Here is a 184,129-nt window from a genome sequence, read left to right as displayed (position 1 = left end):
CCACCCCTACAAGGGATTCTTCGTTCTACGCCACGCTCACAGCCCACACCTCATCGGTGGATCAGGGTTCAGGTGAACGTGACTCGGTGACGCGCTTGGATGTCACGTGGCGTTATGACAATGGGTTGTCGGTCGAGCGTGCGGTTCCAGACTTCGTGTTCCTCACCGACGAGCCCCTGACGCCCGTGGGCGTGGGCGACTTCTACTACCGCTATGGGTCACGAGACGGACCACTGATCGGCCCGAGCGAGTTCGTGGAGGGCTTGGGTCTGACCGAGGCCACGCGGCCATCGATCATGACCTATTGCTCGACGAAGCAAGCAAGAGACTCGGCGTGTCGCACGGGTCGCTCCGGAGTCGAGACGACGATCAGGTTTCCGTTCCCGATGCTGTTGGCAGCCGTCGACCCGACGGCCGAGGCCAAGCTCACGGGTTTGGGGGCCCGTCTGTCGTCCGGCTCGGGCCTGAGAAATGCAGATCTGACGAGCCCTTACACGGTGAGTGGCGAGGTGACGCCGGTGCTGGCGGCCGCAAGGCCAGCGACCGAGTTGGAAGCAGAGGTGCGGCTCTCCAGCGTGAGCGGCGGCGCCGTTGGCAAGGTGCTCAAGGGCGAAGGCGCCACCGCGATGGTGCCCTTGCCGTACGCCGGTGCCCGCACGGTCGATGTCGACGGCGCGGACGCCTACCGCAACCTGGTGAAACAGCTGCGTCGGCTTCCGCGTTACCGCGATCCGAGCAGAGGGCGCTTTGGCCCGAACTCGCTGTCGCAACGATTCGCGATCGGTACGCCCCGCTACCTCCGGCAGGGAGACGAGCTCGTGCCTGCGAGAGTCCCGAACGACATCAGCGAGTCCATCACCGACAAGGGCTTCTCGACCTACGTACCGGCCGGGATGGGCGACGTCGCGGTGCGCACCGCAGAGTCGATCCAGGGTCCGGATGACTCGGGGATCGCACTTCCGGCCAGCGTTCGAATCGTCGGGACACTCCCGTCCGACGCCGCGGCGAAGCTGACCGACGCAACCTCACGGGTCCTCTCCGGCGTCCTCCCCACTGCCTCGACTGGCGCCGACGCCAACTCGCGACAACTGCTCGGGGACAGGGCTCTCGCCCCCTCTCCCAACGTCGCGGGCCTGGTGCAGCCGCCCCCTCTGCTGATCACTACTCTGGCCGCGACCGAGCAGTGGTACCAGGGCTGGAGCCCGTCGGTCGGAGGGAAGCCGATCTCCGCGATTCGGGTCCGGGTCGCCGGAGTGGACGGCGTAGATCCGGTGTCACGGGAGCGGGTGCGGTTAGCCGCCCAGCTGATCCGCCAGCGCACCGGCCTGCAGGTCGACATCACCCTGGGATCCTCAGCCACTCGTGTCCCGGTCGTCGACCCTGCGGGCAAGAGCGGCCGACCGCGCCTGGTGCTGTCGCAGTGGTGGGTGAAGAAGGGCGTCGCCACCACGGTCCTTCGAGCACTGGACAAGAAGTCGCTGGCGATCTTCGGCCTAGTGCTGCTGGTCTCGATGCTGACCATCGCCAACGCCGCGATCGCCTCGATCAGGGCGCGGCGCGCCGAGTTCGGAGTGCTGGCATGTCTGGGCTGGACCCGCGCACAGATCACCGGCCTGGTGCTCCGCGAGATCGCGCTCCTGGCCGTTCTCGCCGGCGTGATCGCCGTCGGCCTGTCCTACCTGCTCGGTGAGGTGTTCGGGACCCCTATCGGGATCGGCCGAGCACTGCTGGCCGTCCCTACCGCTCTGGTGGTCGCACTCATCGCCGGCCTGGTCCCCGTGTGGCGCGCCGGACGAGCCTCCCCGATGACCGCGATCCACGCACCGGTGCCGGCACCACGCCGCGCCACCCTGGTGCGCTCGGTGCTCGCGCTGGCGCGGGTCAACCTGACCCGCAACAAGGTCCGCACCCTCCTGGGCGCCTGCGGGCTCACGGTCGCGGTCGCGGCCTCGACCCTCCTGATCGGCGTCAGCCTCGGCTTCCGCGGCGCGGTCGTCGGAAGCGTCATGGGCAACGCGGTCGCCATCCAGGTCCGGACCGCCGACTACGCCGCCGTCGGCGCCACCCTACTGCTGGCTCTCCTAGGCGTTGCCAACGTGATCTACCTAAACATCCGCGAACGCGGCGTCGAGTTCGCCACCCTGCTGTCCACCGGCTGGTCCGCCCGTGAGCTCAGCCGCGCGACGCTCTGGGAAGCCCTCGGCCTCGGCATGCTCGGCACCGTCTCGGGGATCATCCTGGGCCTGGCCGCCGCGGCCGTGGTCATCTCCGGCGCATCGGCCTCCATCATGGTGCTGACCGCGCTGACGTGCATGGGCGTGGGACTGACGGTGACACTCCTGGCCGCCCTCGGCGCCAGCCAACTGCTGCGCCGGATGCCGATCACCGCCCTACTCACCGAGGAGTGAGCGACCCGATGCCCAACCCTCTCCACCAGGCCGGACCCGACAGTCAGGCGCGGTCGACCACCGCGAACCGGGATGCGCCCAGAGGCACCGAGCACCGAGCCGGCGAACCGTTCATCGTACTGGAGGAGGTCTGCAAGACCTTCCCGACCCTGGACACCACCGTGGTCGCGGCCGACCACGTGTCCCTCCAGATCGCCGGCGGCACCTCCACCGCACTCACCGGACCGTCCGGCTCCGGCAAGTCCACGCTGCTCCATCTCATCGCCGCCCTGGACACCCCGGACTCCGGCTCCATCACCGTCGGCGGACAAGCCATCACCGAGCTGTCCCGCAAACAGCTCCCCGCCTATCGACGCACCATCGGCATCGTGTTCCAACGGTTCAACCTGCTTCCCGCGCTGACCGTCCTGGACAACGTGATGGCCCCACTGATGCCCCGCAAAGCCGGCTTCGACGTCCCCGCCCGGGCACATGAGCTCCTTGAAGCCGTCGGGCTCGCTGGCCGCGACAACACCCTCGCGACCCGACTGTCCGGCGGCCAGCAACAACGCGTCGCGATCGCACGTGCGCTGATCAACGACCCACAGCTCATCCTTGCCGACGAACCCACCGGCAACCTCGACTCGGTGGTCGGCACCGAGATCGCCGATCTGCTTCTCGACCTTGTCGCCTCTCGCGGCGCGACCCTCCTCATGGCCACACACGACGACGAGCTCGCCGCCCGCTGCGACCACCTCGTACACATCCGCGACGGCCGGATCGCTGATCAGACCAGCTGATCGTACGACCGGACGCCCGTGCACGAGGCCGGATCACGTCCGTGGATCCGGCTGAGGCCAAGCGAACCCTCGCTGTTGGTCGAGCCGGTCGTCGCCGGTCGAGACCCCGCCGGTGGTCGAGCTTGTCGAGACCCCCGCGGCCCGCGCACCGCCTCCGGACGCACCTCGGCCCCGGACCTCGGTGAGGTCCGGGGCCGATCTGTGCGTTCGGGCTGCTTCTCGGCTCACCGGGTCTCGACACGCCGGTTCAGGGCCTTCGCAGGCTCAGGCCCTGACGGCTTGCTCGACCACCGACGATTCCTTTCACTGACTCCGTCAGTGGAAGGAGTCGCCGCAGGCGCAGGAGCCGGTGGCGTTCGGGTTGTCGATGGTGAAGCCCTGCTTCTCGATCGAGTCCACGAAGTCGATCATCGCGCCGTTGAGGTAGGGGACGCTCATCCGGTCGACGACGACGGCCACGCCGTCGAAGTCGGTGACGACGTCGCCGTCGAGGCTGCGCTCGTCGAAGAACAGCTGGTAGCGCAGGCCCGAGCAGCCGCCCGGCTGCACCGAGATGCGCAGCGACAGGTCGTCGCGACCCTCCTGCTCGAGGAGGCTCTTCACCTTGGTGGCAGCGACCGGGCTCAGGTTGATGGAGTCGGTACGGCGCTCGGTGGTCTCGGCCTGCTCGGTCATGGGCGGTTCTCCCGAAGTCGATGGAAGGGTCTTACTCGCCCAATGGTCGCACACGGGCGGTTATTCCCGGGCCCTCACCGAGACCAGGTCCGCGCCACGCGCTCGGCGAGCTCGCTCAGCGCGGCGGCCGGCTCCGCGAACGCCCGCTCCTCCCCCACGGCGTCGAGCAGGGAGTACGCCGACTCGACACCCAGTGCCCGCATCTCCCGGGCGCCGACGTCGACCTTGCCGGCGAGCACCACGCAGGGACGCAGCGCGGCGCCGGCGATCTCGGCGACGCCGTAGGGCACCTTGCCGCCGCGGCTGGAGTAGTCGAAGGCACCCTCGCCGGTGATCACCAGGTCGGCGGTCCGCGCCCGCTCGGCGAGTCGCAGCGCACCGGCGACCAGCTCGATTCCGGGCTCGCGAGCGGCGCCGAGCAGCAGCAGCGCGAACCCGAGGCCGCCGGCCGCGCCCGCGCCCTTCTCGAGCGAGGTGCGCCTGTCGGTGGCCGCCGCGAGCTCCTCGAGCCAGCCGTCGACGACCGGCAGCCGCTCCTCGGCGACGCCCTTCTGCGGGCCGAAGACCTTGGCCGCGCCGAACAGCCCGGTCAGCGGGTTGTCGACGTCGCTGGCCGCGACCAGCTCCACGCCCCGGTCACGGAAGGACGCGGGCAGCTCGACCCGCGTGACCCCGGCCAGCCCGGCGACGCCCTCGTCGAGCGGTCGGTCGGCGGTCGCGCCGAGCGCCGCGAGCAGGCCCGCGCCGCCGTCGTTGGTGCCGCTGCCGCCGAGGCCGACGACGACCCTGGTGGCGCCGGAGTCGACGGCCGCGCGCAGCAGCTCGCCGACGCCGTACGTCGACGCCGACTCGGGCCGCTCCTTGCGGGTCAGGTGCAGGCCGCACGCCTGCGCCGCCTCGACGTACGCCGTCTCGCCCACCCGGAGCACGGTCGCCGGGGTCGGCTCGCCGTGCGGGCCACGCACGGTCACCGCGAGCAGTTCGCCGCCGAGCGCGGCGTGCAGCACGTCGACGAACCCCGGTCCGCCGTCGGCCATCGGCGCCAGGTCGACCTCGTCGTCCGGGGCGCGGCGGGTCCAGCCCGCCGCGATCGCCTCGGCGGCCTCGACCGCGGTGAGGGTGCCGGCGAACTTGTCGGGTGCAACCAGGATGCGCATGGACCTAGTCTGGCGGAGTGCTGATCCGGCCGATGACCCCCGACGACGTAGTGGACGCGGAGCGGGTCAGCGACGAGAGCTTCTTCGCCCTCGACACCGCGTCGCGGCGCCCCGGCGAGCCCGCCCCCGAGCGTCGCACTCCCCCGCACCGCGAGGTCTGGACGGAGCGCACCCGGCACCTGGTGCGCACCGACCCCGGCGGCTGCTGGGTGGCCGAGGACGAGTCCGGGATCGTCGGGATCGCCACGTCGCTGCGCCGCGAGGTGCTCTGGTGCCTGGCGACGTACGCCGTGCTGCCCGGCCGGCAGGGGCAGGGCATCGGCAGGCCGCTGCTGGCGGCCGCGCTGCAGTACGGCCGCGGGTGCACGCGGTCGATGCTGTCGGCGTCCGGCGACGCCAGGGCGGCGCGGATCTACCACCAGGCCGGGTTCGAGCTGCACCCGCAGATGTCGCTCACGGGCCCCCTCGACCGGGCCGTCCTGCCGGTCGTGGAGAAGGTGCGGGAGGGCTCCGCGTCCGACATCGACCTGATGGACTCCGTCGACCGCGGGACCCGGGGCGCGGGCCACGGGCCCGACCACCAGCTGATGGTCGGCCTCTGGCCGCTGCTGGTCTCCGACACCTCGACCGGCTCGGGCTACGTCTACTTGAGCGAGCGGGGGTCTCCGGCACTGCTGGCCGCGTCGAACCGGCGTACGGCGACCCGGCTGCTGTGGGCGGCGCTGGCCGAGGGCGCCGCTCAGGTCGACCTGCGCCACGTCACCGGTGCCAACCAGTGGGTCCTCGACGTGGGCTTCGCGGCGCGGCTGACGCTGCGCCAGGAGGGATATCTCGGGCTGCGCGGGATGAAGCCGCCCGCGCCGTACGTTCACAGTGGTGCCCTGCTCTGACGGAGCACCGCGAGAACTAGGATCAGGCTATGACGACCGTGGACCTCCCGCTGCTGCCGCTCGGCCGTGGCGTCGACCTCAACAGCGAGCGGGGCGTCGAGTGCCCGGGCGACCTGCCCGCGGCGTCCGACCCCGACCTGGTGGCGCGGGCCCGCGCCGCGAAGGAGGCGCTCGGCGACCGGGTCTTCGTGCTGGGGCACCACTACCAGCGCGACGAGGTCATCGCGTTCGCCGACGTCACCGGCGACTCGTTCAAGCTCGCCCGCGACGCGGCCGCCCGCCCGGACGCCGAGTACATCGTCTTCTGCGGCGTGCACTTCATGGCCGAGTCCGCCGACATCCTCACCGGACCCGACCAGCAGGTGGTCCTGCCCGACCTCGCGGCCGGCTGCTCGATGGCCGACATGGCCCGGCTGACCCAGGTCGAGCTCGCCTGGCAGGCGCTCGCCGAGGCGGGCGTCGCCGACAGCGTCGTACCCGTCACCTACATGAACTCCTCCGCCGACATCAAGGCCTTCTGCGGCCGCAACGGCGGCGTGGTCTGCACGTCCAGCAACGCCGAGACCGCACTGACCTGGGCGTTCGAGCAGAAGCCCGACGCCAAGGTCCTCTTCCTCCCCGACCAGCACCTCGGCCGCAACACCGCCGTGCTGCAGCTCGGCCTCGCGCTCGATGACTGCGTCGTCTGGGACCCGCACCGTACGGGCGGCGGCCTGACCGCCGAGCAGCTGCGCGACGCCCGCATGATCCTGTGGAAGGGCCACTGCTCGGTGCACGGCCGGTTCGCGCCGGAGGTCGTCGACGAGCTGCGCGCGACCATCCCGGGCATTAACATCCTGGTGCACCCCGAGTGCCGCCACGAGGTCGTGCTCAAGGCGGACCTGGTCGGCTCGACGGAGTTCATCATCAAGACCATCGAGGCGGCGCCGGCCGGCTCGTCGTGGGCGATCGGCACCGAGCTCAACCTGGTCAAGCGCCTCTCGACCGCCCACCCGGACAAGCACATCTCGTTCCTCGACAAGACCGTCTGCTACTGCTCGACGATGAACCGGATCGACCTCCCCCACCTCGTCTGGGCGATGGAGGCGCTGGTCGAGGGCACGGTCGTCAACCGGATCGAGGTCGACCCCGACACCGAGCGCTGGGCGCTGGTCGCCCTCGAGCGAATGCTCGCCCTGCCGCGACTGACGGGGTCGTCCGCCTCTCGCGGGTGAATACGCCGCCCTCAGGCGGACGACCCGGCTACTGGAGACCCGGGGCGCCCCAGACGGCGAGCCAGCGGCTCAGGTCCTGCTCGATGGGCAGCTCGCCGGCGAGCGCGTCGCGCACCTGGATCTCCAGCAGGTTGTCGCGCAGCCGCTCCCCCGGCTTCGGCGCGAACGGGTAGAACGACGCCTGCTTGTAGAGGTAGACCAGCCCGACCCTGCGTCCGGTCACGTCGGCGAACGGCACCAGCGAGCACAGCAGGCCGGGCCCGAAGCCCTGCGCCTCCAGGGAGGAGTTCACCGCGTGCAGGTCGGTGACCAGCCCGGAGATGTCGGCGGGGTCGTGCCGGTTGAGCAGCCAGGTGAACCCGAACTCGTCCCGCGTGACCTCGACCGGCGGCGCCGACGGGCCGGCGTCGAGCAGCGCGACCACGTCGTCCTGGGTCTGTTGGAAGGCCGCGCCCGCGGCGGCGCGGTAGCAGACCGAGCCGGCGCCGGTCGGCTGCAGGCCGAGCTCGGTCTGCAGCGTGATCGCCGCGCTCGGCACCGAGAACAGCACCTCCAGGTTGGCCGGCTTCGGTCGCGACCGGCCGGTGATGACGTCCCAGAGGCCCATCAGGCGGGCCGGTTGAGCTCGGCCTGGATCCTCGCGAGCTGCTCGAGCCGCTGCTCGAGGGTCGGATGGGTCGAGGTCAGCGTGCGCAGCGAGACCCCGCGGACGGCCGGGGCGATGAAGAACGCGTTCATCGCCTGCGACTGCCGCAGGTCCTTGTCGGGGATCTGGTTGATGTCGCCGGTGATCTTCTGCAGCGCCGAGGCGAGCGCCTGCGGCTTCATGGTGAGGTAGGCGCCCGCGCGATCGGCCGACAGCTCCCGGTAGCGCGAGAGCAGCTTGAGCAGCAGGAAGCTGACGGCATACGTGATCAGGCTGACCACCAGCACGATGAGCCACACGGGCAGGCCGTTGTTGTTGTCGCGCCGGCCGCCACCGAAGATCGCGCCGTACTGCGCCCCGCGGGTGAGCATCGCCGCGACGATGCCGGCGGACGACGCCACGGTCATCACCAGCACGTCGCGATGCGCCACGTGGGACAGCTCGTGGGCGAGCACGCCCTCCAGCTCCTCGGCATCGAGCCGGCGCAGGATGCCGGTGGTCACCACGACCACGGAGCGGTTGGGGGTCCGTCCGGTGGCGAACGCGTTCGGCAGGTCGGTGTCGGCAATGCCGACCCGCGGCTTCGGCATGTCCGCGAGCGCGCAGAGCCGGTTGATCATCTCGTGCAGCTCGGGCGCCTGCTCCGGGCCGACCTCGCGGGCGCGCATCGCCTTCATCGCGACGCGGTCGGAGTTGTACCACTGGAACCACACCACGCCGAGGCCGATGACCGCGATGAACGGCGCCCAGCCGATCGGGAGGATCGCGATCAGCAGCGCGATGATGCCGACGAAGAGCGCTCCGAGCAGGACGATGACCGTGGTCATCCGGGCGGTCAGCCCGGCGTCGCCGACGAATCGAGATCGTGCCATGGGTCGATTCTGACCGATCCGTCCAACACCGAGCGGACCAACTCAGGCCTGGTTGCCCTCCGGCCGCTCGACGGACTCGGGCCCGGCATCGAGGATGTCCTCGCCGGCCTCGGCAGGCTGGATCGCCTGCGGGGGCGGCGGGGCCGACCCGGCCTTGAGGGCGGCGAGCTCGGCCTCGACGTCGGCCTGCGAGCTCAGCGCGTCGAGCTCGCGGCTGATGTCGTCGCCCGGCCCGGCGGTCACGTCCTCGAGCGCACCGGAGGCGATCAGCTCGTCGATGGCGCCGGCGCGCGCCTGCATCTGGGCGGTCTTGTCCTCGGCGCGCTGGATCGCCCGGCCGACGTCGCCGAGCTCGTCGCCGATGCCCGACATCGCCTCGTTGATCCGGGTCTGCGCCTCGGCGGCGGTGTACGTCGCCTTGATCGTCTCCTTGCGCGTGCGGAACGACTCGACCTTGGCCTGGAGCCGCTGCTGCGCGAGCGTCAGCTTCTCCTCCTCGGCCTGGAGCTGGGCGTGCTGCGCCCTGAGGTCGGTGATCTGGGTGGCGAGGCCGGACTTGCGGGTGAGCGCCTCGCGGGCGAGGTCCTCGCGGCCCACCGAGATCGCCCTCTGGGCCTGGTCCTGGAGCTTGGCGCCCTGCTGCTCGAGCTGGTTGATCTGCAGCTCGACGCGCTTGCGGCTGGTGGCGACGTCGGCCACGCCCCGGCGTACCTTGGCGAGCAGCTCCTGCTGCTTCTGGTAGCTGTAGTCGAGGGTCTCGCGCGGGTCCTCCGCGCGGTCGAGCGCCTTGCTCGCCTTCGACTTGAAGATCAGGGTGAAGCGCTGCCAGAGTCCCATGCCGGACAGCGTAGTAGACGACCCCCACAGGTAGTCTGGAGCCGTTCCCGTCGTACGTCCGTGAGGCACCCACGTTGTTTGGTCGCAGCAAGTCCGCAGCATCCGCCCCCGAAGCGACGCCGACCAAGGCCGGCGGCAAGGGCCGGCCCACGCCGACCCGCAAGGAGGCGGAGGCCGCCGCCAAGGCCCGGGCGAGGACGCCGCGGACCCGCAAGGAGCAGGCCCGGGCGCAGCGCGCGACCCGCGCGGATTCCAGCCGCACGGTCCGGCAGGCGATGAAGGACGGCGACGAGCGCTACTACCCGGCCCGCGACCGCGGCCCGGAGCGCCGGTTCATCCGCGACTTCGTCGACTCGCGCTTCTCCCTCGTCGAGCTGGTGATCCCGCTGCTGCTGGTCACCATGGTCCTCGGCTACTCCGGCAACGACGGTCTGGCCCGGATCGGCAACACGGTCCTCATGGTGACCGTGCTGCTGGTGGTCCTGGACATGGTCCTCCTGCGCTGGCGGGTGCGCCGCGAGTACTTCCGCCGCTTCCCGGACGCCGCGGCCAAGGGCGTGACCTACTACGCCCTCACCCGGGCGCTGCAGATGAAGTTCATGCGGCTGCCCAAGCCGCAGGTCCGGATCGGCCAGCAGCTGCCGGAGGACTACCGCTAGCGGGCCGTGAGGTCCGCACGGCGGACCGACTGCGTCTTCTCGGGGTCGCGCTCGACCAACGGCCCGACCGCCTCGTCGATCGCCTTCAGCGTCGCCTCGTCCAGTCGTACGCCGGCGGCGCGGGCGTTGTCCGTGACCTGCTCGGGCCGGCTGGCGCCGACGATGGCGGCGGAGACGTTCGGGTTCTGGAGCACCCACGCGACCGCGAGCTGCGCCATGGTCAGCCCGGCCTCGGCGGCGATCGGCTGGAGCTGCTGCACCCGCTCGAGGACCTCGTCGCGCATCCAGCGGCCGATCATCGTCGCGCCGCCCTTGTCGTCGGTGGCGCGCGAGCCCTCGGGCGGCGCCTGACCGGCGACGTACTTGCCGGTGAGCACGCCCTGGGCGATCGGCGAGAACACGATCTGCCCGATGCCGAGCTCCTCGCAGGCCGGGACCACCTCGGTCTCGATGACCCGCCAGAGCAGGTTGTACTGCGGCTGGTTCGAGACCAGCGGGATCCGCAGCTCGCGGGCCAGCGCGTGCGCCGCGCGGATCTGGTGGGCGCGCCACTCCGAGACGCCGATGTAGAGCGCCTTTCCCTGGCGGACCACGTCGGCGAAGGCCTCCACGGTCTCCTCGAGCGGCGTCTCGTCGTCGTACCGGTGCGCCTGGTAGAGGTCGACGTAGTCGGTGCCGAGTCGCCTCAGCGAGCCGTCGATCGACTCCATGATGTGCTTGCGCGACAGGCCGTGGTCGTTGTGCGCGCCCGGCCCGGTCGGCCAGTAGACCTTGGTGAAGATCTCCAGGCCCTCCCGGCGCTCGCCCTCGAGCGCGCGTCCGAGGACGGACTCGGCGCGGGTGTTCGCGTAGACGTCGGCGGTGTCGAAGGTCGTGATGCCCTCCTCCAGCGCCTGCCGCACGCACGCGATGGCCGACTCCTCCTCGACCTGGGAGCCGTGCGTGAGCCAGTTGCCGTACGCGATCGCCGAGATCTTGAGGCCGCTGCTGCCGAGGTTGCGAATCTCCATGCCCGCGAGCCTACTGACAAGATGAAGTCATGAGTGACGTGTCGGTGCGCATCGCCTGGGCCGACGACGCCCGCGCCATCGCCGAGGTGCAGCTGCGCACGTGGCCGGAGACGTACGCCGGCGTCGTACCCCCCGAGGCGCTGCCGGCCGACGTCGAGGCTGCTGCCGCCGCCTGGCACGCGTCGCTCGCGAAGCCCCGCGACGCCCGCAACCGGGTGCTCGTCGCGCTCGAGCGCAACACCGTCGTCGGCTTCGCGATCACCTCCCCCGCGTCCGACCCGGACTGCGACCCGGTCGCCGACGCCGAGCTCGCCGAGCTCACCGTCGACCCCGACAGGCGCGGCCTCGGCCACGGCTCCCGGCTGCTCCAGGCGGCCGTCGACACCATGCAGGCGGACCGGTTCAGCCGGGCCGTGCTGTGGGCGATCGCCTCCGACGACGCGCTGCGCGGCTTCCTCGCGAGCGCCGGCTGGGCGCCCGACCAGGCGCACCGCGAGCTCGACCTCGACGGCACCGGGACGACCCTGGTCAAGCAGGTCCGACTGCACTGCTCCATTTCCTAGCCCCTGCCCCTTGATTTCCCGGGATCGAGGGTCAGGATGGATCTCGTGTTCGGTCCGCTGCCGAAGCTCCACCGGCTCCTCGTCATCGCCATCGCACTCGCGGTCGGGATGCTCTCCGGGATGTGGCTGGTCACCGTGACCGGCACCACCGCGGGCATCGCCGCCGGCATCGGCTGGGGACTCCTCGCCGGCCTGATGCTCGACTACGTGCTGCTGCACGACTTCCACCACCGGGCGCGGCCGGTCAGAGTACGCCGGCGCTAATCTCTCCCGGGTGACCGAGGCGCCGCTCCCCGACAGCGAGCGGCGCGCGATCGTGCGCGACAGCCTCGGTGTCGGCATCGCCACCGGGGCGTACGGCGTCAGTTTCGGCGCGGTCTCCGTGGCGGCCGGCCTGTCGGTCTGGCAGACCTGCGCCCTGTCGCTGCTGGTCTTCACCGGCGCGAGCCAGTTCGCGCTGGTCGGCGTGGTCGCGGCCGGGGGCGCTCCGCTGGCCGGGGCCGCCACGGCCCTGCTGCTCGGCACCCGCAACACCCTCTACGGCCTGCGGCTCGCGCCGCTGCTCGCCTGGCGCGGCGTACGGCGCGCGCTCGCCGCGCACGTGCTCATCGACGAGTCCACCGCGATGTCGGTGACCCGCGAGAACCGCACCGCCGCGCGCCTCGGGTTCCTCGTCACCGGCGTCTCGATCTTCGTGCTCTGGAACGCCGCCACACTGGCCGGTGCCGTCGCCGGCGACGCCCTGGGCGACCCCCGCCGCTACGGCCTGGACGCCGCCGTGGGCGCCGCGTTCCTGGCGCTGCTGTGGCCGCGGCTGCACCGCCGGAGCAATCGCCTGGTCGCCCTGGCGGCCGCCGCGGTCGCGCTCGGCGTGGTGCCGATCGTGCCCGCCGGCGTACCCGTGCTCGCTGCGGCGGGCGTCGCCCTCCTCGCCGGCGCGCTGACCAGGGAGCCGGCCCGGTGATCCCGACGATCCCGATGATGTGGACGGCGGTGCTGGTCGCCGCGGCCGGCTGCTACCTGCTCAAGCTGGGCGGGCTGTCGGTGCCGCCACGCATCCTCGAGAGACCGCTGGTCGAGCGGGTCGCCGACCTGATCCCGGTCGCGCTGCTGTCCGCACTGGTCGCGGTGCAGGTCCTCTCGCAGGGCCACTCGATCGTGCTCGACGCCCGGGCACTCGGGCTCGGCGCGGCTGTCGTGCTGCTCCTGCTGCGGGCGCCGTTCCTGGTCGTGGTGTTCGGCGCCGCGCTGGTGGCGGCAGCGGCCCGCCTCATCGGCTGACCTGGACCTCCCCGAGCACCTCGAGCACGTCGAGCGGAGAGCTCGCCTGCTCCAGCAGCCGCACCCGGTCGGGGTCGGTGAAGACCTCGGCCAGCCGCGCCATCAGCTTGAGGTGCTCGTTGCCGAGGGCGGCGACGCCGACGACGTACCTCACCTCGCGGCCGTTCCAGTCCAGGCCGTCGGGGTAGCGCGCGAACGACAGCGCCGTCCGCCGCACGTCGGCCTTGGCCTCGTTGGTGCCGTGCGGGATGGCGAGGAGGTTGCCCATCGCCGTCGACACCGACTGCTCGCGCACGTGCATCGCCTCGACGTACGCCGGGTCGACGGCTCCGGCCGCGACCAGCAGCTCGCCCGCCCTGGTGATGGCCTCGTCGCGCGACGCCGTGCCGCCGTCGAGCACGATCGACTCCGGCGCGAGCAGGCCGCCGGTGTCGCCGGCCTCCGGCTCCGCCGCGGCGGAGGGTGCCGCCCCGGCGCCGTTGCGCTCCTCGATCAGCTCGACGATGTCGTCGTAGCGCGGGCTGCCCATGAAGTTCTCGACCGAGACGTGCACCGCGGAGGGCGTCTTCGAGCGCGCCCGCTCGGTGAGGTCCTGGTGGGTGACCACCAGGTCGAACTCGTCGCGCAGGTTGGAGATCGCCTTGTTCACGACCGTGACGTCGGGGTAGCCGGCGCCGTGGACCTTCTTGTGCAGCACCGAGGCGCCCATCGCCGAGGAGCCCATGCCCGCGTCGCAGGCGAAGACGATCGAGCGGATCGGGCCACCCTGCCCGGCCGCGCCGGAGACCAGCGAGGAGGCCACGGACCTCTTGCCCTTCATCTCCTCCATCGCGCCGGTCGCGGCGGCCAGGTCACCGCCGTCGTCCGACCTGTCCATCTTGAGCAGGAGAGAGCCGACCAGGAAGGACACGAGGGCCGCGCCGAAGACGCCGAGCGTGACGCCGACGAAGTCGCCGCCGGGGGTCTGCGCGTAGACCGCGAAGATCGAGCCCGGGGCCGCCGGCGCGCGCAGGCCGATGTCGGTGAGCGTGAAGAGGAAGACGCCGGTCATGCCGCCCGCGATCGCGGCGAGGATCATCTTCGGCTTCATCAGCACGTACGGGAAGTAGACCTCGTGGATGCCGCCGAGGAACTGGATCACGGCGGCACCCGGGGCCGATGCCTTGGCGATGCCGCGGCCGAAGACCGTGTAGGCCATCAGGATGCCGAGGCCCGGACCGGGGTTCGCCTCGAGCAGAAACAGCACAGACTTGCCGTTCTCGGTCGCCTGCTGGATGCCGAGCGGCGTGAGTACGCCGTGGTTGATCGCGTTGTTGAGGAAGAGCACCTTCGCCGGCTCGATGAACAACGACGTCAGCGGCAGCAGGTCGTGGTCGACGAGGAAGTTGACGGCGTCACCGAGCCACGCGATCACCTGCCGCAGCACAGGAGCGAGCAGGAACATGCCGGCGATGGCGGAGATGCCCGCCCAGATGCCTGCGGAGAAGTTGTTGACCAGCATCTCGAAGCCGGGCTTGATCTTGTGCGCCCACAGGCCGTCGAGGTACTTCATGACGAGCGCGGTGAAGGGGCCCATGATCATGGCGCCGAGGAACATCGGCGAGCCGGCGTCCTCGCCGATGAAGATCGGGTCGCTGGTCGCCATGATCACGCCCATGACCGACATCGCCCCGACCACGCCCCCGCGAGTGTCGTAGACGAGCCGGCCGCCGGTGTAGGCGATGAGGATCGGCAGCAGGTAGTTGATGGTCGGGCCGACCATCGTGGCGATCTTCTCGTTGGGGACCCAGCCGTCCGGGATGAAGAAGGCCGTGATCAGGCCCCACGCGATGATCGCGGCGATGTTCGGCATGATCATGTTGGACAGGAACGTCCCGACTCGCTGGACGTGGACCCGCATGCTCGTCCGCTGCGGAGCGGAGGACTCGGGGGCTGACATGGTGGTCATGGCACCTTCTCTCGACCGGATCGTCAGGTGGCGGATGGCGGTCATCTGGCCATCACCTGGCGGTCACGAAGATCTTTGATTGTGTTTATATGCCGCTCGATTCGTGGACGTCAAGGGTCTAAACCAACATGAACGGGAAGATCGCCACACGAATGCGGTACGCTCGCGGCGTACGTCGACCCAGTCGACTCCGCCAGCCCCCCAGAGAGAGGACAGCATGAAGGCGTTGCGCTTCTACGCCCCCGAGGACGTCCGCCTCGAGGACGTCCCCGAGCCCGTGTGCGGCCCGGACGAGATCAAGCTGCGGGTGCGCAACTGCTCCACCTGCGGCACGGACGTGAAGATCCTCCACAACGGCCACCAGAACCTGACCCCGCCGCGCACCATCGGCCACGAGATCGCCGGCGAGGTGGTCGAGGTCGGGGCCGAGGTGAACGCGACGTACGGCAGCGACTGGCAGGTCGGCGACCGCGCGCAGGTCATCGCCGCCGTCCCGTGCGGCGAGTGCCACGAGTGCCGCAAGGGCTGGATGGCGGTCTGCCAGAACCAGACCTCGGTCGGCTACCAGTACGACGGCGGCTTCGCCGAGTTCATGATCGTGCCGCGCCAGGTGCTCAAGGTCGACGGGCTCAACCGGATCCCCGACAACGTGGGGTACGACGAGGCGTCGGCCGCCGAGCCGTTCGCCTGTGCCATCAACGCCCAGGAGCTGCTCGGCATCGAGCCGGGTGACACCGTGGTCGTCTTCGGCGCCGGCCCCATCGGCTGCATGCACATCCGGATCGCCCGCGGCGTGCACGACTGCGGCCCGGTGTACCTCGTCGACGTGAACGCCGACCGGCTGAGGATGTCCGCCGACGCCGTCGGGCCCGAGGAGACCATCAACGCCGCCGAGGTCGACGTGGTCCAGCGGGTGATGGAGCTGACCGGGGGACGCGGCGCGGACGTCGTCATCACCGCGACCGCGGCGAACGTGACCCAGGAGCAGGCGATCGCGATGGCCGCCCGCAACGGGCGGATCTCGTTCTTCGGCGGCCTGCCGAAGACCGACCCCACGATCACCTGCGACTCCAACGTCGTGCACTACCGCCAGCTGCACATCCACGGCGCCAACGGCTCCGCGCCCGAGCACAACAAGCGCGCGCTGGAGTACATCTCCACCGGGCAGGTGCCGGTCAAGGACCTGATCACCGAGCACATCCCGCTCGAGCGGGTGCTCGACGCGTTCTCGATCGTGAGGAACGGCGAGGCCATCAAGGTCACCGTCGAGCCGTAAGGCTCGTTGGTCGAGCAGCAAGCACCAGCGAGCGTCGTCGAGACCCCCGAAGTGGCGCCAGCGGCACCGGCGATGCGGATATCAGCCCAGGTCGAGGAGGTGCTCCAGCCCGACGGTGAGGCCGGGGCGGTCGGCGATGGCGCGCAGGCCGGTGAGCACGCCCGGGGTGAACGACGCGCGGTCCATCGAGTCGTGCCGGATCGTGAGCGTCTCCCCCACGCCGCCGAGGATGACCTCCTGGTGGGCGACCAGGCCGCGGATGCGCAGCCCGTGCACGCGGATGCCGTCGACGTCGGCGCCGCGGGCACCGTCGAGGCCGGTCGACGTCGCGTCCGGCACCGGCCCGAGGCCGGCCGCGCGTCGGGCGGCGGCGATGAGCTCCGCCGTACGACGGGCGGTGCCGGAGGGTGCGTCGGCCTTGGTCGGGTGGTGCAGCTCGACGACCTCGACGGACTCGTAGTAGGGCGCGGCGACGGCGGCGAACCGCATCATCAGGATCGCGCCGATGGAGAAGTTGGGAGCGATGAGGACGCCGGTGCCGGACGCGCTCTCCAGCCAGCCGCGCAGGGTGGCGAGGCGCGACTCGTCGAAGCCCGTCGTACCGACGACGGCGTGGATGCCGTGGTCGATGCAGAACTCCAGGTTGTCCATGACCACGTCGGGATGGGTGAAGTCGACGACCGCCTGGGCTCCGGCGGCCACCAGCGCGGCGATGTCGTCGTCGGCGTCGACCTCGGCGACGAGCTCCATGTCGTCGGCGGCCGCGACCGCGCGGCACACCTCGGACCCGACCTTGCCCCGTGCGCCGAGGACGCCCACTCGCAACTGACTCACGGTGGCCAACCTATCCGGCACGCTCCATCTGGCACGCTAGGGCCATGGCGCTGCAGACCATCCCGCCGCGGATCCGGTGGGCGGTGGACGTGATGGACGTCCAGCCGAACGACCACGTGCTCGAGATCGGCTGTGGCCCCGGCGCCGGCGCGGAGCTGATCTGCGGGCGGCTCGAGACCGGCAAGCTGTTCGCCATCGACCGCTCCGAGTCCGGCGTCGACCGGACCAAGCGCCGCTGCGCCCGGTTCCTCGAGTCCGGCCGGCTGACCGTGCGCCAGATCGACCTGGCCACGCTGCGGGTGCCGGTGAAGCGGCTGAACAAGGTGTTCGCGTTCAACGTGAACCTGTTCTGGGTGCGCGCGTGCCGCGACGAGGTCGCGCTGCTGCACGAGCGGGTGGTGCCGGGCGGCGCGATCTACCTCTTCTACGAGGCCACCCGCCCCGAACTGGTGCCGAACATGGTGAAGAAGGCCTCGGCCGTGCTCGCCGACGGCGGCTTCCGGGTGTCGGTCGTGGACCAGAAGGCCCCGCCGGTGGTCGGCATCATCGGCCGTCGCTGAAGATGATTCCCTGAAGTAACCTTGCATTAGGTTATTCCCTGAACTAGCCTCTCGTCATGGCCGTGCTCGTGCTCACCGTGGACCAGCGCGGCAGCCGCACGTCCTCGGACCGGGTGCCCGCCGTGTCGTCCCTGCTGTCGTCCGTGCCGACGCTGCGGCCGTTCGAGCAGACCGTGGGCGACGAGATCCAGGGGGTGCTCGACGACCCCGCCGCGCTGCCGTCCGCGGTCGAGCTGCTGCTGCGCGAGGACGCCTGGCATGTCGGCATCGGCGTGGGTGACGTCGAGTCGCCGCTGCCCGCCTCCGCACGCTCGGGCCGAGGGCCTGCCTACCTGGCCGCGCGCGAGGCGGTGACCGCCGCGAAGAGCTCCCCCTGGCACCTCCGCGTGGTCGGCGACTCCCCCTGGGCGCGCCGGCTCGAGACGACGCTCTGGCTCTGGGCGGCGGTCCTCGCCCGCCGTACCTCTCGGGGCTGGGAGGTCGCCGACCTGGCCGCCGAAGGGCGGTCGTACGACGAGGTCGCCCGTCGCCTGGGCATCTCCCCCTCCGCCGTCAGCCAGCGCGCCGCGGCCGCCGGGATCGTCGAGTCCCGCCGCGCCCGCGAGCTCGTCACCGACCTCACCGCCTGCCTGCTCGGGAAGGAACCGTCATCATGAGCCCGTCCGACCGCACCCTCCTCGCCATGGCCCTGATGGCGCTCGGTGTCCTCGCGGCCGGCGTGGCCTGGTCCTCGCCGCTGGCCCGCCGGATCTGGGCGCCCGCCTCCCTCGCCCTCCTCCTCGCCGCCGGTGCGGTCGCCGCCACGGTCGGCCCGGAGGTCGCCACCGGCGACGGGCAGCAGATCCTCACCGTCGCCCTCGGCGGCCTGCTCGCCGTCGCCGGCGGCGGACCGGTCACCTCACTCGTCTTCGACCTGGTCGACCGCCGCGAGCCGCCGGCCGAGTCCCTCGAGCAGGCCGGCCACGTCCTCCGCGGCGGCACCTGGATCGGCGCCCTCGAGCGCCTCGCCGCCTTCGCCACGCTGGTCGCCGGCTGGCCCGGCGGCCTCATCGTCGTCCTCGCCCTCAAGGGCCTCGGCCGCTACCCCGAGCTCCGCGCCGCCGAGGACGGCGTCCGCACCGGCGCCGCCGAGCGCTTCATCATCGGCACGTTCGCTTCCGTCTTGTGGGCGTGCGGCGCCGCGGGGCTGGTCGTCCTGCTCCGATAACCCGATGCACGGCCCGGGTCATCCGAGCGGCTGCCCCTGACGATCTGCCCCTGACGATCTGCGCTGGACGGCGGTCGGAGCGCGGCAGGCACCTGTCGTAGCAGCGCAATTGCGCCGAGGTGACAGCAGTGCCGGGGCAACCACTGCCACAACAGCGCAATTGCGCCGACATGCGCGCGCAACGCAACACCCTCCTCCGCGCCCGCGACACCTACGACTACACCTACACCGACTGGATCTACGGACCCACTGCACTGACCCCCGACCAGGAGCCACCGATGTACCCGATCGTCCCCCTCTCCTCCGTGACGGTCACCGCCAGTCGATGACCAGGCACCTCCTCACGCTCCGACGCTCAGCCGGATGCGAACTCCGCACGGATGCGCTCGGTGTGCGCCCCGAGCGCGGGAACGTCACCCATCACCGGCTCGATGCCGGCGAGGTCGGCCGGAGGAAGAAGTGCGCGAACGGGCCCACCCGGGGTATCGACGTACCTCCATCGGTCGCGGGCTCGGAGCTGCTCGTGATCGGCGAGTTCACGAGGCGTCCGGAGAACTGCGTTGGCGATCCCTGCAGCATCGAGCGAGACTCGAACCTCATGCGCGGGCAGTGCACAGATCCGAGAGGCGATCATGCTCGCCAGCACCTCCAAGTGCTCTACCCGATCAGGGTTGGTGGCGAAGCGGGGATCGGCGGCCAGGTCGTCATCGCACAGCACCTGCCGGCACAACCGGTACCACTCAGGATCGCTCTGGACGGCGAGGAAGATCGTCGACCCGTCGGCGAGGCCGAACGGTCCGTAAGGCGCGATGGTCGCGTGGTGCAGGCCGGTCCGCCGGAGTTCCCCGGTCCCGAGCCCGGAGTGATAAAGAGGCTGGGTCATCCACTCCCCCATGGCCTCGAGCATCGACACCTGAACATCCGAGCCCGGTCCGCCCAAGGCCCGCCGCAGCAGCGCGGTCAGGATGCCGGAGTACGCGTACATCCCCGTGGCGATGTCGGCCACCGAGATCCCCACCTTGGCCATCCCCGCCTCGCTCCCTGTCGATGCGACGAGGCCGGTCTCGCACTGAATCAGCAAGTCGTAGGCCTTGCGTCCGGAGTACGAGCCTCCGGAGCCATACCCCGTGATCGAGCACGTCACCACTCGCTCATTGAGCCGGCGCAGGGCGCTGGCGCCCAGCCCGAGGCGATCTGCCGCGCCCGGGGCGAGGTTCTGCGCGACGACGTCGGCTCGTCGCACCATCGACTCGAACAGTCGCAGGTCCGCGGGAACCTTGAGATCGAGCTCGACGGACTCCTTGCCGCGATTCAGCCAGACGAAGTAGCTCGACTGACCCTGGATCGTCCGATCGTAGGATCGGGCGAAGTCGCCGACCTCCGGTCGCTCGATCTTGATCACCCGGGCACCGAGGTCAGCCAACTGGCGGGTCGCAAAAGGTAGCGCGACCGCGTGCTCGATGCTCACCACGGTCACCCCATCCAGGACGGGCCGCCCCGTCATGCTCGACTCTCCGCTGTACGCGCACCCGTCAGCCGCGGTCCTCCCGGTAGGGCAGGTCCAGCCACGCTGTGACGATCTTGGGCGCCGCATGGAACGGGTCGGTCGCCGCAATGTACGCGGCGAACCACGGCTGCAACGTCTCCTGGACCTCGAACTCCTCCAGGCTGCTCCAGCGCTCGAACATCAAGAAGACCCTCGGATCGGCCGCCGACTGGTTCGCATAGATGAAGTGGCAGGCCGGCTGGCGCGCCGCTATGCGGGTGTTCGCGACCAGTGCCGTCTTGAAGGCGTCGATGTGCTCCATCTTCACCGTTATCTGCGATGTGAAGGTGAAGGGTTGCGTCGGGTCGAGCTCCAGCGCCTTCAGGGCGGCCAGCCGGTCCGCCCTTCCTTCGGTCGGATCCACCATGCGATCGTCTCCTTCCACTGAAGCTCCTGCCTAGGCCTACACCACCACGGATTCCCGTCCTCACCGTTCGGTCCCACCGCCCGATGGCGCGAGCACGATGTCGAACCGAGCCGAGTACCAGACCTCGTCGAGCTCGTGTCCGCCCGGCCCCGCGCCAGGAGGGTGCTCGATGAACTCGACCAATAGCGTCTCCTTCACACCGAAGACGGCATCGGAGTCGAGGTGCTCGCTCGCCGATACGAACACGTGCGTGATCAACGTGCGATAGCCGGCCGCGCTCACGAGGAAGTGGATATGAGCCGGACGCATCGGCGATCGTCCCGCGGCGGAGAGCAGGCGGCCGACCGGTCCGTCGTCCGGGATGGGGTACGCCGCCGGAAGGACCGCCCACACGTCGTACCGCCCTAGTGCGTCGGTGAAGAGGTGGCCGCGACCCCGCAGAGTCGAACCGTCGTACTGGACGTCGTAGAAGCCGTCGTCGTCGGCCTCCCAGATCTCGACCCGTGCGCCCGGCACAGGCTGCCCCGCCAGGTCGACGACCCGACCGGTGACGTGACACCTCGGACCGCCGACGCCGACCGCGATGTTGCCGCCCTGGGCGATCTCCGGACTTCCCTGGACGAAGAATGGACCGAAGACAGTCGACTCGGTCGCGCCCGCCGGAGCCGGCGCGTTGACGCCGACGACCTGCATGGATAGGCCGAGGACGTCGGAGAGAAGGATGAACTCCTGGCGGGTTCCAGAGCAGATCTGCCCGGTGTCGGTGAGGAACCCGATCGCCGACGCCCACTCCTGCTCGGTGAGCCGGACGTCGCGGACGAATGCATGAAGGTGCCGGACGACGCTCTGCATCAGTTCCCGGAAGCGTGGGTCGGCCGCGCCGTCGAAGCTCGCCACCACCCGATCCACCAGCTCCCGCTCGCGCCCGCTCTGCAACTGCGCCTCATCCGATCGCACTCATCCCACCGATCCCGTCATTGCACCGGCCAGGATCGCGCGGAGGTCCTTCTCGTCCACCGGGCGCGGGTTGGCGATCGGCAAGAGCGCTGCCGTGGCTTCCACGGCGCGTTCCAGATCATGGGAGCCGAGTCCCAGCTCACTGAGCGACGTCGGCATCGATGCCCGGTCCCGGACGGTCAAGAGCCCCGCGATCGGGTCGACGACACCGAGAGCGGAGCCCAGCGGTGCCATCACGTCCGGGAGGGCAGGAGCATTGAAGGCGAGCACGTGCGGCAGCACCACGGCGTGAGTCTCCGCGTGCGGCAGTCCGAACGTGCCACCGAGCGCGTGGCAGATCTTGTGATGGAGGCCCGACCCGGCCACCGCGAACGACGCACCGGCCAGGAAGCAGCCGTAGAGCAGCCGGTCGGGGGCATCGGAGCGGCCCTCGTCCAACGCCCGCAGGCCCTCGCCGAGGACGCGAGCGCCCTCGAGGGCCAGGAGTGCGACCACGGGATTGGTCCCCGGTGCCCAGAGCGACTCGACGCTGTGGGCCAGCGCGTTCAGCGCCGACGCGACCGCGAGGGTCCCGGGAAGCCCCTGGACGAGCTCGGGGTCGTACACGACCACCCGCGGCCGCACGTGATCTGCGTGTCCGGTGACCTTCTGCCCCTCCGAGGTGATCCCCCACACGGGCGTCATCTCGGAGCCGGCGTACGTCGTCGGCACGGCGACGATCGGCAATCCCTCGGTCAGCGCGACCGCCTTCGCGGTCCCCGTCGCCGAGCCGCCTCCGACGCTCAGCAGCGAGTCGGCGCGACAGTGCACCGCCCGCTCGCGGGCGGCCCTGGCCACACGCTCGGGGACGTGGGGCTCAACCTCGGTGAAGACGTCGACCACACGCTCCGACGACGGACCGGTCAGGCGCGCGGCGAGCTCGGCGTGACGCTGTCCAGCGACGATCAGGACCCGCGCAGCGTCGAGGATCGCCAGCTCGGCTACGACATGCTCCGTAGCGTCGCCACGCCCGAAGCGCACCCGGCTCGGCGGCAAGTCGCAGGCGAAGGCTCGCACCGGGCTCATCGCGGCGAGCCCGGAGCCACTGAGCCCGCGAGCCAGGCCGAGCCTTCGGCGTACAGACCCTCGACGGCAGCACCGGTCAGGCCGGGAAGGCCTTGCTTCACGGTGAATCCCGCCTCCTGCTGAAGATAGGCCAGGTGCCGGTAGCCCTCGGGGAACGCGGCAAGCCTCTCCTCGTCCAGCTCGACCGTGCTGGCCGGATCGACGGCGTCCATCCTGTCCTTCTCGTAGATCGGCTGACGCCGGACCAGCAGCCACCGATCGCCCTCGCGCGCGAAGAAGTCGTAGAAGCGTCCGGTGCAGACGACATCGACCTGGACGCCGTGGACACTGGCACGCTGGCTGATGGTCATCTTGGTCTGGGCGATACCCCGAGTGCCGCTGACGTCGACGGCCGTGCCGCCCAGGAAGTGCAGGATCCGGACGCCGTCCTCGAAACCGCGGCGGCTGACCCGGATGAAGTCCGTGGCACTGCCCTGGAACCAGGTGGCCGTCATATGACCGTCCGCCCGCCACAGCGTGGTGAACCGGGCCCAGTCCCCCGCGTCGCGCCAGACCGCCCAGTTCTCCACCGCCTGCCGGATCGCCCGTACGGCGTCCTGCTCACGCGCAGCTGGCGGCCGGGCTGACTCGAGGATGAGGTCAGATGCTTCGTCACTGGTGGTCATCGTCGTCTTCCGCGCCGCGACAGCAGCACCCGTGCGGATGCCGGCGCCGGTCTGTCCGGCGTACCGGCACGCTAGAAAGCGCATCCGGGGATCTCCAAGACTCCGCTGCCGTTCAGTGGCAGTCGCTATGGTTCGGCTCTCACCCGCAGAAGGGACGGCCGTGGCTGGAAATGTGAGTACCCCTGGCGCTTCGGTTGCCAGCAGGATCTTCGCGGTCCTGGACTGCTTCAACCTGTCCCACACGGAGCTGAGCCTCACGCAGATCTCCGACCGCTCGGAGCTGCCCCTGAGCACTACCCGACGGTTGATCACGGAGCTCGTTGACTGGGGTGCGTTGGAACGGCTCGTCGACAACCGGTACCGGATCGGGCTACGGCTGTGGCAGATCGGCGTGCTGGCGCCACAGCAGCGGGGTCTCCGCGAGGCGGCCGCCCCGCTCCTGCACGACCTCCGCACCGCGACCGGCGAGACCGCGCAGCTCGTGGTCCTCGATGGACGTGAGGCACTCTGTGTCGACAAGGCGTCGGCCGCTACGGCGGTCACGAACCTCACGCAGGTGGGCGGACGGTTGCCCCTCCATGCCACTGCGGTTGGGAAGTGCCTCCTCGCCCACTCCCCGCGCCAGCTCGTCGTCGAGCTCGTCGACGCTGGCCTCCAACGTCGGACCGGCTTCACGATCACCCAGCCGGGACGTCTGATCAACGAGCTCCGCGAGGTACGCCGGACCGGTATCGCGCTCTCGCAGGAGGAGATGAGTATCGGCGCGGTATCGGTGGCCGCCCCGATCCTGGCTCCGGGCGGAGTGCTCCGCGGCGCCATCGGGATCGTTGCCCACTCGACGAGCCGGATCGACCATCTCGGCCCGGCTGTGCGCACTGCGGCGCTGACGATCTCCCGGCAGATCCAGTAGCGATCACCCTGCCACTGAGTAGTTCGCAAACGTTGTCGGACGGAATCGCGCCCGCATAGGGTCGCGCTGCTCCGTGCCTAGACCAAGGAGGACACCGGACAGTGCAGGTCACCGCCGCCGTCGTGCGCACCCGAGGCGGGCCCTTCGTTCCCGAGATCATCGATCTCGCCGCTCCCCGGCCCGACGAGGTGCTCGTGCGGATAGTTGCCTGCGGTGTGTGCGCCACCGACCTCCACATCCGGGGCCAGGAGTACCCCGTCCCGCTCCCGGTGGTCGCCGGCCACGAGGGAGCTGGCGTCGTGGAAGAGGTGGGGGCCGCGGTCGATGACCTGGCGGTGGGCGACCAGGTCCTGCTCTCCTACCCGTTCTGCGGCGCCTGTCCCTCGTGCCGGGCCGGGAACCGGCCCTACTGCCGCGACGGGTTCGCACTGTCGTTCGGCGGATCGCGGCTCGACGGGACGAATGCGCTGCGCTTTCGCGGCGAAGCGACGACACCGGTCCTCCATGGCCACATCTTCCAGCAGTCGTCGTTCGCCACCCACGCCGTCGCTCCGGCGCGGAGTGCCGTTCGGGTCGCGCCGACCGCCGACCTCACGACCCTGGCCCCCCTGGGTTGCGGCGTGCAGACCGGCGCCGGAACCGTGCTCAACGCGCTCCGGGTACGACCCGGTTCCAGCGTCGGGGTGCTCGGCGTCGGCAGCGTCGGGCTGTCTGCCGTCATGGCCGCGGTCGTCGCCGGTGCCGAAAGCATCGTCGCCGTGGACCGCCGTCCCCCGCGACTCGACATCGCCCGGCAACTGGGAGCGACCGACGTCGTCGATTCGACGAGCGGAGAACTCGTCGACCAGCTCAAGACGCTCGCCGACGGCGGCCTCGACTACATCGTCGACACCACCGCGCAGCCCGACGTCCTCTCCGACGCGCTGCAGGCGACAGCCATGACCGGAACCGTCGCACTCGTCGGCGGCGCACCGACCGGGACGAGAGTCAGCCTGGACATGAACACCCTCCTCAACGGCCGCACCGTTCGAGGAGTCATCCAGGGCGACAGCAATCCTCGCGAGTTCTTGCCGCGCCTCATCGATCTGCACGAGACGGGCTGCCTCCCCCTCGAGCGCCTGATCACCCACTACGAGTTTTCCGACATCGAGCAGGCGGTCCGCGACATGGCGGACGGGGCAGCCATCAAACCTGTCCTGCTCATGCAGGGCTGACCACTCACCACCAGGACGGAGCACGACCCATGACCACCATCTCTCCCGGGCTCAGCGTGAGCGACGAGGCTCGAAGCGCGGTCGCCCTGAATCTGGTCGACGGCGAGTGGATCGACACCGGCGATCATCGCCCGTGCGTGGATCCCGCGACCGGCCGGATCATCGGGTCGTACGCGTGGGCTGACCGTGCACTCACAGAGCGGGCGATCTCAGCGGCGCGACGCGCCTTCGCAGAGACCTCGTGGCGCGAGGACCGGCGACTACGACACCGCGTGCTCAGCTCGATGGCAGACCTCGTCGAGGCTCATCGGGACGAGCTGATCGAGCTCCTGGCCCTCAACAACGGCAAGATTCTCCCCGAGGCCACCTTCGAGATCGGCATGGTCGCGCCCAAGCTGCGGTGGTGGGCCGCGATGGCGCTCACCGAGCATGGCCGGGCGGCCGATATGGGGAGCGGTCGCACCTCTCTGGTGCTGCGGGAGCCCGTGGGTGTCGCCGGAGTCATCGTGCCGTTCAACTCGCCCCTCATCCTCGCGGTCCGCTCGCTCGGGCCGGCACTCGCCGCGGGCACGACGGCGGTCGTCAAGCTCCCCGAGGAGACCGCTCTCGTGAACTCGCTGTTCATGAGGATCCTCAGCCGGGCCGACGGCCTGCCGGCCGGCGTTCTCAACGCCGTGAACGCCGGTGCCGACAGTGGCGCGACGATCGTGGAGTCGCCGCACGTCCCGGTGATCAGCTTCACCGGATCAACCGACACCGGCCGCCGAATCGCTGAGGCGGGCGCACGCCACCTGAAGCGATGCAGCCTCGAACTCGGCGGCAAGAGCCCCATGATCGTCTTCGAGACCGCAGACCTGGCGGCAGCCGCGCCCGTCCTCACCAAGGCGGTCACTGTCTTCGCCGGCCAGTTCTGCATGGCCGGGTCGCGTCTGCTCGTGCACTGTTCGCGTGCAGAGGAACTGCGTCAGCTCCTGGTCGCCAGCTTCCGTGCCGTCCGGGTCGGGCCGGCGAACGACGCCATGAGTGACATGGGTCCGCTGATCGACCGGGACAGCGTCGAGCGAGTCGATCGCGTGGTCGAGCAGGCGATCGCCGACGGGGCGGTTGTCCTCGTGCGCGGAGGACGGCCGGAGGGCCCGGAGCTCGGCGATGGTGCCTTCTACCGACCGGTGCTGCTCGAGGTCGCCGACCAGTCGGCCTCGATCCTCCAGCGGGAGACCTTCGGACCCGTGCTGACACTGCAGACCTTCGGCACCGAGGACGAGGCGATCGACCTTGCGAACGACTCCGACTACGGACTGGCTGCCAGCATCTGGACAGGAGACGTGGACCAGCCCCTCCGGGTCGCCCGGCGGCTCGAGGCGGGGACGGTCTGGGTCAACGACTGGGCGGTCGTCCACGACGAGTTCGAGGAGGGCGGCTACAAGCAGAGCGGGCTGGGACGGCTCAACGGACTCGCCGCTCTCGAGGACTTCATCGAGTACAAGCACATCGCGATCAGTGAACGTCGCGGCGTTCACTGATCGCGATCGGGGTGTTCAGGCGCTGACGCCGCCGTCGACCACGACCGTGCTCCCGGTGACGAACGATGCGTCGGGTCCCGCCAGGAAGGCGACCGCGCCAGCGACCTCCTCCGGCCGGCCGTAGCGGCCGAGCGCGATGTACGGCGTCAGCAGCGCCGCGTGCTCTCCGTCGGCCGGGTTCATGTCGGTTGCCGTCGGGCCAGGTAGGACGGCGTTGACCGTGATGCCGCGCGGCCCGAGATCGCGAGCCCACCCCCGAGAGTGACCCACGACGGCGGCCTTGGTGCCGCAGTAGTCAGAGAGCCCCGGGATCGGCACCCGGATCGCGCCGTTCGACGCAATGGAGATGATCCGACCTCCGTCAGGGACGAGCGGGAGAGCCGCCCTGACGGTGGCCACGACACCGAGGAGGTTCACCGCGACCTGCCGTTCGAAGGCGGCCTCGTCGCGGTACGGGTCGTCGATCACGCCGTTGACGGCTATGCCCGCGTTGACCACCAGGATGTCGACACGCCCCTCGGCGGCGGCGACGTCGACGATCATCGATGTCACCGATGCCGGGCTCCCCTGGTCGCAGACGATTGCCCGCGCTCGTCTGCCGGCGGCGGCGATCGACGCAGTCACGCCAGCCGCCGCTTCGTGGTCGACCTCGCCGCCGGGGTGGGTGAAGACCAGGTCGGCGCCCTCCGACAACAGCCGCCGGACGATCGCCGCCCCGATACCCCGGGATCCTCCTGTCACGACCGCGACCTTGCCGGCCAGCTGTCCGGCGCCGGGGGTCGTCACGCCGCCTGCTCGGCGCGCTCGTTCTCGACGGTCAGAGAGCGGAGCTGCGCATCGCGGAGTCGCGCGGTGCGGGCCCGGATTGCCCAGGTCGAGGTCGCTACGGCGACGATCAAGGCGATGCCGGGCACCACCGACTCGATCCACACGGGGACGCCGACCTGCTGCAGACCAGAGACCGTGAAGGCGAGCAGGAACACGCCGATGAGCGTCCCGAGGACGTTGAACTGCCCGGGACGGATGGTCGTCGAGCCGAGGAAGGCGCCGGCGAAGGCCGGGAGCAGCAGAGTGGATCCGGTCGTCGTGCTCGCCGCTCCGAGGTTCGCCCCGTAGAGAGCGCCACCGACCCCGACGATGAGACCCGCGCCCGCGAAGACCGCGACGATCGTCAGATCGACACGGATCCCGCTGAGTCGAGCAGCCTCGCGGTTGGCTCCGATCGCGTCCATCTCGCGCCCCACGGGAAGGAGTTGGAGGACGACGATGAGCACCGCGGCCGTGATCAGTGCGACGACCGTGGGGACCGGGAGACCGGCGATCTCGGTGCGCCCGATGTTGGTCAGGGAGTCCGGTGCTCCACGGAGCTCCTGGAGGTCGGTGTAGAGCTGCGCGAACCCGAGCAACGCGGTCGCGGCTCCCAGGGTCGCGACGAACGACATGACCTTGAGCTTGGTCACGATCAGACCGTTGACGAGCCCAATGCCCGTCGAGATCAGTATTGGAAGCACGAGGCTGGCCCACGTCGGCAGGCCCTGGAGAACGGCGAATCCGACGCAGAACACGCTGGCGAACCCGGCGTTCGCGCCAACGGATAGGTCGAACTCGTCGACGCAGAGCGGGAGCATCACACCGAACGCCACCATCAAGATGATCGCCTGCTGGCTGAGCGTCCCGCGAAAGTTGTCCCAGGAGAAGAAGCTCTCGGGGATCCACAACGAGAACAGGACGACCACGGCCACCAGCAGGATGAGCAGACCGTAGCGTCCACCGATCTCCAGGGCGCGGGCGCCCGCTCCACCCGTCTCGGCAGCAGGCCGTCTGGATCGGCCGGCCGCGCCCCGGGCGTACTGGTCGAGACTCATCCGAGCTCCTCTCCATAGGCCAGTGCCACGAGTTCGCGCGCGTCGCACTCGGCCGATTCGACATGCTTGATGATCCGACCGTGCCGCATCACGTAGACACGGTCGGCGACGTCGGCGATCTCGCCGAAGTCTGAGCTGACCAGGAGCACGGCCAGTCCGTGCTCCTCGCTGTACTCCCGCAGGAGGGCGTGGATGTCGGCCTTTGCCGCGAGATCCACGCCCGCCGTGGGTTCGTTGAGGATCAGCAGCTTCGGCTGCACGTTCCACCACTTCGCGATGACAGCCTTCTGCTGATTGCCACCGCTGAACGTGCTCATGGGACGCTCGGGCTCAACCGGCACGGCGAGGAAGCGCCGCATCAGGTCGCGCGCACGAAGCCGCTCCCACCGGATCCGGATCGGCGTCCAACGCCTTCCCTCCGGCTTCATGAACAGGTTCTCCCGCACGCTGAGGTTGGCTGCGATCCCCTCACGGCGGCGGTCCAGCGGTACGCTCGCGATGCCGGCCCGGATCGCACTTGCCGGGGAGTCGATCGTCACCGCTGTACCGTCGACGGCGATGGCGCCGGACGTCGCGGGTTCGATGCCGAACAGCGCCCGCGCAACCGTACGAGTGCCCGCATCGGCCAGGCCGCAGAGCGCGACTATCTCCCCCTCCCCCACCTCGAAGTCGACCGGCTCGGTCGAAGCGGCCCGCAGGCCCGTCACTTCGAGCACGGGACGACGCTCGGTCCGCGCCGTCGATCGGACCGAGGTCGTGGGCTCGTGCCCGCTGATGATCCGGACCAGCTCGTTCGAGGTCAGCCCAGCGACCGGACGCGCGGCCACTGTCTCGCCGTCGCGCAGAACGGTGACCTCGTCACAGGTCTCGAGTACGTCGTTCGCCCGGTGGGTGATGAGTAGACACGCGACGCTTTCGCTGCGCAGTCGCGTGAGGATGCGCATCACGCCCCGGACCTGGTCCGCATCGAGGTAGGCCGTCGGCTCGTCGAGCACGATCAGCTCGACGCCGCTGTGGAGCGCACGAGCGATGGCGACAGCGGTCTGGTCGGCCAGCGTCAGCTCGCCAACGAGCGATCGTGGACTGATCTTCATCTCCAGCCGGGCCAGAGTCTCCGCCGCTCGGTGCTCCGTCTGGCTGTCGGAGATCAATCCGAAGCGCCGCTCGAACTGGTTTCCCAACGCCATGTTGCTTGCCACGGACATGGTCGGGAAGAGCCCGAGGTCCTGGTGGATGAATGCCCGGGGCCGGCTCGCCCCACCATGGGGATCCTCGCCGAGCACGTGCACGCTTCCGCCATCGGCACGTTCGACACCGGCGAGGATGCGCACCAGCGTCGACTTGCCGGCGCCGTTCTCCCCGAGCAGGCCGTGGATGGTTCCCGGCTCCACGCGCAGTCGAGCGTCGACCAACGCGACTGTCGGCCCGTAGATCTTGCTCACGCCGGTCGCCTCGATGGCGGGGATGGGGCACGCTCGGGTCCGAGCCGAGACACCAGACCCGAGCGTGTCACCAGTGGTTGTCACCACCCGTCAGTCCTCGGCCTCGATCGCCGCGCGCAGGTTGACTCCCCACGCCTCCTCGTACGGCGCAAGGTAGTCGAACTTGGACAGCGCCCACCGGTCGATCGGCCCGAAGTTGCCATCGAGGTTCGAGTCCGGGATCGTTCCGGCGTCGAAGTAGAACGCCGCCGGACCGGTCTCCTCAGCGGGAAGGGGATCCTCGCCGTCGAGGATGCGGAGCAGCTGGTCCATCGCCTGGAGTACCGACATCGGTTCGACGATTCCCGTGGCCCCGTAGAGATCGCCGCTGTTGATCAGCGCCGCGGCGGACGCGGGACAACCGGTCGCCTGCACGTCGACGTCGCCCAGTTGCCGTGCGGCCTCGACGGCCGCGGAGACCGGGACGCAGGCGGCAGGAAGCGCAAGGTAGTCCAGGTCGGGGTTCGACCGGATCAGCGAGGTCGTCATGCTCGCCATCGCCACGGGCGTGTACAGCTGGTCGGTGGCATCGAAGCTGTCGACGGTACAGTCCGCACAGTTCTCCTTCATGTACTGCATGCCGACGTCGGTCTCGATCTCCTTGAAGAGCGGTGCCGCGACCCACATCACATTCGCGTCGCCACCGGACTGCACGATCAACTGCGCCGCGAAGAGCGCTTGCGACAGGTTCGTCGACTGCGAGACCCACGCCGCGAACTCACCTGGTGTGTTGTTCGGCGTACCGACCGAGTAGACGACCGGGATGCCACGATCCTTCGCCTCGGCCAACTGTGGGCCGATGCTGGCCGGAAGCACCGACACGTCGTAGATCGCATCGGGATTCCACTTGAGTGCTTCGTTCATGACTCGCTGGTCTTCGGCAGGGGTGAAGTTGCCGGCCGCGCTCTTGACCTCGAAGCCCAACGCCTCGAACCACGTGGTCGCGAGGTTCACCTGGTGCACGATAGCGGGCACCGTCGAACTTCCGGAGGCAATGAAGATCTTCTTGCCCTCGGCCGCGCCACTCCACGGGTAGACGTTGAAGTCGTCCTTCGAGATGGCTCGCAGGTCCGAGGGCGCCACCGGTCCCTCAGCAGGGCCGACGACCAACTCTTCGTTGGCCCGCTTCAACACGGCCGTTGCGGCGACGACGTCGGGATTGTCCGAGTTCACCGGCGCCTCGGCCTTCTCCTTCCCGGCCGGTGTCGAGCAGGCAGCCACGACGGCAAGACAGCTGACAGCCGCGACGGCTGCCCCGAGACGGGCCAACGACGATCGTCCGGCGGTGGCTCGTGACATGGCGTATCTCCTTCTGGATGGGTCACACGGAGGGCGCTGGCTGCGAGAGCAGCGGCCTCGGGACCTGGGATGTGCGAGCATTGTTTCCGTCGTGATCGTCATCACGTCAACGCGGATCTGCCACTCAGTGACCGTCGATTTCGCGTCCGCATCGACCAGCGGCGCAGCACCATACCCACCACTGAGCGGCAGCAATTTGTGGCCTCGAAGCGGCCTCTCGATGCTTCACTGGCCCGGTCCAGGGCCGCGCGCACAAACGACGAGGAGGCACGGTGACTCACCTGGAGCTGGTGGCCGAGGGATTGGAGTTTCCCGAAGGGCCGGTCGTCCTGGCGGACGGCGCGGTGGTGGTCGTGGAGGTCGCGGCGGGCAGGTTGACCCGCGTCGCGCAGGACGGGAGTAGATCCGTCCTAGCGGCTACCGGCGGTGGCCCCAACGGCGCCGCCGCCCTGTCCGACGGACGCCTGGTCGTCTGCAACAACGGCGGCCTGTCCTGGTCCAAGCACGAGGGGATCCTCGCCCCCGGACGGCAACCGGTGGACTACTCGGGCGGTCGGATCGAGATGGTCTCTCCTGATGGCACGGTCGAGACGCTCTACTCGGCCTGCAACGACCACCCGCTTCGAGGACCCAACGATCTCGTCCTCGACGGGCACGGTGGCATCTGGTTCACCGATCTCGGGAAGGAACGAGCGCGAGATGCCGACCTGGGTGGCGTCTACTACGCGCGGACCGGAGGCGACGGGATCCGCGAGGTCCTCCACCCGATGCTCCAGCCGAACGGCATCGCCCTCTCGCCCAGCGGCGATCGGCTGTACGTCGCCGAGACCACACCCGGCCGTATCTGGTGGTGGCCGGTGCTGGCCCCCGGCATCATCGACACCGCCGGCCCCGGCCCGGCTGGCGGACGACTGCTGCACGGCTTTGGCGGCTTCCAACTGCCCGACTCGATGGCCGTGGACTCGGCGGGCAATGTCTGCGTCGGCACGCTCATCACGGGAGCAGTCAGCGTCATCGCGCCGGATGGCGAGCTCCTGGACCAGATCACGATGCCGGAGTTCGACCCGCTGGTCACCAACATCTGCTTCGGCGGTGCCGACCTGTGCACCGCCTACATCACGGCCTCTGGGACCGGCCGGCTCTACCGCATGAGATGGCCTCGGCCCGGCGCCGCCCTCGCGCACCAGCGATGACCCCACGAATCTGAGAACGGAGCGTCCGTGTCCACCCTCCCGACATACGACCTGTGGGTCGACGGCGCCAGCGCCGCACCCGCTACGAGTCGTTACTTCACGACCGAGGACCCCTTCACACTGCAACCCTGGGCCGTGGTCGCCGATGGCGGCCAGGCCGACGTCGAGGCTGCGGTACGAAGTGCGCATCGGATGCTCCGCGGAGAGTGGGGTTCGTTGTCGGGCGCGGCGCGAGCGGCCCTGATGCGCCGGCTGGCCGAGCTCGTCGCCCGAGATGCGACTGAGCTGGCCCTCACCGAGACTCGCGACAACGGCAAGCTTCTGCGGGAGATGACCGGTCAGATCGCCTACCTGCCGCAGTGGTTTCACTACTTCGCGGGACTGGCCGACAAGGTGGAAGGACGCTACATCCCCACTGACAAGCCGAACTTCTTCGCGTACACCCGCCCCGAGCCGGTCGGCGTGATCGCCGCGATCATCCCATGGAACTCACCGTTGCTCCTGCTGACCTGGAAGCTGGCACCGGCTCTCGCGGCGGGGTGCGCGATGGTCGTCAAGCCGAGCGAGCACGCTCCGGTCTCGGCACTCCATCTCGCTCGCCTTGTCACCGAGGCCGGCTTCCCGCCGGGCGTGCTCAGCGTGGTGACCGGGGACGGGCCGGATGTGGGCCGCTACCTGTCCGCACATCCGCTCGTCGACAAGATCGCCTTCACCGGTGCCACGTCCACGGGAACCGCAGTCGCCCACGCCGCGGCCGACAACATCACCCGACTCACGCTCGAGCTCGGCGGCAAGTCCGCCCAAGTGGTCTTCGCCGACGCTGACGTGGAGGCAGCAGCGAACGGCGTGATCTCCGGCATCTTCGCTGCGGGGGGCCAGACGTGCATGGCAGGTTCCCGGCTTCTGGTCGAGCGATCCATCCACGACGACATCGTCGAGCTGATCGCCGCACGGGCCGGGACGATCGTGCTCGGCGACCCGACCGACCCACGGACCGAGATGGGACCGCTCGCGAACGCCGCGCAGTTCACCAAGACCATCGGCTTCATCGACCGAGCTCGTGCCGATGGCTGCCACGTTGTCGCCGGTGGGGGTATCGATCCGGAGTGGGGCGGCTACTTCGTGCGCCCGACCATCCTCACGGGTGTGACACCAGGGCTCGAGATCGCCTGCGAGGAGGTGTTCGGCCCCGTGCTCGCCGTCCTTCCGTTCGACTCCGAGGATGAAGCCGTCGAGCTCGCCAACGACTCCCGCTACGGCCTGGCTGGTTCTGTGTGGACCACCGACATCCGCCGGGCACACCGCGTCGCGCATCGGCTCCGGGCCGGGACGGTGTGGCTCAATGCCTACCGAAGCGTCGGCCCGGACGTGCCGTTCGGTGGGCTCGGCCGTAGCGGTCTTGGACGTGAGAACGGACAAGAGGCTGTCCGCGAGTACACCGAGACCAAGACCATCTGGGTCGAGACGAGCGGTGCGACCCGCGACCCGTTCATCCTCGGCTGAGTCACGCTGCCCATGTAGCCGGCCGGCGTCAGCTCGGACCCACCACGGCGAGGATCTCGGGCCGAGCGAAGACGTGGGCGGCCACGGAGCGGACGTCCTCGAGGGTGACGGCGTCGATGCGGTCCATGACCTCGTCGATGCTGAGCAGCTCGTCGTGGACCAGCTCGGCCTTGCCGAGGCGCGACATCCGGGAGGCGGAGTCCTCCAGGCCGAGGACGAGTCCGCCGCGCAGCTGGCCCTTGCCGCGGGCGAGCTCCTCGGCGGTGATGCCGCCGGTGGCGACCTTGGCGAGCTCGTCGCGGACGACCGAGAGCACCTCGTCCAGCTTGTTCGGCAGGCAGCCGACGGAGACGCCGACCAGGCCGGAGTCGGCGTGGTGGGAGGCGAAGGAGAAGACGGAGTACGCGAGGCCGCGGTGCTCGCGGACCTCCTGGAACAGCCGCGACGACGTACCGCCGCCGAGCGCAGTGTTGAGGACGCCGAGCGCGAACCGGCGCGGGTCGTCGCGGACCAGGCCCTCCATGCCGAGCACGACGTTGACCTGCTCGAACGGGCGCGCTGCCGCGATGGCACCGGGCGTGACCCGCTTGCGGGCGCCGTGGCGCGGCGCGATCGGGGCAGCGGTGCCGGCGAGCCAGTCGTTGCGGGCGAACGCCCTCTTCACCCGGCGTACGAGCTCGGCGTGGTCGACGTTGCCGGCGGCCGCGACGACGACGTTCGCGGGCCGGTAGTGGCGCCGGTAGAAGCGCCGGATCTGGTCGCGACTGAGCGCCTGGATCGACTGCTGGGTGCCGGCGATCGGGCGGCCCAGCGGCGAGTCGCCCCAGGCCTGCTCCGCGAACAGGTTGTGGACGACGTCGTCGGGGTCGTCGTCGTGCATCGCGATCTCGTCGAGGATCACGTCGCGCTCGGCCTCGACGTCCTCGGGATGCAGCGTCGAGGCGGTGATCATGTCGCCGAGCACGTCCACCGCCAGCGGCAGGTCCTCGTCGAGGACCCGCGCGTGGAAGCAGGTGTACTCCTTGGCGGTGAAGGCGTTGAACTCGCCGCCGACCGCGTCCAGCGCGATCGAGATGTCCAGCGCCGACCGCTCCCCCGTGCCCTTGAAGAGCAGGTGCTCGAGGAAGTGCGAGCAGCCGTGCAGAGTCGGCGACTCGTCGCGCGAGCCGACGCCCACCCACACGCCGATCGCCGCGGAGCGCACTCCGGCCTGGTGCTCGCTGATGACGCGCAGGCCCGAGGGCAGGACGGTACGCCGGACGCGGGCGGTCACCTGCCCGTCGGTGTCGCGCTCGGTGAAGAGCGTGCGCGTCCCCGGAGAAGACGGTGACCCGCCAGAAGCGGACTTCTGGCGGGTCACCGGTGCAGCCTGGGTCACTCGGAGTCGTCCGCGCCCTCGGCGTCGGAGGCGTCCTCGACCACCGGGACCAGCGACAGCTTGCCGCGGTCGTCGATCTCGGCGATCTGGACCTGGACCTTCTGGCCCACGGCCAGGACGTCCTCGACGGCCTCGACGCGCTTACCTCCCGCGAGCGAGCGCAGCTTGCTGATGTGCAGCAGGCCGTCCTTGCCCGGGAGCAGCGAGACGAACGCACCGAAGTTGGTCGTCTTCACGACCGTGCCGAGGTAGCGCTCGCCGACCTCGGGCATCGTCGGGTTGGCGATCGCGTTGATCGCGGACCGGGCGGCCTCGGCGGCCTCGCCGTTGGTGGCGCCGATGTAGATGGTGCCGTCGTCCTCGATCGAGATCGACGCACCGGTGTCGTCCTGGATCTGGTTGATGACCTTGCCCTTGGGACCGATGACCTCGCCGATCTTGTCGACCGGGATGTTGATCGTGATGATCCGCGGGGCGTGGACCGACATCTCCTCGGGCTCGTCGATGGCCTCGGCCATCACGTCGAGGATCGTCATCCGGGCGTCGCGCGCCTGCTGCAGCGCCGCGCCGAGCACCTCGGCGGGGATGCCGTCGAGCTTGGTGTCGAGCTGGAGCGCGGTCACGAACTGGCGGGTGCCGGCGACCTTGAAGTCCATGTCGCCGAACGCGTCCTCGGCGCCGAGAATGTCGGTGAGGGCGACGTACTGCGTCGAGCCGTCGATCTCGCCGGACACCAGGCCCATCGCGATGCCGGCGACCGGCGCCTTGAGCGGCACACCGGCCTGCAGCAGCGACAGCGTCGAGGCGCAGACCGAGCCCATCGAGGTCGAGCCGTTGGAGCCCATCGCCTCGGAGAGCTGGCGGATGGCGTAGGGGAACTCCTCGCGCGAGGGCAGCACCGGCAGCAGCGCGCGGCGTGCGAGCGCGCCGTGGCCGACCTCGCGGCGCTTCGGCGAGCCGACCCGGCCGGTCTCGCCGGTGGAGAACGGCGGGAAGACGTACTTGTGCATGTAGCGGCGGTGCTTCTCCGGGGAGAGCGTGTCGAGCTGCTGCTCCATCTTGAGCATGTCCAGCGTGGTGACGCCGAGGATCTGGGTCTCGCCGCGCTCGAACAGCGCCGAGCCGTGGACGCGCGGGATCACGCCGACCTCGGCGTGCAGCGGGCGGATGTCGGCCAGGCCGCGGCCGTCGATGCGGACCTTGTCGCGCAGGATGCTCTCGCGCACGACCGCCTTGTTGACCGAGCGGAACGCCGCGCCGACCTCCTTCTCGCGGCCCTCGAACTGCTCGGCGAGCTTCGCGAGGACCTCGTCCTTGAGCTCGTCGGTGCGGTCCTGGCGCTCCTGCTTGTCCGCGACCTTCATCGCGGCGGCGAGGTCGGACTTCACCGCGGCCTCGACCGCGTCGAAGACGTCGTCCTCGTAGTCGAGGAAGATCGGGAACTCCTGGACCGGCTTCGCGGCGACGTTGGCCAGCTCCTGCTGGGCCTCGACGAGCTGCTTGATGAACGGCTTGGCGGCGTCGAGGCCGCCGGCCACGACCTCCTCGGTCGGCGCGGTGGCGCCGCCGTGGACCAGCTCGATGGTGCGCTCGGTCGCCTCGGCCTCGACCATCATGATCGCGACGTCGCCGGTCTCGGTGACCCGGCCGGCGACGACCATGTCGAAGACAGCCGACTCGAGCTGGCTGTGCGTCGGGAACGCGACCCACTGGCCGTCGATCAGGGCGACGCGGACGCCGCCGACCGGGCCGGAGAACGGCAGGCCGGAGAGCTGGGTGGACATCGACGCGGCATTGATCGCGAGGACGTCGTACGGCGCGTCGGGGTCGAGCGCCATCACGGTGATGACGACCTGGACCTCGTTGCGCAGGCCCTTCTTGAAGGTCGGGCGCAGCGGCCGGTCGATCAGGCGGCAGGTGAGGATCGCGTCCTCGCCCGGGCGGCCCTCGGAGCGGAAGAACGAGCCGGGGATCTTGCCCGCGGCGTACATCCGCTCCTCGACGTCGATGGTCAGGGGGAAGAAGTCGAAGTGGTCCTTGGGGTGCTTGCCGGCCGTGGTGGCCGACAGCAGCATGGTGTCGTCGTCGAGGTAGGCGGTGACGGCGCCGGCGGCCTGGCGGGCGAGGAGCCCGCTCTCGAACTTGATCGTGCGGCTGCCGAACTTGCCGTTGTCGAGGGTGGTCTCCACGGCGTGGATGACGGGTTCAGTCAAGGGTTCGTCCCTGTTCTGCTCGCGGAGCGATCCGCGGCGTCCCGCGCAGTGCCGGTCTTCGATCGAGGCCCGCAGGATCTTCGGCAATCGAGCCGGTCGAGATCCTGAGAGCCACTACCGAGGACCGAGCCGAGAACGGCGGGTCGCTCCTGGTGTTCAGATGTACTTCACTGGTGAATCTAGCGCCCACACGCGTGGGCGAGAAAACGTGAAGGGCCCACCGGAGCGGGCCCTTCTCGGTAATCAGCGGCGGAGGCCGAGGCGCTCGACGATGGAGCGGTAGCGCTCGATGTCGGTCTTCTGCAGGTAGTTCAGCAGGCGACGGCGCTGGCCGACGAGCAGCAGCAGGCCACGACGGCTGTGGTGGTCGTGCTTGTGCTGCTTGAGGTGTTCGGTGAGGTGGCTGATGCGGTGGCTCAGCAGAGCCACCTGCACCTCGGGCGAGCCGGTGTCGCCCTCGGTCGTGGCGTACTCGGCGATGATCTTCTTCTTGGTCTCCGCGTCGGTACCGATCGACATGCGGGCTCCTTCCGGACTCGGTGCGCGGCGCTCCAGGCCCTGTGCTCCTGAGGCTCTCTGTATCCGCGGCCGTTCTGACGGCGTGTCGCCCCGGGAGGCAACCTGGGAACTCTAGCGCGCAGGAGGTCCGCCCACCCAATCCGCGCGTCCGCCCAGCATCAGCCGGGCATCAGCCCAGGAGCGCGCGGACGGCCTCGCGGGCGGCGGCCGGGTCGGCGGCGGCGAGCGCGGCCTCGGCGGCCTCCTCGCAGAGGTCGTACGGCGTGGCGGCGAGCCGGGCGCCGACCGGCCGGACGGCGGTCGCGGCCATCGACAGCGAGGTCACGCCCATACCGACCAGCACGCACGCGAGCAGGGGGTCGGCCGCGGCCTCGCCGCAGACGCCGACCGGCTTGCCGGCCTGGCGGCCGGCCTCCGCGGTGATCGCGATCAGCTGGAGCACGGCCGGCTGCCACGGGTCGGTGAGGTGGGCGAGGTCGGTGGCCATCCGGTCGGCGGCCATCGTGTACTGGGTGAGGTCGTTGGTGCCGATCGAGAGGAAGTCGACGACCTGGAGCATCCGGTGCGCGAGCAGCGCGGCGCTCGGCACCTCGACCATCACGCCGGCCTCGAGCCCGCGCGCGTGCACCTTCTCGGCGAACTCCTCGGCCTCGGCGACGGTCGCCACCATCGGCGCCATCACCCACGCCTCGGTGCCGGCGGCGGTCGCGGCCGCCGCGACCGCGTCGAGCTGCCGATCCAGCAGGCCGGGGTTGTCGAAGGAGAGCCGCAGCCCGCGGACGCCGAGCGCCGGGTTCTCCTCGCCCTCGTGCGTGGCGAAGGCGACCGGCTTGTCCGACCCGGCGTCGAGGGTGCGCACCACGACGTACCTCTCGCCGCCGAAGGCGGCGAGCACCTCGCCGTAGATCGCGGCCTGCTCCTCGACGGACGGCTCGTCCCTGCGGTCGAGGAAGCTCAGCTCGGTGCGGAACAGCCCGACGCCCTGCACCGGGGCCTCGGCGGCCGCGCGGGCGGAGGGGCCGTCGGCGACGTTGGCCAGGATCTTCACGGGTACGCCGTCGGCGGTCCGGCCGGGACCGGTCCAGGTCGCGAGGGCGGCGCGCCGCTCGGCGTCCGCGGCGACCCGGGCCCCGGCGTCCTCCGGCTCGGTCTCGACGACGCCGGTCTCGCCGTCGACGAGGAGCGGGGTGCCGGCCTCGATCGTCATCGCGTCGGCGACGCCGACCACGCACGGGATCGCGAGCTGGCGGGCGATGATCGCGGTGTGGCTGGTCGGGCCGCCCCGCTCGGTGACCAGCGCCTTGACCAGGGACGGGTCGAGGCCGGCGGTGTCGGACGGCGCGAGGTCCTCGGCGACCAGCACGCACGGCGCCTCGGGGACGCCCACGCCGGGCTCGGGCTCGCCGACCAGGTGGGCGGTGATCCGGCGCTCGATGTCGCGCAGGTCGGTCGCCCGCTCGGCCATCAGCCCGCCCATGCCGGTGAACACGGTGACGAACTGCTCCACGCCCGCGTGCACCGCCGCCAGGAGGTCGTCGCCGGAGCGCAGGTGCTTGCGGACCGCGCCGCGCAGCCCCTTGTCGCGGGCGAGCCCGGCGCTCGCGGCCAGCACCTGCGCGGCGTCGCCGGTCGCGCCCTCCGCCTTGCGGGCGAACCCGTCGGCGACCACGCCGGCCGCGGCGTCGTACGCCGCGAGCGCGGCGTCGGCGTCGGCGAACTGGGCGCCGTCGAAGCGGACGACCGCCTCCGGCGATACCTCGGTGCGCACCACGAGCGCGGGGGCGTGCGCGACGCCGGGGACGACGGGGGTGCCGCGGAGGACGGGGCGGGTCGAGCTGCTGGCCATGGTGACGAGTAAACGCCCTGGCGTCCTTGACAGTCAACAGAATCGGGCGTAAAACCACAGATACGCAGATCGGAGGGCTCCCCCGCAATGTACGCCGAAGAACGCCAGCAGGCCATGGCCCAGCTCGTCACCGAGCAAGGCCGCCTGTCGGTCGCCGACATCGCGGAGCGGTTCGACGTCACCACCGAGACCGTCCGCCGCGACCTGTCCGCGCTGGAGCGGATCGGCCTGGTCCGCCGGGTGCACGGCGGCGCGGTGCCGGCCGGGTCGCTGGCCGTCATCGAGTCCGGCCTCGGCGAGCGGGACCTCGCGAACACCGCCGAGAAGGAGCGCATCGCCACCGTCGCCCTGGACCAGCTCCCGCCCGCCGGCGGCACGGTGCTGCTCGACGCCGGCTCCACCACCGGGCGGTTCGCCCGGCTGCTCCCCCGCGACCACCGGCTCACCGTGGTCACCCACGCGGTGCCGATCGCGGCCCGGCTGGCCGGCCAGCCCCAGATCGACCTGCACCTGCTGCCCGGCCGGGTGCGGACCACGACCCAGGCTGCCGTCGGCGCCGACACGATCACCGCGCTCGAGCGGCTCCGGGTCGACGTCGCCTTCCTCGGCACCAACGGCATCACCGTCGAGCACGGGCTCTCCACCCCCGACCACGACGAGGCCGCGGCCAAGCGCGCGATGGCCGGCGCCGCCCGGCTGGTCGTCTGCCTCGCGGACTCCAGCAAGGCGGGGGTCGAGGCGGCGATCCGGTTCGCGACGCTCGAGCAGCTCGACGTGCTGGTCACCGACGACCAGATCTCCGGCGCGGACCGCGACGCGTTCGCGGCCGCCGGCCCGGAGGTCGTGACCGCATGATCGTCACCCTCACCGCGAACCCCAGCCACGACCGCACCGTGCACCTCAGCGGTCCGCTCGAGCGCGGGACGGTGATCCGGGTGGACTCGGTGATCTCCCAGGCCGGTGGCAAGGGCGTCAACATCTCGCGGGCGTCGGTGCAGGCGGGCGTCCCCACGATGGCGGTGCTGCCGGCCGCGAAGGACGACCCGTTCGTCCACGAGCTGCTGGCCGGCGGCATCGACTGCCGCCCCGTGCACCACGACGGCCAGCTGCGCGTGAACATCACGGTCACCGAGCCCGACGGCACGACCACGAAGCTGAACAGTCCCGGGCCCGAGCTGACGCCCGCCGTACGCCACGAGCTCGGCGACGCCCTGCGCCGCCGCGCCGGCACCGCCGACTGGGTCGTGCTCGCCGGGTCGCTGCCGCCCGCCACGCCGCCGGAGTGGTACGCCGAGCTGGTGGTCCTGCTGCGCGAGAACGGCGCCCGGGTGGCGGTCGACACCAGCGACGCGCCGCTCCAGGCGCTGGTCGACCGGCTCCCCGAGGCCGCGCCGCACCTGATGAAGCCGAACGGCGAGGAGCTCGCCCAGTTCGCCGGCGGCGACGCCGACCGGCTCGAGGCCGACCCGCGCGCCGCCGCCGACGCCGCGCGCGCGCTCGTCGAGTCCGGCGTCGAGACCGTGCTCGCCACCCTGGGCGCGCACGGCGCCGTACTCGTGAACGCGCAGGGCGCCTGGTGCGCCACCCCTCCGCCGACGACCGTCGTCAGCACGGTCGGCGCCGGCGACTCCAGCCTGTTCGGCTACCTCCTCGGGGACCTGCGCCGCCGGGGCCCCGCCCACCGTCTCGCCCTCGCCGTCGCCTACGGCAGCGCCGCCGCCGGCCTCCCCGGCACGACCATCCCGCAACCCCACCAGGTCCGCCCCGAGCTCGTCGCGGTGCGCGCCCTCGACCTCACCCAGGGAGGGTGATCCAGCATGTCCAGCCTCATCTCGGCCGAGCTCGTGCGCCTCGACGCCGACCTCGGCGCCGACAAGCACGACGTGGTCCGCGCGCTCGCGGGGGTCGTCGGCGACGCCGGCCGCGCGGCCTCCGTGGAGCGGCTCGTCGAGGACGCGTTCGCCCGCGAGGCGACCTCCGCGACCGGGCTCCCCGGCGGCATCGCGATCCCGCACTGCCGCACCGAAGGGGTGGCCGAGCCCGTGCTCGCCTTCGCCCGGCTCGACCCGAGGGTCGACTTCGGCGCCAAGGACGGCCCCGCCGACCTGGTCTTCCTCATCGCGGCGCCGGCCGGCGGCGACAACACCCACCTCCAGCTGCTCACCCAGCTCGCCCGGGCGCTGGTGAGGCCGGACTTCACCGCCGCCCTCCGCGGCGCCGGCGCCGCCGAGGAGGTGGCTGCGCTGGTCACCGAGGTGGTCTCCGGCGCACCCGCCGCGTCGCCGGCGGCTGCTCCCCCGGCGAGGCGCCGCCTGGTCGCCGTCACCGCCTGCCCGACCGGTATCGCGCACACCTACATGGCCGCCGAGGCGCTCGAGGCGGCGGCCGCCCGCGCCGGGGTCGACCTCCAGGTCGAGACCCAGGGCTCGGCCGGCGCGAAGCCGCTGTCCGCCGACGCGATCGCCGCGGCCGACGCGGTGATCTTCGCGGTCGACGTCGGCGTACGCGACCGCCACCGGTTCGCCGGCAAGCCGCTGGTCTCCTCCGGCGTGAAGCGCCCCTTCGACCAGGCCGACGCGATGGTCGCCGAGGCGCTGCGGGCCGCCGAGGACCCGGATGCCCCGCGCGTCGAGGCCTCCGGCTCCGGTGCGGGCGACACGGCCACTGCCACCGCCGCCGGCGAGAGTTGGGGCGGTCGCACCCGGCGCGTGCTGATGACCGGCGTCTCATACATGATCCCGTTCGTCGCGGCGGGCGGCCTGCTGATCGCGCTGTCCTTCCTGCTCGGCGGCTACGAGATCGCGAACGTCGCCCCGCAGATCGTCGTCGACGGCTCGGTCGCCGACCTGCCCAGCCTCGGTGAGTACGGCCTCGACCACGCGCTGCTCGGCTCCAGCCTGATGGCCTACCTCGGCGCGCTGCTCTTCGTGCTCGGCAAGACCGCGTTCCTGTTCTTCGTCCCGGCGCTGGCCGGCTACATCGCCTACGCGATCGCCGACCGCCCGGGCATCGCGCCCGGCTTCGTGATGGGCGGCCTGGCCGCCGACGTGATGCAGTACGGCACGCCCGCGACCGGGTTCCTCGGCGCGATCGTGGGCGGCGTGCTCGCCGGCCTCATCGCGCACTGGATCGGCGGCTGGAGGGTCCCGACCTGGGCACGCGGCCTGATGCCGGTGCTGGTGATCCCGTTGCTCACCACGATCCTCGCCGGAGTCCTGATGCTCGTCGTGTTCGGGCGGCCGATCGCGTGGCTGATGAGCCAGTTGGAGGACGGCCTGAGCTCGCTCAGCGGCGGCTCCGCGGTCGTGCTCGGCATCATCCTCGGCCTGATGATGGCCTTCGACATGGGCGGCCCGCTGAACAAGGTCGCCTACAGCTTCGCGGCGGCCGGCGTCGGCGGCGCGGCTCTGGCCAGCGACGCTCCCGAGCTGCGGATCATGGCCGCCGTGATGCTGGCCGGCATGGTCCCGCCGATCGCGCTGGCGCTGGCCACCGTCGTACGCCCCGGCCTGTTCAACCCGGCCGAGCGCGAGAACGGCAAGGCCGGCTGGCTGCTCGGCGCGTCGTTCATCACCGAGGGCGCGATCCCGTTCGCCGCCGCCGACCCACTGCGCGTGATCCCCTCGATCATGCTCGGCTCGGCCGTCACGGGCGGCCTGTCGATGGCGCTCGAGGTGTCCGTGCGCGCCCCGCACGGCGGCATCTTCGTGCTGTTCGCGGTGGACAACGTCCTCGGCTACGTCGTCGCGCTGGTCGTCGGCGTGGTCGTCGGCGCCGCCGCCGTGATCGTCTTGAAGTCCGTCGGCCGCACCGCGGCCGATCCGGTTCCCGCCTGAGAAGGAGAAGCAATGCCCAGCAAGACCGTCGCCGTCGGCTCCTCCGTCGGCCTGCACGCCCGCCCTGCCCAGCTCATCGCCGAGGCGGTGGAGGAGCTCGACGTGGAGGTGCTCATCGGCCTCCCCGGCGACGAGCCCGTCGACGCGTCCTCGTCGCTGCTGATCATGACCCTCGGCGCCGGCCCCGGCGATCGGGTCGAGGTCAGCTCGGACGACGAGGTCGCCCTGGCCGCGATCGCGGCGCTGGTCGAGAAGGACCTCGACGCCTGAGTACGGGGCCGCCGAGCGGGCGGGCAGTGGTCACGTCAGGAGCTCGCGCGCCCGGTCGACGTCGGCCTTCATCTGCTCGACGAGCGCGCCGACGGAGTCGAAGGCCACCATGCCGCGCAGCCGGTCCACGAAGCTCACCTCCACCTCGACGCCGTACAGCTCGAGATCGGTCCGGTCGAGCACGTAGCTCTCCACGCGCCGGTCGCGCACGCCGTCGAAGGTGGGGTTGGTGCCGACGCTGATCGCGGCCGGGAGCACCTCGCCGGTGTCCGTCCGGCGCAGCCACCCGGCGTACACGCCGTCCGGGGGTACGGCGGTCAGCGCGTCGGCCGGGACGTTCGCGGTCGGGAAGCCGAGCTCGCGCCCCCGCTTGTCGCCCTCGACCACGGTCCCCCGCACGGCGTAGGGCCGGCCGAGCGCCTCGGCGGCGCCGGCGACGTCGCCCGCGGCCAGGCTCATCCGGACGTAGGTCGACGACCAGACCTGCGGCCCGCCGTCGAGCGGGATGCCCTCCGCGGTGAACCCCTGCCGCTTCCCCAGCTCGCGCAGCGTGCCGACGTCGCCGGCGGCCCGGTGGCCGAAGCGGAAGTTCGCGCCCACCACCACTGCGTTCGCACGCAGTCCGCCCACGAGCACCCGCTCGACGAACTCCTCCGGGCTCCACGACGCGACGTCGCGGTCGAACGGCATCGCCAGCACCGCGTCCGCGCCGGCCGCGCCGAGCAGCTCGGCGCGCACCTCCAGCGAGGTGAGCGTCGTCGGGGCGTGCTCGGGCCGCAGCACCGCCATCGGGTGCGGGTCGAAGGTGACAGCCACGACGGACAGACCGCGGTCGTCGGCGATCTCGCGCGCCCGGGACACCACATGGCGGTGCCCGAGGTGCACCCCGTCGAAGTTGCCGATGACGACGACCGTCGACCCGAGGTCGTCCGGCACCTCGTCGAGGGATCGCCAGATCTGCACGCGCGAAGACTACCGAGAGCTCACCCGAAGACGGCGACCGCCCGGGCGCGACCGTCGCGCGGCTCGTAGAGCGCGAGGAACTCGCCGTCCGGGGCGAACACCGCCGTCAGCCCGGCCAGCTCGAGGTCGAGCGCGCGGCCGACCCGCACGTCGGCCGCGCCCGCCTCGTCGAGGTCGTACGCCGGGAACGCCGCCCGGGCCGCGTCGGCGATCGGCAGCAGCGCGAAGTCCTCGCCGAGCTCGTCCAGCGAGCGCGCCACGGCGAGGCCGTAGGGACCGACAGCGGTACGCCGCAGCGCGGTCAGGTGCCCGCCGACGCCGAGCCGGGCGCCGAGGTCGCGGGCGATCGCGCGGATGTAGGTGCCGCTCGAGCAGCGCACGGATACGTCGACCTCGACGATCGAGCCGGGCGAGCCCGTCGAGACTCGGTGCACGGTCAGCTCGTGCACGGTCACGGGCCGGGCCGCCAGCTCGACGTCCTCGCCCGCGCGCACGCGCTGGTGGGCGCGCCTGCCGTCGACCTTGATGGCCGAGACCGCGGTCGGCACCTGCATCAGGTCGCCGACGAACTCGGCCGCCGCCGACCGCACGGTCACCTCATCGAGGCCGTCTGTCGAGCTCGTCGAGGCCACCTCGCCCTCGGCGTCGTCCGTGGTCGTCGAGACGCCCAGGCGGATCGTGGCGTCGTACCGCTTCTCGGTCAGCATCAGGTGGCCGAGCAGCCGGGTCGCGCGGTTGACGCCCAGCACGAGCACGCCGGTGGCCATCGGGTCCAGCGTGCCGGCATGGCCGACCTTGCGGGTGCCGGCCAGCCGGCGTACCCGGGAGACGACGTCGTGCGACGTCATGCCCCCGGCCTTGTCGACGACGACCAGGCCGGCGTCGCTCACTCGTCCTCGTCCAGGTCGTCCTCGACCTCGCGCGGCTTCTTGTACGGGTCGGCCTCGCCGGCGTACGACGAGCCGCGCTCGGCGGCCAGCGCCTCGTCCTGCTGCTTGGCCCGGGCGAGCACCTCGTCGAGGTGCCGCGCGTTCTCCGGCAGCGCGTCGTGGATGAACGTCAGCGTCGGCGCGTGCCGCATGCCGAGCTGCTTGGCGACCTCGGAGCGCAGCAGCCCCTTGGCCGACTCCAGCGCGGCCGCGCTCGCCGCCCGCGCGGCCTCGTCGTCGCCCGCGTCGAGGACGGTGTAGAAGATCGTGGCCTGCTGGCTGTCGCCGGTCACCCGCACGTCGGTGATCGTGACGAAGCCCAGCCGCGGGTCCTTGATCCGGCGCTCCAACATCTCCGCCACGATGACCTGGATCCGGTCGGCGATCTTGCGGACGCGAGGACTGCTCATGGTTCCTACTCTCTCAAACGCCGAGTCGGCGCAGTCTCAGCCTGCCGAAGCGCCGAGTCGGCGCAGTCTCAAACCACGGCGGGATGAGACTGCGCCGACTCGGCAGTGAATCAGCTGCGGGGGATCTCCCGCATCTCGAACGCCTCGACGACGTCGCCTTCCTTGATGTCCTGGAAGTTGCGCAGCACCAGACCGCACTCGAAGCCCTCGCGGACCTCGGACGCGTCGTCCTTCTCGCGCTTGAGCGAGGCGAGGTCGAGGTTGTCGGCGACGACCGAGCCGTCGCGGATGACGCGGACCTTGGCGTTGCGCCGGATCACGCCGCTGGTGACCATGCAGCCGGCGATGTTGCCGATCCTCGACGAGCGGAAGATCGCGCGGATCTCCGCCTGGCCGAGGGTCGACTCCTCGTACTCCGGCTTGAGCATGCCCTTGAGCGCGGCCTCGATCTCCTCGATGGCCTGGTAGATGACGGTGTAGTACCGGATCTCCACGCCCTCGCGGTCGGCCAGCTCCGTCGCCTTGCCCTGCGGGCGGACGTTGAAGCCGATGATGATCGCGTCGGACGCGGCGGCCAGGTCGACGTTCGTCTCGGTGATCGCGCCGACACCGCGGTCGATGACCCGGATGCCGACCTCGTCGCCGACGTCGATCTTCGCCAGCGCGTCCTCGAGCGCCTCGACCGAGCCGGACACGTCGCCCTTGAGGATGAGGTTGAGCTCCTGGCTCTCGCCCTTCTCCATGGAGGCCATGAAGTCCTCGAGAGTACGGCGCACGCGGCGCTTGGCCTGCATGGCGGCCCGCTCGCGGGCCTCGCGCTTCTCGGCGATCTGACGCGCCATCCGGTCGTCGTCGACGACGATGAAGTTCTGGCCGGCGCCGGGGACGGCGGACAGGCCGAGCACCATCGCCGGACGCGACGGACCGGCCTCCTCGAGCTCGTTGCCGAACTCGTCGAGCATCGCCCGCACCCGGCCGTGCGCCGGACCGGCGACGATCGAGTCGCCGACGCGGAGCGTGCCGCGCTGGACCAGGACGGTCGCGACCGGGCCGCGGCCACGGTCGAGGTGCGCCTCGATGACCAGGCCCTGCGCGTCCCGGCCCGGGTTCGCGGACAGGTCCAGCGACGCGTCGGCGGTCAGCACGATCGCCTCGAGCAGCTTGTCGAGGTTGAGCTCGGACTTGGCCGAGACGTCGACGAACATCGCGTCGCCGCCGTACTCCTCGGGCACCAGGCCGTACTCGGTCAGCTGGCCGCGGACCTTGGTCGGGTCCGCCTCCGGCTTGTCGATCTTGTTGACCGCGACCACGATCGGTACGCCGGCCGCCTTGGCGTGGTTGAGCGCCTCGACGGTCTGCGGCATCACGCCGTCGTCGGCGGCGACCACGAGGACCGCGATGTCCGAGGACTGCGAGCCACGGGCCCGCATGGCGGTGAACGCCTCGTGGCCCGGGGTGTCGATGAACGTGATCCGGCGGTCCTCGCCGTCGACCTCGGTGTGCACCTGGTAGGCGCCGATGTGCTGGGTGATGCCGCCGGCCTCGCCCGCGACGACGTTGGCGCTGCGGAGCGCGTCGAGGAGCTTGGTCTTGCCGTGGTCGACGTGGCCCATGACCGTGACGACCGGCGGCCGCGCCTCGGCGTCCGCCTCGTCGCCCTCGTCGTCGCCGAACTCGATGTCGAAGGACTCGAGCAGCTCGCGGTCCTCGTCCTCCGGGGAGACGACCTGGACGACGTAGTTGAGCTCCTCGCCGAGCAGCTCGAGGGTCTCGTCGTTGACGGACTCCGTCGCGGTGACCATCTCGCCGAGGCTGAACAGCATCTGCACCAGCGAGGCGGCGTCGACGTTGATCCGCTCGGCGAAGTCGGTCAGGGACGCGCCGCGGGGCAGCCGGACGGTCTCGCCGTTGCCCTTGCGGACGCGGATGCCGCCGATCGTCGGGGCCTCCATGGCCTCGAACTCCTGGCGCCGTGCCCGCTTCGACTTCCGGCCGCGGCGCGACGGGCCGCCCGGGCGACCGAAGGCGCCCTGGGTCTGGCCGCGCTGGCCCGGATGGCCGCCGCCCGGGCGGCCGCCGCCGCTGGGGCCGAAGCCGCCGGGACGACCCGGAGCGCCGGCGCCGGCGCCACTCGGGGCGCCACCGCGGCTCGGAGCACCGCCGCGGCCCGGGGCACCGCCCCGACCGGGGGCACCACCCGGACGGCCGGGACCACCCGGACGGCCGCCCGGGCCTCCACCGAAGGCGGCCGGGGACTTCGGCATCATCGCCGGGTTGGGGCGCGGCATGCCGGGACGGCCACCGGCGGCCGGCGGGCGCGGCGGGCGGCTGTCGCCACCGGCCGCGGCCGGACGCTCGGTCGGCGCGGGACGGCTGCCCATGCCCTGGCTGGACGCGAACGGGTTGTTGCCCGGGCGCGGGGCGCCGGGACGGCCGACCGGCCGCGGCGCGGGGGCCTTCGGGGCGGCCGGGCTGGCCGGCGCCTCGGCGGCCGGCGCCTCTGGCTCGGCCGGCGGCTCCTCGGCCTTCGGGTCCTCCTTCGGGGCTGCCTTCGGGCCGGGTTTGGGAGCGGCCTGCCGGGCCGGGGCCTCCTCCGCGGGCGCGGCCGGCACCTCGGGCACCGCGGCAGCGGCGGCCCTCTTGGCCGGCGCCGGGGGCTTCTCGGCCTTCTCCTCCGCCGGCTTCATCCTGGCAAGGAGCTCGGCTCCGTAGGTGTCCTCGAACTTCTTGACGGCCGGCAGCTCGATGCTCGAGGAAGCAGTCTTGGCGAACTCGCCGATCGCGCCCAGCTTCTCCAGCGCTTCCTTGCTGGGGATGCCGTACTTCTTGGCGAGTTCTGAAACTCGGGTCTTAGCCACGCTTCTCCTTCTGGCCTCGAACCCGGGTTCCGGGGGTAGATCGAGACCGTTAGTGGGTGTGCACGCTCATCGCGAGGTACTCATCGAGTGCTCATGAGCTGCTGCTCCAGTCTCTGTCGGTCAATGGGTCGGTCAATGGGTCGGTCGGTCTGGCTGCGTCGAGGTAGTCGCCCACCGGTGCGCTGGAGAGCCCGGCCGTGACCCGGAGGGCCCGGCCGAACGCCTTCCGGCGTACCGCGAGCTCGTAGCACTCGGTCGTGGGGTGCAGGTGCGCCCCACGGCCGGGTGCGGCGCCCTTCGGATCCGGTACGACGGCCGGGTGGCCGTGCGCATCCGAGCCGACGGTCACCCGCAACAACTCAGCCTTGGCGGCTCGCGAGCGACATCCGACGCAGGTCCGGACGGGTCCCGGGCATGCAGAAGAGATGCGTTCACTCGCCACCGCCGGCAACCCTACCGCGCATCGACCATCTATTTCGAACTGGGGCGCGCCCGCGGAGCTATCCCTCCTCGGCGAGCGCCTCGTCGGAGCGGATGTCGATGCGCCAGCCGGTGAGGCGGGCGGCGAGGCGGGCGTTCTGGCCCTCCTTGCCGATCGCCAGCGAGAGCTGGAAGTCGGGCACGACCACGCGGGCCGACTTGGCGTCGGCGTCGACGACCTCGACCGAGGTGACCCGGGCCGGCGAGAGCGCGTGCGCGACCAGCTCGGCGGGGTCCTCGGACCAGTCGACGATGTCGATCTTCTCGCCGTGCAGCTCGGACATCACGTTGCGGACCCGCTGGCCCATCGGGCCGATGCAGGCGCCCTTGGCGTTGACGCCCTGCGCGGTCGAGCGCACCGCGATCTTGGTGCGGTGGCCGGCCTCGCGGGCGATCGCGGCGATCTCGACGGTGCCGTCGGCGATCTCGGGGACCTCGAGGGCGAAGAGCTTCTTAACCAGGTTCGGGTGCGAGCGCGACAGCGTGATCTGCGGGCCGCGCATGCCCTTGCGGACCGAGACGACCAGGCACTTGATCCGGGTGCCGTGCTCGTAGCGCTCCCCCGGCACCCGCTCGCCGGCCGGCAGCAGCGCCTCGAGCTTGCCGAGGTCGACCATCACGTCGTCGGGGTTGCGACCCTGCTGGATGATCCCCGAGACGATGTCGCCCTCCTTGCCGGAGAACTCGCCGAACCGGACGTCGTCCTCGGCGTCGCGCAGCCGCTGCAGCATGATCTGCTTCGCGGTCGTCGCCGCGATCCGGCCGAACCCCTCGGGGGTGTCCTCGTACTCGCCGACGACGTTGCCCTCCTCGTCGAGCTCCGCGGCCAGCACGGTCACGTGGCCGCTCTTGCGGTCCAGCTCGACCCGCGCCTGCTCCTGGGCGCCCGGGGTCTTGTGGTACGCCGTGAGGAGCGCCTGCTCGATCGCCTCGACGAGCACGTCGAAGGAGATCTCCTTCTCCCGCTCCAGCATCCGCAGGATGCTCATGTCGATGTCCATCAGGCCTCCTTGTCGTCCCCGTCAGCACGGCGGTTGAACTCCACCTGCACCAGCGCCTTGCGCACCTCGGCATACGTCACGGTGCGCATCCTGCCGCCGACCTCGAGGGTCACCGACTCCTCGCCGGGCTCCTGGATCCGGCCGGTCGCGGACGAGCCGTCGGCGAAGGCGACCGCCACCAGGCGGCCGGCGTTGCGGCGCCAGTGGCGCGGCCGGGTGAGCGGGCGGTCGACGCCGCGTGAGGTGACCTCGAGGGTGTAGGGCTGCTCGCCCATCACGTCGGATCCGTCGAGGGCGCGCTCGACCTCCCGGGTCGCGTCGGCGACCTCGTCCAGCGTGACGCCGCCGTCCTTGTCGACGGCGACCCGCAGGATCCGGCGCTTGCCGGCCGGGGTGATCTCGACGGCCTCGAGGTCGAGGCCCAGGGCACGCAGGGGGTCGCCGAGCTCGGCCTCGATCCGGTCCCGGGTGGTGTCCTGGTTGGCACTGCTCACGGGTGGCGACCTCCTTGTGCTGTTGTTGATCGTCCACGATAGCCGCTGGCTCCCTTCTGGCCGGCTCCCTTCTGGATAGGGTCGGCGCCGTGTCCGCCGGTCCCCGCCTCCACCGACGTACGGCGCTGGCCCTCGGCGCCGCCGGGCTGGCGGCCGTGGCGGGCTGCGACGAGGGCCCGGAGTCGCCGGTCCCGACGCCCGCGCCGAGCCCGGACGCCGACGAGGCGCTGGTCGACGGGGTCGTCGCGGAGATCGCCGCGGTGTGGCGGCTGACGGCCGGCCGGCCCGGGCTCGCGGCCGTGCACGAGGCACACGCTGAGGCGCTGGGCGGCGAGCTGACGGGCGCTCGCCGGCGCGGCGACACCGCCGCGCTCCGCGGGCGCGAGGAGGCGCTGCGCGTGCGCCTGGTCGACGCCGCCATGGCCGCCGACAGCGGCGAGCTGGCCCGGCTGCTGGCCTCGATGTCGGCGGCGGTCTCGCAGCAGCTGGTGGCCCAGTGAGCGAGGCGGAGGCGCTCCAGACCACCCTCGCCGCCGAACACGCAGCGGTCTTCGTCTACGGCGTCCTGGGCGGACGCACCTCACCGACGGCGACGCCCGGCCTGTTCGACGCGATCTCCTCGGCGTACGCCGCACACCGGGCGCGCCGGGACCGGCTGACCCGCGAGCTCACCGATCTCGGCGAGACGGCGGTCGCGGCCGAGACGGCCTACCAGACGCCGCGGCCGCTCGACACCGCCGGCCAGGTCGCCCGGGCGGCGCTGGTCGTCGAGCGCAATTGCGCCACGACGTACGCCTGGCTCGTGGCGAACACGGCGGGAGCGCGGCGCCGGCGGGCGATCGCGGCGCTGAACGAAGCAGCGGTCCGCGAACTCGTCTTCCGGGGAACTCCCGAGATGTTCCCCGGGGCAAACGAGTACGCGGACCGCTGAGGCCTGGAGGCCGGTGAGCGGCTCCCGCCGGGATGTGGGGGGACTGGCGGGCGACCGCTCTTGCAAAAGCATGCAACAGGCCTCCGCACGGCGCGACCGGAACGGGTCCTCACCTTTCTGCATTGCGAAAAGGTGCAGATCGTGCGGTCAGGACCAGGCGGACGACGTGGTCGACGACGTGGTCAGCGTGCACGTCCTCGCGTGCTCCGGTCGCGCGGTCCCTGACCTCGACGGTGCCGTCGGCGAGGCCCTTGCCGACGACCACGATGGTCGGGACGCCGATCAGCTCGGCGTCCTTGAACTTCACGCCGGGGCTGGTCTTGCCGGCCCGGTCGTCGTAGAGCACCTCGACGCCGGCCCGGTCGAGCTCGTGGGCGATCCGCTCGGCGGCCGCGAAGACGTGCTCGTCCTTGCCCGTGGCGACGAGGTGCACGTCGGCGGGCGCGACCTCGCGCGGCCAGGACAGGCCGAGCTCGTCGTGGGTGCCCTCGGCGATCGCCGCGACGGCGCGCGAGACGCCGATGCCGTAGGAGCCCATGGTGACGGTGACCAGCTTGCCGTTCTCGTCGAGCACCTGAAGGCCGAGCGCCTCGGCGAACCAGCGGCCGAGCTGGAAGATGTGGCCCATCTCGATGCCGCGCGCGGACTCCAGGGCGCCCCCCTCGCAGTTCGGGCAGGCGTCGCCGTCCCGGACCTCGGCGGCCTCGATCGTGCCGTCGGGGGTGAAGTCGCGACCGACGACCAGGTCGAGCACGTGGCTTCCGTGGACGTTGGCACCGGTGACCCAGCGGGTGCCCTCGGAGATCCGGGGGTCGACCAGGAAGCGGATCCCGGAGGCAGACTCCTCCCCCAGCGCGCCGGGCCCGATGTAGCCCTTGACCAACGCCTCGTGCTTCTTCATCTCGACGTCGTCCATGGGCTCGACCTCGATCGGCTCGAGCTGTCCCTCGAGGCGCTTCGCGTCGACCTCGCGGTCGCCTGGTACACCGATGGCGAGCGGCACGCGGGTGCCGTCGGGGTGGTGGAGCACGACCAGCACGTTCTTGAGGGTGTCGCCGGCATGCCAGGGACGGTCCTCGCGCGGGAACCGCTCGTTGAGGTGGTCGACCAGGGTCTGGATGGTCGGGGTGTCGGGGGTGTCCTCGGCGTGCGCGGCCGGCGCGTCGTCGTAGGCGACCGGCGCGGGCGGGCGCACGGCGACCGCCTCGACGTTGGCGGCGTAGTCGCAGTGCGTGCAGCGGACGTAGGTGTCCTCACCGATGGCGGCCTTGGCGAGGAACTCCTCGGACCTCGACCCGCCCATCGCGCCGCTGGTCGCCTTGACGATCGCGTAGTCGAAGCCGAGCCGGTCGAAGATCCGGATGTAGGCCTCGCGGTGCGCGGCGTAGGACTGGTCGAGCCCGTCGTCGGTGGTGTCGAAGGAGTAGGAGTCCTTCATGATGAACTCGCGGCCGCGAAGCACACCGGCGCGGGGCCGCGCCTCGTCGCGGTACTTGGTCTGGATCTGGTAGAGCCAGACCGGCAGATCCTTGTAGGAGGAGTACAGGTCCTTCACAGCGAGGGTGAACATCTCCTCGTGGGTGGGCCCGAGCAGGTAGTCGGCGCCCTTGCGGTCCTGGAGCCGGAAGATGCCGTTGCCGTACGTCGTCCAGCGGTTGCTGGCCTCGTAGGGCTCACGCGGCAGCAGCGCCGGGAAGCTGAGCTCCTGCGCGCCGATCGCGTCCATCTCCTCGCGGATGATGCTCTCGATCCTGCGGAGCACCTTGAGGCCCAGCGGCAGCCAGGTGTAGATGCCCGGCGCGGCGCGGCGGATGTAGCCCGCACGGACGAGGAGCTTGTGCGACGGCACCTCGGCGTCCGCCGGATCGTCCCGGAGGGTGCGCACGAACAGGCTCGACATCCGCATGATCATGCGGAGAAGGGTAGTTGGTGGGCCACCCCGTCCTCGCGGGGGTTTCTGCTGCTGTTGCTGCGGACTGCTCGTCCGGCGGAGGTCGTAGAAGCTGGCAACCCGGGCGACCGACTCGCATGGGCTTCCCCCGCGACCCCGACCGCTTCGTCGTACGAGCCGGTTGCCCTCGCGACCTGCTCGTACGACGTCCCGATGACTCAGCTGGCGGTCGCCGCCCCGAGGTGACGGGCGATCTGCTCCAACCACCCGCGATAGCCGAGATCGCCGGGGACGAAACCGACGCCGTAGCCTTCGAGGAGGTCGCCGATCTGGTCGTCGGAGTGAGTCGCCAGGACGTGGCCTATCTCGACTTTGAGCGATTCGACCATGGCGGAATCAGACCGGACAAAATCGTCGACACCCGCCATGACGTGGGGGTAGAAGTCGAACACGTCCTCGTTCAGGTACGCTCCGACGAGGTATTCGAGCGCAGAACTCTCAGCCATGGGAACCTCCCCTCACCAGGTCAGGGTAAGCGGTCTTGATCCGCCAGCCATCAGGCATCGACGTGTCGCGGATGACCAGGATGCGAACCCGCGAACTCTCGATCAGTTCCCCCGTGTCGCGTACCAGGATTCGTCCGACGATGTCGCCTGCTTCGCCCCGCAGGAGCAGTTGATAGCGCGCACTCTGGAGCCATTCCTCGAAGACGGATCCACGTTGCCGGAGCACTCGCTCGATGGCGCGCTCCGCAGTCGCTTGGTCGAAGAACGAGGAGGACAGGCGTCTACCGGGTTCGTCCACGAACCGTTGAGCGAGTTGAGCCCTGGATCGTCCGACATGCTTCTCGACCGTGTGACCGCGCCGACCTATCTCATGTCTCGACAGCCAGCCTGGCTCCCGTCTGCTTCGGTTGAAGAAGGATCCGAAGCTTGCGCTGCCGCGTTCGGTGCGGGCGGCGGAGAGCCTGGCGAGGTAGGCCCGCGCGTCGCGCAGTGCCGTGCTGGCGGGTCGGAGGGTGGTGGCGGTGCCGCGGGTGGTCGCGGTGAGGGAGGCGAGGAGGCTACGCAGTCGGGTGGTGGCGGCGGCCAGGCGGGCCGCGCCCGCGGCACCAGCCGGCCCGGCGGCGGCGCCGCCGGTGAAGAAGGTGAGCCCACCGGAGATCACGGCGCCGATGCCGAGCTCCCAGGCGAGGTCCTCGAGCACGTCGAGCATCTGGGCACGGGTGGCCTCGACCTGGACGGCGTAGGCCTCGCAGGACTCGGCGAGGACGCTGAGCTGGTCGGCCAGGGAGGCGAGCCGGTCACGCAGGGTCCGGGTGGTCGCGACGGCGAGGGGGATCTCGGGGGAGACCTCGAGGGCGAGCTCGGCGAGCGCGGTCTCGCACGGGCCGGCCAGCAGCCCCACCGCGACCGCCGCCGTGCGCCAGGTGGTGGCGGCGGCGCGCAGCCGGTCGGTGTCGGCGTCGGGCCAGGCGACGCTCTCGAGCAGGTCGAGGACGGCGTTGGCCCAGCCCGGCAGTCCCCAGCCCGGCAGTCCGGTGGTGTCGCCGCCCAGGGCCGAGGGCGGGTCGGGATAGTCCAGGTCCAGGATCGGGCAGGTCACCGGGGCCGGCTCGGGTATCTGCCTGGACGGTGGTGTGCGCAGGGTGGAGGCCTGCTCGGCTTGGGCGTGGTTGCGCAGCGAGGCGTCGCTCAGCCGGGCCAGCGCCCCGAACCCGGCCATCGCCTCACCCAGCGCCCCGACCGCGTCGGCTGCTGCCGGGTCGTAGGCCGCCGCGAACTCGGCCGCCGACGCGTCGTCACCGGCCATCCCGGCATACCCGGAGAGCTCACCCGACAGCGTGGCCGCGGCCCGCGCCGCCTGCCGGTTGCCCTCCACGAACGCCTCCGCCGCCGACCGATAGCCGGCGCCCTCGACCAGCAGCCTCACCGCACCTGCCCCACATCCGCATCGACGCCAGGGCGAGCCCGAGGAGCTGGCGAGGGGGTCACGGGCAGGCCGGTGCGTGCGTCCCTGGACTTCGCGCGATCGGCGGTGAGTCTGCCCATGGCACGACGATGCCCGCCACTGGACCCCGCCGACACCGGGTGGCGGCAATCTGTGGACAACCCGTCGCTACGAGTCCACCCCGGATCCCCCACCGGACCTTCAGGGCTTCCGCCGGGACGACGATCGCCGGGCGACGCCGTCAGCGGCCGACCAGCACCGGTCGAGCCGTGACCACCCGCAGACTCTCCGGCGTTCCCGGGATCGTCACGGTCCCGACCACGTCGCGCCACGGACCGGTACCGACCCGGAACTGCGCCGCGTACGTCGTGTCCACACTCGGCGCCACCCTGCCCTTCTCCAGGTACCGATGGGTGATCTCCAGGTCCGGATACTTGGCGCCCGGCGTCGTCGTCCAGGTGCTCCGGCCATCACCGAACCGCCACCCGAACCGACTCGGCCAGATCCGCAACTCCACCCGACGCCCCAGCAGCGTCACCGTCCGGGTGAACTCACCACCCTCGGTGTAGAAGTTCGTGTCGAAGTTGACCAACGTCCGCCCACCCGGCGGCTGCACGTCCAGCTCCGACGCCGGCAGCGGGATACGACGGAACGCGGCCGCGACCATGCCAGGGGTCACTTGCGGTTGATTGACGACCACGTCAGGGCAACTATCCCCGCCTTCAATCAGGGCACCGCTCGCCGTCACGTAGGTCGTGAGCGTCATGGGACTTCCGTCATCACATTGATCTGTCGCGGCGCAGACCTGAGCTCCACCAAGACCGCACGACATGGTCTCGAAAGACTGCACGATCGGGTCGCTGACGGAGAAGGCGGTCGTAACATCACCCGGCGTGGTCTCCTGCCACGTTGCCAGGAAGCCGCTATCGCCCGGTCTAACGTCACCGGCCGCGTTGGGCGCTACCGCGAAAGTCGACAGCACGACCGTGAGAACGGCGAGCCACCTCACGGGAATCCCATGGTTCTGACGACCCATGACCCGCTCTCCGGTTGTAGGTACATTCGGATCTCCCGATCGCCGCCCTTGTAATGCTTGTCCTTCGCTTTGCCCGGGACGTCGACATCCTGCGGCGTGAGCACGAGCACGCTGTCAACGACCGCGAGCAGATCTCCCTGCACGTTGGTGAACGTCGTGTCGAGCTTGCTAGGCGTACCGTCGCCGCCGCGAATCTCGCCGCCCTTCGAGTAGATGCCCTCGATGAACTCGATGCCGTTTTCGCAGTTGATGCACTTGTAGCCGAGAGGGCGCAGAGGCTCGACGTCGCCGGTCAACTGCGCGTAATTCACCATCTCCCAGTAGAACCTCACGAACGCCTCCGCAGCAGCGGCATCCGTCCCCTTCGCCGCAGCGGGCATCTCGGGAGGGGTCTGAACAGACGCCCGCGTCGTCGACGGTGCGGTCGGTGACGGAGGCGCGACGCGCGGCTCGGGGTCGCCGGAACAGCCAGCGAGCCCCAAGGTCAGGGTAAGAGCGACAGCGGCGATGACCACCCGAGGACCGGTCACGGCAGCGATCATTCCCCGCCCCGGGAAAGCGCGAAACCGTCAATCGTCGGTCTGGGGAGGACGAGCGACGGCAAGGCCACAGAAGCCGCAGCCAGGAAGCGACCACCGCACCGCCGGCCGGGCTCCGGACACCGGATTCAGCCGCCGACCAGCACCGGTCGAGCCGTCACCACCCGCAGGCTCTCGGGTGTGCCCGGGATCGTCACGGTCCCGACCACGTCGCGCCACGGACCGGTACCGACCCGGAACTGCGCCGCGTACGTCGTGTCCACGCTCGGCGCCACCCTGCCCTTCTCCAGGTAGCGATGGGTGATCTCCAGGTCCGGATACTTGGCGCCCGGCGTCGTCGTCCAGGTGCTCCGGCCATCACCGAACCGCCACCCGAACCGACTCGGCCAGATCCGCAACTCCACCCGACGCCCCAGCAGCGTCACCGTCCGGGTGAACTCACCACCCTCGGTGTAGAAGTTCGTGTCGAAGTTGACCAACGTCCGCCCACCCGGCGGCTGCACGTCCAGCTCCGACGCCGGCAGCGGGATACGACGGAACGCGGCCGCGACCATGCCAGGGGTCACCTCAGGCTCTGCCGCTTCGTCTGGCCCGTCCGGACAGTTGTCCCCTCCACTGATCAAGACCCCGCTGGCGGTTACGTAGATCGTAGAGGTCATGGGTTCACCGTTGTCGCAGACGTCAGTCTGAGCGCAGGTTTGGGCGCCTCCGACCGAGCACACCGGCTCAGCCACCGTGGACACGATCGGATCTGGGTTTCCCTCGCCCGAAGAGACCGGAATGGTCGAACCGGGTTCTGCGTCGAGGACGTGGGCGTAAAAGCCAGATGTCGTTGGACCGACGTCTGTCTCGTCCTTATCGCCATACGCCGGCGCGCCGACTGCAACCAATAAGACGACAAGAAGTGCCAACCTCATTGCGCACCCAGTGATCGGACGACCCAGCCTTCGTCAGACGGATCAAGGATGAATCGAATGGGTTGCCGGCCCGCGGGATAAACGGCGTCCCGTCCCTTCCCGGGAAGATCGACCTTCTGCTTCGTGGTGATGACGACGCAATCGACGATAGCGCGCTCGTAGCCCTCTCCCACGAAGCCTGTCTCGAACTCGGCCACGCGCCCGTCTCCGCCGTTGATGGTGCCTCCACCCTCATAGACGTCCGTGATGAATTCGATGCCTGCATCACAACCGCGACACTTCAACCCGAGCATCCGCAACGCCTTGACGTCGCCGGTCTGTTGTGCGTAATTGACCGTGTCTTGGTAGAACCTCACGAACGCCTCCGCAGCAGCCGCATCCGTCCCCTTCGCCACAGCGGGCATCTGGGGAGGGATCTGAACAGACGTGCCGGTAGTCGACGGCACGGTTGGTGACGGAGGCGCGACGCGCGGCTCGGGGTCGCCGGAACAGGCAGCGAGCCCGAGCACCAGGACGACAGCAGCGACGACAGCGGCGACGACCGCCCGAGGACCGGTCACGGCAGCGATCATTCCCCGCCCCGGGAAAGCGCGAAACCGTCAATCGTCGGTCTGGGGAGGACGAGCGACGGCAAGGCCACAGAAGCCGCAGCCAGGAAGCGACCACCGCACCGCCGGCCGGGCTCCGGACACCGGATTCAGCCGCCGACCAGCACCGGCCGAGCCGTCACCACCCGCAGGCTCTCGGGTGTGCCCGGGATCGTCACGGTCCCGACCACGTCGCGCCACGGACCGGTACCGACCCGGAACTGCGCCGCGTACGTCGTGTCCACACTCGGCGCCACCCTGCCCTTCTCCAGGTAGCGATGGGTGATCTCCAGGTCCGGATACTTGGCGCCCGGCGTCGTCGTCCAAGTGCTCTGGCCGTCCCCGAACCGCCACCCGAACCGACTCGGCCAGATCCGCAACTCCACCCGACGCCCCAACAACGTCACCGTCCGGGTGAACTCACCACCCTCGGTGTAGAAGTTCGTGTCGAAGTTGACCAACGTCCGCCCACCCGGCGGCTGCACGTTCAACTCCGACGCCGGCAGCGGGATACGACGGAACGCGGCTGCGACCATCCCAGGGGTGACGTTCGGCAGGGTCGCCTCGCCGGAATCATCTGGGCAGTTGTCTTCGGTGCCGACAACGACGCCATCTGCCTGGTACCAGGTCTGGATCATCGGAGTGCCGTCCTCGCAGTACACCGGCTCAGCACAGGTCTGATCTCCTCCAAGGCACATAGGCACCTCTACGACCGTGATCGGTGGTCTGTCGGAGGAGATGGGTGTCGACTCCTCACCTTCGGGTCCGACAGCTTTATGGCCACTGACGAAGAACCCAGTACCGCTCGACTGGGCATCGATGCCGTCCGAGGGACCGTGCCCACTCCCGAGGAGCAGCAGAACGGCGGCAACGGCCGTCCCGATCACAACTTGTCCCAATAGTCCATGACCCAGCCGGATGCGGTGGGCGCGAGACGGGCACGAACCTCGGATGTGCCCCCGGCATAGACCTCGTCATCGCCGCTTCCGGGTAAGTCGACTCTTTGACGGGTCATCCTCAGATCGAAGTCAACGACTGCATAGGTAACGCCACCGTCAGTAGCGAAGGCGGTCTCCGGGTTTCCGACTCGACCTCGACCACCAGAGATTGCGCCATCCTTTGCGAAAACGTCCTCGAGATAGTCGAGCCCTGCTTGGCATGCGATGCACGTCTTAGCCGAGATCTCGCGAAGGCTCGAAAGATCCCCAGTCTCTTGGGCGTAGTTGACGGTCTCCCAGTAGAACCTCACGAACGCCTCAGCAGCAGCCGCATCCGTCCCCTTCGCCGCAGCGGGCATCTCGGGAGGGGTCTGAACAGACGCCCGCGTCGTCGACGGCACGGTCGGCGACGGAGGCGCGACGCGGGGCTCGGGGTCGCCGGAACAGGCAGCGAGCCCGAGTACCAGGACGACAGCAGCGACGACAGCGGCGACGACCGCCCGAGGACCGGTCACGGCAGCGATCATTCCCCGTCCCGAGAAAGCGCGAAACCGTCAGCCGTGGGCCTGTGGAGGACGCGTCAGAACATCACCGTCGCGAAGCGGGCGGTCTCGGAGAAGCCGACCCTGTGGTAGACCGCGCGGGCGGCGTTGTTCCAGTCGTTGACGTAGAGGGACACCACGGGGGCGATCTCGCGGCGGACGATGTTCACGACCGCGGCCATGCCGGAGGTCGCGAGGCCACGGCCGCGGTGGGCCGGCGGGACGTAGACACCCTGGATCTGGGCGGCGTACGGCGTGGCGCAGGCGACCTCGGCCTTGAAGACCAGCTCGCCGTCGTCGTACCGCGCGAACGACCAGCCGCGGCTGACCAGCTGGGTGACGCGGGTGCGGTAGAGGTCCGCTCCCCCGCCACACTCCGGCGAGATCCCGACCTCCTCGGTGTACATCGCGACGCATGCCGGGTAGAGGGCGTCCAGGTCGGCGCGGGTCGACCGGCGCACCGACGAGTCCGCCGCCACGAGCGGCCGCGAGGAGATCTCCAGGTGCGGCTGCTCCCAGCGGGTCTCGCGTGGGCGCCCCCACGTGCCGGCGACGCCGTTCCAGAACGCGATGACCGCCTGCTGCGGTCCCACGATCGTCGAGACCGTGCGACCGCGGGCGAGCGCGCGCTCGGCGTACGCCGCGGCGTCGTCGGCCGAGGCCTGGACCGGCACCAGGTTCGCGCCCACGTGGCACGCCGAGGCGAGCACGCCGTTCTCGAACCGCCCCCACATCTCGCCGCCGAGCCAGCGCGGCTCGAGGTTGGTGGTGGTGGCGCGGTAGTCGGCGAAGACGTTGACGACCGGGTCGCGCCGGGCGAGCTCCAAGAACGCGTCGAGGTCCGCCGCGCCGAGCGGGCGGACGCCATGGCGGGTCGAGAGCACGGCGGCAGCCTACGCTGGAGCCATGCGGTGGCTCGGGACTTTGCTCGCGGTCGTTCTCACGTCCATCGCGGTGCCCGCCGTCGCCGTCGGGGACACCGCCGCGGACTGCCGTCAGCAGTGGGTCGACCTCGACCAGCTCCACGGCGAGAACGGCAACCCGAGGGGACCGGTGCGCGCGCTCACCGGACGCTGGACGGCAACCGACGACCGCGCCGAGGAGTACGCCGAGAGCGCGACCGCCGAGGACTGCGGGCCGACCATCGAGGCGTTCTTCGGTGTCGCGGAGGTCGACCTCCGGGACAAGGCGGCGGTCCGGGCGTTCCTCCGCGACGCCCGCACGATCAAGCGCGGCAGCCGCCACGTGCAGCGGATGCGCCCCGCCTACCGGGTCATCGGCGACGCCGAACTCGACGAGGAGTGACAACCTTCTGCGGCCGCTCGGTGTCTGACAGGTATGAGGACACGACTCGGGATCTTGGCCGCGCTGGCGACGCTCTGCGGAGCACTGGCCGCGCCGGCACCGGCCGCTCCGACACCGGCCGCCGCTCCCACGATCGAGATCAAGCCCACTCAGCTCCCCCGCGGCGAGAACAGCCGGGTGCCGTGGCTGGTCGGCGACCGGGTCATCGTCGACGGGGACACCCGGATCGAGCTGGCCGACCCGGGCTACCTGCTCGGGAGGTCCGGTACGGCGTACCTCGTGGTCTCTACGGGCCGCCTGCTCCGAGTGCGGGCCGACGGCACCACGCGACGGATCGCCCGGCTCAGCGTCGCGGACGGTCCCGTGCTGAGCGGGGACGGCGACCGCGTCGTCGTCAACCGCACGGTGCGCCGCCACAGCCGGATCCGCGTCCTCGACGCCCGCACCGGGCGCCAGATCGTCTCCCGCGACTTCCCGCGCTACACCGGGGTGCTGGACGTCGACGGCGGCCGGGCGGTGCTGTTCAGCATGGCGCCCGCCCGCACGCTGTGGTGGAACTTCGTCGCCGACACGACCCGGCCGATCCTCAGGCGCGGAGCCGGCGCCGCGGACATCGGCGCCGACCGGCTCTCGACCTTCACCGGCGACCCCTACCAGGGCGGCTGCACGGTGGTCAGCTCGCTGCGCCGGCCGCGGCAGGTGCTGTGGCGCTCGTGCGAGGATCGCCCGATCGCGTTCTCCCCGAACGGCCGGCGCATGGTGACGACCGACATCCTCTCCGACGGCCTCGGTCCCGGCGAGGTGACGGCGCGCACGACGAAGGGCGGCAAGCGGCTGGCGGCGTACCGCACCTACTGGTTCGGCGCGATCGCCTGGGAGACCGACCGCGCCCTCCTGATGGACGCGAACACCAGGAGGCGTGCGGCCACCGTGCGCTGCGTGGTCGCGGAGTGCGAGCGGGCCTCGGCCGTCAGGAGACCGTGACGGAGGCGCCCGAGCCCTCGACGGACTCCATGCCCTCGGCGATCCGCATGGCCTCCTCGATCAGGGTCTCGACGATCTGCGACTCGGGCACGGTCTTGATGACCTCGCCCCTGACGAAGATCTGACCCTTGCCGTTGCCGGAGGCGACGCCGAGGTCGGCCTCGCGGGCTTCGCCCGGGCCGTTGACGACGCAGCCCATGACGGCCACGCGCAGCGGCACCTCGAGTCCGTCGAGGCCGGCGGTCACCTGGTCGGCGAGCGTGTAGACGTCGACTTGGGCACGGCCGCAGGAGGGGCAGGAGACGATCTCGAGCCGGCGCGGGCGCAGGTTCAGCGACTCCAGGATCTGGAGGCCGACCTTGACCTCCTCGACCGGCGGCGCGGACAGCGAGACCCGGATGGTGTCGCCGATGCCCTGCGAGAGCAGCGCGCCGAACGCGGTCGCGGACTTGATGGTGCCCTGGAACGCCGGGCCGGCCTCGGTCACGCCGAGGTGCAGCGGCCAGTCGCCGCGCTCGGCGAGCAGTTCGTAGGCGCGCACCATCACGACCGGGTCGTTGTGCTTCACCGAGATCTTGAAGTCGTGGAAGTCGTGCTCCTCGAAGAGGCCGGCCTCCCACACGGCCGACTCGACGAGCGCCTCGGGCGTGGCCTTGCCGTGCTTCTCCAGCAGCCGCTTGTCGAGCGAGCCGGCGTTGACGCCGATCCGGATCGAGGTGCCGCGGTCCCTCGCGGCGGCCGCGATCTCCTTGACCTGGTCGTCGAACCGCCGGATGTTGCCGGGGTTCACGCGGACGGCGGCGCAGCCGGCGTCGATGGCGGCGAAGACGTACTTGGGCTGGAAGTGGATGTCGGCGATCACCGGGATCTGCGACTTCTGCGCGATCGCGGGCAGCGCCTCGGCGTCGTCCTGGCTCGGGCAGGCCACGCGGACGATGTCGCAGCCGGCCGCGGTGAGCTCGGCGATCTGCTGGAGGGTCGTGTTGACGTCGGCGGTCAGCGTCGTGGTCATCGACTGCACCGAGACCGGGGAGTCGCTGCCGACGCCGACCTTGCCCACCTTGATCTGGCGGGTCCGGCGGCGCGGCGCGAGCACCGGCGGCGGGGCCGCGGGCATGCCCAGGCTGATCTGCGTCATGACCCCAGCCTAGGCATCGATGTGGAGGGGTACGACGAGGTCCCCGACGATCAGCACCACGCCCATGACGAGCAGCACGCCGGCGACGCCGTAGGCGATCGGCAGCAGCTTGGCCACGTCGACGTAGCCGGGGTCGGGCCGGCCGCGCAGCCGAGCGAGCCCACGGCGTACCGCCTCCCAGAGCGCACCCGCGATGTGGCCGCCGTCCAGCGGCAGCAGCGGGATGAAGTTGAAGAGCCCGATGAACAGGTTGAAGCTCGCGATGAGCAGCATCAGGAAGACGGCCTTCTCCTGCACCGGGAACGACGCGGCCGAGACAGTCTCGCCCGCCAGCCGGCCGCCGCCGACGATGCTCACCGGGCTGTCCGGCTTGCGCTCCTCGACCCCGACGATCGCCTCGGCCACGCCCCAGACCTTGACCGGCAGGGTGCCGAGCGCCCGGACCGTGTCGACGGTCATCGTGCCCATCCGGTCGATCGTGTAGATCGGTCCGCCGGTGGTCACCTGGGTGTACGTCGTGGGCGTGACGCCGAGGAAGCCGACCTGGCGCAGGGTCTGGTCGGTGGAGGACTCCGGCCGCGCCTCGACCGTCGTGCTGGTGGTGCCGGACAGCTGCCGGCCGTCGCGCTCGTAGCCGATGACGGCCTTGCCGGCGTCGTTGCCGCGGATCAGCATGCGCAACTGGTCCCAGGAGGCGATCGGGGTGCCGTTGAAGCTGGTGATGACGTCGCCCGGCTCGAGGCCGGCCTCGGCAGCGGGGCTGATCGGATCGCTGTCGCGGCAGACGGTCCGGTCGTCGACGTACGGGATCACGCACTGCGAGACCTCCGCGATCACCGGCTGGCCGGCCTCCGGCTCGGCGGTGCGCTCGCCGTAGGTGGCGAAGATGCCCCAGAAGAGGAAGAACGCGATCAGCACGTTCACCGTGGGCCCGCCGGCCATCACGACGACCTTCTTCCACCACGCCAGCTTGTAGAAGAGGCGGTCGGAGTCCTCGGGCCCGATCGTCTCCCACTCGGCCGCGCGGGCGTCGGAGATGAGCTGGGTGAAGAGCCCGGTGTTGGACTTGCGGACCTTGACGACCTGGTTGCCGTCGGCGTCGACCTCCACCTCGTCGCCGGCTTCGGACAGAGCATCGGCGGCTCCCGGCGGGAGCATCCCGACGATCTTGACGTAGCCGCCGAGCGGGATCGCCTTGACGCCGTACTCCGTCTCGCCGCGCCGCGTGCTCCACACGGTCGGGCCGAAGCCGATGAAGTACTGGGTGACCTTCCCGCCGAACCTCTTCGCGGGGATCATGTGGCCGAGCTCGTGCAGGCCGATCGAGGCCAGGATGGCGACCACGAAGATCACCACGCCGAGCACGTAGAACACAGTGGTCACGGACTATCCCTCGATCAGCTGGCGGGCCGTCGCTCGGGCCCAGGCGTCGGCGGCGAGGACGTCCTCGACCGCCACCTCAGAGGGTACGTCGTGGCGGCTGAGAACGTCCTGAACCACGGGAACGATCCCGTTGAAGTCGAGCCGGCCGGCGCGGAACGCCTCGACGCACTCCTCGTTCGCGGCGTTGTAGACCGCCGGAGCGGTGCCGCCGCGCTCCCCCGCGGTCCGTGCGAGCGCGACCGCCGGGAACGCCTCGTCGTCGAGCGGGAGGAACTCCCACGTCTCCGGCCGCGTCCAGTCGACCGGCGGCGCGGTGTCGGGCACCCGCTCGGGCCAGGCCAGGCCGAGCGCGATCGGGATCAGCATCGTCGGCGGGCTGGCCTGCACCAGCGTCGAGCCGTCGACGAACTCCACCATCGAGTGCACGACGCTGGTCGGGTGCACCACGACCTCGATCCGGTCGAACGGGATGCCGAAGAGCAGGTGCGCCTCGATCACCTCCAGGCCCTTGTTGACCAGGGTCGCGGAGTTGATGGTGACGACCGGGCCCATGTCCCACGTCGGGTGCGCGAGCGCCTCCTCGACCGTCACGCCGGCGAGCTCCGCGCGGGTCCGGCCGCGGAACGGGCCGCCGCTCGCGGTGAGCACCAGCCGGCGTACCTCCTCCGGCGACCCTCCCCGCAGGCACTGCGCGAGCGCGCTGTGCTCGGAGTCGACCGGCACGATCTGGCTCGGCCCACCGTGACGCCGCGCGCGCTCCAGCACCAGCGGGCCGCCCATGATCAGCGACTCCTTGTTGGCGAGCGCGAGCGTGTTGCCGGCGTCGAGCGCGGCCAGCGTCGGGCGCAGGCCGACCGCGCCGGTGATGCCGTTGAGGACGACGTCGCACGGCCGCCCGGCAGCCTCGACCGAGGCGTCCTCGCCCAGGCCGGCGTACGCCGGAGCGAACTCCTCGACCTGGGCGGCGAACAGCTCCGGGCTCGAGCCGCCGGCGGTCAGCCCGACCACGCGGAACCGGTCCGGGTTGGCCCGCACGATGTCGAGGGCCTGGGTGCCGATGGAGCCGGTGCTGCCGAGGATGACGACGTCTCTCACGCCGGCCATCCTCCCGCACTACGCTCGGGCCATGGGCATCGCGCAGGAACGCCGTCTGGTCACCGCCGTCCCCGGTCCCGGCTCGCTCGAGCGGCTGGACCGCAAGAAGGCGTACGTCGCCGACGGGGTCGGCACGACCCTGCCGGTCTTCATCGTGGCGGCGGGCGGCGGCATCCTCGTCGACGTCGACGGCAACCAGCTCATCGACCTCGGCTCCGGCATCGCGGTGACGACGGTCGGCAACTCCGCGCCCGCGGTGGTGCGCAACGTGCACGCCCAGGTCGACGCGTTCACGCACACCTGCTTCATGGTGACGCCGTACGACGGCTACGTGGACGTGTGCGCCGCGCTGGCCGACCTCACCCCCGGCGACCACGCCAAGAAGAGCGCGCTGTTCAACTCCGGCGCCGAGGCGGTCGAGAACGCGGTCAAGATCGCCCGCGTCGCGACCGGCCGCGACGCGGTCGGCGTCTTCGACCACGCCTACCACGGACGCACCAACCTGACGATGGCAATGACCGCGAAGGCGATGCCGTACAAGTTCGGCTTCGGGCCGTTCGCCGGCGAGGTCTACCGGGCGCCGATGTCCTACCCGCTGCGCGACGGGCTGTCCGGCGCGCAGGCCGCGGCCCGCGCCATCGACGTGCTCGACAAGCAGGTCGGCGCGGCCAACCTCGCGTGCCTGGTGATCGAGCCGATCCAGGGCGAGGGCGGCTTCGTCGTGCCGGCACCGGGCTTCCTGCCCGCGCTCGCCGCGTGGGCGAGGGAGAACGGCGTCATGTTCGTCGCCGACGAGATCCAGTCCGGCTTCTGCCGCACCGGCGACTGGTTCGCCTGCGACGACGAGGGCGTCGTCCCCGACCTGGTCACCACCGCCAAGGGCATCGCCGGCGGCCTGCCGCTCGCCGCGGTCACCGGCCGCGCCGAGCTGATGGACTCCGTCCACGTCGGCGGCCTCGGCGGGACCTACGGCGGCAACCCGATCGCGTGCGCCGCGGCGCTCGGCGCGATCGAGGAGATGCGGGAGCGACGCCTCACCGTGCGCGCCCGCCACATCGGCGACCGGATGCGCACCCGCCTCGAGGCGCTCGCGGCCGACCACGACGTGATCGCCGACATCCGCGGCCGCGGCGCGATGATGGCGATCGAGCTGTGCCGGCCCGGTACGACGGAGCCGGACCCGGTCCGCGCGGCGGCCGTGTCGGCGTACTGCCACCGCAACGGCGTGGTCACCCTCACCTGCGGCACCTGGGGCAACGTGTTCCGCTTCCTCCCGCCACTGTCGATCGGGGACGCGCTGCTCGACGAGGCGTTCGACGTGGTCGCGGAGGGGTTCGCCGCCACGGCGTGAGGCACAGTCCGATCCCTGACAACCGCGCCTGACAACCGCGTGGCGTCCTCGCGCGTCGGATCGTTGTGAGGGTGCATCTCCAGCTCGCGGCGCTGCTCGCCGCGGTCCTGCTGCCGGCCGCGGCTACGGCGGCGCCACCTCCGGCGCCCTGCTCCCGGGGGCTGGTGGCGCTCACCTTCGACGACGGTCCGCTGGCGACCGTGACGCCGCGGCTGGTCCGGCTCCTGAAGCGACTGGAGGTGCCGGCGACGTTCTTCATGGTCGGCGGCCGGGCCGCCGCGGACCCCGAGCTGGTGCGCCTGGTGGACCGGGCCGGCTTCCCGATCGGCAACCACACCTGGGCGCACACCGACCTCACCTCGCAGAAGCCCGCGCAGGCGCGCCGCGCGCTCCTCGCGACCCGCCGCGCGCTCCGCGACGCCGGCGTGGCGCCGACCGACCTGGCCCGGCCGCCGTACGGCGCGGTCGACGACGCGGTGCGCCGGCTGATCGGATCGACGGGCCTGGTGCCGGTGCTCTGGACGATCGACTCGCGCGACTGGACCGGGCTCTCCCCGCGCGAGATCGAGCAGCGCATCGTGAGCGCGGTGCGACCCCGCGCGACCAACGTCGTGCTCGGAGGTCACCGTGCACCGGCCACCGCGTCGCTCGGCCCGGTCGCGCATGTTCGCGAGGCCGCTCTCGGCGCGACCGGCCGCCAGCCCCTTCCCGTCGTCGACCACCAGGAGCCGGACGCCGTCCGACGCGTCCAGCTCCACGAGGCCGGAGGTCGCGCGGGCGTGACGAGCGGCGTTCGAGAGCGCCTCGCTCAACACGGCGAGTACGTCGGGCGCCAGGTCCGGATCGATGGTGGATCGCACCGGGCCGCGGAACCGGAGCGCGGGGCGGAACTTCAAGGTGCTGGTCGCCCGCTCGACGACCTGGGTGACCGCGAACTGGATGTCGGTGTCGTTCTCGGTCGAGCCGAGGTCGAAGATCGTGCGCCGGATGTCCCGGATGGTGCCGTCCAGCTCGTCGATCGCCGCCTGGAGCCGGGCCGACGTCTCGGGGCGCTCGGCCTGCACGGCGAGGCCCTGCAGGCTCAGCCCGACCGCGAAGAGCCGCTGGATCACGAGGTCGTGCAGGTCCCGCCCGATCCGCTCGTGGTCCTCGACGAGGACCAGTCGCTGCTGGTCCCGGCGCGCCTGACCGACCTCGAGCGCCAGGGCCGCCTGCTCGGCGAACCGCATCGGCAGGTCCGGGTCGACCGCTCCGGATGCCGCCGAGCGCTCTCGCAGCCAGGCGAGGGCGAGCACGCCGGTGACCCCGGTCGAGGTGCGCAGCGGCACCAGGACGGCCGGCCCCAGCGCCGGCCATCCCAACGGCTCGGACAGGTCCAGCGCACGGGGATCCGCGGCGAGGTCCTCGACCGTCGCGGGGAGCCCGCTGCCGATCACCTGGCTGGCCAGCGACCGGCGGAGGTCGAGGCCGGCCAGGTCCTCGGCGCTGGCCGGCCTGCCCGACACGGCGCGGACGGACAGGCGGTCGGGGCCGGTCCCCACGACCACCCAGGCGGCGTCGGCCCCGGCCAGGTCGCGGGCGCGGTCGGCCACGACCTGGAGCAGCTCGTCGCCCACCGCGGGCGCGAGCAGTCGCGTCGTCACCTCCGCCGTGGCGGCCAGCCACCGCACCTGCCGGGCGGCCTCCTCGTGGAGACGCGCGTTCTCGATGGCGACGCCGGCCGCGGCGGCCAGCGCCATGACGATGCGCTCGTCCTCGTCGGTGAAGGCACCGTCGCCGCTCTTCTCGGTCAGGTAGAGATTGCCGAACACCTTGTCCCTGATCCGCACGGGGACGCCGAGGAACGAGCGCATCGGCGGATGGTTCGCCGGGAAGCCGTGCGAGGAGGGGTGCGCCGCGATGTCGGCCAGGCGCACGGCCTCGGGACAGTCGATGAGGTGGCCGAGCAGGCCGAGGCCCCGGGGCAGCTCGCCGATCCGCTCGACCTCGTCGGGTGAGAGGCCGTGGGTCACGAACGTCTGCAGACGACGGTCGGCTCCGTCGCTGATCACGCCGACGGCGGCGTACCTCGCCTCGACGAGATCCGCCGCGATCTCCACGATGCGCGCGAGCAGCTCGTCCAGCGACAGGTCCGCCGCCATGCCGACGACCGCATCGAGGAGCAGCTGCCACCGGGACCGGTCGTCCAGGGCGCCGTGCACGCGGGCGATCACCTCACGCAGAAGGTCGTCGAACCCCGCTCGTCCCAGGTCCTCCGAGGGCCCGGCCGCATCCACGCCCACGCTCCCTCCTCAGGCCATCTCCTCAGGCCATGAACCGCGTGGCCGAGCCTAGTCCCGCCACCAGCGGCCCGCGAGGGCCGCGCCCTTCCCCAACACGTACTCAGCCCGCGAGCCACCTCTCGCTCTGCTGCCGGGTCGCGATGATCGCGGCCTGCGTGCGGCTCTCGACGCCGAGCTTCGCGAGCAGCGCGGAGACGTGGTTCTTCACGGTCTTCTCCGCGAGGCAGAGGCGGGTCCCGATCTGCCGGTTGGTCAGGCCCTCGCCGATGAGGTCCAGCACCTGGTGCTCCTTGGGCGTCAGCTGGTCGGTCACCGGATCGCGGGGCGGTCCGTTCCGCAGCCGCTCGAGGACGTGCGCCGTCACGGCCGGGTCCAGCATCGACTGCCCCGCCGCGACGCGGCGCACGGTCTCGACGAAGTCCGCTCCCCTGACCTGCTTGAGGAGGTAGCCGGCCGCACCGGCCATGATCGCCGCGAACAGCGCGTCGTCGTCGTCGTACGACGTGAGGATCAGGGCGGCGATCCCCGGGTTCGCCGAGCGGACCACCCGGCAGACCTCGATGCCCGAGCCGTCGGGGAGCCGGCCGTCGAGGATGGCGACGTCGGGCCGCAGCGAGAGGATGCACCGGGCGGCCTCCGCGGCGAGGCCCGACTCCCCGACGACCTCGATGTCGCCGGAGCTGTGGAGCAGGTCGCGGATGCCGCGACGGGTGAGCTCGTGGTCGTCGAGCAGGTAGACCCGGATCGGCCCGTGCCGGACCGGCACCTGCCCCTCGACCTGCGTGACGGGCTCCGTCATGGACCCACGGTACGGCCGGCGGCTCGTCCCGGTCTCGGTCGATCGGCCCCCGGCCCCGGGACCTTGGTCCCTGTCTTCGACCGGCCGCCGCAGCGATGCTGATCGGAGGGCCGCCGCGGTCGCGGAGTCCCGTAGGGGGTCGGCGATGCTGGTGCGAGACGTGACGACACACGATCCGGCCGCCGCGACCCGACGCGCACCGGTCGAGAAAGCGCCGGCGGTCCGCGCCGATCACGGGCGCGGGCGCCTTCTCGTCGCGGGCGCCTCCGACCCGCTCCACGGGAGCGTCGGCACGTGAGCGGGGGGCTGCCGACCGCGCCCGACCCACCCTCCGTGCAGGTCGTCGACTTCGCCCGTCGTGCGCCGAGCCTCCGCAACACGCAGCCGTGGCGATGGCGCGCGAGCGACGACCAGGTGGAGCTGCACGCCGACCGCCGGCGCCAGCTGCCGGTCGCCGATCCGTCCGGTCGCGGTCTGGTGATCAGCTGCGGCGCGGCGCTCGGGCACGCCCGGATCGCGGCCGCCGCGCTCGGCTGGCCCGCCGAGGTCGGTCCCGGCGATCCACGCAGCCAGGACCATCTGGCGACGCTTCGGCTCCGCCCCGGACCGGCGACCCCCGCAGACGATGAGGCGTTCCGCCTCCTGCAGCGTCGCCGCACCGACCGGCGGCGATTCACCTCCTGGCCGGTCCCGGCCGAGCGACTCGAACGGCTCGCGCTCGCGGCGAGCGCATCCGGGGTGAGCGTCGTACCGGTCACGACGGACGTCGACCGGCTGCGGCTCGAGCTGATCGCCCGGCAGGCGAGCCACCTCGAGCGGACGACGCCCGGCTACCTCGAGGAGCGGCGGGGCCCTTGGCCGTCCGGGCCCGACCCCGCCGAGGCGGACTCGTCTGCCGACGACATCCGGTCGACCGACGGGGCGCTCGTGCTGTGCTCGACCGACGACGGACCGGAGTCGTGGCTGTCGACCGGGGAGACCCTCTGCCGGTTGTGGATGCGGGCCATGCAGGAGGGGCTCTCCCTCGTTCCCCTGAACCAGCCCGTCCAGGTGGACCAGACCCGGGCGGCACTCGGCGCGCTCGTCGGTGGGGACAGCCTCCCTCAGCTCGTCGTCCGGATCGGCTGGCAGGAGATCGCGCGCAGTCCGCTGCCACCGACGCCGCGGCGCTCGCTCGCCGACGTGCTCGACGAGGCGCCCGGCGACTGAGGCGGCCCTCGGACGAAGGTCTCCGAACGGGGTGACGTCCGGCCCTGCTGCGCGACCGCGGCCGGTGGGAGCCTGGCGGCGACGGAGCCCCCCGGTCACCTCGAGAGGTCGTGACGACCATGACGATCGCGCCGCACGGCGCCCCGGCCCGGGAGGGTCGGATCGACCCAGCAGCGTCTGCCGGAGTGCACGACCGGCGCCCGATCGTCGTCGCCGTCCCGGACGACGACGACGCGGCGCTCCTGCGCTTCGCCGCGCGGGAGGCCAGGCTCCACGGATGCCCCGTCCACCTGGTGCACGTCCGACAGCACGATGACGGCGAGGACGTCGATCCGGTGCTCGCGGACGCGGTCGCGCGCACGGAGCTCCTCGCCGGCCCCGGCGTCCCCGTCACGGGTGCCGTCGTCACCGGTGCCCCGGTCGCGGCGGTGCTCGATGCGAGCGACGACGCCCTGGGCGTCGTCGTCCGCCAGCGCGACACCCTGCACCTGATGCGGGCCATCGGCGAGGACGGCCGGCCCGGCGGAGATCCCGTCGTCGTCTGCGTCCCCTCGGCCTGGTCGGAGCCGCCCGAGGACGACGACCGGCCGGTCCTGGTCGGTGTCGGCGACCTCGATGCCTCCGGGGACCTGATCGTCCGGGCACTCGGGATCGCCCACGACCACCGGACCGCCCTGCGCGTGCTGCACGCCTGGCGCTTCCCCCGGCGGTACGACGCCCTGATCGACGCCCGGATCGGCGGACGGTGGAGCGAGGATGTCCGGGCGACCCTCACCCGGGCCGTGGCCCGATGCCGAGCCGGCACCCGCGGCGACGTCCCGGTCGAGATCCTCGTCGAGCACGGCGTCCCCGCCGATCTCCTGGTCGACGCCGCCCGGCGCGCCCAGCTCGTCGTGCTCGAGCGCAACCGCGCCGGCGCGGGGCCCGAGCATGTCGGCCGCACCAGCCGTACGGCGCTCCACGAGTGCCCGTGCCCCGTGGTGCTCCTGCCGCCCGGCCGCGCGGGGCCGTGACCAGAGCGCCGCGACTCGGCGTACTGATCGCCCTTCTCCTGGCGACCGCCCTGCTGCTGCCGTCCGCGCCCTCCGCTCCGCGGGCCGAGCCGCCGGGCCGCGGCCTGCGCCTGTCCGCCTGCGTCGCGCTGGGCCCGATCGAGACCGTGGCCGACCTCAACCGGTTCGTGCGGCGCTCCCCGGGTGTGCCCGCGCTCCGCGGTGCCGACGTCGGGATCGACGTGCTCCTCGGCGACGGCCGCCGGCTGTGGCTCTTCGCCGACACGCTCCAGTCCGACTCGGCCGGGACCCGGTTCGTTCGCAACTCGGCCCTGGTGGTCGACGGCGGGTGCGCGCGGGCGGTCTCCGGCCCCGGGCGCGACGCCGTCATCCCCGATCGCGCCGACGGCGTGGGGTACTGGCCGATGTCCGCCTTCGCCGTCGACCGTCCCGGGCGGACGACGGTCGTCGTCCTCGCGCAACGCGTTCGCACCGTCGGGACGGGGCCGTTCGACTTCGAGACCCTCGGCGCCTCCGTCGCCGTGTTCGGCGTCCCCGACGGCGAGGCCCCACGCCTGCGGCGGCTCGCGGACATCGGCCCCGACGTCGCCGACCCCGCATCTCCGACGTGGGGCGCGGCGGTCGCCCGCGAGCGACGGTGGGTCTACCTCTACGGGACGTCGACCCGGCCGATCGCCGGGGTGCACGGCTTCGCCCTCCAGGTCGCCCGCAGCCGCCGCAGCCACCTCGCCGACCCGGGGCGCTGGAGGTACTGGGACGGCGCCGGCTGGAGCACCGACCCGTCCCGGGCCGCACGCCTGATCCCCGAGCGAGGTGGGGTCTCCCAGACGCTCAGCGTCTTCCAGCAGGGCGGACGCTGGTGGGCGGTGAGCAAGCAGGACGAGTTCCTCGGCACGACGCTCGCAGCCTGGCCGGCGCCGGAGCCGTGGGGCCCGTTCCGGGCACCGACGGCACTGCTGGACATCCCGTGCGACCCGAGCACCGGCGAGCTCAGGTACCTCGCCCTGGCGCACCCGGACCTACTGCCGCGGCGGGGCACGGTCGTCGTCTCGTGGAGCCGCAACAACCTCGATCCCGGCCAGGTGTGCGACGACCCCAGCCGGTACCGCCCGATCTTCCGCCGCGTGCGCCTCCCCGCCCCCGGGCAGCCGGGGATGCGCGCGCCGTGACGCGACGGGCACTCGGCCGGGTCGCTCATCGAGCTCGACGCGTCGTACGACGCCGTCGTCTGCGCCCTGCGGGCCGTGCCGATCCCCCGGCCCGCAGGGCTCTCGCCGAGATGCGCCGGGCGCTCGGCCCCGGCGGACGGGCTCCTCGTCGACCGCGTCGGCAGCACCTGGCTCCGGCGTACGCCGCGCGGCGGCTCGTCGAGCGGGGCAGAGCCAGGCGCGAGAAGTGGCATCATCGCTCCATGGAGAGCATGGGGCCCGGCTCCGAGCCCGAACGGCGTGCCCTCGTCGTGGAGGACGACGCGGAGATCCGCGCGCTGATCGAGTTCACCCTGCAGACGCAGGGCTTCCGGGTCACCGCCGTCGACTCCGGCCTCGCCGGCGTGGAGGCCGTCCGCGAGCTCGACCCCGACCTGGTCACCCTCGACCTCGGGCTGCCGGGCATCGACGGCATCGAGGCGTGTCGCCGGATCCGTGAGATCAGCGACGCGTACGTCGTGATGATCACCGCCCGCGACGACGAGGTCGACCGGCTGCTCGGCCTCGAGACCGGCGCCGACGACTTCATCTCCAAGCCGTTCAGCGCCCGCGAGCTCAAGGCCCGGGTGAACGCCATGTTCCGCCGGCCGCGCACCGGCGCGCCCGCGGCGGCCGGCGGCGCCAGCCGCGCCGATGACCACGAGATCCTCGAGCACGGCGTGCTCCGGGTCGACGTCGAGGGGCGCCGCGCGTTCCGCGACGGCACCGAGCTGGAGCTGACCCGCACCGAGTTCGACCTGCTGTCGGAGCTGATGCGCACGCCGGCACGGGTGTGGAGCCGGGAGGCGCTGCTGCGCACGGTGTGGGGCACCGAGTGGGCGTCCGACACCCACCTGGTCGAGGTGCACATCGGCAACCTGCGCCGCAAGCTCGGCGAGGGGAGCGACGGGGTGCGGTTCATCCACACCGTGCGCGGCGTGGGCTACCGGATGGAGCTGGTCGAGTAGGTCGGCGGCGCGGGGCGTGCCGGTGGCGGGATCCCCGGCTGACCGGGGATCCCCGACGTTGTCAGCCGTTGCAACCCCTGACAACGTCAGGAGGAGCCTGACAAGCCCGCCCCGGCCGGCCGCCTCCCGGCTCACTCCCAGAAGACCCGGTCGACGACGGCGCGGGCCAGGCGGGTGTAGCGCAGCTGGTCGTTGACCATCGCGTCCGAGGAGCCGGGCGGGTAGCCCAGCACCGCGGCCACGGCGGCCCGCTCGCGGACATCGCGGGGCAGCTCGTCGCCCGGCCTGCCGCGCACCAGGGTCACCGCGTTGCGCACGCGGCTGACCCGACGCCAGGCCTGCTGGAGCACGGCGGCGTCGTCCTCGTCGATCAGCTCCGCGTCGCGGGCGGCGGCGAGCGCGTCGAGGGTCCGCGGCGTGCGCAGGGCCGGTACGGCGCCGGCATGGCGCATTTGCAACAGCTGCACGGTCCACTCGATGTCGGCCAGGCCGCCGCGGCCGAGCTTGAGGTGGGTGTGCGGGTCGGCGCCGCGCGGCAGCCGCTCCTCGTCGACCCGCGCCTTGATCCGGCGCACCTCGAGGGCGTCGTCGGCGGAGATGCCCGACGGCGGGTAGCGCAGCGGGTCGACCAGCTCGGTGAACCGCCGGCGCACCTCCGCGTCGCCGACGGCCGCGTCGGCCCGCAGCAGCGCCTGCGCCTCCCAGACCTTCGACCACTTGGCGTAGTAGGCCGCGTAGGCGTCGAGCGTGCGCACGAGCGGCCCCTGCCTGCCCTCGGGCCGCAGGTCGGCGTCGACCTCGAGCGCCGGGTCGGGCCCGGGGAGCGCGAGCAGCCGGCGCAGCTCGTTCGCGACGCCCTGGGCGTACGACGCCGCCGCCTGCGCGTCCGCGCCGGGCTCGGGATCGTGCACGAACATCACGTCGGCGTCGCTGCCGTAGGACAGCTCGAACCCGCCGTACCGCCCCATCGCGACGATCGCCATCCGGGTCGGCGCCTCGTCCAGCCCCTTCTGCGCGCGCACCGCCCGGCCCGCGACCGCCAGCGTCGCCTCCAGGGTCGCGTCGGTGAGCCGCGACAGCGCCGCGCCGACCTCGGCGACGTCGGTCAGGCCGAGCAGGTCGCCGGCGGCGATGCGCAGCAGCTCGCGCCGGCGTACGCCGCGGATGGCGAGCGCCGCGTCCTCGGCCTGCTCGTGCCGGCCGGACGACGCGAGCATCTCCTCGCCCAGCGACTCGGCCGCGAGCGGCCTCAGGTCGCCCCCCAGCATCCGCACGCCCTGCGGCTCCCGCTCGAGCAGGTCGGTGGCGTAGCGGGAGGTCGCGAGCAGCCGGGCCAGCCGCTCGGCGACCTCGCCCTCGTCGCGCAGTGTGGAGAGGTACCAGGGGGTCGCGCGGAGCGACTCGCTGATCCGGCGGAAGCCCCACAGCCCGGCGTCCGGGTCGGGCGCCTCGGCGAACCAGCCGAGCATCGCCGGCAGCAGGGTGCGCTGGATCTGCGCGGTCCGGGTGACGCCGGTGGTGAGCGCCTCGAGGTGCCGCAGCGCGCCCTGCGGGTCGAGGAAGCCGAGCGCGGCCAGCCGCCGCTCCGCGGCCTCGGGCGAGAGCCGCGCCTCGTCGCCGGGGATCTTCGCGACCGCGGCGAGCAGCGGGCGGTAGAAGAGCTTCTCGTGCAGCCGGCGCACCTCGCGGCGGTGGTGCTGCCAGGTCTTGTCGAGCAGGCCGACTGGGTCCTTGAGGAAGCCGAGCCCGCGGCCCAGCCGGCGCAGCGACGCCTCGTCGTCGGGTACGACGTGCAGCCGGCGCATCCGGTGGAGCTGGATGCGGTGCTCCAGCGTGCGCAGGAAGGCGTAGGCCTCGTGCAGCGCGACGCCGTCCTCGCGGCCGACGTACCCGCCCGCGGTGAGCTCGGCCAGCGCGCTCAGCGTCGCGGGCGCGCGGACCCGCTCGTCGGCGCGGCCGTGCACGAGCTGGAGGAGCTGGACGGCGAACTCGACGTCGCGCAGCCCGCCCTCGCCGAGCTTGAGCTGCCGCTCGGCCTCCTTGGCCGGGATGTGGTCGATCACCCGGCGGCGCATCGCCTGGGTGTCCTCGACGAACCCCTCGCGCTCGGCCGCGGACCACACCATCGGGCGGGTCATCTCGACGAACTCGCGCGCCAGGGCCAGGTCGCCCGCGACCGCCCGGGCCTTGAGCAGCGCCTGGAACTCCCACGTCTTGGCCCAGCGCTCGTAGTAGCCGCGGTGGCTGGCGATCGTGCGCACCAGCGGCCCCGCCTTGCCCTCGGGGCGCAGCGCGGCGTCGACCGGCCAGATGGTGCCCTCGCCGGTGTGGTCGGAGCAGACCCGCATCAGGTGGCCGGCCAGCTGGGTGGCGACGCGGAGGGCGTCGTTCTCCTCGGCGCCGTCGGCCGGCGCGTGCACGAAGATCACGTCGACGTCGGAGACGTAGTTGAGCTCGTGGCCGCCGCACTTGCCCATCGCGACCACGCCCAGCCGGGCCAGCCGGGCATCCTCGCCGACGCGCTGCCGGGCGACCGCGAGGGCGGCGTCGAGCGTGCCGGCCGCCAGGTCGGAGAGCTCGGCAGCCGCGTCGTCCACGCCGAGGTGGTGGGCCAGGTCGCGGGCCGCGAGCCGCAGCAGCACCCGGCGGTACTCCACCCGCAGCGCGTCGACCGCCCGCTCGTCGGGCAGCGTCGCCGTCGGCGCCGGGTCGCGCGGGTCCGCGCCCACCGCCCCCAGGAGGCCGGCGCGGACCGCCCAGGCCGCGGGCCGGGTCGAGCCGAGCCGGGAGTCGGTGAGCTCGCGCCAGTGGTCGGGGTGGCGGCGCAGGTGGTCGGCGAGCGCCTCGCTGGCGCCGAGCACGCTGAGCAGCCGCATCGCGGTGCCTTCGTCCTCGACCAGCGCCCCGACCAGCTCGCGGGGATCGTCGACCGCGTCGAGCAGCCGGGTCAGCCCGGCGACCGCCTCGTCTGGGTCGGCGGTGCGGGCGACCAGCGCGAGCAGCGGGTCGGCCGCGTCGCCGAGCCGATCGAGCGCGGCCAGCGCGGCGTCCGGGTCGAGGAAACCCAGGCGCAGCAGGCTCCCCTTGCCGGTCGGCGCCCGCGTCATCGCGCGGCGTACTCCTCCACCAGCCGGGCGAACCCGGTCGCGAGCGGCCGCCACGCCTCGTCCAGCTCCGCGCGGGCGGTGTCGACGTCGCGGAGCAGCCCGTCGGTGTCGATGCCGCGGGTCTGGTGCGACCCGCGGTCCTCCTCGGCCCACGGCCGGAGGACGGCCGCGTCCACCTCCGGGTGGAGCTGGACCCCCCACATCCGCGGCCCGAACCGCGCCGCCTGCACCTCGCCGCGCTCGGTCTCCGCGAGGAGTACGGCGCCGGCCGGGAGCTCGACCACCACGTCGTCGTTCCACTGCACGCCGCGGCGCGGCGTCGCGAGCGGCCCGAGCAGCGGGTCGTCCGGCGCGGCGGCGGTCCAGCCGATCCCGAGCAGCCCCACCTGCTGGCCGCGGTCGTTGGGGCGCACCGTGCCGCCGAGCGCGGCCGCGATCAGCTGGTGGCCCAGGCAGATGCCGAGCGTCGGCAGCCCGGCCGCGTGTGCCGCACGCAGCTGCTGCTTGACCGGCCCGATCCAGGCGTGCTTCTCGTCGTCGTTCGCGCCCATCGGCCCGCCGAGGACCACCAGCCCCTCGTAGCCGTCGAGCGCCGGCAGCGGCTCGCCGGCGTACGGCCGCGCGACCTCGAGCGCGCACCCGGCCTCCTCCAGCCAGCTGCCGAGCCACGCCGGCGGGCACTCCGCGTCGTGCTCGACCACGAGCACACGGGTCACCGCTCGGCCTCCCTGTTGAGGATCACGAACAGCAGGCCCAGCCCGGCGATCGCCATCACGACGCCGATCCAGACCTGCACGGCGGGTACGCCGAGCACGATCATCAGCACGCCGGTCGCGATCGCGCCGCGGCGGGCGCGTGCGTCGCGGGCGCGCAGCGCGTGCAGCGAGTAGCCGGCCACGGCGACCAGGACGACCGCGGCGACGGTCAGCGTCACGGCGTACCGCCCGCTGTCGTTGGTGGCCGCCCACGCCGCGACGAGCAGCAGGAGGGCCGCGCAGGCGATCGCGGCCCAGAGCAGCGACCTGATGCCGGCGACGCGGTCCTCGGTGATCGCCCGCTCCATCAGCGCACCGCCGTCACAGGACCGGGAGCATCCGGTCGCGCTCGAAGGCCGAGACCTGCCCGCGGTACTCCTCCCACTCCGCGCGCTTGTTGCGCAGGAAGAAGTCGAAGACCTGCTCGCCCAGCGTCTCGGCGAGCAGCTCGGAGCGCTCGGCCACGGCGATCGCCTCGGCCAGGCTGCGCGGCAGCGGCTCGATGCCGAGGCTCTTGCGCTCGCGCTCGGTGAGCGCCCAGACGTCGTCCTCGGCCTCGCGCGGGAGCTCGTAGTCCCCCTCGATGCCCTTGAGACCGGCGGCCAGCACGGCCGCGAACGCGAGGTAGGGGTTGCAGGCGGCGTCGATGGTGCGCAGCTCGATCCGCGTGGACTGGCCCTTGTTGGGCTTGTACATCGGCACCCGGATCATCGCGGAGCGGTTGTTGTGGCCCCAGCAGATGTAGGACGGCGCCTCGCCCCCGAACATCAGCCGCTTGTAGCTGTTGACCCACTGGTTGGTGACGACGCTGATCTCGCTGGCGTGGCGCAGTACGCCGGCGATGAACTGCCGGCCGACCTTGGAGAGCTGGTACTCCGCGCCGGCCTCGAAGAACGCGTTGCGGTCGCCCTCGAAGAGCGAGACGTGGGTGTGCATGCCCGAGCCCGGGTGGGCGGTGAACGGCTTGGGCATGAACGTCGCCCAGATGTCCTGGCCCAGCGCGACCTCGCGGATCACCGTGCGGAAGGTCATCACGTTGTCGGCGGTGGTCAGCGCGTCGGCGTACCGCAGGTCGATCTCCTGCTGGCCCGGGCCGCCCTCGTGGTGGCTGAACTCGACCGAGATGCCCATCGCCTCGAGCATCGTGATCGCCTCGCGGCGGAAGTCCGCGCCGTGCGACTGCGCGGTGTGGTCGAAGTAGCCGCTGCGGTCGACCGGCGCCGGCTCGGCGCCCGCGACCGGGGTGTCCTTGAAGAGGTAGAACTCGATCTCGGGGTGCGTGTAGAACGTGAGCCCCTGGTCGGCCGCCCGCGACAGCGTGCGCTTGAGGACGTGCCGCGGATCGGCGTACGACGCGGAGCCGTCCGGCATCAGGATGTCGCAGAACATCCGCGCCGTTGCGGGGCCCTCGCCCCGCCACGGCAGGATCTGGAACGTCGCCGGGTCGGGCATCGCGAGCATGTCGGCCTCGTAGACGCGCGCGAAGCCCTCGATCGCCGAGCCGTCGAAGCCGATGCCCTCCGAGAACGCGCCCTCGAGCTCGGCCGGCGCCACGGCGACCGACTTGAGGAACCCGAGCACGTCGGTGAACCACAGCCGGACGAACCGGACGTCACGCTCCTCCAGAGCCCTGAGAACGAAGTCCTCCTGCTTTCCCATGGGCCTGAGCCTAGTCGGCGGTCAGTCGTCGTCGGACAGGGTCTTGCGCTCGATGTCCGAGACGGTCGGCCGGCCCTGGTTGCAGTAGACGTCCACCTCGATCGAGCCGCCGGCCCGGGCGAAGACCGCGCCGACGTCGTCGTCGGGCCCCGGCTCGTAGCTGACCGTGCGCCAGCCGGGGTTGGCGCGGGTCGCGAGTCCGTAGGCGACCGCGCCGCGGCACTCGACCTCGAAGGTCCCGAAGTCGTCCTCGATCGTGCGGGTCGCCCGCGCGGCGCCGGGCAGCGGCTTCGCCGAGCCCCCGATGCTCTCGACCCGCTGGACCTCGTTGCCGAGGGGGCCGCGGTCCCGCACGCTGGCGCCGACCGAGGTCACCGCGAGCACGCCGGCGGTGACCGCGGCCGCGGCGGCCACCAGCCACGCCGCGACGTACCCGATCCAGCGCCTGCGCACCCGGCCATCCTGCCCCGCGCACCTCGTCGCGTCCCTAGCGGACGGTTAACGGCGCGCTAAGGAGGGCGGCGCTGTCGACCCGAGGGGCTAGGTTCTCGACGTGGCCCAGGTGCTGATCATCGAGGACGATCCGAGGATCCGGCCCTTGCTGATCCGGTCGCTCGGCGAGCGTGGCCACGCGGTCTCCTCGGCCGCCACCGGCATGCAGGGCCTGCAGCTGGCCATCGACCACCGGCCCGACCTGGTGATCCTCGACCTCGGGCTCCCCGACGTCGACGGCACCCAGGTGCTCTCGATGCTGCGCGCCGTCAGCGAGGTCCCGGTCATCGTGGCGAGCGCGCGCGACGACGACCCGTCCCTGGTCGGCTGCCTGGATGCCGGGGCCGACGACTACGTCGTCAAGCCGTTCACGACCGACCAACTGGAGGCCCGCATCCGCGCCGTGATGCGCCGCTCCGGCACGCCCCGGGCGGAGCGGCGCCCCGTGGTGGTCGGCGGGCTCGAGGTCGACGTGGCGGCGCGCCGCGTGACGCTGGGCGGTACGCCGCTCGACCTGACGCCCCGCGAGTTCGACCTCCTGCGCCATCTGGCCGAGCGGCCCGGCGAGGTGGTGACCAAGCGCGAGCTGCTGACCGAGGTCTGGCAGCAGCCGTGGGGCGGATCGGACAAGACCGTCGACGTCCACCTCTCCTGGCTGCGGCGCAAGCTCGGCGAGACCGCGGCCGAGCCGCGCTACCTGCACACCGTCCGCGGCGTCGGCGTCCGGCTGTCCGCGCCCGGGGAGTGACCGGATGCGCCGGAGCCTGATCCTCACCGTCGCGGCCGCGGTCGCGATGGTGCTGCTGGCGATGCTGGTGCCGATGGCCGTGCTGCTGAGGAGCTACGCGCTCGAGAACCGGCTCTCCCGGGCGGCGCTGGAGGTGCAGGCGACCGAGACCGTCGTCTCGGGAGCCGGCCCGGACCGGGGGTCGGTCGCGGCGTACCTCGAGCGGATCAACGACGGCGGCGTCGTCACGACCGTCCTCTATCCCCCGACCAGCCGGTTCCCGGAGGGCGAGGGCGTCGGCCCGTCGCCCGGCGAGGACGCCGACGTCGTCGAGGCCCGCCTCACCGGCCAGGCCAGCGTGCACGACGTCGCCGGCGGCTCGGAGATCCTGGTGCCGGTCTCGCTGGGCGGCAGCAGCGCCGCACCCGCGGACACCCCGGTGATCCGCGTCGAGGTGCGCGCCCCCGGGCTGGGCTCCGACATCGTGCGGAGCTGGCTGGTGCTGCTGGGCCTCGGCATCGCGCTGCTCCTCGGCGCGCTCGTGCTCGCCGACCGGCTGGGGCGCTCCTTCGTGCACCCGATCCGCCGGCTCGCGGAGTACGCCGCCGACCTCGGTGGGCGCACGCGCCCCGATCCGCTGCCCCCGGCCGGGCCGCCGGAGGTGCGCGAGCTGACGACCGCGATGAACCGGCTGGTCGAGCGGATCGAGAGCCTGCTCGAGCGCGAGCGCGCCTCCGTCGCGGACGTCTCGCACCGGCTGCGCACCCCGATGACCGCGCTGCGGCTGCGGGTGGACGGGGTGGCCGACCCCGGTGAGCGGGAGCGGCTCTCCGCCGACCTCGACGAACTCCAGGCGACCGTCGACCACGTCGTGCGCGAGGCCCGTCGGAGCGAGCGCGAGGGCGTCGTACCCCGCGCGAACGGGGTGGCGGTCGTGGCCGAGCGGGCCGGCTTCTGGGCGCCGCTGGCCGAGGATCTCGGCCGGCCCTTCGAGGTCGTGGTCGAGCCGTCCGGGCCGATCCCGGTCCGGACGTCCGAGGAGGACCTCCAGGCCGTGGTCGACGCGCTGCTCGACAACGTCTTCACCCACACGCCGGAGCTGGCGCCCGTGCGGATCACGCTGTCCGGCCGGCCCGGCGGGGGCCTGGTGCTGACGATCGACGACGGCGGCCCGGGCTTCCCCGACGGCGTCGACATCATCGGCCGCGGCGAGTCCGGCGCGGGGGGCACCGGCCTGGGCCTCGCCATCGTCGACAAGACCGCCACCGAGTCCGGTGGCGGCCTGTCGTGGGGTGCCTCCCCGCTGGGCGGCGGGCGGGTCGTCGTGGAGCTCGGCCCGCCCGCCTGAGCGGTCCCGCGCTGCGCGGGTCAGCGGGCGAACGTGAGGGTGCGGGTCACCGACCCGGCGCCGTCGGTGCGCGTGAGCGTCACCTTGAAGACGTCTCGCCCGGCGCTGTCGGGGCGGCGGACGCCGGCGAAGTCGACGTCGTACCGGCCGTCGTCGCGGACCGCCCGAGCGGTGCGGGTGGCGACCTTCCGGCCGTCGTGGCGGACGACCATCCGCCAGCTCGATCCGGCGGGCACGCCGTCGAGGTCGGCGTCGACCTCGTACCGGCCGTCCTCCTTGTCGGCCGAGATGTGGTAGCGGGCGCCGGCGACGCTGCCGGAGACCTGCCGCTCGGGGCCGTCGGCCTGCGCGGGTCCGGCGAGGACGACGGCGAGGGCGGCGGGGCCGGCGACGAGGGTCGCGGCGGTGGTCAGGGCGATGGTGCGCTTCATGGGTTCTTCCTCCAGTGTTTCGGGTGGGTGGTCAGCGGTCGAGCGAGACCGTGCAGGCCTCGCCGCTCTGGGGGTCGCGGTCACGGTGAACGACGTGCCGTCGCTCTCGTTGACGAGCACGTCCGCGTCGAGCTCGGCGTCCTCGTCGGTCTGCCGGTCGCCGGACAGCACGCTGCGGCCGTCCTGCTCGACGACGACGTTCCAGGTCTCACCGGGAGCAGCGGACTGGAGCTCGAAGGTCAGCTTGAGCCCGCCGTCGTCGTTGCGGACCGACAGGTCGTAGGCGGTGTTGCCACAGGTGCCGCGGGCCGTCTTCTCGCCGTTGCGGTCGCTGAGCAGCAGCCAGGCGCCGCCGGCGACCACCGCGACCACGACCACGGCCGCGGCCGCGATCAGTGCCTTCTTCATCGTCTTCTCCATCTCTCGTGTGGACGAGGAGGACGATGCCGCCGGTGTCGCTAAGGGCGCTCCAGCGCCTCGCTAACGCGAGGCTAAGCCCGGGTCAGGTCTGCGGGACGTTGGCCTCCAGCTCGGCCAGCCAGGCGGCGGGCGAGGCGTCCGACGGCATCCGCCAGTCGCCGCGCGGCGACATCGTGCCGCCGGGGCTGACCTTGGGGCCGTTCGGCAGCGCGGAGCGCTTGAACTGGCTGGCGAAGAACCGCCGGACGAACACCTCGAGCCACCGCCGGATCGTCGCGAGGTCGTACGCCGCCCGCTTGTCGGCCGGGTAGTTCGGCGGCCACTCCCCCGCATCGGCGTCGCGCCAGGCGTGCCAGGCGAGGAACGCGACCTTGCTCGGGGGGTAGCCGTAGCGCAGCACGTGGAAGAGCGTGAAGTCCTGGAGAGAGTACGGCCCCACCGACTCCTCGGTGGCCTGCACGCGGTCGGTGCTCGGGATCAGCTCGGGGGTGATCTCCTGCCCGACGACGTCGGTGAGCACGTCGTTCGTCTCGTCGTCGAACTGCCCGGTGCCGATCACCCAGCGGATGAGGTGCTGGATGAGGGTCTTGGGTACGCCGGCGTTGACGTTGTAGTGGGACATCTGGTCGCCCACGCCGTACGTGCACCAGCCCAGCGCGAGCTCGGAGAGGTCGCCGGTGCCGAGCACGATGCCGCCGCGGTGGTTGGCGAGCCGGAAGAGGTAGTCGGTGCGCAGCCCGGCCTGGACGTTCTCGAAGGTGACGTCGTAGACCTCCTCGCCGTCCGCGAACGGGTGGTCGAGGTCGGTCAGCAGCTGCCGCGCGGCGGCGGTGATGTCGAGCTCCTCGAAGGCGATGCCGAGCGACTTCGCGAGCCGGGTCGCAGAGGACCTGGTCGCGTCGCCGGTCGCGAAGCCGGGCATCGTGAAGCCGAGGATCTCGCTGCGGTCGCGCCCGAGCCGGTCCATCGCCTTCGCCGCGACCAGCACGGCGTGCGTGGAGTCGAGGCCGCCGCTGAGGCCGATGACCACCTTGGGCTGGCCGATGGCCGACAGGCGCTGCTCCAGCCCGGAGACCTGGATGTTGTAGGCCTCGTAGCAGTCCTGCGCCAGCCGCTCCGGGTCGTCGGGCACGAACGGGAACCGGCCCACCGTGCGGCGCAGCCCGATGTCGCCGGTGGGTGGCGCCAGCTGGAAGCCGACCCGCCGGAACCCCCCGGCGGTCGAGCCCGTCGAGACCGCCCGACGGTTGTCGTCGAAGGTCCCGGTGCGCAGCCGCTCCAGCCGGGTCCGGTCGAGGTCGAGGTCGGCGATCGAGGCGCGCGCCCCGTCGGGGAACCGCTCGGTCTCGGCGAGCAGCTCGCCGTGCTCGTAGACCATCGTCTGTCCGTCCCAGGACAGGTCGGTGCTCGACTCGCCCTGGCCCGCGGCCGCATAGAGGTACGCCGCCAGGCACCTGCTCGATGCGCTGCGGACCAGCAGCCGGCGCTCCTCGGCCCGGCCGACGGTGATCGGGCTGCCGGAGAGGTTGGCGAGCACGGTCGCGCCGGCGAGGGCGGCCGCGGCACTCGGCGGCACCGGCACCCACATGTCCTCGCAGACCTCGACATGGAGCACCAAGCCGCGCACGTCCTCGGCCGCGAAGAGCAGATCCGGCCCGATCGGCGCCTCCTGGCCGGCCAGGACCGTGGTGCCGCGCACGTCGTCGCCGGGCGCGAACCACCGGCGCTCGTAGAACTCCCGGTAGGTCGGCAGGTAGGACTTCGGCGCAACGCCCAGGATCCGGCCCCGGTGGATCACGACCGCGGCGTTGAGCACCCGGCTCCCGTGCGCGACCGGCGCCCCCACGACGAGCACCGGCAGCAGGTCCTCCGACGCCGCGACGATCGCGGCGACCTGGTCGGCCACCGCGTCGAGCAGCACGTCCTGGAGGAACAGGTCGTCGACGGCGTACCCGCTCAGGCACAACTCGGGGAACACCGCGATCGCGACGCCCTCCGCGTCGCACAGCCGGGCCTGCTCGAGGACGGCGCGCGCGTTCGCCTCCGGGTCGGCGACCCGCACCGGCACCGTGCAGGCCGCCACCCGGGCGAACCCGTGCGCGTAGGCGGAGTAGAAGTCCACGCCACCAGTGTTCCACTCGTGGCACCACGCAGGGGGGCCGCATCACAGCAGGCTGCGCGCGCGACCATCAGGTCCCACGTCGGGTTGGCGTCGCTGGACGTCACGGTGGCCAGGGCGTCGGTCGCCGGGTCCCAGCGGACCAGCCGCCAGCCGTCGTCCTCGCTGCGCCGCCCGGGGATCGCGATCCACAGCAGCACGCTGCCGTCGTCGAGGACGTGCGCCACCCGGAGCGCCCAGTTGCTGTAGTTGGCGTCGAAGTCCCGCATCCGCAGGGTCCGGATCGCCTCGGGGGCGTCGCGGTCGAACGCGAAGGCGATGACGTCGCCGTCGCCGTACGCCGTCCCGGCCACGACGTCCGCGCTGGCACGGACCTGGAGCGGTGTCCCGACCTCGGCGAGGTCGACCCGGCGTGCCGTCCCGTCCGACCAGTCGACCACGGCGGGCCGCCGGCGAGGATCGGTCGTCTCGAGGAGCGTGCCGTCGGCGGCCACCGTCCAGGAGAGGTCGCGTGGGTACGGCGTCCGCTCGGCCCTCCCGGAGGCGATGTCGATGCGCCAGCCGCCGGCCCGGTCGTCGAGCAGCAGCGCGGCGTCGTCGATCCAGGCGATCCGGGCGAAGTCCCACGGGCGGAGGCGGGCCGGCAGGTCGAGCTCCGTGCGCTGCCCCGTCGGCAGGGACCACAGCTCGATCCGGTCGCTGAGCAGGATCGCGAGGCGGGTGCCGTCCGGCGAGAGCGACCCGCGCGCGTCCTGCTCGCCGGGCCACACCTCCCGCCACGAGCCGTCGCCACCGAGGAGCAGGATCCGGTCGTCGAGCCGCTGGACCCCCAGCACGGCGGCAGCCATCGGGCGGGTGGCCAGCGACGGCGCCCGGTCCGGTGGCGTCACCTCGTCCGGCAGGCCCGGCAGGACCTCGCGGCCCGCCGCCGGGAGCTCCGCGACGTCGCGCGGATCCCAGCGCCGGTCCGCGGCCGGACGAGGCGAGGGGACCTCGTCGGCCGGATCTCCGGCCGGGGCGCTGCCCGTGCACCCGGCGAGCAGCAGGGCGGCCGCGAGCACGGCTGCCGCCCTCATGAGGACCGGCCCGTGCCGGCCGGCCCCGCCTTGACGAGGTCGAGCGCGACGGCGAGCGTCGCGTAGGCGTCGCGGCCCGGGTCGGGCAGGTCCGTCACCCGATAGAGCGCTCCCTCGGCGGGGCGCCAGGCGATCAGACCCGGGCCGATGCCCAGCAGGACCGTCCGGGGGTCCAGCCACCTGAAGCCGGTGAAGTTGAACCGGATGCGCCGTGGCACATGGAGCCGCGCCTCCACCTCGAGGCTGGTAGTCCCGACGACCACCAGGTCGAAGGTCCGGTACGGCGGCCGCTGTACCACGACCAGGAAGCGGCCGTCGGTCATCCCCGGGCCGATGAGGCCCCCGGCGTACGGCGAGCGAGCGAGCCTGGGCAGGTCGAGCTCCCCGCGTGGCACGGGCACGCCCCGCTTCCATGTCACGAGGTCGGCAGGCCCCGGACCGGCGGTTCGCACCGAGAAGGCGGTCCCGTCGGGCGCGAAGCCCGCCTGCCACGACCGGAACGGCAGCAGGGTGCGCCGACCGCTCGGCAGCTCGAGCCGCTCGAACCGTGGGGGCCACGAGCCATGTGAGACCAGGAGCGACCGGCTGTCGGGCCGCCACTCCACCGAGGCGGTCCAGTCGGAGCCGAGACCGATGGTCTGTGCCTCTCCCGTGGCGAGGTCGAGCACGATCACGCCCAGGCGCGAGGTGCCGGCCCACCGCCGGCCATCGGGCGAGAGGCTGCCCGCGCCGTACGTGTCGTAGCTTCCCCAGCCCTCGTCGGCCAGGCCGAGCTCGTCCATCCTGAGCCGGCGCCAGGTGCCATCGACGCCGTAGAACAGCAGCGTCTCGCTCGCCCATCCGTCGACCGGCTCGGGCCACCTCTCGGGCGGGTGGTAGACCGCCGAGGCCCGCCCCGGCGGGTCGTCGAGCAGCGCCGGCAACGCCGACCAGTCCGTCGGCACCCGCCGCGGCAGCGCCGAGCGCAGGCGCGGCCAGGTGGAGGGGGCGGAGGGAACCGCACGCACGACCCGCCGGTCCGCGGCCGGCTCCTCAGCAGGAGGCTCCTCAGCAGACCCCCCGATGGGTCGGTTCGCCGTGCAGCCGGTCAGCGGCAGCAGCGCGGCGACGAGGACCAGCGTTGCCCTTCTCATCCGAGCAGCTCCGTCGCGACCGACCAGCTCGGCAGCACCTCGGAGGTGCGCATGACCAGCGACAGGTCGCCGGTGCGCGGGTCCCAGGCGACGAGCCTGACGCTGGCGCGCGGCCCCGGGTCGACCAGGACCCGCAGCAGCACCGTGCCGTCGTCGAGGAGGGTCTGGACCGAGAGACCGCCGTTCGAGTACGTGGCCCGGTTGTCGTCGCGGACCAGCAGCCGGTCGCCCATGTCGCCGCCGCGCACCACGGTGACGGCCAGGGAGTCCTCGCCGGCGGGCCGGCCGACCTTGACGGTCGCATCGCCGTTGACGACGTCCCACAGGCTCTCGCGGTCGACCTGGCGGCCCACCTCGCCGGTGGCCTCGTCCACCGTCCAGGCGCGGCCGAGGTCGAAGACCACGAGGGCCCCGTCGTCGCGCCAGCGCCAGCCGACCTTGCCGGTCGGACCGGGCGGCTGCGGGAGCGACGTGCGCTCGCCGGTGGCGACGTCCCAGAGGTCGACGCCGTCGGCGGTCTGCACCAGCAGCCGGGTGCCGTCTCGGGTCAGCTCGACGCTGCCGCCCGGCACCGGCGGGTCGACGTGGCGCCAGACGCCGTCGACGCCGAGCACCTTCACCGCGTCGGTGCGGCCGACGGTGAGCACCGCGGCCTCGACCGGGTCGGCGGAGAGCTCCGGCGTGGACGTCGGCACGTCGAGCTCGGCCGGCAGCACCGGCATCAGCCCGGCCGGCGCGGCGGGCAGGTCGTCGACGCGCCTCGGGTCGAACGACGGGAGGTCGGGCTCGACCGTCCGGGTCGGCCCGGCCGGCTCGGGCTGTGCGGACGGGTCGTCGACCAGCCGCCCGGCGACCGCGACCCCGGCGACCACCACGACGGCGGCCGCGGACGCGAGCACCGCCCGACGGGTACGCCGCCGACGGCGCGCGGTCGTCAGCGCGACCGGTGCGAGCCCGGTCGCCTCGACCCGGTCGGTGGCCAGGTCGAGCAGGTCGTGGAGATCGGTCATCGCTTCCTCCCGATCAGGTCGAGCAGCTCCGGTGCGCCGTCGCGGAGCCGGGCGAGGGCGGCCGCGTTCTGGCTCTTCACGGTGCCGGGCGCGATCTTGAGGATCGTGGCGGTCTCCTCGACGGACAGGTCGTCGAAGTGCCGCAGCACCACGACCGCGCGCTGCGCGGCCGTCAGCCGACCCAGCGCCCGGCGTACGACGAGAGCGGCGTCGGGGTCCGACGACACGGTCGCGGTCACCGCCGGCTCCTCGACGGTCAGCTCGCGCCGGTGCCGGCGCCACCACGAGACGTTGTCGCGCACGATGATCGTGCGGGCGTACGCCGTCGGGTTGCCGTCGCGCAGCCGGTCCCATCGCAGCGCGACCTTCACGAGCGCCTCCTGGACCAGGTCCTCCGCACGGTGCAGGTCTCCGGTGAGCAGGTATGCCGAGCGCAGCAGCCGGCGCTCGACGCCGGCCGCCCAGGCGGTGAACTCCCGCTCGTCCATCGACCTCCTTCGCTGGTGGAACGCTGCCACGACCCCGCCGGGTTGTGGCGAGTTGCGATGAGTTCTCCCGGCGCGCCGGGTCGGAACGGTCATGCCCGAGATCAGCACCTGCCTGTGGTTCGACGACAACCTGATGGACGCCGTGGAGTTCTACACCGACGTCTTCCCGAACTCGGAGATCCGCGCGGTCTCCCCCGACCACGACGGCCGCGTCCTCGCGGCCGAGTGGACCCTCGACGGCCGGCCGTTCCGCGGGATCAACGGCGGCCCGGTGTACGCCGGCTTCACCGAGACGATCTCGCTCAGCGTCAGCTGCGCGGACCAGTCCGAGGTCGACTACTACTGGGACACGCTCGTCGCCGGCGGCGTACCGAGCCAGTGCGCGTGGCTGAAGGACAGGTTCGGGCTGTCCTGGCAGATCGTCCCGGTCCGGCTCTACGAGCTGATCTCCGACCCCGACCCGGTCCGTGCCCAGGCGGCGATCGGCGCGATGATGCGGCAGCAGAAGATCGTCATCGCCGAGATCGAGGCCGCGGTCGCGGCCGTGCAGTGAGCAGCGACACACGGCTCGGCCGGCCCGGGCGGGGCTAGCCTGACGAACGGTCCGTGGACTCCACCGGGGAGCCGCGAGATGACAGTCAGGGAGCACAGATGAGCACCGAGGAGACGTCCCCCTACGGTTCCGGGGTCTCGACAGGCTCGACCACCGGCGGCGCTTCGATCAAGCGGATCCGCACCCACCACCTGCGCGAGATGAAGCAGCGCGGCGAGCGGTTCGCGATGCTCACCGCCTACGAGCAGTACGCCGCCCGGACCTTCGACGAGGCCGGCATCGAGGTGCTGCTGGTCGGCGACAGCGCGTCGAACAACGTCTACGCGAACGAGACGTCGCTCCCGGTGACCGTCGACGAGCTGATCCCGCTGGCCCGCGCGGTGTCGCGCTCGGTGCGCCGCGCGCTCGTCGTCGCCGACCTGCCCTTCGGCTCCTATCAGGCCTCCCCCGAGCAGGCCTACCTCACCGCCGTCCGCTTCATGAAGGAGGCGAACGCCCACGCGGTGAAGCTCGAGGGCGGGGTCGAGATGGCCCCCCAGGTCCGCAAGCTGACCGAGGGCGGCATCCCGGTGATGGCGCACATCGGCTTCACCCCGCAGTCCGAGCACAGCCTGGGCGGCTACCGGGTCCAGGGCCGCGGCGACGCCGCCACGAAGGTCGTCGAGGAGGCGGCCGCGATGGAGGAGGCCGGCGCGTTCGCGATCGTGATGGAGATGGTGCCCGGCAACGTCGCCGCCGAGGTGACCGCCTCGGTCGGCATCCCCACGATCGGCATCGGCGCCGGCGCCGGCTGCGATGGCCAGGTGCTCGTCTGGCAGGACGCCTTCGGCCTGCGCACCGGCCGGCTGCCACGGTTCGTGCGGCAGTACGCCGACCTGCACGGCGTACTGCTGAAGGCGGCTCAGGACTACGCGGCCGACGTGCGGGCCGGGACGTTCCCCGCGGACGAGCACACGTTCTAGATCAGCGCAGCTGGGTAGGTTGACGGCATGCGCCGAGTCGTCCTCGCCGTCCTGCTCGCCCTCGGCGGCACGCTGCTCGCCGTACCGGCCCGGGGCCAGAGCCCGGCACCGGAGGCCGTGGACCGCGCGGCCTTCCCGCAATTGCGGGCGACCCGGGTCGTGACCGGGCTCGACCATCCGTGGGACGTGCGGCCGATCGGCGACGGGCGGCTGATCTTCACCCAGCGCGACCGCGCGACGGTGTCGATCTGGACGAACGGCCGCAAGCGCACGGTCCGGGGCTTCCCGAGCGGCAAGGTGTGGGTCTCGGGCGAGACCGGGCTGATGGGGCTGGAGACCGACCCGGGCTTCGCGCGCAACCGCGTCTTCTACACCTGCCAGGGCGGGTTCACCGGCGGGGACGGCCGCGACGTGCGGGTGATGCGCTGGACGCTGGACGACTCGTTGCGTCGCATCGTGCGGAGCCGGCAGCTGATCGGCGGCTTCCCGGCGACCAGCGGGCGGCACGGCGGCTGCCGGCTGCTCGCGGTCGGCGACCGGCTCTACGTCGGCACCGGCGACGCGGCGACCGGCACCAACCCGCGCGACAAGAGGTCGCTGGGCGGCAAGACGCTGTGCCTGAACGCCGCCTCCGGCAGGCCGTGCCGGTCCAACCCGTTCATCCGCGCCGCCAACCGCAACCAGCGCTACGTCCTGACCTACGGCCACCGCAACGTGCAGGGCCTGGACCGGCGTCGGGACGGCACGCTCTGGTCGGTCGAGCAGGGCACCGACCGCGACGACGAGGTCAACCGGCTGCGCAAGGGCGGCGACTACGGCTACAACCCGGTCCCCGGCTACGACGAGAGCGTCCCGATGACCGACCAGTCGCTGCCGGGCAAGCAGCGCGCCGCGGTCTGGCGCTCCGGCTACCCGACGCTCGCGACCTCGGGCGGCGGCTTCGTCTACGGCGAGCGCCTGGGCCGGTACGACGGCACCTTCGCCGTCGCCGCGCTCAAGGCCGAGCGCGTGGTGTTCCTGACGCTGTCGAGGGCCGGCACGCTCCGCGGCGTGCGCACACCCGACGGGCTGCGCCGATTCGGCCGGATCCGCACGGTCGTCGACGGCCCCGGCTCGGTGTTCTACCTGACCACCGACAACGGCAGCGGGAAGGACGCGATCGTCGCCGTCAGGCCGCGCTGACCGCCACGAAGGCGGCCCACAGCACGATCGCGGCGACCGCCACGCCCGGCACCCAGGTCGGGTGCAGCGTCCACCAGGCGCAGGCGACGACGAACAGCGCCACCCACGCGACGATCAGGAGCGCCACGGCCCACCACGGCAGGAACAGCGCACTGGCGCCGTACAGGAAGAGCGCGCACGCCATCCCGGCCATGCCCACGAACGGCCAGGGCGAGACCGACCGCGCCGGCCCGTCAGTCGTCATTCCACCGCGGGTCGTTGTCCCACTCCTCGTTGCGCTCCTCGGCCTTCTCCAGAGCGCGCTCCGCCTCGGCGCGGGTGGCGTACGGGCCGAGCCGGTCGATCGACGGGCACAGGCTGTCGTCGTCCTCGACCCGGTGGTGCCTCACGCAGTACCAGAAGTCGCCCACGCTCATGCGACCCGAAGGTACACGCGACGCCGGCGCCTATCGGGACGTCGTACGACGCGGCTGCCCCGACGACCTGCGCTGAGACGGCAGTCGGAGCGCGGCAGGCACCGCCATAGCGGCGCAATTGCGCCGGAACGGCAGCCAGGCCGGGGCCAGCACCGCCACAACAGCGCAATTGCGCCGAGACGGCAGCCGGGACAGCCCAGGCACGGCCATAGCGGCGCAATTGCGCCGAGACGGCAGCCGGGACAGCCCAGGCACGGCCACCACGACCAGCCCGCATGACGTCCCGCGTGTCAGGAGCCCTGCTGAGCGACCCAGCTGGCGTAGAGGCCCGCGTAGACCGAGCCCTTCTCCCGCGCGAGGGCCTCGTGCGGGCCGCGCTGGACGATCCGGCCCTTGTCGACGACGACCACGTCGTCGGCGTTCTCGGCCGTGGAGAGCCGGTGGGCGATGGTGACCGAGGTGCGGCCGCTCATCAGCCGCTCGAGCGCGCGACCGATCCGCATCTCGAGGGCGGGATCGACGGCGCTGGTGGCCTCGTCGAGGACGAGCAGGTCGGGGTCGGCGAGCTGGGCCCGCCACAGCGCGACCAGCTGCCGCTCACCAGCGGACATCGACTCGCCGCGCTGGCCGACCCGGGTGGCGATGCCGGCGGGCAGGCCGGCGAGCCAGTCGCCGAGGCCGAGGTCTTCGGCGGCGGCGAGGATCTCCGCGTCGGTGGCGTCGAGTCGGCCGTAGCGGACGTTGGCGGCGATGGTGTCGTCGAAGAGGAAGCCCTCCTGGGGCACCAGCACGACGCTGCGCCGCATGGAGGCGGCCGAGAGGTCACGGACGTCGATGCCGTCGAGGCGCACCGCGCCCTCGGACGGGTCCATCAGCCGGGTGAGCAGCTTGGCGATCGTGGACTTGCCGGAGCCGGTCTCGCCGACGACCGCGACCCTCGTGCCCGCGGCCAGGTCGAGCCGGATGTCGCGCAGCACCGGCGGGCCGCCCGGGTAGGCGAACGTGACGTCGTCGAAGCTCACGTCGACCGGTCCGCGCGGCAGCACCTGTCCGTCCGGGCCGGGGTCGACCAGGTCGGCCGGGGTGTCGAGGATCCCGATGACCCGGCGCCAGCTCGCCACGGCGTTCTGGGCGTCGGTGAGGATCTGGGTGCCCATCTGCACGGGGCCGACGAACAGCGAGACCAGGAACGCGAACGCGAGCACCTCGCCCGCGGTGATCTGGTCGGCGAAGCCGAGCCAGACGCCCACCACGATCACGCCGGCGTTGGCGAGCCCGGCCGAGACGCCGCCGAGCGAGAACGAGAAGGCGGTGAAGCCCTGGGCGCGGGTGCTCGCCGACTTGTACTCGTCGATCGCGTGGTCGATCCGCTCCTGGGTGCGGTCCTCGACGGCGTACGACCGGACGACGGCGGCACCGACGATCGGCTCGGAGATCGCCGAGAGCATCACGCCGACCTGCTGCCGGACGACGCCGTAGGCGTCGGACAGCTTGCGCTGGAAGTAGCGCAGTGACAAGAACAGCGGCGCGAAGCAGACCCACACCACGATCGCGAGCTGCCAGCTGTAGAACAGCATCACGACGGTCGCCACCAGCACCTGCCCGACGCTGACGATGAACAGCAGGCCGCCGAAGACCAGGAACTGGCTGATCTGGTCGACGTCGCTGGTGACCCGCGAGACGAGCGCGCCGCGGCGCTCGGTGTTCTGGGTGAGCAGCGGCAGGTCGTGGACGTGACGGAACGCCTTGATCCGCAGCGTGGCCAGGCCGCGCTCGGAGGAGGTGAACAGCCGTGCGGTCATGAGGTACGACGCCCAGCCCGCCACCACGATCGCGGCTGCGGCGGCGAGGCCCATCTCGACGGCGTACGAGACATCCGGGCCGTTCGGTCCGTTCAGGCCGCGGTCGACGGTGCGCTGCACCGCGACGGGGACGACCACCTGGCCGATCGAGGCGATGAGCGCGAGCACCAGCGTCGCGCCGAGGCCCTCCTTGAGCTCGGGCGAGAAGTGCACGCCGCGGCGGATCGTCGCGACCGCGCCGATCTCCTCGCCGCTGTCCAGCACGGTGCTCACTCCGCCTCCCCCACCAGCTCGGCCTCGTAGGCGTTGACGAGCCGGGCGTAGGCCGGGCTGCGCTCGAGCAGCTCGGCGTGGGTGCCGCGGTCGGCGACCCGGCCGTCCTCGATGTGGACCACCTCGTCGGCCAGCGCGATCGTCGCCTTGCGGTAGGCGACGACCACCAGCGTCGCTCCGTGGCTGCCGGAGCGCAGCGCCTCCAGGATGCGGGCCTCGACCTCGGGGTCGACCGCCGACGTGGCGTCGTCGAGGACCAGCAGCCGCGGCTCGCGCACGAGGGCGCGCGCGAGCGAGATGCGCTGCCGCTGGCCGCCGGAGAGCGAGGTGCCGCGCTCGCCCAGCCGGGTGTCGAGGCCCTCGGGCAGCGCGGCGACGAAGCCGTCGGCCTGCGCCGCACGCAGGGCCGCCCAGACCTGCTCGTCGGTGACGTCGGCACCCCCTACCTGGTGGCCGAGGGTGACGTTGCCGCGCACGGTGTCGTCGAAGAGGAACGCGGTCTGCGGCACGACCGCCATCGCGCGGGCGAGCTCGCCCCGGGCGAGGTCGCGCAGGTCGGTGCCGTCGAGCAGGATCCGGCCCCCGTCGGGGTCGACCAGCCGGGTCATCAGGCCGGTGAGCGTGCTCTTGCCGGACGCGGTCGCCCCGACGAGAGCGACGGTGCGGCCCGGCTCGACCGTGAAAGTCACGCCGTCGAGCAGCGGCTGGTCGGCGTCGTAGCGGTACCGGAGCCCGTCGACCTCGAGCCGGGCGCCGGCCCCGGCCGTGGCGACCGTCTGCTCGCCGTACGGCATCTCGCCGGTCGCGCGCAGCACGGTGCGGACCCGGTGGTAGCCGACCACGCTGCGGGGGAACTCGCCGAGCAGCCAGCCGATCGCGCGGATCGGGAACGAGACGACCGTGAGCAGGTAGGCGATCGTCACGACGTCGCCGGGGGCGGTGGCGCCGCTGACCACGCGGCTGACGCCGACGGCGAGCACGATGAGCACGCCGAGGTTGGGGAGCGCCGCGAGGGTCGGGTCGAAGGCGGCGCGGATCCGGCCCGCGCGGATGTTCACGTCGCGCAGCCGGTGGGCCATGTCGGCGAACCGTGCGGTCTCCTCGCCCTCGCGGCCCAGCGTCTTGACCACCATCGCGCCGTCGAAGGACTCGTGGGCGATCTCGCTCAGCTCCGCGCGCAGCTGCTGCGCCCTGGTCATCAGCGGCGAGGCGCGGCGCTGGTAGGCGAGGTTGGCGAGCACGACCGCCGGGAACACCAGCAGGCCGACCAGCGCCATCACCACGTCGGCGAGGAGCATCTGGACGACCGCGATCGCCATCATGGCGAGCACGCCGACGGCCATCGGCAGCGGCGCGATCGGTCCCCACGCCGCCTCGACGTCGGAGTTGGCGTTGGAGAGCAGCTGGCCGGTCGGGTGGCGCTGGTGCCACTCCATCGGGAGGCGGAGGTACTGGCGGGTGACGGCCCGGCGAGTGTGCGCCTGCATGCGGTACTGCATGACGCCGGCGCCGAGGCGGCGCGCGACGATGCCGACCGCGCGCAGCAGCGCGACGCCGAGGAACAGCGCGACGACTGCCACCAGGAGGCCGGAGCCGATCTCGCCGTCCTCGAAGGCGGGCAGCACCACCTGGTCGGTCGCCCAGCCGAGCACCCACGCGTCGGCCACGGTGAGCGCGCCGAAGATGAGGCTGCCGAGCGTCGAGACCGCGAAGATGACGGGCTCGCGCCGGATGGCGACCCCGAGTACCCGGAACCCGGCACCCGTCGTACCCCGCCGCGCCCGCTCGTCCGTCACCCGTCCGCCTCTCTCGCCCCGCGCACAACCCCGCGAGACGGCCACCCTATTCCGGGCCGCCGACAGTAGCCTCGCTGCCATGGCCGACTCCCTCGCCCGGCGCGAGCGCCGCGAGCTCTGCGACCTGGCCCTCGCGCTGGGTCCCGACGCGCCCACGCTGTGCGCGGGCTGGACCGCCTCCGACCTGATGGCGCACCTCGTTGTCCGCGAGCGCCGGCCGGTCGCCTCGGCGGGCAACGTGGTCGGGCGACTCTCCGGGCTCACCCGGCGCGCCATGGCGCGCCAGCAGGCGACGGGCTACGAGGCGACGGTCGAGCGGTTCCGTACGCCGGCGCCGTTGCTCCGTGCGGCGCCTCCCCTCGACGAGGCGATGAACGGCTTCGAGCTGCTCGTGCACCACGAGGACCTGCGCCGCGGCGGCCCGGCGTGGGAGCCGCGCTCGCTCCCGGACGCCGAGCTCGACCTGCTCTGGAGGCGGCTCACTCGGGGCATCGGCTTCTTCGGGCGGCGGCTGCCGGTCCCGACCGTGATCCGCCGCGACGACACGGGCGCGACCGCCACCGCGAAGAAGGGCGCCGACCCGGTCACGGTGACCGCGCCGGTCGTCGAGCTGGTGCTGTTCCTCTTCGGCCGCAGCGCGGTCCGCGACCTCACCTACGACGGCCCGGAGGACCGGATCGCGGCGCTGCGGGCGGCCGACCTCGGCCTCTGACCCCGGCCGGTGGGCGCCGGCCGGGGTGCTCCGGCCGGGGTGCTCCGCAACTTCGCGGGTCTGCGGCGCGTCGCATGTCCCGAGCATCAACTCGTGCAGGTGCGCTGATGACCTCGGCCCCCGACGCCGCGCACCGCGGACCTTCAGCGGTTCAGCGAAGCGCGTGCCGATCCAGCCAGGCCCCTATCGCGCGGCCGATCTCGACCGGCCTGTCCTCGGCGGCGTGGTGCCCCGCTGACCCGAGCCGCTCGAGTTCGACGGCGGCCAGATGCTCCTGCGCCCAAGCGGTCGCCCGCTCGTCGATCAACAGGGTGGGAGAGCCCTCGAACGTGAGCAGCAGCTTGGGTACGTCCACCGCCGCCTCCAGCCAGACCCCGGCCCGCTCGAGTCGCTCGACCAACTCGACGGGCGGCGCACCGAGCTGGCGCGCCCAGGCGAGCAGCACCCGGCGACTCTCCCGGGAGGGATAGGGCGCCAGGTACGGAGCGAGGTCCTCCTCGGGCAGCGGTGTCAGCACACCGTGGGTGTATGCCTGCCGGACCGCAGTGTCATCGTCCAGGAACATCACCTCGCCCTGCGGTGATGCGATGAGCTCGCTCCGGGCGCGGGCCTGGGGGGACAGGTGCTCGGGCCGCACCGGCCGGAGCACCGCCTCGAACAGCGCCATGCCGCGCACCCTGTCGGGGAACCGCGCTGCCCGGTCGATCGCAAGGGCACCGCCCCAGTCGTGTCCGACGAGGACCACCGACTCGTGGCTCAGTACGGCGTCGAACCAGCCGTCGAGATAGCGGGCATGGTCGGCGAACGTGTAGGCCACGTCCGGCTTGCCGGACTTGCCCATGCCGATCAGGTCGGGTGCCAGCAGGCGGCCACGCCCGACCGCTGGTAGCACGTTGCGCCAGGAGTGCGACGACGACGGATTCCCGTGCAGGAAGACGATCGGCGTGGCCCTGGTGCTCCCAGGGCGCCTCTCGGCGATCTCCGTCTCGGTGAAGTGCATGGTCGAGTCGAGAACGGCCACGTCAGGCATCGATGCCTCCAGGATCGAGTGGTGCGTCGAGCAGCTCGTCGAGAGTGGCGACGAACTCGGCGGTGCGAGTGCTGCCCGGCCCGCCGAGTGGTGCGAGCAGCCGGTCGAGAAGCGCCTGCACCGTCAGCATCGCCGGGCCGACGACCGCGAGGCCGTCATCTGTGAGCTCCAGACGGACGACGCGCGTATCGCGGTCGTCGCGACTGCGGGCGACCAGCCCGTCGGACTCCAACGAGCGGATCAGCCGCGAGACATACATGGGCTCCAGGCCCGCCGCGTCGGCGAGGACGCGCTGGCTGGGCAGTTCTGAGGTGTCCCCCGGTCGAGCGGTACCTCGCAGCGAGTAGAGCGTGGCGAGTACCACGTAGGTGGCGTGCGTGAGGCCGTGAACACTCACGGCGCCGTCGACCGCGGTGCGCCACCGCGTGGCGAGCCGCCATACGGTGGCGCCGGCCGTGGCACCGGGCTGGCTGGGCATGACAATCAGTCTAGATGGCGATAATCTCTATGACAACTATTTTCACCTCCGCTGCGAGGGCCGTCGTCCGGTCCGGATCCTGACGTCCTCGGGCGAACTTCGGCGCCACGGCCCGCCCGGCCGAGGCCGCGTCCGACCACAGCCGGGCGGCGCTCAGGTGGCGAGCAGAGCGTCCAGCGACAGCGCCACCTCGCCGTACTCCGCGCGGTGCCGCTCGGGGAGCGCGAGGTAGTCCTCGAAGGCGTACGGCACGCGGACAAGCCGGTCGACCTCGGTCGGCAGCGGCAGCTCGGTCTGGGCGGACACGGCTTCTCCCGGCTGACTGGACACACGCGTCGCCCCCATCGTGACATCCGCGACGCGGATCGTCACGGTCCCGGTCAGCCTGCCCCGATCGGCGAGGCCGCGGCCCGGTCCTCCACAACCCGCCCGGGTCGGCGTCGTAGGGTCGCACCATGACCGAGCAGCCCCTTCTTGGATTCGATCTGCAGGAGCTCGATCCGGCCTATGGCAAGCGCGCCGAGTTCGGGGAGCTCGTTCGCGCGGAGGGACGGCGACTGAACGCGCGCAGTCATGCCCAGATCGACGGCGCCACGAACCTGCTGACCAAGGCGCTGGCGCGGCAGGAGGCCGGTGACGCCGAACAGGCGGACCGGTTGATCGACCGCGCGGCCGCGATGCCCTACGACGCGAGGGACGAGGGCTCCCCCGGTGTACGCGCGGCGGGGCAACTGGTCTACGTGCTGGTCTCCGACTGGCTCGAGGCCAGCGCCGAGGACGACATGTCCTGGCTGACCGCCGCCGTCGAGGCGCACTCCCGGGTCGACGGTGCGGGCCGCGCCTACCTCGCCTCGACCGTGCACGGCTTCGTCCTGCAGGATCTCTTCTTCACCACCTCGAGGGCGGAGCAGCGGCTGATCCGCGCGACGTTCGCAGACGCCCCGCTCGAGGCCGACCTCGGTGACGGACCCGAGCTGCCACCCGACGGCCGGGCGAGCGTCATCCGCTCGCTGCTGACCTGCGTGCGCGCGCTCGAGCAGGCGTACGCCGAGGCTCAGCGCACCGGGTGACCGGCGGCGTCGAGCGCCTGCTTGACGTCGGCGATCCGCAGGGTGCCGAAGTGGAAGACGGTCGCGGCCAGCACCGCGTCCGCGCCCGCGTCGACGGCGGGCGGGAAGTGCTCGACCGCGCCGGCACCGCCGGAGGCGATGACGGGGATCGTCACCTCGCGGCGTACGGCGCGGATGAGCTCGAGGTCGAAGCCGTCCTGGGTGCCGTCGGCGTCCATGGCGTTGAGCAGGATCTCCCCCGCGCCGAGCTCGGCCGCGCGGACGGCCCAGGCGATCGCGTCGAGGCCGGCGGACTTGCGGCCGCCGTGGGTGGTGACCTCGAACCCGGAGTCGGTGCTGGCGGCACGGCGGGCGTCGACGGACAGCACGAGGACCTGGTTGCCGAACCGCTCCGCGATCTCGCGGACCAGCTCGGGCCGGTGGATCGCGGCGGTGTTGACCGCGACCTTGTCGGCGCCGGCGCGCAGCAGCCGGTCGACGTCCTCGACCGAGGAGACCCCTCCGCCGACGGTCAGCGGGATGAACACCTCCTCGGCGCAGCGCGAGACCACCTCCATCGTGGTCGCGCGGCCCTCGTGGGAGGCGGAGATGTCGAGGAAGGTCAGCTCGTCGGCGCCCTCGGCGTCGTAGAGCCGGGCCAGCTCGACCGGGTCGCCGGCGTCGCGCAGCTCCTGGAAGTTCACGCCCTTGACCACGCGCCCGCCGTCGACGTCGAGGCACGGGATGACGCGGATCGCGAGGCTCATCTCCTCGCCTCCCGTGCGGCGAGCGCGATGTCGACGATCGTGGCCCGGGGCTGGCCTTCGAGCTCGGCGAGCGGCACCCACGCGGCCCGGTCGGTGGACCCGCCGACCTCGGTGGTGCCCAGCTCGCCGCCGGGCAGGGACCAAGCCGGGTCGCTGTGCCCCTCGCCGTTCCACCACGCGAGCAGCACCCGCTCCTGCTCGTCCACCATCAGGACGTACGCCGCCAGGCGCGTGTGGTACTCGGTGAACTCCATGCTCAGGAGCCCTTCGTGAGCGCGAGCGCGTCCTCGAGGGTGAACCGGCCCTCGTAGAGCGCCGTGCCGGCGATCGCGCCCTCGACGCCCTCTGGCACGAGCGACATCAGCGCCCGGATGTCGTCGAGCGTGGTCACTCCTCCGGAGGCCACGACGGGTGCGGAGGTCACCGCGCAGACGTCGCGGAGCAGTTGGAGGTTGGGACCGGCCAGCATGCCGTCCCTGTTGACGTCGGTCACGACGTAGCGGGCGCAGCCCTCCCCGTCGAGGCGCGCGAGCGTCTCGTAGAGGTCGCCGCCGTCCTGGGTCCAGCCGCGGGCGGCGAGCGTGCGGCCGCGGACGTCGAGCCCGATCGCGACCCGGTCGCCGTGCTCGGCGATGACCCGGGCGCACCACCCCGGCCGCTCGAGCGCGGCGGTGCCGATGTTGACCCGGCGGCAGCCGGTGGCGAGCGCCGCCGCGAGCGACTCGTCGTCGCGGATGCCGCCGCTCATCTCGACCTGGACGTCCAGCGCCCCGACGATCTCGGCCTGCAGCTCGCGGTTGGAGCCGCGGCCGAACGCCGCGTCCAGGTCGACCAGGTGGATCCACTCCGCCCCGGCGTCCTGCCAGCGCATCGCGGCGGCCACCGGGTCGCCGTACACGCGCTCGGAGCCGGCGACGCCCTGGGCGAGCTGGACCGCCCGGCCCTCGGTGATGTCGACGGCGGGGAGGAGCTCGAGGTAGCCCGACGGCATGGTCATGTCCTTCGCTTCCGGGAGGTGGCGGGGGCGGGCGCGACTCACAGGGAGTCCACCCAGTTGCGGAGCAGGGCGGCCCCGGCGTCGCCGGACTTCTCCGGGTGGAACTGGGTCGCGCTGAGCGGGCCGTTCTCGACCGCGGCCACGAACCGGTCGCCGCCGTGCGTGGTCCAGTGGACCAGGGGCGAGCGGGTGCGGTCGTTGGTCTCCAGCGTCCAGTCGCGCACGCCGTAGGAGTGCACGAAGTAGAAGCGCTCGTCCTCGACGCCCTCGAGGAGGGTGCCGCCCGGGGCGACGTCGACGGTGTTCCAGCCCAGGTGCGGCACCACCGGCGCCTGGAGCCGCTCGACCACGCCCGGCCACTCGTCGCAGCCCACGGTCTCGACGCCGTGCTCGACCCCGCGCTCGAAGAGGATCTGCATGCCCACGCAGATGCCGAGCACCGGCCGCCCGCCCGCGAGCCGCCGGCCGATCACCTCGTGGCCGCGGATCGCGCGCAGGCCCCGCATGCAGGCCGCGAATGCACCCACCCCGGGTACGACGAGGCCGTCGGCCTCCTGCGCCAGCGCGCGGTCGGAGGTCAGCGTGACCGCGGCACCGGCGCGCTCGACCGCGCGCACGGCGGAGCGGAGGTTCCCCGACCCGTAGTCGAGAACCACGACGTCGGGTCGGGTCACAGAGCACCCTTCGTGCTCGGCACCCCGGTCTCGCGCGGGTCGAGCGCGACCGCGTCGCGGAGCGCTCGGGCGAACGCCTTGAACTGGGCTTCCACGATGTGGTGCGGCTCGCGGCCGGCCAGCACCCGCACGTGCAGCGCGAGGTGGGCGTGGAACGCGATCGTCTCGAAGACGTGGCGGGTCAGCGAGCCGAGGTAGTCGCCACCCAAGACGACGTACTGCTGGCCCTCGGGCTCGCCGGTGTGCACGCAGTAGGGGCGGCCGGACACGTCGACGACGGCCTGCACCAGCGCCTCGTCGAGCGGCACGGTGGCGTCGCCGAAGCGGCGGATGCCCTGCTTGTCGCCGAGCGCCTCGCGCAGCGCCTGGCCGAGCACGATCGCGGTGTCCTCGACGGTGTGGTGGGCGTCGACGTGCGTGTCGCCCTCGGTCTGCACGGTGAGGTCGACCAGCGCGTGCCGGCCGAGCGCGTCGAGCATGTGGTCGTAGAAGCCCACGCCCGTGGAGATGTCGGTGCGGCCGGTGCCGTCGAGGTCGACCTCGACGAGGACCTTCGACTCCTTGGTCTGCCGCTCGATCCGCGCGGTGCGACTCATCTGCCAACCTCCATCTGCAGGGCCTCCGTCAGTGCCTGCCTGAACGCCATCATCTCGTCTGCGGTGCCGATCGACACGCGCAGCCACCCGTCCGGCCCGACCTCGCGGATGAGCACGCCCCGGTCGAGCAGCCGCTGCCACACAGCATGCCGGTCCTCGAACGTGCCGAACAACGCGAAGTTCGCGTCGCTGTCGGCCACCGTCAGGCCCTGCTCGCGCAGCCAGGTGACGCATCCGTCGCGCTCCGCGCGCAGCTCGTCGACCTTCCCCAGCAGCTCGGGCGCGTGCTTCAGCGCCGCGAGCGCGGTCGCCTGGGTGACCGCGGAGAGGTGGTAGGGCAGCCGGACGACGCGGATCGCGTCGCAGATCGCCGGGTCGGCGGCGAGGTAGCCCAGCCGCAGCCCGGCGGCGGCGAACGCCTTGCTCATCGTGCGGGTGACGACCAGGTTGCGGTACGACGGCAGCAGCTCGAGCGCGCTCGGCACGCCCTCGCGGCGGAACTCGCCGTACGCCTCGTCGACGACGACTAGCCCGCTCTGCCCGTTCTCGGCGGCCGCCTCGCACAGCAGCCCGACGGCCTCGGGCGGCAGCGCGGTGCCGGTCGGGTTGTTGGGGCTCGGCAGCAGCACCACGCTCGGCCGCTCCCGCTCGATCGCCTCGCGCGCGGCGTCGACGTCGAGGCTGAAGTCCTCGGCACGGCGGCCCTGCACCCAGGTGGTGGAGGTGTCGCGGGCGTACTCCGGATACATCGAGTACGTCGGCGCGAAGCTCATCGCCGAGCGGCCCGGGCCGCCGAAGGCCTGCAGCAGCTGCAGCATCACCTCGTTGGAGCCGTTCGCCGCCCACACCTGCTCGACGCCCACGCCGTGCGGCGTGTCGCGCGAGAGGTACGCCGCCAGCGCGGTGCGCAGCTCGACGTGCTCGCGGTCGGGGTAGCGGTTGAGCGTGGTGGCGGCGGCGCGCACCGCCGCGGCGATGTCGTCGGCGCAGGCGTCGCTGGGACCGTAGGGGTTCTCGTTGGTGTTGAGCTGCACGGGCACGTCCAACTGCGGCGCGCCGTACGGCCGGAGGCCCCGCAGCTCCTCCCGGATCGGGGGCCAGCTCATCGCTCGAACCGGACCGAGACCGCGGCGCCGTGACCCGGGAGGTCCTCGGCGCTCGCGAGCGTGACGACGTGGCCGGCGACCTCGCCGAGCGCCTCGCGGGAGTACTCGACGACGTGCACCGACTTGGTGAACGCGCGCACCGACAGCCCGCTGCTGTGGCAGGCGCAGCCGCCGGTCGGCAGGACGTGGTTGGAGCCGGCACAGTAGTCGCCGAGGCTGACCGGCGCGTAGGGGCCGACGAAGATCGCGCCCGCGTTGCGGACCCGGGCAGCCCACGCCGCCGCGTCCTCGGCGTGGATCTCGAGGTGCTCGGCGGCGTACGCGTCGACCACGGCGAGCCCCTGCTCGAGGTCCTCGACGAGCACGATGCCGGACTGCGGCCCGGAGAGGCTGGTGCGGATCCGCTCGACGTGCCTGGTCGCGGAGACCTGCTTGTCCAGCTCGGCCTCGACGTCGGCGGCGAGCCGCTCGGACGGCGTGACCAGGACCGCGGCGGCCAGCGGGTCGTGCTCGGCCTGGCTGATCAGGTCGGCGGCGACGTACGCCGCGTCGGCGGTGTCGTCGGCGAGGATCGCGATCTCGGTCGGCCCGGCCTCGGAGTCGATGCCGACCCGGCCCTTGAGCAGCCGCTTCGCGGTGACGGTGTAGATGTTGCCCGGCCCGGTGACCAGGTCGACCTTGGCGCACGGGCCGACCCCGTAGGCGAACATCGCGATCGCCTGCGCGCCGCCGACGGCGTACACCTCGTCGACCCCGAGCAGCGCGCACGCCGCCAGGATCGTCGGGTGCACGGCGCCGCCGGACTCCTGCTGCGGCGGGCTGGCCAGCGCGATCGACGCGACGCCCGCGGTCTGGGCAGGCACGACGTTCATCAGCACGCTGGACACCAGCGGCGCGAGACCGCCGGGGACGTAGAGCCCGACCCGGTCGATCGGCACCTTGCGGTGGGTGACCCGGGCGCCCGGAGCGAGGTCGGTGACCACGTCGCGCTCGAGCTCCGCGGCGCAGGTGGCGCGCAGCCGGCGGATCGACTCCTCGAGGCCGGCCCGGACGTCCGGGTCGAGCTCGTCGAGGGCGCGCGCGATCGCCTCCGGCGCGACCCGGATGTCGTCGACGGCGACGCCGTCGAAGCGCTGGGAGTACTCCCGGATGGCGTCCAGCCCGCGGGTCCGGACGTCCTCGCAGATCGCCTGCACCGCCGGCGCCGCCGCCTCGACGTCGAAGTCGGCGCGGGGCACGGCTGCGCGGTAGTCCACCGTCGTCCGGTCCACTCCCCGCAGGTCGATGCGCGAGATCATGGCTCGATTCTACGAGCGCGCGCCGCCCGTGCCGCAGCGCGTCCGTCGGTCAGTCGGTCAGCTCGCCGGGCGAGATCGTGACCGCGAACGGCCTGGTCGCCGTCCAGTGCTCGCCCGGGCCGACGTCGGCGACCTCGACGTACCGCCCCTCGACCAGCTCCCAGACCACGAGCCGCAGCTCGAGTGGATCGACCACCCAGTACGACGGGATCCGCGCCCGCTCGTAGCGCGCGAACTTGGTGTTCAGGTCATAGATCCGGTTCGACGGGGAGAGCACCTCGACGGCCAGCAGCGGCGGCCGGTCGAGGTACTTGTCGCCGAAGTCGGACTTCGGTGCCACGACGATGTCGGGCTCGACCCAGGTCCGCTCGTCGATGATCGCCGCCGCGGGTGCGCCGACCACGCGCACGTCACCCGGGGCGGCCGCCTTCAGCAACCCGAGCAGCTCGTCGCGTGCGACCTGGTGCCGCCAGTCCGGCGTCGGGCTCACGACCAGCACGCCGTCGACGAGCTCATAGCGCTGCCCGTCGTCGGGCATCGCCTCGATGTCCGCGACCGTCAGCGCACGGCCGCGCGGCAGCGTCGTCATGACCCCCATGGTGCCTCACCTCCCGATCGTCGACCATGCGTCGAGCGTCGGCGTCCACCCGGCGCGCCGCAACCGCCCATCCACAGGCGCCGGCGGCTACGTTGGATCCGTGCGCGACCCGCTGCCGATGTTCCCACTCAACGCGGTGCTCTTCCCGGGCGTGTCCGTGCCGCTGACCGTGTTCGAGGACCGCTACCGCGCGATGGTGCACCACCTGCGCCGGGTCGAGGACCCGGCCCGGCGGCTGTTCGGGTCGGTCGGCATCCGCGAGGGCTACGAGGTGGGCGACCACGGGGCCCAGTCGCTCTACCGGGTCGGCGTCCGGATGCAGCTCACCGAGATCGAGGAACACCCCGACGGCACCTTCGACGTCGTCGCCGTCGGGCAGGAGCGGATCCAGCTCGACCGGCTCGAGACCGGCGGGGCGTTCCCGGTCGGCCACGTCACCGAGCACCCCGACCCCGAGGCCCCGGTCGCCGACGGGATCCTGGAGCAGGCGCGGATCGCGTTCACGGCGTACCGCGCGGCGCTGGCCGACCTCCGCAGCGACCCCTACGCCGGCACGCTCCCTCGCGACCCGACCTATCTCTCCTGGACGCTGGCCGCGGTCGCGCCGCTGCCGATGCCGGAGCGGCAGGCGCTGCTGGAGGCCGAGGACGCCGCCGTGCGCCTGGTGATGGTGACCGACCTGCTGCGCTCGGAGCTGCGCGCGATGAACGTGATCCCGTCCCTGCCCGCGACCGAGGTCGCCCGCACCCGCTGGTCGCCGAACTGACAGCGGCCACGCGAGGAACGAGCGCGGGCGCGTCGAAATCCGGTAAGACGAGAGTCGGCCGGAACCACTGACATGGAGGACCCGTGGCGAAGAGGAAGCCGTCAGGCGGCACGCCGGCCACGGTCGCCCTGACCCGGGCCGGCATCGAGTTCACCGTGCACGAGTACGAGCACGACCCGCGGGCGGCGTCGTACGGCCTCGAGGCGGCCGAGCTGCTGGGTCGTCGGCTGGGCCTCGACCCGGCGCAGGTGTTCAAGACGCTGCTGGCGACCGTCGACGGCCGGCTGATCGTCGGCATCGTCCCGGTCTCCGGCCGGCTCGACCTCAAGGCGCTGGCCCGCGCGGCCGGCGGCAGCAGGGCGGCGATGGCCGACGTCGCTGACGCCGAGCGCGCCACGGGGTACGTCGCCGGCGGGATCTCGCCGGTCGGCCAGCGGCGTCCGCACCCGACCGTCCTCGACGAGACCGCGCTCGGCTTCGACGTCGTCTACGTCTCGGGCGGGCGGCGCGGCCTCGACCTCGGGCTGGCGCCCGACGACCTGGTGACCGCGACGAGCGCGGTGACCGCCCCGATCAGCCGGGCCTGACCCGGTCGCGGGCCATCAGCCCGATGAACACCAGCGCCAGCGCGACCAGCGCACCGGCCGGCATCGCGACGAACGGGGTGCTGCCGGAGACGGCAAGGACGCCGGGGACCGTGGCGCCCTCGCCTGCCGACCGCGCGGCCGCGACCGGGTCGCCCGGGCCGAGGGCGACGCCGACGCGGAGCATCAGGAACGCGCCGAGCAGCGAGCCGACCACGAGGCCGAGCAGCGTCGCCAGCGGGAAGCGGTCGAGGAGGAGCGCGACGAGCGCGCCACCGATCAGGCCGGCGGCGCTGGCGACGACGACGTACCACGCGGTCCCGGAGAACACGCCACGCAGGTTGGCCTCGTCCTGGGCGACCCAGGCGCCGTCGACGACCGCACCGTCCGGCGCGGTCCACACCCACTCCCAGACGAACCCGGCCACCACGCCGACGACGGCGAGCAGCAGCACAGCGAGACCGATCTGGACGAGACTCTGCCTCACCCGGTCAGGCATCCGGGCCCGAGCAGCTGCTTGAGGTCCGCGAAGAGCGCCGGGCTGGGGGTGACCCGGAGGTTGTCGTCGAGGCGCATGACCATGGTCTGCTCACGGGTCAAGAGTCGCAGGCGCACCTCCGTGACGCCCGGGTGGGTCGCGAGGACGTCCTTGAGCTGCTGGACGACCGGCGGCGTGCACCGGGTCGAGGGCAGGGTGATCGCGACCGGGCCGGACGGGCCCTCGGAGATGTCGGGGAGGGTGACCTCCTGACCCATGATCTCGGGCTGGTCCTTGCTCCGGGACAGCCGGCCGCGGACGGTGACGATCGCGTCCTCGGAGACCACCTGGCCGCACAGCTGCCAGGAGCTCGGGAACAGCAGGACGTCGATGGCACCCTCGAGGTCCTCGACGGTGACCAGCGCCCAGGCATCGCCGCGCTTGGTGATCTTGCGCTGCACCGAGGTGACCAGGCCGGACACGGTGACCTGGCTGCCGTCGGGCCGGCTCTCGTCCATCATCAGCTGGCCGATCGTGCAGTCGGTGCCGGCCGAGAGCACATGCTCGAGGCCGAGCAGCGGGTGGTCGGAGACGTAGAGGCCGAGCATCTCCCGCTCACGGCTCAGCAGCGTCATCTTGTCCCACTCGTCGACGTCGGGGATCGCGACGCTCACGTCGAAGACCACCTCGTCGCCCGAGCCGCCGAACAGCGAGTCCTGGCCCTCGTCCTCGCGCTTGAGGCCGACGTAGCGGTCGACCGCCGCCTCGTGGACGAGGTGCAGCGCGCGACGCCGGTGCTTCATGTCGTCGAAGGACCCGGCGAGGACGAGGGACTCGATGACCCGCTTGTTGCAGACGTGGGCCGGGACCTTGGACAGGAAGTCGTTGAAGTCCTCGTAGCGGGCCTTCTCCCCGCGCGCGGCCACGATGCCGTCGACGACGTTCGCGCCGACGTTGCGGATCGCGGTCAGGCCGAAGCGGATGTCGTTGCCGACCGGGGTGAAGTCGTGGGCGGACTCGTTGACGTCGGGCGGGAGCACCTGGATCTTCATCCGGCGGCACTCGTTGAGGTAGATCGCCATCTTGTCCTTGTCGTCCCGGGCGGACGTCAGGAGCGCGGCCATGTACTCGGCCGGGTAGTTGGCCTTGAGGTAGGCGGTCCAGTAGGTGATGACGCCGTACGCCGCCGAGTGCGACTTGTTGAACGCGTAGTCGGCGAACGGGACCAGGATCTCCCACAGCTTCTCGATGGCGTCCTGGGGGTAGCCGCGCTCGAGCATGCCGGCCTCGAACCCGTCGTACTCCTTGGCGAGCTTGGCGGCGTCCTTCTTGCCCATCGCACGGCGCATGTTGTCCGCGGCGCCCAGCGAGAAGCCGGCCAGGGCCTGGGCGATGGCCATCACCTGCTCCTGGTAGACGATCAGGCCGTAGGTCTCCCCCAGGACCGGCTCGAGCGCCTCCGCGAGGGCAGGGTGGATCGGCTCGATCGGCTGGCGGCCGTTCTTGCGATGGGCGTACTTGTTGTGCGAGTCGGCGCCCATCGGTCCCGGCCGGTAGAGCGCGCTGACCGCGGTGATGTCGGCGAACTGGTCGGGCTGCATCGAGCGCAGCAGCGCCCGCATGCCGGCACCATCGAGCTGGAAGACGCCCAGCGTGTCACCGCGGCCCATCAGCTCGTAGGTGGGCCGGTCGTCGAACGGCAGCCCCTCGAGCACGACTCGCTCGCCCCGGTTGGCCTCGATGTTGGCGACCGCGTTGTCGAGGATGTGGAGGTTGCTCAGGCCGAGGAAGTCCATCTTGACCAGCCCGAGCGCCTCGCACATCGGGTAGTCGAACTGGGTGATGATCGCGCCGTCCTGCGGGCGGGCCATGATCGGCACGACGTCGATGAGCGGCTCGCTCGACATGATCACGCCGGCCGCGTGCACGCCCCAGTTGCGGATCTGGCCCTCCAGCCCGACCGCGGTGTCGTAGATGGTGCGGACGTCGGGGTCCTGCTCGTGCAGCGCGCGGAACTCCCCACCCTCGCCGTACCGCTTGTGCTCGGGGTCGAAGATGGCCGTGAGCGGCACGCCCTTGCCCATCACGTCGGGCGGCAGCGCCTTGGTGATCCGGTCGGAGATCGCGAAGCCGTGGTCGAGCACGCGCGCGGCGTCCTTGATCGCGGCCTTGGCCTTCAGCCGGCCGAACGTGGCGATCTGGGCAACCCGGTCGGCGCCGTACTTGTCGGTGACGTACCTGATGACCTCGCCGCGGCGGTGGTCGTCGAAGTCGATGTCGAAGTCGGGCATCGACGGGCGCTCGGGGTTGAGGAACCGCTCGAAGAAGAGGCCGTGCTCGAGCGGGCACAGGTCGGTGATGCTCAGGGCGTACGCCGCGATCGAGCCCGCGCCCGAGCCGCGGCCCGGTCCGACGCGGATGCCGTTGCGCTTGGACCACTGGATGAAGTCGGCGACCACGAGGTAGTAGCCGCAGTAGCCCTTCTGGGAGATGACCGCGAGCTCCATCTCGACGCGGTCCCTGACCTCCTGGGTCAGCCGGTCACCGGGGTAGCGGGCCTCGATGCCGCGCCAGACCTCCGTGCGGAACCAGCTCTCCTCGGTCTCGCCGGCGGGGACGTCGGCGCGCGCCATGTAGCCGCCGGTGGACTCGACGAACTCCACCTCACAGCGCTCGGCGATGAGCAGGGTGTTGTCGCAGGCCTCGCGCATGCCGTGACGGTCGGCCCACAGCTCGCGCATCTCGGCGGCGGACTTGATGTAGTAGCCGCCACCGTCGAACTTGAGGCGGTTGGTGTCGGAGAGCCGCTTGCCGGACGCGACGCAGATGAGGGCGTCGTGGGCGTCGGCGTCCTCGGGGTTGTTGTAGTGGGAGTCGTTGGTCGCGAGCGGCGGGATGCCGAGCTCGCGACCGAGCCGGAGGAGGTCGTCGCGGACCTGGCGCTCGATCGCGATGTCGTGGTCCATCAGCTCGAGGAACACGCTGTCGCGGCCGAAGATGTCCTGCAGCTCACCGGCCTCGCGGACCGCCTCGTCCCACTGGCCCAGCCGCAGCCGGGTCTGGATCGCGCCACTGGGGCAGCCGGTGCTGACGATGATCCCCTTGCTGTGCTGCTGGAGGATCTCCTTGTCCATCCGGGGCTTGTAGAAGAAGCCCTCGAGGCTGGAGCGGGACGAGAGTCGGAACAGGTTGTGCATGCCCTCGGTGCTCTCGGCCCACATCGTCATGTGGGTGTAGGCGCCCGCGCCGGCGACGTCGTTGCCGCCCTCCTCGGCCACGTCGCCCTTGCCCCACCGGATCCGCTTGCGCTCGCCGCGTGGCGTGCCGGGGGTCAGGTATGCCTCGATGCCGATGATCGGCTTGACGCCGTGCCGGCGCGCCTTGGACCAGAAGTCGAACGCCCCGTGGAGGTTGCCGTGGTCGGTCATCGCGATGGCCGGCATCTCCTGCGCGGCCACCCGGGAGAACAGCCCGTCGAGCAGCGACGCGCCGTCGAGCATGGAGTACTCGGTGTGGACGTGGAGGTGGACGAAGGAGTCCTGGGAGCCGTTCGCCATCGCTGCGGGCCACTCCTCGGGGTTGTGCGGGCATGCCGGACCGGGCCACGGCGCGACCGGGCGTTGTCCAGGGGGAAGGACGTCAGCCTAACCCGCCGCCGAGGTCGATCGTGGCAGCAACCGCCGACAGTCCCGCGTCAGCGCTCGGCGGCGGCGTCCAGGCTCTCGGTGATGATCGCGTGCACGATCCGGGAGAGCCGCTCGGGGCCGAGCGCAGGCGCCCGGCGGGCCATCGCGGCGGCGATCTCCTGCTCACGCGCGAGGTCACGGGCGGGGTCGTCCTTGTGCCCCTGGACGGCGCGGGTGAGCGCGGCGCGGCGGGCCAGCAGGTCGCCGAGCTGCTCGTCGACCTCGTCGATCAGGCCCCGGAGGAAGGCCAGCGGATCGGTGCCCGGCCAGGCCAGGCGTACGTCGGGCGACCTCCTCGTTGCCCGAGCCGTCGGTGCGCTCGAGCTCGACCAGCCCGTGGCGGGCGTAGAAGCCGCGCGCGGGCGCGTTGGCCTCGAAGGCCCACAGGCAGAAGCCGCCCGGACGCCGGGCCTTCGCGAGCTCGAGCAGGGCCGAGCCCACCCCCTGACCGGCATGCTCGGGCAGCACGTAGAGGTCGTCGAGCCAGGTGGCGGTCAGCCGGACGTACCCGACGACATCGCCGTCGACCTCGGCCACCCAGACGTCGTCGTGCTCCAGCCGGCGGCCGAGCCACCGCCGTACCTCGTCGTCGGTGTGGACGCCCGCGGGCATCGCGGCGGCGGCCCGGCTGCGCACGTGGACGGTCGCGACCGCGTCGGCGTCCGACTCGTCCGCGGGCCTAATGCGCATCGCGGATCGCCTCGAGCGCCTGCGCGAGGTCCTCGGGGTACGGCGACTCGTACTCGACGTGCTCGCCGGTGTCCGGGTGCTCGAAGCCGAGGCGTACGGCGTGCAGCCACTGCCGCTCGAGGCCGACCCGCTTCGCGAGCGTGGGGTCGGCGCCGTAGGTCAGGTCGCCGACGCACGGATGCTTGAGCGCGGCCATGTGCACCCGGATCTGGTGGGTGCGGCCGGTCTCGAGGTGGACCTCCAGGAGGCTGGCGAACCGGTGCGCCTCGAGCGTCTCGTAGTGGGTGACGCTGTGCCGGCCGTCGGCCATCACGGCGAACTTGTAGTCGGCCCTGGGGTGCCGCCCGATCGGCGCGTCGACGGTGCCCGCGAGCGGGTCCGGGTGGCCCTGGACGAGCGCGTGGTAGACCTTGTCGACCCGCCGGTGGCGGAACGCGTTCTTCAGGCGCGAGTAGGCGTGCTCGGACTTGCAGATCACCATCACGCCGGAGGTGCCGACGTCGAGGCGCTGCACGATGCCCTGCCGCTCGGAGGCGCCGCTGGTGGAGATCCGGAAGCCGGCGCCGGCGAGGTGGCCCACGACGGTCGGGCCGGACCAGCCCGGCGAGGGGTGCACTGCGACGCCGACGGGCTTGTCGATCACGACGATCGCGTCGTCGTCGTGGATGACCGTGATCCCCTCGACGACCTCCGGCACGACCTCGAGGGGGTCGGCCTCGACGGGGATGGTCACGTCGAGCGTCGAGCCCGGGAGCACCCGCTCGCTCTTGCCGGGGCGGTGGCCGTCGAGGGCGACGTGCCCGGTGGCGATCAGGTCGGCCGCGCGCGTCCGGGAGAGCCCGAACAGCCGCGCCATCGCGGCGTCCACGCGCTCGCCGGCCAGGCTCTCCGGCACCGGCAGGGACCGGTGGTCGGCCCCGGCCGTCACTCCTCCGTCTCCGCCGCCGGCTCGCGCTCGACGCGGGTGCCGTCGACCCTGATGCCCCGGAAGACCTGCACGAGGATCAGCCCCGCCGCGATGTTGATGAAGATGTCGGCGACGTTGAACACCGGCCAGTTCGGGATCATGAACATGTCGACGACGTGCCCGCGCAGCGGCCCGGGCTCACGCACCAGGCGGTCGGTGAGGTTGCCGGCGACGCCGCCGAACAGGAATCCGAGCGCGCAGGCCCAGCCGACGCTCCCGACCTTGCGGGCCAGCCACAGCACCACGCAGACCGCGACGATCGCGAGGACGCTGAAGACCTCGGTGTACGACGTGCCCAGGCTGAACGCCGCCCCCGGGTTGCGCACCAGGTGCAGCACCAGGAAGTCGCCGATGAGCTCGATGTCGGGGCGGTCGGCGAGCTCGCGCACGGCCAGGACCTTCGAGAGCACCTCGACGGCGTACGCCGTGAGGGCGACCGCCGCGAAGATCAGGATGAAACGGGCCCGAGAGCCCTCGGGACGGCCTGGGTGACGGCTGGTGCCGTTGTCGTCGCCGGTCAGCGACGCTCCTCGCGCTGCTTGCATGTCAGGCACAGTGTGGCACGAGGGAACGCCATCAGCCGCATCTTGCCGATGGGGTCGCCGCACGACTCGCACACGCCGTAGGTGCCGTCGTCGATGCGGGCCAGGGCGCGCTCGATCTGGGCCAGCTTGTCGCGCTCGCTGTTGAGCACGGTGAGCTCGTGGTCGCGCTCGAAGCTGGTCGCGCCGAGGTCGGCCTGGTCCTGGCCGGCCCCGTCGCCGGAGTCGCGCATCAGCCCGCTGAGCTCGGCCTCCTGGGCCGCGATGATGCCCAGGCTGTGGTCGCGCTGCTCGCGCAGCTCGCCGAGGACCTCCTTGAGCTCGGCCTTGGTCCACCCGGCCTCGCCCGCCTTGACCACCAGGGCGCTGCGCGGAGCCTTCTTGGCCGGAGCCTTCTTCGCGGGCGCCGCCTTCTTGGTCGACGCGGCCTTCTTGGCCGGGGCCCCCCTCTTGGCCGGCGCCTTCTTGACCGGCGCCTTCTTGACCGGCGCGGCCTTCTTCGCCGCCACCTTGACCGGAGCCTTCTTCGCCGCCACCTTGACCGGAGCCTTCTTCGCCGCCACCTTCTTGGCCGGCGCCTTCTTGGCCGGCGCCTTCTTCGCCGGCGCCGCCTTGGCCGCGACGGTCCTCGTGGCCGGGGTGGTCTTCGCCGCGGTCTTCCTGGCTGCCGCCTTCTTCGCCGGCGCCGTGGACTTCGCGGCCTTCTTCGCGGCGGGCTTGCGCGTGATGACCTTGCGGGCGGCGGAGGCCGCCTGCCCGGCGAGCGACTTCCTCGTGCTGCGAGCCATGGTCGGGCCTCCTCGGGCCTCGGCGGCGGTGGGGTGAGCCACAGGGTGTGCGGGGAGGGTAGCGGGTGACCCCTAGCGCCTCAAATCAGGCGCACCGTGGCGGAGCGAAGGGACGCGAAGGCGGCCGGCCCCGGAGTCGGGGCCGGCCGCCGCGCACGAGTGGGCCGGGCCGGGATCAGGCTGGGCTCAGGAGTCGTCCTCACCGAGGATCGAGCGGAGCCGCTTGGGCGCCGGGGCGTCGTCGGAGGACGACAGCGGGCCGTCCGAGCCGCCGGTGTTGAGCGCCTCGAGCTGCTGGGAGAAGTAGCTCTTCAGACGAGAGCGGTACTCACGCTCGAACGAGCGGAGGTTCTCCACCTCCGCGTTGAGCTTGTCGCGGTCCTTCTCCAGGTCGCCGAACATCTGGCGACGCCGCTCGGCGGTCTCGGAGTCGAGCATCTGGGCGCGGGTGCGGGCGTCGGACTCGAGCCGGTCGGCCTTGGTCTTCGACTCCGACTCCAGGCGCTCGGCCTTGGTGCGGGCCTCGCCGATGATCTTGTCGGCCTCGTTCTTCGCGTCCTCGACCAGCTCGTCGGCGTTGCGGGTCGCGATCTCGAGCAGCCGCGCGGCGGCGTTCGAGGCCTCGGGGACGGTCTCGACCCGGATCGTCTCGACCGGGCTCGCGGCGACCACGGGGGTCGGCGCCGCGACCGGCTCCGGCTCCGGGGCGCGCTCCTCGACGCGGGGCTGCGGGGCCGTCTCGGTCGATACGCCGCCGGACTGGGCCGTGGCGAGCTTCGAGCGAAGGTCGTCGTTCTCCTTCGTGAGACGCGCGAGCTCGGCCTCCACCTCGTCGAGGAACTGGTCGACCTCACCCATGTCGTAGCCCTCGCGGAGCCGGACAGGAGTAAAGCGCTTGTTGCTCACGTCCTCAGGCGTCAGCGGCATGACCTCACCCATTCCATCTCGATCGTTGCTGTCGGTCGAACAATAGCGCCTGCGCAGGTGAGTGGCTCACCCGCATCAGGAGCAACACCGGTCAGAGGAAGATCCCTCGGTTGACGCGGAGCAGCACGTACGCCGCGATCAGCACGATCAGGAAGCTCAGGTCCAAGGAGATGCTCCCGATCCGCAGCGGCGGGATCACGCGCCGCAGCGCCTTGATCGGCGGGTCGGTCGCGGAGTAGACGCCCTCGAGGCCCACGAGCAGCGCGCCCCGGGGCACCCACGACCGTGCGAAGACCTGGACCCAGTCCACGACGAACCGGATCCAGAGGAACGCGATGAAGAACCAGAGGACGATCTCGATGACCACCCCGACCACCTGCACCGTTGGCCTCAGCTCTGGTTGAAGAACCCGTTCTCGACGATCCGCTGCTTGTCCTCGGCGGCCACCGACACGTTCGGCGGCGAGAGCAGGAACACCTTGTTGGTGATGCGCTCGATCGTGCCACGGGTCGCAAAGACCAGCCCGGCCGCGAAGTCGACGAGGCGCTTGGCGTCGGCGTCGTCCATCTCGGAGAGGTTCATGATCACCGGCGTGCCCTCGCGGAAGTTCTCGCCGACGGTGCGCGCCTCGTTGTAGGTGCGCGGGTGCAGGGTCGTGATGCGGGACAGCTCGGCCACCACTCCGGTCGGGCCCGAGGCCGGGCGACGGCGCTCGGAGATGTCGGACACGGGAGCCGGGCGGCCCTCGCGCTTCGAGGGGCGCACGGGCACGGTCTCCTGGGTCTCGTACTCGTCGCGGACGTCGTACTCGTCGTCGTACCGGCCGGTGTCCTCGAGCAGGCCGAGGTACTCGCCGATCCTGCGCATTCCGCCGCTCATGACTGTGTCCTCCGGTGATGGTGTGGTGGTTGGGACATTACTGGACCGGTGGCCTCGAACCGAGGACCGCCGAGCCGACGCGCACGTGTGTCGCGCCGGCGCGCACGGCATGCTCCAGGTCGCCGCTCATCCCGGCCGAGAGCCAGGTCGCGTCCGGGTGGCCGGCGAGGAAGTCGCGCCGGATCCCGGCGAGCCGCTCGAACGCCGGCGTCGGGTCCTCCCCGAGCGGCGCCACGGCCATCAGCCCGCGCAGCCGGAGCGTCCCGGCCGCGCGGACGGCGAGCGCCAGCGCGGCCAGCCCATCGGGGTCGACGCCGGCGCGGCCCTCCCGTCCGGGCGGGTCGAGGCTCACCTGGAGCAGCACGTCGACGGCCCGATCGCGCTGCTGCGCACCGCGGTCGAGCCCGGCGACGAGCTTGGTGCGGTCGACGGACTCGACGACGTCGGCGTACGCCGCCACCGCGGCCGCCTTGTTGCTCTGGAGCCCCCCGATGAAGTGCCAGGCCAGGCCGAGGTCGGCGCACTCGGCGGCCTTGGCCTCGGCCTCCTGGTGCCGGTTCTCCCCCACGTCGGTGACGCCGAGCTCGGCGAGGAGGCGGACGTCGGAGGCGGGGAAGAACTTGGTGACCACGACCAGCCGGACCTCCTCGGGGTCGCGGCCGGCGGCGGCGCAGGCGGCCGCGATCCGCCCCCGCACGCGGGCGAGTCCGGCGGCGACTTCGTCGCGGCGCACGTCGGGGGCGCTCACGTCAGCCACACCAACCCGGCGAAGCGGCCGGCCTCGACGCCGTCGCGACGGTAGGAGTGCAGGCCGGGCTCCTCGCGGGTGCAGCCGGCCACGCGGGTGACCTCCACGCCGGCCCTCACCAGCTGGGCCTCGACGCCGGCGCCGATGTCGAGCGCCGGGGTGCCCCAGGAGGTCTCCGACCACGACTCGGGCACGAGCGCGGCGACCTCCTCCCGCAGGGCGGCCGGCACCTCGTAGCAGCGTCCGCACACATGCGGCCCCAGCCAGCCGCGCAGCTCCGCGGCACCGCGCGCCCGCATCGCCTCGACGGCAGCCGTGGCGACGCCGAGCGCCAGGCCCGGCCGGCCGGCGTGCACCGCGCCGATCACCCCGGCCGCGGTGTCGGCGAGCAGCACGGGGACGCAGTCGGCGACCCGCACCATGAGGCCGAGACCGCGCCTGGTCGTGATCAGCGCGTCGCCGGTCGGCACCTCGTCGAGCGCCATCGGCCCGTCCGCGACGAGCACGTCGGCGCCGTGTACCTGGGTGAGGCGCGCGAACGGGACGCCGCACGCGGCCTCCACCTCCGCCAGGCGCTCGGGGAACGCCGGACGGAGGCCCTGGAGGTCGAGGCTGGAGTCGGTGAAGGCGACGTCCAGCCGGACGTCGTCCTCGACGGTGTCGGTGAAGAAGTACAAGCCGCTACTTGAGGAAGTCGGGCACGTCCAGGTCGTCGTCGTCGAACTGCACCTGCCGCGGAGCCGGCCGAGGTGCGCTCGCCTGCGGCGCGCTGGCCACCTTCTCCCTCTGCCTCTCCTTCTGCTCGGCGGGCACGTCCTGCTTGGCGGCGACGGCCTGCGCGGCGGCCTTGGTCTCGGCCTGCGTCTGCTGGGGCCGCGGGTCGCGGCGCAGCGTGGCGCCCTCGGTCTGGCGCTTGGGCTGGCCGCCGTCGAAGCCGGCGGCGATGACGGTCACCCGGACCTCGTCGCCGAGGGCGTCGTCGATGGTGGCGCCGAAGATGATGTTGGCCTCGGGGTGCACCGCCTGGGCCACCAGGGCGGCGGCCTCGTTGATCTCGAACAGGCCGAGGTCGGAGCCGCCGGCGATCGAGAGCAGTACGCCGTGGGCGCCGTCGATGCTCGCCTCGAGCAGCGGGCTGGAGACCGCCATCTCCGCGGCGGCGACCGAGCGGTCCTCGCCGCGGGCCGAGCCGATGCCCATCAGGGCGGAGCCGGCGTTCGACATCACCGACTTCACGTCGGCGAAGTCGAGGTTGATCAGGCCCGGCGTGGTGATCAGGTCGGTGATGCCGGAGACGCCCTGGAGGAGCACCTGGTCGGCCTGCTTGAACGCGTCGAGCACCGAGACGTTGCGATCGCTGATCGAGAGCAGCCGGTCGTTCGGGATCACGATGAGGGTGTCGACCTCCTCGCGCAGGCGGGCGATGCCCTCCTCGGCGGAGTTGGCGCGGCGGCGTCCCTCGAAGGCGAACGGCCGGGTCACGACGCCGATGGTCAGCGCGCCCAGGCTGCGGGCGATCCGCGCCACGACCGGTGCGCCGCCGGTGCCCGTGCCGCCGCCCTCGCCGGCCGTCACGAACACCATGTCGGCGCCCTTGATGACCTCCTCGATCTCGTCCGAGTGGTCCTCGGCGGCCTGCGTGCCGACCTCGGGGTTGGCGCCGGCGCCGAGGCCGCGGGTGAGCTCGCGGCCGATGTCGAGCTTCACGTCGGCGTCGCTCATGAGGAGCGCCTGCGCGTCGGTGTTGATGGCGATGAACTCGACGCCCTTGAGCCCGACCTCGATCATCCGGTTCACGGCGTTGACACCACCACCACCGATGCCCACGACCTTGATGATGGCCAGGTAGTTCTGTGCTGCTGCCACGGCTCTCGCCCTTCGCTGCTCGGATGCGGATGTCGGTGCTGGTGCTGTCGTTCCTGGGAAGCTCTCCCGGCGTGTCCCGTTAACTCTGACCCTCAACCTGAGGGTTATAGTTATGTCAACCTCGCCGTGGTCACGACAGTAGGCGGAGACCCCTCCCGATTCGGGGAGACACGCCGGGCTGGTTGCTACCGCCGCCGCTGTTTCACCATGGGATGCAGCCGAACCTGCACTTCCCAAGGTGGGCATGCCGCGGGAGGTGCAGGTTCGCCTACATACCGTGGTGAACCTGAGCATGAGCCGGTCAGCATCCACAGGACGTCGCAGCGACCGGTCTCTCCCCAACCGGGTTGCTCCGCCGCGCGATCGGTCGACCCAGCGGCGATGGTGACCGGATGGACCCGTTGCGCTGGCTCACCCGAGAGTGCGGCTTCTTCACCAGGCGAGAAGCCGATGATGCTGGATACGACGACCGAGCCGTCGCACGGATGGTGCGTGCGCGGGTTTGGGTCCGATTCCGGCGTGGGTTCTACGCCTTCGCCGACGAGTGGACCGCGCTCGACGACGTCGGGCGCCACCTCGTCCGCGCCCGCGCCGTGGCGCGCTCGCTGGGCCCGACCGTGGCATTGAGCCACGTCTCTGCGGTCGTCGTCCATGGCATCGACGTCTGGGGCGTTCCTCTCAGCCACGTCCACGTCACCCGCCTCGACGGCGGTGCGGGCCGGATCGAGGGCGACGTCGTTCACCACGAGGGGGTCTGCATCGCCGGTGACGTCATCGAGGTCGACGGGCTCGCCGTGACAACCGCGGTCAGGAGTGTGCTGGAGACCGGCTCGCGAACGCCCAGCGAGGCGGCGCTCTGCCTCCTCGACAGTGGTCTCTTCAAGGACCAGTTCGACCACGACCAGCTGATGCAGACGCACGCACGCCTCGGGGGCTGGCCCGGCATGCGGCACCTCCACATCCCGACCCGGATGGCGAGCGGGAAGTCGCAGAGCGTCGGGGAGTCCCGCGGGCGGTGGCTCTTCCGGACCCATCATCTGCCTGCCCCGGTCCTGCAGTACGAGGTGCACGACGCCACCGGCAACCTGATCGGCATCTGCGACTGGGGCTGGCCCGCACTCGGCCTCCTCGGCGAGTTCGACGGTCGCATCAAGTACGGCCGGCTGCTCAGGGAGGGGCAGGAACCCGGAGAGGTCGTGTTCGCCGAGAAGATCCGCGAGGATGCGCTGCGCGAGGCCACGGGCTACGGGATGTTCCGACTCATCTGGGCCGACTACGACGAGCCGGGTCGGACCGTCGCACGGATCAGCCGGTTGGCGCGCAGGGCCAGCTAGCCGCTACCGCCGCCGCTGTTTCACCATGGGATGCAGCCGAACCTGCACTTCCCAAGGTGGGCATGCCGCGGGAGGTGCAGGTTCGCCTACATACCGTGGTGAACCTGAGGGCAGCAGCCACCACACCCCGGAGCGGACCACCCGCTACTTCGTGGTCGGCTGGCCGGGGACCGAGACGTCGTAGGCCTTCGCGTCGGGGCGGGCGGCGAGCAGGCCGGCGAGGACCTCGGCCTTGAGGTCGGAGTCGGCGGCGCTCCCCCAGCGCACGATGCGGCCGTCGCGCAGCGACAGCGAGATCTCGTCGACCGTGGCGACCGCGACGTAGTCGACCCTCGCGGCCAGGTCCGAGGGCAGGGCCGCGGCGACGAGGGCAGCCTCGCGCAGGGCGTCGCTGCCGGTGCTCGTGCCGGTCTCGACGCGCGGGAGGCCGGGCGGGGCCTGGGCGTAGTCGCGGAAGACGACCCCTTCCTCGTCCATGCCGCGCAGCTTGCCGGCGATCTGGACGACCGCGACCGGCACCCGCTCCTCGACGGTGATCAGCACCTGGTCGGGCCACTCGCGCGAGACGTCGGCCGAGCGGACCGGCGCCAGCGCCTCGACGCGGGCGCGGACCCGGTCGAGGTCGACGGTGGCCAGCGGCTCGCCCTCGGGCACGGCCGCGGCGGAGCGGATCTGTCCGGCGCTGAGCTGCTTGACGCCCTGGACGTCTACGCCCTTCACCGAGAGGAGCGAGGAGAAGTAGACGAGCCAGACCAGCAGTACGCCGAGCAGCAGCACCAGCACGACCGCGAGGACCGGCCGCCAGGCCAGCCAGCGCCGGGCCCACTGCCGGCGGGTGAACCGCCTGCGGGTCCGCTCCGCGGAGACGTCAGCCACGGAGCAGCTCCAGCACCCGCGGGCCGATCTCGGTCACCGTGCCGGCGCCGAGGGTGACGACCAGGTCGCCGGGCCGGGCGCGGGCGACCAGCTCGCCAGCGACGTCGTCGAAGGACGGCACGAACGCGACCCGCGAGTCGGGCAGCGGCACCGCGCCGGCGACGAGCGCGCCGGTCACGGCCGGGTCGGCGTCCTCGCGGGCGAGGTAGACGTCGAGCACGACCACCTCGTCGGCGGCGCCGAGCGCCTCGCCCATCGCGGCGCCGAAGATCCGGGTGCGCGAGACCAGGTGCGGCTGGAACGCGACGACCACGCGCCCGGACCCCGCCAGCGCGCGCGCCGCGGCCAGGTCGCCGGCGATCTCGGTCGGGTGGTGCGCGTAGGAGTCGTAGACCCGGACTCCCCCGGCCTCGCCCTTGCGCTCCATCCGCCGCTTGGTGCCGGAGTACGCCGCGATGCCCCTGGCGAGGTCGGCGGCGTCGTACCCCAGCTCGACGCCGGCGGCCAGCGCCGCGAGCGCGTCGGCGAGGTAGTGCTCCCCCGGCGACCACAGCTCGACGCCGGCCAGCGCCTCGGGCGAGCGCGCCGAGACCCGCACGACCCGGCGGCCGGACTCCTCGGCACGGTCGGCGAGCGCGGCGGCGCCCGGGTCGTCGGCGACGCACACCAGGAACCCCTCGGGTGAGACCGTGTCGGCGAACTCGTCGAACGCCGCGCGGTAGGCCGCCTCGGTCCCCCAGTTGTCGAGGTGGTCGGCCTCGACGTTGGTGACGATCGCGGCGTACGGCGCGTAGTGCAGGAAGGCGCCGTCGCTCTCGTCGGCCTCGGCGACGAACACCTCGCCGGTGCCCTCGCCCGCGTTGACGCCGGTGGCGGTCAGCTCGCCGCCGATGGCGTACGCCGGATCCGCCCCCGCGGCCTGGAGCGCGACCGTGAGCAGCGACGTGGTGGTGGTCTTGCCGTGCGTCCCGGCGACGGCGACCACCCGCCGGCCGGCCATCACCGCGGCCAGTGCCGCCGAGCGCGGCAGCACCCGCAGGCCGCGGCGGACGGCCGCGGCGTACTCCGGGTTGTCCTCGCGGACCGCGGTCGAGACGACGACCGTGTCGGCGTCGCCGAGCTGGCCGGCCGCGTGGCCGACGTGGACGCGGGCGCCCAGCGCCCGCAGGGCGTCGAGCGTCGGCGAGTCGACGCCGTCGCTGCCGCTGACCGCGATGCCGCGGGCCAGCATGATCCGGGCGATGCCGGAGAGCGCGGCGCCGCCGATGCCGACGAAGTGCACGCGGCCCAGGCGGTCGGCCGGGAGGATCTCCTCCGGGACGGGGACTCTCACGCGACCGCCACCTCGAGCACGATCCGGGCGACCTTCTCGTCGGCGTCGCGCGGGATCACCGCGGCGGCGGCCACGCCCATCCGCACCAGGCGCGCGGGATCCGCGGCGAGCGGGGGCACATTCGCCACGACCCACTCGGTGGTCAGGTCGGCGTCGTCGACGAGGATGCCGCCGCCGGCGGCGACGACCGGCGCGGCGTTCCTGCGCTGCTCGCCGTTGCCGATCGGCAGCGGGACGTAGACGGCGGGCAGCCCGACCGCCGCCACCTCGGTGACGCTGTTGGCGCCGGACCGGCACACGACCAGGTCGGCGGCGGCGAAGGCGAGGTCCATCCGGTCGATGTACTCGACCACGACGTAGGGCACGTCGGTCTCGGTGGGAGCGGCGCCGCCGTGCCTGCCCTCGGCGTGCAGCACCTGCACCCCGGCGCTCGCCAGGGCCGGCGCGGCGCCGGACACCGCCTGGTTGAGCCGGCGCGCGCCCTGGGAGCCGCCGGTGACCAGCAGCGTCGGGCGGTCCGGGTCGAGACCGAAGAACGCCCGCGCCTCGGCGCAGAGAGCCGCCCGGTCGAGGCCGGAGACCATCGGGCGGATCGGCAGGCCGACGTACTCCGCCTTCCTCAGGGGGGTGTCGGGGAAGCTCACCAGCACCCGCCGCGCGAACCGGGCGCCGGCCCGGTTGGCCAGGCCCGGGATGGCGTTCTGCTCGTGGATCACCAGCGGGGTCCGGCCCCCGCGGACCGCGAGGTAGAGCGGCATCGAGACGTAGCCGCCGTAGCCGACGACCACGTCGGGGCGGACCCGGTCGAGCACCGCACGGGTCGCCCTGACGGCCGCGCGCAGCCGGGTCGGGACCTTGAGGAGGTCGGCGCTCGGCCGGCGCGGGAGCGGCACCGGCGGGATCAGCTCGAGCGGGTAGCCGGCCTCCGGGACCACCTTGTTCTCCAGGCCCCGCGGCGTGCCGAGGCAGGTGATCTCGACGTCGGGCCGGAGTCGTCGGAGGGCGTCGGCGGTGGCGAGCAGGGGCGAGGTGTGGCCGGCGGTGCCGCCGCCGGCGAGGAGTACGCGCATCGTCGTCAAGCCTAGAGTCAATGCCGCCGACCGAGGGCTGGGCGGGGCAAGGCCTGGTCGGCGTGTCGCCAGCGGTACGCATCTAGAACACGCAGTAGCTGTTCGTCCATTCGGCTGGGCTGGACAGCACCGCGTCGACGGCGACACGGACGGCGGGAGCCGCGGCCAGGAGTCCGACCAGCAGGGCCACCGGCCGCCGGGGGACGCTGCGGTACGCGACCAACGCCCACGGCAGGAAAGCGGCGGCGCTCAGGACGAGCAGGAGCCACCGCGCGGTGTGCAGATTCTCAGTACTCGCGGGGTCCCCACAGATACCCTGAGTGACGAAGGTGGCAACCGCGGCAGCCAGCCAGACCACGACGAACTCGCCCCCGGCCGCGGACGCGGCTACGACCCACCAGCGGCGGCTGGAGCGCCGCGTAGACGCAGGCAGATCCGCAATCACCTGGACACCTCCACGTCGTGAGCGCCGGATCGCCCGTCACATGGGTACGAGACACACGCGGCACGCGAGCCTACTGAAGGCGACGCCGCAACTCCGGCCCCGACGAAGCCCAACGCCATTCCCAGGGCAACGTCCCTCCATCTTTCGTCCGAAAGCGCCCCGAGCAGAACCTGTCGATTGATCGGTTAGCATGGCCACTTCTGTAGCAGCATCCGTGCATCTTCCTTACTGGTGAGCCACTGTCACATCCCGCTGCAGGGCGCGCAAGGCATCGGCTTGACTCACGAAAAATGCCGCGAAGCCTGGACGACGCTGGCATCCACCCGCATCGATCAGCGCTAGGAGACGCGGCCCGCCGAGACGCCCGCGGAGCGGTCCCTCTTGCGCTGTGCGAGGGCGCGGGCGGCCTCGGGCTCGCGGCGGGCGAAGCCGATGAGCAGGCCGAGCGCGACCAGGGACGGCACGAGCGCGGAGCCGCCGTAGGAGATGAGCGGCAGCGGGATGCCGATGACCGGCAGCAGCGCGAGCACCATACCGACGTTGATGATCGTCTGACCGAGCAGCCAGACCACGATGCCGAAGGTCGTGTAGCGCACGAACGGGTCGTCGGTGTGGGTGGCGACCCGGATCGCCGCGAACGCGATCGTGAGGAACAGCCCGATCACCAGTAGCGTGCCGACCAGGCCGAGCTCCTCGCCGAGCACCGCGAAGATGAAGTCGGTGTGCGCCTCGGGCAGGTCGCCCCACTTCTGCTGGCTGGCGCCGATGCCCTGGCCGAAGACGCCGCCGCTGGACAGCGCGAAGAGGCCGTGCGCGGGCTGCCAGCCGGCGTTGTGGAAGTCCTTGAAGGGGTCGGCGAAGTTGGTGATGCGCTCCAGGCGCTCGGACGACGTCGACGCGATGCCGATGGCGACCACGCCGACCGCGGTCAGCGCGAACGCGAAGATCCGGCCGGGCGCGCCGACGACCCACAGCATGGCGAGCAGGATCGCGAACAGCACCAGCGCGGTGCCGAGGTCCTTGCCGAGGACGACCAGCCCGATGACCACGCTCATGCCGAGCACCACGGGCATGAGCACCTCGTGGACGCGGTGCAGCCGCTTGTCCTTGAGCGCGTAGACGTGCGCGGCCCACAGCACGATCGCGAGCTTGGCGACCTCGGCGGGCTGGATCACGATCGGGCCGAGGCCGAGCCAGTTAGTGTTGCCGTTGACCTCGCGGCCCAGCCCGGGCACCCGGACGAGCGCCAGCAGCACGATCGAGACGACCAGGCCGAGCCACGCGAACCGTCGCAGCACCCGGTGCGGCAGCCGGGAGGCGACGAACGCGCACGGGATGCCGATCAGCACCCACATCAACTGGCGCTTGACGACGGCGTAGGAGTCGCCGCCGTTCTCGTTGTAGGAGTAGACGCTCGAGGCGCTCAGCACCATGACCAGGCCGATGGTGAGCAGCAGCGCGGAGGCGCCGAGCAGCAGGTAGTACGCCGTGAGCGGCCGGTCGAGCGCGGCCCGCACGGCGGCGTACCAGCCGAGGATCGCGGGGCGACGCCGCGTCCGCTCGAGGGGGTCGGCGGTGGTCATCGCGTCCCCCTCCCGTCGGGTGCTAGAGCCTGCGTCGTACGGCGTCGGCGAACGCGTCGCCGCGCTCGGCGTAGTCGGTGAACATGTCCATGGAGGCACAGCCGGGGGCGAGCAGGACCGTGTCGCCGGGTCGAGCCAGCTCGGCTGCGGCCCCGACGGCGCGCTCCATGGCCCGTCCACCGTCTACCGGGTCAGTCTCGCCGCCGCCCAGCACGATCACGGGCACATCCGGGGCGTGTCGCGAAAGCGCGCCCGCGATCGCGTCGCGGTCCCGGCCGAGCAGCACGACGCCGCGCAGGCGCGGCCCGACGGCGAGCACGAGCTCGTCGAAGCGGGCGCCCTTGGCGAGCCCGCCGGCGATCCAGACGACCGGGTCGTAGGCGAGCAGCGAGGACTGCGCGGCGTGCGGGTTGGTGGCCTTGGAGTCGTCGACCCAGGTGACGCCGTCGCGCTCACCCACGACCGCGATCCGGTGCCCGTCGGGGCGGAAGGCGCGCAGGCCGTCGCGGACCGCCGCCTGTGGTACGCCGTGCGCGCGGGCCAGCGCGGCCGCGGCGAGCGCGTTCGCGACGAAGTGGGGGGCGGCCCCTCCCGGATTGTTGAGCGCGAGGTCGTCGAGGGTGCACAGCTCCGCGGCGCTGGTCTCGCGCTGCTCGATGAAGGCGCGATCGGCGAGGATGTCCTCGACGAGGCCGACCATCCCGACGCCCGGCATGCCGAGGGTGAAGCCGATCGCGCGGGCGCCCTCCTCGACCTCGGCCGCGCGCACGAGCCGCTCGGTCTCGGGGTCGGCGGCGTTGTAGACGCAGGCGCGCCGGACCCGCTCGTAGATCCGGCCCTTGTCGGCGGCGTAGTCGGCCATCCCCGTCGGACCGGTGTACCAGTCGAGGTGGTCCTCGGCGACGTTGAGGACGGCGGCCGACTCGGCGCTCATCGAGTAGGTGTAGTGCAGCTGGAAGCTGGAGAGCTCGACCGCGAGGACGTCGTACGGCTCGGGGTCCATCACCGCCTCGACGATCGGCAGCCCGACGTTGCCGGCCGCGATCGAGCGCAGGCCGGCCGCCCGGAGGATGGAGTCGAGCATCTGCACGGTCGTGGTCTTGCCGTTGGTGCCGGTGACGCAGAGCCACGGGGTGCGGTGGTCCGGGTCGCGCAGCCGCCAGGCGAGCTCGACCTCGCCCCAGATCGGCACCCCGCGCTCGCGCGCCTGCGCCAGCAGCGGGGCGTCCGGCCGCCAGCCGGGCGAGGTGACGAGCAGGTCGACGTCGTCGGGCAGCGTCGCCGTCGTACCCGCCCCGAGACGTACGTCGGCACCGAGCACCTCGAGCAGCTCCGCCTTCTCGGCCCGGCCGCCGGCGTCGGACTCGTCGAGCGCGATCACGCTCGCGCCGAGGTGGTTGAGGTTGTCGGCGGCGGCGAAGCCGGACACGCCGAAGCCGGCGACGACCGCGCGGACGCCCGCCCAGGAGTCGTGCCGCCCGAGCAGGTGGGGGTCGGCCATCAGATGCCCGCGACCCACTCGGCGTAGAAGACGCCGAGGCCGGCGGCGACGCAGATGCCGGTGATGATCCAGAACCGGATCGTCACCGTGACCTGCTCCCACCCGAGCATCTCGAAGTGGTGGTGGATCGGCGCCATCCGGAAGACCCGGCGCCCGGTCCCGGTCAGCCTCTTGGTGACCTTGAACGTGGTCACCTGCAGCATGACCGAGACCGTCTCGACCAGGAACAGGCCGCCGAGGATGATCAGCAGCAGCTCGGTGCGGGTCAGGATCGCGAGTCCGGCGAGGGCGCCGCCGAGCGCGAGCGAGCCGGTGTCGCCCATCATGATCGCGGCCGGCGAGGCGTTCCACCACAGGAAGCCGAAGCAGGCGCCGGTGATCGCGGCCGCGACCACGGCGAGGTCGAGCGGATCGCGCACCTCGTAGCAGAGGTTGGGCTGGTCGAGGCCGGTCTGGCCGCACCACTGGTTGTTCTGCCAGATGTTCACCAGCGTGTAGGCGCCGAAGACCATCACGCCGGCCCCGGTGGCGAGGCCGTCGAGGCCGTCGGTGAGGTTCACACCGTTCGACGTCGCCGCGATGATCAGCCAGATGAGCAGCAGCACGACGACGGTCGGCAGCGTGACCCAGCCGATGTCGCGGATGAACGAGAGGTGGTTCGAGGCCGGGGTCTGGCCGCGGTCGTCCTCGAGCCAGGGCGAGAGCGAGAGTCCGCCGAAGGCGAGCGCCACCACGGTCAGGCCGATCATCTTGGCCTTGCTGCGCAGGCCCAGGCTGCGCTGCTTGGAGATCTTGATGAAGTCGTCGAGGAAGCCGACCAGGCCGGTGCCGGCGAACAGGAAGAGCAGCAGCAGCGCCGACGCGGACGGCAGGTCGTGGGTGAGCAGCTTCGCCGCGAAGTAGCCGACGACCGCGGCCAGGATGATGACCACGCCGCCCATCGTGGGCGTGCCGCGCTTGGTGTGGTGGCTGGTGGGGCCGTCGTCGCGGATCTCCTGCCCGTAGCCCCGCCGGGTGAGCATCCGGATCGCGACCCGGGTGCCGAGCAGCGAGATGAGGAGGGCGACGCCGCCGCCCAGGAGGATCGCTCTCATGGCGTGGCGCCCCCTCCCTCCGTATTCATGGACAGCAGTCCGTCGGCGATCGCTTCCAGCGCGGCCCCCCGCGACGCCTTGACCAGCACGACGTCGGAGCCCGCAGCATTCTCGCGCACCCAGGCGAGGGCCTCGGCACGCCCCGCCGTGAGGATCGCCTCACCGGCGTACCCCTCCGCGATGGCCGCGGCGGCCGCGCCGACGACCACGACGGTGTCGATGCCGAGGGCCCGCGCGGTCCGGCCGACCTCGACGTGGCCGGCGTGCGAGGAGTCGCCGAGCTCGCGCATCTCGCCGAGCACGGCGACGGTACGCCGCCCGCGCCGCTCGCCGATCACCCGGAGCGCCTCGAGGGCGGCCGCCATCGAGGCCGGGTTGGCGTTGTAGGCGTCGTTGATCACCAGCAGGCCGTCGCCGCGCTCGTGCAGCTCCATCCGCATCGGAGAGACGGCGTCCGCCCCGGACAGCGACGCCGCGATCCGGTCGAGCGGCAGGCCGGCGGCCAGGGCCATGCTCGCGGCCGCGACGGCGTTCTCGACCTGGTGCAGGCCGGACTGGCGCAGCCGCACCGGGTGCCAGGAGCCTCGGTGGCCGACCTCGAACGACGGCCGGGAGAGGTCGTCGACCTCGACGCCGCGCACCGCGACGTCGCCGCCGGTGCCGAAGCGCAGCACCTGCGCGCGCGTGCGGTCGGCCATCGCGGCGACGAGCTCGTCGTCCGCGTTGAGCACGGCGACGCCGTCCTCGGGCAGCGCCTCGACGATCTCGCCCTTGGCCAGCGCGATCGCCTCGCGGGAGCCGAACTCGCCGACGTGCGCGGTGCCGACGTTGAGCACCGCGGCGATGCGCGGCGGCGCGATCTCGCACAGGTAGGCGATGTGGCCGATGCCGCGAGCGCCCATCTCCAGCACGAGGAACTCGGTGTCCGCGTCCGCGCGCAGCACGGTCAGCGGGAAGCCGAGCTCGTTGTTGAAGCTGCCGAGGGTGGCCACCGTCGGCCCGGCCGCGCCGAGGACGTGCGCGAGGTAGTCCTTGGTGCCGGTCTTGCCCTGCGAGCCGGTGAGCGCGAGGACGGTCGCGCCGAGCCGGCGGCCGACGTGGCGCGCCAGGGCGCCGAGCGCGACGACCGGGTCGTCGACCACCACGGTCGGCGCCTCGGTCGGGCGGCTGCCGAGGACGGCGTGGGCGCCGGCGGCGTACTCGTGCCCGTCGACGCGCTCCCCCACCAGCGCCACGAACAGCCCGCCGGGCCGGGCGCTCCGCGTGTCGTGGTAGGCGGGGCCGTCGACCACGAGGCCAGGGTCGCCGTGCACCGCGCCGCCGACGACCGCCGCGACCTCGGCGAGCGTCATCGGGAGCACGCGAGCTCCTCTCGCACGACCTCGCGGTCGTCGAACGGGTGCACCACGCCGCCGATCTCCTGTCCGGTCTCGTGTCCCTTGCCGGCGACGAGCACGACGTCGCCGGGCCGCGCGCGGCGGATCGCCTCGCGGATCGCGAGCCGGCGGTCGCCGACCTCGACCGCCTCCCCCGACTCGACGCCGGCGAGCATGGCCGCGCGGATCGCGGCGGGGTCCTCGGTGCGCGGGTTGTCGTCGGTGACGACGAGCAGGTCGGCGAGCCGGGCGGCGATGCCGGCCATGATCGGCCGCTTGCCCGGGTCGCGGTCGCCGCCGGCGCCCAGCACCACGATCACCCGCCCGCCGGTCAGCGGCCGCAGCGTGCGGATCGCCGCCTCGACCGCGTCCGGCTTGTGCGCGTAGTCGACGACCACGACGAAGTCCTGCCCCGCGTCGACCCGCTCCATCCGGCCGGGTACGCCGCCGCCGCCGGCGATCCCGGCGGCCACGGCTGCGGCGTCCAGGCCGGCCTCGCCCGCGGCGGCCACGGCCGCCAGCGTGTTCGCGACGTTGAAGCCGCCCGGCAGCGGGCAGCCCGCCGGCAGGCGGCCACCGTCGGGCGCCACGACCGTGAACGCGGACCCGTCGGCGCGCAGGTCGACGTCCTCGACGGACCAGTCGGCGGCGCCCGTGGTGCTCAGCGTGCGCACCGGGATGGTCGTCTCGGAGGCGAGCCGGCGACCGTGCTCGTCGTCGACGTCGACCAGGGCGATCCGGGCGCGCTCGGGGGTGAACAGCGAGGCCTTGGCGCGGTAGTAGTCCTCGACGTCCGCGTGGAAGTCGAGGTGGTCGCGGCCGAGGTTGAGGAAGACCGCGACGTCGAAGACGACCCCGTCGACGCGGCCCATCACCAGCGCGTGGCTGGAGACCTCTATCGCGCACGCGCGCACGCCGCGCTCGCGCATGGTCGCGAACAGCCCGTGCAGGTCCGGCGCCTCGGGCGTGGTGAGCGCGGTCTCCACGTCCTCGCCGGCGACCCGGGTGCCGACGGTGCCGACGACCGCGGCGGTGACGCCCGCGCGGGACAGGCCGCTCTCGAGCAGCCGGGTGGTCGTGGTCTTGCCCTGGGTGCCGGTGACGCCGACCATCCGCATCGCGGCGGCGGGCTCGCCGTAGATGCGTGCCGAGAGGCGACCGAGCACGGACCGCGGCTCGTCGACGACCAGCAGCGGCACGCCCGGGTCGCCCCGCTCGGCGCCGGCCGGGTCGGTGAGCACCGCGACCGCGCCCCGGCCGACGGCGGCGGCCGCGAAGTCGATGCCGTGCGCGCGGGCACCGGGCAGGGCGGCGTACAGGTCGCCCGGGCGGACGCGCTGGGAGGACAGCGAGAGACCCGTGACGACGACGCCCGCGGGGTCGCCGTGCCCGGTGGCGCCGAGCCACTCCGCGAGGGTCGCGAGCGGCGTCCGCGGAGGGTCCGTGGGGCGGGTGGAGTCGCTCACCACGCGAACCTATCGCCGCGACTCCCTCACCACTCCACGGGGAGTCGCGAGGGCTTCGTGCCGGTCGGCGGGACCGCGTAGCGCTTGAGCGCGTAGCTCATCACCTTGGCGAACGCCGGGCCGGCGACCGAGCCGCCACCGCCGCCGTTGCTGGGGTTCTGGACCACGACGTAGACGGTGAACCGGGGGTCGTCGGCGGGCGCGAAGCCGACGAAGGAGACCGTGGTCGAGCCGTCGTAGGTGCCGCTCTCGCCGACCCGCTGGGCCGTGCCGGTCTTGCCGGCGACCCGGTAGCCGGGCACCGCGGCACCCGGCGCGACGCCGACCTCGGGATCCAGGACCAGCTCCATCATCTGCGCCGTCTGGGAGGCCGCCTGTGCGCTGATCACCCGCCGCTTGACGGCGGTGTCGGTGCCGACGACCGTGCCGTCCGCGGTGGTGGCGGAGCCGCGGATCACGTTCGGCGAGACGTAGACGCCGCCGTTCGCGATGGTGTTGACCGCCGCGGCCATCTGCACGCCGTTGACCGAGAGCGACTGGCCGAACGCGATGCGGTCCTTCATCTGCGAGGTCCACGAGCCCCTGGCCGGGAGCAGGCCCGGGGTCTCGCCGCGCACGCCGATGTCCGTGCGCTGGCCGAGGCCGAACTTGCGCAGGTAGTCGTAGAGGCCGCTCGCGCCGATCTTGTCGGTGGCCAGGACGGTGCCGATGTTGGAGGACTTCGCGATCACGCCGGCGAGCGTGAGGCGGATCGTGCCGTGGGAGAACCAGTCGTTGATCGGCCGGTCCTCGCGCTGGAGCTGCGGCGGCACCACGAGCTGGGTGCGCGGGGTGACCAGGCCCTCGTTGATCAGCGAGCTCACCGTCAGCACCTTCTCGACCGAGCCGGGCTCGTAGACGTCCTGCATGGCGCGCGAGCCGAGGTCGGCCTTGGGCGCCGCGGTCGGGTCGTTGGCGTCGTACGTCGGGTCGTCGGCCAGCGCCAGCAGCTCGCCGGTGCGGCTGTCCATGACGACGATGAAGCCGGACTCCCCGCCGGCGTCCTCGACGGTCTGGCGCAGCACTCGGTCGGCGTACCACTGGAGCTCGAGGTCGATCGTGGTCCGGAGGTCCTGGCCGTCGACCGGCCTGGTGGTCGTGCTCTCGCCGAGCGGGATCCGGTTGCCGCCGCTCACCTCGTAGCGGGCCGAGCCGTCGGTGCCGGAGAGCATCTCGTCGAAGGTCAGCTCGAAGCCCGCCAGGGGCTCGTCGGTGCCCAGGAACCCGACCAGGTTCGACGCGACGTCGCCGGGCGGGTAGTCGCGCAGCGGGTCGCGCTGGGTGAACAGGCCCTCGTAGCCGGCGCGCTCGGCCGCGGCGACGACCTGGGTCGCCCGGGTGGCCGGGACGCGGCGGGCGATGTACTCGTACCGGCTGCCCTCCTGGCGGAGCTTCTCGAGCGTCGAGGGGTAGTCGACGTCGAGCCGCCGGTAGAGGAACCGGGCGAGCTCGGGCGCCTTCTCGCCGGTCAGCGCCGGGTCGGCGATGATCATCAGCCCGCTGATCGAGCCGGCCAGCGGCTGGCCGTTGCGGTCCAGGATGTCGCCACGCTCGGCCGGCAGCTCGACCTCGACCAGCCCCTCGGCGGCCGCCCGGGCGGCGTACGAGTTGGGGTCGAGGCCCTGGAGCTGGATCAGCCGGGCGCCGAAGACCGACAGCACCATCGCGATGACCACGAACCCCACCCGCAGCCGCAGTTGCGGCGAGCCGCGGCGGGAGCCGCGCGGGGGTCGGGGCTGGCGGGGCTCGCGCACGGGTGCTCGTTTCTGGGGAGTCGGGTGGGACCGGTGTGGCTACTGGCGATTCTTGTTCTTCTCGCGGCCGTTTCCGGCGCTCTGCCGGCCCGTGTCGCCCGAAGTTTCCGATTCCTGCCCCGTCACCGTCACGACGTTCGGGTCGGGGTCGAGCAGCGCCGGCCGCTTCGGCGGCAGCTGGTCGATCCGCAGCGAGACCGCGCCGCCGACCGACGGCTCGCCGGTGACCTTGCCGCTGCCGAGCTCGAGGAACGCCGGGTTGCCGGCCTGCACCATGCCCAGCCGCACCGCGGCGCCGGCGATGCGCTGCGGGTCGCGCAGCCGGTCGAGGTCCATCTGCAGCGCCTGCTGGCGGGCGGCCAGCGTGGTCGCCTGGCCCTCGAGCGCGGTCGCCGCGAACGACGCCTGCTGCATCGAGGTGTTGAACAGCAGCAGCCCCACGACGCCGCCGAGCAGCACCATCGAGACCAGCGCGACGAACGGCATCCGCGAGGCGCGGGTGCGCGGGCGCGGTACGACGGTCAGCCGGGCGCGCTCGACGGCGTGCTCGGCGATCCGCGGCATCCGGCTCCGGATCTGGGCGACCGAACTGCTCATGCTGCTACCCCTCCCTCGATGACCCGCTCGATCGCGCGCAGCCGGACCGAGGCGGCGCGCGGGTTCTGCTCGATCTCCCCGGGGCTCGCCTTCTCGGCGCCCCGCGTGACCAGCCGGAGCGCCGGCTCGTGCCCCGCGGGCACGAACGGCAGGTCCTCCGGGACGTCCAGCCGCGTCGCCGCGGTGAACGCCTGCTTCACGAGCCGGTCCTCCAGCGAGTGGTAGGACTCGACCACGACGCGGCCGCCGACCGAGATCGCGTCGATGGCGGCCGGGATCGCCCGGCGCAGCACCGCGAGCTCGTCGTTGACCTCCATGCGCAGCGCCTGGAACGTGCGCTTGGCCGGATGGCCTCCGGTGCGTCGCGCCGGAGCCGGGATCTCGGCGTACAGCAGCTCGACCAGCCGCGCGGAGGTGGTGAACGGCGCCTGCTCGCGCTCGCGCACGATCGCGGCCGCGATCTTGCGGGCGAACCTCTCCTCGCCGTACTCCCGCAGGATGCGGGCCAGGTCGGCGGCCGCGTAGGTGTTGAGCACGTCGGCCGCGGTCATCCCCTCGCCGCCCATCCGCATGTCCAGCGGCGCGTCCTCGGCGTAGGCGAAGCCGCGCTCGCGGACGTCGAGCTGCATCGAGGAGACGCCCAGGTCGAACAGCACGCCGGCCACCGATCGCAGCCCGAGGTCGACGAGCACGTCGGGGATCTCGTCGTAGACGGCGTGCACGCCGGTGAACCGGTCGCCGTACGGCGCCAGCCGCTCGCCCGCCAGCGCCAGTGCCTGCGGGTCCCGGTCGATGCCGACCACGCGGACCGCGCGGAAGCGCCGGAGGACGGCCTCGCTGTGGCCGCCCAGGCCGAGGGTGCAGTCCACGAGGACGGACCCGTCGGGCTCGAGCGCGGGCGCCAGGAGGGCGACGACCCGGTCGAGCAGCACCGGGACGTGGGAGGGGGCGCCCATGTCAGGCCTGACGCGCCAGCACGGCCAGCAGTAGGAACCCGACCGCGACCCCCAGCGAGGTGGCGGCCGAGAAGGCCATCACCGTCGCGGCGTCGCGGGCCTGGTGGCGGACCCGGCGTACCGGGGCCGCCTCCTCGACCGGAAGCTGCGCGATGCTCATTCGACCCTGCCTCGACCCTCGCCCGAATGTGGTGGTACTGCCCGAAATGTGTCGATCCGCCTGACCAGGTCCCTGCCCGCTCCCGGTGGTGCTGCCGTGGCGTGGTGCTGAGGGGGAAGAGCCACCTGGAACCGGGGAAGGTGCCCCAGGTGGCGCGGGAGCGGGCGCGAGACCTCGTCCTGCGGATCGCTGTTGAGTTCTTGCCGGTGCTGCTGCCTGGTGCTGCTGGGCGCTAGCTCTGCTGGGCGGGGTTGGGCTGCTCGTCCAGCTCGGCGAACTTCGCCTGGGCGCCGGTCGAGTACTCCTCCCACCGGGCCGGGTTCCAGATCTCGATGCGGTCCATCACGCCGATCACGACCACGTCGCGGTCGAGGGCGGCGTACTCCCGCAGCGAGGCCTGGATGCCGATCCGGCCCTGCTTGTCCAGCGAGCCCTCGTCCGCGCCGGCGAAGAGGATGCGCGCGTAGTCGCGCGCACCCCGCACGGTCAGCGGCGTGCCCTGGGCCCTGCGGGCCTCCTCCATGAAGACGTCCGTGGGCCACACGACCAGGCAGTTCTCCTGACCTTGGGTCACCACGAGCCCCTCCGCGAGTCGGTCCCTGAACTTCGCCGGGAGGAAGAGCCGCCCCTTGTCGTCGAGCTTGGGGGTGTAGGTGCCCATGAAGAACATCGGGCCACCTCCACTCCGCTCCACCCGTTGGCGGGGGCTTCCTCCACTTCGCCCCACTCTACGCCACTTTCCCCCACCGTCAACCACTCCGCCCGCTTCGGGCGCGTGTCGGACCGCCGGCCGCGCCGGTTCCGTACGCCGACGCACTGCACTCCTGGCGCATTTGCGCTGGTCAGCGCGGGTGGAGTGCCGGAGTGGGGCCGGGTGGGGTGCCGGGTGGGGTGCCGGGTGGGGAGTCCGCCGGGCAACCGACTCGCAACCGATTCGTGGCCGGCGAAGTCGAACCGAGCACCGCTCGGGGTACGTAGGTTTCTGCAGCACGGATACGGTGAGAGGACACGTGGCGCGGATCACGCGGGGATCGGGGAAGGGACGGCGAGGGTGGCTGAGAACGGGGCGGACCTGCAGACGCTGGCGCGGGTGGTCGGCCGGGTCCGGGCGAACATCGAGCGGGTGATCGAGGGCAAGCCCGATGTCGTCAACGCGTCGCTGGTCGTGCTGCTGGCCGAGGGCCACCTGCTCATCGAGGACGTGCCGGGCGTCGGCAAGACCATGCTCAGCAAGTCGCTGGCGCGCAGCATCGACTGCTCGGTGCGCCGGATCCAGTTCACGCCCGACCTGCTGCCGTCCGACGTCACCGGCGTGTCGGTGTTCAACCAGGACACCCGCGAGTTCGAGTTCCGGCCCGGCGGCGTCTTCGCCAACATCGTGGTCGGCGACGAGATCAACCGCGCCTCCCCCAAGACCCAGTCCGCGCTGCTGGAGTGCATGGAGGAGCGCCAGGTCACCGTCGACAACACGACCTACCAGCTCGAGGCGCCGTTCATGGTCATCGCGACCCAGAACCCGATCGAGATGGAGGGCACCTACGCCCTGCCCGAGGCGCAGCGCGACCGCTTCATGGCGCGCGTGTCGGTCGGCTACCCGGTCGAGGCCGCCGAGCTGGCGATGCTGAGCTCGCACACCCGGGCCAACCCGCTCGACGACCTCGAGCCGGTCACCGACGCCGCCGAGGTGCACAAGCTGATCGGGATCGTCGCGCAGGTCCACGTCTCCGACGCCGTGCAGCGGTACGCCGTCGCGATCACCGGTGCCACCCGCCGTACCGACGAGCTCACACTAGGCGCGTCCCCGCGGGCGACCCTCCACCTGGTCCGCGCCGCCAAGGCGGTCGCCGCCATGGACGGCCGCGACTACGTGCTCCCCGACGACGTCCACCGCCTGGCCCGGCCGGTCCTCGCGCACCGGCTGCTGCCGAGCGTCGAGGCCGCGATGAGCGGACGGTCGACCGCCACGATCCTCGACGCGGTCGTGGCCGGCGTACCGGTCCCCGACGGCGCGCGCTGACGATGAGGGAGGCGCTGTCCGGCCTCACCGTCCGCGGACGGGCGTTCCTGGCCGCCGGCGTCACCGCCGTCGTGTGCGCGATCGTGCTCGACCAGACCGCGCTGACCCGGGTCGGCGTCCTGGTGTTGGTCCTGCCACTGCTGACCGCGTGGGTGGTCGGCCGCAACCGCTACCGGCTCGCGCTGGTCCGCACGGTCACCCCGCAGCTGGTCGCCGCCGGGCAGCCCGCGCGGGTGACCCTGACCCTCAGCAACGAGGGGCGTACGCCGAACGGCATGCTGCTGCTCGAGGACCACCTTCCCTACGTGCTCGGCACCCGGCCGCGGTTCGTGGTCGAGGGCATCGGCAGGGGCTGGAAGCAGACCGTGACCTACCAGGTCCGCTCCGACGTGCGCGGCAGGTTCGAGATCGGCCCGATGTCGGTGCGGGTCACCGACCCGTTCGGCCTGGTCGAGCTCGGCCGGGCCTTCCGCACCACCGTGCCGCTCACCGTGACACCGCGCACCGTCGTGCTCCCCCAGATCCCGCTCGGCGGCGCGTGGACCGGCTCGGGCGACAACCGGCCCCGGGCGTTCGCCTCCGGCAGCGCCGAGGACGTCACCGTGCGCGAGTACCGCCGCGGCGACGACCTGCGCCGGGTGCACTGGCGCAGCTCGGCGCGGGTCGGCGAGCTGATGGTGCGCCGCGAGGAGCAGCCCTGGCAGTCGCGGGCGACGCTCTTCCTCGACAACCGCACCATCGCGCACCGTGGCCACGGCATCGCGTCCTCCCTGGAGGCGGCCGTCTCCGCCGCGGCGTCGATCGCCGTGCACCTGAGCCACCGCGGCTTCGCCGTCCGCCTGGTCACCGCCACCGGCGAGGACCCCGGCAGCGCCTGGCACCTGCGCGACACCGACCTCAACACCGGTCCCCTGCTGGAGGCGCTCGCGGTCGTCTCGCCGGTCGGGCAGGGCCGGCTCGACACCGGGTGGCTCACCGAGGGCGCCCACGGCGGGCTGACCGTCGCGGTCTTCGGCCACGTCGGGGCCTCCGACCTGCCGGTGCTGCGCCGGATGCGGCACCAGGCCGGGTCGGCCCTCGCGATCGCGCTCGACGTCGAGGCGTGGGCCGGCGCTGCGCCCGGCGTCGGTGCCACCCCGGCCCTCGGCGGCCAGGGCTGGCGCACCGTCGCGTTCGGTCCCCGCGACCGCTTCGACGCGGCCTGGCAGGAGCTCGGCGCCGCCAGCGCCCAGCGGGCGCGAGGCGTCCGGCCGGCTCGTTCGACCGAGCCCGCGGCAGAGCCGGCAGCAGAGGAGGTGGCCGGATGAACCGCAGCCGCGGCACCGTCGCCGGCGCCCTCCTCCTCCCGGCCGTCGCGGCGCTGACGACCTGGATCGCGACGTACGCCTGGCGCGGGTTCGCCGAGGAGCCGGGCGGCTACCTCAGCCCGCTGCTGCTGCTCGCGATCGTCGTCGCCGGCACCGGCATCGCGCTGCGCTGGTGGCGGGCGCCCGCTCCCGTGGTGGTGCTGGTGCAGGTGCTCGCCTCCGGCCTGGTCGCGATGGTGCTCATCACCGGCTCGCCGCTGCCCGTCGGCGACGACTGGACCGAGCTGCACCGCGCGATCGGCCAGGCGCTCGACAGCGCGCAGCGGTTCGCCGCGCCGGTGCCCACGCAGGCGCCGCCGATCGACGCGCTGATGATCCTGTGCGGCCTGCTGTGCCTGCTGCTCGTCGACCTCCTCGCGTGCACCTGGCGCAAGGTGCCGCTGGCCGGCCTGCCGCTGCTGACGATCTACAGCATCCCGGTGAGCCTGGTCGGCAACGACATCTCCTGGTGGGTGTTCGCGCTGACCGCGGCCGGCTACCTGACGATGCTGTTCCTCCAGGAGTCCGACGCGGTCGCCCGCTGGGGCCGGCCGATCGGCGTCGACCGCGAGACCGGCGACCCGATCGCGTACGGCGCCGGCGCCCACGTCGTCCGCAGCACCGCCGGCACCATCGGCGGGGTCGCCACCGCGCTCGCGGTCTTCCTGCCGGCGCTGATCCCGACCGCGGGCCTGCAGGCGTTCGACTTCGGGCCCGGGGCCGGCGGCGGTGGCGACATCAAGATCGACAACCCGACCACGAGCCTGGTCCGCGACTTCAAGAGCCAGGACCCCACCCCGCTGATCCAGGTCACCACCAACGACCCGGACCCGTCGTACCTCCGCCTCGTCGCGCTCACCCGGTTCACCAACGTCGAGTGGAGCCCCGGCGACCGGGACGTGCCCGCGGAGCAGCGCGCGGCCGGCAACCTGCCGCCCCTGCAGGGCGTCGACCCGCAGACGCCGCGGAAGGAGTTCGCCTACGACTTCGCCGTGCTGCCGGCGTTCCAGTCCACCTGGCTGCCGACGCCGGCGCTGGTCTCGCGGGTGACCGCCGAGGGCGACTGGCGCTACGACGGCAAGACCATGGACTTCCTCGCCGTGCCCGACGACCTCACCACGGCCGGCCTGCGCTACAGCGCGACCGGCGTCGAGCTCGACCTGTCCGCTGACGACCTCCGCGACGCCGGCACGTCGGCGGGCCAGGTCAGCAACATCTTCACCGAGGTGCCCGACGACCTGCCGCCGATGGTCCAGGAGCTCACCACCCAGGTCACCGCGGGCGCGACCGGCCAGTTCGAGAAGGCGGTCGCGCTGCAGGAGTGGTTCCGCTCCGAGTTCGAGTACACGCTCGAGAACGTCGACGGCAGCGGGTACGCCGCGCTCGAGCAGTTCCTCGGCACCGGCCCGAACAGCCGCGCCGGCTACTGCCAGCAGTTCGCGTCGTCGATGGGGATCATGGCACGGCTGCTCGGCATCCCGGCCCGGGTGGCGGTCGGCTTCCTCTCGCCGACCCAGACCGGCCCGAACACCTACGTCTACACCGCGCGCGACCTGCACGCCTGGCCCGAGCTCTACTTCGACGGCGCCGGCTGGGTGCGGTTCGAGCCGACGCCCGCCCTGCGCACCGGCGACGCGCCGTCGTACACGCAGGTCGGCGACGGCCAGGTCGTGGACCCCTCGGAGTCCACGGAGCCGAGCCAGGGCGAGTCCAGTCCGCTGCCGAACAACCGGATCCCGGTCGAGGAGACCGACGTGACCACCGGCGCGTTCACCGGGAGCAGTGGCAGCGGCGACCGCTGGCTCGTGGTCGGCGGGGCGGTCCTCGCCGGGGCGGTGCTGCTCGCCGGCGCCCTGCTCCCCCGCACGCTGCGCCGCCGACGACGCCGGCATCGACTCGGCAGCGGCAGCCCCGAGCTGGTCTGGGCCGAGCTGCGCGACACCGCCGTCGACCTCGGCGTCCCGTGGCCCGAGGGCCGCTCGCCGCGGGCGACCCGCGACCGGCTCGTCGACCACCTCGGCACGCCGCTCGGCTCGCAGACGGTGGAGCGGCCCGCCCACGGCGCCGCGGTCGCCCCGGCGGCCGCCGAGGCGCTGGACCGGCTCGTGCACGAGCTCGAGCTGCAGCGCTACGCCCGTCCCGGCTCGGACCCCGGAGCCGACCGGGCCGCGGTGCGCGGCGACGCGCAGGCCGTGCTCGCCGCCCTGGCCGGCGGCGCCGCCGGATCGGCCCGCCGCCGGGCGGCGTGGTGGCCGCGGTCGGCGCTCACCCTCGCCCGCCGCACCCGGCGTGCCGCCCCGGCGGTCGTCGAGACGCCGTACGGCGGGATCGTCGACCACGCGAGCTGACCGTCTCTCGTCGAGACACCACAAACGGCCCCTGATCCGCTGGATCGGGGGCCGTTTGCGGTGTCTCGACGGAGGAGGACGGTGGGACTAGAACCCGCCGTCCTCGCGGCGATGGCGCCAGCGCTCCTCCATGCGCTCCATGAAGGAGTGGCCGGAGGTACGGCGCGGGCGCCGGGTCTTGCCGCTGCGGCCACCGTCGATGACGGTGAAGCCGTGGCTGGGGTGGGCGGCGCGCGGGTCGGCGGCCGCGGCCTGCTGGCTGCGGAGCGAGGTCAAGGCCACGGTGGCCGAGACCAGCATGACCACGAAGCCCACCACGCCGACGATCGGCTGCTGGGCGACGGCCCCGGCCATCAGGACCACGACGCCGAGGACGAAGCAGACGCCCGCGATGATCGCGCGCCGGCGGGCCGAGCGGCGGAACGCCGTGCCGCGCAGGGTCGAGGCGAGCTTGGGGTCCTCCTCGACCAGGGCACGCTCCATCTGCTCGAGCAGTCGGAGCTCCTCTTCCGAGAGCACCGCACCTCCCTGGTCCTTCGGCCGGGCCTCTCGCCCGGCTACCGCCAGTCTAGGCAGCGGCCGGTCAAGTCGGTAGGCGGGATCGGGAAATTCGTGATCGAACCGTGCCCGTCCGTCCCGGCCGCGAGCCGGCTGGGACGGCGTCAGCGCGCCAGCAGGTGGAGCTGGGTCGCGAGCGGCCGGAACTCGGGGCGCTCGGCCACCGCGCGCTCCAGCTTCACCAAGGCCGTGGTCGCGCCGGGCTCCAGGTCCAGCAGCGAGCCGGGGACGAGGTCGGCGAAGACCCGCACGCCGTGCACGGTGACGACCTCGAAACCGGCGCCGACGAGCAGCCGGCGTACCTCGTCCTCGGTGAAGCGGTGCCCGGCGCGTCCGCCGCCCGCGGCGGGGTCGTCGAGCATCGCCCGTGCCTGGGCGAAGTGCCCGGCCATCGCACGAGCGACGACGGCGGCGTGGCGCTGGGCGACCAGTAGGCTCAGCGTGCCGCCGGGCCGGAGCACCTCGCGGATCGCGGCCAGCCCGGCGGCCGGGTCGTCGACGACCTCGAGCACGCCGTGGCACAGCACCGCGTCGACGCCGTCGGTGCCGGCCACCTCGCGCAGCGTGGACAGGTCGCCCTGCTGACCGGTGACCGCCACGCCGACCTCACGGGCGCGGCGGTCGAGCGCGGCGAGCGCGTCCGGGCTGGGGTCCACAACCGTGACCCGGTGGCCCCGCTCGGCGACCCGGACGGCGAAGCCGCCGGTGCCGCCGCCGATGTCGAGCACGTCCGCGACGCCGTCGAGGGCCGGCAGCAGCGCGTCCCAGACCACGGAGGTACGGGCGGCGCTACGTCGCTCGCTCGGGCGCTCGCTCGTCATGCGCCCAGCCTAGTAGCCCGTCGTGGCTAAGACTTGGTGTTGGGCGTGCTCAGGGTGCGTGCATCGCAAGGCGCCGGCGCGACGCCATACCTGGTTGTCTCGCGAGCGACGGCAACGCCGCGAGGTGCGTGCCCTGGGTGCGCGCAGCGCAACTGTTAGCGGCGACGGGCTACTAGACGGGTCGGTCCCCGGTCGTGCGGCGTGCGCGGCCTCCGACCTCAGCCGTCGAGGCTCACCCCGCGCGCATCGCCGCCTGCCGGTCCGCGAGCGCGACGTGCGGCACCAGCCCGAGCGAGCGCTCCACGATCGCGAGGAAGCGGTCGGCGTCGCGGACCAGGTCGTCGGCCTCGCGCTCGGTGACGGCGCGGGTCGAGCCGGCCTCGGCCGCCGCCCGCTTGGCCGCGCCGCCCGCGAAGAACTGCGCCCACTCGGCGAGCTCGGGGGCGACCTCGGCGAGCAGCAGCCAGGCGTTCCTCTGCGGCCGGCGCCGGACGGGCGCCGGCGCGGCTCGGGCCGCGAGCACCGCGGCGGCCGCCCGCAGCGCGGCGACGTGGGCGCAGGCGTAGCGGGCCGGGACCTCCCGCGCGGCGACCGCCTCGCTCAGCGACTCGGCCGCCCGGGCGAGGTAGGCGTGGGTGGTGGCGGGCAGGGCGTACGGGTTCATCGGTGACCTCTCCCTCGACCCCGGTGCGGCGACCCCGGCCACGACCCTCCCCGAGGCGGGGAGGACCCGGCGGGGACGGGGGTCGAGGTCGTCCCCGCCGGGCATTGCTCGAACATCTGTTCGAACGCTGCTCACGGTACACCCGCCCACGGACAGCCCGTCAAGGGAGCAGCGGCCAGCGGTGAGACCAGCGGTGGTATCAGCGCCGGGAGAGGTCCGCCGGCTCGTCGCAGAAGGCGCGGGTGTCCTTGTGCCAGAGCGCGGCGACCGCGGCGACGTCGACGACGAGGGAGACGATCGCGACCCCGAGGAAGAGTGTCGGCGGGTCGGTGCGGAGCACCGCGAGGGTGGCGGCGGCGAGCACGACGGCGATCAGGCTGAGCATGACCCGGGCCCATTCGTGGCCCTGCCGGAAGAACGCGACCACGACGAAGGTGAGCATCGCGACGACGAAGAACATCGTGACCGAGACCGGCACGAACGCCGGCGGCGTCACCGACCCGGTGTCGCCGGTACGGCCCGCCGCCCAGCCGTCGACCAGCTCGTCCTTGAACACGATGGTGAACAGCGTCGCCAGGCCGGCGAGCCCGACCGCCCCGGCGGTCAGCCAGATCGCCCCGGCCACCATCACCGAACGCTGCTGGCCCATCCGCACTCCTCCTCTCGCCGACGGCATGCCTCCGACACCGTGCACCGACACCCTAGGGTCTCGGTCATGACCTCCGAGCATCCGTCGATCGAACGGTTCCGTGACGAGCACGACGGCCGGGGCGGCACCGGCGAGATCGTCGTCCTCCCCGACTCCGTCCACACCGCCGCGCTCGCCGCCGAGGCGCTGGGCTGCGAGGTCGGGGCGATCGCGAACAGCCTGCTCTTCGACGCCGACGGCTCCCCCATGCTGATCCTGACCTCCGGTGCGCACCGCGTGGACACCGCGAAGGTCGCCGCGGAGCTCGGCGTCGCGAGGCTGAAGCGGGCGACGCCGGAGTTCGTGCGCGAGCACACCGGGCAGGTCATCGGCGGGGTGTCGCCGATCGCCCACCCGAGGCCGGTGCCGACGTACCTCGACCCGTGGCTGCGCCGGTACGACGTCGTGTGGGCCGCCGCCGGCCACCCCTCGGCGGTGTACTCAACGACGTTCGAGGAGCTCGCCGCGATGACCGGCGCGACCGAGCTGGAGGTCGAGTGATGGAGATCTGGCTGAACCCGGCGTGCTCGAAGTGCCGGACGGCGGTGTCGGAGCTGGACGCGGCGGGCATCGAGTACACCGTGCGCCGCTACCTCGACGACCCGCCGACCGCCGCCGAGCTCGGCGAGGTCGTGTCCCGGCTCGGGCTGGAGCCGTGGGACCTCGCGCGGGCGAAGGAGGCGCGCGAGGAGGGCATCGAGCTGCCCCGGGACGCCGCCCACCGCGACGACTGGCTGGCCGCGCTCGCCGCCCGTCCGCGGACGATCCAGCGCCCGATCATCACCGCCGCCGACGGCACCACCGTGGTCGGCCGCGACGCGGAGTCGCTGCGCCGGGTGGTCGATGCCGAGACCTGAGTGAGTGTCGGGCAGGGTCGTGGCCTGCTGAGGTCCTAGGGTTTCCGCGTGCGGATCGTGGTCGTGGGTGGAGGCTTCGGCGGCCTCGCGTCCGCGGTGCGCCTGGCGAAGCTCGGCCACGACGTGACGCTGGTCGAGCGCGCGGCGACGCTCGGCGGAGCGCTCTCCTCGGTAGCCGAGGAGGGCTTCACCTGGGACGCCGGGCCGACGTACACGCTGCTGCCCGCGGTCGTGCGCGATCTCTTCCGCAAGTCCGGCCGGCCGCTCGAGCGCGAGCTGGAGCTGGTGCCGCTGGACGTGGTCCGCGAGCACCGGTTCGAGGACGGCTCGTCGGTGTCGGTCGGCGTCGGGCGGGCCGCCCAGCTCGCGGCCTTCGACGAGCTCGGCACGGGCCTCGGCCGGCGGTGGGTGGACCACGTCGCGTCGTACGCCGACACCTGGGACGTGCTGCGCCGCACCTACCTCGAGAGCCCGTGGGACCCGGACGCGCCCTCGGCCCTGCTCGACAGCCGGGCGACGCTGCACAAGCGGCTGAGGAGGACGTTCAGGGACGAGCGGCTGCGGCTGGTTGCCGGCCACCCGCACGTCGCCGAGGGGCACGACCTGCGCAACGTGCCGGCCTGGGCGGGGGTGTCGGCCTACGTCGAGCAGCGGTTCGGCGCGTGGACCGTCGAGGGCGGGCTGGCCCGGCTCGGCGAGGTGCTGGCCGACCGGCTGACGACCCGTGGCGTCACGGTGCTGACCGGCACCGAGGCGCGCGACCTCGTGGTGCGCGACGGCCGGGTCGCGGCGGTGCGCACCACGACCGGCGACCTCGACGCCGAGGCCGTGGTGTGTGCCATCGACCCCCGGCTGCTGCCCGCGCTGGCGGCGTACGTCGAGCGGACGATGCCCGCGATGCCGCCGGTCGTCGTGCATGTCGGCCTCGAGGGCGAGCCGCCCGACCTGCCGCACGAGCTGGTGCTGCACGGCGACCCCATGCTGGTCGTCCGTCGCCGGGGCTCGACGCTGACCGTGCACGGCCGCGGCCGGCTCTCGGAGGACGTGCTGCGCGCGCTGGCGCGGCACCGGATCGACGTCCGCGAGCAGGTCGTGGCGCGGGTGGACGCCAGCCCGCGCGACCAGGTCGAGCGGTGGGCCAGCTCGCCGATGGGCGTGCTGTGGCAGGGCCGCGGGACGGTCCGCCGCCGGCTCGGGCCGCGCACCCCCGTCGCCGGGGTGTACGCCGCCGGCGCGCACGCCACGCCGGGCGCCGGGCTGCCGTTCGTGGGGCTGTCGGCCGCGCTCGTCGCGGCCGAAATCGGCAGTGCGTGATCGAGCGGGGTGGTGGCCCGCTCACCGATGCGTGGGAGAAAGTCCGCTGTGGTTGCCGCCGGGCGCCTCGTGGCTCTCTGCTGTGGCTGAGGTTGCTGCCGGAGGCGTGCGTTCCCCAGGGCCACGACACACACCGCAGCCACCTCGGGCACCTCGACGCCGACGAAGGCCGCGTGTGACACCGAGCCGATCCGGGTACGAGCCGCCATCGGCGGCCATCGAGAGCCGCCCGAGGGAGGGTGGAGACCGTGAAGTTCATCTTGATCGTGGTGCTCGTGATCGTGGTGGCGTTCCTGCTGTTCAAGTACGTGCTTCCCGGGATGCGGCGGCGCTGATGGGCTGGGAGGCGGTCCTGGTGCTCGTGATCGGGCTGCCCCTCGTGGTCTGGGCGGGCGTCAAGGTGCTCCGCGACCGGTGAGTTCTCTCGCCGAGTTCCGGCGTGGGTCGCCTTCGCCGACTGCCATGTCGGCGCAATTGCGCTGTTGCGGCAGTGCTTGCCCCGGTCCGACTGCCATGTCGGCGCAATTGCGCTGCTATGACGGTGCCCGCCGCGCTCCGACTGCCGGTTCAGACCAGCTCGAACCGCACCCGCCGCGCGTCGATGTCGGCGACGGTGAGCCGCACGGTGACGTCGGTGCCGAGCGGGAGCGGCCGGGAGGAGACCACGCGGGTCTCGACGTCGGGGTCGTTCAGGACCACGGCACCGCGCGTGGGGTCCTTCTCGTCGACGTCGACCACCACCCCGGAGAAGGTCGAGCCGACGCGGTGCCGGAGCACGCCGGCCTCGACCAGGTCGAGGACCGCGCGCTCGTAGGCGCCGGCGCGCGCCGACGAGGCCCGCAGTACGGCGGGCAGGCCGGGCAGGGCCGCCCGAACCCACCCCGGGACCTCCTCGCCGGCGCACAGGGCGAGGCAGACCTCGCCGGCGTACCGGTCGCCGAGGCGGCGCAGCGGCGCGGTGACGTGCGCGTACTCCGAGGCCAGCCCGGCGTGCTGGGGCTCGGCCGGGGTCTCGCCGTCGAAGGCGACGTATCCGCTCCCGCGCAGCAGCCGCGTCGAGGCGTCCACCATCGCGGCGTGCGCGGGGATCGACGGGTCGAGAGAGCGCACGAAGTCGGGGTAGAGCTGCTCGGCCGGCCACTCGATGCCGAGCGCGCGGGCGGTGCGGTGCAGCCGCTGGACGTCGCGCGGGTCGGGTGCGGGCAGCGTGCGCAGCAGGCCGATCCGGGCGTAGAGCATCAGGTCGGCGGCGGCGAAGCCGGTGAGCAGCGAGAGCTGCGCGTTCCAGCGCTCGACCGGCAGCTCCTCGCGGAACTCCAGCCGCCACTCCTCCCCCGCCACGTCGACCTCCTGCTCGGGCAGCGGCAGCGACACGCCGCCGCGTACGGCCTCACGGGCGATGCGGCGCTCGCCGACCTCCCGCAGCAGCAGGAGTACGTCGGACGCCGACCCGTCGTCGATCGCGGCCTGCGCCTCCTCGTAGGTGAGCCGGGCGCGGGAGCGCACCAGCGCCCGTTCCACCTGCACGTCGGTCCGCCCGCCGTCGGGGCGCAGCCGGATCGTCCAGAGCAGCGCCGGCCGGACCCGGTCGGGCAGCAGCGAGGCGGCGTCCTCGCTGAGCACCGGCGGGTGCAGCGGGACCTTGGAGTCGGCGCCGTACAGCGTCTCGCCGCGCTTCTGCGCCTCGACGTCGACGGGGTCGCCGGGCCGCACGAACGCGGCGACGTCGGCGATCGCGTAGTGCACGACGTATCCAGAGCCGTCGCGCTCGAGGTGCAGCGCCTGGTCGAGGTCCATCGCGCCGGGCGGATCGATGGTGACGAAGGGCAGGTCGGTGCGGTCCAGCGACGGCAGCCGGGGCGCCCGGGCCGCGGCGGCCGCCGCCGACTCCACCTCCGGCGGGAAGGCCGGCGTCACGCCGAGCTCGGCCTGGATCCGCTCGATGCCGGCGCGGAGCGTCTCGGCGGCCACGCCGTCGCTGACGGAGCGGACCCGGACGACGCGGTGGCTGGGCATACCGGCACGATAGGGCACCGTGCTGATCCTGCTGCCGCCCAGCGAGGGCAAGGCCGCCGCGCGCCGCGGCCGGCCGCTCGACCTCGCCGCCCTCGACTTCCCGAGCCTCACCGCGCCGCGCGAGCGGGTCGCGGACTCCCTCGTCGAGCTGTGCGAGGGCGACCCCGACGTGGCCGCGAGGACCCTGGGCATCGGGACGACGCAGCTCGACCTGCTCGCCCTCAACCGCGACCTCCGCACCGCGTCCACCCAGCGCGCCGACCGCGTCTACACCGGCGTCCTGTACGACGCCCTCGACGTCGCCACGCTGACCCCGGCCGCCAAGCGCCGGGCGACCGCGCGGATCGCCGTCACCTCCAGCGTGTTCGGGCTGGTGCGGCCGAGCGACCGGATCCCGGCGTACCGCCTCTCCGGCGACACCACCCTCCCCGGCCTCGGCCCGGTCGCCGCCGTCTGGCGCGACCAGCTGGGCCCGGTCGTCACCGAGACCGTCGGCGGCGGCCTGCTGGTCGACCTGCGCAGCGGGACCTACGTGAGCTTCTGGAAGCCGGTCGGCGTGCGCTCCGCGACCGTGCGCGTGCTCCACGAGCACCGGGGACAGCGCAAGGTGGTCAGCCACTTCAACAAGGCGACCAAGGGGCGGATCGTCCGCGCGCTGCTGGAGTCCGGCGCCGACCCGCGCACGCCGGCGAGGCTCGCCGAGGCGCTGCGCGACCTCGGCTGGTACGTCGAGGAGCGAGACGGCCGCCTCGACGTCGTCGTCACCGAGCTGTAGCTACCACCGCGAGGCGCCGGCGGCGAACACGTCGTTCCCGGGCGGCAGGGCGTTGAACATCCGCATCGACGGGCGGCCGTCGTACCAGGACACGACCGTGATCGAGGCCGGCGTGAGCTCCATGCGGAACACCGCCTCCAGCGGCGCGTCCAGCGCGTGCGCCACGATCGTCTTGATCGGGGTCACGTGGCTGACCACCGCGACCGTCTTGCCGGCGTGCTTCTCCAGCACCCGCGCGAGAGCGTCGAGCACCCGCCTCTCCACGACGCGGAACGACTCCCCGGTCCCTCCGGGCGCGAAGTCCAGCGAGTCCAGCCACGCCTGCAGGTCCTCGCCGTGGCGCTCCCCCACCTCGGCGAAGGTCAGCCCGTCCCAGGCGCCGAACTCCATCTCCGCGAGGCCCGCCTCGACCTCCACCTCCCGGCCGAGCACGGCGGCCAGGATCTCGGCGGACTCCAGCGTCCGGCGTACCGGCGACGCGACGACCGCGTCGATCCTCTCCGCGATCGGCCCGAGCCAGTCGCCGATGGCTCGGATCTGGTCGCGGCCCTCGTCGCTCAGCCCGGGGTTGGCGCTGGCCAGGCCGCCGGAGAACCGCTTGTCGACGGTGTGCGCGGTGACGCCGTGCCGCACCAGGATCACCGTCGTCGGCGTGCCCGGCGGCGACCAGCCCTGCTGGGGCTTCTCGGGCGCACCCGCTACGGTGACGCCGCTGCGCTTGCCGTCGAGGGCCTCGTTGGCCAGCCGGTCGGCGTGCCTGTTCTGCTCGCGCGGCACCCAGGTGTACGTCGTCCCGAAAGGCGCCAGCGCGGCGGCCTCGGCCGCCAGGGTGCGCATGTCGGCGTGCTTGATCTTCCAGCGCCCCGACATCTGCTCGACGACGAGCTTGGAGTCCATCCGGACCTCGATGTCGGCGTCCGGCGCGTGCTCCTGCGCCAGCCGGAGCCCGGCGATCAGGCCGGAGTACTCCGCGACGTTGTTGCTCGCGACGCCGATCGTGGTGCCCTCCTCGGCGAGGACCTCGCCGGTCGCGGCGTCACGCAGCACGGCGCCGTACGCCGCCGGGCCGGGGTTGCCGCGCGAGCCGCCGTCGGCCTCGATGACGACGGGCCGGGTCACAGCCCGGACTCGGCGGTGCGGACCAGGATGCGCTGGCACTCCTCGCAGCGGACCACCTCGTCCTCGGCCAGGCCGCGGATCCGGCCCAACTCGGAGGCGTCGACGCTCAGCCGGCAGCCGCCGCACTGCCGGGCGCGCAGCTCGGCCGCGCCGACGCCGCCCTTCTGCTCGCGCAGCCGGTCGTAGAGCGTCAGCAGGTCGGCGGGGAGACCGTCGATCGCCGGACCGCGCCTGGCCCGTACGGCGGCCAGCTGCTCGTCGATCGAGGCCAGCCTCTCGTCGCGGGTGGTCGCCAGCGTGGCGAGCTGCTCGTCGGCCTCGGCGGCCATCCCCTCGAGCCTGGTCAGCTCGCCCTGCGCCTCCTCGAGCCGCTCCATCACCTCGAGCTCGTCGTCCTCGAGGCTGGAGATGCGGCGCTCCAGCGACTCGAGCTCGTGCTGCATCCGCTCCAGGTCCTTGGGGTTGGTGATCAGGCCCTGGTCCATCCGGTCGCGGTCGCGGGTGCGCCGCGCCTTGACCGCCTCGACGTCCTGGTCGACCTTCCCCTGCTCGGCGGCGAGGTCGTCGACGAGGATCCGGGCGTCGCGCGCGAGGTTCTCGACGTCGGTGCGCTTGCCCTCCAGCGTGGCGATCTCGGCGAGCTCGGGCAGGTTGGTCCGCTGGTGCCGCAGCTGGTCGGCCCGGGAGTCGAGCTCCTGCACGTCGAGGAGCCTGCGTTGGGCGGCGGGGTCGGCTTTCAGCGGGGTCTCCTCAACATCGGAACGTCCAGGGGTCGGTGCGGAGCGTGCTCACGCGGGTCTCCACCGTATCGCCCCACTCCCCGCGGAGCCGCGCCTCCACCACCGGCAGCCAGGTCCACTCCGCCGCCCAGTGCGCGACGTCCACGAGCGCCGGCCCGTCCTGCTCGCAGAGCTCGCTCGCCGGGTGGTGGCGCAGGTCGCTGGTCACGTACACGTCGGCGTCGGTGCGCGCCACCGTGTCGAGCAGGAAGTCGCCGGCGCCGCCGCAGACCGCCACCCGGCGTACCGGCCGGTCCGCATCGCCCGCCACGCGTACGCCGTGCGCCGTCTCGGGCAGCGCGGCCGCGACGGCCGCGGCGAACTCCCCCAACGACGTCTCCGGGACCGACCCGATCCGGCCGGCACCGGTGACTGCCGTACCGGGGTCGGCGAGCTCGGCCAGGTCGAACGCCGGCTCCTCGTAGGGGTGCGCGTCCAGCAGCGTCTGGACCACGGCCGCACGCCGGCCGCGCGGTAGGACGACCTCGACCCGCTCCTCCTCGACCGTCTCGACCTCGCCGACGGTGCCGATCGCGGGGCTCGCACCGTCGAGCGGCCGGAACCGTCCGGTGCCCGGCGTGGAGAAGGACGCGTGGTCGTAGTCGCCGATCCGCCCGGCGCCGGCCCCGGCCAGCGCCTGGCGCAGCGCGGCCGCGTCGGCGACCGGCACGTAGGTCGTGAGCTTGTCCATCGGCTCCGCCGGCGCCGGCACGATCGGCTCGAGGTCGGCGAGCCCGAGGGCCAGCGCGAGCGACTCGGAGACCCCGCCGACCGCCTGGTCGGCGTTCGTGTGCGCGGTCAGCAGCGCGCAGCCGGCGCCGGCGAGCGCGGCCAGCGTGCGGCCCTTCGGCGTGGTCGCGGCGAACCCGTGGACCGGCTTGAGGAACAGCGGGTGGTGCACGACGAGCAGGTCGGCGCCCCAGTCGGCGGCCTCCCGCGCGACCGGCAGCGTCGGATCGACGGCGAACATCACCTTGTCCACCCGGGCGCCCGGCTCGCCGAGCACCAGCCCAACGGCGTCCCACGAGTCCGCCGTGGCGGGCGGGTACCACCCGTGCAGCAGGTCGACGACGTCCTCGAGCGCGGGCATGGGCGTCAGGCTACTGTCGCCGGCGGCGCAGTGAAGCGGGTCGTCCGCCTCTCGCGGGTGAATACGCCGCCCTCAGGCGGACGACTCGAGCGTCCGCGCTCAGTTGACCTGGCGGTCGTAGCCCTGCCAGTACGGCGCGCGCAGCTTGAACTTCTGCAGCTTGCCGGTCGCGGTGCGGGCGAGGTCGTCGCGGAACTCCACCGAGGTCGGGGCCTTGTAGCCGGCCGCCTTCTCCTTGCACCAGGCGATCAGCTCGGCCTCGGTGACCTGAGCGCCGTCGGCCAGCACGACCAGCGCCTTGATCGTCTCGCCCCACTTCTCGCTGGGCACGCCGATCACCGCGACCTCGGCCACCGCCGGGTGCGAGAACAGCACGTCCTCGACCTCGATCGAGGAGACGTTCTCGCCGCCGGTGATGATCACGTCCTTCTTGCGGTCGCTGATGGTCAGGTAGCCGTCCCCGCCCAGGACGCCGCCGTCGCCGGTGTGGAACCACCCGTCGACCAGCGCCCGCTCGGTCTCCTCGGGCTGGTTCCAGTAGCCCTCCAGCACCACGTTCGAGCGCGCGAGCACCTCGCCCGCACTCTCCTCGTCCGCCGAGATCGCGAGACGGACGCCCAGCGCCGGCGCTCCCGCGCGCGTGAGCAGCGCCGCCCGCTCCTCGGCGGGCAGGCCGTCCCACTCCGCGCGGGACCGGTTGAACGTCAGCAGCGGCGAGGTCTCGGTGAGCCCGTAGATCTGGATGAACTCCCAGCCCAGCTCCTCCTGCACCCGCACCACCGTCTGCGTCGGCGGCGGCGCCCCGGCCATGATGATCCGCACCCGGTCCCGGCCCGGGATCTCGCCCTCCCACGTCTGCGCCGCGTCCAGTACGGCGGCCGCGACCGCCGGCGCGGCACACATCACGGTGACGCCGTGGTCGCGCACCCGGCGCAGGATCTCGGCGCCGTCGACCTTGCGCAGCACCACCTGCTTCACCCCGAGGCCGGTCATCGCGAACGGCATCCCCCACCCGTTGGCGTGGAACATCGGCAGCGTGTGCAGGTACACGTCGCGGTCGCTCACGCCCGCGTGCATTGCGAAGGTCACCGCGTTGACCCAGACGTTGCGGTGCGTGATCTGCACGCCTTTGGGCCGCGCGGTGGTGCCGGAGGTGTAGTTGATGCACGCCGTCGCGCTCTCCTCCGGCTCCCACGGCCGCGGCTCGGCGCCCGGCGTCGCGTACAGGTGGTCGTCGTCGCCGAGGGTGAACTTGAGCTCCGCGTCGACGTCCCTGAGCGAGTCGGCCAGCTCGGGGTCGACCAGCAGCACCCGGGCACCGCAGTGCTGGACGATGTAGTTGACCTCCTCGGGACGGAGCCGGAAGTTCACCGGCACCAGCACCCGGCCATACCCGCTGACCCCGAAGAACGACGTCAGCAGCCGGGCGCTGTTGTGGCTCACGACCGCGACCCGGTCACCCACCTCGAGGCCGAGCTTGTCGAGCATCGCGGCCTGGCGCCGCGCGAGCTCGCCGACCTGCGCATAGCCGAGCTCGCCGAGCGTGGGCGCGGGCTGGTCCGGCTCGTCGACCACACCGACCCGCTCGCCGTACACCTGCACCGCACGGTCGATGAAGTCCGAGACGCTGAAGGGGACGATCATGCTCGTCACTCTAGCCATCGCCGAGCCCGATGAGAGTCCTCTCATCGGGCTCTCATCGCCGCCCCACCATGGGAGAGGATCGTGGGAGCATGAGCACCATGTGGAAGGTCCTGCTCGGGCTCGCGCTCGTCGTCCCGCTGGGGGCGTACGTCGTGGGCTCGCTCGCCGCGTCCGCGTCCGACCAGCCCCCGCCGCGCCAGACCATCCAGATCAGGCAGGGCCCCGCCCCGACCGGATCCCCCTCCCCGACCAACGAGCCCTCCAGCCGTCCGACCAAGGGCACGTCCGGGCCGAGTGTCCCACCCTCTCCGACCTCGAGCCCAACCGGACACGACGACGATGACGACGTCGACGTGATCACTCCCTGGGACGACCTCGACGAGTCCGAGGACGAGTCGGAGGACGGCGGCCACGGACGCGGTGGCGACGGCTAGGCGATGGGCCGGGCGATGGGCCGGGCGCCGGGTGGCGACCACCAGCGTCTCGGTCCGCGTCCGCATCACCGCAGCGGTGGCCCTGCTCGTGCTGGCCGGGCTGGTCGTCGTCGGGGTCGTGCTCTACACGGTGGAGTCGCGGCGCCTGGACCAGCAGATCTCCGCGGAGATCTCCCAGGAGTTCGCCGAGCTCACCAAGCTCCAGAGGGACGGCGACAACGCCACGACCGGCCGGCCGTTCGCCGACGTCGACGAGATGCTGACCCTCTTCCTCCGCAACAACGTCCCCGACGACAACGAGCTGCTGATCAGCTGGGTCGACGGCGGTCCGGTGGGTCAGTCGCCGATCGTCACCGAGGTCACCGAGTCGACCTGGATCGCCGGCGTCGTGAACCCGCTGGTCGCGACGAACGGGTCCACCGAGCTCGACTCCGCCGCCGGACGGCTCCAGATCGACGTCCAGTCCGTGCGTCAGGGTCGCAGCACCGGCGCGCTGGTGGTCGTCACGTTCCTCGACCGGGCCCACGCCGGGCTCACCAACACCATGCGCACCTACGCGACCCTCTCGGCGCTCGCGCTGCTCGTCGTCACGGCGATGGCGGCCTGGGTCTCCGGGCGGCTGCTGTCACCGCTGCGGGCGCTGCGGACGACGGCCGACGAGATCGGCGCGACCGACCTGTCGCGGCGCCTGCCCGTCACCGGCAACGACGACATCACCGCGCTCACCCGCACCTTCAACGGCATGCTCGACCGGCTGGAGGCGGCGTTCGTCGGGCAGCGCCAGTTCCTCGACGACGCCGGCCACGAGCTCAAGACCCCGCTCACGGTGCTCCGCGGCCACCTCGAGCTGCTCGACACCGGCAACGCCGAGGACGTCGCCGAGACCCGGCTGCTGCTGCTCGACGAGATCGACCGGATGTCGCGGCTGGTCGGCGACCTGATCCTGCTCGCCAAGAGCGACCGCCCCGACTTCCTCCAGCCCCGCGACGTCGACCTCGACGGGCTGACCCGCGACCTGGTGACCAAGGCCCGCGGCCTCGGCGACCGGGACTGGACGCTCGACGCCGCCGCGCGGGTGAAGATCAGGGCCGACGAGCAGCGGCTCACCCAGGCGGTGCTCCAGCTCGCCGACAACGCCGTCAAGCACACCCGCGACGGCGACACGATCGCGATCGGGTCGTCGTACGACGGCCGGGCGGTCCGGCTCTGGGTCCGCGACACCGGTCCCGGCGTGCCGCCGGAGGACCGGATGCGGATCTTCGAGCGATTCGGCCGCAGCGCCGTACCTCCCGGTGACGAGGGCTTCGGCCTCGGCCTCTCGATCGTGGGCGCGATCGCCCGGGCCCACGGTGGCAGCATTGCCGTCGAGGACGCCGAGCCGATCGGAGCCCGGTTCGTGATGACCCTGCCCGAGGAGGACACGTGGCCCGCATCCTGATCGTCGAGGACGAGGACCGGATCGCGTCGTTCGTCGCCAAGGGGCTGCGCGCCGAGGGCCACCTGCCGACCACGATCGCGGACGGCAGGGAGGGTCTCGAGCACGCGCTCAGCGGCGACTACGACCTCGTGGTGCTCGACATCGGGCTGCCGTCGATGGACGGCTTCGAGGTGCTCGACCAGCTGCGCTCGCAGGGGTCGAAGGTGCCGGTGATCGTACTGACCGCGCGCGACTCGGTCGGCGACACCGTCTCCGCGCTCGAGGGCGGCGCCGACGACTACATGCCCAAGCCGTTCCGCTTCGCCGAGCTGGTCGCCCGGGTGCGGCTACGCCTGCGGCAGGACGGCGCCAACGGCACCGTGCGCGACGACGTGATCGAGCGCGGCGGCGTCCGCCTGGACCTGCGCACCCGTCGCGCCGACGTCGGCGGCAGGCAGGTCGACCTCTCCGCGCGCGAGTTCGCGCTCGCCGAGATGTTCATGGTGAACGCCGGACAGGTGCTCTCCCGCGAGCAGCTGCTCGATCACGTATGGGGCCTGGACTTCGACCCGGGCTCGAACGTGGTCGACGTCTACGTCGGCTACCTGCGCAAGAAGTTCGGTACGACGGCGATCGCCACCGTCCGCGGGATGGGGTACCGCTTCAACCCCTGACACGGACGGTGGCGATCCACCGCGTGCGGCCGGTCAGGCCGCGACCAGCTGCTCCGACGGGCTCGCCTCGTGCTCGATGCCGGCGTGCTCCTCGCCCCGCTGGAAGCTCAGCAGGCGCAGCGCGTTGGCGACCACCAGGAGCGTCGAGCCCTCGTGGATGAACACCACGGCGCCGATGTTGAGCCCGAAGAACGTCGCCACGACGAGGAAGGCCACGATCCCGAGGCTGGCCACCAGGTTCTGCCGGATGATCCGGCTGGTGGCCCGGCTCAGCCGCATCGCGAACGGCAGCCGGCCGAGGTCGTCGCTCATCAGGGCGACGTCGCAGGTCTCCAGCGCCACGGCCGAGCCGGCCGCGCCCATGGCGATGGCGACGTCGGCCCGCGCCATCGCGGGCGCGTCGTTGACCCCGTCGCCGACCATCGCGACCCGGGTGCTCCCGCCCAGGCGCGAGATGTGGTCGACCTTGTCCTCGGGCATCAGTTCGCCGAGGGCGGTGTCGACGCCCACCTGGCGGCCGATCGCGTCGGCGACCTGCTGGTTGTCGCCGGAGATCATCACGAACTGCTGCACGCCGGTGGCGCGCAGCGACTCGAGGACCGGACGCGACTCCTGGCGCGGGGTGTCCATGACTCCGACCACGCCGAGGAAGGCTCCGGCGCGCCGGACCACCATCACCGTCTGGCCGCCCTCCTGGGCGGCCGTCACGGCGGCCGCCGCGCCGGGCGAGAGGTCCACGCCCTGCTCGGCGAACAGGCGCGGGCTGCCGACCTCCACGTCGTCGCCGTCGATCGAGGCCCGGAGCCCGCGGCCGGTGACCGCGTTCAGGTCGACCGCGGTCAGTCTGGACGCGTCGGGGACGCGCGGGCCGAGGTCGCGGACGATCGCGGTGGCCAGCGGGTGGTCGCTCAGGGACTCCACCGCCAGCAGCGTCGCCGTCAGGGTGGCCTCGTCGGCGCCGTCGGTGCTGACGAGGCTGGCGACGCGCGGTGCGCCCCAGGTCAGCGTCCCGGTCTTGTCGAAGGCCATCGCACGGACCTGGCCGAGCGTCTCGAGCGGGCCGCCGCCCTTGACCAGCAGGCCGGCCCGGGCCGCGCGGGCGACACCCGCGAGCACGGCGGCCGGGGTGGCGATCGCCAGGGCGCACGGGCTCGCCGCGACCAGCACGGTCATCGCGAGGTAGAAGGCGTCGGAGAAGCTCTGCCCGAAGCCGGCCATCCCGCCCACCAGGGTCGCGACCACGCCGAGGATGACCGCCGGGACGTACCACTTCTGGAACCGGTCGATGAACCGCTGGGTGGGCGACTTGCTCTGGTCGGCGTTGCGGACCATCTCCACCACCTTGCTCAGGGTGGAGTCGGCGCTGGTCGCGGTGACGGTGACCTCGAGGACGCCGGCGCCGTTCACGGTGCCCGCGAACACGCGGTGGGCCGCGACCACGGCCGCGGGGTTGCGCAGGGCGAGCTCGGCGTCGGGCACCGGCTCCTTCTCGACCGGGATCGACTCGCCGGTCACCGCGGACTGGTCGACCGCGGAGACGCCCAGCGACACGAACCCGTCGGAGGGGATCCGCGAGTTCGGGCGTACGACGACGACGTCGCCGACCACGATCTCCTCGACGGGGACCTCGACGGGCTCACCGTCACCGCGACGTACCAGGGCCGAGCGCGGCGCCAGCTCGGCCAGCGCCTCGATGGACTTCCTGGCCCGGCTCATCGCGAACTCCTCGAGCGCGTGGCCGAGGCTGAACAGGAAGAGCAGCACCGCGCCCTCGGCCCAGCGCCCGATCAGGGCGGCGCCGAAGGCGGCGACCAGCATGAGGAAGTCGACCTCGAACCGGCCCCGCAGGGTGGAGGAGACGGCGGTGCGGATCGTGAAGTACCCGCCGAAGAAGTAGGTCGCCAGGAACAGTGCCAGCGGGACGCCGACCATCGGCAGGTCGAATGCCTTCTCGGCCACGACGCCCGCGATGTAGGTGACGCCGGAGGCGATGGCGAAGCCGAGCTCCCATCGCGCGTCTCCGTGGGAGTGGCCGTCGTCGTGGGAGTGGCCGTCGTCGTGGGAGTGGCCGTCGTGGGACTGTCCGTCGTCGTGCTGGTGCCCGTCGCTACGGGTCGCTCGCTCGGTCATGGCCCCGACCGTACATCATGATCTTGTGATATGAAAATGTTTCCGCCGACGGCGCTCCCGCGCCCTCCCCGACACCTGCCGAGGCAGAATGGCGGCCATGCAGGTCGGCACCCGGCACCAGAGGCCCCCGAGGCCCCACAGGCATCGACGGCTCACGTCCGCCAACGCCGAGCGACTCGCCGAGGTGATGCAGGGCCTGGCCAGCCCGCTGCGGCTGCGCATCCTCGAGATGCTGCGCGCCGGGCCGGCCACGGTGACCGAGATCTGCGACGAGTTCGACGTGAGCCAGGCGTCGGTGTCCAACCACCTGCGACTGATGCGCCATCTCGGCCTGGTGACCGGGCACCGAGACGGGCGGCACGTCCACTACTCGCTCTTCGACGAGCACGTCGCCGAGCTGCTCGACGAGGCGATCGGCCACATCGAGCACCTGCCCGGCGGGAGCTCCGACCCCCAGCCCTGACCTGTCAGTCGTCCCCTGACCTGTCAGTCGTCCCCTGACCTGTCAGTCGTCGTGGTCGTCGTTCTGGTCGTGCTGCTGGTCGTCTCGGTGGTCGTCGCTCCCGTGGTCGTCGTCCTGGTCGTGGGTCGTGCCCGACGGGCTCGCCTGCTGAGGGCTCCCCTGCTGACCGGTCGTGACCGCGCTGTAGTCGTCTCGGTGGTCGTCGCGGTGGTCGTCGTCGGCGAAGGCGCCGGGCGCCTGCCAGGCGAGCACGCCCGCGGTCGCCAGTCCGACGACGCCGACGGCGGACAGGGCCGCGATCCTCTTCCGACCGAACGTCGCGTTCTTGAGCTTGCTGAACATGGTGGTCTCCTCTGATCGGTGTTCCGGCGCCTCGTGTTCCGGCGTTGACACCACGATCCCGGCCGGTGGTGAAGCCACCATGAGTCCCCGATGAGACCCCTCTCATGGCCCGACTCGGCGCAACTTGCCCGCCCAGAGGGCGCGACTCGGCGCAACTTGCCCGCGCCGTCCACAGGGGCCGGGCAAGACGCGCCGACTCGACGGTCTGCGGCGGGCAAGACGCGCCGACTCGCGCCTCAGCGGCGCCAGGCGCGCAGGGCACGGGCAGGAGCGTCGGCGACGGGAGACTCCGACTGCTCCCACACCCGGCGCCACTGCGCCACGGACGGACCCGAGGGATCCGGTACGGCGCCGGCGGCGACCCGGCGGCGGGCCTCCCACCACGTGGTCCGATCCTCGTCGAGCAGCGCGGCGACGGCGTCCTTGATCCGCGGCGCGAAGTCGCGCACGGACTCCTCCGTGCCGCACACGAGTGGCTCGCCGAACCGGATCGTCAGCTGCCGCCGGCCGGGCGCCGGCCAGCCGGCGCCGCGCGGCATCGCCGCGAAGGTGCCGCGGTGCGCGACGGGAACCACCGGCACGCCGTACTCCCTGGCCAGGAAGGCCGCCCCCATCCGGAACCTGCCCATCCAGCCGTCGGTCGAGCGCGTGCCCTCGGGGTAGATCACCAGGCTCCAGCCGTCCGCGAGCACCTCGCCCGGCGTCGCGGCCATGGTGCCGCCGCGGCGGTCGATCGGGAAGGTGTTGAACAGCAGCGACGACCCGACCGCGCGCCACCAGGTGTCGAAGAAGTAGTCGGCGGCCGCCGCCACGGCGGTACGCCGCCGCCACTCGTCAGGCAGCGACAGCAGGATCAGCGGGGTGTCGAGGTGGGAGGCGTGGTTCGCCACGAAGATCACCGGGCCGTCGATCCGCGAGAGCACGTCCAGGCCCTCGACCCGGGTGCGGACCTGGGAGCGGAACAGCGGCTCCAGCCCGGCCTTCTGCGCCACCTCGCGGGCCGCCATCGCCGGCCGCCGGCGCGACCACTCGGTGCGGAACACCGTCGAGCGGGCGGCCGGCACCCACTCCTCGGCCGACCGCGGCACCAGCGCGCGCCGACCCCAGCGCCAGCCCCGGGCGACCAGCCGGACGTCGTCGACAGTGGACCGGATGGGGCGGCTCATCGCACGTCCGCCAGCAGGTGCGGCGGGTTGTGCAGATAGGTGATCGACGGCGACGTGCCGACCGTCCCCGACGCCATCTCCAGCGCGTCGGCCAGCGTGGACGCGGCCCGGAAGCCCAGGCGCGACGCGGCCCGCCGGTCGGCACCGACCCAGATCACCTCGTCGACGTGGTCCATCGCGTGCGCCGCCCAGTACCACATGTAGAACGGATGGACGCCGTGGTAGGCGTGCGAGGTCCGGTAGAGGTGGATGTACCAGGGGTCCTGCGCGAACTGCTGCTCGTACTTCTCCCCCACCACCGCCGGGTCGGTCGACTCCGCCAGCACCTCCTCGTAGAAGTCCACGTACGACGGGTGGTGCAGCTGGTTGAAGCCCTCGTTCAGCGGGTGGTAGAGGATCACCGCGCCGCCCTTGCGGACGACCGGCTGGCCCCGGTAGGAGTTGAAGTAGTAGCCGAGGCCCATGCAGGTCGCGAGGATCGGGTTCATCGACGAGTTCACGTTGTAGGGCCCGAGGTACGGCACGCCCATCACCAGCACGTCCGACTGCCCCTGCACCTCGACCAGGTGCTGCCGGTGCACCTTCTCCAGCGTCCGCTCGTGCACGGCCTCGACCTCGCCGGCGTTGACACCGGTCAGCCCGTAGGCCGAGCGGATGTCGTGGAACATCTTGTGCCGCAGCCGCTGCGGCGCGACCGCGAGCCCCCGCCGTACGCCGAGCATGGTGGCCTGGTCGCGCACCGACCACTCCCACTCGCGCTTCTGCAGGAAGTCGTAGGGCTTCGGGAACACGTCGTTGTCGAGCGTGGTCTCGATCTGGAAGACCTTCACGTGGTCCTTGATGACCCGGCCCATCCGCCAGGCGGAGTGGTGCATCGCCGAGTGCTTGTGGTCCATGAACGACCGCGAGTGCACCATCGTCCTGGCGTTGTGGTGGTGGCGCAGGGACCGGTACGACGCCAGCCCGATGCCGACCGACTTGTGCCCGCCGTCCATCGCCACGAGGTTCACGTTGACGTAGACCAGCAGGTCGGACTCCGCGGCCCGCCTGCTGATCTCGATGTCCTCGCCCTTGTCGGTGGCGCCGAGGTGCGCGAGCTCGGAGCGGTCCTCCGCGTCGAAGTTATAGAGGTCGCCCTGCGGGTAGAACGACCGGAACACCCGCTCGCCCACGATGTGCCTCAGCTCGGCCGCGGTCATCCGGCGGTGCAGCGCGTTCGCGGCGATCAGCTTCACGTCGTCGACGCCGGCCTCGGCAGCCATCGTCAGGACGTGCTCGATGATCCGGCCGCGGATGTCGGGCGCCCGCATCGTCGGCAGCGGCAGCGAGATGTCGTCGAAGGCGATGGTCAGCCGCATCCCCGCGAACAGCAGCTCGGGCAGCGGGTCCATGCCGTGCGGGTGCAGCAGCGCCTCGCGGATCGCCGCGTCGACGTCGGGTACGGCGGGGATCGACTCGGGCGGGTAGACCACGCGCGTGCCGAGCGGGAAGCCGTCCTCCAGCCGGAAGCCGAGCCCCTCGTGCACGACGAGCGGCGGGGTGCGGTCGTCCACCTCGAGGACGAAACCGGGCCTACTCATGGTCTGATCGCTCCTGACATCTGCCTGGGTCTCGACGCGCGGTCGCGACCTCGTTCCTCACGACGTACTGCCCGGTGAAAAGGCGACCTTGACCGTACCGAGCCGGCCGGCCGAGTGGGCGTGGTCGAGCGCTTCGCGCCAGCGGTGCAGCGGGTAGCTGGCGACGGACTTGGCGAGCGTCTGGACGGCGTCGGTGGCGACCAGCTCGATCGCCTTGCCGAACGCGTCGTCGGAGCGCGCGGACGCGTAGGTGCCGACGACCTCGAGCTCGCGGAACCAGGCCGCGGACAGGTCGGCGGCCGCCGGCATCCCGGAGAGCACCACGCGGCCACCCGCGCGGGTGGCCTGCAGCGCGGTCTCCAGCGACTGCTTGCTGCCGACCGCGTCGACGGCGACGTCGACGCCGCCGAGGAGGTACGGCGAGGAGAACTCGGGCTCGAGCTGGAACGCCCCGGTCGACCGGCGAACCCGCCGCAGCACCTCGCCGGGCGCGACCACCTCGGTCGCGCCGAAGTCGCGGGCCAACTCCCGCTGGTGCGCGTGCTTGGCGACCACGATGATCTCGCCGGCGTCGGTCAGCTCGCGCAGCGCGAGCGTCGCGAACAGCCCGACCGACCCGGCGCCGCTGACCAGCACCCGGTCGCCGCTGCGGATGCCGGAGCGCAGCGCGGTGTGCACGGCGCACGCGACCGGCTCGATCAGGATCGCCTGCTCGTCGGAGAAGCCCTCGGGCACGGGGTGCAGCTGGCTGCGGTGCGCGGCGAGCTGCTGGCCCCAGCCGCCGCCGGTGTCCCTGCAGAAGCCGGTCTGCAGCCCCGGCGACAGGTGCCCGACGGTGATCCGCTCGCACCGGTTGGTCCGCCCGTCGGCGCAGTGCACGCACGGCTCGACGCCGCGCGCGGCGCAGGTCAGCACCGGGTCGATGACCACGCGGGTGCCCTTGGGCAGGTCCTCGCAGTCCTCGAGCAGTTCGGCGACGACCTCGTGGCCGGGCACGAACGGCAGCGACACGACCGCGGAGAAGTAGAGGCTGGTGCGGCCCGACAGCGCGCCCAGGTCGGAGCCGCAGATGCCGGACAGCCGGGTGCGCAGCCGCGCCCAGCCGGGGCGGTCGACCCGCGGCTCGTCGATGGTGACCAGCCGCAGCGGCGCCGCGAAGCCGGACAGCACGCCCGGCATCCGGCCGCCGATCGCCTTGCCGGCCATCGTGCGCGACATCGACCGGAACATCTCGAGCGCGAGCATCATGCCGGGCCTCCCGCGGGGTTGAGCGAGCGGGTGTTGGAGGTCGAGCTGGCCCAGTCGACGATCGTCCACCGGTGCCGCCGGGCATGGCGGTAGAGCGACACGTCCGGCCGTACGGCGACCGGCCGCCCGACCGCCTCCAGCAGCGGCAGGTCGGAGTGGGAGTCCGCATAGCCGTACGACGCCGCGAGGTCGATGCCGTGCTCGGCGGCGTACCCCCGCATCCAGGCGGACCGCGACTCCCCCACCAGCGGCGAGGAGGAGAGGTAGCCGGTGCACACGCCGCGATCGTCGACGGCCAGCTCGGCGGCCTCGATGTGGTCGAAGAGCGGCGCCAGCGGCCGCGCCAACGGCGCAATTGCGCCGGTGATGAGCACGGTGCGGTGGCCCGCGGCGCGATGCTCGCGGATCCGGCGGACCGCGTCGGGCGAGAGCCGCGAGAGCACGTGCCCGGTGAGGTGCTCGTCGGCGATCGCCTCGAGGTCGGCGAGCCGGGCGCCCTCGTACTCGCGGTAGACCGACCGCAGGAAGGCGCTGCGCTCCCGCCGCTCCGCGCGCACCAGGCCGGGCAGCCGCGCGACCATCCGGCCGAGCTCGGCCACCTTCTCCGTGCCGCTCTGCTCGCGCAGCCGCAGCCACAGGTAGGTCTCGATCACGTTGGACGACAGCAGCGTGCCGTCCATGTCGAAGAACGCCGCCACCGCGCCGGCACCGGTGGTCGAGCCCGTCGAGACCCCCTTCAACCCGGGGTCGGTGGAGCGCTTGCGCGACCTCCGCGCCTCGTCCATCCGGCGCACCGGCGCGGTGACGGCCGGGCAGTGCACCTCGCGCAGGTAGTGCGGCCAGTCGACGACCGCGGTGTCGAAGGCGAACGTCGCGCGGTCCTCGGCCGAGAGGGAGCGGTGCAGCGCGAGCGTGTTCGCGTCGGAGAAGCGCAGCTCGGCCTGCGCGTACTCCTGGTAGAGGTCGAGGTAGCGGCGCAGGAACTCCAGCCGTCGGCCCTGCTGGTCCAGCTTGCGGGCCAGGTCGCGGGTGCGGTCGCTGCGCGGCGCGTGCCCGATCACGTAGTTGGCCGCCTGGTGCGCGCGCTCGCTGGTGCTGAGCAGCCGCTCGACCGACTGGGCGCCCGGGAACCGCCAGTCCGGGAGCCGCGCGGCGCCGCGGTCGCCCGCCGCGAACGGGTGCTCGTCGAAGTAGGTCCGCACGTTGTCGTAGAGGACCTGGAAGGTCAGCGGGTTCCGGTCGCCCGAGGAGACGTGGAAGTACGCCGGGTCGCCCGGCTCGGGCGGGGACGCCAGCACCGCGACGATCGCGGCGACCACGTGGTCGACCGGCACGATGTCGACGATCGTGTCCGCTGCCGCCGGGAACTCCGGCAGCTCCCCGCGCCCGTAGGCGAGGATCAGCGGCTCGGCCATCTTGAAGCCCTCGATCCAGCCCGGGTAGGGCCTCGCCAGCGCCGACTCGATGATGCTCGGGCGGACGATGGAGACCCGGTGCTGCTCGGGCCGCTCGGCCGCGTACGCCTCGACGACGCGCTCGCCCAGCGCCTTGGTGAACGTGTAGCAGTCGGTCCAGCCGAGGCTGCGGGCCCGCTCGGTGCCGACGCGCACCAGCTCGGTCTTCACCCACTCCTTGCGCGCGGCCTCGGTCGCGGAGGCAGAGGTGAGCAGGCCGGCGCGGCTGTGGGTCCTCTCGGCTCGCCGGCGCTCGCGCTCGAGCACGAACGCGCTGCGGCTCTGGTGCTCGACCGACCGACGCTGCGCCAGGCCCCACGACAGCTCCGCCTCGAGGTCGACGTCGTGGTCGACCGGCGCCTCGGGGATGTGGCCGCGGCGGCGGCCGGCGACGTACGCCGTCGAGACGTGCACGTAGTGCGGGTCGCCGCCCGTCTCGCGGATGCGCGCCAGCAGGTCGCGGGTGCCGACCACGTTGGTCAGGAACCCCTCGTCGACCGGCGGGTCGAAGGACACGTCGCCGGCGCAGTGCACGACCGCGTCGAGGTCCGTCGGCAGCGGGGGTACGTCGGCCAGGTCGCCGGCCAGCACCTCGACCCGGCTCCCGACGTCCTCGAGCCCCTCGAAGACGGGCTTGCGCAGCAGCGCGGCGACCCGGGCCTCGGCAGTGGTCGAGCCCTTCGGCCGGACCAGCACCGTCAGGCGCGCACCCGGCACCTCGCGCAGCAGCAGGTGGAGCAGGGCCTCGCCCACGAAGCCGGTCACGCCCGTGAGCAGCACATGCCGTCCATCGAGTCGATCGGCCACCGATGCACCCGTCACCCGTCGTAACTTACAGGTGCTCCGAGGCCACCCACCGGGAGAGAGCCGAGGGCCGGACGAGGTCGCTCACCTCGATCCGATCCTGATGCCGTCCACGATGAGCAGCGCCGCGAACAGCGCGAACAGCACCGCGGCGCCGTACTTGATGAACCGCTCCGGCAGTCGCCTGCCCAGGACGGCGCCCACGCCGATCGCGAGCGCGTCCGCGGCGACCATGCCGAGGGTGCTGCCGATCCAGGTGCCGAGCCAGCCCTCCTGGGTCGCCAGCGTGATCGTGGCGAGCATGGTCTTGTCGCCGAGCTCGGCGAGGAAGAACGCGACGCCGACGGCGAGGATCGCCGCCCCCTGGCTCGTCCGCGCCTTGTCGGCCTCCTCCTCGGTGAGCTCGTCGCCCCGCAGCGTCCACGCCGCGAACCCGAGGAACGCCACGCCGGCGACCACCGAGATCCAGCCCTGGTAGTCCGCGAACGCGTCGCCGATCCAGTAGCCGACGCCGACGCTGGCCAGGTGGGTGAGCGCGGTCGCGGCGGTGATGCCGATGATCACGTCGCGCGCGCGGTAGCGGGTGGCGAAGGTCATCGCCATCAGCTGGGACTTGTCCCCGAGCTCGGCGACGAAGATCACCGCGGTGCTCAGCAGGAAGGCGTACATGCGTCCTCTCTCCGGCCCGGCCGGAGAGGCGCCTGGTCGGGACGCACCTTCGACCAGGCACGTCCATCTGTCATGGGTCGTGGATCTGGTCGAAAGTCTCGTCCGCCACCGATCCGCTCGAGTCGGTGGCCCGCTGCACCGGACCCTTCGCGAAGCGGATGCCCGCGGAGGCTCAGTATGTCGACGCAGCTGTTGGGGACTACTCCCTTTCGGCTGGCACCCTATCCGTCCGCGGATCGGGCTGTCACATCGGGCGACCCCCGACGCCGACTCGGCGCAACTTGCCCGCCAGAACCGCGCGACTCGGCGCGACTTGCCCGCCGTACGACGCCGAGTCGGCGCAACTTGCCCGCCGCTGTCCGCTTCAGGCCACGTGTGGGGCGTTGAGTCGGCGCAAGCCGGCCTCCCCCGCTTCGCTCCTCCGGTCCGTTTCCGCCGACTCAACGCATGCCCACAAGCTCGCGCCCTCCTCGCTGCGCTCGGAGGACACTCGCTGTGGGCGCAGAGGGGATCGAACCCCCGACCGCTGGTTTGTAAAACCAGAGCTCTACCGCTGAGCTATACGCCCGTCGCCGCGGGCGCGCGCGACGGCACCGAGCGGGGCACAGACTACGCACGAACCGGCCCGGAAATGAAGTTGAACCGCAGGCGTCTCGGGTCACCTGCGGTTCAACGGGGTCAACAGTAGAGGCCGGCTCGAAGGCTGTCGCGGGTTCGATCGGAAACGGAGCGATTTCACGGCAGGCGGTCTAGACCACCGCCGCTGGGTGGCCGTTCTCAGAGGGCGGCGGCGAGCTGCTCGAGGTGCTCGTCGAGGTCACGTCCCTCGGGCATCGCGTTGTGCACGGCCCAGCGGATGCGGCCGTCCTGGTCGACGACGTACGACGAGCGCCGCGCGCAGCCCTTCGCCTCGTCGAAGACGTCGAACGCCCTCGCGACCTCGCCGTGCGGCCAGAAGTCCGAGAGCAGCGGGAAGTTGAGGCCGTCCTGGTCGGCGAACGCGCGCAGCGAGTACACCGGGTCGCAGGAGATCGCGAGCACCTCGGTGTCGAAGGTCAGGAACTCGGCGAGCCGGTCGCGGACGCCGGCCATCTCTCCGGTGCAGACGCCCGAGAACGCGTAGGGATAGAAGAGGATCGCGACCGCCTTCTTGTCGCGGTACGACGACAGCGTGACGTCCTGGCCGAACTGGTCCCGCAGGGTGAAGTCGGGCGCGGGTCCGCCCAGCTCGAGTCCGCTCATGCGCCCATCCTGTCACCCGACGGGGACAGTCCCTCACCCGGATCAGTCGGCGTCGAGCTCGCGCTTGAGCACCTTGCCGGTCGCGTTGCGCGGCAGCTCGTCGAGGAACACGATCTCCCGCGGGACCTGGTAGCGGGCCAGGTTGTCCTTCACGTGCGCGCGCAGCTCGTCCGCCGAGACGTCGCGGGAGGTGACGACGTACGCGCGCAGCCGCTTGCCGAAGTCCTCGTCGTCGACGCCGATCGCCGCGACCTCGACGACCGCGTCGTGGCGGGCGAGGCAGTTCTCGACCTCCTGCGGGAAGACGTTCTCGCCGCCGGAGACGATCATCTCGTCGTCGCGGCCCTCGACATGCAGCCGGCCGCGCTCGTCGAAGCGCCCCACGTCGCCGGTCGACATCAGCCCGCCGACGACGTCCTTGCCGCCCCCGCCGGTGTAGCCCTCGAAGAGCAGCCCGTTGCCGACGAAGATCCGGCCGCTCGCCCCCGGCGGCACCTCCCGGCCGTCCGGGTCGAGGATCTTCACGACGGTGGCGTACGGCGGTTTGCCGGCCGCCGAGGGCGCGGCCCGCAGGTCGCGCGGGTCGGCGATCGAGGCGTAGGCCACCTCGGTCGAGCCGTAGATGTTGTAGAGGTGGTCGCCGAACCGGTCCATCCACGCGGTGGCGAGGTCGCCCGGCAGCGCCGAGCCCGACGACGCGACCACCTTCACACGGGAGAGGTCGTACGCCGACAGCGTCTCGTCGGGGAGCGCCATGATCCGCTGCAGCATCACCGGGATCACCACGACGGAGTCGCAGCGCTCCCCCTGGACGACCTGCAGACACGCTTCCGGGTCGAACCGGCGGCGCAGCACGATCGTCGAGCCGAGCAGCATCGCCAGCGCCAGGTGCGCAAACCCCCAGGTGTGGAACAGCGGAGCGGCGATGTGGGTGCGCCAGCCGTAGCGCAGCGGCATCCGGGACAGCAGCGAGACCGCGGCGTCGATGCCGGCCTCGCTGCGCGGCGCGCCCTTCGGCGTACCTGTGGTGCCGGAGGTGAGGATGACGATCCGGCCGTGCCGGTCGGCCGGCTCGACGTCGCCGTCGGGCTGGGCGGCGATGAGCTTCTCGAGGGTGGCGCCCTCGGCGTCGCCGTCGGTCCAGGCGAGCACCGACGTGCCGGCGTCGGCCTCCGCGAGGAGGCCGGCGAACTCCTCGTCGTGCACCACGAGGGTCGGCCGCTCGCGCTCCAGCACGTCGACCAGCTGGGGGCCGGCGAAGGCGGTGTTCAGGTAGAGGATGTCGGCGCCGAGCTTGGCGGTGGCGATGCTCGCGTCGACGAAGCCCCGGTGGTTGCGGCACATCAGCGCGACGCTGCCGCCGGAGTCGACCCCGAGCTCGGCGAACGCGCGCGCGAGGGCGTTGGAACGGCGGCGGAGGTCGTCGTAGGTCAGCGAGCCGAGCTCGTCGACGATCGCGGTGCGGTGCGGGTCGAGCAGCGCGGCGGCGGTGAATCCGCCGGCCGGACCGGTGCCCCAGTCCTTGAGCGTCTTCGCCGCCCTCGCGAGGGCGAGGGGGCGGTGCGGTCGGATCACTCCCGCCCGTCCCAGCACCCTGAGCGTCGTCCCGGTGGCGGCGGCGCCGGCTCGGGCTTTCAGCAGTACGTCGGGGAGCACGCGTGGCCTATGCCCGAGCCGCGCGGTCAGGAAACCGTCTTCGGCGCGATCAGGCGGGTCGCGGCCCAGTCCTTGCTGACCGCGGCGGTGGTGGTCTGCGAGAGGCCGGCGATCGGCGCGGCCTCGGCGATGTCGGCGGGGTCGACGGCGTTCGCGCGGCCGACCTTCGGGGTGAGCAGCCAGATCGCTCCGCCCCCGACCAGGTCGGTGAGCGCGTCCACGAGGCTGTCGACCAGGTCACCGTCGTCGTCGCGGAACCAGAGGACCACCGCGTCGACGACGTTGCCGTAGTCGCCGTCGACCAGGTCGGCGTCGATCGCGTCCTCGATCGCGACCCGCAGGTCGTCGTCGGCGTCGTTGTCCCAGCCGAGCTCCTGGATCACCATGCCGGCCTTGAAGCCCAGCCTCGCGGCCGGCCCGTCCGTCTGGGTGGGTCCGCCACCCGGGGTCGCGCTCAACGTGACGCCTCCATTTCCTGCTGTTGCCCGCCGTTCGGCGAAGTGGGGAGTAGTCCACCGGAGTTGCGGCAGGGGCGCAACCCGTGTCCACAGAAGGTCCACACGAGACCCGCCGAAGGACGCCCGACGGGACTACCCGCCGGTAAATTTTCCGTCCTCCACGGGCGTGACACGATGGGCAGGTGACCGAAGACGAAGCTCCCGACACCATGGGCCCCACTTCGGGTACGGACAGGAAGCGGAGCGGCGCTACCCCGACCGTCATCCACGAAGGCCTGCCCACCCAACTGCCCGACATCGACCCGGACGAGACCCACGACTGGCTCGACTCCTTCGACTCCCTGGTCGACGAGCGCGGCCGCGAGCGGGCTCGATACGTGATGCTCCGCCTGCTCGAGCGGGCCCGTGAGATGCAGGTCGGCGTGCCCGCCCTGCGCAGCACCGACTACATCAACACGATCCCGCCCGAGCGCGAGCCGTGGTTCCCCGGCGACGAGGAGGCCGAGCGCCGGATCCGGGCGTTCATCCGCTGGAACGCCGCCGTGATGGTGTCCTCCGCGAACCGCAAGGGCCTCGAGGTCGGCGGGCACATCGCGACGTACCAGTCCTCGGCCAGCCTCTACGAGGTCGGCTTCAACCACTTCTTCCGCGGCAAGGACGCTCCGCCCGAGAAGGGGGCCGGCGGCGGCGACCAGGTCTACATCCAGGGCCACGCCTCCCCCGGCATCTACGCCCGCGCCTTCCTCGAGGGCCGGCTGAGCGAGCAGCAGCTCTCCCGGTTCCGGCAGGAGGTCCAGCACGGGCGGCACGCCGGCCTCTCGTCGTACCCCCACCCACGGCTGATGCCGGAGTTCTGGGAGTTCCCGACGGTCTCCATGGGCCTGACCGGCATCAACTCGATCTACCAGGCGCGGTTCAACCGCTACCTGGCCAACCGCGGCATCAGGGACACCGCCGACCAGCGGGTGTGGGCGTTCCTCGGCGACGGCGAGATGGCCGAGCCCGAGTCGCTCGGCGCGATCCGGATCGCGGCCCGCGAGGAGCTCGACAACCTGGTGTGGGTCGTCAACTGCAACCTCCAGCAGCTCGACGGCCCGGTCACCGGCAACGGCAAGATCATCCAGGAGCTGGAGGCCAACTTCCGCGGCGCCGGCTGGAACGTGATCAAGGTCGTGTGGGGCCGCGAGTGGGACCCGCTGCTGGCCCGCGACGTCGACGGCGTGCTGGTCAACCGGATGAACACCACGCCCGACGGCGCCTTCCAGACCTACTCCGTCGAGTCCGGCGAGTACATCCGCGACCACTTCTTCGGCACCGACCCGCGGCTGCGGTCGATGGTCGAGCACATGTCCGACGACCAGATCCGCAAGCTCCCGCGCGGCGGCCACGACTACCGCAAGGTGTACGCCGCCTTCGACGCCGCCACCAAGCACGTCGGCCAGCCGACGGTGATCCTGGCGAAGACCATCAAGGGCTGGACGATCGACGCCCTGGAGGGCAAGAACGCCACGCACCAGATGAAGAAGCTGACCCAGGACGACCTCAAGCGGTTCCGGGACCGCCTCTACCTGCCGATCTCCGACCGCGACCTCGAGCGGGCCTACGAGGAGACCGGCGCGGCGCCGTTCTTCCACCCGGGCCCGGAGGCCCCCGAGATCGAGTACATGATGGAGCGCCGCAAGTCCCTCGGCGGCTCGATCCCCCGGCGGGTGCTGCGGGCCAAGCCGCTCCAGCTCCCGGGCGAGGAGGTGTACGCCGAGCTCAAGCAGGGCGGGGGCAAGCACAAGATCGCCACCACGATGGCCGCCGTCCGACTGCTCAAGGACTGGATGAAGGACCCGGAGATCGGCCGGCGCATCGTGCCGATCGCGCCGGACGAGTACCGCACCTTCGGCATGGACTCGATGTTCCCGAGCGCGAAGGTCTACAACCCGGGCGGCCAGCAGTACGAGTCGGTCGACCGCAAGTTGTTGCTCTCCTACAAGGAGTCGGCGCAGGGCCAGATGCTCCACGAGGGCATCTCCGAGGCCGGCGCGATGGCGTCGGCGACGGCCGCGGGCTCGGCGTACTCCACGCACGGCGAGCACATGATCCCGTTCTACATCTTCTACTCGATGTTCGGGTTCCAGCGCACCGGCGACTCGATCTGGGCGATGGCCGACCAGCTCGCCCGCGGCTTCCTGATCGGCGCGACCGCCGGCCGCACGACGCTGACCGGCGAGGGCCTCCAGCACGCCGACGGCCACTCGCCGCTGCTCGCGGCGGCCAACCCGGCGGTCGTGCACTACGACCCGGCGTTCGCCTACGAGATCGGCCACATCATGCGGTCCGGGCTCGAGCGGATGTACGGCGAGGGCGGGCCCGACGGGCAGGGCGAGGACGTGATCTTCTACCTGACCGTCTACAACGAGCCGGTCGCGCAGCCGGCCGAGCCGGAGGATATCGACATCGACGGCATCCTCAAGGGCCTGCACCGGGTCTCGACGGCTCCCTCTGGCTCCGGTCAGGGTGACGGCCCGCGGGTCCAGCTGCTCGCGTCCGGTGTCGGGTTCCCGTGGATCGAGGAGGCGCAGCGGATCCTCGCCGAGGAGTGGGGCGTGCGCGCCGACACCTGGTCGGTGACGTCCTGGAACGAGCTCGCCCGCAACGCGACCGCGGCCGAGCAGTGGAACCTGCTCCACCCGGGCGAGACCCCGCGCACGCCGTACGTCGCCGAGCGGCTCGCCGGCGCCGACGGCCCGGTCGTCGCGGTGTCCGACTACATGCGCGCCGTACCCCTCCAGATCGCGCGGTGGGTCCCGGCCGACTACCGGGTCCTCGGTGCCGACGGGTTCGGCTTCGCCGACACCCGCCCGGCCGCCCGCCGGTTCTTCCAGATCGACGCCCAGTCGGTGGTCGTGCAGGCCCTCCAGGCCCTCGCCGACGCCGGCCGGATCGACCGCGCCAAGGTCGAGGAGGCGTTCTCGAGGTACCGCATCGACGATGCCACCGCGGTCGCCGGCGTACAGCAGGAGGGCGGCGACGCGTAGACGGGCCGCGCCAGCGGACCCGACGGAGCGTGTCGAGATCGGGCGGCGCCACCCGACTTGTCAGGGAGTCCCTGCCCTTGTCAGGTGTTGCAACGCCTGACAACGTCAGGGATCCCCGGCTGACCGGGGATTCCGCCAGCCCTCACGCCGACCCAGACACCACCCGCAACGACGCAGGCGCCGCGCCGGTCTTGAGCAGCGCGCGGAACCGTGCACGGGAGTACGACGCCGGCCGGGTCGAGCGGACGAAGTCCGAGACGATCGCGGCGAACCGCTCGGGGTGGTCCTTGTGCGGGAAGTGCCCGGCGTCCGGGATCACCTCGATGCGGGACCGGGGCGCGAGGGCGGCGGCGTTGCTGGCGTGCCGGACGGGGATCACCGTGTCGTCGCGGCCCCAGACGACCCAGAGCGGCATCTCCTCGGTGAGGTAGGCGCGGTCGGCCATCGTCACGATCTGGCCCTGCCAGTCGACGACAGCCCGCACGACGTGCCGCACCGCCTGCCGCGCCCTGCGGTCCTTGAACGTGTCGAAGATCCGGGCGACCTCATCGAGGTCGCGGGTCACCTTCCACGGCGCGGCCGACAGCGCCCGCAGGCCCAGCACTCCCGCGTGCCGCAGGCCCGGCAGCGTCAGCACACCCATCACCTGGTCGAAGCCCGGCGTGCTGATCATCCGGATGCCGGGCGAGACCTCGGGACCGAGGCCGCCGGACGCCACCAGCATCAGCCGCTCGGTGCGCTCGGGGAACTGGTAGGCGAACTGCATCGCCACCCCGCCGCCGAAGCTGTGCCCGATCACGGTCACCTTGTCGATGCCGAGGACGGTCAGCAGGTCGCGCATGCCGTTGGCGAAGCCGCCCAGCGTGTAGTCGGCCCGCGGCTTGTCGGACTGCCCGTGGCCGAGCAGGTCCGGCGCGATCACGGTGTGGCGCCGCGAGAGCGGCTCGATCACCTCGTCCCAGGAGGTGTGGTCGCAGCCGACGCCGTGCAGCAGCAGGAGCGCCGGCCCCTTCCCCACCTTCACGAACGCACGGCGGTGCCCGTGGATCGTGACGAATTCGACGTCGTACGGCACGTTGCCCTCCCCATGCGGACGTAGACCGCGATTCAACCAGACCGACGCCCGCACGAGACGCGGATCCCCTTGATCTACACGGGTTTTACGGCGTTGGACCGTTCCACTAGCGTTCGAGTGTGACGCCAGGCTCCCACCAGCGCGCCGCCGACGCCCTCCAGCGGGCGACCGGCGCGCTGAGCACCGCCGCGATGGCGCGGATGGAGCAGGACATGCCCTGGTTCCGCGACCTCAGCGCCGAGGACCGCTCTTGGGTCGGGGTCATCGTCCAGGCCGGCATCCGGGGGTTCGTCGACTGGTACCGCCGCGCCGGCGACCGGGACGCCCCCGGCGGCACCGAGATGGTCGCCTCGGTCTTCGGCGTGGCGCCCCGGGCCCTGGCCGGCGTCATCAACCTCCAGCAGACCGTCGACCTGGTCCGGCTCTCGATCGAGGTCGTCGAGTCGAACGTCGAGGAGCTGCTCGATCCCGCCGACGCCGACGAGGTCCGGGCCGCCGTCCTCCGCTACGCCCGCGAGGTCGCGTTCGCGACCGCCGCGGTCTACGCCCGCGCCGCCGAGGTCCGCGGCGCCTGGGACGCCCGCCTCGAGGCCCTCGTCGTGGACGCCGTCCTGCGCTCCGAGGGCGACGAGGCGCTGCTCTCGCGGGCCAGCGCCCTGGGCTGGACCGGCCGCGGCGACGTCGCCGTGGTGCTGGGCGGCGTCCCCGCCGACCGCACCGAGTCCGACACCTTCGACGAGGTACGGCGGGCAGCTCGGTCGGCCGGCATGGACGCGCTGTGCGCCGTGCAGGGCGACCGGCTCGTCGTGGTGCTCGGCGGGGTCGGCGACCCGCACGCGGCCGCCGAGGCCGTGTCGGCGCTGTTCGGGGAGGGGCCGCTCATCGTCGGCCCGGTCGCCGAGGACCTCGGCCAGGCCCACGTCTCTGCCCGCGCCGCGCTGGCCGCCCTCCGGGCTGCGCCGGGCTGGCCGCAGGCCCCGCGCCCGGTCCGTAGCGCCGACCTGCTTCCCGAGCGGGCGCTCGCGGGGGACGGCCACGCCCGCCGGCACCTGGTCGAGGAGGTCTACCTCCCGCTGGTGCAGGCCCGGGGCGCGCTGATCGAGACGCTCTCGGCGTACTTCGAGCACGGCTCGTCGATCGAGGCGTCCGCGCGGGCGCTGTTCGTGCACGCGAACACGGTGCGCTACCGGCTGCGCCAGACCGCCGACCTGACCGGGCTCTCCCCCACCGACGCGCGCGACGGGTTCACCCTCGAGATCGCGCTCGTGCTCGGCCGCCAGTCCGGCCGTTCCTTGTAGGAAACCTACAAAGATCCGTCGGCGGTTTTCGTGCGGGCCGGAGGCGAGGCCGGGCCCCGTGGCCCGGCAGAGTGGAGGCCGTGCTCGTGATCGTCGCTCCCGGCCAAGGCGCCCAGACCCCCGGCTTCCTCCAGCCCTGGCTCGAGGACCCGCGCTTCGCGGCCCGCTTCGACTGGCTCTCCACCGTCGCCGGCGTCGACCTGGCCCACTACGGCACCGAGGCCGACGCCGAGACCATCCGCGACACCCGGATCGCCCAGCCGCTGCTGGTCGCGACCGGCCTGGTCGCCGCGCTCGAGGTGTTCCCCCATCCGGCCGACGTCTTCGACCAGATCGGGGCGGTCGCCGGCCACAGCGTCGGCGAGATCGCGGCCGCCACCGGCGCCCGGGTGATCACCGCCGAGCAGGCGATGGTGCTGGTCCGCGAGCGCGGCAACGCGATGGCCGAGGCGGCCGCGGCCACGCCCACCGGCATGACCGCCGTCCTCGGCGGCGACCGCGAGGAGATCCTCGCCGTCCTCGACAAGCACGGCCTGACCCCCGCGAACGACAACGGCCCCGGCCAGATCGTGGCCGCCGGCACCACCGAGCAGCTCGCCGCGTTCGCCGAGGACCCGCCGGCCAAGGCCCGCCTGATGCCGCTGAGCGTCGCCGGCGCCTTCCACACCCATCACATGGAGCCGGCCGTCGGCCACCTCGCCGCGCTCGCTCGCTCGGTCTCGGTCCACGACCCGCGCACCCGCGTCATCTCCAACCGGGACGGCAAGGTCGTCCACGACGGGCGCGACGTGCTCGCCCGGATCGTCGGCCAGATCGCCAGCCCGGTGCGCTGGGACCTCTGTATGGAGACCATGGAGGACCTCGGCGTCACCGGCATCCTCGAGATGCCGCCGGCGGGCACCCTGACCGGCATCGCCAGACGCGCACTGAAGGGCGTCGAGACGTTCGCGCTGAAGACGCCGGACCAGCTCGACGACGCCCGCGCGTTCTGCGCCAAGCACGGCGAGGCGTCCGGCATCGACACCACGCCGACCTGGCGGATGGTCGTCTCGCCGCTCAAGGGCACCTTCCACCGCTCCGCGGAGGCCGCCGACCTCGACGTCCTTCCCGCCGGTACGCCGATCGGCGAGGTCGCCAGCCTGCGCGACCGCACCGCGGTGACCGCCCCGCACGGCGGCCAGGTCGTCGAGTGGCTGGTCGAGGACGGCGACCTGGTCTCGCCCGGCCAGCCGCTGCTGCGCCTGCACCCCGAGGGAGGACTGTGATGGCCCCGCTCCTGCAGTCGGAGGGCGCGCGACACGCCGCGATCCTCGGCATCGGCGCCTACCGGCCCTCGCGGGTGATCCCGAACGCCGACGTCATCGAGGCGATCGACTCCAGCGACGAGTGGATCCAACAGCGCTCCGGCATCAGGCAGCGCCGCTGGGCGACGCCCGAGGAGACCGTGCAGTCGATGGCGGTCGGCGCGTCCCGGCAGGCGCTCGAGCGCGCCGGCGTCGACGCCCGGCAGATCGACTGCGTGATCGTCGCGACCGTCACCCACATGTTCCAGACCCCCGCCGTCGCCACCGCGATCGCCCACGAGCTCGGCACCGACCAGGCCGCGGCGTTCGACATCTCCGCCGCCTGCGCCGGCTTCTGCCACGGCGTTGCGCTGGCGGCCGACCTGGTCCGCGGCGGCAGCGTCGGCCACGCGCTGGTGATCGGCGTCGAGCGGCTCTCCGACCTCACCGACGTCGGCGACCGCGGCACCGCGTTCATCTTCGCCGACGGCGCGGGCGCAGCCGTCGTCGGACCCAGCGACACCCCGGGCATCGGCCCGGTGGTGTGGGGATCGGACGGCGAGCAGTTCGACCTGATCCGGCAGAAGGAGGACTGGCGCGATGTCATCGCGTCGGAGAGACCCGTCATGCCGCACCTGGTCATGCAGGGCAACGCGGTCTTCCGCTGGGCGTCGTTCGCGATGGCGAAGATCGGGCAGCAGGCCCTCGACCGCGCCGGGATCTCGATCGACGAGCTCGACCTGTTCGTGCCCCACCAGGCCAACATGCGCATCACCGACGCCATGGCGCGCTCGATGAAGCTCCCCGAGCGGGTCAAGATCGCCCGCGACATCGCCGAGCAGGGCAACACCTCGGCGGCGTCCATCCCGCTCGCCTTGGACCGGATGATCGAGGAGGGCGACGCGCGCAGCGGCGACACGGCCCTCCTGATCGCCTTCGGCGCCGGCCTCGCGTACGCCGCGCAGGTCGTCACCGTCCCCTGAAGCAGCACCCGAGCTCCACCACACCAACCGAGCCACACCAAACCGAAAGGGAACACCAGCATGGCCACGACCGAAGAGATCCGCGCCGACCTCGCCGACATCGTCAACGAGGTCGCCGGCATCGACGCCGACGACGTCCAGCTCGACAAGTCCTTCGTCGACGACCTGGACGTGGACTCGCTGTCCATGGTCGAGGTCGTCGTCGCCGCGGAGGAGAAGTTCGGCGTCTCCATCCCCGACGACGAGGTCAAGAACCTCAAGACCGTCGGCGACGCCGTCGCCTTCATCGAGCGGGCCCAGGCCTGACCCTCTGAGGGGCTCGGCTGTCGAGCCCGTCGAGACACTAGGAGCAGCATGTCTTCCACGCGAGTCGTCGTCACCGGCCTCGGGACCACCTCTCCCGTCGGCGGTGACGTTCCCACCACCTGGGACGCCCTGGTCGGCGGACGCTCCGGCGTCCGGTTCCTGACCGACGACTGGGCCGCGGAGATGCCGGTCAAGATCGCCGGCCGCATCGCCGTGGAGCCCACCGAGGTCCTGGAGCGGGTCCAGGCCCGCCGCCTGGACCGCAGCTCGCAGTTCGCGATGGTGGCCGCGAGGGAGGCCTGGGCCGACGCCGGCCTGGCGGACGCGGAGCTGGACAGCGACCGGCTGGGCGTCGCCATGGCCTCCGGCATCGGCGGGGTGACCACGCTCCTGGACAACTACGACGCGCTGCGGGAGAAGGGACCGCGCCGGGTCTCCCCCCTCGCCGTGCCGATGCTGATGCCCAACGCGCCCGCGGCGCAGATCAGCCTGTACGTCGGAGCGCGCGCGGCGGTCAACACGCCGGTCTCGGCGTGCGCGTCCGGCAACGAGGCGATCGCCCTGGCCGTCGACCAGATCCGGCTCGGCCGCGCCGACGTCGTGGTCGCCGGCGGCACCGAGGCGGCGATCCACCCGCTGCCGATGGCCGCGTTCGCCAACATGATGGCGCTGTCGAAGACCGCCAGCGGTCCCGACGGCGGCGACCCCACCGCGGTCTCCCGGCCGTGGGACGTCGCCCGCGACGGCTTCGTCCTCGGCGAGGGCTCCGGCGTGCTCGTCCTCGAGTCCGAGGAGCACGCGCGGGCGCGCGGCGCCAGGATCTACGCGACCGTCCTCGGCGCCGGCATCACCGCCGACTCCCACGACATCGCCCAGCCCGATCCCGAGGGCCGCGGCGGCTCTCGCGCGATCCTCCGGGCGCTGGCCGAGTCGGACCTCAGCCCGGGCGACATCGCCCACGTCAACGCCCACGCGACCTCGACCCCCCAGGGCGACATCGCCGAGGGCCTGATGCTGCACGCGACCCTCGGCGCGCACGCGACCGAGGTCGTCGTCACCAGCACCAAGTCGATGACCGGCCATCTGCTCGGCGGCGCCGGCGCGCTCGAGGCCATCGCGACCGTCCTCGCGCTGCACCACCGCACCGCCCCGCCGACGATCAACCTGGACGACCAGGACCCGCAGGTCGAACTCGACATCGCCACCAAGGCCCGCGACCTCCCGCTCGGCGACATCGCGGCGCTCAACAACTCCTTCGGGTTCGGCGGCGCCAACGTCGCCGTCGCGTTCGGCAGCGTCTGAACCACCCCACGAAGTTCTCCACTCCCCCGCTTCGCTCCTCCGTGAACAACTTCGCGGGGACCCCGGAAGGACACGGTCTACTGTGACAGCCACCGCCACCAAACCGGCCAGGCCCCCCCGCGAGGAGGACCCGCGCAACCCGGTGCACCGGCTCGCCGCACTCCTCGACGAGGGCAGCCTCGAGCCGATCACCCCCGACGACGACTCCGGCATGCTCGCCGCGATCGGCACCGTCGACGGCACCCGCGTGGTGGCGTTCTGCTCCGACGCCACCGTGATGGGCGGCGCGATGGGCGACCTGGGCTGCCGGGTCGTCGTGGACGCCTACCACCGCGCGATGACCGACCGGGTCCCGATCATCGGGCTCTGGCACTCCGGCGGCGCCCGCCTCGCCGAGGGCGTGCTCTCACTGCACGCGGTCGGCCGGATCTTCCAGGCGATGACGCAGGCCTCCGGCAGGATCCCCCAGATCTCGGTCGTGCTCGGCCCGGCGGCCGGCGGGGCGGCGTACGGCCCGGCGCTGACCGACGTCGTCGTCCTCGGTCCCGAGGGCCGGATCTTCGTGACCGGCCCGGACGTCGTCCGCTCGGTCACCGGCGAGGACGTCGACATGCTCCGCCTCGGCGGACCCGAGCCGCACGGCCGCCGCTCCGGCGTCGTGCACATCCTCGCCGAGTCCGAGCGCGAGGCCCTCGACCGCGCCCGCGGCGTCGCGGCGCTGCTCGGCGCGCAGGGCAGCATGGACGTCGACGCCGTCGAGGACCGCGACCTCGCGGCCCTGCTGCCGGAGTCCAAGAAGCGCGCGTACGACGTGCACCCGCTGGTCGAGTCCATCCTCGACGAGGGCACCGCCCAGGAGTTGCACGCCCGCTGGGCGCCCAACATCGTCACCGCGCTGGGCCGCCTCGGCGGCCGCACGGTCGGCGTGATCGCCAACAACCCCCTGCGCCTCGGCGGCTGCCTGGACTCCCTCTCCGCGGAGAAGGCGTCCCGCTTCGTGCGCATGTGCGACGCCTTCGGCGTACCCCTGGTCGTCGTGGTCGACGTCCCCGGCTACCTGCCCGGCGTCGGCCAGGAGTGGGACGGCGTGGTCCGCCGCGGCGCCAAGCTGCTGCACGCGTTCGGCGAGTGCGTGGTCCCCCGCGTCACGCTGGTCACCCGCAAGACGTACGGCGGTGCCTACATCGCGATGAACTCCCGCTCGCTCGGCGCCACCAAGGTCTTCGCCTGGCCGGGCGCGGAGATCGCGGTCATGGGCGCGGTCGCCGCGATCCGGATCCTCCACCGCCGGCGCCTGGCGGAGGTCGCCCCGGACATCCGCCCGCAGGTCGAGGCCGAGCTCGCCGCGGAGCACGAGCGGATCGCCGGCGGCGTGGACAAGGCCGTCGAGATCGGCGTGGTCGACGAGATCGTCGCGCCCGACGCCACCCGCGGCGCGATCGCCCGGGCCATCGAGGACGCGGTCCAGAGCGTCGGCGTGCGCCGCGGCGCCCACGGCAACATCCCGCTCTAGGGCGTAACACGGTCGCGGGGTGGCCCGTTGGACCGGTATGACGCACGTCACAGTGCTGCTCGCGAGCGCCGCGATCGCCGGCGGCCTGCTGACGGCGGCTCCCGCGGCGGCCGGCCCGCCCGCCGATCCGGTGCCGGGGCAGGCCGACGGGGGCCCGCGCGAGCGGGAGCGTCGCGACCTGGGCGGCACGAGCGCTCGCGACGGCGTGCTGCGGATGGGCTGTCACGACTACCCCTACCGCTACCGGCTCGAGATCCGCACCGACGACTGGACGCTGGAGACGTTCCTCGTCGACCGCCGTGGCGAGACGATCGCCTCGGGTGCCTACCTCGCCGGCCCCGACCGCAAGCGCCAGCGAGCCGACTTCCGGTTCTGCCGCTACAACACGGTCCCCGGCAGGTTCACGATCCGCGCCAAGCTGATGTGGTACACCGACTCCGGCGAGCACCAGGCCTGGCTCAAGCCGTCGCACTTCCGGCTCCGCCGCCCCTGACGCTCAGACCCCGCCGAGTCGGCGCGTCTTGCCCGCTCCAACCCGCCGAGTCGGCGCAACTTGCCCAGAGCGCGGGCAAGACGCGCCGACTCGCGCCTCCTGGATGGGCAAGACGCGCCGACTCGCGCCTCCTGGATGGGCAAGATGCGCCGAGTCGAGCAGGTCAGACGACCTGGTGGAGCCAGCGCACGGGGGCGCCGTCGCCGGCGTGGCGGAACGTCTCCAGCTCGTCGTCCCAGGGCTTGCCGAGCAGCTTGTCGATCTCGACCAGCAGCGTGGTGTCGCCGAGCGCGGCCTTGACGACCGCGGCCTTGAGCCGGTCCTCGGGGATCATCAGGTCGCCGTGCAGGCCGGTCACGGCGTGGAAGACGCCGAGCTCGGGAGTGTAGGAGTACCGGGCGCCCTCGGAGCCGGCGGTCGGCTCCTCGGTCACCTCGAAGCGCAGGTGGTTCCAGCCGCGCAGGGCGGAGGCGATCGCCGCGGAGGCGCCGACGTCGCCGGCCCAGGACAGCTCCGCGCGGTAGGCGCCCGGCTGGGCCGGCTGGGGGGTCCAGTCCAGGCTCACGGGTACGCCGAGGACACCGCTGGCGGCCCACTCGATGTGTGGGCACAGCGCGGACGGCGCCGAGTGGACGTACAGGACGCCCCTCGTCGCGGTGCGGGTGGCAGTGCGTGCGGTCACCGTGGTCTCCTTCGTCTCCGGCGCGAGCTACGCCTTCCCCAGCGGGCTCTCGGAGCAAAGGAGTCGAAGTGACAGCGGTGTGGTTCATGGAGTTGTCGCGATCATTGTGGCGCATGAGGCGCCTGAACACCAGTGGTCAGCGCGGTACGGCGGCGGCGCGCCGCGGACCGAGGTCCATCACCGTCTCGATGACGTCCCGGGCGATGCCGAGGCCGCCGAGGTGGCTCTCGCCGTCGATGACCGCCAGGGTCGCGTCCGGCAGCCGGTCCACGACGTGCCGGCCGTGCGCCAACGGCACGATGTGGTCGGCGTCCCCGTGCCACCAGCGCACCGGCACCCCGACGTCGGCCAGCTCGAAGCCCCAGGCCCTCGTGAACAGGACCAGGTCGTTGATCGGCGCCGAGGTCTGGAACCGGCTGCCGTTGAGCAGGTCGTCGAGGAACATCGCCTTGAACTCCGGCCGCGAGAGCAGGTTCTTGTCCCCCGGCGGCTGCACGGCGGCGTACAGGTCGAGCGCCGGGCCGGCCAGCGGCCGCACCAGCCGGATGCCCTGGGTGAGCGCGATCCCGAGCGGGACCCGGGCGGCGACGAGGAACGGCGCGAGCGCGACCGCGAGCCGGATGACCCCGCCGTCGGCCGCGTCCTCGCCACGGGTCGGCGCGACGCCGCCGAGGACGCCGACGCCGTGCACCCGGTCCGGGAGGGCGGCGCCCGCGGCCAGCGCGTAGGGGCCGCCGCCGGACAGGCCGACCAGCCGGACCGTGTCGATCGCGAGGGTGTCGAGCACCAGCTCCAGGTCACCGGTCCAGTCGGCGACGTCGGGATAGAGGTACGGCGTGGACGAGCCGATGCCGGGACGGTCCAGGCCGACGATCCGGACACCCTGCCGGTCGGCGTACTCGCGCACCTCGAGCGGGATCTGGCGGCGGGCACCGGGGGTGCCGTGCATCCACACGATCGCCGGTCCGCTGCGCGGGCCGTACTCGGCGAAGCTCATCCGCCGCTCCCCGCGAACGGCGACGGTGCCCTCGAGCGCAGGGCGCCGGACGTTGCTCATCGCGTGGATCCTCCCTCGTCAGCCGACCCGGAGCTCGCCGGGATCCACGATGTTGGCGGGATCGAAGAGCGCGCCGAGCAGCTGGCCGTCGCCGACCACCAGCGGACCGTCCACCACGTCGACCACCACGCAGGTGACGTTGTCCTTGCCGCCGGCGGCTAGGGCCGCCTGCACCAGCACCGCGGCCGCCGACTGCGGATCGGCGGTCGCCAGCAGCACCGCGATCACCCGGTCGGGCACCAGGTCGGTGAGCCCGTCGCTGCACAGCAGCAGCCGGTCGCCCGGCACCACCCGGACCGGCACCAGGTCGATGGCCTCGGTGACGGGATCGCCGTCGATCGAGCGGAGGACGACGTTGCGCCACGGGTGCCGCCAGGCCGACACCGCGTCGAGCTGGCCGCTGTCGACCAGCCGCTGGACGTAGGTGTGGTCGCGGGAGAGCTGGGTCAGCCGCCCGTCGCGGAAGAGGTAGGCCCGGGAGTCGCCGACGTGTCCGAGGACCACCCGGTCCCCGTCGCAGACCAGCGCGGTGAGCGTGGTCGCCATCCCGAGCCGGGTCAGGTCGGCCTGGACGCCGCGCTGCACCTGCGCCCGAGCGGCCTCGGAGCCAGCGTGCAGCAGCACCTCGGGCGCCTCGCCGAACCGGGCGAGCGCGGTCGCGGCCACGGCGAACGCCGCCGTCGCCGAGGCCACCTCACCGGCCGCCGCGCCCCCGACGCCGTCGGCGACGACCACGACGTAGGGGCCGACGAACGCCGAGTCCTCGTTGTCGGACCGGACCAGCCCGACGTCGCTCACGCCGGCACCCGAGAAACGCAGCACGTAGAGCCTCCTTCGCGGGAGGGTGGTAACCGCCGACAGTAGTCGGGAACCCCCGGCGGTACTAGCCGATCCGCCGCTCCAGCGCGGTGGCCCGGTCGTCGGCGTCGGTCAATTGCTCGCTGTCGATGGCGTGGGTGCGGTGGAACCAGGCGAGCGCGTCCTGCTCGCGGCCCGCGGCCTCGAGCGTGTCGGCATAGGCGTAGCGCAGCCGGATCACCCAGGCCGCGCGGCTCTTCGACGTCAGTGGCGCGAGCTCCAGCGTGCGGAGCGCCGCGTCCAGCTGTCCCAGGTCCCGGCGGGCGCCGGCTTCGACGATCGTCATCTCGGCCTTCGCCTCCGGAGCGAAGTTCACCACGGACGGGCTCTTCGCGAGCTTGAGCGCCTCCTGCGGCTTGCCCAGCGCGCGGTGGCAGTCGGCCATGATCGGCAGGTACGCCGTCGCGCCGTTCATCCGCTTCGCCGCACGCAGCTCGGCGAGCGCCTCGGCGTAGTGGCCGGCGGCGTACGCCGCCTCGCCGGCCGCCTCGCGCACCACCGCCAGCCGCGGCGCCCGGGCGCGGGCGGCGAGCGTGTGCTGGTAGGCGGTCTCCGGGTCGCTGTCGATCATCAGCCCGGCGGCCGCCAGGTGGCGCGCGACGCGGGCGGCCAGCTTCTCCGGCAGACCCTTGAGCTGGGCGGACACGGCGCGGTCGAGCTCGCGGCCGGTGATCTCCTCAGACAGCGGCGGACCGTCGTAGACCGCCTGTTCCGCGGTCCTGGTCGCCTGCTTCTCGACCGGCTTGCGCCAGTCGCCCTTGCGAGCCGGCCGCTTGCCAGCCGGAGCCTTGCCGCGACCGCCGTCCTGACCCGGCTTCCCTCCGCGCGCGGGCGCCTTGCCTCTCCCGGTCAGGCCCTTGCCGGTCGGGCGCTGGGGACGACGCTGGTCGGCCATGATGGTGATCTCCTCTGATCGTGGGGCAGATGAACGGGCCCAAATGCATCGTAGGGGCCACCGGGTGGTGGCCCCTACGACGGAATGTTTGTTCGGCGGCGTCCTGCTCTCCCACATCCTCTCGGTTGCAGTACCATCGGCGCTGAAAGGCTTAACTTCCGGGTTCGGGATGGGTCCGGGTGTTTCCCTTTCGCTATGGCCGCCGTAACTCTGGTGGTCGAAAGGGGTTTGCGGATTCATCACGCAGTCCTTCGACCAGGTATTTGGTTGGTCAACAGTGTTGGTCAACGGGTGTTGGTCAACGGGTGTAGTGGACGCGGGGTGTGTTGTTGTTTTGGTTGAGGGTTTGTGGGACAAGCCCTCGGCCTATTAGTACC

179 protein-coding genes, 1 tRNA gene, 1 rRNA gene and 3 pseudogenes are annotated in these 184,129 nt (G+C 72.4%); 62 read left to right on the top strand and 122 right to left on the bottom strand.

What is annotated here, in order from left to right:
* The first annotated feature begins 497 nt into the window (after positions 1-497).
* Together ACYVKX_RS04650 and ACYVKX_RS04645 are read left to right on the top strand one after the other, a co-directional pair.
* Positions 498-2,408 carry an ABC transporter permease gene (locus ACYVKX_RS04650; RefSeq protein ID WP_460829445.1) on the top strand — a complete coding sequence of 637 codons (1,911 nt, stop codon included), beginning with the start codon at positions 498-500 and terminating at the stop codon, positions 2,406-2,408.
* A gap of 8 nt (positions 2,409-2,416) precedes the next feature.
* Positions 2,417-3,187 (top strand): ABC transporter ATP-binding protein, encoded by a 771-nt coding sequence (locus tag ACYVKX_RS04645; RefSeq protein WP_460829444.1) that lies wholly within the window; start codon positions 2,417-2,419, stop codon positions 3,185-3,187.
* A gap of 315 nt (positions 3,188-3,502) precedes the next feature.
* Here ACYVKX_RS04645 and erpA read toward each other — a convergent pair whose 3' ends face one another.
* Together erpA and ACYVKX_RS04635 are read right to left on the bottom strand one after the other, a co-directional pair.
* Positions 3,503-3,862 carry an iron-sulfur cluster insertion protein ErpA gene (gene erpA / locus ACYVKX_RS04640; protein ID WP_460829443.1) on the bottom strand — a complete coding sequence of 120 codons (360 nt, stop codon included), beginning with the start codon at positions 3,860-3,862 and terminating at the stop codon, positions 3,503-3,505.
* 74 nt (positions 3,863-3,936) lie between these two features.
* On the bottom strand, positions 3,937-5,019 hold the full coding sequence (locus ACYVKX_RS04635; protein ID WP_460829442.1) for a glycerate kinase family protein: 1,083 nt from the start codon (positions 5,017-5,019) through the stop codon (positions 3,937-3,939).
* Between the two features lie 17 nt (positions 5,020-5,036).
* Between ACYVKX_RS04635 and ACYVKX_RS04630 the strand changes: the two genes are divergently transcribed.
* Positions 5,037-5,909, top strand: a complete 873-nt coding sequence (locus ACYVKX_RS04630; RefSeq protein ID WP_460829440.1) for a GNAT family N-acetyltransferase — start codon at positions 5,037-5,039, stop codon at positions 5,907-5,909.
* Positions 5,910-5,938: 29 nt separating this feature from the next.
* A complete protein-coding gene (nadA, locus tag ACYVKX_RS04625) occupies positions 5,939-7,123 on the top strand; it encodes a quinolinate synthase NadA (RefSeq protein ID WP_460829439.1) in 1,185 nt (394 codons plus the stop codon).
* A 28-nt stretch (positions 7,124-7,151) separates the two neighbouring features.
* Here the strand turns inward: nadA and pspAB are convergent, their stop codons facing one another.
* From pspAB to ACYVKX_RS04610, 3 genes are read right to left on the bottom strand one after another with little or no spacing between them, the layout of a single operon-like run.
* The gene (pspAB, locus tag ACYVKX_RS04620) at positions 7,152-7,730 is read right to left on the bottom strand and encodes a PspA-associated protein PspAB (protein WP_460829438.1); all 579 of its coding nucleotides are present in this window, start codon (positions 7,728-7,730) and stop codon (positions 7,152-7,154) included.
* Positions 7,730-8,641: a zinc metalloprotease HtpX gene (gene htpX, locus ACYVKX_RS04615; protein ID WP_460829437.1), complete on the bottom strand. Its 912-nt coding sequence runs from the start codon at positions 8,639-8,641 to the stop codon at positions 7,730-7,732. Before htpX ends, pspAB begins: the two co-directional genes overlap by 1 nt.
* Positions 8,642-8,683: 42 nt before the next feature.
* The gene (locus tag ACYVKX_RS04610; protein WP_460829436.1) at positions 8,684-9,478 is read right to left on the bottom strand and encodes a PspA/IM30 family protein; all 795 of its coding nucleotides are present in this window, start codon (positions 9,476-9,478) and stop codon (positions 8,684-8,686) included.
* A gap of 74 nt (positions 9,479-9,552) precedes the next feature.
* Here ACYVKX_RS04610 and ACYVKX_RS04605 point away from each other — a divergent pair, with 74 nt between their 5' ends.
* Complete coding sequence (locus tag ACYVKX_RS04605) at positions 9,553-10,137, top strand: DUF3043 domain-containing protein (protein ID WP_460829435.1); 585 nt, start codon at positions 9,553-9,555, stop codon at positions 10,135-10,137.
* On the opposite strand, the gene ACYVKX_RS04600 is transcribed toward ACYVKX_RS04605, so the two are convergent.
* Positions 10,134-11,147 (bottom strand): aldo/keto reductase family protein, encoded by a 1,014-nt coding sequence (locus ACYVKX_RS04600; RefSeq protein ID WP_460829433.1) that lies wholly within the window; start codon positions 11,145-11,147, stop codon positions 10,134-10,136. The genes ACYVKX_RS04605 and ACYVKX_RS04600 overlap by 4 nt on opposite strands.
* A gap of 29 nt (positions 11,148-11,176) precedes the next feature.
* On the opposite strand from ACYVKX_RS04600, the gene ACYVKX_RS04595 reads away from it, so the two are divergent.
* The 4 genes from ACYVKX_RS04595 to ACYVKX_RS04580 are packed head-to-tail and all read left to right on the top strand — an operon-like array spanning position 11,177 to position 12,991.
* A complete protein-coding gene (locus ACYVKX_RS04595) occupies positions 11,177-11,710 on the top strand; it encodes a GNAT family N-acetyltransferase (protein WP_460829431.1) in 534 nt (177 codons plus the stop codon).
* A 36-nt stretch (positions 11,711-11,746) separates the two neighbouring features.
* Positions 11,747-11,974, top strand: a complete 228-nt coding sequence (locus ACYVKX_RS04590; protein WP_460829429.1) for a hypothetical protein — start codon at positions 11,747-11,749, stop codon at positions 11,972-11,974.
* A gap of 10 nt (positions 11,975-11,984) precedes the next feature.
* The gene (locus tag ACYVKX_RS04585; RefSeq protein ID WP_460829428.1) at positions 11,985-12,674 is read left to right on the top strand and encodes an AzlC family ABC transporter permease; all 690 of its coding nucleotides are present in this window, start codon (positions 11,985-11,987) and stop codon (positions 12,672-12,674) included.
* Positions 12,671-12,991 carry an AzlD domain-containing protein gene (locus ACYVKX_RS04580; RefSeq protein WP_460829427.1) on the top strand — a complete coding sequence of 107 codons (321 nt, stop codon included), beginning with the start codon at positions 12,671-12,673 and terminating at the stop codon, positions 12,989-12,991. The genes ACYVKX_RS04585 and ACYVKX_RS04580 overlap by 4 nt, the downstream gene beginning before the upstream one ends.
* Here ACYVKX_RS04580 and ACYVKX_RS04575 read toward each other — a convergent pair.
* On the bottom strand, positions 12,981-14,939 hold the full coding sequence (locus ACYVKX_RS04575; RefSeq protein WP_460829426.1) for a PTS mannitol transporter subunit IICBA: 1,959 nt from the start codon (positions 14,937-14,939) through the stop codon (positions 12,981-12,983). The two genes, ACYVKX_RS04580 and ACYVKX_RS04575, sit on opposite strands and share 11 nt — an antisense overlap.
* A 217-nt stretch (positions 14,940-15,156) precedes the next feature.
* Between ACYVKX_RS04575 and ACYVKX_RS04570 the strand changes: the two genes are divergently transcribed.
* Positions 15,157-16,215 (top strand): zinc-dependent dehydrogenase, encoded by a 1,059-nt coding sequence (locus ACYVKX_RS04570; RefSeq protein WP_460829425.1) that lies wholly within the window; start codon positions 15,157-15,159, stop codon positions 16,213-16,215.
* Between the two features lie 81 nt (positions 16,216-16,296).
* Here the strand turns inward: ACYVKX_RS04570 and dapB are convergent, their stop codons facing one another.
* Positions 16,297-17,040: a 4-hydroxy-tetrahydrodipicolinate reductase gene (dapB, locus tag ACYVKX_RS04565; RefSeq protein ID WP_460829457.1), complete on the bottom strand. Its 744-nt coding sequence runs from the start codon at positions 17,038-17,040 to the stop codon at positions 16,297-16,299.
* Between the two features lie 53 nt (positions 17,041-17,093).
* Between dapB and ACYVKX_RS04560 the strand changes: the two genes are divergently transcribed.
* The 4 genes from ACYVKX_RS04560 (at position 17,094) to ACYVKX_RS04545 (ending at position 19,145) form a co-directional block, all read left to right on the top strand.
* Positions 17,094-17,609: a class I SAM-dependent methyltransferase gene (locus ACYVKX_RS04560; RefSeq protein WP_460829424.1), complete on the top strand. Its 516-nt coding sequence runs from the start codon at positions 17,094-17,096 to the stop codon at positions 17,607-17,609.
* Between the two features lie 56 nt (positions 17,610-17,665).
* Entirely contained in the window at positions 17,666-18,265 is a 600-nt protein-coding gene (locus ACYVKX_RS04555) for a transposase (RefSeq protein WP_460829422.1), read from the top strand.
* Positions 18,262-18,816, top strand: a complete 555-nt coding sequence (locus ACYVKX_RS04550) for a hypothetical protein (RefSeq protein WP_460829421.1) — start codon at positions 18,262-18,264, stop codon at positions 18,814-18,816. The genes ACYVKX_RS04555 and ACYVKX_RS04550 overlap by 4 nt, the downstream gene beginning before the upstream one ends.
* Positions 18,817-18,986: 170 nt before the next feature.
* A complete protein-coding gene (locus ACYVKX_RS04545) occupies positions 18,987-19,145 on the top strand; it encodes a hypothetical protein (RefSeq protein ID WP_460829420.1) in 159 nt (52 codons plus the stop codon).
* Between the two features lie 26 nt (positions 19,146-19,171).
* On the opposite strand, the gene ACYVKX_RS04540 is transcribed toward ACYVKX_RS04545, so the two are convergent.
* The 5 genes from ACYVKX_RS04540 to ACYVKX_RS04520 are packed head-to-tail and all read right to left on the bottom strand — an operon-like array spanning position 19,172 to position 23,416.
* Positions 19,172-20,320, bottom strand: a complete 1,149-nt coding sequence (locus ACYVKX_RS04540) for a CaiB/BaiF CoA transferase family protein (RefSeq protein WP_460829455.1) — start codon at positions 20,318-20,320, stop codon at positions 19,172-19,174.
* 28 nt (positions 20,321-20,348) lie between these two features.
* Positions 20,349-20,729 (bottom strand): putative quinol monooxygenase, encoded by a 381-nt coding sequence (locus tag ACYVKX_RS04535; protein WP_460829419.1) that lies wholly within the window; start codon positions 20,727-20,729, stop codon positions 20,349-20,351.
* A gap of 60 nt (positions 20,730-20,789) precedes the next feature.
* Positions 20,790-21,665, bottom strand: a complete 876-nt coding sequence (locus tag ACYVKX_RS04530; protein ID WP_460829418.1) for a dioxygenase family protein — start codon at positions 21,663-21,665, stop codon at positions 20,790-20,792.
* Between the two features lie 21 nt (positions 21,666-21,686).
* A complete protein-coding gene (locus ACYVKX_RS04525; RefSeq protein WP_460829417.1) occupies positions 21,687-22,751 on the bottom strand; it encodes a maleylacetate reductase in 1,065 nt (354 codons plus the stop codon).
* Positions 22,748-23,416 carry a nuclear transport factor 2 family protein gene (locus ACYVKX_RS04520; RefSeq protein WP_460829416.1) on the bottom strand — a complete coding sequence of 223 codons (669 nt, stop codon included), beginning with the start codon at positions 23,414-23,416 and terminating at the stop codon, positions 22,748-22,750. Before ACYVKX_RS04520 ends, ACYVKX_RS04525 begins: the two co-directional genes overlap by 4 nt.
* Positions 23,417-23,588: 172 nt before the next feature.
* On the opposite strand from ACYVKX_RS04520, the gene ACYVKX_RS04515 reads away from it, so the two are divergent.
* The 3 genes from ACYVKX_RS04515 (at position 23,589) to ACYVKX_RS04505 (ending at position 27,063) form a co-directional block, all read left to right on the top strand.
* Positions 23,589-24,326, top strand: coding sequence for an IclR family transcriptional regulator (locus tag ACYVKX_RS04515; protein ID WP_460829415.1), 738 nt, complete (start codon positions 23,589-23,591; stop codon positions 24,324-24,326).
* A gap of 101 nt (positions 24,327-24,427) precedes the next feature.
* Positions 24,428-25,540, top strand: coding sequence for an NAD(P)-dependent alcohol dehydrogenase (locus ACYVKX_RS04510; RefSeq protein ID WP_460829414.1), 1,113 nt, complete (start codon positions 24,428-24,430; stop codon positions 25,538-25,540).
* 29 nt (positions 25,541-25,569) lie between these two features.
* Positions 25,570-27,063, top strand: coding sequence for an aldehyde dehydrogenase family protein (locus tag ACYVKX_RS04505; RefSeq protein ID WP_460829412.1), 1,494 nt, complete (start codon positions 25,570-25,572; stop codon positions 27,061-27,063).
* Positions 27,064-27,078: 15 nt separating this feature from the next.
* On the opposite strand, the gene ACYVKX_RS04500 is transcribed toward ACYVKX_RS04505, so the two are convergent.
* The 4 genes from ACYVKX_RS04500 to ACYVKX_RS04485 all read right to left on the bottom strand — a co-directional run bounded on the left by ACYVKX_RS04500 (position 27,079) and on the right by ACYVKX_RS04485 (position 31,903).
* A complete protein-coding gene (locus ACYVKX_RS04500) occupies positions 27,079-27,849 on the bottom strand; it encodes an SDR family NAD(P)-dependent oxidoreductase (RefSeq protein WP_460829411.1) in 771 nt (256 codons plus the stop codon).
* Positions 27,846-28,928, bottom strand: a complete 1,083-nt coding sequence (locus ACYVKX_RS04495) for an ABC transporter permease (protein ID WP_460829409.1) — start codon at positions 28,926-28,928, stop codon at positions 27,846-27,848. Before ACYVKX_RS04495 ends, ACYVKX_RS04500 begins: the two co-directional genes overlap by 4 nt.
* On the bottom strand, positions 28,925-30,370 hold the full coding sequence (locus tag ACYVKX_RS04490) for a sugar ABC transporter ATP-binding protein (RefSeq protein ID WP_460829408.1): 1,446 nt from the start codon (positions 30,368-30,370) through the stop codon (positions 28,925-28,927). Before ACYVKX_RS04490 ends, ACYVKX_RS04495 begins: the two co-directional genes overlap by 4 nt.
* 90 nt (positions 30,371-30,460) lie before the next feature.
* A complete protein-coding gene (locus ACYVKX_RS04485) occupies positions 30,461-31,903 on the bottom strand; it encodes a substrate-binding domain-containing protein (RefSeq protein WP_460829406.1) in 1,443 nt (480 codons plus the stop codon).
* A gap of 77 nt (positions 31,904-31,980) precedes the next feature.
* Between ACYVKX_RS04485 and ACYVKX_RS04480 the strand changes: the two genes are divergently transcribed.
* Entirely contained in the window at positions 31,981-32,901 is a 921-nt protein-coding gene (locus ACYVKX_RS04480; protein WP_460829405.1) for an SMP-30/gluconolactonase/LRE family protein, read from the top strand.
* A gap of 27 nt (positions 32,902-32,928) precedes the next feature.
* Positions 32,929-34,404, top strand: a complete 1,476-nt coding sequence (locus ACYVKX_RS04475; RefSeq protein WP_460829404.1) for an aldehyde dehydrogenase — start codon at positions 32,929-32,931, stop codon at positions 34,402-34,404.
* 28 nt (positions 34,405-34,432) lie between these two features.
* Here ACYVKX_RS04475 and ACYVKX_RS04470 read toward each other — a convergent pair whose 3' ends face one another.
* The 4 genes from ACYVKX_RS04470 to ptsP all read right to left on the bottom strand — a co-directional run bounded on the left by ACYVKX_RS04470 (position 34,433) and on the right by ptsP (position 40,360).
* Positions 34,433-35,764: a M16 family metallopeptidase gene (locus tag ACYVKX_RS04470; protein ID WP_460829403.1), complete on the bottom strand. Its 1,332-nt coding sequence runs from the start codon at positions 35,762-35,764 to the stop codon at positions 34,433-34,435.
* 14 nt (positions 35,765-35,778) lie between these two features.
* Positions 35,779-37,995: a polyribonucleotide nucleotidyltransferase gene (locus tag ACYVKX_RS04465; RefSeq protein ID WP_460829402.1), complete on the bottom strand. Its 2,217-nt coding sequence runs from the start codon at positions 37,993-37,995 to the stop codon at positions 35,779-35,781.
* A gap of 243 nt (positions 37,996-38,238) precedes the next feature.
* Positions 38,239-38,514, bottom strand: a complete 276-nt coding sequence (rpsO, locus tag ACYVKX_RS04460; protein ID WP_460829401.1) for a 30S ribosomal protein S15 — start codon at positions 38,512-38,514, stop codon at positions 38,239-38,241.
* Positions 38,515-38,683: 169 nt separating this feature from the next.
* Positions 38,684-40,360, bottom strand: a complete 1,677-nt coding sequence (gene ptsP, locus ACYVKX_RS04455) for a phosphoenolpyruvate--protein phosphotransferase (protein WP_460829399.1) — start codon at positions 40,358-40,360, stop codon at positions 38,684-38,686.
* 87 nt (positions 40,361-40,447) lie between these two features.
* Here ptsP and ACYVKX_RS04450 point away from each other — a divergent pair, with 87 nt between their 5' ends.
* The 4 genes from ACYVKX_RS04450 to ACYVKX_RS04435 are packed head-to-tail and all read left to right on the top strand — an operon-like array spanning position 40,448 to position 44,466.
* Positions 40,448-41,215 carry a DeoR/GlpR family DNA-binding transcription regulator gene (locus tag ACYVKX_RS04450; RefSeq protein WP_460829398.1) on the top strand — a complete coding sequence of 256 codons (768 nt, stop codon included), beginning with the start codon at positions 40,448-40,450 and terminating at the stop codon, positions 41,213-41,215.
* Positions 41,212-42,171: a 1-phosphofructokinase family hexose kinase gene (locus tag ACYVKX_RS04445; RefSeq protein WP_460829396.1), complete on the top strand. Its 960-nt coding sequence runs from the start codon at positions 41,212-41,214 to the stop codon at positions 42,169-42,171. Before ACYVKX_RS04450 ends, ACYVKX_RS04445 begins: the two co-directional genes overlap by 4 nt.
* Positions 42,172-42,177: 6 nt before the next feature.
* On the top strand, positions 42,178-44,196 hold the full coding sequence (locus tag ACYVKX_RS04440; protein ID WP_460829394.1) for a PTS fructose transporter subunit IIABC: 2,019 nt from the start codon (positions 42,178-42,180) through the stop codon (positions 44,194-44,196).
* 12 nt (positions 44,197-44,208) lie between these two features.
* The gene (locus ACYVKX_RS04435; RefSeq protein WP_460829393.1) at positions 44,209-44,466 is read left to right on the top strand and encodes an HPr family phosphocarrier protein; all 258 of its coding nucleotides are present in this window, start codon (positions 44,209-44,211) and stop codon (positions 44,464-44,466) included.
* Positions 44,467-44,496: 30 nt separating this feature from the next.
* Here ACYVKX_RS04435 and ACYVKX_RS04430 read toward each other — a convergent pair whose 3' ends face one another.
* From ACYVKX_RS04430 to rimP, 7 genes are all read right to left on the bottom strand, one after another.
* Positions 44,497-45,429, bottom strand: a complete 933-nt coding sequence (locus ACYVKX_RS04430) for a bifunctional riboflavin kinase/FAD synthetase (protein ID WP_460829392.1) — start codon at positions 45,427-45,429, stop codon at positions 44,497-44,499.
* 20 nt (positions 45,430-45,449) lie between these two features.
* A complete protein-coding gene (gene truB / locus ACYVKX_RS04425) occupies positions 45,450-46,319 on the bottom strand; it encodes a tRNA pseudouridine(55) synthase TruB (protein ID WP_460829391.1) in 870 nt (289 codons plus the stop codon).
* Positions 46,316-46,768 (bottom strand): 30S ribosome-binding factor RbfA, encoded by a 453-nt coding sequence (gene rbfA, locus ACYVKX_RS04420; RefSeq protein WP_460829390.1) that lies wholly within the window; start codon positions 46,766-46,768, stop codon positions 46,316-46,318. The genes truB and rbfA overlap by 4 nt, the downstream gene beginning before the upstream one ends.
* A gap of 110 nt (positions 46,769-46,878) precedes the next feature.
* Positions 46,879-49,626 (bottom strand): translation initiation factor IF-2, encoded by a 2,748-nt coding sequence (infB, locus tag ACYVKX_RS04415; RefSeq protein WP_460829389.1) that lies wholly within the window; start codon positions 49,624-49,626, stop codon positions 46,879-46,881.
* A 91-nt stretch (positions 49,627-49,717) separates the two neighbouring features.
* On the bottom strand, positions 49,718-50,068 hold the full coding sequence (locus ACYVKX_RS04410) for a YlxR family protein (protein WP_460829388.1): 351 nt from the start codon (positions 50,066-50,068) through the stop codon (positions 49,718-49,720).
* A gap of 58 nt (positions 50,069-50,126) precedes the next feature.
* Complete coding sequence (gene nusA / locus ACYVKX_RS04405; protein WP_460829387.1) at positions 50,127-51,107, bottom strand: transcription termination factor NusA; 981 nt, start codon at positions 51,105-51,107, stop codon at positions 50,127-50,129.
* Entirely contained in the window at positions 51,107-51,601 is a 495-nt protein-coding gene (gene rimP, locus ACYVKX_RS04400) for a ribosome maturation factor RimP (RefSeq protein WP_460829385.1), read from the bottom strand. Before rimP ends, nusA begins: the two co-directional genes overlap by 1 nt.
* 89 nt (positions 51,602-51,690) lie before the next feature.
* Between rimP and ACYVKX_RS04395 the strand changes: the two genes are divergently transcribed.
* Complete coding sequence (locus ACYVKX_RS04395) at positions 51,691-52,101, top strand: hypothetical protein (RefSeq protein ID WP_460829383.1); 411 nt, start codon at positions 51,691-51,693, stop codon at positions 52,099-52,101.
* Complete coding sequence (locus tag ACYVKX_RS04390; RefSeq protein WP_460829382.1) at positions 52,098-52,532, top strand: ferritin-like domain-containing protein; 435 nt, start codon at positions 52,098-52,100, stop codon at positions 52,530-52,532. The genes ACYVKX_RS04395 and ACYVKX_RS04390 overlap by 4 nt, the downstream gene beginning before the upstream one ends.
* Before the next feature lie 109 nt (positions 52,533-52,641).
* Here the strand turns inward: ACYVKX_RS04390 and ACYVKX_RS04385 are convergent, their stop codons facing one another.
* The 10 genes from ACYVKX_RS04385 to ACYVKX_RS04340 form a co-directional block, all read right to left on the bottom strand.
* The gene (locus tag ACYVKX_RS04385; RefSeq protein ID WP_460829381.1) at positions 52,642-54,444 is read right to left on the bottom strand and encodes a proline--tRNA ligase; all 1,803 of its coding nucleotides are present in this window, start codon (positions 54,442-54,444) and stop codon (positions 52,642-52,644) included.
* Positions 54,445-54,641: 197 nt separating this feature from the next.
* Positions 54,642-54,929 carry a contact-dependent growth inhibition system immunity protein gene (locus ACYVKX_RS04380; RefSeq protein WP_460829379.1) on the bottom strand — a complete coding sequence of 96 codons (288 nt, stop codon included), beginning with the start codon at positions 54,927-54,929 and terminating at the stop codon, positions 54,642-54,644.
* Positions 54,922-56,355, bottom strand: coding sequence for an RNase A-like domain-containing protein (locus ACYVKX_RS04375; protein WP_460829378.1), 1,434 nt, complete (start codon positions 56,353-56,355; stop codon positions 54,922-54,924). Before ACYVKX_RS04375 ends, ACYVKX_RS04380 begins: the two co-directional genes overlap by 8 nt.
* Positions 56,356-56,614: 259 nt before the next feature.
* Positions 56,615-57,382 (bottom strand): hypothetical protein, encoded by a 768-nt coding sequence (locus ACYVKX_RS04370; protein WP_460829377.1) that lies wholly within the window; start codon positions 57,380-57,382, stop codon positions 56,615-56,617.
* The gene (locus tag ACYVKX_RS04365; RefSeq protein ID WP_460829376.1) at positions 57,379-57,939 is read right to left on the bottom strand and encodes a DUF6318 family protein; all 561 of its coding nucleotides are present in this window, start codon (positions 57,937-57,939) and stop codon (positions 57,379-57,381) included. Before ACYVKX_RS04365 ends, ACYVKX_RS04370 begins: the two co-directional genes overlap by 4 nt.
* Before the next feature lie 137 nt (positions 57,940-58,076).
* Positions 58,077-58,514, bottom strand: coding sequence for a hypothetical protein (locus ACYVKX_RS04360; RefSeq protein ID WP_460829375.1), 438 nt, complete (start codon positions 58,512-58,514; stop codon positions 58,077-58,079).
* 347 nt (positions 58,515-58,861) lie between these two features.
* Entirely contained in the window at positions 58,862-59,425 is a 564-nt protein-coding gene (locus ACYVKX_RS04355; protein ID WP_460829373.1) for a DUF6318 family protein, read from the bottom strand.
* 137 nt (positions 59,426-59,562) lie between these two features.
* Entirely contained in the window at positions 59,563-60,339 is a 777-nt protein-coding gene (locus ACYVKX_RS04350; protein ID WP_460829371.1) for a hypothetical protein, read from the bottom strand.
* Complete coding sequence (locus ACYVKX_RS04345) at positions 60,336-60,905, bottom strand: DUF6318 family protein (protein ID WP_460829370.1); 570 nt, start codon at positions 60,903-60,905, stop codon at positions 60,336-60,338. The genes ACYVKX_RS04350 and ACYVKX_RS04345 overlap by 4 nt, the downstream gene beginning before the upstream one ends.
* A 65-nt stretch (positions 60,906-60,970) precedes the next feature.
* The gene (locus ACYVKX_RS04340; RefSeq protein WP_460829369.1) at positions 60,971-61,816 is read right to left on the bottom strand and encodes a GNAT family N-acetyltransferase; all 846 of its coding nucleotides are present in this window, start codon (positions 61,814-61,816) and stop codon (positions 60,971-60,973) included.
* Between the two features lie 22 nt (positions 61,817-61,838).
* Here ACYVKX_RS04340 and ACYVKX_RS04335 point away from each other — a divergent pair, with 22 nt between their 5' ends.
* Entirely contained in the window at positions 61,839-62,237 is a 399-nt protein-coding gene (locus ACYVKX_RS04335) for a hypothetical protein (protein ID WP_460829368.1), read from the top strand.
* Between the two features lie 33 nt (positions 62,238-62,270).
* On the top strand, positions 62,271-63,221 hold the full coding sequence (locus ACYVKX_RS04330) for a hypothetical protein (RefSeq protein ID WP_460829367.1): 951 nt from the start codon (positions 62,271-62,273) through the stop codon (positions 63,219-63,221).
* On the opposite strand, the gene ispG is transcribed toward ACYVKX_RS04330, so the two are convergent.
* Genes ispG through ACYVKX_RS04315 form a run of 3 tightly spaced genes read right to left on the bottom strand, consistent with a single transcriptional unit; the run spans position 63,208 to position 66,846 of the window.
* On the bottom strand, positions 63,208-64,359 hold the full coding sequence (gene ispG / locus ACYVKX_RS04325) for a flavodoxin-dependent (E)-4-hydroxy-3-methylbut-2-enyl-diphosphate synthase (protein ID WP_460829366.1): 1,152 nt from the start codon (positions 64,357-64,359) through the stop codon (positions 63,208-63,210). The genes ACYVKX_RS04330 and ispG overlap by 14 nt on opposite strands.
* Before the next feature lie 9 nt (positions 64,360-64,368).
* On the bottom strand, positions 64,369-65,742 hold the full coding sequence (locus tag ACYVKX_RS04320; RefSeq protein WP_460829365.1) for a M50 family metallopeptidase: 1,374 nt from the start codon (positions 65,740-65,742) through the stop codon (positions 64,369-64,371).
* Positions 65,743-65,745: 3 nt separating this feature from the next.
* Positions 65,746-66,846 (bottom strand): 1-deoxy-D-xylulose-5-phosphate reductoisomerase, encoded by a 1,101-nt coding sequence (locus tag ACYVKX_RS04315; protein WP_460829364.1) that lies wholly within the window; start codon positions 66,844-66,846, stop codon positions 65,746-65,748.
* A 22-nt stretch (positions 66,847-66,868) separates the two neighbouring features.
* Here ACYVKX_RS04315 and gabT point away from each other — a divergent pair, with 22 nt between their 5' ends.
* Both gabT and ACYVKX_RS04305 read left to right on the top strand, forming a co-directional pair.
* Positions 66,869-68,188 (top strand): 4-aminobutyrate--2-oxoglutarate transaminase, encoded by a 1,320-nt coding sequence (gene gabT / locus ACYVKX_RS04310; RefSeq protein ID WP_460829363.1) that lies wholly within the window; start codon positions 66,869-66,871, stop codon positions 68,186-68,188.
* A gap of 65 nt (positions 68,189-68,253) precedes the next feature.
* A pseudogene (locus ACYVKX_RS04305) lies at positions 68,254-68,637 on the top strand (polysaccharide deacetylase family protein); the annotation flags it as partial.
* A gap of 165 nt (positions 68,638-68,802) precedes the next feature.
* On the opposite strand, the pseudogene ACYVKX_RS04300 reads toward ACYVKX_RS04305, so the two are convergent.
* Positions 68,803-70,329 (bottom strand): annotated as a pseudogene (locus ACYVKX_RS04300) (sensor histidine kinase); the annotation flags it as partial.
* Between the two features lie 241 nt (positions 70,330-70,570).
* Positions 70,571-71,269, bottom strand: a complete 699-nt coding sequence (locus ACYVKX_RS04295) for a response regulator (protein WP_460829362.1) — start codon at positions 71,267-71,269, stop codon at positions 70,571-70,573.
* Between the two features lie 294 nt (positions 71,270-71,563).
* Between ACYVKX_RS04295 and ACYVKX_RS04290 the strand changes: the two genes are divergently transcribed.
* From ACYVKX_RS04290 to ACYVKX_RS04275, 4 genes are all read left to right on the top strand, one after another.
* Positions 71,564-72,478 (top strand): hypothetical protein, encoded by a 915-nt coding sequence (locus ACYVKX_RS04290; protein ID WP_460829360.1) that lies wholly within the window; start codon positions 71,564-71,566, stop codon positions 72,476-72,478.
* 119 nt (positions 72,479-72,597) lie between these two features.
* The gene (locus ACYVKX_RS04285) at positions 72,598-73,491 is read left to right on the top strand and encodes a universal stress protein (protein ID WP_460829453.1); all 894 of its coding nucleotides are present in this window, start codon (positions 72,598-72,600) and stop codon (positions 73,489-73,491) included.
* Positions 73,488-74,660 (top strand): hypothetical protein, encoded by a 1,173-nt coding sequence (locus ACYVKX_RS04280; protein ID WP_460829359.1) that lies wholly within the window; start codon positions 73,488-73,490, stop codon positions 74,658-74,660. The genes ACYVKX_RS04285 and ACYVKX_RS04280 overlap by 4 nt, the downstream gene beginning before the upstream one ends.
* A 242-nt stretch (positions 74,661-74,902) precedes the next feature.
* Positions 74,903-75,646: a response regulator transcription factor gene (locus ACYVKX_RS04275; protein WP_460829358.1), complete on the top strand. Its 744-nt coding sequence runs from the start codon at positions 74,903-74,905 to the stop codon at positions 75,644-75,646.
* A gap of 131 nt (positions 75,647-75,777) precedes the next feature.
* Here the strand turns inward: ACYVKX_RS04275 and ACYVKX_RS04270 are convergent, their stop codons facing one another.
* The 5 genes from ACYVKX_RS04270 to ACYVKX_RS04250 are packed head-to-tail and all read right to left on the bottom strand — an operon-like array spanning position 75,778 to position 81,620.
* On the bottom strand, positions 75,778-78,753 hold the full coding sequence (locus ACYVKX_RS04270; RefSeq protein WP_460829357.1) for a bifunctional [glutamine synthetase] adenylyltransferase/[glutamine synthetase]-adenylyl-L-tyrosine phosphorylase: 2,976 nt from the start codon (positions 78,751-78,753) through the stop codon (positions 75,778-75,780).
* Positions 78,750-79,469 (bottom strand): type 1 glutamine amidotransferase, encoded by a 720-nt coding sequence (locus ACYVKX_RS04265; RefSeq protein WP_460829356.1) that lies wholly within the window; start codon positions 79,467-79,469, stop codon positions 78,750-78,752. The genes ACYVKX_RS04270 and ACYVKX_RS04265 overlap by 4 nt, the downstream gene beginning before the upstream one ends.
* Positions 79,466-79,816, bottom strand: a complete 351-nt coding sequence (locus tag ACYVKX_RS04260) for a hypothetical protein (RefSeq protein ID WP_460829355.1) — start codon at positions 79,814-79,816, stop codon at positions 79,466-79,468. The genes ACYVKX_RS04265 and ACYVKX_RS04260 overlap by 4 nt, the downstream gene beginning before the upstream one ends.
* A 13-nt stretch (positions 79,817-79,829) precedes the next feature.
* The gene (locus ACYVKX_RS04255; RefSeq protein ID WP_460829452.1) at positions 79,830-81,134 is read right to left on the bottom strand and encodes a glutamine synthetase family protein; all 1,305 of its coding nucleotides are present in this window, start codon (positions 81,132-81,134) and stop codon (positions 79,830-79,832) included.
* A 54-nt stretch (positions 81,135-81,188) separates the two neighbouring features.
* Complete coding sequence (locus ACYVKX_RS04250; RefSeq protein ID WP_460829354.1) at positions 81,189-81,620, bottom strand: hypothetical protein; 432 nt, start codon at positions 81,618-81,620, stop codon at positions 81,189-81,191.
* Between the two features lie 100 nt (positions 81,621-81,720).
* Here ACYVKX_RS04250 and ACYVKX_RS04245 point away from each other — a divergent pair, with 100 nt between their 5' ends.
* Together ACYVKX_RS04245 and ACYVKX_RS04240 are read left to right on the top strand one after the other, a co-directional pair.
* Positions 81,721-82,407: a response regulator transcription factor gene (locus ACYVKX_RS04245; protein ID WP_460829353.1), complete on the top strand. Its 687-nt coding sequence runs from the start codon at positions 81,721-81,723 to the stop codon at positions 82,405-82,407.
* A gap of 4 nt (positions 82,408-82,411) precedes the next feature.
* Positions 82,412-83,734: a sensor histidine kinase gene (locus ACYVKX_RS04240; RefSeq protein WP_460829352.1), complete on the top strand. Its 1,323-nt coding sequence runs from the start codon at positions 82,412-82,414 to the stop codon at positions 83,732-83,734.
* A 20-nt stretch (positions 83,735-83,754) separates the two neighbouring features.
* Here the strand turns inward: ACYVKX_RS04240 and ACYVKX_RS04235 are convergent, their stop codons facing one another.
* From ACYVKX_RS04235 to ACYVKX_RS04210, 6 genes are all read right to left on the bottom strand, one after another.
* Positions 83,755-84,573, bottom strand: a complete 819-nt coding sequence (locus ACYVKX_RS04235; RefSeq protein ID WP_460829350.1) for a hypothetical protein — start codon at positions 84,571-84,573, stop codon at positions 83,755-83,757.
* 94 nt (positions 84,574-84,667) lie between these two features.
* A complete protein-coding gene (locus ACYVKX_RS04230; RefSeq protein ID WP_460829451.1) occupies positions 84,668-86,653 on the bottom strand; it encodes an NAD(+) synthase in 1,986 nt (661 codons plus the stop codon).
* Entirely contained in the window at positions 86,542-87,780 is a 1,239-nt protein-coding gene (locus tag ACYVKX_RS04225; RefSeq protein ID WP_460829349.1) for a hypothetical protein, read from the bottom strand. The genes ACYVKX_RS04230 and ACYVKX_RS04225 overlap by 112 nt, the downstream gene beginning before the upstream one ends.
* Complete coding sequence (locus ACYVKX_RS04220) at positions 87,777-88,913, bottom strand: WD40 repeat domain-containing protein (RefSeq protein ID WP_460829348.1); 1,137 nt, start codon at positions 88,911-88,913, stop codon at positions 87,777-87,779. The genes ACYVKX_RS04225 and ACYVKX_RS04220 overlap by 4 nt, the downstream gene beginning before the upstream one ends.
* Entirely contained in the window at positions 88,910-89,923 is a 1,014-nt protein-coding gene (locus ACYVKX_RS04215; protein WP_460829347.1) for a hypothetical protein, read from the bottom strand. Before ACYVKX_RS04215 ends, ACYVKX_RS04220 begins: the two co-directional genes overlap by 4 nt.
* Positions 89,920-90,411 (bottom strand): SigE family RNA polymerase sigma factor, encoded by a 492-nt coding sequence (locus ACYVKX_RS04210; RefSeq protein ID WP_460829346.1) that lies wholly within the window; start codon positions 90,409-90,411, stop codon positions 89,920-89,922. The genes ACYVKX_RS04215 and ACYVKX_RS04210 overlap by 4 nt, the downstream gene beginning before the upstream one ends.
* Positions 90,412-90,502: 91 nt before the next feature.
* Between ACYVKX_RS04210 and ACYVKX_RS04205 the strand changes: the two genes are divergently transcribed.
* From ACYVKX_RS04205 to ACYVKX_RS04195, 3 genes are all read left to right on the top strand, one after another.
* Complete coding sequence (locus ACYVKX_RS04205; RefSeq protein ID WP_460829345.1) at positions 90,503-90,964, top strand: VOC family protein; 462 nt, start codon at positions 90,503-90,505, stop codon at positions 90,962-90,964.
* 98 nt (positions 90,965-91,062) lie between these two features.
* Complete coding sequence (gene panB / locus ACYVKX_RS04200) at positions 91,063-91,926, top strand: 3-methyl-2-oxobutanoate hydroxymethyltransferase (RefSeq protein WP_460829344.1); 864 nt, start codon at positions 91,063-91,065, stop codon at positions 91,924-91,926.
* Between the two features lie 27 nt (positions 91,927-91,953).
* Positions 91,954-93,108 carry a PQQ-dependent sugar dehydrogenase gene (locus ACYVKX_RS04195; RefSeq protein WP_460829343.1) on the top strand — a complete coding sequence of 385 codons (1,155 nt, stop codon included), beginning with the start codon at positions 91,954-91,956 and terminating at the stop codon, positions 93,106-93,108.
* Here ACYVKX_RS04195 and ACYVKX_RS04190 read toward each other — a convergent pair.
* From ACYVKX_RS04190 to ACYVKX_RS04175, 4 genes are all read right to left on the bottom strand, one after another.
* On the bottom strand, positions 93,095-93,352 hold the full coding sequence (locus ACYVKX_RS04190; protein WP_460829342.1) for a hypothetical protein: 258 nt from the start codon (positions 93,350-93,352) through the stop codon (positions 93,095-93,097). The genes ACYVKX_RS04195 and ACYVKX_RS04190 overlap by 14 nt on opposite strands.
* Positions 93,342-93,524 carry a hypothetical protein gene (locus ACYVKX_RS04185; protein ID WP_460829341.1) on the bottom strand — a complete coding sequence of 61 codons (183 nt, stop codon included), beginning with the start codon at positions 93,522-93,524 and terminating at the stop codon, positions 93,342-93,344. The genes ACYVKX_RS04190 and ACYVKX_RS04185 overlap by 11 nt, the downstream gene beginning before the upstream one ends.
* 290 nt (positions 93,525-93,814) lie before the next feature.
* Entirely contained in the window at positions 93,815-95,599 is a 1,785-nt protein-coding gene (locus tag ACYVKX_RS04180) for an ABC transporter ATP-binding protein (RefSeq protein ID WP_460829340.1), read from the bottom strand.
* Complete coding sequence (locus tag ACYVKX_RS04175; RefSeq protein WP_460829338.1) at positions 95,596-97,395, bottom strand: ABC transporter ATP-binding protein; 1,800 nt, start codon at positions 97,393-97,395, stop codon at positions 95,596-95,598. Before ACYVKX_RS04175 ends, ACYVKX_RS04180 begins: the two co-directional genes overlap by 4 nt.
* Before the next feature lie 79 nt (positions 97,396-97,474).
* Here ACYVKX_RS04175 and ACYVKX_RS04170 point away from each other — a divergent pair, with 79 nt between their 5' ends.
* Entirely contained in the window at positions 97,475-98,107 is a 633-nt protein-coding gene (locus ACYVKX_RS04170; RefSeq protein WP_460829336.1) for a TIGR03085 family metal-binding protein, read from the top strand.
* Between the two features lie 151 nt (positions 98,108-98,258).
* On the opposite strand, the gene ACYVKX_RS04165 is transcribed toward ACYVKX_RS04170, so the two are convergent.
* The 3 genes from ACYVKX_RS04165 to ACYVKX_RS04155 form a co-directional block, all read right to left on the bottom strand.
* Complete coding sequence (locus tag ACYVKX_RS04165; protein WP_460829335.1) at positions 98,259-99,137, bottom strand: haloalkane dehalogenase; 879 nt, start codon at positions 99,135-99,137, stop codon at positions 98,259-98,261.
* Complete coding sequence (locus ACYVKX_RS04160) at positions 99,130-99,615, bottom strand: MarR family winged helix-turn-helix transcriptional regulator (protein WP_460829334.1); 486 nt, start codon at positions 99,613-99,615, stop codon at positions 99,130-99,132. Before ACYVKX_RS04160 ends, ACYVKX_RS04165 begins: the two co-directional genes overlap by 8 nt.
* 153 nt (positions 99,616-99,768) lie before the next feature.
* On the bottom strand, positions 99,769-99,921 hold the full coding sequence (locus ACYVKX_RS04155; RefSeq protein ID WP_460829333.1) for a hypothetical protein: 153 nt from the start codon (positions 99,919-99,921) through the stop codon (positions 99,769-99,771).
* Positions 99,922-100,070: 149 nt separating this feature from the next.
* On the opposite strand from ACYVKX_RS04155, the gene ACYVKX_RS04150 reads away from it, so the two are divergent.
* Positions 100,071-100,685, top strand: a complete 615-nt coding sequence (locus ACYVKX_RS04150) for a hypothetical protein (protein WP_460829331.1) — start codon at positions 100,071-100,073, stop codon at positions 100,683-100,685.
* Here ACYVKX_RS04150 and hisF read toward each other — a convergent pair.
* From hisF to ACYVKX_RS04110, 8 genes are read right to left on the bottom strand one after another with little or no spacing between them, the layout of a single operon-like run.
* Positions 100,670-101,431 (bottom strand): imidazole glycerol phosphate synthase subunit HisF, encoded by a 762-nt coding sequence (gene hisF / locus ACYVKX_RS04145; RefSeq protein WP_460829330.1) that lies wholly within the window; start codon positions 101,429-101,431, stop codon positions 100,670-100,672. The two genes, ACYVKX_RS04150 and hisF, sit on opposite strands and share 16 nt — an antisense overlap.
* Positions 101,428-101,685: a hypothetical protein gene (locus ACYVKX_RS04140; RefSeq protein ID WP_460829329.1), complete on the bottom strand. Its 258-nt coding sequence runs from the start codon at positions 101,683-101,685 to the stop codon at positions 101,428-101,430. Before ACYVKX_RS04140 ends, hisF begins: the two co-directional genes overlap by 4 nt.
* Before the next feature lie 2 nt (positions 101,686-101,687).
* A complete protein-coding gene (priA, locus tag ACYVKX_RS04135) occupies positions 101,688-102,428 on the bottom strand; it encodes a bifunctional 1-(5-phosphoribosyl)-5-((5-phosphoribosylamino)methylideneamino)imidazole-4-carboxamide isomerase/phosphoribosylanthranilate isomerase PriA (protein ID WP_460829327.1) in 741 nt (246 codons plus the stop codon).
* Positions 102,429-102,466: 38 nt separating this feature from the next.
* Positions 102,467-103,102, bottom strand: coding sequence for an imidazole glycerol phosphate synthase subunit HisH (hisH, locus tag ACYVKX_RS04130; RefSeq protein ID WP_460829326.1), 636 nt, complete (start codon positions 103,100-103,102; stop codon positions 102,467-102,469).
* Positions 103,099-103,698, bottom strand: coding sequence for an imidazoleglycerol-phosphate dehydratase HisB (gene hisB, locus ACYVKX_RS04125; RefSeq protein ID WP_460829325.1), 600 nt, complete (start codon positions 103,696-103,698; stop codon positions 103,099-103,101). Before hisB ends, hisH begins: the two co-directional genes overlap by 4 nt.
* Entirely contained in the window at positions 103,695-104,804 is a 1,110-nt protein-coding gene (locus ACYVKX_RS04120) for a histidinol-phosphate transaminase (RefSeq protein ID WP_460829324.1), read from the bottom strand. Before ACYVKX_RS04120 ends, hisB begins: the two co-directional genes overlap by 4 nt.
* Positions 104,801-106,102, bottom strand: coding sequence for a histidinol dehydrogenase (gene hisD / locus ACYVKX_RS04115; protein WP_460829323.1), 1,302 nt, complete (start codon positions 106,100-106,102; stop codon positions 104,801-104,803). The genes ACYVKX_RS04120 and hisD overlap by 4 nt, the downstream gene beginning before the upstream one ends.
* A gap of 49 nt (positions 106,103-106,151) precedes the next feature.
* Positions 106,152-106,691 (bottom strand): Uma2 family endonuclease, encoded by a 540-nt coding sequence (locus ACYVKX_RS04110; protein WP_460829322.1) that lies wholly within the window; start codon positions 106,689-106,691, stop codon positions 106,152-106,154.
* 109 nt (positions 106,692-106,800) lie between these two features.
* Here ACYVKX_RS04110 and ACYVKX_RS04105 point away from each other — a divergent pair, with 109 nt between their 5' ends.
* Both ACYVKX_RS04105 and ybaK read left to right on the top strand, forming a co-directional pair.
* Positions 106,801-107,466, top strand: a complete 666-nt coding sequence (locus tag ACYVKX_RS04105; protein WP_460829321.1) for an LON peptidase substrate-binding domain-containing protein — start codon at positions 106,801-106,803, stop codon at positions 107,464-107,466.
* An 83-nt stretch (positions 107,467-107,549) separates the two neighbouring features.
* Entirely contained in the window at positions 107,550-108,053 is a 504-nt protein-coding gene (gene ybaK / locus ACYVKX_RS04100) for a Cys-tRNA(Pro) deacylase (protein WP_460829320.1), read from the top strand.
* Here the strand turns inward: ybaK and ACYVKX_RS04095 are convergent.
* From ACYVKX_RS04095 to ftsZ, 13 genes and pseudogenes are all read right to left on the bottom strand, one after another.
* A complete protein-coding gene (locus tag ACYVKX_RS04095) occupies positions 108,040-108,537 on the bottom strand; it encodes a hypothetical protein (RefSeq protein ID WP_460829318.1) in 498 nt (165 codons plus the stop codon). The genes ybaK and ACYVKX_RS04095 overlap by 14 nt on opposite strands.
* Positions 108,534-112,085: a DNA polymerase III subunit alpha gene (gene dnaE / locus ACYVKX_RS04090; protein WP_460829317.1), complete on the bottom strand. Its 3,552-nt coding sequence runs from the start codon at positions 112,083-112,085 to the stop codon at positions 108,534-108,536. Before dnaE ends, ACYVKX_RS04095 begins: the two co-directional genes overlap by 4 nt.
* A 137-nt stretch (positions 112,086-112,222) precedes the next feature.
* Positions 112,223-112,411, bottom strand: a complete 189-nt coding sequence (locus tag ACYVKX_RS04085) for a hypothetical protein (RefSeq protein WP_460829450.1) — start codon at positions 112,409-112,411, stop codon at positions 112,223-112,225.
* Positions 112,350-112,904, bottom strand: a complete 555-nt coding sequence (locus ACYVKX_RS04080; RefSeq protein ID WP_460829316.1) for a GNAT family N-acetyltransferase — start codon at positions 112,902-112,904, stop codon at positions 112,350-112,352. The genes ACYVKX_RS04085 and ACYVKX_RS04080 overlap by 62 nt, the downstream gene beginning before the upstream one ends.
* The gene (locus ACYVKX_RS04075; protein WP_460829315.1) at positions 112,894-113,832 is read right to left on the bottom strand and encodes an RluA family pseudouridine synthase; all 939 of its coding nucleotides are present in this window, start codon (positions 113,830-113,832) and stop codon (positions 112,894-112,896) included. The genes ACYVKX_RS04080 and ACYVKX_RS04075 overlap by 11 nt, the downstream gene beginning before the upstream one ends.
* Positions 113,829-114,416, bottom strand: a complete 588-nt coding sequence (lspA, locus tag ACYVKX_RS04070; protein WP_460829314.1) for a signal peptidase II — start codon at positions 114,414-114,416, stop codon at positions 113,829-113,831. The genes ACYVKX_RS04075 and lspA overlap by 4 nt, the downstream gene beginning before the upstream one ends.
* A complete protein-coding gene (locus ACYVKX_RS04065) occupies positions 114,389-115,201 on the bottom strand; it encodes a TraR/DksA family transcriptional regulator (protein WP_460829313.1) in 813 nt (270 codons plus the stop codon). Before ACYVKX_RS04065 ends, lspA begins: the two co-directional genes overlap by 28 nt.
* 186 nt (positions 115,202-115,387) lie before the next feature.
* Positions 115,388-116,128, bottom strand: coding sequence for a DivIVA domain-containing protein (locus tag ACYVKX_RS04060; protein WP_460829312.1), 741 nt, complete (start codon positions 116,126-116,128; stop codon positions 115,388-115,390).
* Between the two features lie 91 nt (positions 116,129-116,219).
* A complete protein-coding gene (locus ACYVKX_RS04055) occupies positions 116,220-116,495 on the bottom strand; it encodes a YggT family protein (RefSeq protein ID WP_460829311.1) in 276 nt (91 codons plus the stop codon).
* 23 nt (positions 116,496-116,518) lie between these two features.
* Entirely contained in the window at positions 116,519-117,007 is a 489-nt protein-coding gene (locus ACYVKX_RS04050) for a cell division protein SepF (protein WP_460829310.1), read from the bottom strand.
* Between the two features lie 37 nt (positions 117,008-117,044).
* Positions 117,045-117,755, bottom strand: coding sequence for a YggS family pyridoxal phosphate-dependent enzyme (locus ACYVKX_RS04045; RefSeq protein WP_460829309.1), 711 nt, complete (start codon positions 117,753-117,755; stop codon positions 117,045-117,047).
* Positions 117,752-118,432, bottom strand: a complete 681-nt coding sequence (locus ACYVKX_RS04040; RefSeq protein WP_460829307.1) for a polyphenol oxidase family protein — start codon at positions 118,430-118,432, stop codon at positions 117,752-117,754. Before ACYVKX_RS04040 ends, ACYVKX_RS04045 begins: the two co-directional genes overlap by 4 nt.
* Positions 118,433-118,673: 241 nt before the next feature.
* Positions 118,674-119,621 (bottom strand): annotated as a pseudogene (gene ftsZ, locus ACYVKX_RS04035) (cell division protein FtsZ); the annotation flags it as partial.
* A 392-nt stretch (positions 119,622-120,013) separates the two neighbouring features.
* Between ftsZ and ACYVKX_RS04030 the strand changes: the two are divergent.
* Positions 120,014-120,955, top strand: coding sequence for a type IV toxin-antitoxin system AbiEi family antitoxin domain-containing protein (locus tag ACYVKX_RS04030; protein WP_460829305.1), 942 nt, complete (start codon positions 120,014-120,016; stop codon positions 120,953-120,955).
* A gap of 144 nt (positions 120,956-121,099) precedes the next feature.
* On the opposite strand, the gene ACYVKX_RS04025 is transcribed toward ACYVKX_RS04030, so the two are convergent.
* From ACYVKX_RS04025 to mraZ, 14 genes are all read right to left on the bottom strand, one after another.
* Positions 121,100-121,831, bottom strand: a complete 732-nt coding sequence (locus ACYVKX_RS04025; protein ID WP_460829304.1) for a cell division protein FtsQ/DivIB — start codon at positions 121,829-121,831, stop codon at positions 121,100-121,102.
* Entirely contained in the window at positions 121,824-123,164 is a 1,341-nt protein-coding gene (gene murC, locus ACYVKX_RS04020; protein ID WP_460829303.1) for a UDP-N-acetylmuramate--L-alanine ligase, read from the bottom strand. Before murC ends, ACYVKX_RS04025 begins: the two co-directional genes overlap by 8 nt.
* A complete protein-coding gene (gene murG, locus ACYVKX_RS04015) occupies positions 123,161-124,234 on the bottom strand; it encodes an undecaprenyldiphospho-muramoylpentapeptide beta-N-acetylglucosaminyltransferase (RefSeq protein WP_460829449.1) in 1,074 nt (357 codons plus the stop codon). The genes murC and murG overlap by 4 nt, the downstream gene beginning before the upstream one ends.
* An 82-nt stretch (positions 124,235-124,316) precedes the next feature.
* Positions 124,317-124,679, bottom strand: coding sequence for a hypothetical protein (locus ACYVKX_RS04010; protein WP_460829302.1), 363 nt, complete (start codon positions 124,677-124,679; stop codon positions 124,317-124,319).
* A gap of 338 nt (positions 124,680-125,017) precedes the next feature.
* Complete coding sequence (ftsW, locus tag ACYVKX_RS04005; RefSeq protein WP_460829301.1) at positions 125,018-126,262, bottom strand: putative lipid II flippase FtsW; 1,245 nt, start codon at positions 126,260-126,262, stop codon at positions 125,018-125,020.
* A 22-nt stretch (positions 126,263-126,284) separates the two neighbouring features.
* A complete protein-coding gene (gene murD, locus ACYVKX_RS04000) occupies positions 126,285-127,763 on the bottom strand; it encodes a UDP-N-acetylmuramoyl-L-alanine--D-glutamate ligase (protein ID WP_460829300.1) in 1,479 nt (492 codons plus the stop codon).
* Entirely contained in the window at positions 127,763-128,857 is a 1,095-nt protein-coding gene (mraY, locus tag ACYVKX_RS03995) for a phospho-N-acetylmuramoyl-pentapeptide-transferase (RefSeq protein WP_460829299.1), read from the bottom strand. Before mraY ends, murD begins: the two co-directional genes overlap by 1 nt.
* Positions 128,854-130,209 carry a UDP-N-acetylmuramoyl-tripeptide--D-alanyl-D-alanine ligase gene (locus ACYVKX_RS03990; protein ID WP_460829447.1) on the bottom strand — a complete coding sequence of 452 codons (1,356 nt, stop codon included), beginning with the start codon at positions 130,207-130,209 and terminating at the stop codon, positions 128,854-128,856. Before ACYVKX_RS03990 ends, mraY begins: the two co-directional genes overlap by 4 nt.
* Positions 130,206-131,702, bottom strand: a complete 1,497-nt coding sequence (locus tag ACYVKX_RS03985; protein ID WP_460829298.1) for a UDP-N-acetylmuramoyl-L-alanyl-D-glutamate--2,6-diaminopimelate ligase — start codon at positions 131,700-131,702, stop codon at positions 130,206-130,208. Before ACYVKX_RS03985 ends, ACYVKX_RS03990 begins: the two co-directional genes overlap by 4 nt.
* Positions 131,703-131,725: 23 nt before the next feature.
* A complete protein-coding gene (locus ACYVKX_RS03980; RefSeq protein ID WP_460829297.1) occupies positions 131,726-133,492 on the bottom strand; it encodes a peptidoglycan D,D-transpeptidase FtsI family protein in 1,767 nt (588 codons plus the stop codon).
* A gap of 39 nt (positions 133,493-133,531) precedes the next feature.
* A complete protein-coding gene (locus ACYVKX_RS03975) occupies positions 133,532-134,089 on the bottom strand; it encodes a hypothetical protein (protein ID WP_460829295.1) in 558 nt (185 codons plus the stop codon).
* Positions 134,086-135,045: a 16S rRNA (cytosine(1402)-N(4))-methyltransferase RsmH gene (gene rsmH / locus ACYVKX_RS03970; protein WP_460829293.1), complete on the bottom strand. Its 960-nt coding sequence runs from the start codon at positions 135,043-135,045 to the stop codon at positions 134,086-134,088. The genes ACYVKX_RS03975 and rsmH overlap by 4 nt, the downstream gene beginning before the upstream one ends.
* 1 nt (position 135,046) lies before the next feature.
* Positions 135,047-135,205 (bottom strand): hypothetical protein, encoded by a 159-nt coding sequence (locus ACYVKX_RS03965; protein ID WP_460829292.1) that lies wholly within the window; start codon positions 135,203-135,205, stop codon positions 135,047-135,049.
* Positions 135,206-135,437: 232 nt separating this feature from the next.
* On the bottom strand, positions 135,438-135,875 hold the full coding sequence (mraZ, locus tag ACYVKX_RS03960) for a division/cell wall cluster transcriptional repressor MraZ (RefSeq protein WP_460829291.1): 438 nt from the start codon (positions 135,873-135,875) through the stop codon (positions 135,438-135,440).
* Between the two features lie 381 nt (positions 135,876-136,256).
* Between mraZ and ACYVKX_RS03955 the strand changes: the two genes are divergently transcribed.
* From ACYVKX_RS03955 to ACYVKX_RS03945, 3 genes are read left to right on the top strand one after another with little or no spacing between them, the layout of a single operon-like run.
* Positions 136,257-137,222, top strand: a complete 966-nt coding sequence (locus tag ACYVKX_RS03955; protein WP_460829290.1) for an AAA family ATPase — start codon at positions 136,257-136,259, stop codon at positions 137,220-137,222.
* A gap of 2 nt (positions 137,223-137,224) precedes the next feature.
* Complete coding sequence (locus ACYVKX_RS03950) at positions 137,225-138,529, top strand: DUF58 domain-containing protein (RefSeq protein WP_460829289.1); 1,305 nt, start codon at positions 137,225-137,227, stop codon at positions 138,527-138,529.
* A complete protein-coding gene (locus ACYVKX_RS03945; RefSeq protein ID WP_460829288.1) occupies positions 138,526-140,916 on the top strand; it encodes a transglutaminase family protein in 2,391 nt (796 codons plus the stop codon). Before ACYVKX_RS03950 ends, ACYVKX_RS03945 begins: the two co-directional genes overlap by 4 nt.
* Positions 140,917-141,003: 87 nt before the next feature.
* On the opposite strand, the gene ACYVKX_RS03940 is transcribed toward ACYVKX_RS03945, so the two are convergent.
* The 4 genes from ACYVKX_RS03940 to ACYVKX_RS03925 all read right to left on the bottom strand — a co-directional run bounded on the left by ACYVKX_RS03940 (position 141,004) and on the right by ACYVKX_RS03925 (position 143,608).
* On the bottom strand, positions 141,004-141,435 hold the full coding sequence (locus tag ACYVKX_RS03940) for a DUF3040 domain-containing protein (RefSeq protein WP_460829287.1): 432 nt from the start codon (positions 141,433-141,435) through the stop codon (positions 141,004-141,006).
* A 143-nt stretch (positions 141,436-141,578) separates the two neighbouring features.
* Complete coding sequence (locus ACYVKX_RS03935) at positions 141,579-142,295, bottom strand: class I SAM-dependent methyltransferase (protein WP_460829285.1); 717 nt, start codon at positions 142,293-142,295, stop codon at positions 141,579-141,581.
* Between the two features lie 232 nt (positions 142,296-142,527).
* On the bottom strand, positions 142,528-142,959 hold the full coding sequence (locus ACYVKX_RS03930) for an SAV_6107 family HEPN domain-containing protein (protein WP_460829284.1): 432 nt from the start codon (positions 142,957-142,959) through the stop codon (positions 142,528-142,530).
* Positions 142,960-143,158: 199 nt separating this feature from the next.
* Positions 143,159-143,608 (bottom strand): hypothetical protein, encoded by a 450-nt coding sequence (locus ACYVKX_RS03925; protein ID WP_460829282.1) that lies wholly within the window; start codon positions 143,606-143,608, stop codon positions 143,159-143,161.
* A gap of 66 nt (positions 143,609-143,674) precedes the next feature.
* On the opposite strand from ACYVKX_RS03925, the gene ACYVKX_RS03920 reads away from it, so the two are divergent.
* From ACYVKX_RS03920 to ACYVKX_RS03910, 3 genes are read left to right on the top strand one after another with little or no spacing between them, the layout of a single operon-like run.
* Positions 143,675-144,148 carry a YbaK/EbsC family protein gene (locus ACYVKX_RS03920; RefSeq protein ID WP_460829281.1) on the top strand — a complete coding sequence of 158 codons (474 nt, stop codon included), beginning with the start codon at positions 143,675-143,677 and terminating at the stop codon, positions 144,146-144,148.
* On the top strand, positions 144,148-144,504 hold the full coding sequence (locus ACYVKX_RS03915) for an ArsC/Spx/MgsR family protein (RefSeq protein WP_460829280.1): 357 nt from the start codon (positions 144,148-144,150) through the stop codon (positions 144,502-144,504). Before ACYVKX_RS03920 ends, ACYVKX_RS03915 begins: the two co-directional genes overlap by 1 nt.
* Before the next feature lie 48 nt (positions 144,505-144,552).
* Entirely contained in the window at positions 144,553-145,818 is a 1,266-nt protein-coding gene (locus ACYVKX_RS03910; RefSeq protein ID WP_460829279.1) for a phytoene desaturase family protein, read from the top strand.
* Positions 145,819-146,385: 567 nt separating this feature from the next.
* Here the strand turns inward: ACYVKX_RS03910 and ACYVKX_RS03905 are convergent.
* Positions 146,386-147,834 (bottom strand): RNB domain-containing ribonuclease, encoded by a 1,449-nt coding sequence (locus tag ACYVKX_RS03905; RefSeq protein WP_460829278.1) that lies wholly within the window; start codon positions 147,832-147,834, stop codon positions 146,386-146,388.
* Between the two features lie 19 nt (positions 147,835-147,853).
* Here ACYVKX_RS03905 and yaaA point away from each other — a divergent pair, with 19 nt between their 5' ends.
* Complete coding sequence (gene yaaA, locus ACYVKX_RS03900) at positions 147,854-148,609, top strand: peroxide stress protein YaaA (RefSeq protein ID WP_460829277.1); 756 nt, start codon at positions 147,854-147,856, stop codon at positions 148,607-148,609.
* Here the strand turns inward: yaaA and ACYVKX_RS03895 are convergent, their stop codons facing one another.
* From ACYVKX_RS03895 to ACYVKX_RS03880, 4 genes are all read right to left on the bottom strand, one after another.
* Positions 148,610-149,728 (bottom strand): bifunctional RNase H/acid phosphatase, encoded by a 1,119-nt coding sequence (locus ACYVKX_RS03895; protein ID WP_460829276.1) that lies wholly within the window; start codon positions 149,726-149,728, stop codon positions 148,610-148,612. It abuts the gene before it with no gap.
* Positions 149,725-150,429, bottom strand: coding sequence for a zinc ribbon domain-containing protein (locus ACYVKX_RS03890; RefSeq protein ID WP_460829275.1), 705 nt, complete (start codon positions 150,427-150,429; stop codon positions 149,725-149,727). Before ACYVKX_RS03890 ends, ACYVKX_RS03895 begins: the two co-directional genes overlap by 4 nt.
* A gap of 49 nt (positions 150,430-150,478) precedes the next feature.
* Positions 150,479-151,597, bottom strand: coding sequence for a Nif3-like dinuclear metal center hexameric protein (locus tag ACYVKX_RS03885; protein WP_460829274.1), 1,119 nt, complete (start codon positions 151,595-151,597; stop codon positions 150,479-150,481).
* A gap of 99 nt (positions 151,598-151,696) precedes the next feature.
* On the bottom strand, positions 151,697-153,241 hold the full coding sequence (locus tag ACYVKX_RS03880; protein WP_460829272.1) for an AMP-binding protein: 1,545 nt from the start codon (positions 153,239-153,241) through the stop codon (positions 151,697-151,699).
* 89 nt (positions 153,242-153,330) lie between these two features.
* Here ACYVKX_RS03880 and ACYVKX_RS03875 point away from each other — a divergent pair, with 89 nt between their 5' ends.
* From ACYVKX_RS03875 to ACYVKX_RS03865, 3 genes are read left to right on the top strand one after another with little or no spacing between them, the layout of a single operon-like run.
* The gene (locus ACYVKX_RS03875) at positions 153,331-153,675 is read left to right on the top strand and encodes a hypothetical protein (RefSeq protein WP_460829270.1); all 345 of its coding nucleotides are present in this window, start codon (positions 153,331-153,333) and stop codon (positions 153,673-153,675) included.
* A gap of 31 nt (positions 153,676-153,706) precedes the next feature.
* Positions 153,707-155,113, top strand: coding sequence for a sensor histidine kinase (locus tag ACYVKX_RS03870; RefSeq protein ID WP_460829269.1), 1,407 nt, complete (start codon positions 153,707-153,709; stop codon positions 155,111-155,113).
* Positions 155,098-155,766, top strand: a complete 669-nt coding sequence (locus ACYVKX_RS03865; RefSeq protein ID WP_460829268.1) for a response regulator transcription factor — start codon at positions 155,098-155,100, stop codon at positions 155,764-155,766. Before ACYVKX_RS03870 ends, ACYVKX_RS03865 begins: the two co-directional genes overlap by 16 nt.
* Before the next feature lie 33 nt (positions 155,767-155,799).
* On the opposite strand, the gene ACYVKX_RS03860 is transcribed toward ACYVKX_RS03865, so the two are convergent.
* On the bottom strand, positions 155,800-157,896 hold the full coding sequence (locus ACYVKX_RS03860; protein WP_460829267.1) for a heavy metal translocating P-type ATPase: 2,097 nt from the start codon (positions 157,894-157,896) through the stop codon (positions 155,800-155,802).
* A gap of 97 nt (positions 157,897-157,993) precedes the next feature.
* On the opposite strand from ACYVKX_RS03860, the gene ACYVKX_RS03855 reads away from it, so the two are divergent.
* Entirely contained in the window at positions 157,994-158,359 is a 366-nt protein-coding gene (locus tag ACYVKX_RS03855) for an ArsR/SmtB family transcription factor (protein WP_460829266.1), read from the top strand.
* Between the two features lie 42 nt (positions 158,360-158,401).
* Here the strand turns inward: ACYVKX_RS03855 and ACYVKX_RS03850 are convergent, their stop codons facing one another.
* From ACYVKX_RS03850 to ACYVKX_RS03805, 10 genes are all read right to left on the bottom strand, one after another.
* On the bottom strand, positions 158,402-158,701 hold the full coding sequence (locus tag ACYVKX_RS03850) for a hypothetical protein (RefSeq protein WP_460829265.1): 300 nt from the start codon (positions 158,699-158,701) through the stop codon (positions 158,402-158,404).
* 236 nt (positions 158,702-158,937) lie between these two features.
* Positions 158,938-159,867, bottom strand: coding sequence for a lysophospholipid acyltransferase family protein (locus tag ACYVKX_RS03845; RefSeq protein WP_460829264.1), 930 nt, complete (start codon positions 159,865-159,867; stop codon positions 158,938-158,940).
* On the bottom strand, positions 159,864-161,447 hold the full coding sequence (larAH, locus tag ACYVKX_RS03840) for an NPN-dependent hydroxyacid isomerase, LarAH14/15/16 family (RefSeq protein WP_460829263.1): 1,584 nt from the start codon (positions 161,445-161,447) through the stop codon (positions 159,864-159,866). Before larAH ends, ACYVKX_RS03845 begins: the two co-directional genes overlap by 4 nt.
* 57 nt (positions 161,448-161,504) lie before the next feature.
* Complete coding sequence (locus ACYVKX_RS03835) at positions 161,505-162,695, bottom strand: zinc-dependent alcohol dehydrogenase (protein WP_460829262.1); 1,191 nt, start codon at positions 162,693-162,695, stop codon at positions 161,505-161,507.
* Entirely contained in the window at positions 162,692-164,956 is a 2,265-nt protein-coding gene (locus ACYVKX_RS03830; protein ID WP_460829261.1) for an HAD-IB family hydrolase, read from the bottom strand. Before ACYVKX_RS03830 ends, ACYVKX_RS03835 begins: the two co-directional genes overlap by 4 nt.
* Before the next feature lie 81 nt (positions 164,957-165,037).
* Complete coding sequence (locus ACYVKX_RS03825) at positions 165,038-165,622, bottom strand: TMEM165/GDT1 family protein (protein WP_460829260.1); 585 nt, start codon at positions 165,620-165,622, stop codon at positions 165,038-165,040.
* 496 nt (positions 165,623-166,118) lie between these two features.
* Positions 166,119-166,190 (bottom strand) — tRNA-Val (locus ACYVKX_RS03820).
* A gap of 209 nt (positions 166,191-166,399) precedes the next feature.
* Positions 166,400-166,864, bottom strand: a complete 465-nt coding sequence (locus ACYVKX_RS03815; protein ID WP_460829259.1) for a peroxiredoxin — start codon at positions 166,862-166,864, stop codon at positions 166,400-166,402.
* Between the two features lie 42 nt (positions 166,865-166,906).
* Positions 166,907-168,520 carry an AMP-binding protein gene (locus tag ACYVKX_RS03810; RefSeq protein WP_460829257.1) on the bottom strand — a complete coding sequence of 538 codons (1,614 nt, stop codon included), beginning with the start codon at positions 168,518-168,520 and terminating at the stop codon, positions 166,907-166,909.
* Positions 168,521-168,546: 26 nt separating this feature from the next.
* Positions 168,547-168,978: a DUF3052 domain-containing protein gene (locus ACYVKX_RS03805; RefSeq protein ID WP_460829256.1), complete on the bottom strand. Its 432-nt coding sequence runs from the start codon at positions 168,976-168,978 to the stop codon at positions 168,547-168,549.
* A 209-nt stretch (positions 168,979-169,187) separates the two neighbouring features.
* Between ACYVKX_RS03805 and aceE the strand changes: the two genes are divergently transcribed.
* A complete protein-coding gene (gene aceE / locus ACYVKX_RS03800; RefSeq protein WP_460829446.1) occupies positions 169,188-172,007 on the top strand; it encodes a pyruvate dehydrogenase (acetyl-transferring), homodimeric type in 2,820 nt (939 codons plus the stop codon).
* Between the two features lie 142 nt (positions 172,008-172,149).
* On the opposite strand, the gene ACYVKX_RS03795 is transcribed toward aceE, so the two are convergent.
* Positions 172,150-173,082, bottom strand: coding sequence for an alpha/beta fold hydrolase (locus ACYVKX_RS03795; RefSeq protein ID WP_460829255.1), 933 nt, complete (start codon positions 173,080-173,082; stop codon positions 172,150-172,152).
* 119 nt (positions 173,083-173,201) lie between these two features.
* On the opposite strand from ACYVKX_RS03795, the gene ACYVKX_RS03790 reads away from it, so the two are divergent.
* The 7 genes from ACYVKX_RS03790 to ACYVKX_RS03760 all read left to right on the top strand — a co-directional run bounded on the left by ACYVKX_RS03790 (position 173,202) and on the right by ACYVKX_RS03760 (position 180,260).
* Positions 173,202-174,380, top strand: coding sequence for a PucR family transcriptional regulator (locus ACYVKX_RS03790; protein WP_460829254.1), 1,179 nt, complete (start codon positions 173,202-173,204; stop codon positions 174,378-174,380).
* 80 nt (positions 174,381-174,460) lie between these two features.
* A complete protein-coding gene (locus ACYVKX_RS03785) occupies positions 174,461-175,645 on the top strand; it encodes an acyltransferase domain-containing protein (protein WP_460829253.1) in 1,185 nt (394 codons plus the stop codon).
* Entirely contained in the window at positions 175,645-176,646 is a 1,002-nt protein-coding gene (locus tag ACYVKX_RS03780; RefSeq protein WP_460829252.1) for a beta-ketoacyl-ACP synthase III, read from the top strand. Before ACYVKX_RS03785 ends, ACYVKX_RS03780 begins: the two co-directional genes overlap by 1 nt.
* Positions 176,647-176,706: 60 nt before the next feature.
* Positions 176,707-176,952: an acyl carrier protein gene (locus tag ACYVKX_RS03775; protein WP_011755445.1), complete on the top strand. Its 246-nt coding sequence runs from the start codon at positions 176,707-176,709 to the stop codon at positions 176,950-176,952.
* 48 nt (positions 176,953-177,000) lie between these two features.
* On the top strand, positions 177,001-178,254 hold the full coding sequence (locus ACYVKX_RS03770) for a beta-ketoacyl-[acyl-carrier-protein] synthase family protein (protein WP_460829250.1): 1,254 nt from the start codon (positions 177,001-177,003) through the stop codon (positions 178,252-178,254).
* Positions 178,255-178,336: 82 nt separating this feature from the next.
* Complete coding sequence (locus ACYVKX_RS03765; protein WP_460829249.1) at positions 178,337-179,767, top strand: acyl-CoA carboxylase subunit beta; 1,431 nt, start codon at positions 178,337-178,339, stop codon at positions 179,765-179,767.
* A gap of 37 nt (positions 179,768-179,804) precedes the next feature.
* Complete coding sequence (locus ACYVKX_RS03760; protein WP_460829248.1) at positions 179,805-180,260, top strand: hypothetical protein; 456 nt, start codon at positions 179,805-179,807, stop codon at positions 180,258-180,260.
* A gap of 163 nt (positions 180,261-180,423) precedes the next feature.
* On the opposite strand, the gene ACYVKX_RS03755 is transcribed toward ACYVKX_RS03760, so the two are convergent.
* From ACYVKX_RS03755 to rrf, 5 genes are all read right to left on the bottom strand, one after another.
* Positions 180,424-180,942 carry a DUF3145 domain-containing protein gene (locus tag ACYVKX_RS03755; RefSeq protein WP_460829247.1) on the bottom strand — a complete coding sequence of 173 codons (519 nt, stop codon included), beginning with the start codon at positions 180,940-180,942 and terminating at the stop codon, positions 180,424-180,426.
* 136 nt (positions 180,943-181,078) lie between these two features.
* Entirely contained in the window at positions 181,079-181,999 is a 921-nt protein-coding gene (locus ACYVKX_RS03750) for an alpha/beta fold hydrolase (protein ID WP_460829246.1), read from the bottom strand.
* 18 nt (positions 182,000-182,017) lie between these two features.
* Complete coding sequence (locus tag ACYVKX_RS03745) at positions 182,018-182,821, bottom strand: PP2C family protein-serine/threonine phosphatase (protein WP_460829245.1); 804 nt, start codon at positions 182,819-182,821, stop codon at positions 182,018-182,020.
* A gap of 61 nt (positions 182,822-182,882) precedes the next feature.
* Entirely contained in the window at positions 182,883-183,752 is an 870-nt protein-coding gene (locus tag ACYVKX_RS03740) for a tetratricopeptide repeat protein (RefSeq protein WP_460829243.1), read from the bottom strand.
* Between the two features lie 90 nt (positions 183,753-183,842).
* Positions 183,843-183,959, bottom strand: a 5S ribosomal RNA gene (rrf, locus tag ACYVKX_RS03735).
* Positions 183,960-184,129 lie beyond the last annotated feature (170 nt).

The sequence above is a fragment of the Nocardioides hungaricus genome (assembly GCF_054782915.1).
This window is presented reverse-complemented; position numbering and strand designations above follow the sequence as displayed.

Bases quoted from the DNA above. Each gene is read 5' to 3' on its own strand.
- ACYVKX_RS04645 (WP_460829444.1), top strand. From the start codon at position 2,417: ATGCCCAACCCTCTCCACCAGGCCGGACCCGACAGTCAGGCGCGGTCG.
- erpA (WP_460829443.1), bottom strand. From the start codon at position 3,862: ATGACCGAGCAGGCCGAGACCACCGAGCGCCGTACCGACTCCATCAAC.
- ACYVKX_RS04635 (WP_460829442.1), bottom strand. From the start codon at position 5,019: ATGCGCATCCTGGTTGCACCCGACAAGTTCGCCGGCACCCTCACCGCG.
- nadA (WP_460829439.1), top strand. From the start codon at position 5,939: ATGACGACCGTGGACCTCCCGCTGCTGCCGCTCGGCCGTGGCGTCGAC.
- pspAB (WP_460829438.1), bottom strand. From the start codon at position 7,730: ATGGGCCTCTGGGACGTCATCACCGGCCGGTCGCGACCGAAGCCGGCC.
- htpX (WP_460829437.1), bottom strand. From the start codon at position 8,641: ATGGCACGATCTCGATTCGTCGGCGACGCCGGGCTGACCGCCCGGATG.
- ACYVKX_RS04610 (WP_460829436.1), bottom strand. From the start codon at position 9,478: ATGGGACTCTGGCAGCGCTTCACCCTGATCTTCAAGTCGAAGGCGAGC.
- ACYVKX_RS04600 (WP_460829433.1), bottom strand. From the start codon at position 11,147: ATGGAGATTCGCAACCTCGGCAGCAGCGGCCTCAAGATCTCGGCGATC.
- ACYVKX_RS04595 (WP_460829431.1), top strand. From the start codon at position 11,177: ATGAGTGACGTGTCGGTGCGCATCGCCTGGGCCGACGACGCCCGCGCC.
- ACYVKX_RS04590 (WP_460829429.1), top strand. From the start codon at position 11,747: ATGGATCTCGTGTTCGGTCCGCTGCCGAAGCTCCACCGGCTCCTCGTC.
- ACYVKX_RS04575 (WP_460829426.1), bottom strand. From the start codon at position 14,939: ATGACCACCATGTCAGCCCCCGAGTCCTCCGCTCCGCAGCGGACGAGC.
- ACYVKX_RS04570 (WP_460829425.1), top strand. From the start codon at position 15,157: ATGAAGGCGTTGCGCTTCTACGCCCCCGAGGACGTCCGCCTCGAGGAC.
- ACYVKX_RS04560 (WP_460829424.1), top strand. From the start codon at position 17,094: ATGGCGCTGCAGACCATCCCGCCGCGGATCCGGTGGGCGGTGGACGTG.
- ACYVKX_RS04555 (WP_460829422.1), top strand. From the start codon at position 17,666: ATGGCCGTGCTCGTGCTCACCGTGGACCAGCGCGGCAGCCGCACGTCC.
- ACYVKX_RS04550 (WP_460829421.1), top strand. From the start codon at position 18,262: ATGAGCCCGTCCGACCGCACCCTCCTCGCCATGGCCCTGATGGCGCTC.
- ACYVKX_RS04545 (WP_460829420.1), top strand. From the start codon at position 18,987: ATGCGCGCGCAACGCAACACCCTCCTCCGCGCCCGCGACACCTACGAC.
- ACYVKX_RS04540 (WP_460829455.1), bottom strand. From the start codon at position 20,320: ATGACGGGGCGGCCCGTCCTGGATGGGGTGACCGTGGTGAGCATCGAG.
- ACYVKX_RS04535 (WP_460829419.1), bottom strand. From the start codon at position 20,729: ATGGTGGATCCGACCGAAGGAAGGGCGGACCGGCTGGCCGCCCTGAAG.
- ACYVKX_RS04525 (WP_460829417.1), bottom strand. From the start codon at position 22,751: ATGAGCCCGGTGCGAGCCTTCGCCTGCGACTTGCCGCCGAGCCGGGTG.
- ACYVKX_RS04520 (WP_460829416.1), bottom strand. From the start codon at position 23,416: ATGACCACCAGTGACGAAGCATCTGACCTCATCCTCGAGTCAGCCCGG.
- ACYVKX_RS04505 (WP_460829412.1), top strand. From the start codon at position 25,570: ATGACCACCATCTCTCCCGGGCTCAGCGTGAGCGACGAGGCTCGAAGC.
- ACYVKX_RS04495 (WP_460829409.1), bottom strand. From the start codon at position 28,928: ATGAGTCTCGACCAGTACGCCCGGGGCGCGGCCGGCCGATCCAGACGG.
- rpsO (WP_460829401.1), bottom strand. From the start codon at position 38,514: ATGTCGATCGGTACCGACGCGGAGACCAAGAAGAAGATCATCGCCGAG.
- ptsP (WP_460829399.1), bottom strand. From the start codon at position 40,360: ATGGCCAGCAGCTCGACCCGCCCCGTCCTCCGCGGCACCCCCGTCGTC.
- ACYVKX_RS04450 (WP_460829398.1), top strand. From the start codon at position 40,448: ATGTACGCCGAAGAACGCCAGCAGGCCATGGCCCAGCTCGTCACCGAG.
- ACYVKX_RS04445 (WP_460829396.1), top strand. From the start codon at position 41,212: ATGATCGTCACCCTCACCGCGAACCCCAGCCACGACCGCACCGTGCAC.
- ACYVKX_RS04440 (WP_460829394.1), top strand. From the start codon at position 42,178: ATGTCCAGCCTCATCTCGGCCGAGCTCGTGCGCCTCGACGCCGACCTC.
- ACYVKX_RS04435 (WP_460829393.1), top strand. From the start codon at position 44,209: ATGCCCAGCAAGACCGTCGCCGTCGGCTCCTCCGTCGGCCTGCACGCC.
- rbfA (WP_460829390.1), bottom strand. From the start codon at position 46,768: ATGAGCAGTCCTCGCGTCCGCAAGATCGCCGACCGGATCCAGGTCATC.
- nusA (WP_460829387.1), bottom strand. From the start codon at position 51,107: ATGGACATCGACATGAGCATCCTGCGGATGCTGGAGCGGGAGAAGGAG.
- ACYVKX_RS04385 (WP_460829381.1), bottom strand. From the start codon at position 54,444: ATGATCATGCGGATGTCGAGCCTGTTCGTGCGCACCCTCCGGGACGAT.
- ACYVKX_RS04380 (WP_460829379.1), bottom strand. From the start codon at position 54,929: ATGGCTGAGAGTTCTGCGCTCGAATACCTCGTCGGAGCGTACCTGAAC.
- ACYVKX_RS04335 (WP_460829368.1), top strand. From the start codon at position 61,839: ATGCGGTGGCTCGGGACTTTGCTCGCGGTCGTTCTCACGTCCATCGCG.
- ACYVKX_RS04330 (WP_460829367.1), top strand. From the start codon at position 62,271: ATGAGGACACGACTCGGGATCTTGGCCGCGCTGGCGACGCTCTGCGGA.
- ispG (WP_460829366.1), bottom strand. From the start codon at position 64,359: ATGACGCAGATCAGCCTGGGCATGCCCGCGGCCCCGCCGCCGGTGCTC.
- ACYVKX_RS04315 (WP_460829364.1), bottom strand. From the start codon at position 66,846: ATGGCCGGCGTGAGAGACGTCGTCATCCTCGGCAGCACCGGCTCCATC.
- gabT (WP_460829363.1), top strand. From the start codon at position 66,869: ATGGGCATCGCGCAGGAACGCCGTCTGGTCACCGCCGTCCCCGGTCCC.
- ACYVKX_RS04295 (WP_460829362.1), bottom strand. From the start codon at position 71,269: ATGACGGAGCCCGTCACGCAGGTCGAGGGGCAGGTGCCGGTCCGGCAC.
- ACYVKX_RS04285 (WP_460829453.1), top strand. From the start codon at position 72,598: ATGACGATCGCGCCGCACGGCGCCCCGGCCCGGGAGGGTCGGATCGAC.
- ACYVKX_RS04275 (WP_460829358.1), top strand. From the start codon at position 74,903: ATGGAGAGCATGGGGCCCGGCTCCGAGCCCGAACGGCGTGCCCTCGTC.
- ACYVKX_RS04270 (WP_460829357.1), bottom strand. From the start codon at position 78,753: ATGACGCGGGCGCCGACCGGCAAGGGGAGCCTGCTGCGCCTGGGTTTC.
- ACYVKX_RS04260 (WP_460829355.1), bottom strand. From the start codon at position 79,816: ATGGAGCGGGCGATCACCGAGGACCGCGTCGCCGGCATCAGGTCGCTG.
- ACYVKX_RS04240 (WP_460829352.1), top strand. From the start codon at position 82,412: ATGCGCCGGAGCCTGATCCTCACCGTCGCGGCCGCGGTCGCGATGGTG.
- ACYVKX_RS04235 (WP_460829350.1), bottom strand. From the start codon at position 84,573: ATGAAGAAGGCACTGATCGCGGCCGCGGCCGTGGTCGTGGTCGCGGTG.
- ACYVKX_RS04225 (WP_460829349.1), bottom strand. From the start codon at position 87,780: ATGAGGGCGGCAGCCGTGCTCGCGGCCGCCCTGCTGCTCGCCGGGTGC.
- ACYVKX_RS04220 (WP_460829348.1), bottom strand. From the start codon at position 88,913: ATGAGAAGGGCAACGCTGGTCCTCGTCGCCGCGCTGCTGCCGCTGACC.
- ACYVKX_RS04215 (WP_460829347.1), bottom strand. From the start codon at position 89,923: ATGACCGATCTCCACGACCTGCTCGACCTGGCCACCGACCGGGTCGAG.
- ACYVKX_RS04210 (WP_460829346.1), bottom strand. From the start codon at position 90,411: ATGGACGAGCGGGAGTTCACCGCCTGGGCGGCCGGCGTCGAGCGCCGG.
- ACYVKX_RS04205 (WP_460829345.1), top strand. From the start codon at position 90,503: ATGCCCGAGATCAGCACCTGCCTGTGGTTCGACGACAACCTGATGGAC.
- panB (WP_460829344.1), top strand. From the start codon at position 91,063: ATGAGCACCGAGGAGACGTCCCCCTACGGTTCCGGGGTCTCGACAGGC.
- ACYVKX_RS04195 (WP_460829343.1), top strand. From the start codon at position 91,954: ATGCGCCGAGTCGTCCTCGCCGTCCTGCTCGCCCTCGGCGGCACGCTG.
- ACYVKX_RS04190 (WP_460829342.1), bottom strand. From the start codon at position 93,352: ATGACGACTGACGGGCCGGCGCGGTCGGTCTCGCCCTGGCCGTTCGTG.
- ACYVKX_RS04185 (WP_460829341.1), bottom strand. From the start codon at position 93,524: ATGAGCGTGGGCGACTTCTGGTACTGCGTGAGGCACCACCGGGTCGAG.
- ACYVKX_RS04170 (WP_460829336.1), top strand. From the start codon at position 97,475: ATGGCCGACTCCCTCGCCCGGCGCGAGCGCCGCGAGCTCTGCGACCTG.
- ACYVKX_RS04165 (WP_460829335.1), bottom strand. From the start codon at position 99,137: ATGCCTGACGTGGCCGTTCTCGACTCGACCATGCACTTCACCGAGACG.
- ACYVKX_RS04160 (WP_460829334.1), bottom strand. From the start codon at position 99,615: ATGCCCAGCCAGCCCGGTGCCACGGCCGGCGCCACCGTATGGCGGCTC.
- ACYVKX_RS04150 (WP_460829331.1), top strand. From the start codon at position 100,071: ATGACCGAGCAGCCCCTTCTTGGATTCGATCTGCAGGAGCTCGATCCG.
- hisF (WP_460829330.1), bottom strand. From the start codon at position 101,431: ATGAGCCTCGCGATCCGCGTCATCCCGTGCCTCGACGTCGACGGCGGG.
- ACYVKX_RS04140 (WP_460829329.1), bottom strand. From the start codon at position 101,685: ATGGAGTTCACCGAGTACCACACGCGCCTGGCGGCGTACGTCCTGATG.
- priA (WP_460829327.1), bottom strand. From the start codon at position 102,428: ATGACCATGCCGTCGGGCTACCTCGAGCTCCTCCCCGCCGTCGACATC.
- hisB (WP_460829325.1), bottom strand. From the start codon at position 103,698: ATGAGTCGCACCGCGCGGATCGAGCGGCAGACCAAGGAGTCGAAGGTC.
- ACYVKX_RS04120 (WP_460829324.1), bottom strand. From the start codon at position 104,804: ATGAGCTGGCCCCCGATCCGGGAGGAGCTGCGGGGCCTCCGGCCGTAC.
- hisD (WP_460829323.1), bottom strand. From the start codon at position 106,102: ATGATCTCGCGCATCGACCTGCGGGGAGTGGACCGGACGACGGTGGAC.
- ACYVKX_RS04110 (WP_460829322.1), bottom strand. From the start codon at position 106,691: ATGACGACGCTGCCGCGCGGCCGTGCGCTGACGGTCGCGGACATCGAG.
- dnaE (WP_460829317.1), bottom strand. From the start codon at position 112,085: ATGGCGAACGGCTCCCAGGACTCCTTCGTCCACCTCCACGTCCACACC.
- ACYVKX_RS04080 (WP_460829316.1), bottom strand. From the start codon at position 112,904: ATGCGCATTAGGCCCGCGGACGAGTCGGACGCCGACGCGGTCGCGACC.
- lspA (WP_460829314.1), bottom strand. From the start codon at position 114,416: ATGCAAGCAGCGCGAGGAGCGTCGCTGACCGGCGACGACAACGGCACC.
- ACYVKX_RS04065 (WP_460829313.1), bottom strand. From the start codon at position 115,201: ATGGCTCGCAGCACGAGGAAGTCGCTCGCCGGGCAGGCGGCCTCCGCC.
- ACYVKX_RS04060 (WP_460829312.1), bottom strand. From the start codon at position 116,128: ATGCCGCTGACGCCTGAGGACGTGAGCAACAAGCGCTTTACTCCTGTC.
- ACYVKX_RS04050 (WP_460829310.1), bottom strand. From the start codon at position 117,007: ATGAGCGGCGGAATGCGCAGGATCGGCGAGTACCTCGGCCTGCTCGAG.
- ACYVKX_RS04030 (WP_460829305.1), top strand. From the start codon at position 120,014: ATGGACCCGTTGCGCTGGCTCACCCGAGAGTGCGGCTTCTTCACCAGG.
- murG (WP_460829449.1), bottom strand. From the start codon at position 124,234: ATGCGCGTACTCCTCGCCGGCGGCGGCACCGCCGGCCACACCTCGCCC.
- ftsW (WP_460829301.1), bottom strand. From the start codon at position 126,262: ATGACCACCGCCGACCCCCTCGAGCGGACGCGGCGTCGCCCCGCGATC.
- murD (WP_460829300.1), bottom strand. From the start codon at position 127,763: ATGGCCGACCCCCACCTGCTCGGGCGGCACGACTCCTGGGCGGGCGTC.
- mraY (WP_460829299.1), bottom strand. From the start codon at position 128,857: ATGAGAGCGATCCTCCTGGGCGGCGGCGTCGCCCTCCTCATCTCGCTG.
- ACYVKX_RS03990 (WP_460829447.1), bottom strand. From the start codon at position 130,209: ATGACGCTCGCCGAGGTCGCGGCGGTCGTCGGCGGCGCGGTGCACGGC.
- ACYVKX_RS03975 (WP_460829295.1), bottom strand. From the start codon at position 134,089: ATGAGCAGTTCGGTCGCCCAGATCCGGAGCCGGATGCCGCGGATCGCC.
- rsmH (WP_460829293.1), bottom strand. From the start codon at position 135,045: ATGGGCGCCCCCTCCCACGTCCCGGTGCTGCTCGACCGGGTCGTCGCC.
- ACYVKX_RS03965 (WP_460829292.1), bottom strand. From the start codon at position 135,205: ATGAGCATCGCGCAGCTTCCGGTCGAGGAGGCGGCCCCGGTACGCCGG.
- mraZ (WP_460829291.1), bottom strand. From the start codon at position 135,875: ATGTTCTTCATGGGCACCTACACCCCCAAGCTCGACGACAAGGGGCGG.
- ACYVKX_RS03950 (WP_460829289.1), top strand. From the start codon at position 137,225: ATGAGGGAGGCGCTGTCCGGCCTCACCGTCCGCGGACGGGCGTTCCTG.
- ACYVKX_RS03945 (WP_460829288.1), top strand. From the start codon at position 138,526: ATGAACCGCAGCCGCGGCACCGTCGCCGGCGCCCTCCTCCTCCCGGCC.
- ACYVKX_RS03935 (WP_460829285.1), bottom strand. From the start codon at position 142,295: ATGACGAGCGAGCGCCCGAGCGAGCGACGTAGCGCCGCCCGTACCTCC.
- ACYVKX_RS03930 (WP_460829284.1), bottom strand. From the start codon at position 142,959: ATGAACCCGTACGCCCTGCCCGCCACCACCCACGCCTACCTCGCCCGG.
- ACYVKX_RS03925 (WP_460829282.1), bottom strand. From the start codon at position 143,608: ATGGGCCAGCAGCGTTCGGTGATGGTGGCCGGGGCGATCTGGCTGACC.
- ACYVKX_RS03920 (WP_460829281.1), top strand. From the start codon at position 143,675: ATGACCTCCGAGCATCCGTCGATCGAACGGTTCCGTGACGAGCACGAC.
- ACYVKX_RS03915 (WP_460829280.1), top strand. From the start codon at position 144,148: ATGGAGATCTGGCTGAACCCGGCGTGCTCGAAGTGCCGGACGGCGGTG.
- ACYVKX_RS03905 (WP_460829278.1), bottom strand. From the start codon at position 147,834: ATGCCCAGCCACCGCGTCGTCCGGGTCCGCTCCGTCAGCGACGGCGTG.
- ACYVKX_RS03885 (WP_460829274.1), bottom strand. From the start codon at position 151,597: ATGCCCGCGCTCGAGGACGTCGTCGACCTGCTGCACGGGTGGTACCCG.
- ACYVKX_RS03880 (WP_460829272.1), bottom strand. From the start codon at position 153,241: ATGATCGTCCCCTTCAGCGTCTCGGACTTCATCGACCGTGCGGTGCAG.
- ACYVKX_RS03875 (WP_460829270.1), top strand. From the start codon at position 153,331: ATGAGCACCATGTGGAAGGTCCTGCTCGGGCTCGCGCTCGTCGTCCCG.
- ACYVKX_RS03860 (WP_460829267.1), bottom strand. From the start codon at position 157,896: ATGACCGAGCGAGCGACCCGTAGCGACGGGCACCAGCACGACGACGGA.
- ACYVKX_RS03855 (WP_460829266.1), top strand. From the start codon at position 157,994: ATGCAGGTCGGCACCCGGCACCAGAGGCCCCCGAGGCCCCACAGGCAT.
- ACYVKX_RS03850 (WP_460829265.1), bottom strand. From the start codon at position 158,701: ATGTTCAGCAAGCTCAAGAACGCGACGTTCGGTCGGAAGAGGATCGCG.
- ACYVKX_RS03845 (WP_460829264.1), bottom strand. From the start codon at position 159,867: ATGAGCCGCCCCATCCGGTCCACTGTCGACGACGTCCGGCTGGTCGCC.
- larAH (WP_460829263.1), bottom strand. From the start codon at position 161,447: ATGAGTAGGCCCGGTTTCGTCCTCGAGGTGGACGACCGCACCCCGCCG.
- ACYVKX_RS03835 (WP_460829262.1), bottom strand. From the start codon at position 162,695: ATGATGCTCGCGCTCGAGATGTTCCGGTCGATGTCGCGCACGATGGCC.
- ACYVKX_RS03825 (WP_460829260.1), bottom strand. From the start codon at position 165,622: ATGTACGCCTTCCTGCTGAGCACCGCGGTGATCTTCGTCGCCGAGCTC.
- ACYVKX_RS03815 (WP_460829259.1), bottom strand. From the start codon at position 166,864: ATGAGCGGACTCGAGCTGGGCGGACCCGCGCCCGACTTCACCCTGCGG.
- aceE (WP_460829446.1), top strand. From the start codon at position 169,188: ATGGGCCCCACTTCGGGTACGGACAGGAAGCGGAGCGGCGCTACCCCG.
- ACYVKX_RS03780 (WP_460829252.1), top strand. From the start codon at position 175,645: ATGGCCCCGCTCCTGCAGTCGGAGGGCGCGCGACACGCCGCGATCCTC.
- ACYVKX_RS03775 (WP_011755445.1), top strand. From the start codon at position 176,707: ATGGCCACGACCGAAGAGATCCGCGCCGACCTCGCCGACATCGTCAAC.
- ACYVKX_RS03770 (WP_460829250.1), top strand. From the start codon at position 177,001: ATGTCTTCCACGCGAGTCGTCGTCACCGGCCTCGGGACCACCTCTCCC.
- ACYVKX_RS03760 (WP_460829248.1), top strand. From the start codon at position 179,805: ATGACGCACGTCACAGTGCTGCTCGCGAGCGCCGCGATCGCCGGCGGC.
- ACYVKX_RS03750 (WP_460829246.1), bottom strand. From the start codon at position 181,999: ATGAGCAACGTCCGGCGCCCTGCGCTCGAGGGCACCGTCGCCGTTCGC.
- ACYVKX_RS03740 (WP_460829243.1), bottom strand. From the start codon at position 183,752: ATGGCCGACCAGCGTCGTCCCCAGCGCCCGACCGGCAAGGGCCTGACC.